This window comes from Enterobacter sp. Lyrl_3 (genome assembly GCF_051948675.1).
GTDB lineage: Bacteria > Pseudomonadota > Gammaproteobacteria > Enterobacterales > Enterobacteriaceae > Enterobacter > Enterobacter cloacae.
This window is the reverse complement of the sequence record NZ_JAYJLI010000007.1, coordinates 1-220,168: the sequence shown is the minus strand read 5'-3', so window position 1 is coordinate 220,168 and position 220,168 is coordinate 1. Positions and strand designations below refer to the sequence as shown.

Sequence of the window (220,168 nt, the reverse complement as noted above, 5' to 3'; positions counted from 1 at the left end):
TGCCAGAACGGTAGTGATTGCAGCGGTCAGCGTTGTTTTACCATGGTCAACGTGGCCGATAGTACCGACGTTAACGTGCGGTTTTGTACGTTCAAACTTTTCTTTAGACATCGATTGTCCCTCTAAGACACGGATAAATCGGTGATATCACCACATCAACCAGGCGAAATGCCTGAACTGTTGAATCAAGTAAAATTGAAACAGAGAGAAACGGGAAGGAGAAGTGAAGTGGTGCTGATACCCAGAGTCGAACTGGGGACCTCACCCTTACCAAGGGTGCGCTCTACCAACTGAGCCATATCAGCACGTATTGGAGCGGGCAGCGGGAATCGAACCCGCATCATCAGCTTGGAAGGCTGAGGTAATAGCCATTATACGATGCCCGCATCCTGAAACTCGGCTACCCAGTTCTTTCTGTAACAAAAAAAGAGATTTCTCTCTTTTTAAGTTCGAGCTGATTCAGCTTTTAAACCAGCTCCGGCGGCATTTACGCTGCCAGAAAGTGGTGGTGGGGGAAGGATTCGAACCTTCGAAGTCTGTGACGGCAGATTTACAGTCTGCTCCCTTTGGCCGCTCGGGAACCCCACCGGACTTGATGGTGCCGACTACCGGAATCGAACTGGTGACCTACTGATTACAAGTCAGTTGCTCTACCTACTGAGCTAAGTCGGCATCAAGTAGCGCGCATTCTATGGATACCTGCGCGGTCATGCAACTAAAAATTTGCATAAAACGTTCTTTCGCTCACATTTTATGCTAACCACGCATCAAGCGCTGTAAAAGTAGTCATTCACGGTCAAATATTCAACATATATGAGCGAATTGCATCGCATACACCGTAGCGTGACGGCTTCCGCGTAACGCAGCGCTTTCCATCTTTTTTCTTATTATTCCTGTCATCTGGTGTTAACCTCCTGCCCATTGTCCAAAATTAACTGTGTGATGAGCCATGATCCGGCAGTGTGATGCTGGCTCACTGAAGCATGCTTATGAGCAAAAAAGAGCAAACGTTAATGACGCCTTATCTTCACTTTAACCGCAGCCAGTGGGCTGCCCTGCGTGATTCCGTCCCTATGACGCTGACGGAAGGTGAAATCGCACGGTTAAAAGGGATAAACGAAGATCTGTCCCTGGAAGAAGTGGCAGAAATTTATCTCCCCCTCTCACGCTTGCTTAACTTCTATATCAGTTCCAACCTGCGCCGTCAGGCGGTGCTGGAGCAGTTCCTTGGAACCAATGGTCAACGCATTCCTTATATCATCAGTATTGCTGGCAGCGTGGCGGTAGGTAAAAGCACAACCGCGCGTGTCTTGCAGGCTCTCCTGAGCCGCTGGCCAGAACACCGCAGCGTGGAGTTGATCACCACCGACGGCTTTCTGCACCCCAATGAGGTGTTAAAAGAACGCGGGCTGATGAAGAAGAAGGGCTTCCCGCTCTCTTATGACATGCACCGTCTGGTGAAATTTGTCTCTGACCTGAAATCCGGCGTGCCTAACGTCACGGCGCCGGTCTATTCGCACCTGATCTACGATCGCATTCCGGGCGGAGACAAAACGGTGGTGCAGCCAGACATTCTGATTCTGGAAGGGTTAAATGTGCTGCAAAGCGGGATGGATTATCCTCACGATCCGCATCACGTGTTTGTCTCTGACTTCGTCGATTTCTCTATTTATGTCGATGCACCGGAAGATTTGCTGCAAAGCTGGTATATCAACCGCTTCCTGAAGTTCCGCGAAGGGGCGTTCACCGACCCGGACTCCTATTTCCATCACTACGCCCAACTTTCTGAAGAAGAGGCGGTGAAGGTGGCGACAGGCCTGTGGAACGAGATCAACTACGTAAACCTGAAAGAGAACATTCTCCCTACCCGCGAGCGGGCGAGCCTGATCCTCACCAAGAGCGAGAAACACGCTGTCGACCAGATTCGTTTGCGGAAATAGGTTAGCAGACATAAAAAAACCGGCTTAACGCCGGTTTTTTTGTTTACGCCTGCGGCTTTTCGCCGTTTTCATCCTGATCGACCGCAAAGCAGGCGACCAGCTGACCGCGATAATCTTTCAGCTGCGGCTGTAGCTGGGTGCAAGGGCCAAAGCGGCGACTGCAACGGGCGTTGAATGCACATCCCGGGGGTGGATTCAGCGGACTTGGCAGTTCACCGGTCAGCTTAATACGCTCGCGACGATCGTCCGGGTTCAGGCGCGGTGTCGCAGAGAGCAGCGCCTGGGTGTACGGGTGGCGAGGGTTATTAAAGATCTGATCTTTCGTCCCCTTCTCCACGCAGCGCCCCAGATACATCACCATCACTTCATCAGCGATATGCTCTACCACCGACAGGTCGTGGGAGATAAATACGTAAGACAGCCCCAGCTCCTGCTGCAGATCCATCATCAGATTCAGCACCTGTGCGCGCACGGAAACGTCGAGCGCTGAGACCGGTTCATCGGCAATCACGACATCCGGGTCGAGCATCAGGCCACGGGCGATGGCGATACGCTGGCGCTGGCCGCCAGAGAACATATGCGGGTAGCGATCGTAATGCTCGGTTTTCAGGCCGACTTTCGCCATCATCGCCAGCGCTTTTTCACGACGCTGCTCTTTGCTGAGATTACTGTTAATCAGCAGCGGCTCTTCCAGAATCTGCCCCACTTTCTTGCGCGGGTTCAATGAACCGTACGGGTTCTGGAACACAATCTGGATTTTCTGGCGACGCAGCTTCTGCGCCTGCGGATCGTGCTTGAGCAGATCCTGTCCCTGATAATAGAGCTCGCCGCCGGTAGGCGTTTCAATCATCGTCAGCAGACGGCCTAAGGTTGATTTGCCGCAGCCCGACTCCCCGACCACCGCCAGCGTTTTACCGCGTTCGAGGGTAAAGGAGACGCCATCCAGCGCTTTCACCAGGCGCTCAGGGGCAAAAATCCCCTTCTTCACCGGGTAGTGTTTTTTCAGGTCGATAGCCTGCAACAGCGGTTGTTGCGTGGTGGCCTGTTGCGTACTCATAGTGTTGGCCTCCCGGCATCATCGAGTGGGTAGTGGCATTTCGACTGACGACCGTCAGCCAGCTGGTTCAGCTCAGGTTCTTCTGCACGGCATTTATCCGTCGCATACGGGCAACGCGGATTCAGCAGGCAGCCCTGCGGACGGTCATATTTACCTGGTACCACACCCGGCAGCGACGCCAGACGCGCTTTATCCTGGGCAAACTCCGGCAGCGCACGTAAAAGCGCCTGAGTATACGGATGACGCGGTGCGCGGAAGATATCATGCGAACTTCCGGTCTCCACCACCTGCCCTGCATACATCACGATGATTTTGTGTGCTGCTTCAGCCACCAGCGCCAGGTCGTGCGTAATCAGCACCAGCGCCATGTTCTCTTTCTGCTGCAGTTCCAGCAGCAGCTCGATGATTTGCGCCTGGATGGTCACGTCCAGCGCTGTGGTCGGCTCATCGGCAATCAGCAGTTTTGGCCGACAGGCAATTGCCATCGCGATCATCACACGCTGACTCATCCCGCCAGAAAGCTGATGCGGGTAGACATCAAGGCGCGATGCCGGGTCAGGGATCCCCACCTGGTTCAGCAGGTCGATCGCCCGCTGACGACGGGTTTTCTTGTTACCGCCCTGGTGGACCTTGATCGCCTCCATAATCTGGAAGCCCACGGTGTAGCAGGGGTTCAGGCTGGTCATCGGGTCCTGGAAGATCATCGCCACTTCCGCGCCCACCAGCTGGCGGCGCTGTTTCTCGGAAATGCGCTTCAGATCCTGACCATTGAACTGCAGGTTTTCCGCCATCACGCGGCCCGGATAATCGATCAGCCCCATAATCGCCAGTGAGCTTACGGACTTACCGGAACCGGATTCCCCAACAATGCCAACCACTTCGCCCTGATTTACGCTGTAGCTGATGCGGTCCACGGCGCGAAACGGGGTGCCTTCATCGCCGAAGTGCACCGATAATTTATCTACATTTAATAACGCCATCTCGTGCCTCTTACTGCTTCAGTTTGGGATCAAGGGCATCGCGCAGACCATCACCCATCAGGTTAAATGCCAGCACCGTCAGCAGAATTGCCAGACCCGGGAAGGTGACAACCCACCAGGCGCTTTGTGCGAACTGCAACACGTCGGAGAGCATCGTGCCCCACTCCGGTGTTGGCGGCTGCGCACCCATGCCCAGGAAGCCAAGAGCGGCCATATCAAGAATGGCGTTAGAGAAGCCGAGCGACGCCTGAACAATCAGCGGCGCAAGGCAGTTCGGGAAGATATTGACGAACATCTGGCGCATCGCACCGGCACCGGCCACGCGGGACGCGGTGACGTAGTCGCGGTTCACTTCCACCAGCACTGCCGCACGGGTTAAACGCACGTAGTGAGGGAGTGCCACGAAGGTCAGCGCAAGCGCGGCGTTACCGATCGACGGGCCAAATATCGCCACCAGCACCAGGGCCAGCAGCAGGCTTGGCAGCGCCAGCATGATGTCGACGATACGCATGATGATGTTATCAACAATGCCGCCAAAATAACCCGCAACCAGGCCGAGGATGATCCCCATGATCAGGGACAGCACCACCACCAGGCAGCCCACCAGCAGCGACAAACGCGCGCCGTACATCAGACGCGACAACACGTCGCGACCCACATCATCGGTACCCAACAGGTGAGCCAGGCTCCCGCCGTCCTGCCATGCAGGGGGGGCCAGCAGCGCGTCACGGAACTGATCGGCCGGGTTATACGGTGCAAGCACGTTTGCAAACACGGCAATCAGGATCATGACAGAGACATAGACCAGCCCCACTACCGCGCCTTTATTACGCTTGAAGTAGTGCCAGAATTCCTGCAGCGGCGTCATTGGAACCGGTGCAGCAACCACTTTATTTTCAGAAACGTGTGACATGATGGCCCCTTACTTCTTATGACGAATACGCGGGTTCACCACGCCGTACAGCAAATCGACCAGCAGGTTGACGAGAATAATCATCGTCGCGACCAGCAATACACCGCCCTGCACGACCGGATAGTCACGGCGTTGCAGCGCGTCAATCAGCCAGCGGCCAAGGCCCGGCCAGGAGAAGATGGTTTCGGTCAGGATCGCCCCTGCCAGCAGCGTACCCACCTGCAGACCGATAACGGTCACCACCGGCAGCATGGCGTTACGCAGCGCATGAACGATGATGACTCGCATACGCGTCAGGCCCTTGGCACGCGCGGTACGAATATAATCCTCGCCCAGCACTTCCAGCATTGACGAACGGGTCATACGCACGATTACCGCCAGAGGGATAGTGCCAAGCACCATTGCCGGCAGGATCATATGCGCGACCGCATCAATAAAGTTGCCCTCTTCGCCCCATATCGCCGTATCAATCAGCATAAAGCCGGTCAGCGGGTTGGAATCATCGAGGAAGACCATATCGCTGACGCGTCCGGAGACCGGCGTCAGGTTAAGCTGCACCGAGACCAGCATAATCAGCATCATGCCCCACCAGAAGATCGGCATGGAGTAGCCGGTCAGCGCCAGGCCCACGGCGGTATGGTCAAAAATAGAGCCACGTTTAACGGCAGCCAGCACCCCGACAGGGATACCCACCGCAGTGGCAAAAATCATGGCGCAGATGCCAAGCTCCAGTGTCGCTTTAAAACGCGGCACGAACTCGTCCCACACCGGAAGACGGCTTTTCAGTGAAATCCCTAAGTCACCATGCATAACGCCCCAGATATAGTGGAGGTACTGCTGCCACATCGGCTTATCGAGGCCGAGTTCAGCCAGCAGCTGCGCATGACGTTCAGGGGAAATACCACGCTCGCCCGCCATAATCATTACCGGGTCGCCGGGGATCATATGGACGAAGGCAAAAGTGAGAAGGGTGATACCGATAAACGTGGGGATGACAAGTCCCAGACGTCGGAGGATGAACTGCAACATAACCCGGATTCTCTCTGAAGACGCACGACCAGTGGCGTGGCGTCTGTATTGCTCACAAATGTAAATTCCCTCTCCCGCTGGAGAGGGTTAGGGTGAGGGCAAGCATGGCACGCCCCTCACCCCTGCCCTCTCCCTGTGGGAGAGGGAGAACACCCTACTGATTATTCGATAGATACGTTTTCGAAGTGGTGTTTGCCCAGCGGATCAACCACGTAGCCTTTCACTTCTTTGCGCACTGGCTCGTACACGGTGGAGTGAGCAACAATCAGAGCCGGAGCCTGATCGTGCATAACAACCTGTGCCTGCTTGTAGAGTTCAATACGTTTGTTGTGATCGTCGGTGGCACGTGCCGGCTGGATCAGGTCTTCAAACGGCTTGTAACACCAGCGAGAGTAGTTAGAGCCGTCTTTTGCCGCCGCACAGCTGAAGAGGGTGGCGAAGAAATTGTCCGGATCCCCGTTGTCACCGGTCCAGCCCATCATCACTGCCTGATGCTCACCCGCTTTGGCGCGCTTCAGATACTCGCCCCACTCGTAGGTAACAATCTTGGCCTGAACGCCGATTTTCGCCCAGTCAGCCTGAACCATTTCAGCCATACGGCGTGCGTTCGGGTTGTACGGACGCTGTACCGGCATCGCCCACAGTTCAACGGTAAAGCCTTTATCCTGCCCTGCTTCCTTCAGCAGCGCTTTCGCTTTCTCTGGATCGTAGGTGTAGTCTTTAACGTCATCGTTATAGCCCCACATGGTTGGCGGGATCAGGTTTTTAGCCGCAACGCCGGCGCCCTGGTAAACGGCCTTGATGATCGCTTCTTTGTTCACCGCATAGGTCAGCGCCTGACGCACTTTCACGTCATCAAACGGTTTCTTCTCGGTGTTGAAAGAGAGATAGCCCACGTTCAGGCCAGCCTGCTCCATCAGGTTGATATTCTTGTCCTGCTTCATGCGGGCGATATCAGCCGGGTTCGGGTATGGCATAACCTGGCATTCGTTTTTCTGCAGTTTTGCGTAACGCACAGACGCGTCAGGCGTGATGGAGAAGACCAGACGATCGATCTGTGGTTTGGTACCCCAGTAGCCCGGGAACGCTTTGTACAGAATACGGGAGTCTTTCTGGTACTGCAGCAGCTGGAACGGACCGGTACCGATTGGGTTCAGGTCCACTTTTTCCGGCGTGCCGGCTTTCAGCATGTTGTCCGCGTACTCTTTAGAGAGGATAGAGGCGAAGTCCATGGCCAGGTCCGCCAGGAATGGCGCTTCCGGGCGAGTCAGCACGAACTGAACGGTTTTATCGTCCACTTTTTTCACTTCAGCGATCAGGTCTGGCAGACCCATCCCTTCGAAGTACTCATAGCTACCGCCGGACACTTTGTGGTACGGGTTCTGAGCGTTTTTCTGACGATCGAAGGAGAACACAACATCATCGGCGTTGAAGTCGCGCGTTGGTTTGAATTCTTTGCTGTCCTGCCACTTCACGCCCTGGCGCAGGTGGAAGGTATAGGTTTTACCGTCTTCGCTGACGTCCCACTTCTCCGCCAGGCCAGGAATCACTTCCGTGGTGCCGGTTTTGAATTCAACCAGGCGGTTATAGATCGGCACAGAGCTTGCGTCGTAAGTCGTACCAGAGGTAAAGAGCTGTGGGTTAAAGCCTTCCGGCGAGCCTTCAGAACAGTAAACCAGGGTTTTTGCCTGTACGCTTGCTGCCACGGTCATAGCCACCAGGCTCAGACCAAGCTTCAGCATCCCTGACTTCTTCAAGGAAATACTCATTATTCTGCTCCAATGTGATGTTTTGCTTTGTTGTGTTACGCCGCCTGACCTTTATTTATTTTTTACCCGGTCCGGTCGGTGATGCCCGAAGGCGTTATAAGGGATGGAGAATCCTTTCAGAAGAGCGTTGGAGTTGCAGCGTAGATCGTCCCTGAAATGCCCCTCGTGCCCTACAATCTGTCAACAGAATGTGAAAACGTCAATACAGGTGACGGGGATTTACGCTGAGTGTGAGAAACCGCAAACAAAGATTAAAAAAACTATGTACGCCAGTTTTCAGCAGGGAAATTTATGCTACTCGTCATGTTGCAGCACAAATATCTTCATATTTCGCAACAATCAGTGATTAACTTTTATTCAGAATGGGTAAATTTTCTTGCAGAACGGTGATTATCTGAGCACTAAATACCGCGAACGTTAAAACGCACAGCGAAAAATGCTGAGGTTATCCATAAGCAACGCGAAAAAAGATCAATCTATATATAAAAAAATACAATGGATTATGTCACAAAATCACGAACAGGCAGGAAGAAGCAGGACTAAGAGGTGTTTTGGCTAATCTGGACGAATAAAGCGTTAATGCAAAAAGGCTAACCTTGCGGTTAGCCCTTTTTTGAATGTGGTCGGCGAGAGAGGATTCGAACCTCCGACCCACTGGTCCCAAACCAGTTGCGCTACCAAGCTGCGCTACTCGCCGAATGCGGAGCGCATCTTACTGCTGAGGTGCGCCCCCGTCAATCCCTTAATTTAAAAAAGCCATCCAACTGGCGATAAACTCGCCAGGCAAGCTACTGCGCGGCTTTCTGGCTGCTTTCAGGCAGTTTGCACCAGTTGTTATTTTCGTTAATCCCCCCGTCCGGAGAGGTATAACCCAGGCAACCCATGATGGTGTCGTACAACTCAACGTGACGGCGCGGTACCTTAATTTCTGCCTGCTGTTTCAGATGAGCAAACATTTTGGCTTTCTCTGGATCTTCCAGATATTTATCAGACATCCACACCATCATCGGCACGCGGAACTGTTCTGGTGGTGCCATCTTGCGTGGCGTACCGTGCAGATGCTCATAATCATTGATGGATTCACCATGGTCAGCCGCATAGAACACGATCGCTTTCTTATCCCGTACCTGGTCAATCACCGAATCGATAAAATGATCCACATACAACACTGAGTTGTCGTAAGAGTTAATTAACTGCTCTTTGGTACAGTCTTTGTCAACGCCAACACATTCCGGCGTCCATTTCGCAAAGCTGCGAGGATAACGCTGGGTATAGTTATAGTGAGACCCTTTGGTATGCAGGATGATCATATGCTTGCCATCCGGGTTGCCATTAAGAGAGTTTTTCATCTCATCGATCAGCAGCATATCATCGACAGCCTTGCCACGATTTCGCGGCTCCGCACCAATTTGCTCACGGTAAGCGATGTTCTTCGCCATGGTGTTGCTGTAGAACCACATCTCGCTTTGCATAGCGTAGAGGTCAGCGCTAAACCCGAGTTGATGAAGCACAGAAAACACATTCTGTTCTTTCAAGGTACGCTGCGGATTATCGCTCGCCCCCCCTTCACGAACAAACATGCAGCGTAAGGAGAGCTTGGTGGCGGTATCACAGGAGTAGCCGCGATAGGCAATCAGGTTTTTCTCCTGAGCCAATTCAGGCGTGGTATCACGGTCATAACCTAGAATACCCATATGATCCCAGCGCGTCGTTTCGCCAATGATAAAGACGACATAGGTATCGTCGATATCTTTCGGCGCTACATAAGTAAACTTCTTCGCCGGGTTCATAAGCGATTTGTTATCAGAAGATTCGTCCACCTGCGCCCATGCATATAACCCCAGAGCAGAGATCCAGTTAGAAGGCAGGTAAGAGTTTGCGACTACACCACCGTAGCTTGGCATATCCACGCCAGAGGTGCGTTCATCACTTCTCTGCTTGACTTCAAGCAAGCGAATCGGCCCCCAGACCATGAGACCTGCCAGCAGTACCAGTGCGACACTTCTGAGGCGTTTACCTGGCGTGCGGATCTGGTGCACAAGCGTATAACGGCAGCGGTTACTCCAGATGAGCAACAGCGGCAAAGCACTTACCGCTACCAGCCAGAGGATAAAATGCAACCCAACGACTTCTTTAGAAAGGTCTATATCTGTCGTCATGACGGAAGCAATAATGCCATATCCTATGACGACGTTCATAAATGTCATGTAATAGCTGGCACCGGCTGAGCAAAGCACGATGAACGTTGCCAGCACACGCCACACGCGGCGACCAAACAGTGTCAGAATACGTAATAAAAAGAAGGTAACCAGTACTGCAGCGACCAATTCGACAACCGCTGCAATTCCTTTCCAGACGGTGAAATCTTGCGCGTAACCGTCAAACCGACGGAAAAAAACTGCGCCATTCATAAAAAGGCCGATGTACAACGCCAGCAAAAAGCAGAGCTTTTGTTGCGCCATCGATTTAATGTATTTCATGCAAGCTACCCGGAAAAAGGGACAGTACCGCCGTCCACTTCACTAAAAAATGGACAGCTTAGATATTCGCTCAGGGAATCGTTATAAGAAACGTCTACAAGCGTGGTAAGTAGACCACAGGGAAGCGGAAAAGTGGCAACAGAGAGTGTGATCGGTACAGTTTTTTACAAAAAAGAAAGTCCTTAAACAGACGATATCACTTAAGTTCCGGTTTTCAGACAAGAAAAAGGCCGGAAACCCGGCCGTTTGTCTTATCTTCAGGCATGTGCTTCATTAAACACTTCGCGCTGCGGCTGCCGAATCGTCGTCGACAGGGCCAGTGAAATAATCAACAGGGCGAATATTACGCAGAAGGTGACATAGAATCCGCCGAACAGCGAGGCAATTAACGAGCCGCAAATGCTGCCGATGCCAAAGCCTAAGTAAATCACGCCGTAATTTTTCGCCAGGTTGTTCAGACCAAAGAACTCGCTCACCAGTGACGGGAACACCGTGATGGTGCCGCCGAAGTTAAAGGCCACGCAGGCAATCGCAGCAAAGAAAGTCGCTTCATTCAGGGGCGCAAACAGCAGAGCCGCCATACCCACCAGTGAAACCACCTGTCCAAGGGTAATCACGCGGATACGGGCAATCTTGTCGGACAGGATACCCAGCACCAGACGACCAGACAGGTTAGCGATAGAGATCACGGTCACCGCGTTTGCCGCCGTCATGGCATCCAGTTTAACCATGCCCTGCGCGATATCTTTCGCCACACCAATCACATACAGGCCACTCATGCAGGCCGTCAGGAACATCACCGCCAGCATCCAGTACTGGGGTTTACGCATGGATTGAGCCAGGGTGAAGTCATTCTCCACCACGCCGTTAACGGTTTTCACTTCCTGCTGCGGTGCGTCTTTCATCAGGGTCGCGCCAAACAGGATCATCACCAGGACGATAGCCCCCCAAATCATGAAGGTTTTTTCGAGGCCAACCGACGCCAGCAGATGAGAGTCGATAAATTTAAATCCGAGGCTGCCCAGGCCATAAGAACCGATGGCAAACGCGGAGATTAGCCCTTTACGCTCCGGGAACCATTTGACGCAGTTTGACAGGGTCAGCAGATAACCCGCACCGTCCGCCAGACCGACCAGTACCCCGGCGCTCAGCCAGAGCATCATCAGGTTGTTTGAATACGCCGTCAGGAAAAAGCCCAATCCCAGCAGGATCCCCGAGGCCATCGTGACGCGTTTCACGCCGAACCGCTCCTGCAATTTGCCCGCAACCGAAGAGGACAGCGCCAGCCCAAGGCTTAGCAAACCGAAAGAGAACGCCACCTGACTGATCGGCGCACCGAGCTTGTCGGAAAGGGCACTGTTAAACAGGCTCCAGGTATAGACCGAGCCCAACGCAAACTGGGTGACGATGGTGCCAAAGAGCGTCAGCCAGCGTGTACGATTGTAGGAAGATGTATTCATGGCAGTTGTCCTGCAAGAGAAAGTAAGGGAATTTGCTGAGGACAACGATAAACAAAACCCTGATCCAGCTGGGGGAAAACGGCATGAGATGCAGGAGAAACGGAATGAAATGCCTGGAATCGGGAATGAACGACCTTGCCGGGGAATGAAGCGACAGAATGTTAGTGCTCGCTATCGCTACAACCCCCACGGTTATTGTATTCAAGATGTTAACGTGACGTTTAAAATAGTAACAACGTTAGAAATTTGCACTTACGCCCAGCGTGTACAAAAACTGCTCTCCCGTCGTGCTGTCCTCCCCCTGCGCTAAGGAAGCATACGCCGCCATGTGCGAGGTGAAAGGAATATCGGTGCCTACGGTGACATCCATCCAGTTGCCATTTTGAGCCGGGGCAGGCGTTTGCGGCATCCCGAACTGGGATTTCCACTGATTTTCACCATACTGCTGGTTATAGCTAATCTGCGCCCAGGGACGAAGTTCGCCATATTGCGTATCCACGCGCCAGCCTAGCGTACTCACGCTGGCATGCCACAGGGGATCGGTCAGCGCCTGGGTTGTCACGCTATCACCAAACTCATTAATCATCATCGGCGTGGTGCCGTCATAACGCCATGCCACCACCGGGCCGGTCGTGACATGACCCGCCAGCGGAAAATTCCAGCCGACGCTCATCGCCCCCGCGGAGGTCGAGCCAGAGGGCAGATTCAGAGCCAGCCCCGGCGCATTTTGCGAAGACTGGATGCGCTCCGCCAGGATATCGTCATAACGCGGTTGGTGATCCGCATCCCATGTATAGCGTTCCGCCGTATTACTTTGCGGGTCTGAAACGATATATTCCTGTTGCCAGGCAAATGCTGAGTGACCAGAAAGCAGACAGGCTGAAATCCCCACCAGGCCAGAAACAGCATGGCGACCACTGATTTTTTTTATCATCAAAGCGACTCCAGAGAGAGCCGAATTCGGCGATTTTTATCATTGTTCAGGAAGAGGTTTTTAGGGCTTATGGCCCTGTATTAACTATTGTCTTTACAGGTCACACGTCAAGCCTGACGGAATGAAATTTTTGCGATAACCGTGTCATAAGGGAGATAACCGATGCAACGTTGCGGTTGGGTAAGCCAGGATCAGCTCTATATCGACTATCACGATCGGGAATGGGGCGTGCCGGAAACGGACGGCAAAAAACTTTTCGAGATGATCTGTCTGGAGGGTCAGCAGGCGGGTTTGTCATGGATTACGGTATTGAAGAAACGCGAAAACTACCGCAATGCCTTTCATCAGTTCGATCCCGTCCGGGTCGCCGCGATGACCGACGACGACGTGGAGCGACTGGTGCAGGATGCAGGCATCATCCGCCATCGCGGTAAGATCCAGGCCATTATCGGTAACGCACGCGCTTACCTGGCAATGGAACAAAACGGTGAATCGTTCTCAGAGTTTGTCTGGACATTTGTGAATAACGATCCGCAAATCACGCAGGCCGCCACGCTCGCGGAAATTCCCGCCTCGACTCCGGCCTCGGACGCACTCTCGAAAGCGCTGAAAAAACGCGGCTTTAAGTTTGTCGGCTCCACCATCTGCTACGCCTTTATGCAGGCCTGTGGCCTGGTCAATGACCATGTTACCGGCTGCTTCTGTCATCCGGGAGGCCATCATGATCCGCAAATGGCAAAGTGAGAATACCGCGTCGCTTTTGAGCCTATGGCTTGAAAGTACCACGGAAGCGCATCCGTTTATTGAGGCGAGCTACTGGAAAGAGAACGAAGCCATGGTGCGGGACGTTTATCTGCCGTCGGCCGAAACCTGGGTCTGGGAACAGGATGGCGAACCTTACGGGTTTATCAGCGTGATGCAGTCTCAGTTTGTCGGCGCACTATTTGTCGCACCGGCGTACATCGGCAAAGGCATCGGACGCGCGCTGCTGAACCACGTTCAACAGCGCTTCCCGCACTTAAGCCTGGAGGTGTATCAAAAAAATGTCCGGGCGGTGAATTTCTACCATGCTCAGGGCTTTCGTATCGAAGACAGCGCCTGGCAGGATGACACCCAACACCCGACGTGGATCATGAGCTGGCAGGCGGATCAAACGCCGTCAGAGTAAGCTCGGGTCCCTGGTATTTCTCGACCCATGCCAGCGCCGTATTGCCTGCACAGCCATTCCCCAGCTTCGAGCTGGGGAGATCTTTGGTCAGCACGTTAACGGCACCGTTTTTACAAATACCGCTCTCGTCCAGGTCCGGCCACGCGCCCTGGTGGATGCAGATCACGCCTGGTTTGATTCCGTCGCTCACCACCGCTCCGGCCAACACCTGCCCACGATGGTTCCAGACGCGCACCAGATCGCCATCCGCAATCCCGCGCGCTTTCGCATCTTCAGCATGAAGCGTGATCGGCTCCCGCCCGGCGACCGCATACTGCTCGCGCAGCGACGAATAGTTAAGCTGGCTGTGCAGGCGATGCGCGGGGTGCGCGGATAACACCTGGAGCTGCTCCGGCTGGGCATTGCCGTGCCACTCATCCGGTTCAAGCCATGTGGGATGCGCAGGACAATCCGCGTACCCAAAGCGGGCAATGCGCTCACTGTAAATCATAATCTTTCCGCTCTCGGTTTTCAGCGGATGGTTCTCCGGGTCGCGACGGAAATCGGCGAAACGGACAAACTGCGCATTCTGCTCGCTCTCCGGCATTTCGAAAATCGCGTTCGCTTCCCAGAATTCCGCAAACGGCGGCAGCGTCACCCCCTGGGCCGCACCGCGCTGAGCAGCAATCTGATAGAACGTTTCCAGCCACTCAAGATCGGTTTTCCCTTCGGTGAAACGCTCACGACCGCCTGCTTCCCACCGTTCGCTCAGTTCCGCAAATACGTCAAAATCATCACGCGCTTCATCCCGCGGTGCGACCACACGCTTCATCGGCACCATATGCTGATTGCTGTAGTCACCGGTCATGGTGAGATCGTTACGCTCGTACGAGGTCGTGGCCGGCAGCACGATATCGGCATGTTTGGCGGAGGCGGTCCAGAAGCATTCCGAAATCACCACCAGCTCTGGCTTCTGCCAGGCGCGGATCAAACGATTGGTATCCTGATGGTGCGTGAAATTCGCCCCACCCGCCCACCAGACAAACTTAATATCCGGGAAATGGCGGTCCAGACCGTTATGCTGATAAAACCCGCCCGGGTTTTCCAGGGCTTCAACAATACGCGCCACCGGAATTTTATCCACGGCATCAACGCCGCCCTTCACCGATCCCTGCATGGAGGCCAGCACGGCGGCTTTACGGGTGGGGTTGCCGCCATTGGCGAAATGATAAGAGAGCCCAAACCCGCCGCCCGGCGTACCAATTTGCCCGAGCATCGCGGCAAGCGTCACCAGCATCCAGTGTTTTTGCTCGCCAAACTGCTGGCGCTGCATGCCCCAACCGGACATCAACATCGTGGTGTTTTCATGGAACAACGCGGCCAGTTCACGGAGCTTGTCAGCCGGAATGCCACAAATATCGGCTGCCCACGCTGCCGTTTTGGCAACACCATCCGTTTTACCCGTCAGATAATCGGCGAATTTGTCGAAGCCCGATGTGCAACGCGCGAGGAAGTCGGCGTCGTGCCAGCCCTTCTCTACCAGCGTGTGGGCGATACCCAGCATCATCGCCACGTCAGTACCCATATGCGGGGCGAGCCATTCGGCACTGTCACCAAAGAAATCCATGGTTTCAGAGCGCATGGGGTCAATACAGATGATGCGCTTACCGCTCTTGCGCAGCGCATCAAAATAGCCAATACCCTGCTCGTCGGAAGCATTCCAGGCAATTTTCAGCGTGTTGAGAGGGTTGGCACTCCACAGCACCACCACCTCGGTATGCTCCAGTACCAGCGGCCAGCTGGTCTGCTGCTGATAAACCTCATTACCGCCGACGACGTACGGCATGATCGCCTGCGCCGCGCCGGTGGAGTAATCCCCCAGATGGCCCGTGTAGCCGCCGGCCAGGCTCATGTAGCGCTGCAGCAATGTCGATGCTTTATGCAGTACGCCGTTAGAACGCCAGCCGTAAGAGCCGGCAAAAATGGATGCAGGCCCATAGCTGTCGCGGATGCGCTTGTGCTGGGCGTGGATCAGCGCCAGCGCGTCATCCCAGCTCACACGCACAAACTCATCCTGACCACGAATGCCCTGCGGCTTGTCCGGCGAAGCCAGAAATCCTTTACGCACCATCGGCCAGCGCACACGGGTTTTGCTGTGCACCTGATCGCGAACGACGGTCTGTAAAGAGTTAGGGTGTTGTGTTGGCAATGCCCCACGGGAAGACAGGACATTTTCGCCGTCGGTTTCGACCAGCATCGGCCCCCAGTGGGCGGCGGTCAGAATGGTTTTTGTTGAGGTGCTCAAAGCGTGCGCTCCTGGTTGCGTGCAGGTTTACGGTCTTGTTATTGAGGCCGTTTATGGTTTGTCACAAATTTCAGAGTTATCCCCGGAATTTTCTCCGTATCCGGACGTCATAATCAACTGCCACGTCCGTCGTGGCAAAGAATAAAAAGGATTAAGGAAAGAAGATGAAAAAACGCGTACTCGTTATTGCCGCTCTGGTGAGCGGTGCACTGGCGGTTTCTGGCTGCACAACAAACCCATACACCGGTGAACGCGAAGCGGGTAAATCCGGCATCGGCGCGGGTATCGGTTCACTGGTCGGGGCGGGTGTAGGTGCGCTCTCCTCCTCCAAAAAAGACCGCGGTAAAGGCGCGCTGATTGGCGCAGCGGCAGGCGCAGCACTCGGCGGCGGCGTGGGTTATTACATGGATGTGCAGGAAGCGAAGTTGCGCGACAAAATGAAAGGCACAGGCGTGAGCGTCACGCGCAGCGGTGACAACATCATCCTGAATATGCCTAACAATGTGACCTTCGACAGCAGCAGCGCAACGCTGAAACCTGCCGGTGCGAATACCCTGACCGGCGTGGCAATGGTGCTAAAAGAGTACAACAAGACCGCCGTGAATGTGATTGGCTACACCGACAGCACCGGCAGCCAGGAGCTGAACATGCGTCTGTCTCAGCAGCGTGCGGATTCCGTGGCCAGCTCGCTGATCACCCAGGGCGTTGAAGCGAACCGTATCCGCACCAGCGGTATGGGCCCGGCAAACCCTATCGCCAGCAACAGCACGGCGGAAGGCAAAGCGCAGAACCGCCGCGTTGAGATTACGTTAAGTCCAATTCAGTAATCGCATTTCCCCCTCTCCCCGTGGGAGAGGGTCGGGATGAGGGCATCAGACCGCACACCCCGACATGAACCACTTGCCATCGTTGATTTTCCCGCTAAGGTATTCTCACTAAAGTCAGGGAATTCAGTGATGAGCAAACCAACGCGGGCCACCATCAGCGACGTGGCGAAAGCCGCCAGAACCGGTAAAACGAGTATTTCACGCTATCTCAACGGCGAGAAACACCTGCTTTCCGATGCGCTGCTGGCACGTATTGAGCAGGCCATTGCCGATCTCGACTACCGCCCCAGCATCATGGCGCGCGGACTTAAACGTGGCCGTACCCGCCTTATCGGGCTTATCATCGCCGATATTACCAACCCCTACTCGGTAAACGTGCTGAGCGGTATCGAAGCCGCCTGTCGCGAGAAAGGTTTTACCCCGCTGGTCTGTAACACCAACAACGAGGTGGACCAGGAGCTGCATTATCTCGATCTGCTGCGCAGCTACCAGGTGGAAGGTATCGTGGTCAATGCCGTGGGTATGCGTGAGGAAGGGTTAAACCGGCTGCAACAGTCTTCCCTGCCGATGGTGCTCATCGATCGTAAAATCCCGGAGTTCGCCTGCGACGTCGTCGGGCTGGATAATACCCAGGCGGCCACGACTGCAACCGAGCATCTGATCGAACAGGGCTTCGAAGCAATTCTGTTCCTGAGCGAGCCGCTGGGCATGGTGAATACCCGTCGCGAGCGCCTGAATGCATTTCGCGCCACCCTGGAGCGTTATCCCGGTGTGATCGCCGAAAATGCCGAAACTCCGCTTCATGAAACCGACCAGCTCGACAATACCCTGCGTCAGTTCCACACGCGCCATCGCGGGATGCGCAAAGCTGTGATTTCGGCCAATGGGGCGCTGACGCTTCAGGTCGCCCGCTCGCTCAAACGCATTGGCCTGCACTGGGGCAGCGATATCGGCCTGCTGGGCTTCGATGAACTGGAGTGGGCAGAACTGGCCGGGGTAGGCATCACCACGCTCAAACAGCCGACCTGGCAAATCGGCTATGCCGCTGTTGAACAAGTGGTTCGTCGCATTGAAGGGATCAGCGATGCCGTACGCGAGCAGGTCTTTTCTGGCGAGCTGATTGTCCGCGGCTCCACCGCCCGTTAATTTCCCCTTGTGATGACGATCATAAATTCAACATCCTGAACTTTTCTTTGGAACCGGTTCCATCTAGCGTAATAGTATCGATGTACGTTTGATGGAGTTCCTGAATGGGCAGAAAAATAATGGTGGTCACCGCCGCGTATGGTGCGGATCAGGTGCGACAGGCTGGCGGCCAACGGGCGATGCTGCCCGTAATTGCCGGTGCGGGTGCCGATGGCGTAGAGATCCGCCGGGAGCTGTTTAACAGCGAAGAGCTACAGGCGCTGCCTGCGCTGGGAGAATCCATTGAGCTGCTGGGCCTGCTGGCGTGTTATTCCGCCCCCGCCCCCCTGTTTATGCCCGACGGTACCCTCAACCCCGACCTTCCCCGCTACCTTTCCGAAGCCAGCACGCTCAACGCGCTGTGGCTGAAGGTATCCCTGGGACATTTCAGCGGCACCCGGCCGCTTACCGCCCTGCGCGCTTTGCTCAATGAGAGCGGCATGGCACTGGTGGTGGAAAACGACCAGACCGACTGCGGCCAGCTTGCGCCGATGCAGCGCTTCCAGGCTGCCTGCCGGGAAATGGCGCTCCCCGTCACGCTGACCTTCGACATGGGTAACTGGCTGTGGGTCGGCGACTCGCCGGAAGAAGCGGCAACCCGTCTGGCTCCGGCGGTCAGCTATATCCATGTGAAAGCCGCCGTACCGCATAAAGCACAGTTCCGCGCCGTCGCGCCGGATCGCGCCGATGCGCGCTGGCTGGCCCTGCTCAGTCAGTTGCCTGCCGATGCCCCACGCGGGATCGAGTTCCCGCTGGAAGGGGCGGACTTAACCGCTGTCACCCGGCATTACGTTAACCTGCTGCGCGAGGAGTAAACCATGCACAAGACACTGGATGTGATCACTATCGGTGAAGCCATGGCGATGTTTGTCGCTACCGAAACCGGTGAGCTGAGCACGGTTGAGCACTTTATCAAACGCGTGGCAGGCGCAGAGCTGAACGTGGCAACGGGGCTGGCGCGCCTCGGTCTGAAAACAGGCTGGGTCAGCCGCGTGGGTGACGACAGCTTTGGTCACTTCGTTCTTGATTCGCTGAAAAAAGAGGGGATTGATGCCGCAGGCGTAACGCTCGATGGACGCTTCCCGACCGGCTTTCAGCTTAAATCTAAAGTCGAAAATGGAACCGATCCCATCGTGGAATACTTCCGCAAAGGGTCGGCGGCAAGCCATCTCTCGGTGGAAGATTATCACGCCGACTACTTTGCGAGTGCACGCCATCTGCACCTGAGTGGTGTGGCAGCCGCGTTGTCAGCCAGCTCGTATGAGCTGCTCGATCATGCCGCGACCACCATGAAGGCTCAGGGGAAAACGATCTCTTTCGATCCTAACCTGCGCCCGGTGTTGTGGAAAAGCGAGGCGGAGATGGTCGAGAAGCTGAACCGTCTGGCATTCCAGGCGGACTGGGTTCTGCCGGGGGTGAAAGAAGGCGTGATCCTCACCGGTGAAAATACGCCGGAAGGGATTGCCGATTTTTACCTGAATAAAGGGGTAAAAGCGGTGGTACTGAAAACCGGTGCCGATGGCGCATGGTTTAAAACCGCGGATGGTGAACAGGGCGCGGTCGCGGCCGTGAAGGTTGAGAACGTAGTCGATACCGTCGGCGCGGGCGATGGCTTTGCTGTCGGGGTCATTAGCGCCCTGCTGGAAGGCAAACCGCTGCCGCAGGCCATCGCCCGGGGCAATTGGATCGGCTCGCTGGCCATTCAGGTGCAGGGCGACAGTGAAGGATTGCCGACGCGCGCGCAGCTTAACGAATAAATCCCTTCTCCCGTGGGAGAGGACCAGGGTGAGGGCAACGACCCGCACATATAATTAAACCACCGTGTACCCTACAGACAACGGCGGTAACCACCTCAACAACAGAGGCAAGCCTATGAACAGTTCGACCAATGCAGTAAAACGCTGGTGGTACATCATGCCAATCGTGTTTATCACGTACAGCCTGGCGTACCTTGATCGTGCCAACTTCAGTTTCGCATCCGCCGCGGGGATCACCGAAGACCTCGGGATCACCAAAGGTATTTCATCTCTGCTGGGTGCCCTTTTCTTCCTGGGCTACTTCTTCTTCCAGATCCCCGGCGCGATCTACGCCGAACGCCGCAGCGTGCGTAAGCTGATCTTCGTCTGTCTGATCCTGTGGGGCGCCTGCGCGTCGCTTACCGGCGTGGTCAATAATATCCCTGCCCTGGCCGCTATTCGCTTTATCCTTGGGGTAGTTGAGGCGGCGGTGATGCCCGCAATGCTGATCTACATCAGCAACTGGTTTACCAAATCTGAACGTTCCCGTGCGAACACCTTCCTGATCCTCGGTAACCCGGTCACCGTACTGTGGATGTCAGTGGTGTCCGGCTACCTGATCCAGTCTTTCGGCTGGCGTGAGATGTTTATCATCGAAGGGGTGCCGGCAATCATCTGGGCCTTCTGCTGGTGGGTGCTGGTAAAAGATAAGCCTGCTCAGGCGAAATGGCTCTCCGAAGATGAAAAAGCCGCACTGCAGGCGCAGCTGGATAAAGAGCAGCAAGGGCTGAAGGCGGTGCGTAACTATGGCGAAGCCTTCCGCTCCCGCAACGTGATCCTGCTGTGCGCGCAGTATTTTACCTGGAGTATCGGCGTGTACGGTTTCGTACTGTGGTTGCCGTCAATTATCCGCAGCGGCGGGGAAAATCTCGGTATGGTGGAAGTCGGCTGGCTCTCCTCCGTGCCCTATCTGGCGGCAACTATCGCGATGATCATCGTCTCCTGGGCATCGGACAAACTGCAAAATCGTAAGCTGTTTGTCTGGCCACTGCTGCTGATCGCTGCCTTTGCTTTCATCGGCTCCTGGGCCGTGGGCGCAAACCACTTCTGGGTCTCCTATACGCTGCTGGTGATTGCCGGTGCGGCGATGTACGCCCCGTATGGTCCCTTCTTCGCCATCATCCCGGAGATGCTGCCGCGTAATGTGGCAGGCGGCGCGATGGCACTGATTAACAGTATGGGTGCGCTCGGTTCTTTCTGCGGCTCCTGGTTCGTTGGTTACCTGAACGGTGCAACCGGCAGCCCGTCAGCCTCATACATCTTTATGGGAGTGGCGCTTTTCGCCTCAGTATGGCTTACTCTGATTGTTAAGCCTGCTAATAATCAACAACTCCCCGTCGGCGCACGCCACGCCTGAATCATTAAAAATCAACGGAGATAAGCATGAAGCCGTCCGTCATTTTGTATAAAGCACTGCCTGATGATCTGCAAAAACGCCTGGAAGAACACTTCGCCGTCACGCAGGTGAAGAACCTAAGCCCGGAGACGGTGGCACAACACGCCGGGGCGTTCGCCCGGGCCGAAGGCCTGCTGGGTTCAAGCGAAAAAGTGGATGTCGCGTTGCTGGAAAAAATGCCGAAGCTTCGTGCTACCTCAACCGTTTCCGTGGGTTACGACAATTTTGACGTGGACGCCCTCAATGCGCGCAACATCCTGCTGATGCATACGCCACATGCCCTGACGGAGACCGTGGCCGACACGCTGATGGCGCTGATGCTCAGCACTGCCCGCCGCGTGGTGGAGGTGGCCGATCGCGTCAAAGCGGGCGAGTGGACAAAAAGCATCGGCCCGGACTGGTTCGGTGTGGATGTTCATGGCAAAACGCTGGGGATTGTTGGCATGGGCCGGATCGGCCTGGCACTGGCGCAGCGTGCGCATTTCGGTTTTAACATGCCGATTCTGTATAACGCGCGTCGCCATCACAGCGAAGCCGAAGAACGCTTCAACGCCCGCTATTGCGAGTTGGATACACTGTTGCAGGAAGCGGATTTTGTCTGTCTGATCCTGCCTCTGACGGACGAAACCCGACATCTGATTGGCAAAGCGGCGTTTGAAAAGATGAAGAAATCCGCCATTTTCATCAATGCGGGTCGTGGCCCGGTCGTGGATGAGAAGGCGTTAATTGAGGCGCTGCAAAACGGTGAGATCCATGCGGCCGGTCTGGACGTGTTTGAACAGGAGCCGCTGCCGGTGGATTCGCCGCTGCTTTCGCTGCCTAACGTGGTCGCGCTGCCCCATATTGGTTCTGCGACGCACGAGACGCGTTACAACATGGCGGCCACCGCGGTGGATAATCTGATCGCCGCGCTGAACGGAAACGTGGAGAAAAACTGCGTCAATCCACAGGTTCAACAGTAGAAACGAAAAAACCCGCCAGAAGGCGGGTTTTTAAATTCTTTGCTACTGGGTTGGAAGCTTACAGGCTTACAACGTTACCAGCTGCTGGGCCTTTAGCGCCGCTTTCGATGGTGAAGGACACTTTCTGACCTTCGTCCAGAGATTTGTAGCCATCGTTCTGGATAGCAGAGAAGTGTACGAACACGTCTTTAGAGCCATCGTCAGGGGTGATGAAGCCGAAACCTTTATCAGCGTTGAACCATTTTACCAGACCAGTCATTTTAGCAGACATAGAATTACCTTAATTAACAAATATATTGTGCCTTCCGGCTTGATGGGTTGCGTTACAGATTTTTAAGCGATGAAGGAAGGGTCACTACGAAGGGTATCTATGGATAACAATCTGGACTGCTTTACTAAACTGCTTTAGGTCTGTGTAACAAACCGACGCGAACAGTTATACCGATGTGGTAGAGGAATGACAAGCGTTATTTTAGTCATAAGTAAAAAACCCCGCCTGAAGCGGGGTTTTTTCGGTTTATTCTGTGGCAGCGACGGCTGCGCTCCACGCCTGACTAAAGGCCTGGTGCTGGGAGGCCAGCGGCCCAATCAGCGTATTGTACTGACTCGCCTGCTGCGAGGTTGGGAACTGAATACCGTTGGCAACAAAGCTCACCTGCGTTCCCTGCTGGGAGATAAAATCCCCTACCTGAACCAGCTGCTGCGTGAAGATCTGCGCGGCGGGGATCAGCGGTTGCAGGGCATCCGAAGGTTTGGTCACCACTTTCTCATACACTTTGTCGAAGACCGGTTTGAGATCGTCGCCCTGTTTCAACGCGGAACGTGACGCGTCAGCCTGCATTTTCGCGTTCTGCAATTGCTGGCTCAGCACGCCGAGCGCACCGTTAGACTGGCGAAGCGGTTCACGTTGGGTGACATAATCCTGCGGGACACGGATGGCGTTAACGCTATCCACAACCGGACGAATGCCGGAGTCCATCGCCTGGCTTACCTGCTGTGAATAACCATACAGAATGGCGTAATCAGACACGAAGGGGCCAAACTGTTTTTTCTGATCCGCAGTCAGCGTCGGCAAACGCTCGCCGCTGCGCATCACTGTATTCTGCAGAAAATCGATAAACGCTTTGCGCTGATCGCCTTCTTTATCAAAACACCCACTCAGGCTAACAACCATCAACAACGCCGCAATAGGCGCAAACCAGCGAGAGCAGGACTTTCCTGTCGCCATTTCATTACTCCTTTCACCCAAAAAAGCGCACATCGGCACACGCGTGCCCAACGCTGACAAGGATAGTCCAGGTCAGCGCTGCAAGATACTCTTTTCATGCAAAACGGCTATTGCCATTTTATTTCTTAACTCTTTACAAAAAAATACCTGGCGAAGCCGACATATGGTTAATCAGGTAATTAGCATAACTATCCGCATAGCTGAAACGGATAAAGCGATCGTTACCGCACGATTAATCACAAGCGTGATGATCCTTCGTTTGTATTAGGGACTATTCTTAATGGGCTCTCTGATGTTCTTGATCCCGGTGTGTGATTTAAGAGGAGTTCTCAATGGAATATAAAGATCCTGAGTTTGAGCTGCTGAGCAGCCTGGAACAGATTATTTTTAAAGATGTACCGCAGACAGTGACCCTGCAACAGAAATCCAATCCCTTTACAGAATATGAGCAATTGCGCAAAGGGACAGGTTTAAAAACAGATGAATTCGCCAGAGCGATGGGTGTCAGCGTAGCGATGGTGCTGGAGTGGGAGTCGAAACGAGAGAAACCCACGCCAACCGAGTTAAAGCTGATGCGCCTGATTCAGGCCAACCCTGCACTCAGCAAACAGATAGCGTGATGCAGTACCGTGAATTACCGCCCCCGCCTTTGCGGGGGTTTGTGTTTTAAAGGCCTTCACAATGCCAGCCCGTCTCCTCCCACACCAGTTCATGCGTTAACGCCAACCCTTGCAGAAAGCTTTCATCATGGGACACCACCAGCAGTGCTCCGGGGAAACCGGCCAGCGCCGCTTCAATCGCCTGGACCGATGCCAGGTCCAGATGGTTGGTCGGTTCATCAAGCAGTAAAAGCTGCGTGGCGTGCTCGCGCCACATCACGCAGGCCAGGGCGGCTTTCAGACGCTCACCTCCGCTCAACTCTGCCAGCGGCAGTGAGACTTTATCTGCCCCAAGTTGAAGCTGTGCCAGGCGGGTACGCAACATCCCCTCTTCCAGCGGCGTATTGCTCAGATTGAGATGAGCCATCACCGACTGCGTCAGATCCAGCTGCGACAGGTGCTGATCGAGATACGCACACGTCACCGATACCTTACAACTGCCTGCACGGGGTGCGGTTTCACCGAGGATGACTTTTAACAGCGTTGATTTACCGCAGCCATTGGGCCCCCTGAGCGCCACGCGCATCGGGCCGTCCATCCGCCAGTTCATTGGTGGAAGTGAAACATGCGGCAATTGCAGTGCCTCCAGCACCAGCACCTGTTTTCCCTCAGCAATCTGGCTTCCCGGCAGGGTAAACATGATCGGGGCGTCTTCTTCAACCCGTTCCCGCGCCTTGTTTACCGCGGCATTCAGCACATCGTTTTGATCGCTGTGCTGTTTTTTCCACGAGCCGATACGCTCTTTTGCCGCCGCTTTATATTTGACCCGCTCAAACGACGCGATATTCAGGGTATCGACCGTGCGTATGGTCTTCGCCGAACGCCGCTGGCTGTCATCATGCTCTTTTTGCATTCGCGCGCGGGTGCGTTTGCGCTCCGTTGCCGCATGCTCCAGCGCCGCGCGGGCAGCCTGCTGTTCGGCATCCCGTTGCTGTTTATAGTCTGCATAATTGCCGCCGTAGCTGCGCAGCCCGGAGGCGCTCAGCTCAAGAATACGTGGCACCTGCGCCAGTAGCTCACGATCGTGAGAGGCAACCAGCACGCCGCCCTGATAACGGCGCAACTGGTCGTAAAACCACGCCCGGCCTTGTCGATCCAGATGGTTGGTGGGTTCATCCAGCAACAGGAAATCCGCCTCAGCCGTAAATGCACCGCACAACAGGGCACGGATCCGCTCGCCACCGCTGAATTCGGCGGCAGGTTTATCGGGGTCAAACGGTGGCAGTTTCGCCTGGAGAAACGCCTCGTTCAGGCGTTCTGCTAAATCCCAGTAGCCGTCGAGCATCTCCAGATCGTCAGGCTGGTAATCGCCGCGATCGATGCGCTTACGCGCTGCAAAAATCGCGTCATAACCGAGCAGTTCAGCAAGCGTTGTCTGTGGGGAGATATCCTGCTGTTGTGCCACATAGACATGTGAGGCAAAACGCTCAATATGACCACTGGCAGGTTCATCCAGCCCCGCCAGCATGCGCAGCAGACGCGTTTTCCCGCTGCCATTACGACCAACGAGCGCACACAGGGATGTCTCCAGAGAGAGGTTCAGCGGGCCAAAAAGAATATCGCCCGTCGCAAACTGACAGGTGACCTGATGCAAAATAAAAGAAGGGGACTGCGCAAAATGAGCCATAAGCACTCCTGAATGAAATCAAAACATCCCCTGCCGACGCGGTCGCGTTTAGCAAGGATCGAAATTCATCAGTCGTGTTTGTTCATTTTCGGAATGCGCTCCTGAGGGAGAAAGTTAACGCCGATAAGGATAGCGGTAATATGTTGACCATTTCAAGATTAAATTTTCACCCGCACGTCATGAAAAAACCCGCCGAAGCGGGTTTTTAGCCTGTACATGCCCGGCGGGCACATTACTGCAGCAGCGAGATATCCGCCACGCGCAGGAACAGCTCACGCAGTTTTTCGAGCATAGAGAGACGGTTAATACGCAGATCTTTATCTTCCACGTTGACCATCACTTTTTCGAAGAAGGCGTCGATAACGTCACGCAGTTCCGCCAGTTCTACCAGCGCTTCCTGATAACGGCCTTCTGCGAAGTATGGCTCCAGCTTGTCACGCAGCACCACAACCTGCATCGCCAGGGCGATCTCTTCCGGCTCTTTCAGCGTCGCGGCGTTCACACGCTCGTTCAGCGTTTCGTCAGATTTCGCCAGAATGTTGGAGACACGCTTGTTCGCCGCCGCCAGGGCAGATGCCGCTTCAAGCGTACGGAAGTGAGAAACCGCCTTCATACGCGCATCGAAGTCAGCCGGACGCGTTGGACGACGCGCCAGCACCGCCTGAATGGTATCCACAGTGTAACCTTCGTCCTGATACCACGCGCGGAAGCGACCGAGCATAAAGTCGATCACGTCATCCACCACGTTGGCATTGGTCAGCTTGTCGCCGTACAGACGCACCGCTTCTTCAGTCAGAGTCTGCAGATCGAGGTTCAGGTTCTTCTCTACGATGATACGCAGCACGCCCAGCGCCGCACGACGCAGCGCGAACGGGTCTTTGTCCCCTTTCGGATGTTGGCCGATACCGAAGATCCCCGCCAGGGTATCCATTTTATCGGCAATCGCGACCGCACAGGCAACCGGGTTAGACGGCAGTTCATCGCCAGCAAAGCGCGGCTGATACTGTTCGTTCAGGGCGACCGCCACATCCTCCGCTTCGCCATCGTGACGCGCGTAGTGCATACCCATTACGCCCTGGGTGTCGGTAAACTCGAACACCATGTTGGTCATCAGGTCGCACTTGGAGAGCAGACCCGCACGGGTGGCATGGTTAACGTCCGCGCCGATTTCACGGGCGATCCAGCCGGACAGCTCCGCGATACGGTCGGTCTTGTCGCGCAGCGTACCCAGCTGCTGCTGGAACAGCACGGTCTGCAGGCGCGGCAGGTTATCTTCCAGACGTTTTTTACGGTCGGTATTGAAGAAGAACTCCGCATCCGCCAGACGTGGACGCACCACTTTCTCGTTACCGGAGATAATCTGCTGCGGATCTTTCGATTCGATGTTCGCCACGAAGATAAAGTTTGGCAGCAGCTTGCCGTCGTTGGCATAAACCGGGAAGTATTTCTGGTCACCCTTCATGGTGTATACCAGCGCTTCTGCCGGAACCGCGAGGAATTTCTCTTCAAACTTCGCGGTCAGCACAACCGGCCATTCCACCAGCGAGGTGACTTCTTCCAGCAGGCTGTCGCTCAGGTCAGCGTTACCGCCAATCTTGCGCGCCGCTTCTTCTGCGTCCGCTTTAATTTTGGCTTTACGCTGTTCGTAGTCAGCAATGACTTTACCGCGCTCCAGCAGGATCTGCGGATACTGGTCGGCATTGTCGATGGTGAACTCTGGCTCGCCCATAAAGCGGTGGCCGCGAATGACGCGATCGGACGCCACGCCCAGAATGGTCGCCGGAATAACGGTGTTGCCCAGCAGCAGGGTCACGGTGTGTACCGGACGCACGAAGTGTACGTCGGACGCGCCCCAGCGCATCAGTTTAGGAATGGGTAGCTTAGCCAGCGAAGTGGCGATCATGTTTGGCAGCAGTGCTTCTGTGCGTTCACCTTTTACGTGAGCGCGATACAGCAGCCATTCGCCTTTGTCAGTGGTCAGACGCTCGGCCTGGTCAACGGTAATACCGCAACCGCGCGCCCAGCCTTCTGCCGCTTTGCTTGGCTTGCCTTCCGCATCGAACGCCTGGGCAATCGCCGGGCCACGTTTTTCCACTTCACGATCCGGCTGAGACGCCGCCAGATTTGCCACCTTCAGCGCCAGACGACGCGGAGCAGCAAACCACTCAATTTTACCGTGCGCCAGGCCAGCGTTATCCAGCTCGGCAGTCACGTTCGCAGCAAAAGATTCAGCCAGGCTGCGCAGGGCTTTTGGTGGCAGCTCTTCGGTGCCAATTTCCACCAGGAAAGTTTTCTCAGACATGGCCGCCTCTTATTTGTTTCGGTTGCACATCGGGAAGCCAAGGGCTTCACGGGACGCATAGTAAGCTTCTGCAACGGCTTTGGTCAGGGTACGAATACGCAGAATGTAGCGCTGACGTTCAGTCACGGAGATCGCTTTGCGGGCGTCCAGCAGGTTGAAGCTGTGGGCGGCCTTCAGAATACGCTCGTAGGCAGGCAGCGGCAGCGGAGTCTCCAGCGCCAGCAGTTGCTGCGCTTCTTTCTCGTACTGCTCGAAGCAGGTGAACAGGAAGTCCACATCCGCGTATTCGAAGTTATAGGTGGATTGTTCCACTTCGTTCTGATGGAACACGTCGCCGTAAGTGGTTTTACCCAGCGGGCCGTCGCTCCAGACCAGGTCGTAAACGCTATCTACGCCCTGAATGTACATTGCCAGACGTTCCAGACCATAGGTGATTTCACCGGTGATCGGCTTACATTCCAGACCGCCAACCTGCTGGAAGTAGGTGAACTGCGTCACTTCCATACCGTTCAGCCACACTTCCCAACCCAGACCCCAGGCCCCCAGCGTTGGGTTTTCCCAGTTATCTTCCACGAAACGAATGTCGTGAATGGTCGGATCCATACCCAGCTCTTTCAGTGACCCAAGGTACAGTTCCTGAATATTGTCTGGCGATGGCTTAATGACCACCTGGAACTGATAGTAGTGCTGCAGACGGTTTGGGTTTTCGCCGTAACGGCCATCGGTCGGACGACGGGAAGGCTGCACATAAGCAGTCGCCATTGGCTCTGGCCCCAACGCGCGTAAGCTGGTCATCGGGTGTGAGGTGCCTGCGCCGACTTCCATGTCCAAAGGTTGAACAATGGTGCAGCCCTGGCGAGCCCAGTAATCCTGTAAGGTCAGGATCAGGCCCTGGAAGGTCTTGGTATCAAACTTTTGCATAGTATTTCGTGCTGGATACGTGTGGTTTTAAATGGAAGGGACCAGTATACCCGCTGGCTGCAAGATATACAGTACGAAACGGGGTTGTTTAGGGAAAATTGGGAAATAAGCGTTCGAGCCAGAACGCGTCGAGCGTCTGGCTGTCGATTATGCGAGCAGATTAGCGCATGGAGAGATGTAAAAACTGACCGTCCGCATCAAACGAGCAGACAAAGCCCTCTTTACGAGAGGTATGGCCCCGAAGCTCATAGCTGCCCTGAAAACGCTCAAAGCCGGTGACATCAATTTTCTGGGTATCCAGGTTATAGCGGTGAGCCGCCTGATCTTTACACAGCTGTTCCATATTCAGCGAACGTTCCGGGCTCATTTTGCCCTGCTGCGCTTTTTGCGCAGGTGCTTCCTGAGGCGTACTGCATCCGGCCAGTACCACCAGCAGAAAGAGTGACCCCACACGCTTCATCATCATTTTTATTACCGACCCGGTCAGTGGCTGTTATTTTTAGTAGCAAAGCTTTTATAGATTACGGTCTGGCATTCTGCGAATCTCGCGATGGCCAGACAAGTCCGCGTTATAAAACTCAGATTTTTCCAAGGAAAGACTTTTACACAATAGCAGTCACACTCTATTTACAGGGAAAAAGAGGAACTGATGCAGTCAAAAATTAGCTGGATTGATAATCTGCGAGGAATAGCGTGTCTGATGGTGGTGATGATCCACACGACGACCTGGTATGTTACGAACGCACACAGTATCAGCCCTGTTAACTGGGATGTCGCGAATATTCTCAACTCCGCGTCGCGTGTCAGCGTTCCGCTGTTCTTTATGATTTCCGGCTTTCTCTTTTTTGGCGAGCGTAGCGCACAACCGCGACATTTTATTCGTATCGCCGCGTGTCTCGGCTTTTATAGCGCCGTCGCGCTGATTTACATCACGCTGTTTACCTCCATTAGCCCCGGCCTGTCACTCAAATATCTGCTGCAAAAGCCGGTGTTTTACCACCTGTGGTTTTTCTTCGCCATTATCGTTATCTACCTGGTATCACCGTTGATTCAGGTAAAAAACGTCAGCGGAAAGATGCTTCTGGCGCTGATGGTGGTGATAGGAATCATCGCCAATCCGAATACCGTCTCACAGAAAATCGACGGTTTTGAGTGGCTACCGGTAAACCTCTACATCAATGGCGATACGTTTTACTACGTGCTCTACGGCATGCTGGGGCGCGCCATCGGGATGATAGATACCCAAAAGCGGGGTATCAGCTGGCTATGTGGCGCGTTGTTTATCATCGGGGTGATTATCATTTCACGCGGGACGCTGCATGAGCTGCAATGGCGCGGCAATTTTGCCGATACATGGTACCTGTACTGCGGGCCGATGGTCTTCATTTGTGCCGTTTCCCTGCTGACGCTCGTTAAAAACACCCTGAACGCGCGCCCTCTTCCCGTGCTGGGTTTTATCTCGCGGCACTCGCTGGGGATTTATGGTTTTCACGCGCTGGTGATCCACGCACTACGCACGAGAGGCGTCGAACTCAAAAGCTGGCCAGTGCTGGATATCGTCTGGATTTTCTCCGTCACACTGGTCGTGAGCCTGTTGCTGTCGATGCTGCTACAGAAGCTAGACACCCGCCGCTTCGTCAGTTAACGACGCGCTGTCGGGCCCGATGAAACTGGCGCGGGGAGGAAAACCCTGCCGCCAGTGAGGCCTGCTCCACGCCGCGCCCCTGCAATAGCCATTGCTCCGCCACCGCCAGACGCAACTGCTCCAGGTAATCGCGAACGCTTATCCCCAAATGCGTCTGGAAAAGACGGGTTAAATGGCGCGGGCTGACATGCGCCAGCGCGGCAATATCCGGCACGTTCCACGCTTTTTGCGGGTCTGCGGTTAGCGCATCCTGAGCACGGTGGATAGCCGGATGAAGATGATTGCGATAGCGTAACCATGGCGATAGCTGCGGATCGTCCCCGGACCGGCGGAACCAGACCACCATCTCGCGTGCCACGGCCAGCGCCTTTTCTGGCCCGCACAGACGGTTAATCATATGCAGCGCCAGGTCGATACCCGAGGTGATCCCTGCGCTGGTCCAGACATTCTCATCCTGCACGAATATCCGGTTCTCTTTGATCGTCGCCGTGGGGGCGGCAGCGCGTAAACGGTCGATAACCTCATGATGCGTTGTGCACTGCCGGTTGTTCAGCAGCCCTGATTTTGCTGCCAGCAAAGCCCCTGAGCAGACGCACATCACGGTGATATCCTGACGCTGAATAGCCGGCTGCAGGCGCATCAGCCAGTGCTGGATCTGCATCGCCTGCGGCGTAGAAAACTGAACGCGGGAGTCGCTTACACCAGGCATAACCAGCAGGCTCCCTTCCGGAAGCCTTTCCGGTAATGGCGCGATACCGCTCATCATCAAACCAATCGACGTTTGCACCTCAGGTTGCGGGCCAATGTAATGCAGACAAAACGCATCGCCTGCCAGGACAAAGGTTTCTGCCGGGCCTGTCATGTCTAATGACAACACCCCGGGCAACATAACGAACCAAACGTCGATGCGCATTACAGTGACTCCAGCGTCTCTGCTACCGTTTTAATCGCGGCAAATCGCCCTGACAGTACCGTTTCGGTACGATGACGAATTTCCGCAGCGCTAAGGGTTACGCCCTTGTACGTCATAGGAAACGTGAGCATTGCCTCGCTAACAAAGGTCACAGCATAACCCAGATCGGATGCCACCCGTGCGGTGGTTTCGCAGCACTGTTCAGTGCGAATACCGCATAGGATCAGCTGGTTGATATCACGCTCGCGCAGCCAGCGATCCAGGCCCGTATCCGTGAAGGCATTATGAACGTGTTTCTGGAAAACCACATCCGGCTGATGACGTAAAAAGGCCATCGGTTTGACATAGCCGCTTTGCAGTGAGAAAGGGCCTTTTTCATCCACATGGAAAATATCGGCGACAGGAATACCGCGCGACTGGCAGCCTTCTGTCAGCCCCAGCATTGCCTGCTGAAAGGCCGGAACATCTTGCTCCTGCCAGTAATCGCGGTGATGAAAAGACTGTTGGGTATCGATGTTGATTAATGCAATACGTGACATGATGGTGCTCCTCGCCAGTGGGTATAAATACATACTGGCGAGGAAACAGGCACGCGGACAGACCAAAAAAGGACATCCTCATGCCTCTGACAGACAATCACGCTTATGACATCAGCGGCAGCAACTGCTGATAGATTTTGCGGAACACATCGCGCCTTTCAGCATATCGCGCGTGGCGAGTTGCGTCGGGCAGATGAGCCTGTTCCAGCGTGAGCTGTGGCAACAGTTGCGAAAGTGGTTTTTCCGGGTTCATGGCTATCTGCGCCAGCCGCGCGGCACCCAGCGCCGGGCCCACATCGCCCCCGGTACGATAGTCCAACTGCAATCCACTGATATCAGAGAGCATCTGGCGCCAGTAGCTGCTGCGTGCGCCGCCGCCGATCAGGGTGATGCTTGCTGGTTTCAGGCCGCAGTCATGCACCACGTCCATTCCATCCGCCAGCGCATAGCCCACGCCTTCCAGAACCGCACGCGCCAGTTCCGCAGGACCGTGCTGATGGGTTAAGCCAAAAAATACCCCTTTCGCTTCCGGGTTGTTGTGCGGTGTACGCTCACCGGAGAGATACGGTAAAAACCAGACGGTACCAGCGTTTTCATCCGCCTGCTGTGCTGCGGTAATCAATGCCGGAACATCGGCCATCCCGGTCAGCTTCGCCGCCCAGTCCAGGCAAGAAGCTGCACTGAGCATCACCGACATCAAATGCCATTTTCCTGGCAGCGCATGGCAGAAACTGTGCACCGCGCTTTCCGGGTTGCTGCGATATCCATCGCTGACGGCAAAATAGACGCCAGATGTGCCGAGAGACAGCATGGCCTGGCCCGCATCAACCATGCCGACACCCACGGCGCCCGCCGCGTTATCCCCGCCGCCAGCCACCACCGGCACAGCAGGCATATTCCAGCGTTCCGCTATGGCGGACTGTAAGGTGCCGGTAATTTCGCTGCCTTCAAAGAGTGCGGGCATATGCTCACGGGTGAGATGACAGGCATCCAGCATCGCCTCGCTCCAGTCGCGTTTCGCCACGTCGAGCCACATGGTGCCGGCGGCGTCGGACATGTCGCTGGCAAAATCCCCCGTCATGCGAAAACGCAGATAATCTTTTGGCAGTAAGACCTTCGCCACCTGACGGAAAATCTCCGGCTCATGGCGTTGCACCCAGAGAAGCTTCGGCGCGGTGAAGCCGGGCATCATCAGGTTGCCGGTGATGTCACGGGACGCAGGCACTCGCTCTTCCAGGAGCGCGCACTCTTCCGCACAGCGGCCATCGTTCCAGAGGATCGCAGGGCGCAGCACACGATGCTGGCTGTCCAGCAGCGTAGCGCCGTGCATCTGTCCGGCGATACCCAGCGCGGTGACCTCACGCAAACTGTGCTGTTCACCTAACCCCTTGATTGCGCGATCCGTCGCTTGCCACCACTGCTCCGGATCCTGTTCCGACCATAACGGATGCGGACGCGAAACCTGCAGTTTTTCAGTCTGCGTTGCCAACACGTCACCCTGCTCGCTTAAGAGGATGGCTTTCACACCCGATGTGCCAAGATCAATCCCGATATACATTGTGGTGGCTCCTTTGACAGAAATGCCCGGTGGCGCTTCCGCTTACCGGGCCTACGTTTTTACTTGTCGAACAAATAGTGATTAACCAGATTTTCCAGCAGTTCCTGGTGTCCGCTCTGATGCTGCGGCGCCAGCTGATGTTGTTCAGCGTACTTCGCGATTTCCGCAAGCGATAACTGGCCTTTCAAAATTTGCTGGCCCAGCTCACTGTTCCAGCCGCTATAACGCTTCGCGACACGTTTATCCAGCTCACCGTCTTCAATCATGCGCGCAGCGACTTTCAGCGCCAGCGCCATGGTATCCATCGCGCCGATGTGGCCGTAGAACAGATCGTATTTATCGGTGCTCTGACGACGCACTTTGGCGTCAAAGTTCAGGCCGCCGGTAGTGAAACCACCCGCTTTGATGATTTCATACATCACCAGCGCATTCTCTTCCACGCTGTTCGGGAACTGGTCGGTATCCCAGCCCAGCTGCGCATCACCACGGTTAGCATCGACCGAGCCGAAGATGCCCAGCGCAATGGCAGACGCAATTTCGTGATGGAAAGAGTGGCCCGCCAGGGTGGCATGGTTGGCTTCAATGTTAACTTTAATCTCTTTTTCCAGGCCGAACTGCTTCAGGAAGCCGTACACGGTCGCGACGTCGTAATCGTACTGGTGCTTGGTTGGTTCCTGTGGCTTCGGTTCAATCAGCAGCGTGCCGCGGAAACCGATTTTATGCTTATGCTCAACCACCATCTGCATGAAGCGGCCAATCTGCTCGCGCTCCTGACGCAGATCGGTATTCAGCAGGGTTTCATAACCCTCACGTCCGCCCCACAGAACATAGTTCTCGCCGCCCAACTGATGCGTGGCGTTCATTGCGGTCACGACCTGCGTGGCCGCCCAGCTAAATACTTCTGGATCCGGGTTTGTTGCTGCCCCGGCACCATAGCGAGGGTTCGTGAAGCAGTTAGCCGTGCCCCACAGCAGCTTCACGCCACTTTGCTGCTGCTTCGCCGCCAGCACATCCACCATCTGCGCAAAGTTGTTCAGGTACTCTTTCAGCGATGCGCCTTCCGGCGACACATCCACGTCATGGAAGCAGTAATACGGCACGTTCAGCTTGTGGAAGAATTCAAATGCCACATCCGCTTTGCGCTTCGCCAGCTCGATAGCCTCTCCCGGCTGTTGCCACGGGCGGTCAAAGGAACCCACACCGAACATATCGGCGCCGTTCCAGCAGAAGGTATGCCAGTAACAGGCGGCAAAGCGCAGATGATCTTCCATGCGCTTACCCAGCACCAGCTCATCCGGGTTGTAGTGACGAAATGCTAAAGGATTGGTCGTTTTCGGGCCTTCGTAACGAACACGATCGAGTTGGTCGAAATAAGCTTGCATATTGAGCTCCATAATCAGGGTATGCGGCGAGTCGTTGATACAGGAGTAATAGTGAATAGACATTTTGGGTTGCTCAATTACGTTATTTCACACTGCTATTGAGAGAATGCGCAACTGTGCGCTGGCTCGCAAAATAATGCGCAAGCAAACTATTTTTCGGCGCAGATTCCATAATCAAATGTAATTAAGACCTTACGTATTTTGAAATCCGATCGCGGTCATAAATTCAGAAATAAACCAAATATCGTAATGAGAAGATAAAAATCTGTAATTGCCAGCCCGCCTTTCCGCGTTAAAAATTTGCTGCGTCTAAGCAGTGAATGTTTCTTTTATCTCAGCAACACATACCCCTACAAAAGGCCTAATAATTATGAAGATAAAGAACCTTACCCTAACGCTCTGCACTACTCTCCTCCTTGCAAGCTTTGCAGGACATGCCAAAGAGGTCAAAATTGGCATGGCGATTGACGACCTGCGTCTGGAGCGCTGGCAAAAAGATCGCGATATTTTTGTAAAAAAAGCGGAATCACTTGGCGCAAGTGTGTTTGTGCAGTCTGCAAATGGCAACGAAGAAACGCAGATGTCGCAAATTGAGAATATGATTAACCGTGGCGTTGATGTACTGGTCATTATCCCTTATAACGGCCAGGTATTAAGTAACGTCGTGAAAGAAGCGAAGCAAGAAGGGATTAAAGTTCTGGCGTATGATCGCATGATTAATAATGCGGACATTGATTATTATATTTCGTTCGACAATGAAAAAGTGGGTGAACTGCAGGCAAAAAGCCTGGTCGATAAAGTGCCGCAGGGCAATTATTTCCTGATGGGCGGTTCACCGGTGGATAACAACGCCAAACTGTTCCGCGAAGGCCAGATGAAAGTCCTCAAGCCGTATATCGACAGCGGCAAGATTAAAGTGGTTGGCGATCAGTGGGCGGACGGCTGGTTGCCTGAAAACGCGCTGAAAATTATGGAAAACGCGCTAACTGCGAATAACAACAAAATTGATGCCGTCGTCGCCTCCAACGACGCCACCGCCGGGGGGGCCATTCAGGCGCTGAGTGCACAGGGGCTGGCCGGGAAAGTGGCCATTTCAGGCCAGGATGCGGATCTCGCCGGTGTAAAACGCATCATTGCGGGCACCCAGACCATGACGGTGTATAAGCCCATCACTGAACTGGCCAACACGGCTGCAGAGATCGCCGTAGAGCTGGGGAACGGTAAACAACCGAAAGCCGACGCGACGCTGAACAACGGTCTGAAAGATGTGCCGGCACGCCTGCTCACGCCAATTGAAGTCAATAAAGAGAACATTGACGCCACCGTTATCAAAGACGGTTTCCACAAGAAGAGTGAACTGTAATCCAGCGCAGCCCCTGCCCTGCGGGGGCGCATCGACTTGTACTGTTTTTACCTCGGGTCATGTGGAGCAGTTATGCCTTATTTACTTGAAATGAAAAGCATCACCAAGCGTTTTGGCGCGGTGAAAGCGGTCGATAACGTGAGCCTGCGGCTAAATCCTGGTGAAGTGGTTTCGCTCTGCGGCGAAAACGGTTCGGGTAAGTCGACGCTGATGAAAGTGTTGTGCGGGATCTATCCGCATGGCAGCTACGAAGGTGAAATTGTCTTTGCTGGCGAGGTCATTCAGGCCACCCACATTCGCGATACTGAACGTAAGGGTATCGCCATCATTCACCAGGAGCTGGCGCTGGTGAAGCATCTCACCGTGCTGGAGAACATTTTCCTCGGGGCCGAAATTTCGCGCCACGGCGTGCTGGATTACGACACCATGACGCTACGCTGTGAAAAACTGCTGGCGCAGGTCAGTCTGGCCATTTCGCCGGATACCCGCGTGGGAGACCTGGGTCTGGGGCAGCAACAGCTGGTTGAAATCGCTAAGGCGCTGAACAAACAGGTCAGGCTGCTGATCCTCGACGAACCCACGGCCTCTCTCACCGAACAGGAAACGGCCGTCCTGCTGGATATCATCCGCGATCTGCAAAATCACGGTATCGCCTGCATCTACATTTCTCACAAACTCAACGAGGTCAAAGCCATTTCGGACACCATCTGCGTGATCCGCGATGGTCAACACATCGGCACACGCGAAGCCGAAGACATGAGCGAGGATGACATCATCACCATGATGGTGGGCCGCGAACTGACGGCGCTCTACCCGAATGAACCTCACACAACGGGTGATGAAGTGTTACGCGTAGAAAACCTGACCGCGTGGCACCCGGTAAATCGCCATATCAAACGCGTAAACAACATCTCCTTTTCCCTGCACCGGGGTGAAATTCTCGGTGTTGCCGGGCTCGTCGGCGCCGGACGTACTGAAGCCGTGCAGTGCCTGTTCGGCGTCTGGCCAGGGCGCTGGGAAGGCACGGTTTATATTGATGGCAAGCCGGTGAAAATCGACAACTGCCAGCAGGCAATTGCCCACGGAATTGCCATGGTGCCGGAAGACCGCAAAAAAGACGGCATCGTGCCGGTGATGGCGGTGGGTAAAAACATCACGCTCGCGGCACTCGATCAGTTCTCCGGCGCGCTGAGCAGCCTTGATGATGCCGCAGAGCAGCAGTGCATTTTGCAATCTCTCGCCCGCCTCAAAGTGAAAACATCCTCACCGGAACTGGCCATTGGGCGCCTGAGCGGAGGCAACCAGCAAAAAGCCATTCTGGCGCGCTGTCTGCTCCTCAATCCACGCATCTTGATCCTGGATGAGCCAACGCGCGGCATTGATATCGGTGCAAAGTACGAAATCTACAAACTGATTAATCAGCTTGTACAGCAAGGGATCGCCGTCATTGTCATCTCCTCTGAATTACCCGAAGTGCTCGGCCTGAGCGACCGTGTGCTGGTCATGCACGAGGGCAAACTGAAAGCCAATCTGATTAACCAGAACCTGACGCAGGAGCAGGTGATGGAAGCCGCTTTAAGGAGCGAACGTCATGTCGAAAAGCAATCCGTCTGATATCAAAGTCGCTGTTCAGACGCCCGGCGCATTCGCGGGGTTAAAAGCGCTGAACCTGCAGGTATTCGTGATGATCGCGGCCATTATCGCCATCATGCTGTTTTTTACCTGGATGACCGATGGCTCCTACCTGAGCGCGCGTAACGTCTCTAACCTGCTGCGCCAGACGGCCATCACCGGCATTCTGGCCGTGGGCATGGTCTTCGTCATTATTTCGGCGGAAATCGACCTGTCGGTGGGGTCGATGATGGGTCTGCTCGGCGGCGTCGCGGCCATTTTTGACGTCTGGCTCGGCTGGCCGCTGCCGCTGACCGTGGCGGTGACGCTGGTATTAGGTCTGGTGCTGGGTGCCTGGAACGGCTGGTGGGTTGCCTACCGGAAGGTCCCGTCGTTCATTGTTACTCTGGCAGGAATGCTGGCCTTCCGCGGCGTATTGATTGGCATCACCAACGGCACCACCGTCTCTCCCACCAGCGCCGCCATGTCGCAGATTGGTCAGAGCTACCTCTCCGACAGCGTGGGCTTTACCATCGGCGTGGTCGGGCTGCTGGCGTTCGTGGCCTGGCAATGGCGTGGCCGTATGCGCCGTCAGTCGCTGGGGCTGGCCTCCTCTCCATCAACATCCGTGGTGGGACGTCAGGCACTGACTGCGGTGATCGTGCTCGGCGCGATTTGGCTCCTGAATGACTATCGCGGCGTCCCTACGCCAGTTCTCCTGCTGGCCCTCCTGCTGCTGGGCGGCATGTTTATGGCCACGCGCACCGCGTTTGGCCGCCGTATTTACGCCATCGGCGGTAACCTTGAGGCCGCCCGTCTGTCAGGCATTAACGTAGAGCGCACCAAACTGGCGGTCTTTGCCATCAACGGCCTGATGGTTGCTATCGCAGGGTTGATCCTCAGCTCGCGTCTCGGGGCGGGTTCGCCGTCTGCCGGGAACATTGCCGAGCTGGATGCTATCGCCGCCTGCGTCATTGGCGGTACCAGCCTCGCAGGCGGTGTCGGCAGCGTGGCGGGCGCGGTGATGGGGGCATTTATCATGGCTTCGTTGGATAACGGGATGAGTATGATGGACGTCCCGACGTTTTGGCAGTATATCGTCAAGGGGGCCATTCTTTTGCTGGCAGTCTGGATGGACTCTGCCACCAAGCGGCGTACCTGATAACCGTATTGTGACTTATTTGGGAAGCGAGCCATGTTTGAAAAGCGTCACCGCATTACGTTGTTATTCAATGCCAACAAAGCTTACGACCGACAGGTGGTAGAGGGCGTTGGTGAATATTTGCAGGCGTCGCAATCTGAGTGGGATATCTTTATCGAAGAGGATTTCCGCACCCGACTCGAGAACATCAAAGACTGGCTGGGCGATGGCGTCATCGCTGACTATGACGACCCGGTCATTGAGCAGTTACTGACTGACGTCGACGTCCCGATTGTGGGCGTCGGCGGCTCTTACCATTCGCCCGAGCACTATCCTCCCGTCCACTATATCGCCACCGATAACCATGCGCTGGTCGAAAGCGCGTTTCTGCATTTAAAGGAGAAAGGCGTCCATCGCTTTGCGTTCTATGGTTTACCAGCCTCCAGCGGCAAGCGCTGGGCCGTTGAGCGCGAACACGCCTTTTGTCAGCTTGTCGCCCAGGAGAAGTACCGCGGCGTGGTCTATCAGGGGCTGGAAACCGCGCCGGAAAACTGGCAGCACGCGCAAAACCGTCTGGCTGACTGGCTGCAGACGCTGCCGCCGCAAACCGGCATTATTGCCGTGACGGACGCCCGTGCGCGCCACGTATTGCAGGTCTGCGAACATTTGCACATTCCTGTGCCGGAGAAGCTGTGCGTGATTGGCATCGATAACGAAGAGCTGACCCGCTACCTTTCTCGCGTGGCTCTCTCCTCTGTGGCGCAGGGCACCCGACAGATGGGGTATCAGGCCGCAAAATTACTGCATCGTCTGCTGGATAACGAATCCCTGCCGCTTCAGCGCCTGCTGGTTCCCCCGGTCCGCGTGGTAGAACGTCGCTCAACGGATTACCGCTCCTTAAACGACCCGGCAGTCATTCAGGCGATGCACTTTATCCGCAACCACGCTTGCAAAGGTATCAAGGTCGATCAGGTGCTGGATTCCGTGGGTATTTCCCGTTCAAATCTGGAGAAGCGTTTTAAAGAGGAAGTGGGCGAAACCATTCATGCGGTCATTCACGCAGAGAAGCTGGAGAAAGCGCGCAGTTTGCTCATCTCCACGTCGCTGTCGATCAACGAAATCTCGCAGATGTGCGGCTATCCGTCGCTGCAGTATTTTTATTCGGTGTTCCGTAAAGAGTATGACAACACACCGAAAGAGTATCGGGAACGCCACAGCGAAGTCATGATGTAGAAAAGAAAACGCCTTCCCGTGGAAGGCGTTATTGGGATTACATATGGGCGGCGATAAGTCGCTGGTTATCCTGGTACATCGCAAACAGATAGTTGTTATAGCGCTGACCCTGGGTGGAATAACCTTTCAGCTTGTGGATCATCGTACTGGCCGTCACTTCCTGATCCGCTTTACGCAGCTGTGCGCGTGACTTACGGAACGACGAGTAGGCCGGATGGGTGTTCAGGTTTACCACATAGGCATTTACTGAATCTTTCACCGATTCAAACTGCGAGTAGCCCTTCACCTTGCCCGGCGCATTTTTACAACGCCCCTTCACACACTTCATGCCGAAGAGGTTGTTGTTGTTGCGTGCCAGCTTCGAGGTGCCCCAGCCACTTTCGGCTGCAGCCATTGTCGCAACCATGCTGCCCGGGATGATGTCGACACGCTCAAGGAGCGAGTTCCACGGCACACGACGGGTGTTACCGTTCCAGCTTACCTTGTAGCGCTTTGCGATATCTTTCAGGCGCGCGCGCTCGGACGGCGTCCAGCGGCTATCGTACTGTTTGGCGATCAACCAGTTACGATCTGCCGTAATCGCGGCGTTTTGACTTGTGATGTAAGGCATTACTGTCCGGAGAAACGCTTTTTTCCTTGGTGTTCCGGAAGGGTATTTTCGCAAATCAGGAAGTGAACTACTCTTTGCACTATTGCGAGAATACTCTTGTTTACTGCTAACCTTACTGCTTGTCGTCTTTATTACGTGGGCTTTCTTACTCGTTGTATCCGTGTGCGTCTTTGCAAGCACCCCACCCGAAAATGTCGTGGTGAGTAACATGAGTATCGCGGCCCCATATCGTCGAATGGGAGTCGATATCATTAGGTCTCCTGGTCGGATATAAACATTCCAACACCTTATTTTTTTCACAAATTTGAGAGCGGAATCTCAAATCATATCAAAAATAGACTTCAAGAGCACGTATAGAAATAGTCCAATTCCGAAACTATGTCACCTGAAACGTGCTCACTTAAGCATCAATTCTGAAAATTTGTGTGCGATCTCGCAGATAACTGCCTAATTTTGCGCGGGATCACTCATCCTCTCGCGTCATCCTTGCAGAAAGCGCCGGGGGATGAGTTTTTACGCCTCACCTGATGGCACACTGGTCAAAAATGCCGCGACAGGAAGATGGAATGAAACGCACCGCCGTAGCTTTTCTGATGTTACCCGCACTGGCACACGCTGACTGGTCATCGCCGGGATTTAACGCGTTCAGCGCCGAAGGCACCGGAATGTTCACCAGCCAGGCAAAGCTTGCGAAGGGTACGCGTCCTTTGACAGTGAGTTTTGACAACACGTGCTGGCAGCCAACAGAAGCGATAAAACTCAACGAGATGCTGTCGCTCAAACCGTGTGACGGCACGCCGCCGCAGTGGCGTCTGTTCCGCGACGGAGAGTACCAGATGCGTGTCGATACCCGTTCCGGCACGCCAACCCTGATGCTGACCATCAAGAGCGCAGCAGAACAACCGGTGGCAGACGTTATCCGCCAGTGCCCAAAATGGGATGGAAAACCCCTGACGCTGGAGGTGGGAAACACCTTCCCGGAAGGCTCCGTGGTGCGAGATTTCTACAGCAAACAAACCGCGACGGTGCAGCAGGGAAAAATTACCCTTCAGCCTGCCGCCAACAGCAACGGCCTGCTGCTGCTTGAGCGCGCCGAAACCGACAAACCCGCGCCGTTTAGCTGGCAAAACGCTACGGTCTATTTCGTGCTGACCGACCGCTTCGTGAATGGTGACCCCACGAATGACAATAGCTATGGCCGCCACAAAGACAGCATGCAGGAGATTGGCACTTTCCACGGCGGCGATCTGAAAGGGCTTGCGAGCAAGCTTGATTATCTGCAGCAACTGGGGGTAAACGCGCTCTGGATAAGCTCCCCGCTTGAGCAGATCCACGGCTGGGTCGGCGGTGGCACCAAAGGGGATTTCCCCCACTACGCCTACCATGGTTACTACACGCAGGACTGGACCAGGCTTGATGCCAATATGGGCACCGAAGATGATTTACGTCATCTCGTCGATGAAGCGCACAAGCGCGGCATCCGCATTCTGTTCGATATCGTCATGAACCATGTGGGCTACGCAACGCTTGCCGACATGCAGGAGTACCAGTTTGGCGCGCTCTATCTGCAGGGTGATGAGCTGAAGAAAACGCTGGGTGAACGCTGGACCGACTGGAAGCCGGGCACGGGACAAAGCTGGCACAGCTTTAATGATTACATTAACTTCAGCGATAAAGCCGCATGGGAAAAATGGTGGGGTAAAAAATGGATCCGCACCGATATTGGCGATTACGACAACCCGGGCTTTGACGACCTGACCATGTCACTGGCGTTTTTACCCGACCTGAAAACGGAATCCACCACGCCGTCCGGTTTGCCAAACTTCTATCAGCACAAGCCCGATACCCAAGCAAAAGCTATCCCGGGATACACCCCGCGCGATTACCTGACCCACTGGCTCAGCCAGTGGGTACGCGAGTATGGCATTGACGGTTTCCGTGTTGATACGGCAAAACACGTGGAGCTGGCGGCCTGGCAGCAGTTGAAGGACCAGGCAAGCCAGGCGCTGGCGGCCTGGAAAGGTGCTCACCCGGACAAAAAGCTCGACAATGCGCCGTTCTGGATGACGGGTGAATCCTGGGGCCACGGGGTCATGCAGAGCGATTATTACCGCCACGGCTTCGATGCGATGATTAACTTCGATTATCAGGAGCAGGCGGCAAAAGCGGTGAACTGCCTGGCCGATATCGATCTAACGTGGCAGCAGATGGCGGAAAAACTGCAAAGCTTTAACGTTCTGAGTTATCTCTCTTCGCATGACACCCGCCTGTTCCGCGAAGGGGGCCAACGCGCGGCAGAACTGCTGCTGTTAGCGCCAGGCAGCGTACAAATCTATTATGGGGATGAATCAGAGCGTCCGTTCGGGCCGACGGGTTCCGACCCTCTGCAGGGAACACGCTCGGATATGAACTGGCAGGATGTGACGGGCAAACAGGCGTTAACCGTCGCCCACTGGCAAACGCTGGGTCAGTTCCGCGCCCGCCATCCGGCGATAGGTGAAGGCAAGCAAACCACGCTTTCGCTGAAAGAGGGGTATGGATTCGTACGTGAACATGATGGCGATAAGGTCATGGTCGTCTGGGCGGGGAACCAATAGCCCCCTCATCGCGGTTTTCTCCCTCTCCCACCGGGAGAGGGCCGGGGTGAGGGGCACTAATCAGAACTATTCACTACAAAAACCCACACCCGCCACATAAAACCACAAATCCGACCACACCAGCCGATTTGCACCCGCACGGTGCTAGCGTTATGGTTACCCACTTTCAAAACAAGCTCGACAGATCACCTGCTATGACGTTTTCACTTTTCGGCGACAAATTTACCCGCCATTCAGGCATTACCCGCCTGATGGAGGACCTCAACGACGGGCTGCGCACACCGGGCGCCATCATGCTCGGCGGCGGAAACCCGGCTCAAATCCCGGAGATGAATACCTATTTCCAGACGCTGCTCGCTCAGATGCTGGAAAACGGCAAAGCAACCGATGCGCTTTGCAATTACGACGGCCCTCAGGGTAAAACCGAACTGCTGAAACTCCTCGCCGACATGCTGCGTGAAGAGCTGGGTTGGGACATCGAACCGCAGAATATTGCACTGACAAACGGCAGTCAGAGCGCATTTTTCTACTTGTTTAACCTTTTCGCAGGACGTCGCGCCGACGGCACCACCAAAAAAGTATTGTTCCCGCTGGCACCGGAGTATATCGGCTACGCCGATTCCGGTCTGGAAGAGGATCTGTTCGTCTCCGCGCGCCCGAATATTGAGCTGCTGCCGGAAGGTCAGTTCAAATACCACGTCGATTTTGAACATCTGCACATTGGTGAAGAGACGGGCATGATCTGCGTATCACGTCCAACCAACCCAACGGGCAACGTCATCACCGACGACGAGCTGATGAAACTGGATGCGCTGGCAAATCAGCATGGCATCCCGCTGGTGATCGATAACGCCTATGGCGTGCCGTTCCCGGGTATTATCTTCAGCGAAGCACGTCCGCTGTGGAACCCGAACATCGTCCTGTGTATGAGCCTCTCCAAGCTCGGCCTGCCGGGCAGCCGCTGCGGGATCATCGTCGCCAATGAAAAAATCATCACCGCCATTACCAACATGAACGGCATTATCAGCCTTTCTCCTGGCGGTATTGGCCCGGCGATGATGTGCGAAATGATTAAACGCAACGATCTGCTGCGCCTGTCTAATGACGTGATTAAGCCGTTCTATTATCAGCGCGTTCAGGAGACGATTGCCATTCTTCGCCGCTATTTACCGGAAGAACGCTGCCTGATCCACAAACCTGAAGGGGCAATTTTCCTGTGGCTGTGGTTTAAAGATCTGCCGATCACCACCGAGCTGCTTTATCAGCGCCTGAAGAAGCGAGGCGTATTGATGGTGCCGGGAGATTACTTTTTCCCGGGGCTGGATAAGCCGTGGCCGCATACGCATCAATGTATGCGCATGAACTACGTGCCCGATCCGGAAAAAATCGAAGCCGGGGTGAAAATTCTCGCCGAAGAAATTGAGTTCGCCTGGCGCGAAGACGCCCAGTAAGAGCCTACGCCAGATTACGTAACCGCTCGGTGCGTAATCTGGCGGGATCGACACAGCTCAGCGCGTGGGTCGGACAGGCTTCCACACAGGCCGGTCGGTCCGCGCGATGCGCGCATAAATCGCATTTCAGCGCCTGAAGCGTATCTCCTGCCCATTGCACCTGCATCGCCCCAAACGGGCACGCCACCATACAGCGTTTACACCCAATACACCGCACCTGCTCAACCTGCCAGGCTCCCTCGCCACGGCGAATCGCCTGCGTTGGGCAGACATTCGCGCAAGGGGCATCTTCACACTGATGGCAACCCACCGCCGTGGTGAAAGCGTCCCCTTTGACTACCCGAATGCGGGGCGTAAAGGCGTCTGTTGAGATGGCGTCCTGATGCGACACGACACACGCCACTTCGCAGGTGCGACAGCCGATACATTTTGCCGAATCCGCCATGATGAACCGGTTCATCTGTTATCCCTCGCGCACGTTAAAACCCAGCTCTCTGGAGATCGCGTCCGCCGTTTCACGCAGAGGTGTAAGCAGATTTTTTTCGCCAATCTGCTTCATGCGGGAGGTCGACAGCGAAATTGAGATCGCATACGGCACGCGGCCATGAATATCAAACACCGGCACCGCGATACAGGAGACCCCCAACTCGTTCTCTTCTTTATCCATCGCCATGCTGTGCTCGCGGATTTCCGCCAGCTCGTCATACATCGCGCTCAGTTCAGTGATGGTGTTGCGGGTCAGCGGCTGGATCTGATCCTGGTGGCTTTCCCAGTAGCTCGCCACATAGTCCTGGTGACCGAATGCCATGTAGATCTTGCCCATTGCCGAGCAGTAAAGCGGCATATGCTGGCCGATATAGGCGCGCGTGCGCAGCATACCGGTGGTCGGCTCAAGCTTATAAATCAGGATCGCGTGATCGTCTTCGCGGCTGGAGAAGTTCACCGTCTCGCCGGTGGCGATATTCAGCGACTCAAGATGCGGAGCAGCCACGTGGATGATATTCAGCGACGACAGCGCCTTTTGCCCGACGGCGATAAATTTGGTGGTCAGGCGATAGCTGCCCGCCGCCGGTGCCGGGGTGACGTACCCGCACGACTGCAATCCCTGCAGTAACCGGTGCACGGTGCTTTTATTCAGCCCGGCCAGTTCCGATAAATGGGCCAGAGGACAGCCGTTCGGATAGTTACTGAGGATCTCAATCAGCATCAGACCGCGAAACAAGCTCTGGCTACCTGCTGGCCTCTCTTTTTCTTGCGTCATGTCGCTCTCTTTCATGCTCATCCCATGGCTCCTTTTTATCGCGCCCTGATGGTAGCGCAAAGTGTGGTTCAGTTCACGATCTCAACAGAAAAAACACAACCAGTTGATTTTAATCGATTTTGAAAATCATGAATGTCGTTGATCTGGCAAAATTTGATCGCTATATTTGAAATCAGATTTCGCATAGTGAAATTTAGCGATAAAAAAGCACTCGCACTTGCCCCTACGAAGAACAGGAGAACAGGGATGAAAGTGACATTCGAAGAGTTGAAAGCAGCGTTCAATCGGGTTCTGCTCGATCGCGGTGTAAAAGCAGCAACGGCGGATGCCTGCGCGGAGATGTTTGCCCGCACCACGGAATCTGGCGTCTATTCCCACGGCGTGAACCGCTTCCCGCGTTTTATTCAGCAACTGGACGCGGGCGACATCATTCCTGATGCCCAGCCAAAACGGGTGACCACATTAGGGGCCATCGAACAGTGGGATGCCCAACGCGCCATCGGTAACCTGACGGCGAAAAAAATGATGGATCGCGCCACCGAACTGGCCTCCGATCACGGTATCGGTCTGGTTGCGCTGCGTAACGCTAACCACTGGATGCGCGGAGGGAGCTATGGCTGGCAAGCCGCAGAGAAGGGCTACATCGGGATCTGCTGGACCAACTCCATTGCGGTGATGCCCGCGTGGGGGTCAAAAGAATGTTGCATCGGCACCAACCCACTTATCGTGGCGATCCCCTCCTCCCCAATTACCATGGTCGATATGTCGATGTCGATGTTCTCCTACGGCATGCTGGAAGTGAACCGACTGGCCGGACGCACGTTACCGGTCGACGGTGGATTCGACGACGAGGGCAATCTGACCAAAGAGCCTGGCGTGATTGAGAAAAATCGCCGTATTCTGCCTATGGGCTACTGGAAAGGTTCCGGCTTATCGATTGTGCTCGACATGATCGCCACCCTGCTCTCTAACGGCTCCTCCGTGGCGGAAGTTACCCAGGACAACAGCGACGAGTATGGCGTGTCGCAGATCTTTATCGCCATCGAGGTCGACCGCCTGATCGACGGCCCAACCCGCGATGCCAAACTGCAGCGTATTATGGACTTCATCACCACCGCCGAGCGGGCAGACGAAAACGTCGCTGTCCGTCTGCCGGGGCATGAATTTACGCGACTGCTTGAAGAGAACCGCCGCAACGGCATCACCATTGACGACAGCGTGTGGGCGAAAATCCAGGCGCTGTAAGGAGTGGGCCATGATATTCGGACATATTTCACAGCCAAATCCGTGTCGCCTGCCGCTGGCGATTGAAAAAGCGTTAGATTTTCTGCGTACCACGGATTTCAGCATGCTAAAACCGGGTGTCGTTGAAATTGAGGGGCGCAACCTCTTTGCCCAGATCCTCGACCTGACCACCAAAGAGCCGCATGAGAATCGCCCCGAAGTGCATCGCCGCTATCTTGATATTCAATTTCTGGCGTGGGGTGAAGAAAAAATCGGTATTGCTATCGATACCGGAAATAACAACATCAGCGAATCATTACTGGAACAACGGGATATTATTTTTTATCACAACAGTGAAAATGAATCGTTCATTGAAATGGTACCTGGTAGTTATGCCATATTTTTACCGCAGGATGTACACCGTCCTGCCTGTATTAAAAACAAGGAAACTGCAATTCGCAAAATTGTGGTGAAAGTGGCAATCAGCGAATTAGATTAATTTTCTGATATACCCTAAATAATTCGAGTTGCAGGAAGGCGGCAAGAGAGTGAATCTCCAGGAGCTTACATAAGTTAGTGACTGGGGTGAACGAGCGCAGCCAACGCACATGCAACTTGAAGTATGACGGGTATAAATACAGGAACGCGAAATGACCAATACCGGTTTTATTATTGGTGCGTACCCCTGCGCACCCTCGTTTCACCAGAAAGGGGAACAAGAAGAACAAACCTTCTGGCGGGAACTTTCTGACACGCCACACATTCGCGGGCTGGAACTCCCCTGCCTTGAACATCTCCATCCTTATGGGGATGAATGGCTGTTCCGCCATACGCCGGGTGAATGGCAAATCGTGGTGACCGCCGTGATGGAAACCATGCGTCGCCGTGGCACCAATGGCGCATTTGGGCTGGCGTCTGCTGACGAAGAACAGCGTAAAGCGTGTGTGGAATATTACCGCCATCTGCAGCAGAAGATTGCTGCGGTTAACGCCCGTTTTCCCGGGAAAGTTATTGCCCTGGAGATGCAGGCCGCACCGCAGGCGGGCAATGCTTCAGTCGAGCAGGCTATCGAGGCGTTCGCCCGTTCCATTCGTGAAATCGCGGGCTGGGACTGGTCCTGCGATCTGGTGCTTGAGCACTGCGATGCCATGACCGGTCCCGCACCGCGTAAGGGATTTTTACCCTTAGAGCAGGTGCTGGAGGTGATAAAAGAGACAGATATCAGCATCTGTATTAACTGGGCGCGCTCAGCCATTGAAGGGCGCAACACCACGCTTCCGGTTGAGCACGTTCAGACCGCCCTTCAGGCCGGAAAACTGGCCGCGCTAATGTTCTCCGGCACCACCATCCGCGGAGAGTACGGTGAATGGCAGGATCTGCACGCACCGTTTTCATCGTACTGTGCCGACAGTTTGATGACCACTGAACATGCAAAAGCACTCTTTACTGCGGCGAGCGCCGCAACATTGAAATTTTCCGGTATTAAATTACTGGAAATAAATGCTAATGCTGATATCAGCCATCGCATCGCTATTTTGCACGACGGCATTAGCCAAATGAAAAAAGCAACGCAATAACAATAAAAAATCTTATTCCGGTTACCTACACTGAGATATTAAATATGAATACGTCTACTCAAGCTCTACATGCGGACATTCCGCGCCAGCGCTGGCTAAGAATTATTCCCCCGATTCTTATCGCCTGCATTATTTCTTATATGGACCGTGTGAATATTGCTTTTGCCATGCCCGGCGGTATGGATGAAGAGTTAGGTATTTCTGCCACCATGGCAGGCCTGGCGGGTGGGATCTTCTTTATTGGCTATCTGTTTTTGCAGGTGCCTGGCGGCAAGATTGCCGTTCATGGCAGCGGGAAGAAATTTATCGGCTGGTCGCTGGTCGCCTGGGCGGTGATTTCGGTCCTGACCGGGCTCGTCACCAGCCAGTATCAACTGCTGGTGCTGCGTTTCTTACTTGGGGTAGCAGAAGGCGGGATGCTGCCGGTTGTGCTGACGATGATCAGTAACTGGTTCCCTGACGCCGAACGCGGTCGTGCCAATGCGATTGTAATTATGTTCGTCCCCATTGCCGGGATCATCACCGCGCCCCTGTCGGGCTGGATTATTACCGCACTCGACTGGCGCTGGTTGTTCATCATTGAAGGGCTGATGTCCATCGTTGTACTGGTGCTGTGGGCCTTCACGGTGTACGACCGCCCGCAGGAAGCACGCTGGATTTCTGAAGCGGAAAAAAATTATCTGGTCAAAACCCTGGCCGCAGAACAGCAGGCCATTGCCGGTAAAGAGGTGAAAAACGCCTCGCTGAGCGCGGTGCTGTCCGACAAAACCATGTGGCAGCTGATTGCCCTGAACTTCTTCTACCAGACCGGCATTTACGGTTACACCCTCTGGCTACCCACCATTCTCAAAGAGCTCACGCACACCAGCATCGGCCAGGTAGGCGTGCTCGCGATCCTGCCTTATATCGGGGCCATTGCGGGTATGTTCCTCTTCTCTTCGCTCTCTGACCGTACCGGTAAACGCAAGCTGTTTGTCTCCCTGCCGCTGATTGGTTTTGCGCTCTGCATGTTCCTCTCCGTGGCGCTGAAAGAGCATACCTGGCTGGCCTACGCCGCACTGGTGGGGTGTGGGTTCTTCCTGCAGTCGGCGGCGGGCGTGTTCTGGACCATTCCGGCACGCCTGTTCAGCGCGGAGATGGCAGGCGGCGCGCGGGGGGTAATTAACGCCCTGGGTAACCTCGGCGGGTTCTGTGGCCCTTATGCGGTCGGCGTGCTGATCACCTTGTACAGCAAAGATGCGGGCGTTTACTGCCTGGCGGTGTCACTGGCACTGGCCTCTCTGCTGGCCCTGCTGCTACCGGCGAAGTGCGATGCTGGTGCGGAGCCTAACCCTACGGTGAATCCGCATAAGCGTGCGGCCTGATGCCCTCACCCCCGTCCTCTCCCACGGGGAGAGGAAGCAAGACGAGAGAGTCAAAGATGAGTGAAAAAGAACCCTTCTGGCTGGGTATCGATTGTGGCGGTACTTATCTGAAAGCCGGTTTATACACCCGCGAGGGCAAAGAAGTCTGTATTGAACGCCGCACGGTTGCCACGCTCAGCCCGCGAGCAGGCTATGCGGAGCGGGACATGAACCAGCTGTGGCAGCAGTGTCACACCACCGTCGCTCTTCTGCTCAACAACGCCCGGGTTAGCGGCGAGCAGATCAAAGGCGTGGGCATTTCAGCGCAGGGCAAGGGGCTGTTTCTTCTCGATAAACAGGATCGTCCCCTGGGCAATGCGATGCTCTCCTCAGACCGTCGGGCACTGGACATCGTGCAGCGCTGGCAGCAGGACGGTATTCCCGAAAAGCTCTATCCGCACACGCGACAGACGCTCTGGACCGGGCATCCGGCCTCTCTTCTACGCTGGGTCAAAGAGAATGAGCCACAACGCTATCAGCAGATTGGCTGCGTGATGATGGCGCACGACTACCTTCGCTGGTGCCTCACCGGCGCAAAAGGCTGCGAAGAAAGCAACATCTCTGAATCCAATCTCTACAACATGAACACCGGCCAGTACGATCCGCAGATCACGCGCTGGCTGGGTATCAGTGAAATCGACAACGCTCTGCCGCCCGTTGTCGGTTCAGCGGAAATCTGCGGGGAAATCACCGCTCAGGCTGCCGCACTTACCGGTCTCGCGGCGGGAACCCCCGTCGTTGGTGGGCTGTTTGATGTGGTTTCCACCGCGATCTGTGCCGGACTGCACGACGAACATACGCTGAACGCCGTCATGGGCACCTGGGCCGTCACCAGCGGGATTGCCAATGCGCTTCGGGACAACGAACCGCATCCCTATGTCTATGGGCGTTACGTCCACCCGCAGCAGTACATTGTCCACGAAGCCAGCCCCACCTCTTCCGGCAACCTTGAGTGGTTGACTGCCCAGTGGGGAGAAATGTCTTTCAGTGAGATCAACCGCGCCGTGGCCAGCCTGCCGAAAGCCGATAGCGATCTGTTCTTTCTGCCGTTTCTCTATGGCAGCAACGCCGGGCTGGAGATGACGAGCGGCTTCTACGGCATGCAGGCGCTGCATACTCGCGCGCATCTTTTACAGGCAGTTTACGAAGGTGTGGTGTTCAGCCATATGACCCATCTCAACCGCATGCTCGAACGCTTTACCGACGTACAGGCACTACGCGTCACCGGCGGCCCGACCCACTCTGACGTATGGATGCAGATGCTGGCGGATGTCAGCGGTCTGGCGATTGCGCTCCCGCAGGTGGAAGAGACTGGCTGTTCCGGCGCGGCGCTGGCCGCCCTGGTCGGCACCGGCGTTTATGCCGATTTTTACGCAGCGCAGCACGCGCTCAGACACGACATTCGGGTCATTGAACCCGACATGCACGCCCATGCGGCCTATCAGCGCAAGTATCAGCGCTACCAGTTACTGATTTCAGCACTACAGGGTTATCACGCCCGTGTTAAGGAGCACGACCTATGAGCCGACCATTACTGCAGCTGGCGCTCGACCACACCTCACTTCAGGCTGCCCAGCGCGATGTCGCCAGGCTTTCCGATCACGTCGATATTATCGAAGCGGGCACCATTTTATGTCTGACCGAAGGGCTTAACGCCGTGCGTGCGTTACGCGAGCAGTGTCCAGGGAAAACCCTCGTGGCGGACTGGAAGGTGGCCGACGCCGGAGAAACGCTGGCAGAGCAGGCGTTTGGCGCAGGCGCGAACTGGATGACCATCATCTGCGCCGCGCCGCTGGCCACGGTTGAAAAAGGTCACGCGGTGGCGATGCGCTGCGGTGGGGAAATTCAGATGGAGCTGTTTGGCAACTGGACGCTGGATGATGCCCGCGCCTGGCACCGCATCGGCGTGAAGCAGGCCATCTACCACCGGGGACGCGACGCGCAGGCCAGCGGTCAGCAGTGGGGTGAGGCAGATCTCGCCCGAATGAAAGCGCTCTCCGACATTGGTTTGCAGCTGTCCGTCACCGGCGGCATCACCCCGGCCGACCTGCCGCTGTTTAAGCAGATCAACGTCAAAGCCTTTATCGCCGGTCGCGCACTGGCAGGCGCTGCCAATCCACCGCAGGTGGCCGAGGCCTTCCATTCGCAAATCGGCGACATCTGGGGAGCGTAATCATGCGTCAGCATCCGTTAGGTATTTACGAAAAAGCGCTGCCGAAATCCCTCACCTGGCCGGAGCGCCTGGTGCTGGCAAAAAGCTGTGGCTTTGATTTTGTTGAAATGTCGGTAGATGAAACGGATGAACGCCTGTCGCGCCTGGCGTGGAGCACCACACAGCGTGCATCGCTGGTGGAAGCGATGCTGGAGACCGGTGTGTCGATCCCATCCATGTGCCTGTCTGCCCACCGCCGCTTCCCGTTTGGCAGCCGGGACGAAACCGTGCGCGCCCGCGCCCGGGAGATCATGTCCAGCGCCATTAAACTGGCGCGTGATTTGGGTATTCGCACCATCCAGCTGGCCGGGTATGACGTGTATTACGAAGAGCATGATGAAGGCACCCGGCAACGCTTCGCCGAAGGGCTGGCATGGGCAGTCGAGCAGGCCGCCGCCGCGCAGGTGATGGTGGCCGTTGAGATCATGGACACCGCGTTTATGAACTCCATCAGCAAATGGAAAAAGTGGGACGAGATGCTGGCCTCGCCGTGGTTTAGCGTTTACCCGGATGTCGGCAACCTCAGCGCGTGGGGTAACGATGTGGCCGCCGAACTGACGCTGGGCATTGACCGCATCGCGGCAATTCACCTGAAAGATACCCAGCCCGTCACGGCACAAAGCCCAGGACAGTTCCGCGACGTGCCGTTTGGCGAGGGCTGCGTCGATTTCGTTGGCGTGTTTAATACGCTCAATAAGCTGAACTACCGCGGCGCGTTTCTGATTGAAATGTGGACCGAAAAAGCAAAAGAGCCGGTGCTGGAGATTATCCAGGCGCGCCGCTGGATTGAAGCCCGTATGCAGGAAGGAGGCATGACATGTTAGAACAACTCAAAGCCGAGGTGCTGGCAGCCAACCTGGCACTGCCCGCCCACCAGCTGGTGACCTTCACCTGGGGTAACGTCAGCGCGGTGGATCGCGACAGCGGTCTGATGGTGATCAAACCGTCCGGCGTGGAGTATGACGTGATGACGGCGGAGGATATGGTGGTGGTGAATATTGCCACCGGTGAGGTGGTCGAGGGCAGCATGAAACCGTCGTCAGACACGCCTACCCATCTTGCGCTGTACCGTCGCTACCCGGAGATTGGCGGCATCGTCCATACCCATTCCCGCCATGCCACCATCTGGTCTCAGGCAGGTCAGGATCTGCCCGCATGGGGCACGACGCATGCGGACTACTTCTACGGCGCGATCCCCTGCACGCGGCGGATGACCACGGCGGAGATCGCAGGAGACTACGAGTATCAGACCGGTGAAGTGATCATCAAAACCTTTGAAGAGCGCGACATCAGCCCCATGCAGATCCCGGCAGTGCTGGTGCACTCCCACGGACCGTTCGCATGGGGTAAAGATGCCGCCGATGCGGTACACAACGCCGTGGTGCTGGAAGAGTGCGCGTACATGGGCCTGTTTTCGCGCCAGCTTGCGCCGCAGCTTCCGGTTATGCAGCAGGAACTGCTCGACAAACATTATCTGCGCAAGCACGGTGCGCATGCCTATTACGGGCAGTGATCAACCGGAATTAATGTGTTCTTTACAGTACCGCCGTTTCCAGACGGCGGGTGTTAACCCGGTATGCTTCGAAAATATCTGCCGGAAATACCCCACGTCGTTAAAACCGCAGCGGGTGGCCACTTCCGTTAATGACGCTGAGTCATTCAGCAGCATTTTTTCTGCCGCCCTGACGCGCTGGCGATGAATCGCCTCCGTCAGGGTTAAATGAAATGTCCGACGAAACACGCGCCCCAGGTAATCGGCATTACAGTGCAGCGATTTTGCCAGCAGCGAGGTGGAGAGCGGTAAATGAAACTGCGTGCGAATAAGCTGTTTTGCCTTCCAGGCCAGTGCTGCACCGGCCTCATCGGGGCGGTCCTCATACCCTGCTGAGAGGGATATTTGCTGCAAAATCAGTAGCAAAAGCATTTCCAGCGCCACGCTGCGCTGTAATTTTTCCTGCTCGCTGAGGAACTGGCGAAAAAGCGCAATCACCGACGGGACATCCCTCACGCAGCAATGTTGTTCAATGGTCAGCGGAGAAGCCTCCGGCAAAGCGGAAGGCCCAGGTTTCACCTCAAAATGCAGCCAGTAAAATCGCAGATCGGCCGGAAAATCTTCTGTACCCACATGCCGCCGCTTCGGCCAGAGCAATAAACTCTCCCCCGCCTTCACCTCAAAAAGACGGTTCTCCTCCTGGATCGTTAATGTCCCCTTTTCGACGAAAATGATTTCCCACGACGTTAATTTACGCGCCGGGTGGCGACCCACGCCCCGCGAAATAAACAATCCGCCGTTTTGCACTTTAATCGGAAGCGCTATGGATAATTCGAGCATGGATATTCACCATTCCGCTTTTATTGCCGCATTTAATTGACTTATCCATTGATTATTAACAATTAACGTTATAGCTGCCCGATCAAACTCACACTTTCTTCATCAGGTCGGAATCGTCATCTTTTTATACTTTTCCCTTCCCTTGTTGCCCTTTGCGTTCAGTGCAGAATGAATGAGGTACCTTGCACAAATACGATAAAAATCGATTACCGAGGAGTTATCTCATGACTTCCACACCGATTACCGAGTCTGACGTTGCACAACGGGTGAGAGAAGAACGTTTGTCCGTTCGCGAAAAAATTGGCTACGGCCTGGGCGACGCGGGCGGCACGGTCATTACCTGCCTGATAATGAATTTCCTGACCTTTTTCTATACCGATATTTTTGGCCTGACCCCGGCGCTTGTCGGCACGCTGTTTATTGCCCTGCGCGTATTTGACGCGATTTCTGACCCTGTCATGGGCGTGATTGCCGACCGCACCCAAAGCCGATGGGGGCGCTTTCGTCCCTGGCAGCTGTGGGTGGCATTCCCTATTGGCATCATCGGCGTGCTGACCTTCACCGTACCTGAAGCCAGCATGGGCGTGAAAATTGCGTGGGCATTCGGCACCTACCTGCTGCTGTCCGTCGGCTATACCGCCATCAACGTGCCCTACTGCGCGCTGATCAACACCATGACCACCCGCCACAGCGAGGTCATTTCCTGCCAGTCATGGCGCTTTGTGCTGTGCGGCGTTGCGGGATTTTTGGTCTCCGTCGGCCTGCCGTGGCTGGTGGCAGCGCTGGGGCAAGGCAACGCCGCCCGGGGTTATCAGCTGGGCGTTGGCGTCCTGTGCACCCTCGCCGTGGTGATGTTTCTCTGCTGCTTCTTCTGGGTCCGTGAACGCGTCCCACTGGCGCTGATGGGTAAATTCACCCTGCGCGAACACCTGGCAGGGCTGCGCAAAAATGACCAGCTGCTGCTGATGCTGGTGATGTCGTTTTTGCTGATCAACGTCTTCAATATCCGTGGCGGCGGATACATGTACTTCATCACCTATGTGCTTCAGGGCAGCACCGCCTACACCTCGCTGTTTTTCACCATGGTGACCTTCGCAGCGATCCTCGGGGCGGTGATCGTCAGCCCCCTCTCTCGCCGTATTGATACGGTCAAACTCTACTACTACACCAACCTGGTGCTCGCCGCGATCGCGGCTGGCATGTGGTTCCTGCCCGGCGGCCCGGCGCATCAGACGCTCTGGCTGATCGTAATTCTGAGTAACGGCGTCATCCTGGGCTTTACCCTGCCGCTGCACTTTTCGCTGATGGCTTTTGCCGACGACTACGGCGAGTGGAAGACCGGCGTGCGATCGTCGGGCATGAACTTCGCCTTCAACCTGTTTTTCATCAAGCTGGCGTGGGCCTCCAGCGCCGGGATCATCAGCCTGGTGTTTATCGCCGTCGCCTATCAGCCAGGAGCGGGTAACCAGACGCCCGCCTCGCTGCAGGGCATTACCGCCATGGAGACGCTGCTCCCTGCCCTTTTCCACCTGCTGCTGGCGGTCTCAATCCGCTGGTGCAGACTCAACAATCCGATGATGTCGCGCATTGCCACCGATTTGCGCCAGCGTCATGTACCGTCCTGAGGAGAACGTGATGTCCATAATGGAAGCCGACCTGCATAACCTGAAAATCAACGATCCGTTTCTTGGCCAGTATCAGCGGCTGGTGCGTGATGTGGTCATCCCCTATCAGTGGGATGCGCTCAACGATCGCGTGGCAGAAGCCGAGCCCAGTCATGCCATCACCAACTTCCGCATTGCGGCAGGTCTTGAAGAAGGTGAGTTCTACGGCATGGTATTTCAGGACAGTGACGTGGCGAAATGGCTGGAAGCCGTGGCGTGGTCGCTGTGTCAGAAACCCGATGCTGAACTGGAAAAAACCGCCGATGAGGTGATTGAACTGATCGCCGCGGCGCAGTGTGAAGATGGTTATCTCAATACGTACTTCACCGTCAAAGCGCCCGACGAACGCTGGACAAATCTGGCCGAGTGCCACGAGCTTTACTGCGCCGGGCATATGATCGAAGCTGGCGTGGCGTATTTTCAGGGCACCGGAAAACGCCGGCTGCTGGAGGTGGTGTGCAAACTGGCAGATCATATCGACACCGTTTTCGGCCCCCGGGAAGGCCAGCTTCACGGCTATCCGGGCCACCCGGAAATCGAACTGGCCCTGATGCGGTTGTACGACGTTACTCAGGAGCCACGCTACCTGAACCTGGTGAAATACTTTATTGAGGCGCGCGGTACGCAGCCTCACTTCTATGATATCGAATACGAGAAGCGCGGCAGAACATCGTACTGGCACACCTACGGCCCGGCATGGATGGTCAAGGACAAAGCTTACAGCCAGGCGCATCAACCGCTTGCTGAACAACAAACAGCGATTGGCCATGCGGTGCGTTTTGTCTACCTGATGGCGGGTATGGCACACCTGGCTCGTCTGAGCAAAGACGACGCAAAACGTCAGGACTGCTTACGCCTGTGGAACAACATGGCGCAGCGCCAGTTGTACATTACCGGCGGGATTGGTTCGCAAAGTAGCGGTGAAGCCTTCAGCAGCGATTACGATCTGCCCAACGATACGGTGTATGCCGAAAGCTGCGCCTCGATTGGCCTGATGATGTTTGCCCGTCGGATGCTGGAGATGGAAGCGGATAGCCGCTACGCCGACGTGATGGAGCGCGCCCTGTACAACACGGTGCTGGGCGGCATGGCGCTGGACGGTAAGCATTTCTTCTATGTTAACCCGCTGGAAGTGCACCCCAGGACGCTGGCCTTTAACCACATCTATGACCACGTCAAACCGGTTCGTCAGCGCTGGTTCGGCTGCGCCTGTTGCCCGCCGAATATCGCCCGCGTGCTGACGTCGCTGGGGCATTACATTTACACCGTTCGCCCGGATGCGCTTTTCATTAATCTCTACGTAGGGAATGAGGTCACCATCCCGGTGGGCGATGAGACGCTTAAGCTGCGGATCAGCGGTAATTATCCGTGGCAGGAAGAGGTCAACATTGAGATCGCCTCGCCCGTACCGGTGACGCACACCCTGGCCCTGCGACTACCGGACTGGTGCGCAAATCCTCACGTGTCGCTGAACGGAGAAGGCATGACGGGCGAGGTATCACGGGGCTATCTTCACCTCACCCGTCGCTGGCAGGAGGGCGATACGCTCACGCTAACCTTATCGATGCCGGTCCGCCGCGTGTACGGTCACCCACAGGTTCGTCAGCAGGCCGGAAAGGTCGCGCTGCAGCGCGGTCCGCTGGTCTACTGCCTGGAAGAAGCCGACAATGGCGCCAACCTGCATAATCTTGCCCTGCCTGCCGACAGTGAATTCCGGGTTTTCGAGGGTAAAGGAATTTTCGCTCATAAGATGCTGATTCAGGCGGAAGGTGTCACGCATGACGCCGCAGAAGCGGGATCGGAGGCGTTATGGCAGTACGACCGTCCTGCGGTGCAACGTCAACCCAAAACGTTGACCTTTATTCCGTGGTTTAGCTGGGCTAACCGGGGAGAAGGGGAAATGCGCATTTGGGTGGATGAAGACTGAATATCTGCGGCCTGATGCCCTCACCCCAACCCTCTCCCACGGGAGAGGGATCGTTAAGGCAGCACGCGACGCGCTGCCTCAGCAAGAAAAGCGCTTCGGTTACTAAACTGCGGATGCTCATTCACAAAAGAATCAATTTTCACCAGCAATCGACGAGGCAGGGTGATATTGATACGCTCGGCCTTACCGTCGAATTGCTTCATATTGATATCTACAAGCAACCATTGTCCGCCGATAAAATCACCCGGTGTGGCTTCAAGATGTGCTTCAACATTGCCAGGGAGAGGTAACTCTTCATCCATTTCAAATAGCGCTTCGAAGTGAGCTGTCAGTGCATCACGTGCATCCTGAAAAGCATCATCCAGAGAATTGCCGGCAAAAAAACAACCAGGAACGTCAGGAAAAAAACCGCTGGCGCTACCGTCGGGATCAGAATGAATGTAAGCCGGATAAAACATAACTACTCCTGATATCAGTGTTTGATTCCCGCCTGCCGCCAGATTTGCGCGAGGGTGCCGGGTTTTATGTCCTTTTTGGGATGTGGAACGGTCACCAACCCCGCATGCACTGGGTGGCGAAACTGATGATGGCTTCCTTTCGTTCTTACACATTTCCAGCCATGCCTGACCAGAACAGTAATGACATCCGCACTTTTCACATTCCAATCCTTCCATGATTATACACATCATACACACCATCGCTACTGGTGCAGATGACAATAGACGAAAGGAAATGCAAACGCAGCCGGGTTTTGTCTGAACAGGAAGGAGCAACGCAAAAAGAAAGGCGGAACAGGTAAATTGCAGATCAAAATACAGGCGCTATCACAACGCCGGGTAAGGCGAAGCCGCCACCCGGCGTTACAGCATCAGAAGCGCCAGCTCAGCCCGGTCATCAGCGCGAAGCTGTCGTCGCGGTCGATCATCGGGCTGTTCTTCACGTCGTCAGGCAATACGGTATAAACCGCGCTGGCGTTAAGGAACAGGTTCTGGGTTAACTGATATTTTGCCGCCAGACCCACGTATGGCGTCCAGCTGTCACCTGCGGCGTATTCATTGAGACCTGAGCGGCGAGACTCGCTGCCGGAAACCCCGTAGTAGTAGTCGTTATAGCTCTCGTCACTGTAGAAAATGCCCACAGATGGCGTCAGCGTGAGGCGTTCCATGCGGAGGGGGCGGAAGTACGAAATCTCACCGACTACGCCACCGCTTTCATCCATCGCATCGCCGGAAACGGCCACTTTCAGCGAGCCCCAGTTTTCATGGCGGTAATAGGCGCCACCCAGTAAAGCAGACGCTTTACGCTCATCCAGATGTTTCATCTGAGGGTCGTCGTTATCGTCGGGATCAAAATGCAGCGGCATCCACGACGCGGTCAGGCTAAATTCATTTTTTTCGTCTTTCCACAGGATCCATCCACCTGTGGTCTGGCGCACATAGAATCGGTCACCTTCATAGCTAATTAACGGAACCGCGGTGGTATTTTCATTATACCCTTTATAAGGTGACTCATTAAATACAGCCCCCGCGCCAAGTGAAAAGTCACCGGCCATTGCGGATGAGGTCGCAAATAACGTGGCAGCGATGAGTAAATTGTTTTTAATAGTCATTCCATGTAATCCATTTAAACGCCGAACAAGCGAGGCGAATAATAATGGTTACAAATTTGCGTATGCAACGCCGCTGTTTATATAATATTATATATAAAATCATATAGATGGGTGGGCATGATGAATAAATTACAACTAAAACCCCGTGAATTAAAAATAATTTCCGTCATCGCCGCTACCCACAGCATTGGCGACGCCGCCGCCCTGCTGGGCATGGCACAGGCCAACGTCAGTAAATATCTCTCTGATTTTGAAACACGAGTCGGTCTCAAGGTCTTTGAGCGCACCACCCGTCAGCTTGCGCTAACGCAGTTTGGTGAAGCCTTGCTTCCTTACGTGAACGCCACGCTGGATAAAAATAGTCAGCTTATTAATTTTATTGCCGATTATAAGCATGAAAAGCGTGGAAAGGTGACGATTTACGCCCCGACAGGCATCGTGACCTATCTCTCTCGTCATGTGATCCACCAGATAAAAGATATTGGCGATATTCGTATTTCGCTGAAAACATACAATCTGGATCGCAATGAATTTTCTGAGGGGGTGACCTTTCCGGATGACTGCGATATTTTAATTACCTATGCTCAGCCGAAAGATGAAAGTCTGGTCGCAAGTGTATTAACCCAATATTCCGTTACCGCCTTCGCGACCGAGGAGTATTTAAATCAGCACCCGTTAAACGGCCCGGAAGATTTAATTCATCATTCCTGTATTTTAATCGACTCCATGCTGGTGGATGATGCTAACATCTGGCGGTTCCGCGTTCATGGCAGTGATGATGTACAGGATTACCGGGTTACCGGGAATTATATTTGCGACAATACGCAAACTGCCCTGGAGCTGGCGAGGAATAATCTCGGTATCGTCTTTGCGCCGAAAGAGAGCCTGAGAAAAGAGTTAAAAAACGGTTCACTGGTTCCCTGCTTCCCGCATCAGGAAGAGTGGTGGCTGGATCTGACGGCCATCTTCCGCAAGCGTGAATACCAGCCATGGCGCGTGCAATATGTTCTGGATGGCGTCCTGAATAATCTTCGCCAGCAAATAGCTCAGGCCGCCCACGGACGGCCTGAGCTGGATGACTAGAACAGCCCCAGCGGTTTATCGGAGTAGCTGACCAGCAGGCATTTCGTCTGCTGATAATGTTCCAGCATCATTTTGTGCGTTTCACGCCCGATGCCTGACTGCTTATAGCCCCCAAAGGCCGCGTGCGCCGGGTAGGCGTGATAACAGTTGGTCCATACGCGTCCGGCCTGGATCCCCCGGCCCATTTTATACGCCAGATTGCCGTTGCGGCTCCAGACGCCTGCCCCCAGGCCATACGGCGTATCGTTGGCAATCTCCAGCGCCTCCTCCATCGTTTTGAAGGTGGTCACGGCCAGCACCGGTCCAAAAATTTCCTCCTGGAAAACGCGCATATTGTTTTTGCCAGACAGTATGGTCGGCTCAAGGTAATACCCTTCCTGCAGATCGCCGCCGAGCACTTTACGGCGTCCACCGGTCAGGACATCCGCCCCTTCTTTTTTGCCGATATCAATGTAATTAAGGATGGTTTCCAGCTGTCCATGCGACACCTGCGCGCCCATCTGCGTCACGTTATCTAGCGGGTTACCGCTGCGGATCGACTCCACGCGGCGAATGGCCCGTTCCATAAAGCGCTCATAGATGGACTCCTGCACCAGCGCGCGGCTTGGACAGGTGCAGACTTCGCCCTGGTTAAAGGCAAACAGCGCAAACCCTTCCAGCGCTTTATCGAAGAAGGCGTCCTCTTCCGCCATCACGTCCTCGAAGAAGATGTTCGGGGATTTTCCGCCCAGCTCCAGCGTCACCGGAATGATGTTCTGGGTGGCGTACTGCATGATCTGCTGACCCACTTCCGTCGAGCCGGTAAACGCCACTTTGGCGATGCGTTTTGAGGTCGCCAGATATTCCCCAATCTCCCCCCCGGCCCCGTTGACCACGTTAATCACCCCCGGGGGCAGCAGGTCACCGATAATGTCCATCAGCAGCAGTACTGAAAGCGGCGTTAAGCGGGCCGGTTTCAGCACAATGCAGTTCCCGGCCGCCAGCGCGGGCGCCATTTTCCAGCTCGCCATCAGCAGCGGGAAGTTCCACGGGATAATCTGCCCCACCACGCCCAGCGGCTCGTGGAAGTGATACGCCACGGTGTCGCTATCGACTTCACTGATTCCCCCCTCCTGAGCACGAATACAGGAGGCAAAATAGCGGAAGTGGTCAATCGCCAGCGGCACATCCGCCGCCATCGTTTCACGGATCGGCTTGCCGTTATCCCAGGTTTCTGCCGTCGCCAGCAGCTCAAGATTTTGCTCCATCCGGTCGGCAATTTTGAACAGGATCGCCGCCCTGTCCTGCACGGAAGTCTGTCCCCATTTATCTTTGGCTTTATGCGCCGCATCCAGCGCCAGATCGATATCGCGCTTGCCTGAGCTGGCTATCTCACACAGCGGCTGGCCGGTGACGGGGGTCAGGTTGGAATAGTATTCGCCGTCGACGGGTGCCACCCAGTCGCCGCCAATAAAGTTGTCATAACGGGGTTTTAGCTTGAGAGGGAAACCGTACTCGCCTGGCTGAATGCGTGAAGAGGGAGGATTGTTTGTCATGACCGTCTCCTTGCTGTTGGTGTACAACAAGGGTAGTACCGGCTGGTGATTTTATCGCCAGCCGGGAGTGGTGTTTACGACAGGGGTCACGCTGTTTCTGGAAAGAGCAACGAATCCCGTAATAAATGGTCGTTACCGCGACGGCGGGTAAAACCGATGCGGTTGAAATATTCCAGGATCTGAATGGCAAGCTTTCGCCCCACGTTCAGACGATCGCGGAAATCAGCCGCACAGGTGGAGCCTCGCGCCTGATCCAGTTCGCGGATCAGGCTGGCAAACGCGACGATACGATCGTTGCGGTAATAACGATCTTTCACGATCGCAACGATGAGCCCCTGCTGCGCGGCATGGCGCAATACCTGGCGCATCACCTGCTCGTCGGTATTCGTTTCACGGGCGAGATCGCGAACCCACCAGGGCTCATCGCCAAACAGAGGGGCCGCTTTTTGCCAGATTGCCTCTTGCTCTGCGGTGAACCCGGCTTTGTGATCCGGCAGATGCAGCCAGCCGTGGTGGCTTTTGATCACGCCGCTTTCACGCATGTTTTCTATCAGCAACAGCACCAGCGCATCGTCTTCCATTGGCAGCGCCATACGACGCAGGCGCTCGCGCCCCGGGCCAGGTTCATCCTGATGCTGTTCATGGTAGGTGGCAAGCGTGTTTAACACTTTTCGCTGCCAGCACGCCGCAACCGGCGCGTTCAGCAGGTTATTACCGGCCTGGATAAATTCCGGCTGCTGGGTCAGCGGGAGGAGGCCTTCGTTGCTGAGCTGTCGTGCCCAGGCGAAGTCGGTCAGGTTCACCGCACCGCGTTCAAGATGCACCTCCAGCGCAGCCTTGTCGTTACTGGCCTGCGCCAGTGCCGACAGCCACTGCAAATACTCCGGTTTACGCTTCCCGCGACGCGGCGGATTGAGCGCCACCACCCGCGCCCCGGCCAGCGTTTCTCGCGCCGAGATATCACGCAGCACCAGACGGTCATTATCTGCCAGCCAGAGTGGCGTATCGAAAACCAGTTCAGCGAGATCGTTTTCCAGCAGCGACACGCGCCCGGTGATATGGCTGGCCGCATGGTGGATATGCAGCGGCTGCCACTGACTGAGCGGGATATGCGTCTGCAGGGAGACAATCACCCGCTCAGACGGTTCTGGCGGCGCCTCAGACAGCAGCCAGTCGCCGCGGTTTAGCTGCGCTTTCTCCGCATCGCCGGCAATATTGAGGGCGATACGCTGCCCGGCATGGGCATGATCAACGGGCTGGTTTTGTGCATGCAACCCGCGCACCCGCATCGGTTTGTTAATACCCGTCAGCCATACGGTATCGCCCACCTTCACTTCCCCACTCAGGGCGGTACCGGTCACCACCAGACCTGCACCTTTAACGGTAAACGCCCTGTCGATGGCCAGACGAAAGCGATGATGGCTGGCATGTTCCCGCGACGAAAGCTGCTGCAAATGGTGGCGAAGTGCGTCGATCCCGCGCCCTTCTGTGGCGACTGTTTCAAACAGCGAAGCATCGGTAAAGCCATATTCGCGCAACGTGGCCTGCACCGCCTCGCGCACCTCGTTAATACGCGTCGCGTCCACACGATCGGCTTTGGTCAGCGCCACGGTTAGCTGTGGGTTGCCCGTCAACTGCAGGATCGCCAGGTGTTCACGCGTTTGCGCCATAACGCCGTCATCACAGGCCACCACCAGCAGGGCATGGTCAATACCACCGACCCCCGCCAGCATGTTGGAAAGAAACTTTTCGTGTCCGGGGACGTCAATAAAGCCCAGCACGCGGCCATCGGGCTGCGGCCAGTAGGCATAACCCAGATCGATGGTCATACCGCGCTTTTTCTCTTCCGGCAGGCGGTCGGCATTCACGCCCGTGATGGCCTGCAACAAGGTGGTTTTTCCGTGGTCAACATGACCGGCGGTGGCAATAATCATTTCAACAGCATCTCCAGAAATCGCTCTTCATCTTCAAGACAGCGTAGATCCAGCCACATTCGGCCATCGTAAATTCGCCCGATAACCGGCGTAGGCAGAGCACGCCAGCGCGCAGAGAGCGCATCAAGCCTGCTGCCGCGGCCATCGCGCGGGGTGAAGGTCAGGGCCGCGCTGGGCAGCCGATCCACTGGTAACGAGCCACTGCCAATTTGCGACTGGCAGGACTCAATGCGCACGTCGAAATCGGCGTAATGCGACGCGACATTGGGCAACAGTAACTCGGCCTGCGCGCGAATCGAGGCGGCATCACGCGTTAACAGACGCAGCGTTGGCAGGCGTTCCGCCAGTTTCTCCGGGTGGAGATAGAGCCGCAGTGTCGCGTCCAGCGCGGCAAGCGTCATTTTATCGGCACGCAGGGCGCGCTTCAGCGGATGCTGCTGCAGTTTCGCAATCAATTCACGCTTACCGACGATGATCCCGGCCTGCGGCCCGCCCAGCAGCTTATCACCAGAAAAACTGACCAGGCTAACGCCCGCCGCAATCATCTCCTGCACCATCGGCTCTTTCGGCAGACCATACTGGCTCAGGTCCACCAGCGAGCCGCTACCGAGATCGGCAACGACCGGCACATTCAGCTCCTGGCCTATCGCCGCCAGCTCGGCCTCTTCAACGGTTTTAGTGAACCCTTCGATATGATAATTACTGGTGTGGACCTTCATCAGCAGGGCGGTGTTTTCATTCACCGCCGCACGATAATCTTTCGCATGGGTCCGGTTAGTGGTACCCACCTCATGCAGGGTACAGCCCGCCTGGCGCATCACGTCCGGGATGCGAAACGCGCCGCCAATTTCCACCAGTTCGCCGCGCGAGACGACCACCTCTTTGCCGCTGGCGGTCGCTGCCAGCATCAACAGGACCGCCGCCGCGTTGTTATTCACAATGCAGGCATCTTCAGCACCGGTGAGCTGGCAAAGCAGATCCGCCAGGGCCCGATCACGATGCCCGCGTCCTGCACCGTCGAGATCGTACTCCAGCGTGACAGGCGAACGCATGGCCTGCGTTACGGCATCTACCGCCTCTTCCGCCTGCTGCGCACGCCCGAGATTGGTATGCAGGACAGTCCCCGTCAGGTTAATCACCGGGCGCAACGCGCTTTGCCCTTTATCAACCAGCCTCTGTTCCAGCTCCTGCTCCCACGCCACGCACCAGCCGGGCAAGGCATTTTCTGCCTGAATATGGCGCCGGGCCTCGTCCTGAAGCAGACGTAACATCTCAACCGTCGCGGTATGACCGAACCGCTCGACAGCGGAATGAATAAGGGGTTCACGAAGGAGTCGGTCGGTAGCGGGGATCTGGCTGTACAGGGAGTGATGAGTAGTCATGAAAGCGCCTGGCGAGTAAATATCATCCCCCCTCCCGACGGGAGAGGGAGTTAACATGTGGAGGGATTGTACCGCCTCCTGACGCGAAGTGTTATAACCCGCGTCAAGCCTTTGGCGGTTCGGTACGGGCGAAGCTCTCGCGCTGGAAGAGCGTTTCGGCGAGCTTCACCAGCAGCGGACGGTCGACGCACCAGCCAGGGGAGACGCGACGAAAGTTGAGATAACCAATGGCGCAGGCGATAGCGATCGTCGCCAGATTCAGGCTATCCGTTGCTATTTTGCCCTCCTGGATGAGCTGCTCGCACCTGTCCAGGCTGCGGCTGATTTTCTCACGCTGGCGCAGCAGCTCCGTTTCCGACTGCTGAGCAACGGGCCTTGCCTGCTCGCGCACGGAAGTTAACGCCGCATCCATGATGCCATCGGCCAGCGCTTCAATTTGCTTCACTGCCAGGGCCGCCTTCGGATCTGCCGGTAACATGGCTGGCGCAACGCCGAGCAGCTCGATGTACTCAGCGATAATTGGGGAATCAAACCAGTATTCGCCCTCGTCCGTTACCAGCGCCGGGACTTTCCCCAGCGGGTTGTACTGCGCAACGCCGTTTTCGGCGTTGTAGGGCTGTTCATTAACGAATTCAAATTCAATCCCTTTCTCCAGCAGGAGAATCGAGATCTTTCGCACGAAGGGACTGGTGTAGCTGCCGATGAGTTTCATTGCCTGATCCTTGATGCCAGAAAAAGTCAGTATGGATCAAGCGCTGAAAAAAGGGCAGGTATGCATGTCGCATTCCTGCCCGGCGAGGATTAATGATCAAGATAGAGATAGTGCATCCAGCTGGTCATACGCAGCAGGACTTTACGCATCACCGAGACGTGCGCAAAATGGTCGGAATAGACCGCCACCTGCGCGTAAATACCGTCCGGCAACGCATCAACGTCGGCGTTAGGCTCCAGTTCTATCAGCGCCTGCACGCCATCCGTTCCCGGTGTTACCGTTAGCGATTGCAGTGCCCCCTGCGCCTGATATGAGCCCCCTGGCACCACCGGCAGAATGCTGGTGAGCTTGCCGGAGAAGACCTGCCCCGGCAGGGCGTTAAACACCACTTCCGCTTCATCGCCCGGCTTCAGACGCAGCAGCGAGTTCTGACGGAACTGGGCCACAATCTGGCGTTTCTGTTCAGGAATAAAGACCATGACCGGGCGCAGCGGCAGCGCGGCGGCATACGTCCCCGGGCGAATCAGCACCTGGGTGATGTAGCCATTACTCGGCGCACGTACCACGGTCTGATCCAGGTTGTATTTGGCTTCGGCCAGCTGGGCGCGTAAAGAGGCAATCTGCGACTGTTCGCCGTTCACCATGCTGTCTAACTGGCTTTTGATCTGCGTCTGTTCCGCCACTGAACCTTTTACCAGCGCGTCCTGAGCCAGATAGTTCTGCCGCGCGTTGTCGATATCGCTTTCAGAGAACGGGTTTACCTTCGCCTGGCTGCCTTTGAGATAGCGCTGGTAATCTTTATACAGACGGTCCCGCTCGGCGGACACGCGCGTGGTGTTGGCTACTGCTTCCGACAGTTGCGCTTTGAGCACGTCGATATTGTGCGTCGCGGTCACCAGGTCGGCCTGCAGTCTGTCGACCCGTGCCTGATAGCGGCCCGGGTCAAGTTTAAATAACACTTCGCCTTTTTTAATAAGCTGGTTATTTTTATCAGTGACTTCGCTGACCACGCCGGTCACCTGCGGCGTAATCGGAATGGAAATAACCGCTTTTTGCGCCGTAAACGTATACGGGTGGTTATAGTTCATTAATAAAATGAGGCCCGCCACAATAAATACCCCACCTAATGTGGCGGTGGCGAGCGTCCACTGGTTGACCGGAATACGGAATATTTTAAAAATCGCCCAGGCAAACGCCACGTAGGTCAAAATAATCAACAGATCCATAATTAGCGCTCCAGCGTTTTCGTATCAGCAGTGGGCTGTACCGCTGCCAGCTTTTGTTCTAATTCGGCCACGCGTTTGGCCAGCGCATCCATACCCGGCACCTCATCAGGTTTGGTGATGTGGTTTTGCATGCCCCAACCGCGATCTTCCCGGTACAGCGTGGCCCAGATCCACAGGAACGGCCAGATGGCATGGAGCGTAAACAGGCTAATCCAGCCCGCCGTGTGGATTGCATCGGCATGGGGATGATTACGCTTTTTGGCCATGTTATAGGGGATGTCATGAATGGCGATGATTCCGTAAAACAGAACCAGAAAAACAAAAATCAATACGCCCAGCGCAAAATAGTTGAGAAACATATTCTCCTCACTTAAACAACGTCAACTCATTAAATTAATAAAACAGTACGCAACCTAATTAATTTATTTTTAAATATAAAAGGTAGACTGGTTATTTCAGAGCCGGGGAGTATCGGTTTTTATAATATCTCCATGCAAGTTTATAAACGTGTCAAAATATATCCTGAATAATAATATACTTAACCTTACATTATGAGCGTAATCCACGTTTTCGCTTTTCGCCATACCACACATGAAAAGTGGTTTTTTAGCTTTGCGTGTTGCCCAGAACCATCGTGACGCTCATTCGTCAGGCAGAATTTGCCGCCGATCACAGCCGGAGAAATCCGCATAAAAATTTTTTGTGAATTAAATCACAACTCAGAAACAAACTCGCGACAACTAAATGTGATACATCTCACAAAAACAGGGGTGTTTTGCCGATTTTCTCCCCATTGTGTTTTTTTTAGACTGTGGTTTTGTGATTCAGATCACCTCATTTCCCGCCACACCCCCTGCATTTACGTGATTGTGATCACACAATTTTTCGCCGTCTGGACAGTTGAACGATTCAGTGCCAGATTTCACAGCATCAGAACAGGGCCCGGCTACCTCTGCCGCCTCATTAACAATAAACCTCGGGCCGCAAGCCTAAGCGTAAACAGAAGAAGGGGTGTTTTATGTCATCCGATTTCAAGATCAAAGTTCAAAGCTTTGGTCGTTTCCTCAGCAATATGGTGATGCCAAATATCGGCGCGTTTATCGCGTGGGGTATCATCACTGCATTATTCATTCCGACAGGGTGGTTGCCTAACGAAACGCTGGCGAAACTTGTTGGCCCAATGATTACTTACCTGCTGCCGCTGCTCATCGGTTATACCGGTGGTCGTCTGGTGGGCGGTGACCGTGGTGGCGTAGTGGGTGCCATCACAACCATGGGTGTTATCGTCGGTGCGGATATGCCGATGTTTCTCGGTGCGATGATCGCCGGTCCTCTGGGTGGCTGGGCGATTAAGAAATTCGACGTTTGGGTTGATGGCAAAATCAAATCCGGCTTCGAGATGCTGGTGAACAACTTCTCTGCGGGCATCATCGGGATGATCCTCGCGATTCTGGCGTTCCTCGGCATTGGCCCGGCAGTTGAAGTCCTGTCCAAGATTCTGGCGGCGGGCGTTAACTTCATGGTGGCGCACGACATGCTGCCGCTGGCGTCTATCTTTGTTGAACCGGCGAAAATCCTGTTCCTGAACAACGCCATCAACCACGGTATCTTCTCACCGCTGGGTATTCAGCAGTCTCATGACCTCGGCAAGTCCATCTTCTTCCTGATTGAAGCGAACCCGGGTCCGGGTATGGGCGTTCTGCTGGCGTACATGTTCTTTGGTCGCGGCAGCGCGAAGCAGTCTGCTGGCGGTGCGGCTATCATTCACTTCCTGGGCGGTATTCACGAAATTTACTTCCCGTACGTGCTGATGAACCCACGTCTGATCCTGGCCGTTATCCTCGGCGGTATGACCGGTGTGTTCACTCTGAGCGTGCTGAACGGTGGTCTGGTTTCTCCGGCGTCTCCGGGCTCTATCCTGGCGGTACTGGCGATGACGCCGAAAGGTGCCTATTTTGCTAACATCGCGGCTATCTGTGCGGCAATGGCAGTTTCCTTCGTGGTCGCTTCTATCCTGCTGAAAACCAGCAAAGTGAAAGAAGATGACGATATCGAAGCGGCCACCCGTCGTATGCACGACATGAAAGCCGAGTCCAAAGGCGCAACGCCGCTGTCAGCGGGTGATGTTTCTAACGACCTGAGCCACGTGCGTAAAATCATCGTTGCCTGTGATGCCGGTATGGGTTCCAGCGCAATGGGTGCCGGCGTGCTGCGTAAGAAAGTGCAGGATGCAGGCCTGACCAATATCTCAGTGACCAATAGCGCCATTAACAGCCTGCCACCGGATGTTGACCTGGTGATTACGCACCGTGACCTGACCGAACGCGCCATGCGCCAGGTACCGCAGGCACAGCATATTTCGCTGACCAACTTCCTCGACAGCGGCCTGTACACCAGCCTGACTGAACGTCTGGTGGCCGCACAGCGTCACGAAGACAACGAAGTGAAAGTGCGGACCAGCCTGCAGGACAGCTTTGACGAGAGCAATGCTCACCTGTTTAAGCTGGGCGCGGAGAACATCTTCCTCGGTCGTACCGCGAGCACCAAAGAAGAGGCAATTCGCTTTGCCGGTGAGCAGCTGGTGAAAGGCGGCTACGTTCAGCCTGAATATGTCGACGCGATGCTGGAACGCGAAAAACTGACGCCAACCTACCTGGGCGAATCCATCGCGGTACCGCACGGTACGGTGGAAGCGAAAGACCGCGTGCTCAAAACCGGCGTGGTGTTCTGCCAGTATCCTGATGGCGTGCGCTTCGGTGAAGAAGAAGACGACATTGCCCGTCTGGTGATTGGTATCGCCGCTCGCAATAACGAGCACATCCAGGTGATTACCAGCCTGACCAACGCGCTGGATGATGAGTCCGTCATCGAGCGTCTGGCACAGACTGAAAGCGTTGAAGAAGTGCTGGCACTCCTCAACAAATAACAGCGTATCTTCCCTCTCCCCTTAGGGGAGAGGGCTAGGGTGAGGGGTATACGTTCCTCACCCCAGCCCTCTCGGGTAAAAACATTGATAAAGGTTAACACTATGAAAGCATTACATTTTGGCGCAGGTAATATCGGTCGTGGCTTTATCGGCAAACTGCTGGCAGACGCGGGCATTACGCTGACATTCGCCGATGTGAATCAGGTCGTTCTGGATGCCCTGAATGCCCGTCATAGCTACCAGGTACACGTGGTGGGAGAAAACGAGCAGGTTGAAACGGTCTCTGGCGTCAACGCGGTAAGCAGCATTGGCGACGATGTTATCGACCTCATCGCCAGCGTTGACCTGGTGACCACCGCAGTGGGCCCGGTGGTACTTGAGCACATCGCGCCTGCGGTCGCAAAAGGCCTGGCAAAACGTAAAGCGCAGGGCATCGATACCCCGCTGAACATCATTGCCTGTGAAAATATGGTGCGTGGCACCACACAGCTGAAAGGCCACGTTCTGGCCGCCGTTGTGGACGAAGACAAAGCCTGGGTTGAAGCGCACGTTGGCTTCGTGGATTCTGCCGTTGACCGTATCGTTCCGCCGTCAGAATCTGCAACTAACGACCCGCTGGAAGTGACGGTAGAAACTTTCAGCGAGTGGATCGTGGACAAAACCCAATTTAAAGGCGCGCTGCCGACCATTCCAGGTATGGAATTAACGGATAACCTGATGGCATTTGTGGAACGTAAACTCTTCACGCTGAACACGGGTCATGCTATAACCGCGTACCTCGGAAAATTGGCCGGTCATCAGACTATTCGTGATGCGATCCTCGACGAGAAGATCCGCGCGGTGGTAAAAGGGGCAATGGAAGAGAGCGGCGCGGTGCTGATCAAACGCTACGGTTTTGATGCTGATAAACACGCAGCATACATCCAGAAAATCCTCGGTCGTTTTGAAAACCCGTATCTGAAAGATGACGTTGAGCGCGTGGGCCGCCAGCCATTGCGTAAGCTGAGCGCGGGCGATCGCCTGATTAAGCCGCTGCTGGGTACGCTGGAATACGGCCTGCCGCACGCCAACCTGGTGAAAGGGATTGCCGCCGCGATGCACTACCGCAGCGAGCAGGATCCGCAGGCGCAGGAGCTGGCTCAGCTGATTGATGACCAGGGCGCACAGGCTGCGCTGGCGCAGATTTCCGGTCTGGACGCCAACAGCGATGTGGTTGCGGAGGCGGTTAACGCATATAACGCAACCAAATGATGCACAGTGAGGCGCAGGCAATCCTGCGCCCTGATTACAGATTGTCAGATATGCAGGCAATAATGGAACAAACCCAGGCCTTTGAAAATCGTGTGCTTGAGCGTCTGAATGCTGGCAAAACCGTACGAAGTTTCCTGATTACCGCCGTCGAGTTGTTAACCGAGGCGGTGAATATCCTGGTACTTCAGGTGTTTCGCAAAGACGACTACGCGGTAAAATATGCTGTAGAACCGTTACTGGACGGCGACGGACCGCTGGGCGATTTATCCGTGCGTCTGAAGTTGATTTATGGTCTTGGCGTGCTGAACCGGCAAGAGTATGAAGATGCGGAGCTGTTGATGGCACTGCGCGAAGAGCTCAATCATGACGGTAATGAGTACACCTTTACCGATGACGAGATCCTTGGCCCCTTCGGCGAGCTGCATTGCGTTACCGCGCTCCCCCCTGCCCCCCATTTTGATAACAGCGACCCGGAACTGTACGCCATGCAAAAGCTGCGTTATCAACAGGTTGTCCGTTCCACGATGGTTCTTTCCCTGACTGAGCTGATTTCCCGAATCAGCTTAAAAAAAGCGTTTCAGAAGTAAGCCTGCTCACATTGGTGTATCCTTCCCTCTAAATTCCCCGTTTTCAGAGTTATTTGTCATGAAAGAAGTCGAAAAGAACGAAATTAAACGCCTGAGCGACCGTCTGGATCTGATCCGCCATCAGATGGCCGGTCTCTCGCTGGTAGACTCCGCCGAGAAGTACGCCGAGCTTGAGAAAGAGACCGCGAAGCTGGAAGCGGAGATCGAGCGCCTGCGCGAAGTGAAAAGCCAGAAGCTGAGTAAAGAAGCGCAGAAGCTGATGAATATGCCGCACCGCCGCGCCATTACCAAAAAAGAGCAGGCCGATATGGGCAAGCTGAAGAAAAGCGTACGGGGTCTGGTGGTGGTCCACCCGATGACCGAGCTTGGCCGCGAGATGGGCCTGAAAGAGATGACGGGTTTTTGTAAGACGGCGTTCTGATCGGTCTCCCCTGCCGCAGCGGCAGGGGAACATTCAGTTGTAAATCAGGTTAAACGTGGCCATCGCATCCGCTTTTCCCGCCGTCACGTTCTCTTCTGTCTGAATATAATGCGCATCAAACCAGAAGGTCTGCGTCTGGTTATCTCCCACCTGCCCAAGCGCCGACACCTGCGGGGTGTTCCACGGCACCACCTGCCCCTGAACCGCACCGGTGTTGTCGCCATAAAGCAGTTCGATCCCGACGCCGCTGGCGCTGTCCTGCTGCTTCGTTAACGCCAGCGCCCGATCGTTGCCCGGCGTGGTATCGCCGAAAAAGCCCATCTTCACCGTCGTGTTATTTTCACAGGTCACCGGAATGCTGAAGCGTCCGCCACCGGCGCGGGAGCCTGTGCCGTGAAATTCACGCTGGCTTACGGTTCCCATCGGCACCAGAATGCTGCGGGAACCAACGGAACAGCTGGTATGCCTGACCGTGAAGCTGGCGAGACGGATCTGCACCGGTGTCGCGACGCTGGTCGCGCTGGCTTTGTTTTCTCCCGCCTGTAATATCAGCGATCCGACGTTTTGCTCCTGGGAGTTGGCGTTATCATCAGGCATGGCGCTGGACGTCGGTATTTTGTAAAACACTACCCAGAACTGCATTTTATAGGTTGAGGCGCTGGCAAAAGCAGGATTCTGTGAGGCGTCGCAGATACGGCGTGACTCGTTGCCGTCCACCGGGCTGGTGCCGTCAATATACCGCACGGCATCCGCACCACAGTACTGCTGCTCGCGGAACCCGAGCGCGTAGCCGATGCCTTCAATCTGGGTTTTGTAGACGTGCCGCGACGCACCGTCTTCCCCCACCACGGTGCCGACGGGATTATCCATCTCGACAAATCCGATACTTCGCCAGGCGTCATTTCCGCCATCGCAGCTGTAAAAATCCGCCCCGGTAGACTGTATCGGCGCGGAAACCGGCGTCCAGTCCGCTGTGCCAGGAGCATATCCAATGGCGTAGGGTACCTGGACAACCCACTGATTGCGCGTGGTGTGGCAGGGCGAGGCCTGAGCGTGCGCATGAAAACTCAGCATGCCAAAAAGAGAAAGTAGACTGAGGTAGAAAACCCATTGAATAAAGTGACGCATAATATTCCTCTAGTGGCACTCAAGAGACAGAGTAGCGATGCCGGGAGCCATATGAACCGCCCCCAGTTTGAACGGCGTCTGGCACTGACGCGGCTCTCCGTCTTCATACCAGGTTACGCGCAGCGTGCCGCGCTCCGGTACTCCGCTCAGGTAAGCCTGACCGCCGTCAGCCACCATGCTTCGGTTGGCTGAACGACGTTTTTGCTCCACCACCTCGGCCTGGGCGCCAAATGGCAATGGCTCGCCGTGGTATCGCAGGGAGAACAGCACGCGATAGCCAATGTGCGTTGCGTAATTAGCAAGCACCACCGCGCCGCTGGTGGGAACGAGCGTCAGACCGCTCTGCTCAACGTCGACGTTTTCGCCAAGCGTCGCCGTATCAAGATTGACGGTATTCTTACGATAGGCCGAAAGCGCGGGCATAACCGCGTAGCCGCGACTGTCGGTATGGATGCCGCTGTAGCCCTCCGGCTCAACGTTCGCCGCGCCAGGCACGCGCAGCAGGGCGACGCTATCGCCCAGCGGCTGGCTGAGCGTGACGCCATACTGCGTGGCGATAACGCCCCCGGCGAGGCCGAGACTGGCATTATCGCCGTTTCGGCTGCGATCATAACCGAGGCTTACGTTGCCGTAGCCGCCGTTATATTGCAGCGCCAGACTGGTGCTGTCGGCTTGTCCCTCGCTGGCTTTACTCTGCTGAACGCTATAGTTGAGGTTGCGGTTCGCCAGCGCGCTGCCGTTGAGTGACACCTGCTGCGTGGACATCCCACGGTTATTTTTATTGATGAAGTAACTCACCGAGCTGTCCGGTAGCCAGTTACCGAGCGGAATATTGATATTAAACGACACGGTGCGATCGGGATGTTGCTCACGTGCTGAGTCGGTATAGTCATACCCCGCTCCCCATGAAATGCCCCGCCAGCTGGTGTACCAGCCAAGGTGTATGGTTTTATCCTGCCCGGAGGTGTGCCAGTAATCCTGCATCCACGCCGAAACGCTAAGACTGCCGAACTGCCCCAGCGTCTGTGAGAAGGTTATTTGCGAGCGGCTACGGCGGTTATTGAGCCGTAACTGCTGGCTGTCAGACTGATTCAGCTCGCTAAACTCATAAAAATTGCGCGAAGCATAACGATAGCTCGCCAGATTGAAGGCGGTGCCGGTGGTATTAAAATCCTTCTGATACTGAACGCGCCACGCCTGCCCTATTACGCTTTTGCCGTCAGATAAACGGCTTTTTGCCAGCGTATCGTCAACGCCCAGCGAGCCGAACGCGCCAAACCCTCTGCCCACGCCAATGGCGCCGGCCTGGTAGTTATTCGCGGTACGAAAGCCGCCGTATACCGTCATACTGGAGAATAAGCCGTAGAAAAAAGCGCCTTCAACAAAGTCCGGCGACCGGGCATCGCTGGAGCCGGAGTGAAAGCGTCCGGCGTTGAGGCTGTATTTCAGGCTGCCCTGGCGCCGCATAAACGGTACCGCAGAATAAGGCTGGGTAAATACGCGTTTCGAGCCGTCGCTTTCCGTGATGGTCACTTGCAAATCGCCGCTTTGCGCGCCGGGGAACAGATCGTTAATAACAAACGGCCCGGCGGCAACCCAGGTTTCATAAATGACATAGCCATTTTGCGAAACAGAAACCCTGGCATAGCTGTGCGCGACGCCGCGAATTGTCGGCGCGAAGCCGCGCTGGCTGTCGGGTAACATACTCTCGCTGGATGAGAGCTGAACCCCGCGAAACGCCACGCTATCGAACAGGTCGCCGGCAGTCCAGGCATCGCCGATCCGCAGTTGGCTGTTCAGGCTGCGAATATCCCTGCTCAGCCAGCTGCTTTGTGACTGAAAACGATTGCCGCCCGCGTTGCTGTAGCTCCAGGCCGACGTATTACGCAGCCGCCACGGTCCCAGGTTTACGCCGTTACGCAGACTGAGATAACTTGACGTCGTGTCGCCGTTTTGATGATGGGCCTGCCCGCTCGTGAGACTGTAATCAACAAATGCCGCCGGAATACCGTCATCCCACTGCGACGGAGGCACATAGCCACGGCTTCGGTGCGTCATCGCCGCCTGCGGCAGGCTGAGAAACAGGCGCTGCTGGTTAAAATCATAGGAGGTCCGCGCCGCCGGGATAAAATCGGCGATATGCGTGAAGGTCTCTCCCTCCTGCAACCGGGAAAGCGCCGGGATCGCCCCCACATTCACCCCGAGCGTCTCCAGCAGCGGTACGCTAAACACGGGCTGCAGGCTGCCTTTCTCATTGACGAAGGTAATCTCCTGATGCCGTTCCTCGCGTCCGTTAACCTCAATCGTTACGAGCCACGTGCCGGGCATCTGCCCGCCCTTTTCGGAGAAATAGTGCAGATCCGCCGTTTTCTGTTCGGCAGAAGAAAGCTCCAGCGCGGCGGGATCAAAATAATCCTCGGCCCATCCTGTGCGGCTTATGCTGAGCAGCAGCACCGAAAGTGGCGCATAATGAAACAGGCGAGAAGGCATGGTTTAAAGAGGCTGCGACCGGGTCGCGGTAATAGCGCCAAAATCATTAATAGCCGACCAGGTAACGCTGCCGGAGGCTGCCACAGGCCATTCGCGGGTTTCGCCTGGGCCGATCATGCCCGGTTGCTCAATGCTGTGCCCCGAGACGCTGAGGCGATAAAAAGAGACGTAATACGGCGTCGGGTTGGTGGCCTCAAGCCCTTTCTGCGTCGTTGAGAACCTCACCTTTTGCCAGGCGGTTGCAGCATCGCCTTTCAGGTTTTCAGGGCGGTAGAAAATTTTAAATTTCGATTTAATGTTAATTTGTAATTCGTTGCTGCTCTCTTTTGGCTTTGGCGCAATGGCCTTAATATCGAGCCAAAATACGGATTCACGATCTGCGGGCAGCGGCGCGCCGGTATATTGAATACGAAGCGTATTGGTCTGATCCGGATCAAGCCTGAATAGTGGCGGCGTGACGATAAATGGCGCGGCGCGGTTTTTCCCTTCAGCGTCATTCTCAACCCACGACTGAATCAGATAGGGAACTGCACTTTCCATATTAGATACAGAAAATGCCACCTCCTTACTGTTTTGCGGGTATACGATCCGTGTTCCCCCCATTACTACGCCTGCGGAAACTGACGCAGAGCTAACCATTAATGCAGTGAGCATAATATACGACAAACGTTTCATCTCTATTATCTCTGGAGGTGGCTAAAAATAATCAGTTATAAACCATCAGGAAATTGGACACAGCGTTGACATCACCCGCTTTGATTTCCGTTCCATCTTTGTCCAGTGCGGCAAAGAACGTTAATTCTGCATTGCCTTGAGCATCTGGTGCGGTGGTTTTTGAAACCGTACCCGGCTTAATAACCGTGCTGCGATCGCTGTTATAAAGCTTCACCCCGACGCCCGTCGCCATACCCGTGCCTGGCGTAACCTGCAACAGCGAGTCATCAACCGCATCTTTATTACCGTCAAACAGCACCGCCACAGATTTAACCGTTTCCGGGCATTTTTCGACGTTGATTTTGAACTCACGCGGCGTTGTTTCAACGTGTTCATCGAAGTAGCTTTTCGCCCACGCCCCAAGATCTACCGTTTTGGTTTTTGATGCCGTAGTAATGTTACAGGAAATAAGGGTAATCTTGCCGGTGAAGTTGATTGTACCGCCTGTGCTCTGTGTACCTGCGTCTGTATTCAGGCTAGTATTAACGCCTGAATTACTGCTTGCCAGCACCGCCTGAGAAGATAACAGAAACCCCGCCGTGGCAAATGCCAGCGCCACATTTTTGATTTTCATTAGGAACACTTTCCCCTCTGTAAATTAAACAGATATTGATTTGTTGTACCAGGTACAATAATTTCTATAAGGATTTTAAAACCGTCACCCAAAGGGTACTAACAGAATTGGTGACGCGACCTCAAAGAATAAATCAGGGTCCATCCCAGCGTGACAATCCGTATATTTTCTGCAAACCCTTTCGCTATATCCTACAGTTTTGGAAAACTCGTCAGGCCGCAAATAACAATGATTAGTGTGTAGTTAAAATTTAATTTAGCATCTTCTGTAACGTTGTATCTCAATAAATAGTAAATCAAATGTCTTTTAACGTCTACGCACTTAAAAGCGCTCAGCAGGCCTGTTTCACATTTCATATTTAACAGCCAGATAACATATTTAACGCATTTCCATAGCCCTGAGAATTATTAACTACCTCCTAATACCGAGGCTAAATTATTTTACTTACACAACTGATCATTGTTTGATCAATTTTTTTAAGAATATTATTAGAAGAAATTATTAGCATCGTCCGAAAAACATCGTTTTTATACTGGCCAGGTGCGCTTATAAAGGATATTTTATCATTGATCAGCAAATGATCGTTTGTAATAAGCTGTTAAATCCTATATGTGAAATTTACCTTAAATGTAATTTTTTGCTAAACATGATATTCCGCATTTTTACCTAAAAAAAATTTTTATTTTTAGGTAAAAAATCACACCCTTAACACGCAAGACACCCAACACAAACCAGAATAAAACATAAATCCCTCCTAAAGTTAACATAATTGCGGTACTTGCTTCTCTTTATCCCCTTCGCTACGCACCGCGCCTGACTGGATGACACGATTTTGACCCGGTTCCTGCTCAACCCTGAACATTGTGGATTTGGTCCTACCAATGGGTTTTAAAGCTATCCTTCGTTCACAGTTTCAATGATTCACGTCACAAATATATTGCCGAATAGCAACAGTTGATTAACCATTCATTGTCATTACCCCTACAACACAATATTGGCAGGACCACTTTTACACAGACTGTGACGCAGAGATGAGCGGAGACTCACCCGCAGCATAGGCTGTCTGGTCCCCAGGAGACCTGCATGAGCCTCTGGCAACAAAACTACGACCCGGCCGGGAATATCTGGCTGTCTAGCCTGATCGCATCGCTGCCGATCCTGTTCTTCTTCTTTGCGCTGATTAAGCTCAAGCTGAAGGGCTACCTCGCCGCGACGTACACCGTCGCCATCGCGCTGCTGGTGGCGCTGTTCTTCTACAAAATGCCGATCGATCGCGCGCTGGCATCCGTTGTCTACGGTTTCTTCTACGGCCTGTGGCCGATTGCGTGGATCATCATCGCCGCAGTGTTTGTCTATAAAATCTCAGTCAAAACCGGGCAGTTCGACATCATTCGCTCGTCGATTCTCTCCATCACGCCGGACCAGCGCCTGCAGATGCTGATTGTCGGCTTCTCCTTCGGGGCGTTTCTGGAAGGGGCGGCAGGGTTTGGTGCGCCGGTGGCAATCACCGCCGCGCTGCTGGTGGGGCTGGGCTTTAACCCGCTCTATGCCGCCGGTCTTTGCCTGATCGTCAACACCGCGCCGGTGGCGTTTGGTGCGATGGGTATTCCGATTCTGGTCGCAGGCCAGGTGACTGGCCTGGACAGCTTCGAGATTGGTCAGATGGTTGGCCGCCAGTTGCCGTTCCTGACCATTATCGTGCTGTTCTGGATCATGGCGATTATGGACGGCTGGCGCGGCGTGAAGGAGACCTGGCCTGCGGTGATGGTGGCGGGCGGTTCGTTCGCGATTGCCCAGTATCTCAGCTCGAACTTCCTTGGCCCGGAGCTGCCGGACATTATCTCTTCCCTGGTGTCGCTGGTCTGTCTGACGCTGTTCCTGAAACGCTGGCAGCCTGTGCGCATCTTCCGCTTTGCCGATATGGGCGCGTCGCACGTGGATCAGACGCTCGCCCGCACGGGCTATACCGCCGGGCAGATCGTTCGCGCCTGGTCACCGTTCCTGTTCCTGACCGCCACGGTAACGCTGTGGAGCATCCCGCCGTTTAAGGCCCTGTTTGCCCCGGGCGGTGCGCTGTACGACATGGTGATTAACATCTCCGTGCCGTTCCTCGACAAGATGGTCGCCCGTATGCCGCCAGTGGTGCACGACGCCACGCCGTACGCGGCAGTGTTTAAGTTTGACTGGTTCTCCGCCACCGGCACGGCCATCCTGTTTGCCGCACTCCTTTCTGTGGTGTGGCTGCGCATGAAGCCGGCCGCCGCGGTACAGACCTTTGCGGCGACCATTAAAGAATTGATGCTGCCGATCTACTCCATCGGCATGGTGCTGGCGTTCGCGTTTATCTCAAACTACTCTGGCCTGTCATCAACGCTGGCACTGGCGCTGGCCCATACCGGCCACGCCTTCACCTTCTTCTCGCCGTTCCTCGGCTGGCTGGGGGTGTTCCTGACCGGTTCAGATACTTCGTCTAACGCCCTGTTCGCCGCCCTGCAGGCGACGGCGGCTCAGCAGATTGGCGTCTCTGACGTGCTGCTGGTGGCCGCGAATACCACCGGCGGCGTGACCGGGAAGATGATCTCTCCGCAGTCCATCGCCATTGCCTGTGCGGCAGTAGGGCTGGTGGGTAAAGAGTCCGACCTGTTCCGTTTTACCGTGAAACACAGCCTGATATTCACCTGCATGGTCGGGGTGATCACCACCCTGCAGGCCTATGTCTTAACCTGGATGATCCCATGATAGTCATGCCCAGACGCCTGTCCGACGAGATTGCCTCTCGCGTGCGGGCGCTGATTGAAGAACAACAGCTGGAAGCGGGCATGAAATTGCCCGCCGAACGTCAACTCGCCGCTCAGCTTGGCGTGTCGCGCAATTCCCTGCGTGAAGCGCTGGCGACGCTGGTCAGCGAAGGAGTACTGGTAAGCCGTCGCGGCGGCGGCACCTTTGTGCGCTGGCAACATGACGACTGGTCCGAGCAAAACATCGTCCAGCCGCTCAAAACCCTGATGGAGAATGACCCGGACTACAGCTTCGACATCCTCGAAGCCCGTCACGCCATCGAAACCAGTACCGCCTGGCATGCGGCCATGCGGGCAACCGAAGCCGACAAAGAGAAGCTCAGGGCCTGCTTCGACGCCACGCAAAGCAGCGACCCGGATATCGCTTCGCAGGCGGATGTCCGCTTTCACCTGGCGATTGCCGAGGCATCACACAACGTGGTGCTGCTCCAGACCATGCGCGGTTTTTTCGACCTGCTGCAATCCTCCGTGAAGCAGAGCCGCCAGCGCATGTATCTGGTCCCGCCGGTCTTTGCTCAACTGACCGAACAGCACGAGGCGGTGCTCAACGCCATTCTGGCCGGTGATGCCGAGGCCGCACGCAAGGCGATGATGGCGCATCTGGGCTTCGTCCACACCACCATTAAACGATTTGATGAAGATCAGGCCCGACAGGCGCGTATTACCCGTCTGCCTGGCGACAGTGATATATCCAGGGAGAACAAAGCATGATTATTTCAGCAGCCAGTGACTACCGCGCCGCGGCGCAGCGTATTTTGCCGCCGTTCCTGTTCCACTATATCGACGGCGGGGCCTATGCCGAATATACCCTGCGCCGTAACGTGGAAGATCTGTCGGAGGTGGCTCTGCGTCAGCGCGTGCTGAAGAATATGTCGGATCTGAGCCTTGAGACGAAACTGTTTAACGAAACGCTCTCCATGCCGGTAGCGCTTGCCCCGGTCGGGCTGTGCGGCATGTACGCCCGTCGCGGTGAAGTGCAGGCCGCTGCGGCGGCGGATGCCAAAGGCATTCCGTTTACCCTTTCCACCGTGTCTGTCTGCCCGATTGAAGAGGTGGCCCCGACCATCAAACGCCCGATGTGGTTCCAGCTGTACGTCCTGCGCGATCGCGGCTTTATGCGTAACGCGCTGGAGCGCGCCAAAGCGGCGGGCTGTTCCACGCTGGTCTTTACCGTTGATATGCCCACCCCCGGCGCGCGCTACCGTGATGCCCACTCCGGCATGAGCGGCCCGAACGCTGCTATGCGTCGTTACTGGCAGGCGGTAACACATCCGCAGTGGGCGTGGGACGTGGGCCTGAATGGCCGTCCACACGATCTGGGTAACATCTCGGCTTATCTCGGTAAGCCTACCGGGCTGGAAGATTATATCGGCTGGCTGGCGAACAATTTCGATCCGTCCATCTCCTGGAAAGACCTGGAGTGGATCCGCGAATTCTGGGACGGCCCAATGGTGATCAAAGGGATCCTCGACCCGGACGACGCCCGCGACGCGGTGCGTTTTGGCGCAGACGGGATAGTGGTCTCGAACCACGGCGGACGTCAGCTCGATGGCGTGCTCTCATCCGCACGCGCCCTTCCGGCAATTGCGGATGCGGTTAAAGGCGACATCGCTATCCTCGCCGACAGCGGTATTCGTAACGGGCTGGATGTGGTGCGTATGATTGCGCTGGGTGCCGACAGCGTACTGCTGGGACGCGCTTACCTTTACGCGCTGGCCACCAGCGGCCAGGCAGGGGTAGCAAACCTGCTTAACCTGATTGAGAAAGAGATGAAGGTTGCAATGACTCTCACCGGGGCGAAAACAATCGGCGAGATCAGCAAGGATTCTCTGGTGCAGGAGCTGAGTAAGATCCCTGCGGCACTGGCACCGCTTACCCACGGAGACGCGGCCTGATCCCCTCCCCTTAACCTGCCTTACTCACGCGTCCGATCTCCTCCATCGGGCGCGTTTTTGTGCCACAAATAACATCTAGATAACATATTAGATAAGAATATTTGACATCCCCCGCCACACGCAATTGTATAGACAAGCAAATACAAGAACACAAAAACAACATCACATCAGAGAGGAGCGTATGACCTATTCAGGTAAGGTGGATATTCAGCAGGTAATCGACGACAGTTCCTTTTCATGGTTTCACTGGCTACTCATTGTGCTGGGCTTTCTGGTGCTGGCAATCGATGGTTTCGATACAGCGGCAATGGGCTACATTGCCCCGACACTCTCGGCAGAATGGGGGATCCACAAACAGGATCTGGGGCCGGTACTGAGTGCCGCGCTGTTGGGACTGTCGCTGGGTGCGCTGATCGCAGGTCCGGTATCGGACCGGATGGGCCGCAAGCGCGTGCTGGTCTTTTCGTGTTTATTCTTTGGTCTTGCAAGCCTGGGCGCCGCCTGGGCGCAAACCCTGAACACCCTGACGCTGTGGCGATTTCTCACCGGCCTGGGTTTGGGTGCGGCAATGCCTAACGCCATCACGCTGATCTCAGAGTTTGCCCCTAAGCGCTGTCGCGCCATGGCGATCAATACCATGTACTGCGGTTTTCCTCTGGGCGCGGCGGGGGGTGGGGCAATCTCCTCCTGGCTGATTCCTCACCACGGCTGGCGAAGCGTACTGCTGACCGGCGCAATTGCCCCGCTGATCCTGACGCTGCTGCTGGCGCTATTTTTGCCGGAGTCGGTGAAGTTTCTGGTTCAGCGTGGAAGAGACGTGATGCAGATCCGCCGTATCGCCAGCCGCTTCGCCCGCGGCACGCTGGATGGCGTGACCGGCTTTTTCCTGGCGGAGGAGCGGGTCGCGTCTAAGAAAGGGAGCGTGGCACAGCTGTTTTCTATGCCCTGGCTGCCCGGCACCCTGATGCTGTGGGTGACCTACTTTATGGGGCTGGTGATTTATTACGTCCTGCTGAGCTGGATGCCGACGTTGATGCTGGGGATGGGTTATCCGCTGGCGGAATCTGCCTGGCTCACCTCGCTGTTCACCTTCGGCGGTACCGCAGGCATTCTTCTCGCCGGGTGGATGATGGACCGCTGGGAGGCGCACAGGGTGGTGGCAGGCGGGTTTATGCTGACCATGGCGCTCATCCTGCTGCTCGGCATGGAGCATAATCACATCGCCCTGTTTGGCGGATTGATTTTCCTGATGGGGATCGCCATGAACGGCGCGCAATCAGGGATGCAAACTTTGGCCGCCACCTTCTACCCAACCGAATGCCGCGCGACGGGTATCGCGTGGATGCAGGGAATTGGCCGTTTTGGTGGCGTGGCGGGTACCATGACCAGCGCGCAGCTTCTCTCCATGCAGTGGCAGGCAGACAGTATATTGATGATCCTCAGCCTGCCCGCGCTGGTGGCTGCAGGTGCCACCGTCTATAAAATGCTGCGCTGCCGCCCACAGGAACCCGGCGTCGCGTAGTGCCCGTCATTTCTGCTATGCTGCCCCCGCAATTAAGGGGGCAGCATGCTTAACATCGTTTTATTCGAACCAGAAATTCCGCCTAATACCGGCAACATTATCCGCCTGTGCGCCAACACCGGGTTTCGCCTGCATATTATCGAGCCGATGGGCTTTACGTGGGATGATAAACGCCTGCGTCGTGCGGGGCTGGATTATCATGAATTTACCGCGGTGATTCGCCATCATGATTACGCCGCGTTTCTGGAAAGCGAAAAGCCAGAGCGCATGTTTGCCCTGACGACCAAAGGCACGCCCGCGCACAGCGCCGTGAGCTACCAGGCAGGTGACTATCTGATGTTTGGCCCGGAAACCCGCGGCCTGCCGGCCACGATTCTGGACGCCCTGCCCGCTGAGCAGAAAATCCGTATTCCGATGATGCCGGACAGCCGTAGCATGAACCTGTCGAACGCGGTGTCCGTGGTGGTGTATGAAGCCTGGCGCCAGCTGGGGTATCCGGGCGCCATTCTCAGAAGTTAAATGCCGTCACCATACTCGAACGTATGGTGAATGCCGTTGAAGTGCTGATCCATGTCCATCGATGGTTTATCACTGTCTGGCTTACCGACGATGCGCGCCGGTACGCCAGCGGCGGTGGTGTGCGGCGGCACGGGCTGCAGCACCACAGAGCCCGCGCCGATTTTAGCACCGCGGCCCACTTCGATATTGCCGAGGATTTTGGCACCCGCGCCAATCATCACCCCTTCACGAATTTTCGGATGGCGATCGCCGCTGGTTTTGCCGGTACCGCCCAGGGTAACCGACTGCAGGATCGACACGTCATCTTCAATGACCGCCGTCTCACCGACAACAATCCCGGTGGCATGGTCGAGCATGATCCCCCGGCCAATTTTGGCCGCCGGGTGAATATCAACCTGGAAGGTCACAGAAACCTGGTTTTGCAGGAAAATTGCCAGCGCGCGGCGGCCTTCCTTCCATAACCAGTGGCCGATGCGGTACGCCTGTAAGGCATGGAAACCCTTCAGGTACAGCAGCGGCGTAGAATATTTATCGACCGCCGGATCACGCGTGCGCACGGCCTGAATATCACAGGCGGCAGAGGCGATCATTTCCGGGTCTGCGGCGTAGGCCTCTTCCACCACTTCACGAATGGCGATGGCGGGCATGATTGAGGACGCCAGCTTGTTGGCGAGCATATAGCTCAGGGCACTACCGAGGTTTTCGTGCTTGAGTAACGTTGCATGGTAGAAACTGGCCAGCATCGGCTCACAGTCGGCCAACGCCCGGGCTTCGGCTTTAATATTATTCCAGACGATATCCAGTTCTTCACACGGCATTGCTTACTCCAGACGATAGTATAATGACCAGCCAGTTCTGCGCTGGCTGGGTCATTCAGGTGACAATGGTTCCGACTAGTTACTGCTGCGCTCGTCCTTGCGCGCACGACCTAATAAGGTCAATGCTGCCTCGCGCGCATTTTTTCCGCAATACAATACCTGATAAATTTCCTCGGTTATTGGCATTTCGACACCAAAACGGTGCGCCAATTCGCGGACTTCTTTGGTATTGCGGTAGCCTTCAACCACCTGACCAATCTTCTCCTGCGCGCCTTTTACATCCATGCCCTGACCGAGCATCATGCCAAAGCGGCGGTTACGCGACTGGTTGTCGGTACAGGTCAGCACCAGATCGCCTAAACCCGCCATCCCCATAAAGGTGGCCGGATCGGCACCCAGTGCCGCCCCGAGACGGGACATCTCGGTTAACCCACGGGTGATCAGCGCAGTACGTGCATTGGCACCAAAGCCAATGCCGTCGGACATCCCGGCGCCAATGGCGATGACGTTCTTCACCGCACCGCCCAGCTGCACGCCGATAAAATCGGGATTGCTGTAGACGCGGAAACTCTTGCCGCAGTGCAGCAGGTGCTGAAGATCGTCCGCAAAAACAGGATCCGTGGAGGCCAGCGAGATTGCCGTTGGCAGGCCTGCGGCCAGCTCTTTGGCAAACGTTGGGCCGGAGATAACCGCCAGCGGGATCTCGGTACCCAGCACTTCGCGGGCAACGTCCTGCAACAGACGACCGGTTTCGGCTTCCAGCCCCTTCGTTGCCCACACAATGCGTGCATCCGGGCGCATCAGCGGCTTGATCTGCTGTAGCACGTCGCCAAACACATGGCTCGGCACCACAATCAAAATATTGCGGCTGGCTGCCAGCGCGGTCGCAAGATCGCTTTCCAGATACAGGGAGTCAGGGAACGGAACGTCAGGAAGGAACGCCACGTTGCAGCGGTCGTGCTGCAGCGTTGCGATATGTTTTGGGTCGTGGCCCCAGAGGACCACCTCGTGACCATTTCTTGCCAGCGTGATGGCAAGAGCGGTGCCGTAAGAGCCGGCACCGATCACAGTCATTGACGCATTAACAGTGCTCATCAGGCATCCTGATGTTGTTCAGCACCTTCGCCAGCCTGCTGCTGCAGATAGTTCATGAACAGCGCATCAAAGTTAACTGGCGCAAGGTTCAGTTGCGGGAATGTACCGCGAGAAACCAGGCTGGTGATGCATTCACGCGCATACGGGAACAGGATGTTCGGGCAGTATGCACCCAGGCAATGCGCCATCTGGTTGCCTTCAATACCGCCGATGGAGAAGATACCGCCCTGCTGTACTTCACACAGGAATGCAGTTTCTTCGCCCAGAGAGGCGGTCACGGTCACACGCAGTACGACTTCATACACGTCATCAGCCAGCTGGGTTGATGCGGTATCCAGATCAAGTTTAACCTCTGGCTGCCAATCTTTCTGGAAAACATGTGGCGCATTTGGCGCTTCGAAAGAGACATCCTTGGTGTAGATACGCTGGATCTGGAAAGTCATTTCGGTGTTGTTTTGTTCTGACATGGAAAAACCCTTTTTAAATTGTCCTAAAGTCTCTTAGCTCAGCAGGGGATCGAGTCCACCACGGGCGTCGAGCGCATACAAGTCATCACAGCCGCCAATGTGCTGCGCATCAATAAAAATCTGCGGAACCGTCGTGCGACCACTACGTTGAATCATCTCTTCGCGTTTTATCGCGTCACCATCGATCGGCAGTTCCTGGAACGTTACGCCTTTGCTGTTCAGCAGCGCTTTCGCACGGTGACAGAACGGGCAGGTCGCTTTGGTGTAGATCTCGATATTGGCCATCACTGAACTCCTTATTTACCGCGCACCAAAGGAAGGTTTTCTCCGCTCCAGCCGGAAATGCCTTCTTTCAGTACAGAGACGTTTTCGAAGCCTGCTTTATGAAGCAGGCTAGCAGATTCCTGCGCCTGCATGCCGGTACCGTCAACAACGATAATCGGCTGGGCTTTATGCTTCTCAAGCTCGCCCACGTTGTTGGCTTTGATTTCAGCTGGCAGCAGGTTGATAGCGCCTGCAATGTGCCCTTTGCGGAAATCGTCACGCTGACGCAGATCGACCACGACGGCATCTTCTTTGTTAATCAGACGCGTCGCTTCACCACGGGTGATAACCTTAATCTTAGACGTCAGGCCCTTAAATGTGGTGAACAGCACAGCGGCCAGCAGGCCAATCCACGCGATGCTCAGAACCGGATGGCGGCTAACGAATTGCATAATTTCTTGCATGGAGGGTAACTACTCCCGACTTAGTGATTAAAAAAACCAGGACAGGAGTATACCTGTGCGTTGTGGCAAATACAGCCAGCGACCCTAAGCTAATCCATTTTCTGCGGCATGCCACCTAAAAAAATGCCTCAAAATGGTCGGAGAAGCATCTTGCCCCTGCCCTTTCTTTGATCTTCTGCGGCTATTTGAACGATTCAGCTGTAGTAAAATTACGCAAATTTTTGACTCTTGAGCATGAGGTTGTCGCAATGTCGGTTTCTAAAAAACCTATGGTACTGGTGATTCTGGATGGCTATGGCTACCGTGAAGATCAACAGGATAACGCCATTTTCAACGCTAAAACCCCGGTCATGGATGCGCTGTGGGCGAAACGTCCCCACACTCTGATTGACGCATCCGGCCTGGAAGTGGGTCTGCCGGACCGTCAGATGGGTAACTCTGAAGTCGGTCACGTCAACCTGGGCGCCGGGCGTATCGTCTATCAGGATCTGACGCGTCTGGATGTTGAAATCAAAGAACGCACCTTCTTCGCCAACCCTGTGCTGTGCGGTGCGGTGGATAAAGCCGTTGCCGCAGGCAAAGCCGTGCATATCATGGGTCTGCTGTCTGCCGGCGGCGTTCATAGCCATGAAGATCATATTATGGCGATGGTTGAACTGGCCGCTGAGCGCGGTGCGGAAAAAATCTACCTGCACGCGTTCCTGGATGGCCGCGATACGCCACCGCGTAGCGCTAAAGGTTCGCTGGAAGCCTTCGAAGAGAAATTTGCCGCACTGGGCAAAGGCCGCGTGGCATCTATTATTGGCCGCTACTACGCCATGGATCGCGATAATCGCTGGGATCGTGTGGAACAGGCCTATGACCTGATGACGCTGGCAAAAGGCGAGTTCCAGTTTGCGACTGCCGTTGAGGGCCTTGAAGCCGCGTACGCGCGCGATGAAAACGACGAATTCGTGAAAGCGACCGTGATTCGCGCAGAAGGCCAGGCTGATGCCGCCATGGAAGATGGCGACGCGCTGATCTTCATGAACTTCCGTGCTGACCGTGCGCGTGAAATCACCCGCGCATTCGTTAACAGCGATTTCGACGGTTTCGCCCGTAAGAAAGCGGTGAACATCAACTTCATCCAGTTGACCGAATACGCCGCTGACATCGACGCCCCATGCGCTTACCCACCAGCTTCACTGGCCAATACCTTCGGTGAGTGGATGGCGAAAAACGATAAGACGCAGTTGCGTATCTCCGAAACCGAGAAATATGCCCACGTCACCTTCTTCTTTAACGGCGGTGTAGAAGAGCCGTTCAAAGGCGAAGATCGCATTCTGATTAATTCACCAAAAGTCGCTACCTATGACCTGCAGCCAGAGATGAGCTCTGCGGAATTGACCGAAAAACTGGTTGCGGCGATCGTTAGCGGCAAATACGACACCATCATCTGTAACTATCCAAACGGTGACATGGTGGGTCATACCGGGGTGATGGAAGCGGCTATTAAAGCGGTTGAAGCGCTGGATCACTGCGTTGAGCAGGTTGCCAAAGCGGTTGAATCCGTTGGCGGCCAGCTGCTGATTACCGCTGACCACGGTAACGCAGAGCAGATGCGCGACCCGGCAACCGGACAGGCGCATACGGCCCACACCAACCTGCCGGTTCCGCTGATTTATGTAGGTGATAAAGCACTGAAAGCAGTGGAAGGCGGCAAGCTTTCTGACATCGCACCAACCATGTTGTCGCTGATGGGTATGCCGATCCCTGAAGAGATGACTGGTAAGCCGCTGTTCATCGTGGAATAATCGCTCCCCATGAGGGGAAAGGCGATTTTTTCAATCACATGGGTCGTGAAACCGCTTAGGTTATCAGTCAGACCTCTGTTTTACGCCAGCGCACTCAGCGCTGGCGTATTGCTGTGCGCCGCATCCGCCCACGCGGATGATCGCGACCAGCTGAAATCCATTCAGGCCGATATCGCCGCCAAAGAGCGTGCGGTACGTCAGCAGCAACAGCAACGCGCGTCGCTGCTTGCTCAGCTTAAGCAGCAGGAAGAGGCGATCTCCGCCGCCGCACGTAAGCTCCGCGAAACACAAAACACCCTCTCCCAGTTGAATAAACAGATCGACGAGATGAACGCGTCGATTGCCAAGCTGGAACGTCAGCGCGATGCGCAGGAACGTAATCTTGCGGCGCAACTTGACGCCGCATTCCGCCAGGGTGAACACACCGGCCTTCAGCTGATCCTCAGCGGTGAAGAGAGCCAGCGCGGTCAGCGCCTGCAGGCTTATTTCGGCTATCTGAACCAGGCGCGTCAGGAGACTATCGCGCAGCTAAAACAGACGCGCGAAGAGGTCACCACGCAAAAAGCCGAGCTGGAAGAGAAGCAGAGCCAGCAGCAGACGCTGCTCTACGAACAGCAGGCCCAGCAGGCAAAGCTCGAGCAGGCTCGCAACGAACGTAAGAAAACCCTTTCCGGGCTTGAATCCTCCATTCAGGCTGGTCAGAGCCAGTTGAGCGAAATGCGCGCCAACGAATCGAAGCTGCGCAACAGCATCGCCCGAGCGGAGGCCGCGGCAAAAGCCCGCGCTGAAAAAGAGGCTCGCGAGGCGCAGGCCGTTCGCGATAAGCAGCAGGAAGCCTCCCGTAAGGGCACAACCTATAAACCAAGCGAAAGCGAACGCTCATTGATGTCACGAACCGGTGGCCTGGGCTCCCCTCGCGGTCAGGCTTACTGGCCCGTTCGCGGTACAATTCTGCATCGTTATGGCGAACAGCTGCAGGGTGAACTACGTTGGAAAGGGATAGTTATCGGTGCGTCTGAAGGTAGCGAAGTGAAAGCCATCGCCGATGGCCGCGTGATCCTGGCCGACTGGCTGCAGGGTTACGGGCTTGTGGTAGTGGTTGAGCACGGTAAAGGCGACATGAGCCTCTACGGTTACAACCAGAGCGCACTGGTCAGCGTTGGCACTCAGGTGCGCGCGGGTCAACCCATCGCCCTTGTGGGCAGCAGTGGCGGTCAGGGCCGCCCGTCACTCTATTTCGAAATTCGTCGCCAGGGTCAGGCGGTCAATCCACAGCCGTGGTTGGGAAGATAAGTTTTGCTTCAATTTCGTCGAATTGTTCTCTCCGTCGCCAGCGCACTGGCGCTGGTCGCACCGGTATACGCCGGTAAACTCGCCATTGTGATTGATGACTTCGGTTATCGTCCGCACTATGAAAATCAGGTGCTGGCGATGCCAGCAGCCATTTCTGTCGCCGTCCTCCCGAATGCGCCACACGCACGTGAGATGGCGACCAAGGCCCACAACAGCGGCCACCAGGTATTGATCCATCTGCCGATGGCCCCCATCAGCAAACAACCGCTGGAAAAAGATACTCTGCGCCCTGAGATGAGCAGCGATGAGATCGATCGCATTATCCGCGACGCTTACAACAAAGTGCCGTATGCCGTGGGGTTAAACAACCATATGGGCAGCGCGATGACATCCAGCCTGTACGGGATGCTCAAAGTGATGCAGGCGCTGGAGCGTTACAACCTCTACTTCCTCGACAGCATGACCATCGGCAACAGTCAGGCGATGCGTGCCGCGCAGGGAACGGGGGTGAAGGTGATTAAGCGCAAGGTGTTCCTTGACGATACGCAGAACGAAGCAGACATTCGCGTGCAGTTTAATCGCGCTGTGCAGCTGGCCCGCCGCAATGGCTCCGCGATTGCCATCGGCCACCCGCATCCGTCGACCGTTCGCGTCCTGCAGCAAATGCTGCCGACACTGCCTTCGGATATCACGCTGGTCCGCCCGAGCGATCTCCTGAACGAACCACAGGTTGATACGTCGACGCCGAACCAGGGTAAACCTGGGTTATCAACGCCGCGTAACCCGTTCCGCGGCGTAAAACGCTGTGTGCCGAAACATGCCCCTGAACCGGTTTATGCGACCCGGTTCTTCTCTGTGATTGGTGAAAGCATGAGCCAGAGTACGCTGGTGCAATATTTTCAACATCAGTGGCAGGGCTGGGGTAAGAAAGCGTAACTATTTTATAAGGTGAGAGTCCGTGTGCTCCCGTGCAGCGGACTCACGTTCATCCTGATACTGATACCAGGCTTTGAAATATTTTAAAAAACTGTACAAGGTGGCATAGAGCCCTGTAACTACACCAACTTTCCCCTGCCGCCATGCCCCGCTAAACAAGTACCATTTAAAGAAAGCCCCAATAGCACTCACCACACCACGTGCGATTGACGGCCTAAGCGTCTGATATTTTACGACTCGGGTGGTATAGACATTCAGCTTATTAAACACTTCATGCAGGGAATAAAATGTGTCGTGCCGGACATGACCAGGTATACGTGTCACCCGCGCCGCACCTATCGCCTTATCATCCACTGGTCGATTGTTAAATCTGACATGCTGGCGGTTGAACAATCTTAATGGGAAATCTGGAGAAGAAATCGGATAGATGGTTCGTGTGCGCTCGCCTAAGACATACCAGTAGCGTGACAGGCTCCATCCGCAATCAGCGGGCGGCTCCTCTCCAGACTTTAACGCCAGGATATAGTGTATAGTGTCTTCATCGAGTATTTCGTCACTATCCATACATAACACCCAGTCGTTAGATGACCGGGAAATGGCAATATTCATCTGCTCACCGTGCATTGCATACGGATGAAATATTGGTGTAATGGCATATTCCTGAAGGATAACTAATGTCTCATCTGAACTACCAGAATCAACAACAATAAACTCATCTGCAATACTCATTAACGGCGTTAACACCTTATGTAACAAGCGGGCAGAGTTGTATGTCAAAAGACATACGGTTAGTTTAAACATGTGGTCTCCTGAACTCAGTCAAGTCATTCCTGACAAGATAGTGCCAGCTATCACTGTTGTCACTTCCGAATCTGTATCTTATTTTTTATGGAAAAGCTGGCAAGGCTCACTTTGGTCAATAAAAAACTCTATAACATGATAGTCATCCCAGAAAAAATGACGGAACTCACAGAGTGAAAAAATGCATTAACTTATTGTTAAGTAACAGTAAAATCTTTGTCGCGTTGTTCTATTTCCTCAGACATTCCTTTTCGTTGTCGTTAAGATTATACTACCCACAGTAAAATGCTTAATTTGGTTTAGCGTGGTTATGAAGAAAATAATTGGTTATTTAAAGGAAATTAACAGGCAGCGAAACTATAAAACTAAAGAATTAAAAAGACGGCTACAGTTGCTTTCTTTATCGCGACAATTACAGGATAAGCGACAAGAAAAAATTGACGTCTCCAGCGTTAAAAAAATTCTTTTCCCTTTTGTTGATCTTGGAATTGGCGATGCGGTATGCCATACAGGAACCTGGCGTAATCTGAAAGATGCAGGCTATCAACTTCAGGTCATTGTTGAAGAACGAAATCGCGATCTCTTCGAGAAGATGACTGACATTGATGAAGTTTATGTTGTCGATATCAACAATATCAAAAAAATGAAAGATATCGAGACAGATCTGGTGATTAGTCATTATTCATGGATGAAGAGAAAGGAATTATTTAACACACAACTTCTGGCAAAAATTCATTATAAATATGCGATTGGATTTGGTGGCTGGCTGGATAAACCCTATAACTTAATGTTACCGGTGAGTCCTGAGTTTCATATTACACATCCCCAAAAAAAAATACTTAACGCTTTAAGTATTAAGCCCGCATCTCTTAGCTACTCCTTACCTGTTTTACCCGAGCATGAAGTTTTTATTGATGATTTTCTACAACCTCATGCTGGTAAAAAGATCGTTGTGCTTAATCCCTTCGCGAGCGTAGCCGAACGCAGTCTTTCTCTGCCTCAACTGGAAAAACTGGCGATTGATATTGTGCAGCACCCGGATACACAAGTTTTCATCATTGGTGAAGGAAAAAAACTGGCAGACCTTGCCTTCGATGATGAGAAAATTACTGTCTGTCGATTTAAATCGCTTTGGGATGCTATCACGCTCATAAAAAAAGCCGATTTAGTGGTCTCTGTTGATACGGCCATTGTTCATATCGCCTGTGCGTTTGATAAAAAAATTATTGCCATCTATTTTTCAATGCTGCTGGATCATAATAAAAACTTCGAAGGCAATACTATTTTCTCCCCAGTTGGCAAGAATTCAGAACAACTGATATTTGACAAGCGCCACAATAAAATAAACATTGATGATATCTCATCAAAAGTATTGAATAAACTTAGTAACGATAGTTCTGCGATCTAATAATAAAAGGGGCCTCAGGCCCCTTTTATTATTTTACGTCACCTTGATGTGCAATAGATATCACACGTCCGGGCTAACGTATATTACTCCAGTAATAGGTCTTACCTGTGGTATCCAGTACTGAGACATTCTTATCGTAACCGGCAAGCCATGAGTTTACCGACCGGACAGGTTGACCCTGACGATGGATCCCCAACCACAATTCAGCAAGCGTGTTCACATCATCAGCAGACCAGACGGTGTAATAGTCTCCTGTGTATTGCCTGGCTTTATCAACCTGTTGCCCATACCAGATAAACACAGGGATGTGCAGAGCCTCTCGTGGAGGGTTCACGTTTCCGTGAGAATAAACGACAGCGCGCTGCGGATCACGAATCAAACCATGATCGGAAAAATACATAACCGAAGAACGCGAGTTGGCCAGCATACTAAACATCTTGCCCATCAATGTGTCTGTATACCGTACCGAGTTGTCATAACAGTCATCGGCCTCATTGGTACCATGTAACACCGCCTGGTTTGCCGGAAAGCGCGTACAGGATGGTTCATGGCTGCCGTATAAATGCAAGACGATCACTTTTTTACCCGGGGCTTTTAATGCATTCTGCAACAGAGGTAGAAGATCTTCATCGTAACCGCCTTCGAGCCATTCATGCTTTTTCGTATTCATGGCAATCCCGGTGATGACGTTGTTATGCGCCCCGCCTTTACCCTGATGACTAAACCAATAAGTTTCATAGCCTGCTTTATTGGCAATATTAATAACATTATCACCATATTTTTTCGGATCGCGAATATTCACTTTATCAGCGGTCATGGCCAACGGTACGGCCATAATCGTGATAGGCGCTGGCGCTACAGCATTACGGAACAGCAAGAGCTGCGATTTCTGCTTTTCCAGCTCCGGCGTAGTATCTCGTTGATAACCATAGATGCCCATATTCGCCGCTCGCTCAGACTCACCGATAACCAGTACGTAGTTCTCAATACCGGTATCCGAAAGCGTGAGTTTGTAATCAGGAATGTTGTTACCGATATTGGCAATGACCGCGTTATCTTCAAAAGCCTGCATAAAAACTTTTGCCGTACTGACTGGTGTCGCCTGAACCACGCGCTGCGCCAGACTTTCGACGCTGCTTTTCCTGAGCTGGTGCTGTAGTGCCTGACCATAGAAAGCCAACAACGTCACGCCAAGCACAATGGCAGGCCAGCGACGAAATCGCGGTGCAACGGGCCATGCACCCGTATTTGCGGTATAAATAAAAAAAGCAGAGAGTGTGATAAAAATAATACATTCACGCCAGTACACGCTGAGCATTGAACTTGCTTCATCCGGTGTGGTGTGGATTATGCTCATTGCAAACCCATAACTAAACGCAGAATCGAAATTTCTCCATGCATATAGCTGGAGAGAAATATCTGCCGCAACTGGAATGAGAAGTACAATCGCCAGTACATTGCGTATTAATTTATTATCTATGCACTTGAGCATCAACAACATCAATAAAAAAACAAACGATCTGTTAATTACCAAATTATAGCGGGCATGTAAAATATTTACAGCCATAAGTATTAAAAGAGAAATCGCCAGATTTAAAAAAGAGGTAAACCGTGAAGTTGTATCAACCAGCTTCAGCGAAAGGTGCGTGGACATAATGTTTTGACAAGCCTGACAGTGTCTTCCTGACGTAATTATTATTAATAAACGCGTGGAGAAGAAAGATTGGTATTTTATTGAAAAGTAACAAGAAAATTCCGAAAAGTCAAACTACCATAATTAGCACTGGCACCCGTTTATACGGGTGCCAGCTGGCAGGTTTAATCCCAGCTCAAAATAACCTTCCCGGACTGGCCCGAACGCATCGCGTCAAAGCCTTTCTGGAAATCATCAACGGAGAAACGATGTGTAATAATCGGGGACAGATCCAGACCAGACTGAATTAATGCCGCCATCTTATACCAGGTTTCGAACATTTCACGGCCATAGATGCCTTTAATGAACAGCCCTTTGAAGATAACTTTATTCCAGTCGATAGACATATCCGACGGCGGAATACCCAGCATCGCAATACGACCGCCGTGGTTCATGGTATCCAGCATGGTACGGAACGCCGGTGGTGCGCCGGACATCTCCAGACCCACGTCAAACCCTTCGGTCATGCCCAGCTCTTCCATCACATCGGCCAGGCTCTCTTTAGAGACATCCACCGCACGGGTGACGCCCATCTTGCGGGCCAGCGACAGACGGTATTCGTTCACGTCGGTAATCACTACATTACGCGCACCCACGTGCTTCGCCACCGCTGCGGCCATAATCCCGATAGGGCCCGCGCCGGAGACCAACACATCCTCGCCGACCAGGTCGAAAGAGAGCGCCGTATGTACCGCGTTGCCGAACGGGTCAAAGATGGAGGCCAGATCGTCAGAAATGTTGTCCGGAATTTTGAACGCGTTAAAGGCCGGGATCACCAGGTACTCGGCAAAGCAACCCGGACGGTTCACGCCCACGCCAATGGTATTACGGCACAGGTGCGTACGCCCACCGCGGCAGTTACGGCAGTGGCCGCAGGTGATGTGTCCTTCACCCGAGACGCGGTCGCCAATGTTAAAACCTTTCACTTCCTGACCAATCCCAACCACTTCACCAACGTATTCGTGGCCGACAACCATGGGTACCGGAATGGTTTTTTGCGACCACTGATCCCAGTTGTAGATATGAACGTCAGTGCCGCAAATGGCGGTTTTACGAATTTTGATCAGCAGATCGTTATGACCGACTTCCGGCTCCGGCACGTCGGTCATCCAAATCCCTTCTTCCGCTTTCAGTTTGGATAACGCTTTCATCACACGTCCTCAGGCAATTACGCCCAGCTGTTTACCGATGCGGGTAAAGGCTTCCACCGCACGTTCAATTTGTTCAGGCGAATGCGCCGCGGACATCTGGGTGCGGATACGCGCCTGGCCTTTTGGTACGACCGGGAAGAAGAACCCGGTCACGTAAATGCCTTCTTTTTGCAGCTCACGGGCAAAGTTCTGCGCCACGACGGCATCGCCCAGCATGACCGGGATAATGGCGTGGTCAGCACCGGCCAGGGTAAACCCTGCCGCACTCATTTTTTCGCGGAACAGGCGCGCGTTGGACCACAGACGGTCGCGCAGTTCAGCCCCGGATTCCACCATCTCCAGCACTTTGATGGAGGCGGCAACAATGGCCGGCGCGAGGGAGTTGGAGAACAGGTACGGACGGGAGCGCTGGCGCAGCCACTCCACCACCTCTTTACGCGCAGCGGTATAGCCGCCAGACGCGCCACCAAGCGCTTTGCCCAGCGTACCGGTGATGATGTCCACGCGGCCCATCACGTCACAGTATTCATGCGAGCCACGGCCGTTTTCACCCACAAAACCGACCGCGTGCGAGTCATCGACCATCACCAGCGCATCGTATTTATCCGCCAGGTCGCACACGCCCTTCAGGTTGGCGATCACGCCGTCCATAGAGAACACGCCGTCGGTGGCGATGAGCACATGGCGAGCACCCGCGTCACGCGCCTCTTTCAGGCGTGCTTCCAGTTCAACCATATCGTTGTTGGCATAGCGGAAACGCTTCGCTTTACACAGGCGCACACCATCAATGATGGAAGCGTGGTTAAGGGCGTCGGAGATAATGGCATCTTCTGCACCCAGCAGAGTCTCAAACAGACCGCCGTTGGCATCGAAGCAGGAGGAGTACAGAATTGCGTCTTCCATGCCTAAGAAGTTCGCCAGCTTTTTCTCAAGCTGCTTGTGACTGTCCTGCGTGCCGCAGATAAAGCGTACGGAGGCCATACCAAAACCATGGGTATCCATACCGCTTTTCGCCGCAGCAATCAGCTCAGGGTGATTCGCAAGACCCAGGTAGTTGTTCGCACAAAAGTTGATCACATGGCTGCCATCGGCAACGGTGATGTCCGCCTGCTGAGCAGACGTGATAATACGCTCTTCTTTAAACAACCCTTCCGCACGCGCGGTCTCAAGGTCGCTGTTTAACTGTTTGTAAAAATCACCACGCATTGCAATTCTCCAGACTCGGCAAATTTCGGCACATATTACCCAAACCTATAGTTCATGACGAGATGACACATTATCTCTTCTCGTTTTTGCAGCATAAATCACGTGTACCCTTGCGCTATGTCGGTGAATGGCTGAAGGGCAGCCATACTAATGATATGATAGAACCATTAGCGTCCGGGATTGTCCCCGGACTCCACACTTCAAAGGTTACAGTTATGATCATCGTTACCGGCGGCGCGGGCTTTATCGGCAGCAATATTGTTAAAGCTCTCAATGACAAAGGCATCACCGACATCCTGGTGGTTGACAACCTGAAAGACGGCACCAAGTTCGTCAACCTGGTGGATCTGAACATCGCTGACTACATGGATAAAGAAGACTTCCTTATCCAGATTATGGCAGGTGAAGAGTTCGGCGAGATCGAAGCCATCTTCCACGAAGGGGCATGCTCCTCCACCACAGAGTGGGACGGCAAGTACATGATGGACAACAACTATCAGTACTCTAAAGAGCTGCTTCACTACTGTCTGGAGCGTGAAATTCCGTTCCTGTATGCCTCTTCGGCGGCCACCTACGGCGGACGTACCTCTGATTTCATTGAATCCCGCCAATATGAGCAGCCGTTGAACGTTTACGGTTACTCCAAGTTCCTTTTCGACGAGTATGTGCGTCAGGTGTTGCCAGAAGCGAACTCCCAAATCGTTGGTTTCCGCTACTTCAACGTCTACGGGCCGCGCGAAGGCCACAAAGGCAGCATGGCGAGCGTGGCGTTCCATCTGAACACTCAGCTGAATAACGGCGAAAGTCCAAAACTGTTCGAAGGCAGCGACGGCTTTAAGCGTGACTTCGTCTACGTAGGCGACGTTGCCGCCGTGAACCTGTGGTTCTGGGAAAATGGGGTATCCGGTATTTTCAACCTTGGCACCGGCCGCGCGGAATCTTTCCAGGCCGTGGCTGACGCAACGCTGGCGTATCACAAGAAAGGCAGCATTGAGTACATTCCTTTCCCGGACAAACTGAAAGGCCGCTACCAGGCATTCACCCAGGCCGATCTGACTAACCTGCGCGCAGCGGGTTATGACAAGCCGTTCAAGACCGTTGCCGAAGGCGTAACGGAATATATGGCCTGGCTGAATCGCGACGCGTAAGTATGAGAATTCTGGTGATCGGCCCGTCATGGGTGGGCGACATGATGATGTCGCAAAGTCTCTATCGCACGCTCAAGGCGCGTTATCCCCAGGCGATAATCGACGTGATGGCACCCGCATGGTGCCGTCCGTTGTTATCGCGTATGCCGGAAGTGAATGAAGCCATCCCAATGCCGCTCGGCCATGGGGCGCTGGAAATTGGCGAACGTCGTAAACTCGGTCACAGTCTGCGCGAGAAGCGTTATGACCGCGCTTACGTGTTACCCAATTCGTTTAAATCCGCGCTTGTGCCCTTCTTCGCCGGTGTGCCGCACCGTACCGGCTGGCGCGGTGAGATGCGCTACGGTCTGCTTAATGACGCACGCGTGCTGGATAAAGAGGCCTGGCCATTAATGGTGGAGCGCTATGTGGCGCTGGCCTACGACAAAGGCGTGATGCGCAGCGCAAAAGACCTGCCGCAGCCGCTGCTATGGCCACAGCTACAGGTCAGCGAGGGTGAAAAATCCCAGACCTGTAACGCGTTTGGTCTTTCCTCTGAACGGCCAATGATTGGCTTCTGCCCGGGCGCAGAATTCGGCCCGGCAAAACGCTGGCCGCACTATCACTACGCAGAGCTGGCAAAGCAGTTGATTGACGAAGGTTATCAGATCGTTCTGTTCGGCTCGGCCAAAGACCACGAGGCGGGGAACGAAATCCTGGCAGCCCTCAGCACAGAACAGCAGGCCTGGTGCCGCAACCTGGCCGGGGAAACCCAGCTCGAGCAGGCGGTGATTTTACTTGCTGCCTGTAAAGCCGTAGTCACCAACGACTCCGGGCTGATGCACGTCGCCGCCGCGCTCAACCGCCCGCTGGTTGCGTTGTACGGTCCAAGTAGCCCGGACTTCACGCCGCCGCTCTCAAATAAGGCGCGCGTTATTCGTCTGATCACGGGTTACCATAAGGTGCGTAAAGGCGATGCCGCGCAAGGTTATCACCAGAGCCTGATCGACATCACGCCGCAGCGCGTTCTCGAAGAACTCAACGAACTGCTGCTGAGCGAAGAAGGATAACGAATGCGGGTATTGATCGTTAAAACCTCTTCGATGGGTGATGTGCTGCATACGCTTCCGTCGCTGACGGACGCCATGCGGGCCATTCCTGGCATTCGTTTTGACTGGGTGGTGGAAGAAGGCTTCGCGCAGATCCCTACCTGGCACGAAGCGGTCGATCGCGTGATCCCGGTGGCCATCCGCCGCTGGCGTAAAGCGTGGTTTTCCACACCGATTAAAGCCGAGCGCAAAGCCTTCCGCGATGCGGTGCAGGCGCAGCGTTACGACTCCATTATCGACGCGCAGGGGCTGGTCAAAAGCGCCGCGCTAGTCACGCGCCTGGCACACGGTGTAAAGCACGGCATGGACTGGCAAACCGCCCGCGAACCACTCGCCAGCCTGTTCTATAACCGTCGTCACCATATTGCAAAGCAGCAGCACGCAGTGGAACGCACCCGCGAGCTGTTCGCAAAAAGCCTCGGTTACACAAAGCCGGAAACGCAGGGTGATTACGCGATTTCGCAGCATTTTCTGCGTGATGCAGAGAAGCCTGCGCAGCCCTGGCTGGTCTTCCTGCATGCCACAACGCGCGATGATAAGCACTGGCCGGAAACGCACTGGCGAAGACTCATTGAACTAATGCAACCTGCCGGCATCCATATTAAACTGCCGTGGGGTGCTGAACATGAGCGCCAGCGTGCTGAACGTCTGGCAGCCGGTTTTTCGCACGTCGAGGTTTTACCTAAACTCACGCTGGCGCAAGTTGCTGCAGAGCTGGCCGGAGCTAAAGCTGTCGTTTCCGTTGATACGGGTTTAAGCCATTTAACCGCGGCGCTGGATCGTCCAAACATCACGATTTTTGGCCCGACCGATCCCGGTTTGATTGGGGGTTACGGTAAAAACCAGCATCAAATGGTCAGCCCGACTCAACAAACGAGGGACATTAGCGCAGATGCCATTTTTTCATTTTTACAGGACAGCCACTGGCTTTCCGACAGGGATATCTAACGAATGAGTTACGTATTTCTGCTGATTTTACTCCTTCCGGTGAAGCTTATCCGGAAGCTGTTCCGCAAAGATACAGGTAAAAACCTGGTCATTCAGACAGCCAAAATCGGTGATTTTGTTAATGCGACGCCCCTGCTGGCATACCTGCAAAAAAGTGATGTGCTCATCAGTCGCAGCGTAGGTGCGCTGGCGAAGCATGACGAAACGATCGAAGAGATTTTTTTTATCGAGCAGCATAAGCGTAGCCTGTGGCGTAAGCTCAGCTTTGCCTGCCGCATCATGAACCGCTACGACAACGTCTATCTTCTGCAACCCAACAGCGTAAATCTGTTTTTTGCCGCCGTCTGTAATGCCAAAAACAAACAATTTTTAAGCATTTACACCCGCAGATGGTATCACGGGATTTTCTATCTCACCGCCGACGGTACCGTTGAGCACGGCAAAAAAACGCTATCAGTGACCAATTACCTGAAGCTGGCCGACCGTTCGTTGACGTGGCAGGACTCGCCCAAGCACGCCACAAAGCCGCTGTTCAAACCGGCGACCTACCCGGCAATTCTCGACAAACCTGATGTGATCCGTATCGGCATTAGCATTGCCGCAGGTAATAAAGCCAAAACGGTGCCGCCGGTTATCTGGAAGCGAATTATTGACCGTCTCGCCGACCTGCCCTGCGAGTTTTATGTGTTTGGCGCCCCTGATGAACAGTCGTGGCTGGACGATATCACCCGTGCTTACGGTGACATTCCTAACTTGATCAGTCTGATTGGGAAGATCACGCTGGAAGAACTCCCGTGGGCTATTTCAAAGATGGATTGCTATATCGCGTCTGATTCCGGGAATATTTACATTGCCGATGCAGTGGGTGTGCCTATCGTCATGTTGTTTGGCCCGTGCTGCCATTACGAACAACGCCCTCTCGGCAATGTTCTGTTAATTGGCAATGACGAAAATATTAACTCATACGTATTTGAAACACGTTACTATTTCAGCCAACCAAAAGAAGAGCTGTTTGCCGTAGGTGAAACCGATCTGGATAAGATTGCCAGTTTATTAACGACCGTGAATAAAAACAAAAAGGAATCACTTGAGGCGTGAAATGGGCTCTTTGACCAAGCAACTGTATCGATATACGCATAAGCGTAATATGCGACATAATGAGAATTTATGGCCATTTATTAAATTATCTCGCAATGAAACCGGTGAAATATGTGATTTAAAATATAAGGGGTTGGATATCAAACTGACCTCCTTATCCTCACTTCACCACCGATTCAATGGTGAGATCCTGATTGCGGCGACAGGCCCTTCAATCAAACATATTGATTTTGCAAAATTGCCGACATCGGTAGCGACCGCTGGCGTGAATGGCGCCTGGCACCTTAATCACCAGCTCAATTTTAGTCTTTATTTCATTGTCGACATGACGTTTATCGACCGTCAAACGGCGCTTTTGAAACGATTAACCGGCTGTAAAAATGTTATTTTATTTACTACCGTTATGGGGATCGTCAAACTTATAAAGCGTTTCTCCTACGAAAACATTCAGTGCCAGATTTGTATTATTGAAGATATTTGTTATGAGACCTACAAACCTTCAATTAAACAGGATAATCTGCGTCAAGCTTTAGCGGACACACCAGAAATTGTTTTCTCTGATACGCATCCGAATATTGCTTTTAGTCGTGATGTGCGACATGGAGTGGTGGATGCTGGCACCGTGATATACTGGGCGCTTCAGATAATTTACTTTCTGGGATTCAAGAAAATTTATATTGCCGGTCTTGATATGAATAATTTCAACCAGCCACGTTTCTATGAAAGCAACGATACGATGTTGCCATCATTTCTTGAGGATAAAGTGCATAATGTTGTGATCCCCGCGCTAACGCTGGCAAGCACCATTTTCAAAAATGATAACATTTCAGTTATCAATCTCTCTCCTCAAAGCGCTATCCCTGACTCCGTTTTTCCCAGAAAGGATTTTAGTGATGTCTTCAATTAATTTGCAACGCTACCTGTTCTATCCTTTTGTGCTCTTTATGTTTTTGAGCATGATTTTTTGCGGTGTCTCACGGGTAAATATCTTATTCCATATCTCGCTGGCTCTGTTTATCATCACAATGATTATCAATAGTGAGACACGAACCCGTTTTATCAACGATCGTGACTTCCTTCCTGCGCTGGGGATGACCGGTGCCTTTTTGCTCTATTTTTCACTCTCGAATTTGTGGGCTGAATCTTCACATCTTAGCTCAGCCATCAGCCATTCTTTTTATTTATTTGTTTTTCTGTGCCTTTATCGTCAGTGTGAGTTACAGGAAAGAAAAAAATATATCATTGGCGCAGCCTATCTCGGCATCGTGGCACTGACGATATTAACGCTGATTTATGTCAATAAAGAGCACATATTTCAAAATCGGCTAGCACGTGCTTTCCCGTTCTCCCCGGATAATGTCATTGATCTTGGGGGATACATGGCGCTGGGTATTCTGTTGAGCGCCATTCTGGTTCGCGAAACGCGTAACTACTGGTTCTATATTCCCGTTCCCCTGCTGCTGGTCTGCTTGATTCTGACCCAAAGCCGTGGGCCTTTCCTTTCGATGATTGTCGCCGCTATCGTTGCGTTTCTGTGTAAACCGAAATGGAATTTAAAGCTATTAGCTGGCTCGCTGATCGTATTGATAGTTATTGGCTCCATCCTTTATTTCAGCGGCTTCTTCGATATATTCATCAAACGCGCGGAAGAATCTTCCCGTGCAGGCTCTGTCCGTTTCGGCATCTGGCAGCATGCTTTTGAAGTGGCGAAGCAAAAAATGATTTTCGGCTGGGGTTTCAATAAAGAACTTGAATTCATTAACGGCTATGGTCAACCTGTTACCACAACGCATAGCCTTTATTTAGCGACTTTCCTGAAGGGCGGTATTGTGGGGCTTCTGCTACTTTTGAGTATGATTCTCTTTGCGGGCAGACAATGTCTTCGCCACCTTGCTGCTAATCACAAAGCAGAGATTGCGGTTATTGTCTTTGCGCTGATGTTCTATGTTACCCAGGGCATGTTCGTAATCAGCAATCCGCGAGAATACTGGGTGCTATTCTGGCTTCCACTTGCCATTATTTTCAGCACCCCGGTAAAAACTGCGCTGCAAAAATAATTCCAGAGGCGCCGATTAATCGGCGCTTTTTTTATGGGAATAAAACTCCGCCAGCGTCATCCCTACCGTCTTGTCGGATAACCAGCTAAAGAGCACTTCCAGATCCTGATACAACCCTTCAATCGCCGCCTCATCTTTAAACGTAGGACTTCCGCCCGGCATAAATTCCGAGGAATGCAGCATAAACTCCACGTAGTCATGTCCCTGAGACAGGCATTGCTGTGCGACCTGAATCATCTGCGACGCATTACCACCGGACGGTCTCAACCAGTTTACGGACGGTGAACGATATTTACCGCGCAGGCGATCGTAGCCCTGTTTGACGGTGTTCAACCAGGCCGGATGCTTATACTGGATGCTCATCGGCACTTCGAGTAAGGGGCTATTGCCCGCTCGTGAGATATCGTCTGTATCAATAAAGTAGGCGTGGTCTGGAAAGTGCTGATAATTGGTTCCGCCATTCCCCTGCGGTGCGCCTTTCGCGTTGCGCCAGTTCACGCGCGGCGTAACAGAGCAATCAACCTGGTAGCCCAGTTCGATCAGCAGTCTGGCGTAACGGCTATCAAAGGCCCAGCGCCCGGCGCGATGGCTTAACATTTTGGTCTGGAAGGTCTCTTCCAGCAGACGGGTCATGAACACTACTTTCTCGCGCATCACCTCATCTGAAAATTCAATCAAATACGGCTGCCAGCGCCAGTCATCTCCAGTGAGATCGTGTTCAGGAGGGCTATTCCACGCGTGAAGGTGCATCCCGACTTCACCCTGACCGCGGGCGATCACATCTTTGGCAAACTCAATGAAAACCGGCTCAATCGCCATCTCATAATTTGTCAGCCATACGGGTTTGAAACCGAAACGCTCACAAAGCGTCTGGAATCGCGCCAGATAGCGCGCATTCTCCGTTTTAATGACGCGGTGATTTTGCCAGAGATTATCGCCTTCAGTATCAATCGTGATGATAAACGCTGGTTTTTTCATAATGAGTCCGCAAGACAGGAAAGTTAGCGCTATGTTACGCACTCACCGAAGCATGAGTAAACCCTTCCAGGGAATTTCCTGAGATTATGGAGAAAGAGTGCAAGTCGCTATCAGGTCTATTAGAATTGCCAACAGTACAACGCCAATAAGATGATGATGAATAACTTACCTGACACGCCTGATTTGCGCATTTTACTTATCAAACTCCGCCATCATGGCGACATGTTACTGACCACTCCCGTCATTGATTCGTTACGTCAAAAATGGCCGCAGGCACAGATTGATGTGCTGTTGTATGAAGAAACCCGCGATATGCTCGCCGCACACCCGGCGATCGGTACTGTTTACGGGATCGACCGTAAATGGAAGCAACTGGGCACGCTGAAACATCTGCAAAAAGAGTGGCAGTTGCTCTGTGCGTTAAGGAAACAGCATTATCACCTGGTGATTAATCTTGCCGATCAGTGGCGCAGCGCTATCGTTACCCGTTTCACCGGCGCACCGGTACGACTCGGGTTCGCTTTTAATAAGCGCAACAACGCATTCTGGCGGTTTTGCCATAGCGATTTGGTCTCTGTGGCCGGGCACAACGCGCTGCACACTGTCGAACAGAACCTCTCTATTTTGTCGCCATTACCGGTCACCGCTCAACCTGCCGTGACCATGGCCTATCGTGCTGAAGACTGGCACGAGGCTCACCAAAAGTTGATGCAAAACGGTGTGGGAGACAACTACATCGTGATTCAGCCTACGTCGCGCTGGTTCTTTAAATGCTGGGACGAAGGCAAAATGGCGCAAACCATCACGGCGCTGCAGCTGGATGGCCACACTGTCGTCCTCACCGCCGGGCCGGATAAAAAAGAGCTGGCGATGATCGATCGCATTCTCGCCGCCTCGCCAGAGACGGGGGTCGTCTCGCTGGCAGGTCAGCTCACGTTGCGTCAACTGGCTTCGCTTATCGATCATGCGTCTCTGTTCATTGGCGTTGACTCCGTTCCGATGCATATGGCCGCTGCGCTTCAGACCCCCTGTGTGGCATTGTTTGGCCCATCAAAACTTACCTTCTGGTCACCCTGGCAGGTTAATGGGGAAGTCATCTGGGCAGGTGATTACGGCCCACTGCCCGATCCAGACGCCATTGATACCAAAACAAAAGAACGCTATCTCGACGCCATTCCCGTTGATGCTGTCGTCTCCGCCGCAAGGAGATATCTGTCATGAAACACCATCGCCTGGCGATTGTTCGCCAAAAGTATCGCCCGGATGGCGGGGCAGAACGCTTCGTGTCTCGCGCCCTTACCGCGCTGAGCAACCAAAATCTCGAGCTCAACGTCATCACGCGCGAGTGGCAGGGTGAGAAGCAGGACGACTGGCATATTCATATTTGCGATCCGCGCAAATGGGGCCGCATCAGCCGCGAGCGCGGGTTTGCGCATGCCGCACGTGCGCTCTGGCAGCAGCAGCAGTTTGATATTGTGCAAAGCCACGAGCGCATTCCGGGCTGTGACATTTATCGTGCAGGCGACGGCGTACACCGACGCTGGCTCCTGCAGCGCGCACGCATTCTGCCTGCCTGGCGCGCAAAACTGCTGATGCATGATCGCTATCACCGCTATGTGATGAATGCCGAACGTGAAATGTACCAGGCGCCGGAGTTAAAGGCGGTTATCTGTAATGCGGAGATGATCAAGCGCGAAATCGTCGAAGACTTTGATATTGACGCAAAAAAAATACATGTGATTTATAATTCAATTGATTCCACCCGTTTCGTTCCGGCAGAAGAGGCACAACGTATTGCATTGCGTCAGCAGTTTGGTTTGCCGACCGATGCCGTCATTTTCTGCTTCGTAGGGTCAGGATTTGAACGAAAAGGATTGGCCAGCGCTATACGCGCCGTTGCGGGTACTGCGGCATGGCTGATTGTGGTTGGGCAGGATAAAGCAGAACGTCGCTATCGCGACCTCGCCCGTTCATTAGGCTGCGAGGGGCAAATCCGTTTTCTGGGGATGCAAAAAGAGACGCTGCCATTTTATCAGCTATCTGATGGTTTACTGCTACCAACGCTGTATGATCCTTTCCCTAACGTCATTCTTGAAGCGATGGCCTGCGGTTTGCCGGTCATTACATCAGAGAGTTGCGGTGGGGCAGAATTTATTCAGCAAGGCCAGAACGGATTTTACTGTGACGCACTTGATATCAGCACCCTGAAGGAGGCGGTAGCGGCCACCCCTTCGCTGGAAAAAAATAACGATATGGGACGAGCGGCACGGGAACGTGTAAAAGACGCCACCCCCGAAAAACTGTCAAGTCAGCTTATTTCGCTTTATCAAAAATTACTGGATTAAAAATGCGCATCCTAATGATTATTGATGGTTTACCCGGTGGAGGAGCTGAAAAAACGGTTCTTACACTCTCCAGCGGATTAACAGAGATGGGGCATCAAGTCTCTCTCTTCTCGCTGCGGAAAGTGTGCGACTACGCCATTCCGGAAGGCATCGATTATCAGGTCGTTCAGGATACCTGCAAAAAACCGTGGCGGAAGCTGACGGAGATCCCACGCCGCGCCAGGCTGCTGGATCAGGCTATCGAGCGGGCGGAGCGCAGCGGCAAATTTGATGTGGTGTTCTCGCATCTGCACAAAACTGACCGCATCGTGGCGCACTGCCGCGCCCTGGAGCGCAATAAAGTGTGGTTCTGCGTGCATGGCATGTTCTCATTCTCCTACCTTCGCCATCGCCGTGGGCTTTCACGCTGGTTTAAACACACTAAGATTCGCCATACCTACGAAAACCGCAACGTGGTCGCCGTCTCAGGCGCCGTGTTGAAAGATCTTTCAGAAACGCTGGCCCTGAATCTCCGACGCACGGCGGTAATCCATAATCCTTTTGATATTCCTGAAATCCAGCGTCTGGCGGACGCCCCCTTTGAGATGCAGGGAAAGGATTACATCATTCACGTCGGCCGCTTCCATGAACACAAGCGTCACGATCGCCTGCTACGGGCGTTCGCGCTGAGTCAGCTCAATACCACGCTGGTCATGATGGGCAATGGCTCTGAGGCTAAAATTCAAAAGCTTAAGCAGCTTGCCCGCGAACTGGGCATTGAAGACAAAACGGTTTTCCGTCCGTTCGAACCTAATCCTTATCCCTGGATTAAAGGGGCACGCCTTTTAGTGTTAAGTTCTGACTGCGAAGGTTTTGGTAATGTGCTGGTTGAATCCATTATCTGCCAGACGCCACCCGTCAGTACACATTGTCCAGGTGGCCCCGCCGAAATCCTCAAGGGAGACTTATCCCGCGGTCTGGCAGAGATGAATGACGAGTCTCTGGCAAAAACGCTGGCGGATATTTATACCTCTCCACCGGTCGTTGATCGCGCAACCATTGCATCGTTCGGTATCATGGCCATTTGCCAGCAATATATTGCTTTGGTCGACAATCAAAAATAATCAGGTTTCTTATGCAAAATTCAGCGCCATTATTAAGCGTGGTGGTAGCCGTTTATAACGGTGAAGCGTTCCTGGATCAGTTCTTTACCTGCCTTGTGGATCAACGCATCGACAGCATGGAAGTCATCATCGTCAATGACGGCTCCACGGACCGTTCGATGCAGATCGTCGAAAACTGGCGCGAAAAGCTGCCGCAGATGCAGGTTATTGAGCAGCAAAATCAGGGTGTATCCATCGCGCGTAATACCGGTCTGGCCGTCGCGACGGGCCAATATCTCTCTTTCCCTGATATTGATGATGTCTTTAAACCCGGCATGTATCAGCACCTGCTTGATATGGCTGTTACGCAACGTCTTGATGTCGCTACCTGTAACGGCAACTACGTCTGGGAAAATAATAAGAAGCCTTCACGCCCTATTTTCCCTGAAGACAAACTGGCATCAACGGGCGTCATGTCCGGCCCTGCATGGCTCAAAATGGCGCTCGACTCCCGTAAGTTCCTGCACGTGACCTGGCTGAACATCTATCGTCATGACTTTATTCGCGAGCACGGTTTTCACTTTGAACCGGGGTTGCGCCATCAGGATATTCCGTGGACCACAGAAGTACTGCTGGCGGCGGAGCGGGTGCAGTACACCAGTGAACGTTACTACGACTACTACATTCACTCTGCGTCGGTGTCTCATATGCCGGACAATGACGACACGCTCATTCGCTCGGCGCGTCACTACATGAAAATCCTGCAGATGCTCGATGCCATTAATCAGCGCTACCCCGATAAAGTGAAAGGGATCCCTGCTTGCCACTGGCAAATTGCCAAAGAAGGGCTGGGCATCATTCATACTTTCGACAACATGAAAGATGAGCAGAAAAAGGCATTTATTATCAAAGAGTTTTTCGATAAAGGGATCTGGAAACTCATCTGGAAAAATGCAAAAAGTCCCCGACTGCGCTGGCGACTGGGCCGTCGTTACTTCCGTTTGAAGCGCTATGTGGCATAAGAGATAGCTTTACCTGGCCCAAATGCTTAGAATTTGCCCGCCGAAACTAAAAAGACGGATAATCGCTTGGAATTGTTGTATACCGCCCTGCTCTATATCATTCAGCCACTGGTGTGGCTGAGACTGCTGCTTCGTAGCCGTAAAGCGCCTGCGTACCGAAAACGCTGGGCTGAACGCTATGGCTTCTGTCGCAATAAAGTTGCCCCGGACGGTATTTTGCTGCATTCCGTTTCTGTTGGCGAAACGCTGGCAGCGATCCCGCTGGTTCGCGCCCTGCGTCACCGTTATCCATCGCTGCCGATCACCGTCACGACCATGACCCCGACCGGCTCTGAGCGCGTGATGTCCGCCTTCGGTAAAGACGTGCATCACGTCTATCTGCCCTACGACCTTCCCTGCGCCATGAACCGTTTTCTGGAAACCGTTCGCCCTAAACTGGTGATCGTGATGGAAACCGAGCTGTGGCCGAATATGATTTCCGCTCTGCATGCCCGTAAGATTCCACTGGTGATCGCGAACGCGCGTCTGTCTGAGCGGTCGGCGAAAGGCTACGGCAAGCTGGGGAAATTTATGCGCCGCCTGCTCAGCAAGATCACACTGATTGCTGCGCAAAACGAAGAAGACGCAGCGCGCTTTATCTCGCTTGGCCTGAAACGCAACCAGCTGGCGGTGACAGGCAGCCTGAAATTCGATATCTCCGTCACGCCTGAACTTGCGGCCCGTGCTATCACGCTGCGCCGCCAGTGGGCACCGCGTCGCCAGGTCTGGATTGCGACCAGCACCCATGATGGCGAAGAGGCGATTATCCTGCAGGCGCATCGTAAGCTGCTGGAGAAATTCCCCGATTTGCTGCTGATTCTGGTGCCTCGCCATCCCGAGCGTTTTAAAGACGCCCGTGAAATGGTGCAAAAAGGCGGCTTCAGCTTCACCCTGCGCAGCAGCGGTGAGATCCCTTCCACCAGCACGCAGGTGGTTATTGGCGATACCATGGGTGAGCTGATGCTGCTGTATGGCATTGCTGACCTGGCCTTTGTTGGCGGCAGCCTGGTGGAGCGTGGTGGCCATAACCCGCTGGAGCCAGCGGCCCATGCCATTCCCGTGCTGATGGGTCCACATACCTTCAACTTCAAAGATATCTGTGCGAAATTGCAGCAAGCGGAAGGGCTAATTACCGTGACCGATGCGGATTCGGTGGTCAAAGAGGTCTCGACTCTGCTGACCGACGAAGATTACCGCCTGTGGTACGGTCGTCATGCCGTCGAAGTGCTGCATCAGAACCAGGGTGCCCTCACCCGTCTGCTGCAGCTTCTGCAACCTTATCTGCCGCAGCGGAGCCACTAATGTCAACGCGCCTGTCGGTCGTTCTGATCGCCAAAAACGCTGCCGACCTGATTCCGGATTGCCTGGCCTCCGTTGCCTGGGCTGACGAAATTATCCTGCTCGACTCCGGCAGTGAAGACAACACGGCGGACGTTGCCCGCGCAGCGGGTGCAAAAGTCTATACCAACACCGACTGGCAAGGTTATGGCATCCAGCGCCAGCGCGCGCAGGGATATGCCACCGGTGATTATGTACTGATGCTCGACACAGACGAGCGCATCACGCCGGAGCTGCGTCAGGCCATTCAGGCGGTGCTCGCCGCACCAACGCCGGGCACGGTCTACAGCATTGCGCGTCGTAACTATTTCCTTGGCCGTTTTATGCGTCACAGCGGCTGGTACCCCGACCGGGTCACGCGCCTCTACGAGCGCGAGCGGTATCAGTACAATGATAATCTGGTCCATGAATCCCTGGCCTGCGACAGTGCGCCAGTCGTCCCTCTGACGGGCGATCTTTTGCACCTGACCTGCCGGGATTTCGCCAGCTTCCAGCGTAAACAGCTCAACTATGCCACCGCCTGGGCACAGGAGCGCCATCAGCGCGGCAAGAAAGCCACGCTGACGGGTATCTTCACTCATACGCTGGGGGCGTTTCTGAAAACGCTGCTGCTGCGTGGCGGCGTGCTGGACGGTAAACAGGGCTGGTTACTGGCCGTGGTAAATGCCCAGTATACTTTCAACAAATACACCGAGCTGTGGGCGCTCAGCCGCGGCTACTCAGAGAAAACGTGAGCCATGAGCACAAAAGCGATTTATCCAGGTACCTTTGATCCGATCACCAATGGTCATCTTGATATCATCACCCGTGCGGCGTGCATGTTCGACAAGGTGATTCTGGCGATTGCTGCCAGCCCCAGTAAAAAACCGATGTTTGACCTGAACGAGCGTGTTGCGCTTGCCACCGAGGCCATTGCGCACCTGCCGAACGTTGAGGTGGTGGGCTTCAGCGATCTGATGGCCAACTTTGCCCGCGCTCAGCAGGCGACGATTCTGATCCGTGGCTTACGCGCGGTGGCAGACTTCGAGTATGAGATGCAGCTGGCGCACATGAATCGTCATTTGATGCCGGAGCTGGAAAGCGTATTTCTGATGCCATCCAAGGAGTGGTCGTTCATCTCTTCCACGCTGGTGAAAGAGGTGGCGCGTCATCACGGGGACGTTACCCATTTCCTGCCGGTTAACGTCCACCAGGCGTTGATGGACAAGCTAAAGTAGCGCTATTTCTGGCATTGACGGCAATAGAATGTGGCGCGCTGGGCATGCTTTGTTGCGATGATCGGCGTTCCACACACTCTGCACGGCTCGCCTTTGCGGCCATACACCTGCAGCTCCTGAGCAAAATAGCCTGGCTTACCATCGCTTTGCAGGAAGTCCTTCAGCGTCGTTCCCCCCTGCTCAATTGAGCGAAGCAGCACCGCTTTAATCACCCGCACCAGCAGCTCACACTCCTGCGCCGACAGCGAAGAGGCCAGCCGATCGGGATGGATCCCGGCCGCAAACAGCGATTCGCTGGCATAGATATTCCCCACGCCGACCACCAGCTTGTTATCCATCAGCCAGGGTTTAATCGGGGTTTTCTTTTTCGCACACTTCGCTTTCAGGTATTCCGCGTTAAACGCTTCTGAAAGCGGCTCTGGCCCCAGATGTGCCAGTACGCTATGTCCTTCCAGTTCTTTGGTCCACAGCCATGCGCCAAAGCGGCGGGGATCGGTATAACGCAACACTTTGCCGTTACTCATCACCAGATCGACATGGTCATGCTTTTCCGCAGGCAGCTCTTCAGTGAGGATCCGCAGGCTGCCGGACATGCCAAGATGAATGATGATCCAGCCATCGGGCAGCTCCAGGAGCAGATATTTCGCGCGGCGCTGGACGCTGAGGATCGGTTTATCGCTTAACGCATGGATCTCATCAGAAACCGGCCAACGGAGGCGACCATTACGCACGGTAGCATGAAGAATAGTCGCGCCGACCAGATGCGGCTCAATACCGCGGCGGCTGGTCTCCACCTCAGGTAATTCAGGCATGATTCCTCCGTAGTAAGATGCAGAATGCAAAAAACCCCGCAGTTGCGGGGTTTTTCAATACAAGGAGGCTAAAATTATTTGATTTTAGCTTCTTTGTACATTACGTGCTGGCGTACAACTGGATCGAATTTTTTCAGTTCCAGTTTTTCCGGCTTAGTACGTTTGTTCTTCGTAGTGGTGTAGAAGTGACCTGTACCAGCAGAAGAAACCAGCTTGATTTTCTCGCGAATACCTTTAGCCATGATTTATTTCCTCTTTAAGTACTTAGTACTTTTCGCCACGGGCACGCAGTTCGGACAGAACTGTATCGATGCCTTTCTTATCAATTACACGCATACCTTTAGCAGATACGCGCAGGGTGACAAAACGCTTCTCGCTCTCAACCCAGAAACGGTGAGAGTGCAGGTTCGGCAGGAAACGGCGTTTAGTCGCGTTCAGTGCGTGGGAACGGTTGTTACCGGTCACCGGACGCTTGCCAGTAACTTGGCAGACTCGGGACATGTCTATTCTCCAAAAATCAAATTAGCTCGAGCTTCGTATGGGGTATCGGCGCCTCGTCAGGCTTTACAGCCCGGTCATCGCATAGTTCTATTGAACTCTCGATTGCCAGGCCCAAATGCCAAACCCGAGATTCTCAAAGGTGGCGTAGTATACGCTGACTCGGCGGTGTGCTCAAGTCCCGAACAGACAAAGATCCCGATGGATCGCGAGAAATAGCCTAAATCCAGCCATGTTCTGCAAAAGAAAGGTACTCTCCGCGGCCAATTATCAGATGGTCCAGCACACGAATGTCCATGAATTGACAGCATTTGACAATGCGGTCGGTGATCTCTTTGTCAGCTCTGCTTGGTTCTGCACAGCCAGAAGGGTGATTATGCGCGAGTATCACGCCGGCTGCATTCAATTTTATTGCTTCGCGCACAATTTCACGCGGATGAACCTCAACATGGCTTAGCGTGCCCGAGAAAAGGTGGCTATGCTTGAGCACCCGGTTCCGGTTGTCGAGAAAGATCACCATAAAGATCTCGCGTTCAATATCGGTTAACTGACTTTGCAGAAACTCGCGCGTCATCGCAGGAGTCAGTATCGGGTCCTCCTCCTGCATACGAACACACTGAAAACGGCGGGCCAGTTCGGCAATCCCCTTAAGCTGGGCATATTTTGCCACACCGATACCCTCCACATGCGCAAACTCCGCCAGTTCCGCCGTCATCAAACCGTAGAGTGAGCCAAAATGGCCTATCAGATCTTTTGCCAGCGTAAAGACCGTTTTGCCGGGCGTACCGGTGCGCAAAAAAAGCGCCAGCAGTTCCTCATCTTTTAGCAAAGTGACGCCATAGCGCAGCAATTTTTCGCGCGGTAAGAGCAGTTCATCCTCGTCTTCCATGCTTTTTCTCCCTGTTTTTTGCCCATCTTGCCATAGGCTACTCAGTTACCTGACTCTCGCGTCTCGTTCTTGCGTAACGCCTCGCAAAGTGACCGAAGGACAAGATCACCCCGTTTTTGGGATTGTGATAAAATGCCCGCTCTCTGGTGAAACCCAACAGGAAAGAATCATGATGAGCCTGGCCGGTAAAAAAATCGTTCTTGGCGTTAGCGGCGGCATTGCAGCCTATAAAACGCCGGAACTGGTGCGCCGTCTGCGCGAGCGCGGGGCCGACGTACGGGTCGCGATAACCGAAGGCGGAAAAGCCTTTATCACTCCTCTGAGCCTGCAGGCCGTTTCAGGATACCCGGTATCTGACAGCCTGCTTGACCCTGCCGCAGAAGCCGCGATGGGCCATATTGAGCTTGGGAAATGGGCAGACCTGGTTATCCTTGCCCCCGCCACGGCCGATTTAATTGCCCGCGTTGCCGCCGGGATGGCGAACGATCTGGTTTCGACCATTTGTCTGGCTACGCCCGCCCCTGTTGCCGTTGTGCCGGCCATGAATCAGCAGATGTATCGCAATGCCGCGACCCAGCATAATCTACAGACGCTGACCTCGCGCGGCCTGCTGATCTGGGGGCCGGACAGCGGGAGCCAGGCCTGTGGCGATGTCGGCCCAGGCCGTATGCTTGATCCATTGACTATTGTCGATATGGCCGCGGCCCATTTTTCGCCTGTCAACGACCTGCAACATCTCAACATCATGATTACAGCCGGCCCAACGCGCGAGCCGCTGGATCCGGTACGTTACATTACCAACCACAGCTCCGGTAAAATGGGCTTTGCGATTGCGGCCGCAGCGGCGAAACGCGGCGCGAACGTCACGCTGGTCAGTGGCCCGGTCTCCTTACCTACGCCGCCTTTTGTGCAGCGTATTGACGTCACCACCGCGCTGGAAATGGAGGCCGCGGTACAGGCCCGTGCGCAAAACCAGCAGATTTTTATCGGTTGTGCTGCCGTCGCGGACTACCGCGCAGAGACCATTTCCGATGCCAAAATCAAAAAGCAAGGCGATGAATTAACACTAAAAATGGTGAAAAACCCGGATATCGTTGCTGGCGTCGCCGCGCTGAAAACCCATCGTCCTTACGTTGTTGGGTTTGCCGCAGAAACAAATAATGTGGAAGAATATGCCCGGCAAAAACGTACCCGCAAAAACCTCGATTTGATTTGCGCGAATGACGTATCGCTGGCCACGCAAGGATTTAACAGCGACAGCAACGCACTGCACCTTTTCTGGCAGGATGGAGATAAAATCTTACCGCTTGAGCGCAAGGAACTCCTGGGCCAACAATTACTGGACGAGATCGTTACCCGTTATGATGAAAAAAATCGACGTTAAGATTCTGGACCCGCGTGTTGGCGAGCAATTCCCGCTGCCAACCTATGCCACCTCCGGCTCTGCCGGTCTTGACCTGCGCGCCTGTCTCGATGACGCCGTAGAACTGGCTCCGGGTGCGACCACCCTGATCCCAACGGGCCTGGCGATTCACATTGCTGACCCTTCACTGGCGGCGGTAATCCTGCCACGTTCAGGCCTGGGTCATAAGCATGGTGTCGTGCTGGGTAACCTGGTCGGCCTGATCGACTCTGACTACCAGGGCCAGCTGATGGTCTCCGTCTGGAACCGGGGTCAGGACAGCTTCACCATTGAACCAAGCGAGCGTATCGCGCAGATGGTCTTTGTACCTGTGGTGCAGGCAGAATTTAACCTGGTGGCAGACTTTGATGCCACCGACCGTGGCGAAGGCGGCTTCGGCCATTCCGGGCGCAAATAACCGCCCGACAGACACGCATCTCACAGCGCCATAATGTCATAACAAACCGCAAACGCCAGTTTGCGGTCGCTGTGTGGATGCCAGCCTGACAAGTGCTTATTTTCAGGGGTATTTTGCAACATGGCAGAAAAACAAACCGCGAAAAGGAACCGTCGCGAAGAAATACTTCAATCTCTGGCTCTGATGCTTGAATCCAGCGATGGCAGTCAACGCATCACCACCGCAAAACTGGCCGCCTCTGTAGGCGTGTCTGAAGCGGCGCTGTACCGTCATTTCCCGAGCAAAACCCGGATGTTCGACAGCCTGATCGAGTTTATCGAAGACAGTCTGATCACGCGCATCAACCTGATTCTGAAAGACGAAAAAGACACCACCGCGCGTCTGCGTCTGATTGTGCAGTTGATTCTGGGATTTGGAGAACGTAACCCGGGCCTGACCCGTATTCTGACTGGCCATGCGCTGATGTTTGAGCAGGACAGACTGCAGGGTCGCATTAACCAGCTTTTCGAGCGTATTGAAGCGCAGCTGCGCCAGGTACTGCGTGAGAAGAAAATGCGTGAAGGCGAAGGTTACAGCACGGATGAAACGCTGCTGGCAAGCCAGATCCTGGCGTTTTGCGAAGGGATGCTCTCCCGTTTTGTACGCAGTGAGTTCAAATACAGCCCAACGGACGATTTCGACGCCCGTTGGCCGTTAGTGGCGGCGCAGTTGCAGTAACGTCGTTGCCGGATGGCGGCTTCGCCTTATCCGGCCTACGAATTGCGCAGGCCCGGCAAGCAACGCGTCACCGGGCAATTCCGTTACACGCCAAACTCTTCGCGATATGCCCGCACCGCAGCCAGATGATCCGCCATCTCTGGCTTCTCTTCCAGATACGCAATCAGGTCTTTCAGATTGATGATTGACGTCACTTTGCAGCTGTAATCACGTTCAACTTCCTGAATGGCCGAGATTTCACCACGCCCCCGTTCCTGACGGTCCAGAGAAATCAACACGCCAGCCAGCGTCGCGCCGTTGGCCTGGATAATCTCCATGGATTCGCGAATGGCGGTACCCGCGGTGATGACATCGTCCACCAGCATCACGCGCCCCTGCAGTGGGCTGCCGACCAGGTTGCCGCCTTCACCGTGGGTTTTGGCCTCTTTACGGTTAAAGCAGTACGGCACGTCGCGGTCATGGTGTTCTGCCAGCGCAACCGCGGTGGTGGTCGCAATCGGAATGCCCTTATAGGCCGGGCCAAACAGCAGGTCGAAATCAATCCCTGAATCCACCAGAGCTTCGGCATAGAAACGGCCTAACAGCGCCAGATCGCGCCCGGTATTGAACAGCCCGGCATTGAAGAAATAGGGGCTCTTGCGCCCGGATTTCAGCGTAAACTCGCCAAACTTGAGGACCTGCTTGTTAAGCGCAAACTCAATAAACTGGCGCTGATACGGTTTCATGGATTCGCTCCTTTGTCTTTTCTGTCTTACAGGCAAAAAAAAGGCGACTCATTGGTCGCCTTTAAAATCAATTTTCTAACGCCGCTTTCTGCGTCGTTACAATAGATTCAATTCCCCCTCGGGCCAGAGCCAGCAAGGTGAGAAGTTCTTCGTGGGTAAACGGTTCGCCTTCTGCGGTGCCCTGCACCTCAATGATACGTCCGTCTTCGGTCATCACCACGTTCATGTCAGTTTCGGCAGCGGAGTCTTCTACGTATTCCAGATCGCAAAGCGCTTCACCGTTAACGATACCGACGGACACCGCGGCAACCATCCCTTTCATTGGGTTTGTTTTCAACTTACCAGCCGCAACCAGTTTATTCAGGGCATCCGCCAGCGCCACACAGGCACCGGTAATCGATGCGGTACGCGTGCCACCGTCAGCCTGAATGACGTCGCAGTCCAGGGTAATGGTGAATTCGCCCAGCGTTTTCAGATCAACAGCGGCGCGCAGCGCACGCGCGATGAGGCGCTGAATTTCCATGGTACGGCCGCCCTGCTTACCCTTTGCCGCTTCACGGGCATTACGGGTATGCGTTGCACGCGGCAGCATGCCGTATTCAGCCGTGATCCAGCCCTGGCCCTGACCTTTCAGGAAACGCGGAACGCCTTCTTCAATGGAAGCCGTGCACAGCACTTTGGTGTCACCAAACTCAACCAGAACGGAGCCTTCAGCGTGTTTTGTATAGTTACGGGTCAGGGTGACGGGACGCACCTGATTGGCGCTACGACCTGCTGGACGCATGATGAATTCTCCGGCTTGAAACGAATGTGGCTGCGCATTATACGGATAAAGGACGCTTATTCCTATCCTGAGAAGCCCCTGAAAGCTATAATCCCCCCATCTCTCCTTTAAAAACGGGAATATCTATGATCCGCAGTATGACCGCCTACGCCCGGCGTGAAATCAAGGGTAGCTGGGGTAGCGCTACCTGGGAAATGCGTTCGGTAAACCAGCGCTATCTGGAAACCTATTTCCGTATGCCGGAGCAGTTCCGCAGCCTTGAGCCTGTGGTGCGTGAGCGTATCCGTACGCGTCTGACGCGCGGCAAAGTGGAATGTAACCTGCGTTTTGAGCCGGATGCCAGCGCGCAGGGCGAACTGATCCTCAACGAAAAACTGGCAAAACAGCTCGTTAATGCGGCGAACTGGGTCAAAATGCAAAGCGACGAAGGCGAAATTAATCCGGTTGATATTCTGCGCTGGCCTGGCGTCATGGCTGCCGGAGAGCAGGATCTGGATGCAATTGCCGCTGAAATCCTTGCCGCCCTCGACAGCACGCTGGATGACTTTATCGTTGCTCGCGAAACCGAAGGCCAGGCGCTGAAAGCGATGATTGAACAGCGCCTTGAAGGCGTCAGCGCCGAAGTGGCAAAAGTACGTACCCATATGCCGGAAGTGCTGCAGTGGCAGCGCGAGCGTCTGGTTGCCAAACTGGAAGAAGCGGAAGTTCAGCTGGAAAATAACCGTCTGGAACAAGAGCTGGTGCTGATGGCGCAGCGCGTTGACGTGGCCGAAGAGCTGGACCGTCTGGAAGCACACGTTAAAGAGACCTACAACATTCTGAAGAAGAAAGAAGCCGTTGGTCGTCGTCTCGACTTTATGATGCAGGAATTCAACCGCGAGTCGAATACCCTGGCGTCTAAATCAATCAATGCCGACGTGACGAATTCCGCCATTGAGCTCAAGGTACTGATTGAGCAGATGCGCGAGCAGATCCAGAATATCGAGTAATACCATTCGGGTGGCGTCGACCGACGTCACCCATTATTATTTCTAATCCATTTTAACCAGTCTTTTCTCGCTTTGCCGCCACCAATCAACCTTCTCCGCTATGGGTTGATAAAATTTTATAGGGCAAACCCGCTCACTTTAGAAAATCTCAATCGTGATCGTGCGCACAAAACGTTAACCTTCCCGGCTTCACACCGGAGGTTATATGCTGCTTCACACTCTTTATCTCATTGGCATTACTGCAGAAGCCATGACTGGCGCGCTTGCAGCCGGTCGTCGCCGAATGGATACCTTCGGCGTGATCATTATTGCCACAGCGACCGCGCTGGGCGGCGGTTCCGTGCGCGATATTCTGCTGGGCCATTACCCGCTGGGCTGGGTGAAAAACCCCGAGTACGTGATTATTGTGGCGACCGCCGCCGTAATAACTACCATTGTCGCGCCCGTTATGACCCATCTGCGTCGCCTGTTTTTGGTGCTTGATGCGCTCGGGCTGATTGTCTTTTCTATCATTGGCGCACAAATCGCACTCGATATGGGCGAAGGGCCAGTTATCGCCACCATTGCCGCCGTGGTGACCGGGGTGTTTGGAGGCGTGCTGCGCGATATGTTTTGCAAACGTATTCCTCTGGTCTTTCAAAAAGAGCTGTACGCCGGCATCTCCTTCGCCGCAGCGGTGCTCTATATTGCCCTGCAGCATTATGTTTCGAACCATGATGTGGTGGTCATCTCCACGCTGCTGTTCGGCTTTACGGCCCGCATGCTGGCGTTGCGACTGAAGCTCGGCCTGCCGGTGTTTCACTACAAACACAGCGCTCACTAATTTCAGAATCCCTTGATGTGCTGTTCAGCCAGCCACTTTGCCAGCACATCCACCTCCGGCGCGTGGAGCCAGTTAACGATTTGCCGCGCTTTCTCTTCTCCGATCCCCGGCAAGGTCTGCCAGTCCATAGCGCTACGCTGGTGCATGGTCTGCCATGATAGCTCTCCGGCGGCTTTCAGGGTCGCCTGAGCCAGCGGAACACCCATCGCCATGATCCAACGAATAAAAGGACGCTCGCGCACCAGATTAAACTGATGCCAGAGCGCCAGTCCGCGTGCAGCCGAAAACCCCGGCGTGGTTTGCAGCTGCGCCTGGGTTAACAACAGCCATGAGAAAATATGTTCAAAGCGATGTGCCTGCCAGAGCGCCCGCCAGCCTGACTCGCCTAAACCGGCAATATCCAGCCCCTGCTTAGAACTGAGCCACGTCAGCCGGGCAAAGAACTGCTCCATACATTCCGGTGAAGCGTAAAAACAGCTGAGAGAATGGTACTGCGGGACTGGAGGTTCTGGTTTTTGCCGGTCGGTCCCTCGCCAGACGACTTTGTCGAATCGGGGGATCCCCTGCCCGGCCAGGCTTACCTGGATCTGGTCGCCCGGCGCGATATCCAGCCTTTGCCAGCGGCCAACGGACCCGAGGCTAACCCGCTGCACCTGTTTATCATCCAGCCGTACTGCCTCCAGCGCCGCCACAACGGCAATTTTACCCGTACGGCCCACAGTGAAGTGAATATCCCGTACTTCAGCAACCTGCGCGACAGGGGGATATTTCCATGCAACAACCCAACTGCCCTCTCCAGGCAGCCAGTTTTCACCCGGCAATTCATCCGCCGAGCGAACCACAATGCCGTCCGTGGCAAAGGGTAATGCTGCGGTGTGCCACGCTGAGCGCTGCTTTTCGACGGCCTTAATATGCTCTACGGGCAAGGTATAGCGCGCCGTCAGGGTAAACCCCGCGTCAGACAGTTCCGCCAGTGCAGTTTTCATCTCTTTTGGCCCGTCTGGCCAGGCCCAGATGAATACCCCAACCTCTCTCAAAAACGCGTTATCCTGCTGGCGCATCATCGCACCTGCGACTTTTGCGCGTGCATTCATTCCGCCCATCTGCTGCTGAATGTGGTTTTCACGCTGCCAAAAAAGCTCTCCCTGTAACACGCTGTTTGCCAGCGCGCCGGAAAGGTGTTGTGGCACCGACGGTATTAAACGCACCTGCGATGTCCAGTCTTCACCTTTTAACCCATCGCCACGGCTAATGGCCTGAGCCAATGTTCCACCCCGATACACCAGCGTTACCGCTACACCGTCAACTTTGGGTTGCATCCAGAGATTGCGCCGGGCATGCATCCACTGGTCAAGCTCTTCTTTACTGCTCACCTTATGAACCCCTGTATGGGCGACAGGGTGTTTGATACGTCCCGTCAGGGCGGGAAGTGCTGCGTCAGGTGAGGCATGCCCAAAACAGTGCTGCCACTGTTTTAACCGCCCGTTGAGCTGGTCATACACTTCATCGTTCACTTCGCTGATACCCTGCTGCCAGTAGGCGTCATCCCAGCGTTTGATTTGCGCACTTAACGTCGCAATCTCTTTCTCCGCCCTCGCCTGAGACCACACCGGGCACACCGCCGCCGCAGAACCACACCACAACAGCATGAAGCCGCTTATCCATCGCCACATCGCTACCCCTCCTTTACGTTGCTGGAGGTATAACCCGGCGATGAAAACCACGCTAATGGCAACATTGCGCTTTGCGAGGCGCTATCCAGAGTGAATTTATGTTGCTGCAAAACACAGGTAAAACCTGAAAACGACACGCAAAATGCAATAATCCAGGGGAAAAAGTGTGACAAAGGCTACGTCACACAGCGGCGACGTGTATAATAAGCCCGTATGTAGGACTTCTTCGTTAACACATACAAAAGACTCTCATGGCTCAAGGCACGCTTTATATTGTTTCTGCCCCTAGTGGCGCGGGTAAATCCAGCCTTATTCAGGCACTGTTAAAAACCCAACCGTTGTATGACACTCAGGTTTCTGTTTCACACACCACGCGTAAACCGCGTCCGGGTGAAGTGCACGGTGAACACTATTTCTTTGTCGATCACGACGAATTTAAAGCGATGATTGGCCGAGATGCGTTTCTTGAACACGCAGAAGTATTCGGGAACTACTACGGTACTTCGCGTGAAACCATTGAGCAGGTTCTGGCAACCGGCGTGAATGTGTTCCTGGATATCGACTGGCAGGGCGCACAGCAAATTCGCAAGAAAATGCCTGATTCGCGCAGTATCTTTATTTTACCGCCGTCGAAAGATGAGCTGGATCGCCGCCTGCGTGGCCGCGGTCAGGACAGCGAAGAGGTCATTGCAAAGCGTATGGAACAGGCAGTTGCAGAAATGAGCCATTACGCCGAATATGATTACCTTATTGTGAATGATGATTTTGATGCCGCACTGAGCGATCTCAAAACCATCCTTCGCGCAGAACGTCTGCGTATGAGCCGCCAGAAGCAGCGACATGACGCATTAATCACCAAACTGTTGGCAGACTGAACCCACTTTCAGTATTATGCCCAGTCATTTCTTCACCTGTGGAGCATTTTAAGTATGGCACGCGTAACTGTTCAGGACGCTGTAGAGAAAATTGGTAACCGTTTTGACCTGGTGCTGGTCGCCGCGCGTCGCGCTCGTCAGATGCAGGTAGGCGGAAAAGATCCGCTGGTACCGGAAGAAAACGATAAAACCACCGTAATTGCACTTCGCGAAATCGAAGAAGGTCTGATCAACAACCAGATCCTCGACGTGCGTGAGCGCCAGGAGCAGCAAGAGCAGGAAGCCGCAGAACTGCAGGCCGTAACCGCCATTGCTGAAGGTCGTCGTTAATTAAACCTGCGGGTCGCCCTTGTATCTGTTTGAAAGCCTGAATCAACTGATTCAAACCTACCTGCCTGAAGACCAGATTAAGCGTCTTCAGCAGGCTTATCTCGTTGCACGTGACGCTCACGAGGGCCAGACACGTTCAAGCGGTGAACCCTATATCACGCACCCGGTAGCGGTGGCCTGCATTCTGGCCGAGATGAAACTCGACTATGAAACGCTGATGGCCGCTCTGCTGCACGACGTGATCGAAGATACCCCTGCCACTTACCAGGATATGGAACAGCTGTTTGGCAAAAGCGTTGCCGAACTGGTGGAAGGGGTGTCCAAGCTTGATAAGCTGAACTTCCGCGACAAGAAAGAGGCGCAAGCCGAAAACTTTCGCAAGATGATTATGGCGATGGTGCAGGATATCCGCGTCATTCTCATCAAACTCGCTGACCGTACCCACAACATGCGCACGCTGGGCTCACTCCGCCCGGACAAACGTCGCCGCATTGCCCGTGAAACCCTCGAAATCTACAGTCCGCTGGCGCACCGTTTAGGTATCCATCACATTAAAACCGAGCTGGAAGAGCTGGGTTTTGAAGCGTTGTACCCGAACCGCTATCGCGTCATTAAAGAGGTGGTGAAAGCCGCCCGCGGTAACCGTAAAGAGATGATTCAAAAGATCCTCTCGGAAATTGAAGGACGTTTACAGGAAGCGGGCATTCCCTGCCGCGTGAGCGGTCGCGAAAAACACCTGTATTCTATTTACTGCAAAATGGTGCTCAAAGAGCAGCGTTTTCACTCGATCATGGATATTTACGCGTTCCGCGTGATCGTCCACGATGCCGACACCTGCTATCGCGTGCTGGGGCAGATGCACAGCCTCTACAAGCCGCGTCCTGGGCGCATGAAAGATTACATCGCCATTCCAAAAGCGAACGGCTATCAATCTTTGCATACCTCGATGATCGGCCCACACGGCGTCCCTGTTGAAGTACAGATCCGCACAGAAGACATGGACCAGATGGCGGAGATGGGTGTCGCCGCACACTGGGCCTATAAAGAGCACGGTGGTGAAAGCAGCACCACGGCACAAATCCGCGCCCAGCGCTGGATGCAGAGCCTGCTGGAGCTGCAGCAGAGTGCGGGGAGCTCGTTTGAATTTATCGAGAGCGTAAAATCCGATCTCTTCCCGGATGAGATTTACGTTTTCACGCCTGAAGGGCGTATTGTCGAACTGCCTGCGGGCGCGACCCCGGTCGACTTCGCGTATGCCGTGCATACCGATATCGGCCACGCCTGCGTAGGCGCACGCGTAGACAGACAGCCTTATCCGCTGTCTCAACCGCTCGCCAGCGGCCAGACAGTCGAAATCATCACCGCACCGGGCGCACGTCCAAACGCGGCCTGGCTGAACTTTGTTGTGAGCTCCAAAGCGCGCGCCAAAATCCGTCAGCTGCTGAAAAACCTCAAGCGTGATGACTCCGTCAGCCTTGGGCGTCGTCTGCTCAACCATGCGTTGGGTGGCAGCCGTAAGCTGGCAGAGATCCCACCAGAACATATCCAGCGTGAACTCGACCGGATGAAGCTCACCTCTCTGGACGATCTGCTGGCGGAAATTGGGCTGGGTAACGCCATGAGCGTCGTGGTGGCCAAAAACCTGCAGCAGGGCGAAGCAATACCTTCCGCACCTGGCGCATCCGGCCACGCGCATCTGCCGATCAAAGGCGCGGACGGGGTGCTTATCACCTTTGCGAAGTGTTGCCGTCCAATTCCCGGCGATCCGATTATTGCGCACGTCAGCCCGGGCAAAGGGCTGGTTATCCACCATGAATCCTGTCGTAACATCCGCGGCTATCAAAAAGAGGCGGAGAAGTTTATGGCGGTCGAGTGGGATAAAGAGACGGCGCAGGAATTTATCACCGAAATTAAGGTGGATATGTTCAACCACCAGGGTGCCCTGGCGAACCTGACGGCAGCGATCAACACGGCCTCTTCCAACATTCAGAGCCTGAATACGGAAGAAAAAGATGGCCGCGTGTACAGCGCCTTTATTCGTCTGACCGCCCGCGACCGCGTGCATCTGGCAAATATTATGCGCAAGATCCGCGTCATGCCGGACGTCATTAAAGTCACCCGAAACCGAAACTAGTTTTATGAATGCACAACGTTATGCACGTATCTGCGAAATGCTCGCCAGGCGTCAGCCTGATCTGACGGTCTGCATGGAGCAGGTCCATAAACCTCATAACGTCTCTGCCATTGTCCGTACCGCAGATGCCGTCGGCGTGCATGAAGTGCACGCCGTCTGGCCCGGTGCCCGCATGCGCACCATGGCGTCGACAGCCGCAGGCAGTAACAGCTGGGTGTCCGTCAAAACCCATCAGACCATCGGCGAAGCCGTATCGCAACTGAAAGGTCGCGGTATGCAAATTCTTGCCACCAACCTGTCTGCCAAAGCGGTCGATTTCCGCGAGATCGACTACACCCGCCCGACCTGCATTTTGATGGGTCAGGAGAAAACCGGGATCACTCAGGAAGCGCTGGATCTGGCGGATCAGGACATCATCATCCCCATGATCGGCATGGTGCAGTCCCTGAATGTCTCTGTGGCCTCCGCGCTCATTCTGTATGAAGCCCAACGCCAGCGTCAGAACGCCGGGATGTACGAGCGCAGCAACAGCATGCTGCCGGAAGACGAACAGCAGCGCCTGCTGTTTGAAGGCGGCTATCCGGTGCTGGCTCGTGTTGCAAAGCAGAAAAAATTGCCTTACCCCCACGTCAACGCGCAGGGCGAAATTGAAGCCGATGCCGGGTGGTGGGCCACCATGCAGTACGCAGGGTAACCGATGAAAGGCCGCCTGCTGGATGCCATCCCGCTCAATAGCCTGACGGGCGTGGGCGCGGCGCAAAGCAGTAAACTGGGCAAAATTGGCCTGCACACCGTGCAGGATCTCCTGCTCCACCTCCCCCTGCGTTATGAAGACCGCACACAACTTTATAAGATTGGCGATCTGCTGCCCGCGATTTACGCCACCGTTGAGGGCGAGGTGCTGAACTGCAATATCACCTTTGGCGGCCGCCGGATGATGACCTGTCAAATCAGCGACGGCACCGGCATTCTCACCATGCGCTTTTTCAACTTCAACGCGGCGATGAAAAACAGCCTTGCAACAGGCCGCCGGGTGCTGGCGTATGGTGAAGCCAAACGCGGGAAATATGGCGCAGAGATGATCCACCCGGAGTACCGCGTGCAGGGCGATCTCAGCACGCCGGAGCTGCAGGAGACGCTCACCCCGGTCTACCCGACAACGGAAGGTATCAAACAGGCGACGCTGCGTAAGCTCACCGACCAGGCCCTGGAGTTACTCGATACCTGCGCCATCACCGAACTGCTACCGCCTGAGCTGGCGCAGGGAATGATGAGCCTGCCGGAAGCGCTGCGTACGCTGCATCGCCCGCCGCCCACGCTGCAGCTCAGCGATTTAGATAGCGGCAAACACCCTGCCCAACGGCGTCTTATCCTTGAGGAATTACTGGCGCATAACCTGAGCATGCTGGCGCTGCGCGCCGGTGCGCAGCGTTTTCATGCCCAGCCCTTAAGCCCGCGTGATGAGCTCAAGGATAAGCTGCTGGCCTCCCTGCCGTTTAAACCTACCGGTGCCCAGGCGCGCGTCACCGCCGAGATCGAACGCGATATGGCGCTTGATGTGCCCATGATGCGCCTGGTGCAGGGCGATGTAGGCTCTGGTAAAACGCTGGTTGCCGCCCTGGCAGCCCTGCGCGCCATTGCCCACGGCAAGCAGGTGGCGCTGATGGCGCCGACGGAACTGCTGGCGGAGCAGCACGCGAATAACTTCCGCGCCTGGTTCGCCCCGCTGGGCATTGAGGTGGGCTGGCTTGCCGGAAAACAAAAGGGCAAAGCGCGTCTTGCGCAACAGGACGCCATCGCTCGCGGTGAAGTGCAGATGATTGTCGGCACCCATGCCATCTTCCAGGAGCAGGTGCAGTTTAACGGCCTCGCGCTGGTGATCATCGACGAACAGCACCGCTTTGGCGTGCATCAGCGCCTGGCGCTGTGGGAAAAAGGGCTGCAGCAGGGCTTCCATCCGCACCAGCTGATCATGACCGCCACACCTATTCCGCGAACCCTGGCGATGACCGCCTACGCCGATCTGGACACCTCCACCATTGACGAGCTGCCGCCGGGCCGTACGCCGGTCACGACGGTGGCCATCCCGGATACCCGCCGCAGCGACATCATCGATCGCGTGCGCAATGCCTGCACCCATGAAGGACGTCAGGCGTACTGGGTCTGTACGCTGATTGAGGAGTCTGACCTGCTTGAAGCGCAGGCCGCAGAAGCAACGTGGGAAGAGCTGAAGCTGGCGCTGCCGGAGCTGAAGGTGGGACTGGTGCACGGGCGCATGAAGCCCGCAGAAAAACAGGCCGTCATGCAATCCTTCAAACAGGGCGAGCTGCATTTGCTGGTCGCCACAACGGTGATTGAAGTGGGCGTGGATGTGCCAAACTCCAGCCTGATGATCATCGAAAACCCGGAACGTCTGGGGCTTGCGCAGTTACACCAGCTACGTGGCCGTGTGGGCCGTGGTGCGGTGGCTTCACACTGCGTTCTGCTCTACAAAGCCCCGCTCTCAAAAACCGCGCAGATGCGTTTGCAGGTACTGCGTGACAGCAACGACGGATTCGTCATTGCGCAAAAAGACCTGGAGATCCGTGGCCCGGGCGAGCTCCTGGGCACACGTCAGACCGGGAACGCTGAATTCAAAGTGGCAGATTTGCTGCGCGATCAGGCCATGATCCCTGAAGTTCAGCGCCTTGCCCGCCATATTCATGAACGCTACCCCGAACAGGCGGCAGCGTTAATTGAGCGCTGGATGCCGGAAACTGAGCGCTACTCCAACGCCTGATCTCAGGCGAACATCGGCAGCATCAGGTACAGCTTGATCACCAGCGCGTTGACGATATCAATAAAGAATGCCCCAACCATCGGTACCACCAGAAACGCCATGTGCGAAGGCCCGAAACGTTCGGTGATTGCCTGCATATTTGCGATTGCCGTTGGCGTGGCACCCAGACCAAACCCACAGTGCCCCGCCGCCAGCACCGCGGCATCGTAGTTTTTGCCCATCATGCGCCAGGTAACGAACATGGCATAGAGCGCCATAAACAGCGCCTGCACCGCCAGAATGGCTACCATCGGCAGCGCCAGCGACGCCAGTTCCCACAGCTTAAGGCTCATCAGGGCCATCGCCAGGAACAGCGACAGGCAGACGTTACCCAGCACCGAGACCGCACGTTCAAACACGCGATAGAAGCCCATCAGGGCCAGACCATTGCTCAGGATCACCCCGATAAACAGCACACAAACAAAGGTCGGCAGTTCAAAGGCCGTGCCCGCCAGCCATTGCGCAACCACTTTACCCAGCGTCAGACAGATGGCGATCATGGCGATGGTTTCAATCATCACCAGCGAGGTGATGGTGCGGCCAACGTCCGGCTTTTCGAACGCGGTGGGGACCAGTTCATCGTCCGGTCTGCCGTCTGGCGTGGTGGAGTGCTTCACCAGGTAGCGCGCTACCGGGCCGCCAATCAGACCGCCAAGCACCAGACCAAAGGTCGCGCAGGCCATCGCCACTTCCGTTGCGTTTTCAAAGCCATAGCGCTCGATAAACAGCTTACTCCACGCCGCCCCGGTACCGTGCCCGCCGGACAGAGTGATGGAGCCAGCCAGCAGACCCATCAGCGGATCCAGCCCCAGCAGAGACGCCATACCGATGCCGATGGCGTTTTGCATCAGCAGCAGACCAACCACGACAATCAGAAACACGCCCAGCACCTTGCCGCCCGAGCGAAGGCTCGCCAGGTTGGCGTTCAGGCCGATAGTGGCAAAGAAGGCCAGCATCAGCGGATCTTTGAGGGACATATCGAAATCGATTTCCCAGCCCATGCTTTTTTTCAACACCAGCAGGGCCAGCGCCACCAGCAACCCACCGGCAACAGGTTCAGGAATGGTGTACTTTTTCAGAAAGGAAACACTGTGTACCAGCTTGCGACCAAGCAGAAGAACCAGCGTTGCGGCAACAAGGGTCGACAACGTATCGAGATGAATCATAAGAGGCTCCTGTTATGCGCGTGTTCCATACACACGCGGCGTTATCCTGGGCCGGCTTATGCTCGTCATGAGCTACCGGCGCGAAAAGTGTAATTTTTTTTTCCTCCACGTTGTAGAAAACCTGCTCATACCGGCAGATTTTCTCTCTTTTTTTTGCTGGCAATCGTTTGCTTTTACCAGTTGGTCAGATAAAATGCCCGCTTTTCCACCGTGGGATTACCGTCGATGTCCGTTAACAGCATAGAGTCTCCTGATGCGCAACCGATTGCGCAGAAGCAAAATAGCGAACTGATTTACCGTCTTGAAGACCGCCCACCGCTTCCGCAGACGCTCTTCGCTGCCTGCCAGCATCTTCTGGCCATGTTTGTTGCGGTGATCACCCCGGCGCTGTTGATCTGCCAGGCGCTGGGTTTACCGGCTCAGGATACGCAGCACATCATCAGCATGTCCCTCTTTGCCTCCGGCGTGGCCTCAATTATTCAAATTAAAGCCTGGGGTCCGGTGGGGTCTGGCTTGCTGTCGATTCAGGGTACCAGTTTTAACTTTGTGGCACCGCTGATCATGGGCGGTACGGCGTTAAAAACTGGCGGGGCGGATGTCCCGACCATGATGGCGGCGCTGTTCGGCACGCTGATGCTGGCCAGCTGCACGGAGATGGTGATCTCTCGCGTTCTGCATCTGGCTCGCCGCGTGATCACTCCGCTGGTCTCGGGCGTGGTGGTGATGATTATCGGTCTGTCGCTGATTCAGGTGGGACTGACCTCCATCGGCGGGGGCTATGCCGCAATGAGCGATCACACCTTTGGCGCACCAAAAAACCTGCTGCTGGCTGGCGTGGTGCTGGCCATCATTATTCTGCTCAACCGTCAGCGTAACCCGTACCTGCGCGTGGCCTCGCTGGTGATCGCCATGGCGGCCGGTTACCTGCTGGCGTGGGCGCTGGGCATGTTGCCGGAAAACACCGCGCCGACCAACAGCGCGCTGATCACCGTTCCTACTCCACTGTACTACGGCCTGGGCATTGACTGGGGTCTGCTGCTGCCGCTGATGCTGGTCTTTATGATCACCTCCCTGGAGACCATCGGCGATATCACCGCCACCTCCGACGTCTCGGAGCAGCCGGTGTCCGGCCCGCTGTACATGAAGCGTCTGAAAGGCGGCGTGCTGGCAAACGGTCTGAACTCCTTTGTCTCTGCCGTGTTTAATACATTCCCGAACTCCTGCTTCGGGCAGAACAACGGCGTGATCCAGTTGACCGGCGTAGCCAGCCGTTATGTCGGGTTTGTGGTGGCGCTGATGCTGATTGTCCTTGGCCTGTTCCCGGCCGTGAGTGGCTTTGTACAGCACATCCCTGAGCCGGTTCTGGGCGGAGCAACGCTGGTGATGTTCGGTACTATCGCGGCCTCGGGTGTGCGAATCGTCTCCCGCGAGCCACTGAACCGCCGCGCGATCATGATTATTGCCCTGTCGCTGGCCGTGGGTCTGGGCGTTTCTCAGCAGCCGCTGATCCTGCAGTTTGCCCCGGACTGGGTGAAAAACCTGCTCTCTTCCGGCATCGCCGCTGGCGGTATCACCGCTATCGTGCTGAACCTCGTTTTCCCGCCAGAGAAAAACTGATTGTCCTCACGGCAGGCTGTCAATGCCTGCCGTGACATCTCTTTACACCATTCCCGCCTTGAGCATTGCGCATAAATCGTGCATAACTCCTTTATGTACGTTTCGCGGGAAGGAAGACCATGAAATTTATTGGAAAGCTGCTCGTCTATCTTCTGGTAGCCCTGCTCCTTGTGCTGCTGGCACTCTATTTTCTGCTTCAGACCCGCTGGGGTGCGTCACAGGTCAGCAGTTGGGTAACGGTGAACACCGATTACGAACTCAGTTTCGACCTGATGGACCACCGCTTTTCGTCGCCTTCCCACATCCTTCTGGAAAACGTCACCTTTGGCCGCGACGGTCAGCCCGCCACGCTGGTGGCTAAAAAAGTCGATATTGGTCTTGGCAGCCGACAGCTCACCGATCCACTGCATATGGACACCATCACCCTGGTCGATGGCACGCTGAACCTCTCTCCGCAGACCGCGCCGATGCCCTTCCAGGCAGACCGTCTGCAGCTAAACAATATGGCCTTCAACAGCCCCAACACGGAGTGGGATTTAAGCGCGCAAAAAGTGACGGGCGGTGTCAGCCCGTGGCAGCCAGAAGCGGGTAACGTGCTGGGCAAAAATGCGCAGATCCAGATGAGCGCGGGTTCGCTCACCCTGAACGGGGTACCGGCCACTAACGTGCTGATCCAGGGCCAGCTGAACGGCAAGGAGGTGGTGCTAAACACCATCGGCGCCGATATGGCGCGCGGCTCGCTTACCGGCTCCGCCCTGCGCAACGCCGACGGAAGCTGGGTCATCGACACCATGCGCCTGAACGAGATCCGCCTGCAGAGCGATAAATCGCTGCTGGATTTCTTCGCGCCGCTCAATACCATCCCCTCCTTGCAGATTGGCCGCCTTGAGGTCACCGATGCGCGCCTGCAGGGGCCAGACTGGGCCGTAACCGATCTGGATCTCAGCCTGCGCAACCTGACGCTGAGCAAAGGAGACTGGCAGAGCCAGGACGGGCGTTTATCCATGAATGCCAGCGAATTTATTTACGGCTCGCTGCATCTGTTCGACCCGATCCTGAATGCGGAATTCTCTCCGCAGGGCGTGGCGCTGCGCCAGTTCACCTCCCGCTGGGAAGGGGGCATGGTGCGCACCTCCGGCAACTGGCTGCGCGACGATAAAGCGCTGGTACTGGACGATGTCGCCGTCGCCGGGCTGGAGTACACCCTGCCGCAGAACTGGAAAACGCTGTGGATGGATCCGCTGCCGGAATGGCTGAACAGCGTGACGCTGAAGAAATTCGGCCTGAGCCGCAACTTGGTGATCGACATTGATCCCGCGTTCCCGTGGCAGATCACCTCTCTTGATGGTTATGGGGCTAACCTGCAGCTGGCGCAGGACCACAAATGGGGCGTATGGGGCGGCAGCGCCACGCTAAACGGCGCAGCAGCCACCTTTAACCGCGTGGACGTGCGACGCCCGTCGCTGGCGCTGAACGCTAACGCCGCCACGGTCAATATCACCGATCTGAGCGCCTTTACCGAGAAAGGCATTCTGGAAGCCACCGCGACGGTTTCTCAGCTTGCGCAACGACAGACCACGGTGAGCCTGAACGGGCGCGGCGTGCCGCTCAACATCCTGCAGCAGTGGGGCTGGCCCGCGCTGCCGGTGAGCGGCGACGGCAATATTCAGCTGACTGCCAGCGGGAGTGTGCAGGCGAATGCCCCGCTGAAGCCGACGGTAAATGGCAAGCTGAGCGCGGTAAATATGGATAAACAGCAGGTTCAGCAGACCATGACGGGTGGTGTAGTTTCAACACCACCCTCACCCCAGCCCTCTCCCTGAAAGGGAGAGGGAGTAAACCATTCCCTCGCCCCTTTGGGGAGAGGGTTAGGGTGAGGGGAATTAAAGGTGAACCACCACCTCATCCCCCTCCGCGTTCACCACCACGCCCCACTCGCTGCCCGCGTATGAGCCACCTTTCACACCAGTCACCTTCTGCACGTTGCGCAAGCATACCGACCAGTTCCGCGCGTCACCCGCGCCGGTAAGGGTCACGGTGTCGCCCTTGCGTGACGCCTTCAGCGTAAATACCACCGAACCGTCAGTCGCAGGCACTTTACTCACCGCTGTTGCGCCCTCATCCAGGTTAAACAGCTGAAAGGCCGTGCCCTCATTCCAGGCGTAGTCCGGTTTGCGCTTGTTGTTACCGAGCGCCAGCAAGGTGTTGTCGCGCACATAAACCGGCAGGCTCATGAAATCGTGCTGCTGCTTATGCCAGCGGCAGCCCTGAACCTCATCGTTGTGCCACAAGTGCGTCCAGCGACCTTCCGGCAGGTAAAACTGCACCTCACCCGCCTCGGAGAACACCGGCGCCACCATCAAGGCATCCCCCAGCATGTACTGACGGTCGAGATAGTCACACGCCGGATCGTCCGGGAACTCCAGCATCATCGCCCGCAGCATCGGCGTGCCGCACTCCCGTGCCAGCGCCGCCTGACGATAGAGGTACGGCATCAGCTGGCATTTCAGTTGCGTAAAGTGACGCACCACGTCACAGGACTCATCATCGTACGCCCACGGCACGCGGTAGGATTTGCTGCCATGCAGGCGGCTGTGGCTGGAGAACAGCCCGAACGCGCACCAGCGTTTGTAGACGTGCGCCGGGGCGGTGTTTTCGAAACCGCCGATATCGTGGCTCCAGAACCCGAAGCCGGACAGACCAATCGACAGCCCGCCGCGCAGGCTTTCCGCCATGGATTCATAATTTGCATAGCAGTCGCCGCCCCAGTGCACTGGGAACTGCTGCGCGCCGACGGACGCCGAGCGCGCAAACAGCACCGCCTCCTCCTCGCCTACCGTCTCTTTCAGCACGTTCCACACCAGCGCGTTATAGATGAAGGCGTAGTGGTTGTGCATCTTCTGCGGATCGGAACCGTCAAACCACTGCACATCCGTCGGGATACGCTCGCCGAAATCGGTTTTGAAGCAGTCCACGCCAATCTCCACCAGGCCCTTCAGCTTGTCGGCGTACCACCGGCACGCGTCCGGATTAGTGAAGTCGTAAATCGCCAGCCCGGGCTGCCATTTGTCCCACTGCCACACGCTGCCATCCGGGCGCTTCAGCAGATAACCTTTCTCTTTCAGCTCGTTAAATACCGGCGATTTCTGACCGATGTACGGGTTGATCCACACGCAGACCTTCAGCCCCTTCTCTTTCAGGCGGCGGATCATCCCTTCTGGATCCGGGAAGGTCACCGGGTCCCACTCAAAATCACACCACTGGAAGGCCTTCATCCAGAAGCAATCAAAATGGAAGACGTGCAGTGGCAGGTCGCGTTCGGCCATGCCGTCGATGAAGCTGTTCACCGTCGCTTCGTCGTAGTTAGTGGTAAACGAGGTGGTGAGCCACAGGCCGAAGGACCACGCCGGCGGCAGCGCCGGACGACCGGTGAACTGCGTGTAGCGGTCCAGGACCGCTTTTGGCGTCGGGCCGTCGATCACAAAATACTCCAGATATTCGCCCTCGACGATGAACTGTACTTTGGAGACCTTCTCCGAGCCGATTTCAAACGACACATTTTCCGGATGGTTGACCAGCACGCCGTAGCCGCGGTTGGTGAGATAGAACGGAATGTTTTTGTAGGACTGCTCGGTGCTGGTGCCGCCGTCGCGGTTCCAGGTATCGACCTGCTGACCGTTGCGCACCAGGGCGGTAAAGCGCTCACCGAGGCCATAAACTGTTTCCCCGACGCCCAGATCCAGACGTTCGAACAGATAGTTGCGATTCGTGTTGCTGTCCTGCACGTAGCCGTTGTTTTTCAGTTCACTGCCGGTGATCCGCTGGCCGTTACGCAGAAAATCGAGCGCCCAGAATTCGCCTTTGGTGACGCGCACGCTGAGATTACCGCTTTTCAGCTCGGCGTATTCGGCGTTATTTACCGTCTCGACCCTTACGTCCTTCAGCACGTTGAGCGGATAGTGCGGGCCTTTGTCCTGCGCCCCCTGGAAGTGCTCGATGCGCACCCCGACAATCCCTTCCTGCGGTGCGAAGAGCCGGACGGTGAACATCAACGTATCGAGTTGCCACGCGCGTTCGCGTACGTCGCGCGGTGCCACATACACCACCAGGTCATTGCCCTGCTGCTCCACATCGAACACCTGGACCGGATACGTCACGGTCAGGCCAGGTTGAATAAGCCAGTTTCCATCACTGATTTTCATACTTTCGTCCTCCTGGTTCTGTAATCCTTTGCTGGCCGTCAGGTGCCTGCCGTGTGGCGATACGGGCACTGAGACCGGTTACAGAGGTTTTAAACCATTGTTTCAGGAGCGAGTATTGCGTTTTCTGGTTAGCAAATTACGTTTCTTGTTTTTTGTGATCGGGGTAAATGTCGCGGAGCACGAAATGCTAACCTGAGGATTTTCTTAAGAATTAACTGAAATGGGGGTGTTCAGGTCAAAAGAGAGGTGAAAAAAGTGTGTCGGGGTATGTGGTAAATGTCTGAAAGTAGCTATAATGCGCCCCGCCTCCATGTAGCAATGCAGGCGCGGAAGATCGTCATCTCCGGTGAGGTGGCTGGACTTCAAATCCAGTTGGGGACGCCAGCGTTCCCGGGCAGGTTCGACTCCTGTGATCTTCCGCCAAAAGTTCGTCCGCAACTATCCGAGAAAGTCTAAAAAATCTCTATTTTCCTTCGCATTATTATTCACTGAACCGTAGCAGTCCGACGAGCTATCTTTGAATCTATATTAAATAATAGTCGATCCTTTTACATCTACTGTTATTTCATAATTTAACAAGAAAGACAGATTAGGAATTTATTCTTACCAAACGAAGATATTTATGGTTATTATCGGGTAAGGATATGGTGATGGAATTATATTATGGAAGAAAGTGGAATGACCGTCGTTATGTCACCGGTACAACTGGCGGCGGTGCTTTCAGATAAGAGCGTGACAGAAGCGGAAACGCTGAGTAACCGATTGCTGAGGGGGCTTGGCGTTTTACTTGGAGCAGTAGAAACGGATAATGAGTTACTTGCCCGATTCGAGCAGAATAAGCGACTCATAATGTCTTCAACATTTAAAAATTTAAACGTTGCAGAAAGCGTTATATCAAGAGCAATATATTATAATCGAGCAAATATAAAATCATTACTTGGCGGGGGAAACAGAGGGGGGCGCCTCACTATCGTTTACCCGGCAGGTCAGGAGATTGGATATGGGTTTTCACGAGGTAGTACACAGCGTATCAGCATGCGAAGTGTGAGGATTGTTATTGAGCTGAAAGAATATAATGGTAAGCCTTACTATATCCTTACTGCATTCCCGACCCCGTAGGTGAATTATGCAAAATTTCTATCATCTTGATCAGTTGATTCATGGTTACTTCAATCAGGATTATGACCTCATTAATGATGGTGAGGATACAATTGAGGGAATAATTGGGCTATTTAAAAAGACGGCACCTGGTTGGTTGTTAAAAGAGTTAGCCGAAGAGATTGATACTTTCATTGAGTGTTACGGAGACAAGCTGGATGATGAGTTCAAAAGCCGATATGGATTTGATTTTTCGCCCGAGCTGTGGGAGACGACCTCTTACGACTTCCTGATGACGGTGCGCAGACTTGCCCTTGCTTAGCAACCGCGACTCATTGTCGAAGTGCGATGAACCCGTAGTGAATTATCCCTTTGGCTCCAGGCCTTTTCGTCGTAAAGCCTCCCTCGCCAGTTCCTTCAACCAACTGGCGAGACTCACCCCTTCCTCAGCCGCCACGGCATCCAACTGCTCCTTCAATGCCGGATCAATACGCATCTTAAATTGCGGGGACTGCCCACCGCCTTTTGGTTTTTTTTCGCGCGATATGATTGACATGAGGCCACCTATCCATCTACTCTGAACCATATAGGAGGCCACCTAAACCTCCTCTACTAGCAACGCTCCGATGTGCGGGAACACAACAGGAGCGTCTAACCTCACCAACTATCAAGGAGTTGATTATGGCTGATTCGCATTCTACCCCAGACACCGACCAATCCGGAACCGAGCGTTCGTTAATTGTGGGATATCGCCCGAATGTTTTCGACAAATCCACGCCCAATATCATTCTGTCAGGCAAATGGCTACGCGCGGCAGGGTTTGAAACCGGACATCAAGTGACCGTAAAGGTGATGAAAGGATGCATCGTTCTGGTGGCGTATAACGAGCAGGAGCAGAGGTTGCAGGATGATTATAAACGGACGAAAGCAAAGCTTATTGAGATAGAGAACGCGCTTACAGCCATCCAAACTCCGCGTGCTGGAAAGCGCCTCGCAAAAACAAATACAAACCACCTGGCTTAGCGGCTGTTTCTGGCATACTACGAACTTACCGACATCAACCTTATAGGGTGGGGGCAGCATGACATATGAAGAATTAATCAATTCACCAGCCGGTGAGTTCGTCATGTTTGCCAGCAAGGATGGAAAAGTTCGCATTGAATGCCGCTTCGAAAGCGATACTTTGTGGCTCTCACAGGCTACGATCTGTGAGTTATACGGCAAAGCCAAAGCAACGATCAGTGGACATATCAAGAATATTTTTGATGAGGGTGAGCTGGTCGAAAATTCAGTTGTTCGGTTTTACCGAACAACTGCCAGCGATGGTAAAGTATATAACGTTCAATATTTTAGCCTGCCCGTCATTCTCGCCATCGGCTATCGCGTCCGCTCCACGCGAGGGACACAGTTCCGCCAGTGGGCCACCCAAACGCTGCAGGAATATCTGGTAAAAGGCTTCGTTATGGACGACGAGCGCCTGAAAAACCCGCCTGTGGGATCATCCGCCGTACCTGACTATTTCGATGAAATGCTGGAACGCATTCGCGATATACGGGCCAGCGAACGCCGGGTTTATCTCCGTGTGAGGGAGATTTTTGCATTAGCCGCTGACTATCAGCCGTCACTCAAAGAAACCACGCAATTTTTCCAGACCATCCAGAATAAACTGCATTTTGCCTGCACCGGCCTTACCGCCGCTGAGTTGATTCGCCAGCGTGCGGACGCCACGCAACCGTATATGGGGCTGACCAGCTATAAAGGTGAAGAAGTTCGTAAAAGCGATGTCACCACAGCAAAAAATTATCTGTCTCAGGATGAAGTCAGCGAACTAAATCGTGTCGTTAATATGTGGCTCGACTTTGCTGAAGATCAGGCCAAACGCCGCAAGCAGGTATTTTTACGAGACTGGCAAACCAAACTCGATCAGTTCCTGCAATTTAACGACCGGGACGTTTTAGAAGACGCAGGCAAAATCAGCAAAAAAGCGGCGGATGAAAAGGCGTGCTCAGAATACATCGAGTATGAAAAGAAGCAGCGCCTGCTGAAAGAAGCCGAGGGTGAGAAAGATATTGTCGGCTTATTAAAATGGGATAAGCAGGCTAAGCGCTAATCCCGATTCAACCGCATATGCAGCAACGGAAACGGATTCCCCTGCCCATCAACCTCTGAGCGGCCGACCTGCACAAACCCCATATGGCGATAAAACGCGACGCCCTGCGGGTTTTGCTCATTCACATCCACTTCGTTTACACCAAACTCTGCGATGGCATAGTGCAGTAGTAATTTCCCCACGCCCTTTCCCCGGCTCGCATCATCAACAAACAGCATTTCAATGCGGTTTTCATCCACGCCTAAAAAGCCGTGGATAATACCTGCATCATCGCGGGCCATCACGACGGTGAGGTTTGGCAGATACGCGTTAAGCAATAGCGGGCGCAGAGCCGCGATATCGCTTTCCTGTAAAAAGTGATGGGTGGCGCGTACGGAGGATTCCCAGATTGCGACCAGGCGTTCGAAGTGTGAGGGATATGCGGTTTCTATTTTCATGAGGGGATCATGTTTGGAAAACCGAACTAATGCAAGTCACGCTGTGCGTGCTGCTCCCCCTCACCCTAACCCTCTCCCACAGGGAGAGAGAACCGATCGCGCTAAACCTTCACCTCCATCACCGCGTACACCCCATCCTTTGGCACCACCACGGTGACATTCTCCACCGGCACGCCCGCCGCGAGGTGGATATCCTGCAACTGCTGCAACGACCTGGGGTGGATGTCCTCCCAGCCAATACCGCGCAGCACAAAGTCGATCTGCGGGCTGCTGGTCAGCATATTCGACACAATCACCGCCCCGCCGGGCTTCACCAGCCGCAGCGCGCGCTGCAGGAAAGTCACCGCATCGGTATCGTTGAAGTACTCAAATATGCCCAGCGCGTCGACCAGTTCGGCCTGATGCTCACCCAGCTCCAGCAGTAAATCGTCGTTACGCACCAGCGTATGCAGCAGGTTGCGCCTGAGCAGCGTCAGCTGTTCGCCCACAACCAGCCCCTCCTGCGCGGCCATGGTCTCGGCCCAGCTCAGCGCGACGGGGTCTTTATCTACCAGCGTCAGGTACACCTGTTGACCGTCGAGCTTTGCGTTGCGCAGCGCCTCAAGCACGGGAATGGCCGCCCCGCTGGCCAGGCTCACCCAGTTGTTCTCGCTCTCGTTATGGATGTACTTCTCTACCAGCGCAGCCAGCACTTTTGCGCGGGAGCGCACGCCGATGGCGTCGTTAGCGTGAATAAACCACTGGCGGCTGTCGCTGTCCATTTTCGTGCCTTCGGGGAGGCGCTCCTCCAGCGGATTTTGCACCACAAACAGCGCCAGCGCGGTGGGAACCAGCCGGGCGCGCCACGCGAGAAGCGCAGGCCGGTTGCGAAAAGCCTGTTCGGAGTAACGGTTCTGCGGGACAAGCACCGCCTGCCCGCCCTCTTCGTATTCAATCAGCGGAGGGCGAAGCGCCGGGTCGGCTTTCAGCGCCTGGTTAAGCGCGTTGATCTCCCGGGCTGTCTCGTCTTTCATCGGCCACTGGTCGCTGACATCAGGAAATGAGGCGCTGAAAATGGTCATATTTCCCGGTGCGCTGCCGCGAAAAGGCTGCCAGTTCATGTCATCGTCCCCCCGTTGGGCTTTTAACGGAAGTGTATCCAGGCAAACCAGTAATACCCTACGAAGAAAGCACGAAATCGGGGCATTAGCTCTGCGACGTGCGCCACACCCCAGGCGTACAGCCGTACTCAAGCTGGAAATGACGAATAAAATGGGCGCAGTCGCTAAAGCCCATCCGCCGCGCAATGTCCGTGACGCTTTGCTGCGAGTTCTTCAACAGCCAGCAGGCATAGCGCAGTCTGGCGCTGCGGATAAATTCACGTGCCGTTTTACCAAACTCAGCGTGAAACAGGCGATTAAGCTGACGCTCGCTCAGCTTGACGTCCTGGGCCAGCCCGGCGGCGCTAAGCGGGCGTGTCAGGTACTGTTCGATGATCATCACCGCTCTGCGCAGCCGCGAGTCCGGGATCAGCGCAATATTGGCAGGCCGCGGGGTAGTAACAGCGTGCGGTGAGAGCGATAAACGCCGTGACGTGGTGGCGGCAATATCGTCGCCCGCATGGGCGCGAATCAGCGCCGTGGTTAGCGTCAGCGTCGAGATCCCGCCCGGGCAGGTCAGCACATCGCCTTCATCGATAAAATCCAGCCCCTGCTCGGCATAAACCTGCGGAAACCGTTGCGTGAAGACGTCATGATGATAAGGATGGATCGAGGCGCGCCGTTCATTAAGGATCTCCTCTTCCGCCAGGATAAAGCTCCCGGTGCCAATACCGATCAGCGGAATGGCGTTGTGATGCGCCTCTGCAAGAAATGCCCGGTCGTCCGGGAGCCCCTTATCCAGATCCTCCAGGCTTCCGCCAATCACGGCAATATAGTCGTATTCCCCCGGAGTAAGATGCGCGGCTTCAGGCTGCACGCTAATACCGGCGCTGCTGGTGATGGGCAATTCCGCCCGGGTGCTTATCAGACTGAGTTTGAACGCGATTTTCTGTCTGGTTTTTTGTACACAGGACGCCGTACGTAACGCCTCCATTAACCCCGATAGGGCTAATAACGAAAAATGGGGCCACAGAAATAAACCGATATGCAGGGGTTTATTTCGTGCAGAACCACGCCTGCATGAGTCATCAGTTAAAGTCTTCATTACCTTGCCAAAAATATTAATTACATTATCGCAACATATTGTGTTGCTCTTATATTACTCTAAGATATTTCTTAGCGGTTCAATAAAGTATAAATGATGACCACAAAACAGCAACGCTTTTCCCGTTCAGCCCTCCGTTTTTGAGGGGTGGCACACATAGGTCGGTAACGTCCCCAGAATGAATAAATAATTATCATTCTGCTGTTTCTTAATTCGCATATAAATACTCTCGTTGGGGTAGATGAAAAATAACGGTTCGTACTTCTCCAGCCAGCTGTCGCTCACGTCATCATCGGGGAATTTGATATTGCGGACAGATCGCATGTAATAGACATTATCTTTGCGCTCTACCTGAAAGAATATTTTACGATTAAAGGTCTTACCCGGATCGCTCTTCACCCGACCGTTCATGCTGAGCGTGCCGTTGTTACCGTCCACCGTATAATTTAGCCACAGGGTCAGTGTCTCTTCAGGATGGTGCTGAATAAAGTTCACCTGACAGGCAAAAGGGTGAATGTAATAACGCTGCCACAGATAATAACCAGCGGCTAACGCCCCCACCAGCAGGCACAAACAGAGCGTTAACAGCGTTTGACGGTAACGAGCCATATTAATGATCCTGAATAAAGTAATCTGACATACAACGGTTTGGTTCCGTCATTGCCCGGTCGCAGCGGATCACCGAAGCACGCGGCAACAGGCTATATCCACTGATATAGATCCAGGGATAACTGCTGCATTCATCTTTAAATGGCGCAGCATAGGCCAGCGCTTTTTCCCTGTCCTGCGGCGTCTCGATATCGCGGGCAAAATAGAGCCGACACTCTCCCATCATTGTCGTGAAGCGGTAACCGTCCACAAAATAGTTGTCATGCGGCCGGCTATAGCTGATGACGCTCACGCTAATGATTAACAGCAGCGCCAGCAGTGCGCCCCCCAGCCAGAAGCGTCGTTTCGCAACCGGAGCAACGGGAGTGACAGGAGCCACGGGCTGCGGCACGCCAGCCTCTTCCTGAACGGTCTGGACCGGCGCTTCTGGCTCTGCCGAGGGCAACTGCGCCTCTTTAATCGTAATTTGCGTATCGCTTGCCAGCGTCAGGCCAATACGGGGGATCGTGACGATTGGATCGGTTTCAAACCCGGCTTTTTTCAGCCCCTTACGCAGAATAGAGATATTCTGGTAATAGGTATTCGGCGACACCATCATTCCCCGACGTTGCCAGACAATGTCCATACACTCCTGTTGAGTGACAATACTCCCGGCTCTTTCAATCAATAACAGCAAACAACGTCCGGCAGGCGAGTTTAATACCACCACCTGTTCAGGATTATTGAGGTCGCGTAATGTGCTGGCCGCAGGATGAAACTCGACGATGCCATTAATGATATAATACTTATGCATAAGACTCGTTAAATACCTCCTGTAAACGCCGGTTTAAGGATTAATGTGACCGATAAACCCGCGTCTGTATATCCTGGCGCCTGGCGAAAAATCTTATTTTTATTTTTTCTTAACCGCTTATCTGAAGTTCTCTTAACCGCCTTTTTGGCTATATGAGATCTGGCAAAGCACCTGAAAATGCCTCATGCTACCTTTCCCCACGCGGACTTGACACTGACAAAACTCGACAAAACGGCGAATTGAACGCTTCGGCCATCCGTGTCTGAATTATTCAGAGACCTTTATTCACTTTTTCCGAGGAAACCAGACAAGACGCGGCCTGTCGGCAATTCTAGTCATCTCAAACTCGTCTAAAAGACCCGTCATAATTAACAGTTTCACCTTGAAATTGTTAGCAGAAGTAAGTAACAAGGCGGAATACCTGACATCACCAGACAATTTCCTTACAAAACATTTAGTAAAGCCAACTTTTCATTAAAAAGTGTCGGTATGATTAATTACAGGCAAATATGAGGCAGCCGGTACGGCAGGGAGATAATGAAGAAATCCGTTTAGCTCAACTTAATACAAATTAAGATTAATTCAGATTACCTGTTTCGCACTATCCGTATAGTGACTCCATACCGTGCAATGCTTAATTGCTTCGAAAATACAGGCATCGTTCTGCCAGACGGGCGAGCCTCATTACAATTATAAATCGAGGGAATAACATGGCGAATAAAACCGGAAATAAACGTCATTTAACAACCGCACTGTTGGGAGGCGATCACTTTTCACGTCAGGGGATCGCCGCGGTATTAAAAAACATAGTTCCTGAAATGCAGGTAATAGCATCAAGCGATGATTATTCATTAATGGAAACCGTGTTTTTAACCACCCCCGTTGATGTCATTTTTTTATCCGGAACGGAAAAGTATCACGCGGGATTTGATTGCCTGAAATATATAAAAAACATCAAATCCCGCCAGCCTGACGTCCTTATTTGTATGTATTCCGCGCCAGCCAATTCCTGGCTGTGGATACGCGGCGATATAGATGCCTATATCTCGCTGCAGGAGCCACTTTATCACTGGCGAGCCAGCTTATTAAAAATGGTCGATAGCCGATATCGCCCAAAAAAGAAACCCACGGCGTTATCGCTGACGCCGGGCGAATGGCGAGTATTGAAGGATCTGCGAAAAGGTCTGGATATGCGTTATATCGCCGAAACAGAGCAGCTTTCTTACCGCCGCGTCAGCGCGTTAAAAAGCTCAGCGATAAGAAAACTTGGGCTCAGAAATAAGACAGATTTGCTGGTCTTTTTAACCAGTTAGATCTGTCGACCAAGAGCACAACCCGACATAACGACAACATGGAATCAGGACAATGAAAGCTCAATTTAAAACGAAAACACTGCTTGCCGTCGCCGTTGCGGCAGTACTGCCAGCAGGGTCGGCGTTCGCTGCAACCACCAGCGGCGGTACGGTGAACTTCAGCGGCAAGGTGGTGACCTCAGCCTGCGCCATCAGTGCTGGCAGCGCCAACATTGATGTCGACATGGGCGAAGTGCGTACCGCCACGCTGGCCGCGGCAGGCAGCGAAGCCAGCACCGCGAAAGCCTTCTCCATCACCCTGGAAGATTGCGAAATCGCCGATACCTCCGCCTCAACGGAAGACAATCCGATTGCCGCCACCACCGTGGCCGTGACCTTCACCGGTACGCCGGATGCGGCCGATGCCAACAGCCTGGCCGTTGGCGCAAACGGCGGCGCTAACTCGGCGCAGCACGTTGCGATTCGCCTGTACGACGAGCAGGGCAAAGTGGTGAAGCTGGGTGAACCTGCCGCCGCCATTCCTCTGCGTGCGGGGGCCAACACCCTGAACTTCAGCGCGAAATATTACTCACCGCAGGGCAACGCCACGGCGGGTGATGCCAGCGCGGTTGCAACCTACACCGTTACCTACTCGTAATTTTCAGGCCCGGTTCGCTGGCCGGGCCTGACTCAGCTTTAAGGAGACGCACCATGCGCGCAAAAGCAGGGATCTGTCTGGCTATTTCATTATGTTCATCCGCCGCATATGCAGGCGGCGTAGGGCTGGGCGCCACGCGAATGGTCTACTCCAGCACTACCAACCAGTCCATGCTGCAGGTCAGGAACACGCATCCCGACGCCACGTTCCTGATCCAGTCATGGATGGAAAACGAAAAAGGGCAAAAAACCAACGACTTCGTTATTACGCCGCCACTGTTCGTCATGAAACCGGCCAGCGAAAGCGCGGTGAAAATCATGTTTAACGGTAAAGCCCTGCCAGAGGATCGCGAAACGCTCTACTGGATGACGGTGAAAGCCATTCCACAGCAGACCAAAAGCGGTTCCGGCAATTCGCTGCAGTTTGCTTCGGCAAACCGCATCAAGGTGTTTTATCGCCCGGAGAGCCTTGGGCAAGGCGCAGGGGACGCCTGGAAAAGCCTGACCGGAGCCTATCGCGGCGGAAAGGTCACGCTCAGCAACCCAACGCCGTACTACCTCACCACCATCAACCTGAAAATCGATGGCATGCCGGTACAGCCGGTGATGGTGCCGCCGAAATCCAGCGTAACGCTGGGCGAAACCTTCAGCCACGCCAGCAGCGTGAGCTACCAGACCATTAACGATTACGGCGCATGGACGCCCGCGACACGCGCGGCATTGTCCCAATAATCCCGACTGTGAGGCGTGACCACGTGAAAAGAAAAATCCTGTGTGCCACGGTGATCTCCCTGGTAATTCGGCAGGCCATGGCGGCTGAAAGCGCGTTGCAATTTAACCCTGCGTTCCTCAACGGTGAGAGCGCCAACAGCGCCGATCTCGCCTGGGTCAACGCCGGGAGCGCATTACCGCCAGGCGATCACAACCTCAACGTGTATATCAATAACAACTATGCGTTCACCGGCAATGTCACGTTCCGCACCGCTGAAAATACAGGGGAAGCCCTGCCATGCCTCACGCCTGAACAGATCGCGGCGCTGGGCATCGACAGCCAGCAGGCGAAAGGCGGCGCACTGCCGCTCGCGCAGCGCTGCATTTTTCTGACGGAGGCGTTTGCCGATACCCGGTTTGATTTTGACCAGCAGACGCTCTCCCTCAGCTTCACCGTACCGCAGAGCGCGATGCGCAATTTGCCGCGCGGGTATGTCAGCCCGGAAAGCTGGGAAGCGGGCATTCCTGCCGCGTGGCTGAACTATGTGGTAAACGGCTCGAACAATGACTATCAGGGCGAGACGCGCACGCGCGACCAGCAGCTGTTTGCGAGCCTGAACAGCGGCATCAATCTCGGCGCGTGGCGGTTGCGTGATTTCACCACGTGGACCAAAGATACTAACGAACTCACCCACGTGCAGACCTGGCTGCAGCGGGATATTCCCGCCCTGAACGCGCAGGTTTACGCCGGGGAAACGTATACCTCCGCCCAGGTGTTCGACGCCGTGGGCCTGCGCGGCATTGCCCTGAAAACCGATGACAATATGCTGCCTGCCAGCCTGAGCGGCTATGCGCCGGAAGTGCGCGGCATCGCCCGCAGCAACGCCACGGTGACGGTTCGCCAGAACGGTAATATCATTTATCAAACCTCAGTGCCGCCGGGGGCGTTTGTGCTGAAAGATCTCTACCCGACCTCTTCCGGGGGCGATCTCGCGGTCACGATCCAGGAGAACGACGGCAGCCAGACGCAGTACACGCTTCCGTATGCCAGCGTGCCAAACCTGGTGCGTAACGGACAGCTGAAATATGCCCTGGGAGCAGGAAAATATCGTCCGATGGGCCATCAGGATGCGCCCTCTTTCGCGCAGGGCGAGCTGTTCTACGGCTGGCGTTATGGCCTGACATTTTACGGTGGGGCGCAGTTTGCCGATCGCTATAACGGTCTGGCCTTCGGGATTGGGCAGAACCTGGGGCGCTTTGGCGCGTATTCAATCGACCTGACCCACGCCCGCAGCCAGCTGGCGGACGACCAGCACTACACCGGCGATTCCGTGCGCCTGCGTTACAGCAAGCTGCTGAATGATATCGGCACGCGGGTTAATTTTTTCTCGCTGCGCTACTCAACGAAAGGGTTTTATACCCTGAGCGATACCACGTACAAGGGCATGGCGGGCGGATCTCCAAAGCAGATTGTGGAAGACGATGGCACCGTCACCACCCACTACGACACGGTATATAACCTGCGCATGTCGCGTAAGGCCAAAAACCAGCTGCTGCTGTCACAGCCGATGGGGCAATACGGTTCGCTGTCGCTGTCGTGGGATCAGCAAACCTACTGGAACACGTCGAAAACCACGCAAAGTTTGCAGTTCGCGTGGAATGCCACGTTTCGTAACGTGTCGCTTGGCGTCAGCGTTCAGCGCAGCTCTAGCCTGTATGACGACAAAAAAGATAACGTGCTGGCGATGTCACTTTCGGTGCCGCTGGGCAACCCGGCGCTGTCGACCCGCGCCCGCTTTACCACCACCCATGCGGATTCAACCGGCACTACGGCCAGTACCGGCGTGAGCGGTTATCTGCCGGGCCAGGAGAACCTGTTTTACAGCGTCAACCAGCGCTATAGCGCGCAGCAGCACTACGGCGGCGACGCCACGCTGCAATACGAAGGCGCAAAAGGAGACTACAACCTGGGCTACAGCTACACCCGCGATTCCCGCAACCTCAGCTACGGGATGAGCGGCGGCGCGGTGCTGCATGAAGATGGTCTGACGCTGAGCCAGCCGCTCGGCAACACCAACATTCTGGTGAAAGCCCCGGGCGCCAGCGACGTTGCCGTGCTTAACCACAAGGGTATCAAAACCGACAGCCGGGGCTACGCGGTGATCCCCTACGCCACGCCGTACCGCGTGAACCAGGTCGCGCTGGATGTCACAACCGCAGGTAATGACGTGGAGCTGGAGAATGCCATCGTCAATAAAACGCCGACCGACGGCGCGCTGGTTCGCGCCACCCTTGTCACGCGCCAGGGGAAAAAAGCGATGTTTGTCGTGCGCCGCGGCAACGACGTGCTGCCCTTCGGCACGCTGGTCTCACTGAACGATGACAAAACCAGCGGCATCGTCGGCGACGGCGGCAGCCTGTATCTGTCGGGGTTAACCGAGCAGGGCACGTTGAGTGCCGTATGGGGGCGCAACAGCGACCAGCGCTGCACCATCAACTACGCGTTGAACAAGCAGAGCTATAACGCCCGCACCGGGCTCTATTCACAGGAGGTGGTATGTCAGTAACGCTTCGGACGTTCAGCATCGCTTTGCTGATCTTCACGTTCCCGGTTCGCGGCTATGACGTGCTGGTTTCCGTCACCGGGAATTTGATCGGCAACACCTGCGTTGTCGCGGCGGACTCTAAAGAGCAGGACGTTCCGCTGGGTACCATCGGGATTAAACAATTCCCCCGTGCAGGCGCGGTCAGCAATATCAAAACGCCCTTCACGATCAGGCTTGAAGCGTGCGGGCCAACCTTTGCCGGGGTCAAAATCCGCTTCAGCGGCACGCCGGATAACGACAACCCGCAGCTGGTGAAAATTGCCGACGGCGGCGCCACCGGCGTGGCGGTGCAGATCCTCGATAAAGACGGCGGGCTGATCCCCCTCGACACGCAAACCACCGCCCGGGGCACGCCGGGCGATGACAGCGTAGAGATGACCTTCTACGCTCGGCTGGCCGCCACGGGCGCGCCGGTGAATGCCGGAGACGTCTCCGCTTTTGCCACCTGGACCACGGAGTATCAATGATGCGTTTATTCTTGTTTATTAGCGGATTACTGATCTGCGCCAGCGCACAGGCGATGGAATGGAAATCAGATATCACCCTCTCCCCGCAGCCGATGACCTACAGCGGCCCGGCAGATTCGGTGGTGCCGGGGAGCATTATCGGCTCCACCTGGAGCGCCTCCGTCAGCGTACAACAGGTGTTCTGGTGTGGGTTTGTTTTTCACTGCACTAAAAGCACGCTGGAGCCGAGCAGCAGCGCGATCTCAAGCGGGATGACGGTCACCGTCGACGGGGTGAACTACACCATTTTTGAAACCGGCGTTCCAGGCGTGGGTTATATCATCGGGCTGAAGGATTTTAATGGGACGAAATACATTCCCCTGCAAACCGGTGTGACGCAGAGCTATCCGGCAGAAGGCACCAGTACAAGCACCCAGGATCTGGGGTGGTCGGCAAAGGTCACCTTCATAAAAACCGGTGTCGCCCTGAAATCCGGCGTGTATCAAATTCCGACTATCAACGCCGCGGTGCTAACCGCCTATAACAACGAGGTCAAAACGGCAAAGGTCATCATTAACCCCACCACCATCACCGTGACGGCGAGCGGCTGTACGGTGGGCACCAAAAGCGCGAACGTCGATCTGGGTACGATCGATATCCGCACGCTGGCCACCGTGGGCAGTACATCGCCTTCGGGTGCGTTTAACGTCAGCCTGACCTGTGACGCGAACGTCGCGGTGAGCGCGGTGATGACCGATCAGACCACGCCGTCAAACACCTCGTCGGTGGTGACGCTGACCGGCGACTCCACCGCGTCCGGCGTAGGGGTGCAGTTTTTCTTTAACGGCACCGGCCCGCTGATGATGGGGCCGGACAGCTCGGCGGCGGGCACAACTAATCAGTTCTTTATCCAGAGCACCACTGCGGCACAAACCCTGTCGCTGCCGTTCCAGGCGCAATACATCCGAACCGGCGAACTTGTCCCCGGCTCGGCGAACGCGCTGGCAAGCATTACGTTCTCGTACCAGTAGGGATTAATGTTTTACCCACACCAGCTGATCGACCCGGAAGCCCAGACTGCGCGCGGTGTTCAGGTAATCCTGCTTCACCGCGTCCGGCACGGTTGGCGTGCGCGACAAAATCCACAGGTAGTCGCGGTTCGGGCCGCTGACCAGCGCGTACTGGTACTTATCGTCCAGCTTGATGACGTTATAGCCGCCGTAGAACGGGCCGAAGAACGAAACCTTCAGCGCGGCGGTGGTTGGCACGCCGGTAAAGTACGCTTTGCCTTCACTCTCGTTCCATTTGTTCTTCACCGGGTCGTAACCCCGGTTAAGCACGCTGATTCCGCCATCGCTCCGTTGGCCGTAGGTGGCCGTCACCTGCTCCAGCCCGCGTTCAAAGCGGTTCTCCAGGCGGGCGACTTCATACCACTTGCCGAGATAGCGGCTGGCATCAAAACCGGAAATAGGCTGTACGCCTTTCGGCGGCGTGGGGGATTTACAGGCTACAAGGGTCAGCGCAATGGCAACCCCGGTGACAACAGGCCATAGCTTCATGAGAATTCCTTTCATTTGCACGGTTGGATGTTAAGTGTAGTGCACCCTTTCGGCGCTTCATCCCGTTCTGAAAAATTCGTAGTATATTGAGAGTATTCCTCCACTCTGGACATGGACATGGCTTACTCCATCGGCGAATTCGCCAGACTTAGCGGCATCACCGCCACCACGCTGCGGGCGTGGCAGCGTCGTTATGGTTTACTCAAGCCACAGCGCACGGAGGGCGGCCACCGCCAGTACAGCGATGAAGACGTTCAGCAGGCGCTGAAAATCCTCGACTGGGTGAAAAAAGGCGTGCCCATTGGCCAGGTAAAACCCCTGCTTGAGCGCCCTGTACCCCGCCGGACCAACAACTGGCAAACGCTACAGCAGAACATGCTGGAACGCCTGCAGGGGGGCAAAATCGAGTCCCTGCGCCAGATGATTTACGACGCGGGCCGCGAATACCCCAGACCTGAACTGGTGACCAACGTGCTGCGTCCGCTGCGCAGCCAGGTGTCCGCCAACGTCGCCGCCGCCATGACTCTGCGCGCGATCCTCGACGGCATCCTCATCGCCTACACCTCGTTTTGCCTTGAAGGCGATAAAAAAGCGCCGGGCGATAACATTCTGCTCAGCGGCTGGTACCTGAACGACCCGTGTGAAATCTGGCTCGAAGCCTTGTCGCGGACCGGCCAGGGTCACCGCATCGACGTGTTACCCACGCCCCCTGCCACGCTGGCACCGGAGATATTCCCCGATCGCAAATGGTTGCTGGTCACCAGCGGTAAACTGACCGCCGCGCGGAAAAAACAGGTGGCGCAGTGGCAGCAGCAGCTTTCCCTTGAGGTCATTATCCTCTAATGATTTTCTCCTGCGGGAATCTTCACGAAAAGTTGAATATTTTTCCGCGCCGCAGATGCTAACGTTTTCCTGTGACTGACAACTTCACAGGAAAACAACATGAAAAAAACTGCCCCTCTGCTGATCCTGGCCTCCATGGCTTTTGCCCCTGCCGCCTTCAGTGCCCCTGCCGGCACGCTGAGCGTACACGTTCTCGACCAGCAAACCGGCATGCCGCCATCGGATGTCACCGTTACCCTGGAAAAGCAGCAGCAGGACAAATGGATCCCGGTTGCCAGCGGCAAAACCGACCATGACGGACGTATTAAATCGCTCTATCCCCAGGAACAGGACATGCAGCCTGGCGTGTATAAAGTGACCTTCAAAACCGCAGACTATTTCCACGCTAAAAAGCTGGAGACATTCTTCCCGGAAGTACCGGTGCTGTTTACCGTCACCCGGACCAACGAGAAACTGCACATTCCACTTCTGCTGAGTCAGTACGGTTATTCAACCTACAAGGGCAGTTAAAAACTATTGATTTTAAAAGGCAATAAAAAATACCTCCGCCAATACTTGGACAAATAAGCAAGATTGTGTAAGTTTTAAGTATTGGCTCTGGAGGAACATACCATGACAACGAAACCTGTGCTGGGTATTAGCGGCTGCTTGACCGGGTCCGCCGTTCGCTTTGACGGCGGGCATAAGCGTATGGGTTTCGTCATGGATGAGCTGGCCCAGTGGGTGAATTTCCGACCCGTTTGCCCCGAAATGGCCATCGGCTTGCCCACACCACGCCCTGCGCTGCGTTTGATCATGACGACCGGTGGCGACACGCAGATGCGTTTTAGCCATCCGCCGCATGATGATGTCACGCAGAAAATGGCCGACTTTACGGCCAGTTATCTGCCAAAGATCGGCGATCTCGCCGGGTTTATCGTCTGTGCAAAATCCCCCAGCTGTGGCATGGAACGCGTGCGCGTGTACGATGAAAACGGCAACCGGGGCCGCAAGGAGGGCGTCGGGCTGTTCACCGCCGCGCTCCTTGAAACCTGGCCGTGGCTGCCCGTAGAAGAGGATGGCCGTCTGCACGACCCGGTGCTGCGAGAAAACTTCGTCGAGCGCGTTTTTGCGCTGCACGAATTGAACACGCTGCGTAAAAACGGCCTGACGCGCCGCGCGCTGCTGGATTTTCACAGCCGCTACAAACTGCAGCTGCTGGCACACCATCAGGCGGGTTACCGTGAGATTGGCCCATTTGTCGCCTCGCTGCATGAATGGGACGATCTGGACGCGTTCTTCGAGGCGTACCGCGAAAAACTGATGACCATCCTGAAAAAGCCCGCCTCGCGGAAAAATCACACCAACGTGCTGATGCATATTCAGGGCTATTTCCGTAACCAGCTTAACAGCCGCCAGCGGGGTGAGCTTCGTGACGTGATCCTGCATTACCGCGAAGGGCTTCTGCCCATTCTTGCGCCGATCACGCTGCTAAAACATTACCTTGCCGAATACCCGGATCAGTATCTGATGACGCAAAACTACTTTGATCCCTATCCTGATGATTTGGGTCTGCGTCTGGCCGTTAAATAATCAATAAGGCGAAGGCCCCCATTGACCCTCAGGGGCCCGAAGCAGTAGCCCGTTTAGACGACATCCTCACTGTCGTCTCTTTTTTGCATTTCGCCTGAAAGGCTGTAAATATATACAGGTTATAACGCAAAAAAGGGATCGGCCTGTGATTAACACCCTACACATTCAAAACTACCGCTCAATTCGCGATATGTCGCTGGAGCTGGAACAGCTCAACATTGTCTTCGGCCCGAATGGCACCGGGAAATCAAATATTTACAAGGCGATCCACCTGATGCACAGCGCCGCGCAGGGGCAGTTTTCTCAGGCTCTGGCGAATGAAGGCGGGATCTTGAAAGTGTTCTGGGCGGGTAAAACCCGCAGCGACCAGCTGCGACGGATGAACCTGGCGGTAGAAACCGAAACCTACGAATACGAGCTGCAGGTAGGCTTTGTTGAGAAGCTGCCCTATCCCTCGCAGTTTCAGCTCGATCCGGTGATCAAGGAAGAGTCGCTCTGGCTGAGCGGGCAGCACCGCCGCCCGTCTGCACAGCTGATGAAGCGCAGAAATCAGGCGGTTTTCCTGAATAACGTCCATCACGAGAAAGTGACCCACAGCGGCACGCTGTACGAGAACGAATCGGTATTCGGCCAGCTCGGCGAACCGCACCTTTACCCGGAAGTGTCGCAGATGCGCGAGTCCCTGCGTAACTGGCGATTTTATCATGAGTTTTCCGTTGCAAGCGGCTCCATGATGCGTGCCCCGCAGGTGGGTTTCCGCTCTCCGGTGCTGGCGAGCGACGGCGCCAACCTCGCGGCGGCGTTTCAGACCATTGTCGAGATTGGCGATGAACTGCTGCTGATGCGCATTCTTGATCAGGCTTTCCCCGGCTGCGTGTTTTACAGCGACAACACCGGCGGACGTTTTCGCATGATGATGCAGCGCGAGGGCTTAAGCCGCCCGCTGGAACCGGCGGAGTTCTCTGACGGCACGCTGCGCTTTTTATGCCTGGCGGTGGCATTGTTAAGCCCGCGCCCACCGGCGTTTATCGCCCTCAACGAACCGGAAAACAGCCTGCATCCGCAGATGCTGCCCGCGCTGGCAAGCCTGATTGCCGAGGCCAGCCGCTACTCGCAGATCTGGCTCACCAGCCACTCGCCGGAGCTGGCGACGTTGATTGAGAAGCACCGATCGTTTTCGCTGTATCAGCTGTCAATGACGGAGGGAGAGACGAAGATGGAGAAGCTGGGGTAAGAAGGGGCTTTCATTTTCTTTAACGCAAATAACCACAATATAAGACGGGTCTTTTGGAAAAGAGTACAATGCCATCAGTATTTTAACGCGCATTTCTTATTCTGAGAGACACAACATGAAACACATTCTGACCGCATCCTTATTCGCCTTATCTGCCTCTGTCTTTGCGGGGTCTGCCCCACACTGGACGTATGAAGGCAAGAGTGGTCCGGAAAACTGGGGCGAGCTCAGCGACGAGTTTGCCACCTGCAAGACCGGGAAATTCCAGTCGCCCATCGATATCCGTAACGCCTATAACGCCACGCTGCCGCCGCTGGAGATGAATTTCCATACCGCCGCCGAAAAGCTGGTGAACAACGGCCATACCCTGCAGGTGACCGCCAGCGACGAAGATGAATTCCGTCTGGACGATCAAATCTTTACCCTGCGCCAGTACCATTTCCACACCCCGAGCGAAAACCGGATCAACGGCAAATCCTTCCCGCTGGAAGCGCACTTTGTTCATGCCAGCAAAGAGGGCGACGTCGCGGTGCTTGCCGTTATGTTTGAGGTCGGCCCGGAAAACAGCGCACTCAACCCGCTGCTGGCGCGCCTTCCGAAGGAAAAGGACCACGAAATCTCGATTGATAAACACCTCGATCTTCGTCCGCTGTTCCCGGCTGACCTGCACTACTATCGCTTCAGCGGCTCGCTGACCACCCCACCGTGCACCGAAGGGCTGCGCTGGCTGGTGATGAAAAACACCGTCACCCTGTCAGAAAAGCAGCTGGAGATGTTTAAGCAAGCGCTTGAGCACAGCAATAACCGTCCGCTTCAGCCTCTGAACGGCCGCGTGATTGTTCAGTAAGGTGTTGTGAGTTAAAAGCATCCGCAGGCCGGGTCTCCCGGCCTAAAAGACGGTGTTACTTCATGTCGCATCATGCCTGGCTACAGACGGCTGAATACGAAACGTCTTGCGCCACTCCGTCGGGCTGACGCCAAAACGCGCCTTAAACTGTTGTCGCCAGGTCACCGCAGAGTTAAACCCCACCAGCTCGGCCACGCGTTCAACCGGCATATTGCCGGCTTCCAGTAAGATCTGGCTGCGCCGCAGGCGCTCGGCGGTGAGCCAGTCGGCCACGGTCATGCCGGTGGCGTTGACAAAATGGCGGGTCAGCGTGCGGCGGCTCATCGAGACCACCTTCGCCAGCGAGTCGAGATTATGCGGCTCGGTAATGTGTTGCTGCAGGTAGTCGATCAGGCAGTTAATCCGTGCGTCGCGGGTGTCCTTCGGCACCGGCTGGGCAATAAACTGCGCCTGACCGCCTTCGCGGTGCGGCGGCACAATCATCCGACGGGCGATCTGGTTGGCAACCACGCTGCCAAAGCGCTGACGGATGATATACAGGCAGCAGTCCAGCGCGGCGGCGGTCCCGGCGGAGGTAATAATATTGTCGTCATCCACATAGAGGGCGTTGATATCAAGCTGGACGCGCGGAAAAAGCGACTGGAAGTGATGTTCAAACTCCCAGTGGGTGGCCGCGCGCTTGCCGTCGAGAATGCCCGCATACGCCAGCACAAACGACCCCAGACACAGCCCGACGATTTCCGCACCGTTATCTCTTGCCTGCACCAGGCTGTCGAGCAGCACCTGAGGCGGGCGATCCAGCACGTGCTGCCAGTAGGGCACCACCACAATATCCGCCTGCGCGATGGCTGAAAAATCCTGCGTCGCGTTAAGGGCAAAGCCCTCTTTTGAGGTGAGAACGCCGGGTTTTTCGGCGCAGATCGTCACGTTAAAGCGCTTTTCGCCGGAAACCGCGTCGCCAAACAGAATACAGGGAACGGAGTAGTGGAACGGGCTAAACCCGTCCACCGCGACAATCGCGACGTTGATAAGTGGCATCTGTCTCTCCTTCCCTTTTTGGTGCTCAGAATATAACGGTTTCGCCGTCCTGGGGAATGCTCACCGCATCACCGATCTGGTTTGCTTCCACGTATTCCCGCAGCGCGCGGCGGCTCAGCAGGCAGTGGTTAATGGCTTCCATGTGGACCGCCACAATTTTTGCCTGCGGCAGCAGGAAGTGAACGTTGAGCAGATCCTGTTCCCCCATAATGATGGGCCCGAAACCGATCACATGCGCGTATCCGGCATTAAGCACCACCACATCCGGCTGGTGTTTTTGCAGATCGGCCGCCACCGCATCACGCCAGACGGTATCGCCCGCGATGTAGAGCGTTTTCTCGTCCGGGTGGCGCAGAACCACACCGCAGGCTTCGCCCAGACGCTCTGCCAGCTCCGGCACCGCGTACGCGCGATCGGTACCGTGCTGGCCGCCGTGGGTTTTCGCGATGAGGATATCACCAAAGGTGGACTCGTCGGTCATGACCGTGAGGTTATGAAAACCCTGGCTTCGCAGCAGCGCGGCATCACGATCGTTTTGCACATAGATCGGTTTGTCTTTGGCGATCAGTTCCACCGCCGCGCGATCCCAGTGATCGTCATGGGTGTGGGTGACGATCACCGCATCGGCGTCCAGCAGCGTGCTGACGTCAACGGGCAATTCAACCATTGGGTTACGGATCTCGGCCCGCGCCGTGCCGGGGAAACCGGGATAAGCGTCTTTTGCGGCCAGCATCGGGTCGATCAAAAAGCGTTTACCGGCATACGTGATCAGTTGGGTAGCATTGCGAATATGAGTGATGTTCATGGGCTATTCTCCTGTGCGTGTGATAAGGAGAATAGCCCGCGACCCGGCGTTAGCCTGTGGGCTAATGGGCGATGAACGATGAAATCGGGTCAATCGATAAACCGTTTACGCACCCGCTCCAGCGGCGCAATCAGCAGATTGATAAGCGGTTTGCGATCGATAACGATATCGGCGTTAACCGTCATCCCGCCCATCAGCAGACGCTTTTTGTTGTCCGGATCGGTAAACCAGGAAGGCACCCGCACCTTGGCAAGATAGTAGTTCTGCCCCTCCTGCAGCGGGATAAGCGCCGAATGCGCATCAATATTCACCTCGTAAAAATCAGACAGGGTGGCCTCCACCGAGCCATATTTATCCACCGGCCAGGAGTCAAAGCGCAGCTTCACCTTATCCCCTTTCGCCACCCGGCCCACGCCCGTAGCTGGCACATAGAGGTACCCCTCCATCGACGCGGCGGTGTTTTTACGGATCACCACCACCACCTCGCTGTTTTGCGTAATGGCCCGGCCCGGCGGGAAGTTGATCGCTACCACGTAGCCATCGGCAGGGGCCAGCATGGCCATCGTAGAGCTGCCCCGGCTGGAGAGGTTGCGGTCAATTTCGCTGATCCGGTTTTTCACGTACAGCAGCTCCTGGCTCAGGGAGTCGATTTGCGACTGAGTGCTGTCGGTCAGGCTGGTTTTGCGCGCCTCCAGATCGAGGATACTGCTCTCCTCCAGCGTCAGGTTAAGCTGCGCGTTGAGCACGTCGTTGTGGCTTTTATCCAGATCGACCTTCGACACATAGCCTTTCCCGGATATCGCTTTCCACGCCTCATAGGTATCGGTGCTGTTTTTGAGCAACGCACGCAGCTTTTTCACTTTGTCGCGGGACACCACAATCTGCCGGTCGGCAATATCCAGCTGCTGCGCCAGGTTTTTCCGGTACGTAGCGATAGAATCTTCAATGGTCTGCACGCGCTGCTCGCTGCGCTTTTTCTCCGCCTCCATCTGCTGGCGATCGAACTGCACCACCGAGCCCTGCTTGCCGCCGTAGTCCTGCGACACGGTAAAAAGCGGGTCATTCTCTTTCACGTACTGGCCTGGACGTACGGCAAAATCCACGATGGTGCCGGACTCTCTGGCACGCACTTCCACATCCCCCTGGGCCGGGATCAGCACCCCGCGCGCCAGCGTGGTTTCCGAAAAGTTAAAGACGATCGAAAAGACCAGCAGACAGAGAAAAAAGGAGATAAACAGCGTTAACACGCCTTTCAGCCGCGGGGCGTTGATCTCGTAGCTCTTTGAAAAATGGTGCGGGATCAGCGCCCGACGTTGTCGGTTTCGGTTTCTTAATTTCACGACATGTCATCCATGATAAATCACTGAAAGATCGTCCCATGCACTCCAGAGCGTGGGGGTTTTACGCAACGCGTTCAGCGTGGCGGTGGCGGCCTGACGGTACTCCGCAGGGGCATAGGTCTGGCTCTCCAGCGCAAATTCCGCCGAGTGCAGCGAGCAGCCGGGCAGTAGCGTACGAATCACGTATCCGTAGCGCGTTAAAAAGCGCGTCGACACGTCCGTTAACCACGCTTTCTGGTCGCCCGCCTGGGTCATGAACAGCGGCGCATCCGGGAGGCGCTCATCCACCAGCAGCACGGTCACCAGCCGGTGCGGGGTAAAAAACGCCCCTGCCCGCCGCTCCTCGTGTGCCGCCATCAGCTTGTGCAGCGCGGGAAGGCGGGTAACAAACTGAAAGCGCACGTCGTCTGGCGCGGTGGCGAGCAGCGCATCCGCGATCAGGCCAAATCCGGCCCAGCGCATGCCCAGCAGCAGGGTGCGGGGCTGAGAATAGAAATCCTGCTCGCGGGTAAATGCCGCCACCCGGGCGTGGAGATCGAAACGCACGTTGCGCCGCCACAGCGCGGGCGGGAAGATCTGCTCGACAAAATGAAAGCCGCTCATCTCCAGGGCGTTCTGGCGCAAAAAATCGGGTGGGACGTCAGCCTCCGGGCAGCGCATAAACTGGCTGTAGTTTTGCGTGATCCGGCTTGCGAGCAGCGTGCGTCCGGCCTGCCGGGCGCAAAGTCGGGCGTAGAGACGGGGCAGAAACATCATTGCTCACTCTCCCGCAGCGTGCCGTTTTCCATGGTGTAGAGCCGTCCGTGACAGCCCACCACCTCCGGCGAGTGGGTGACAAACACCAGGCCAATCCCCAGGCCACGCAGGTTCGCCAGCACCTTCTGCGCCGTGGTTTTATCGAGGTTTGCCGTCACTTCATCGCACAGCAGCAGCTTCGGCTGGCTGTATAGGGCGCGCGCCAGCACCAGACGCTGCATCTCGCCGGCGGAGAAAAAGGTATTTCCCGGCAGCAGCTCCGTTTCGTATCCGTGCGGCAGACGCGCAACCACGTGGTCAATCTCCGCCAGCCGGCAGGCAGCAATCACCCGCTCTTTGTCCGGCGCGCTATCAAAGCAGGAGAGGTTATCCAGAATGGAGCCGGTAAAGAGAATATCGTCCGCATGCACAATGCGAATATGCTGGCGCAGAGAGGAGAGATCGCACTCGGTGATCGGGATCGCATTGATCCGCAAACTGCCCGATGTGGAGAGCAACATCCCGGAGATCAGACGCAGCAGTGTGGTTTTCCCGGAGCCGCTCTGGCCGACAATCACCGCCTCTTCGCCCTGCTTGAGCGTCATGTTGATGTGCTGCAGGGTCGCCTCACGTCCCGGATAAGCAAAAGAGACATCCTCAAAGGCCAGACTGACGGGTGAAGTCACAATCTTCCGGCCAAACTGGCTGGCTTCAGAGGGGGCAAACAGCAGGTCGCCCACGCGATCCAGCGGCCCTTTCAGCGCATTTTTGTCCAGCAGCTTTTGCGCCACCTGTACCATCGCGTCGGAGAAATAGCGTTTGTAGCTGATGTAGGCATAGAGCATCCCGATACTCATCTGCCCTTCCAGAATAAGCCACGCGCCGAAGCAGACCACCAGCAGCTGCTCGGCGTTGATCACCAGCAGCGAGGCAACATCAAAGCGGGCCAGCAGGCGCTCTTTGCGCATCAGCCCGGCGATGTGCTCACGCTGGGATTTGTCCATCACCGCGTCCCGGGCCTGCTCCATGTTGTTGGCCTTCAGGGTGATGATCCCCTTCTGCGTCTCCACCAGCAGCGATTCATACTTTGCGGTGCGCTCGATGGAGTCGTCCACCGCGCGCTGGTAAGGGCCGATCAGCGAAAAGCGGATCAGGAAGAACACCCCCATCAGCAGCATCGTCAGCACGGCGATTTTCACGTTATACAGCAGCATAAACAGCAGGCTGGTGAAGGCGATCAAGCTGGAAAAGAGGATCTGCACATAGCCATTGCTGATGAACTCCGCACAGGCATGCAGCGATTTTTCAATCGCCAGCACAATGCCCGGCGGACGGCTGCGGAACCAGCCGGTCTGGGTACGCAGCATATAGCGGCGAACCGACTGGCTGAGGTCGTCATAGGCGATGTTACGCATCAGGATCTCAAGCAGTTGCTTGAGGAACTTACCTACGACTTCAAAAATAAAGACGATAGCGAAAATGGCGGTGAGTAAGATCACCAGATCGTTGTCGTTGCGCGAGATGGCCTCATCCATGATCAGCTGCACGTAAGTGGGGCTGGCCAGCATGGTGATGAGGGTAAAAATCGAGAGCACAAACAGCAGCACCTGCCGCTGAAATAAGCTCGGGGATTTATTGGCCAGCCGCCCCAGCGTGAGCGTCTCGTCAGGGGATTTTTTGTCGAAGCGCGGCGTCGGCTTCAGCTCCAGCACGTAGCCGGAAAAGAGTTTTTGCGCCTCCTTGAGGCTGTAGCGACGCACGCCGCTGGCCGGGTCGTGGACCGTTACGCTGCGCCCGTCAACCTTCACGATCACCACGAAATGATTGCCGCGCCAGAAGGCGATGAGCGGCAGTTCGGCACTTTCAATTTCAGTGATTTCGCCCTTGAGCACCCGGCCCGTCATATTTTTATCGCTGGCGAGGGTCATGAGTTCCGCCATCGAAGTGCCCGCGTCGGCAGAGACGGTAAGCTCCCTGCGCAGCTGGCTGACGGAGACGTGGTGTTCATAGTGCCCCAGCACCATCGCCAGGCAGGCCAGCCCACATTCGGTATATTCATGCTGGCGAATAACGGGTGTCTTACCCTTTTTTTTATACTGAAAAAGCGAAAACATAATTATCCGTGGCTGAAATAAAAAAATGGCCCGGCAAAGCGGGCCATAAGCATAGGTCGATAACTTATGCGCTGAAGAAGCCGCCGATGAAGCCGCCCACCAGGCCAAACACACCACCGATGGTGCCGCCCAGCGCGCCTAACATCTGGCTGCCTGCGTTATAGCCTGCGCTCGCGCCCTGAAGGGCAGCAGCAAACGGATCCCAGCCACCGATGATGGCCTGTGCTTTTTTGAAATCGATAACTTGCATGATTGTCTTCCTGTTCGTTGAATTAGTTGTAGCTGCCAACCAGCGCACCCAGGAAGCCCATTGCGCCACCCAGAATTCCGCCAACCACGCCGCCTACCATGCCCATGATGCTTGCACCGGTGTCATAACCCAGCTGTGCACCTTTAACGAGGCCAGCGAATGGGTTTAATGCACCACCGATAATATCTTTCGCTTCTACGAATGAAATCGCTTTCATTTTATTCTCCTGTAGTTGTAAATCTTCAGCTTGCGCCAAAGGATAATTTCCTTTTATGAAGGAAAGCGGTTGTTACGGGCAGCGCGTAAGCGGAATGATTTTATTTCCATAAATAATCATCCGCCTTGCGGGCTGCGCGTAATTATCTATTTCCAGCCGTTGACCCGGTGGAAGATATTTTGAGTCATTATATTGTGAGCTACATCCCTGAGAAGAGACATATTTAAACCAGGTATTCCCGGTATTACTCACCACCCCGTTACTAAACGTATAATCAAAATGCCTTGTCCATGGTCGGACAATTAAAATAGCCTCAAGCGAAACCACCACATCCGACTGAATGCGTTGGCCTTTGCTCATCACAACCCGCGCCTGAAGCGGCGTCTCGGTGAATTTAACGCGATAATAGCGTTCTTTGCTGTCGTGCGGGCCGGTATAATAAAACTTAAACCCGGCCCGCTCGCCGCTCTCCAGAGTTAACTGTTTTGGCGAGAACATCACCTCGCCATCTTTTATTTCAGTCTCTTTCCCGTGTTCTTTTGGGACATCAACCTGAATAAGCGAAACAGTATAATTCTGCCGTACGCTGGTATCGTTTTTTATTGGCTGAAAAACAACTTCTTTTTCAGGTAGAAAATCAATATTTAGATTTTCAATAATTAAAGCATTTGCGCTTGCGGAAATGAAGCAATTTATTGCGAAAATAGCCAGGAATTTTCCAGTCATACACGTTTAATTCCAGGATGCACTGACATCAATTCGACCCTGAGCCGTCACTTCACCAAACCACGTATTACCGTCATAGGTGGTTTTCGATACCGGGTTATTCATCACAAACTGCAATACCAGCGGGGTTTTCCACAGCCACATGTCCGTCACGCCTGAGCTTATCTTGTCCCACTCTTCCGCATGGGTGGCGGGTGCGGGAATGGACAGCGCCTCGCCTTTGCAGTTATGCGCCTTCAGCGTTTGGCTTTTGCCCAGCAGCACGTTACCGGGGACAGGCACCGTGAAGCCGTTACCGCTAAAGGCACAGTAGTCCACGCCGTTCAGACTCTGCGTCGGCCCGGTGACCTTCACCGTGACCGCAATCGCGGCATCTTTTTGCGCGCCGCTGTAGGTAATGGTGTAGGGGATCTCTATCGGCCCCTCGCCAATCGTGCCTTTCCCGGAACCGCCCAGGCCGTTAGGGTCGAGCGTGTAATCCGGGTTATCCGGCACGATCGCAAGGCCTGGCTGGATAGGGTCAATCACCAGCCCGCCCCCCGGCTGGAAGCAGAAATCCGCCGCCAGCGAGCTGTTACCCGGCGTCAGGCACAGGCTGACGATATTGCCGATGTTGTTGCCATCCCCCGCCTGCGCCACGCTCAAAATCAGCGCCTTCGGGAGGAAGATTTTCAGGTACGCCTTGCCGCCGTTTTTTTGCGGCGCCGCGAGGAAGGTATTCGCCAGCACGCGCGTGTCGCTCAGGATGCCGCCGGAGATGCTGTACCAGTTGCTCTCATCGAAGGTGATTTCCGCCGCCAGCCCCGTCCCCCCGTTCATGTGCGATTGCAGCACGCCGTTCACGCGGGACGAGGTCAGCGCCAGCCCCGGGTTGTAGCCGGTGATATCTTCCCCGACAAAGGTGTATTCCAGCAGTTCGCAAAGCACACCCGACACCGTATTGCGGGTGTATTTAGTACACGTCGCCCCGGTTGAACCATCCACAATGGTCACCTCGCCGCTGATCGGGTCAATGCCCAGATCCAGCGCCCGCGAGTTGGTCATGGTCAATGTGCCGACCTTATGCAGCGTGTTGGTGGTGGTGACCTTGCCGATAGAGGAGATCTGCGGCGTGGAGGTAATCGTCACCTCGTTGCCAGGTGCAGCATTGAGCAGATAATCAAAGAACGGATCCCCCAGCACCCAGCGGCCATAAGCGGTGCCCGGCTCAATGACCGGCGGTTTCACCACCATGGACGTGTCGGTATAGCTGGTCGTCGCGGTATAGCCCGTGGTACCACAGCTTGACGAACACGCGGTGCCCTTAAAGAACGGCGAGGCGCTGGAGCCAGTGACGCTGAAGTTGATGGTCAGCGGGCTGCCTGCCGGGCCGTTAAAACTGTTGTCCGGAATATAGGTGGCAATCCCGTTGTTGGTTTTGGCACTCAGGGTGGGCCACTCCCGCGAGCCGTGTAAAAACGCGGTGGAGGTGCTGTTCAGACTGAACAGCGCCGCCGTGTTGCCCGTCCCGTTGTTGTCCGGGTTGTTGATCGCGAAATAGGGCATCTGCTGCGCCTGCGCCGCCGCGCTTATCAGCAGCAGATTAAGAGCGAATATCTTTTTCATCGTCACGTTCCCGTGTTCCTTTTGCTTCCTGCCAGACGAAATCGCCTTTATCGCAGGAGATGTCCCCAAGCCACAGCGCGCCACGGTTGGACGCAATATCCAGACGCACCTCGCAGACGCTGTCGTCCGGCGTGGCAATGCTGAGCACCGGATTGTTCTTGTCCACGTCAATCACGAAGCGACCGTCGTTTTCGGTGCGGGTCAGACCCACGTGGTTTTTGATTTGCGTGGCGCTCACCGGATTACCGTTGGCATCAACAAGGCGGCCAAACAGGGTGACGATTTTTTTCACCTGCGGCTTCATCACCACCGTGTTCCCTGGGTAAACCGTGATATGACGACGGGCATTTGCGCCAATGTCATAGCTTTCGGTGCCGGTTTCACTGTTCATGACCTCCAGGTCATAGGCCTGATAGGCCGGTAACGACAGCCAGGTTTTATCGCCCTTGATGCGCTCCGTGCGGCCGTTGAGCTTCAGCGTGAGCGACTCGTCGGACTTAAGCCCGGTACTGACGATCACCCCTGCGCTGTGGGTGCCTTTACCGGCCGCAACCGCCTCTTTCGACCAGCCCACGCTGCCGTCGCTGGTCAGCGTGGAGTTCCAGCCTTTGCTGGTGCCGCTCTGCACGCTCAGAATGTTGCTGTTCCACGGCGTGTCGAAGCTCACGCTGCCCCCGCCGCTCACGGTGCGATCCTGGTTGCTGCTGAAAGCTCGTGAAACGTTGGCGGTAACCGACTTCAGGTAATCTCCTTCGAACTGGCGGCTGGCGCTGACGTTAAGCGCCGTGCCGGTATCGCGGTTATGGGAAACGCCCACCGAGACGGTGTTACCCAGCGGGATCGAGAAATCGAGCATCACGTAGCGGTCTTTCTCTTCGTAATAGCCTTCGTATTTATTACGCGACATCCCCACCCGCAGGCGCGCCGTACCATAACGACCGGCATACAGCCCCTGGGAGTAGTCAACCTGATAGCGTTTATAGCGGTATACGTCGTCTTCCTGTCGCATCAGGCTCAGGTTGCCGGCGGACGGCAGGCCAAACGACGGCAGGCTGAACGATGCCCCCCACGTGTTGCCTTTGTTTTCATAGATATCAAGGAACTTGCCGCTGGAGAGCTGCTCATGCGAGTACCAGACCGAACCGATATTCCACGGCAGGCTGACGTTAGCCCCGTAGTTGGCGCGGTACGTTCCGTCAGAGGCGGCCATCGTCTGGGTATTCACCGAGAAGTACCCGGTCAGGTTCAGGGAGGCCCACAGTTCACTGACCACGTGTTCGCGCATCATATAGCCGGAGGCGTTCCAGTCGACCATCCCGCTGCGCTTGCTGAAGGAGGCGCCGACCAGCGACATGGTGTCTTTATGTTTGGTGTCGTAATCGTAGTAGTAGCTGTTGTCCTGCTCGTTTTTCCGTTTGGCGTACTTCTTATAGTTGACGACGGATTTGTCGCGGCTATAAATCCCGCCCCACGTCTGCCAGCGCAGCGATTCCGACACGTTGTTGGTGAAAGGTTTGTTCACGGTGTACATGCTCCGTGACACGGTGCGGCTGCCGCTGACCACCTCGACTTCCACGCTGTAAATCCCGTAGGGCAGCGCGCTGGTGTCGATTTCGTGGTTACCCACGTCAAAGCGCTGAATACCAATAAGCTGGCCGTCACGACGAATGCGGGCTTCTCCGGCGGTCGGGAAATAGACCACGATCGGCGTCAGGGAGAGGGTATTGTCCCGCTTACGCGAGTTGGCCTGGTTCCCCACGGAGACGCCGTACACCTCTCCGCCGGAGATCCCGCTGACGCTGGCGAGAGACTGCATCGCCCAGCCGTTCAACATCCCGGCGGCGTAGCGCATGCCCTGATAGTCACGTTCCCACATGACCGCGTTCATCTGGGTGTCGCTGCTGTTCTCGTTAACGTAGCCCGAGCCATCGACCAGCAGGTGATCGACCCCCATCGAGACCCAGCTTTTGGCGTTGAGATAGCCGGATGACCAGCTGTCGCCGTAGCCGCTCTCGGTGTGATACGCCCCCAGGTTATAGGAGAGCGTGCCGCTCAGATCGTCTGATTCAGGGGCATCGATATCCACCTCACGCGGACGAATATTGACCCCGTAGTCACGTTGGGAGAGGTTCAGCAGCAGGCGCATTTTTTTCTGATCCAGCTCGAACGCCGACCCGGCGCTCACCGGAATACGCATATGGTCGTCAAACTGCTTGCCGTTGATGCTTTGCAGCAGCGTCCGCATCTCTTTTGACAGGCGAATACCGTTGTCTGACTCCTGGACCTGGACATCGCGCAGCCCGAGCTGCCGGTCTTCTGCGTAGATCGTTACGTCGCCAATACGGACATACTCGCTCACGTCACCGGTGCTGCCCGCCTGTTGCGCTGCACCCGGGCGGGTATTGACCAGATAAACGGGGATTTTGATCCCCTGCTCCAGCAGGGCATAGAGCGAGTCGGGAAAACGGTAATTAGCGATAACCACGGAGCTGGAGGCCGCATGCGCATACGCGGGCAAGAGGCCGGATGTGCACGCCATCATCACCGGCAACACTAATTTATTTTTCACCATGCATCCTTACTTAACAGGAATGAACTGTTTCAGGTCCCAAATTCCGAGATGAAAATGGCTGTCCGTTACGTTGATATCGTCGATCGCGCGGGAGGTGCCCGGCATCAGGTAAAAGTTTTTGACGCACGGCGTGGTCGGCGATTCCGGGTTGGGTTTCAGGCAAGTTCCGCTCGCGTTCACGCGAAACGCGGTATTGCCCTTATTGGTGATCTTCCCGGCCACGTAGACGAAATCGACGTTCTTCTTCCGGGGCTGGACCACCAGAATGGTACTCACCACGGCGCGGGTCATCCCTTTGCCATTCTTTTGCGTGCCGTTGTCGAGATCTTCGCTGACCCCTTCATCAATGAAGGTAATGCGGTAATAGCGCTCCCGATCGTCGGCCTTACCGTGATAGTAAAATTTGACGATATTGCTGGTTCCGGCGGGCATGACCATGTGCGTGGGCGTCAGCAGCAGCTCGTCGGTTTGCTCTGGATTAATCACCACGCCTTCATCCATCGGGCTGCTGATACGCTGGGCGCTGATGGAAATAATGCGCACGCTGTCCGCTTCGTTTTTTAATTCCTTGGCGGTGGAATCCGCATCGGCAGGAATAATGGTGGTGACTTTGCCAACATTAATCGCCAGCGCGGAGGAGGAAATAAATAATAAAGAGAAGAAGATGGGTTTGAGGCTAAACATGATATTTCCCTAAACAGGGGCTTACGCCCCTGTAACTGTCAGCTCTTAGCCCCAGGTTGCGCGGAACGCAACGGAGACAGTACCTTCCCACAGGCTGTTGGTCAGGTCTTTGAACTCTTTCGCCGCACCGGTGCTGTCCTGTGCAGAATCGACGTAGAACACAAACTTGTCCTGGCCGGTCACTTCGGTGTTTGCCGTCGCGCCTGCGCTGGTGGTCAGGTTCCACAGGCCAGAAGAGACGCCGGTGTTGTTTGAAGAGTCAACCAGGGTAGTCCATGCCGTTGACTTCGTACCCACTGTGCCACCGATGGAGCCCAGATCGGTCCCGCCAAAGCGCGCGCCCACTTTCAGTTTGGTTGCTTCGCCGCCAACGCTGAACAGGGTGTTGTCAGAGTCATCAACGATAGCTTCCAGTTTGAAGCTGGTTGCAGAAGAGTGATCGCCACGAATAGCCACATCAAACAGACCGGTGTCGGTGTTAAAGGCTTTCGTGTTTGCGCTATAAACGAAGTTCAGTGCGCGTGTTGGGGTGACAACCAGATCGGAATCGCTGTCTTTCGTTGCAGAAGCTTGCCAGGTTGCAGAAGCGGTAGTTTCCGCTGCATGAGCAACGCTCAGGGCAGAAAGAGACAGCAGTGAGCCCAGAACGATAGCGTTCAGTTTATTCATTTATTTAGTCCTTCAAAAAAGAATCCAGATGTTTAAAAAAGGGGAGCCCCTTTTTCGGGGCGAAGTATAGTCACCCGAAAAATAACGAGGCAATACAGAAAATTTCATTCCCTTTAAAGCAAAAGATGAAAAATATCCACCTGCTTTTGCATCTTGTTGTTACATAATGAATAAAATTGAGACTTTTTGATGAATAGATAAACATCTATTCTGGTTATTCTGCAGAATATCAGGATGTGGGTACCGCCACGCACATCATTATTGGTAATACCAGCCCTTTAATTAGCCAGGCATGACCTTTAACCCGGGTAACATAAAAGAAGTCGATACTGTCCATTAGCAGCTCATTGACAATTCCATCCGGGGCAATGTCATCATCAGATTTCTGCAGTTTTTTTCCTTTAATATAGTAAATATCACTGCCAGCAACTTTCTCAACGTTAAGGACATAGTTTCGGTCAATCAAATAACGTTTGTCGCCGCGGGTGAATACCCCTTTATGGATCACCGTGACAATATCGCTGCCATTAAACAGAAACAGCGTGGTTAACGACAGGGCGGTCGACTCTCCCGTTGAATAGTTTTTCCTGGAAACTGTATCAGACTGACAGCCAAATCCCACTTCCTGAGTTCTTTTCGGGTAAAGCACGGCAATGACGATAACGGAAAGCAGCAGTACCACGCCCAATAATATACCCATCTGTCTCTTCGACATGATCTTAACTCCCTGTCAGGCTTCTGTAAGAGATGCAATTTTTATAGCTATCGGCGCCATCCTGCAGATAACAGACGGCCAAAAAATCATTTTCCAGCTGTGATTTTTTAAATTTTGAATAATAGGCATCAGCAGCCTGATGTTCGCAGTCGATATGTTGACGGACGATCGCCTCTTTAGCGCGGTTAAGATAGACCTGCAGCGGCTGATACATGTTCTTATCGATAAGATAAACCGTACAGCGGTCAATTTTGCCCAGCCGATAGATATCGGACTCCTTCGGTCGATCGGCAACGCGCATATTTTGGTAGAACAGCAGCGCGGCAATACCCATTATTGCCACCAGTGCCATCACGAACAGGGTGGTAAAGCCGCTGTCCCGACGACGCAAACCTTCAGGCGGGTCTCGCTGCTGCGTCACAATATCGACGGTTTCCGCCACCATTTTTTCCGGAGCGGCCACGGGCGGCCTGACAGTGTGATGTTCAATATGCGCGGCCAGACTAAAACCTTTTCCACGAATGGTCTTAATCAGTAGCGGGTCACGTCCTAAACTCCGAAAAGCTTTTCTAATTTCACTTATGGCAACATTAAGACTGACCGAGGAGCCGGAAAAACCCCGGTCTTCCCAGACTTTCTTAATCAGGTCGTCCCTGTCGAGGGTTTTACCATTATTAATGATGAGTTCATATAACAAACGTGCCGCCTGATTTGATAACTTAATGGAAGATTCCTCTTCTCCATTTATCATGATCACACCGGAGTCCACTTCATAAAGCATTGCGAGATCAATAAGATACTTCATATGATTGTTACACCACTGTTATAAACGACTGTATTTCCCTCGCAATAATAGGTCTAAAGAGGGTGTGGTCAAGTCATCAAATATTATTTGAGCACGCCGCATAGAAAACTTCATAAATTAACAATTATTAATTCATTAATTAAGACCTTCGAATGAAGGCATTTAGGTTATGATCCTTAAAAGAACGTTATAGCAAGATTATAATCTCATTATTTTAATCTTAACGGAATAATGTTTTGTTATGTATCTTTTTGATGCAACATAATATCGTCAAGGCTCGTACTCAAGGTCGCGATGCGCGTAAGCCTGTCACAGTGTGTTGCGCAGCCGGGAAACATTCTTTTTTAGATAAAACAAAATATTATGGAGTTTATCATGTTCAAAACGATCATGACCGTATCTGTGCTTGGCGCAGCCATTGCCTCTACTCACGCCATTGCCGCAGATAACTCAGCGGGTGGCGTAATTAACTTTACCGGTGCTATTACCGATACCACCTGTACGATTAATGGCGGGAAAAGCGCGGATATGACCGTCGCCCTCTCCCCCATTTCGGTTAAGGATGCCGGAACAACGGTTGGCCTGATTACAAAAAATAAAAAATCCATTTCGTTAACCTTCTCTGGCTGTACGCCAGCAGCAGGTACGACCGGTACGCCGCTGAAAGTGTATTTCTCCAGCGCCGATAATATTTCTACCGACGGCAAATACCTGCTGAATAACAGCGTTAATGAAAACGACGCCAGCGTGGCGCGTAATGTCGGTTTCGCCTTAGTTGAACCAGGTAAATCTACACCGGTTACGCTGAACCAGGCTTACACCACCAGCATTATGGGTACCTCAGCGGCGCCAGATTCAGAAACGCTGACGCTGGACGTTTATTACTATAAAACCAACGCCGCTGCTGCAACGGTCGGTGCGTTGAGCTCTAACGTGACCTACACCATTTCCTACCTGTAATTTCAGTTAATCAGGCTTCGTCCCGGCGAAGCCTGTATTTAAGGTTACCAATATGCGTAAGATTATTATGCTGGCATCTCTGCTGCTCAGCGCGGGCAACGCATGGGCCAATATTGTGATTAATGGCACGCGTGTTCTTTATCCTGAGAATAACAAAGAGGTCATTGTTCAGTTAATCAATACGGGTGATGCCCCTGCGCTGGTGCAATCCTGGATTGATGACGGCGATATTAACTCCACCCCGGAAACGGCAAACGTTCCTTTTTTGTTATCGCCACCGGTGGTGAAGGTCAGCGAACATAATGGTCAGCAATTGCGGATAAAAAAGTTGCCTGCGAATTTACCGGGCGATCGCGAATCGGTCTTTTTCCTGAACGTGCTCGACATTCCGCCAAAGCCGGAAAATATACAAAACCAGAATACCGTTCAGCTGGCGATTAAATCACGCATCAAAATGTTTTATCGCCCGGCCTCGTTAACCGGCACGCTGGATAACGCAACGGGGAAACTGACGCTGATTGCCAGCGGTAAACAGTTCCGCATCGTTAATGACAGCCCTTTCCATATTACGGTTGCCAATATTTCCCAGGGCAAAACCAAATTATTGCAGGAATCACCGATGGTCGCGCCATTTGGTCAACTCACCGTCGCAACAAAAAGCGCGGTGAAACGCGGCCAAACCTACCAGCTGATGTATGTGGATGATTTGGGTGCGTATAAAACCCGCACGCTCACCAGCCAGTGATCGGAAAGACTCACCATGAAAATGAAACAAAACAGGCTCTGCATGCTGGCTGTCTGCTCGCTTCTGCTTTCGCATAAATCAGGTGCGGTAACGTTTGATACCTCCCTGCTTGCTGGCGCATCCGGTGAGTCCGATCTGTCACGCTTTTACGAAAACAACGCCATGCCAGCCGGTCCCCAGGAGATGGATATTTACGTCAACGGAGACTGGAAGGGGCGCTATACGGTGACCTACGGCGAGCAACAGGATGACGTTCGCCTTGCCTGGAAAGACGCGCTTATGCTGGGGATCAACACCAAAGCGATTCCGGCCCCCGCCATTACTGACGGCCAGGTGCAGCTGCACGATCTGGTTCAGGGCGGCGAGGTAAAAACGGACACCAGCACGCTGAGTCTGGCACTCACCGTGCCACAGGCGGCCGTCTTACGTACCGAAGAGGGCTATGTTGCCCCTCAGTTCTGGGACGAAGGGATCCCGGCGCTGATGCTCTCCTGGAACACCACCTGGTACAACACGCGAACAAAAGGCTCCGCCAAAGAGACCAACGATGATTTTTACGCCGGGCTGGATTCCGGTGCCAACCTGCTCGGCTGGCAGTTTCGCGACAGCAGTACCTGGCGCAAATCCGCCAGCGGTGACAGCAGCTGGCAGAATAACACCCGCTACCTGCGCCGCCCGCTGGCAGCGCTGAAATCCAACCTGACGCTGGGCGACTTTTATATTCCCGGCGATCTGTTTGATTCCCTTCGTGTGCGCGGCGTGTCGCTGGCCTCCGATATGAAAATGCGCCCTAACTCGCAGCAGGGCTTTTCACCGGTGGTACATGGCGTGGCGCGCACTAACGCCCTGGTGAAGGTAATGCAGAACGGTAACGTCATCTATCAGGAGAACGTTCCGCCGGGCCAGTTCACCCTCGACAGCATTCAGCCGACCGGTTCAGCGGGCGACCTGCTGGTGGTCGTGCGCGAAGCGGACGGTTCCCAGCAATCATTCACGGTGCCTTTCTCTGCCGTGCCCGGCATGCTCAAAGAGGGTGTGAGCGAGTACAGCGTGGTGGCGGGAAAGGTTCATCAAAACACCCTTGAGGCGGACCCGGCGTTCCTGCAGGCCACGCTGCGCTATGGCTTTAATAACCTGATGACCGGCTATACGGGCACGATCGTGAGCGATAATTATCAGGCGGGGCTTATCGGCACCGGCTGGAATTTGCCCTTTGGCGCGGTATCCGTGGATGTCACCCACGCCAAAACCACGCTGCAGGACAGAACCGACAGCGGCCAAAGCTTTCGCGTGTCGTACAGTAAATTTATCGATACCACAGCCACCAACTTCACGCTGGCGGCCTACCGCTACTCCACGAAAGGGTATTACAGCTTTAGCGACGCGCTTTACTCCCGGGAAGGGTATCAACGCCTGAAAGCACAGTATGACGAGTATGAAGATCGCTTCGGGGTCGCCCCGGAGATGACGATGAGCACCTGGGATGCCCTGCGCGCCGCACAGCCTAAAAACACCTTCACGCTTAACCTGAACCAGCGTCTGCCCGATAACTGGGGCACGGTGTTTATCTCGGGTACACAGCGCGACTACTGGAATTCCCGCCAAACCTCGCGCGAATATCAGGCCGGCTACTCCAACGCCATCGGCCGGGCCAGCTATACCGTCTCCGCCAGCCGGGTGCGCAACAGCGAGCGTGAAGAAGAGACGCGTTTTTACCTCTCCCTCAGCCTGCCGTTCTCGCTGTTTGATAACAACGCGTGGGTCACCTCCAGCCTGACGGCCAGCGACTCGCATTATGAACAGAGCAATATCAGCATGAGCGGCAACGCGCTGGCGTCGAACCGCCTGAGCTATACGCTCTCCGGCAGCAATGCGCGGGGCGGGAACAACACCGCCAGCGTGAACACCGCATACCGGGCAAACTTCGCGACGCTTGGCGGCTCCTACAGTGAATCCTCCGACTACCGCCAGATGGGGCTGAACGGGCGCGGCAGCCTGGTGGCCGTGCCGTGGCATCTGCTTGCCTCCAACGAAACCGGCTCCACCATGACCATTGTCGATGCGCCGCAGGCGGAAGGGCTGATGGTTAACGGCGACGAAAGTATCGTGACCAACCGTGATGGCGTGGCGCTGGTGCCTTACGCCACGCCGTACCGTAAAAATGCCATCACCCTGTCCGAAACGGCGAACAGCCGCGGGGCAGAAGTGCTGGGCAACATCGCTAACGTCGCCCCTTACGATGGCGCGGTGAACTATATCCGCTTCGATACCGACCAGCGCCAGTCCTGGATGCTGCGCGCCACCCGCCCGGACGGGGCACCGTTGCCGTTTGGTACCGAAGTGCTGAACGAGCGCGGCGAGTCGGTGGGTTATGTCGGCCAGGCCAGCGTGCTCTACATTCGCGCGGAACAACCACCACGTGAGCTTAGCGTTCATTTGCGTGGCGGAAATTGCACTATCGCCGCACCGGCGTGGGGGCTGGAAAGCCCGTCCTCTGTTTGCCATTACTAACGGAACATCAACATGATACGGTTACTGACCTTTCTGTTTCTCGCCTGCGTCAGCGGGGCAAGCTATGCCACCTGTTCCGGGGGCAGTATTTCCTATGGCCCGCCGATCAGCGTCGATCTGTCGGATAAGCTGACGCCCGCCACGCCGACCTGGACCGGGAGCTTCAGCACCCAGTACAGCGGCTCGTTTAACTGCTCAACCGGCAACAGCGAGTTTTCTTACACGCCGATCCTCTCGACCGACAGTAAGTACGCCACCATTCTGGGCTTCAGCAATGACAAATACAGGGTGCGGGCGGAGATCACCAGCACGCATCCCAACAAGACGCTGAGCGCGAGCGGTAACCATACGGCTTCAGAACTGAATACGCCGTTTACCGTGCGCTTTACGCTGGTTGATCAGAGTGGTACGACCCTCTCGGGGGACACGGCGACCATGAGCGATGTCTTGTTCGTCAGCGATATGAGCGGCATGTCGTTCTGGGAGATCATTACCTGGCCGATCAATCAGCTGGTGAAAATCGTGCAGTGGCTGTTTAACGGCTTTAAGTGGCCATACGATAACCGGGATATGTTTGGCCAGCCGATGACCATCAAATATGCGCCGAAGCTGACCACCTGCTCTTTCGACAACGCGGGGCTGACGGTTCATTTACCTACGTTGGGTATCCCACAGTTGAGCGCCTCTGCCCAGCCAGGGCTGACGCCCTTTACGCTCAATATGAGCTGTCAGAATCTGGGGACAAACGGGACGTCTGACCGGGCGATTGAGATGTTCCTCTCCAGCACGCAACTGCTGTCGACCGACAGTTCCGTACTGGTCGACACCAGCAGCGGTGCTGCACAGGGCGTGGGGCTGCGGCTGATTCAGCGGAATAACCCGCAACAGCCGGTCGTCTTCTCGACCTCTACCACCAGCCGCGGAAATGCCACGCTGCTGTTCAACGTGGCGGCGGGCGGGGCACTGAGCAAGACGTTCACCCTGCCCATGGCGGCGTCCTATTATGTCTGGGCACCGGCGAAGGTCAGTCAGGGTAAACTCAATACGACGGCGACGCTGAATATTATCTACCCCTGATGCGCATCTGCCGGGACGCTGTCGTTCCGGCGAATCGACGCTTAACTCCCGATCCGGCCCGCCATCTGCAGGTATTTGATGAGTTCGCTGTGGTTGGTGAGGTTGAGTTTTTTCATCGCATTGTGCTTTTGGGTGGCGATGGTACTGGCCGAGCGGCTTCGCAGCTGGGCAATTTCGGTCACGGTATAGCCTTCCACCAGAAGATGCAGCACCTCCCACTCCCGGGCGGAAAGCACCGAACGCGAGCGCGCGCCGGCGCGCATCATTCCCTTCAGATACGATGAGACACGCGGCCTGGCCTCTTCTGCTCTGAGCAGCGCCTGTAATTCTCTTTTCAGCTCGCCGGGCTCGTCCTGCAGGGAAAGGGTCAGCTCGTATTTCATCTCCAGCACCCTTTTTAATAATCCGTACTGTAATTCAGGCACAAAAAGTACACGCTTAACGTGGTGCGTATGACATAACATATTGAGCCGGTTACTGGTCTGTACGCTCCACGATTTATGGTTAAACAGATAACTGAACTCGGCCATAACAATATCGACCTGACCGTCGCTAATGGCATCAAAGAGCTGTTCTGTTGATTCCACTATTGATATTTGCAGAGAATATTCAGGCAGTAATTTACGCAGCGCATCGCTTATCATCTCCTGCAGAATATTGACCCGATAAAACACAATAATCCTGAGAGTGAATTCAGAAAAAATCATATTATTTCATTATTAACACGATAAAAGGAGACTGATAGTAGTGTAATAAGCCCATGCTCACAACTTATTCCCACCAGGATTTTAACGCCCGGGTGGCTAAAATTCCTGGCGAAGCAATACAAGTGGCGAATCAACACCCAAAACGTGCTAAAACCCCGCCTAAAAACCCCATAAAAAGAGCGCATTATCCATATCAAACCTTAACAAACGCCATTTCTCAGGATAAAAATCTATCTCTAATATTATAAGAAGATTAAAAATATTAGATCTCACCTTAAAATATTTTTTGAATTTTATCTTTCGATAATAAAAGGGATTGGCTTTACGCAATACATTCTCCTGGCATACATTTTATGCCATGTCTCGCGACAAAGGCATGGGTGACCGCACGATTCAAATTACTGTTTCTCTTACACGGACCGGGTGCCCAACTAAAGGAGAATGACCATGAAAGAAACAATACATGTGGCCGTTATTGATAGTTGTGAGTTCACAATGATTGGCCTGCAATATCTTGGCAACCGTGAACCTGACGCGCATCGGGATGTTATTTTCCATGGGTTCAGCAATATTGAAGATTTTCTCCTCAGCGAACGAACCTGGGACATCGTCATTTATGATCCACTGAATATCGGCAGTTTTATGATTACGCCCAATGAAGATATTCTGCGCATTAAAGAAAAACAGCCAGCGGCGAGGATCTATATCTATTCGTTATCCGTCGGTTTTCTGAAATTTAAGCATGTGGATGGGGTCATCAATAAGCGCGTGTCGCTGGGGGATATCAAGGCGATGTGGCAAATCCTGATGAGCCAGACGCCAAAAGCGTTAAACCATTACAACGTGAGCATTACGACGCGGCAGCGCCCTGCAAGGCTCTCCAACGAGGAAGCGAGCGTGCTGCGGGGCTACTCATGTAACCTGAAAACCAAGCAAATTGCCCGTCAGCTCGGCTGCAACGTCAGGCTGGTTTATTTCTACAAAAACAATGCCATGAATAAGCTGAAGGCCGTGCGGGGCCCCTCGTTCTATCAGAGCATTCGCTGGATCCTGAATTAACTTCCCGACCGTGTGTCGTTTGCCTTTGTTCCCGTGTCCGCGGGAACTTTTTTTCTGCAGGTCTTGTCATGTACACCGTGCTTCCCTCTCCCCTGCTGCATGCCATCACCGGATTGCGGTTTCAGCCTTTAGTCGATTTGCATTCCGGCCAGGCGGTGGCGCATGAGGTTCTGGTGGAGATCCACAACGTGAATCTTGACGCACTCTTCGCTTCACTGCCCACCCGCAGCGCGCTGCAAATTTTTTTCTGGCAGGCCAATACGCTGCTGCAGATGCCGGACAAAGGCCAGTACTGGCTTAATCTCCCGGCAGACCAGCTGCTTGATGCTAAAGCCATCGACCTGTTGCTTGCGCTACGTCACCAGCAGCGCTTAACGATAGAAATTCAGGATCCGTTAACCGTGACCCGCATGAGTGCCGCAGAGCAACGCGGCATCCATCACGCCCTGCTTCGGCTTAAGGCGGCGGGCTGGAAAGTCTGGCTGGATGATCTGACTCAGGAACTGGCAGACGACTATGCGCGTCTTGCTCTGCCGGTAGATGGCATCAAACTGGACCGCTCAGAGCTGAGCTCTCCCGCCCGCTTTGACACACTGGTTCACTTCGTCAGAGAGAAGATTGCCCGGGCTGTTGTCGTCGAAGGCATTGAAACCGCGCAGGACTTACAGCGAGCCTGCGCCTCAGGAGCACGGTTTGGCCAGGGTTTCCTCTGGCCGGAAAGCCGGATAGATGCCAGCGTGACGGTGTAAATTCCGTGGGCATTACCAGCCCGGCACCGCTCCGCCGTTAAAAATGGTCTCCGCCGCCTTCGCTACCTCCGGTGACTGATAGGACTGGATAAATTCCTTTACGTTCTCTGCGTCTTTATTGTCTTCGCGCGTCACCACGATGTTCACGTACGGCGAGTTTTTATCTTCGATAAAGACGCTGTCATGCACCGGGGAAAGCCCGGTTTGCTGGATATAGGTGGTGCTGATGATGGCAACATCCACTTTCGGGTCATCCAGCACGCGCGGCAGTTGCGCCCCTTCCAGCTCCATAATGTTCAGTTTTTTCGGGTTAGCGGTGATATCCAGCGCGGTTGGCAGCAGGCCCACGTCCGGTTTCAGGGTAATCAGTTTCTCTTTTTGCAGCAGGAGCAGCGCGCGACCGAGGTTGGTGGGGTCATTAGGGATGGCAATGGTCGCCCCGTCTTTCAGGTCAGACACGGATTTGATTTTGCGGGAATAACCGGCCATCGGGAAGACGAAGGTATTCGCTACGGCAACCAGTTTGTAGTTATGCGCCTTGTTATCTTCTGCAAGGAACGGACGATGCTGGAAGACGTTAGCATCCAGTTCTCCCTGGTTGGTGGCATCGTTGGGCAGCAGCGAACCGCTAAACCCGACCAGCTCCACATCCAGACCGTATTTCTCTTTTGCCACTTGTTTGGCGACTTCAGCCACATCCTGCTCCGCGCCGTTGATTACGCCGACTTTAATGTGTTTGGCATCGCTGCCACTTTGATCGCATCCTGCCAGCAGCAGACCCGCGAGAACCAGAGCACCCAATCGAAGTTTCACAAGACCTATCCTTTTGATGAACGTTTCAGTGACTATATCGACAACGAGGCGGTGAAATAAAAACCGAAAAGGAATCAATAAGAAGGATAGGTTATATGCGGTCTATTGCCGGGTGACGCTGCGCTTACCCGGCCTACCTGGCGGAGGACGTGTAGGCCCGGTAAGCGTAGCGCCACCGGGCGATGAATCTCGATGCTTGCCGGGCCTAAAGCGCTTTCGTCAGATAATGACGCTGCATGCCTGGATACGGGTAATCCTGCAAAGACATCTGCAGCTGGTACCCCTGTTTTTCATAAAACGGACGCGCCTGGAAGCTGACCGTGTCGACCAGGGCATGTGTACAGCCTTTACGTCTGGCTTCTTCTTCCGCCGTTTTGATAAGCTGGCTGCCCACGCCGGTTCCCCGCACGGTATCGCTCACCCAGAGATAATCAATATTCAGCCATTCACCTTTTCGCACGCCGATTAATCCACCCAGCATAACGCCCTTTTCGTCTCGCATGTAAACGCCAATATCACCACTAAAGTTCGTCATATCTAAAAACTGGGCGTTGTAAGCTCTTAATCCCACAAATAACTCTTCTTTTTCTTCGGGTGTGACTTTTTCTGTTATGCTCAGGTGCATATTTTTCTCCTTATTTTCCACGCAATCTGAATATCTCACAGGTTAACCTTCATAAAAACTCCTTATTTCCTCCATTTTTTAAATCCTGAAATATTCATTCAATATGTAAATAAAAAAAGCCTTTCCAATACGCACCCAAAACGTATAATGAGAACGATCATTCTCACTTTTACCCGGTAATTGACGATGAGCACAAAACTGGAAGAACGGCAGAAACAACGTCAGGACGAGATCATCACCGCCGCGCGCCGCTGCTTTCGCGCCAGCGGATTTCATGCGGCCAGTATGTCGCAAATCGCCAGCGAGGCGAAACTCAGCGTCGGGCAAATTTACCGTTATTTCAGTAACAAAGACGCGATTATTGAAGAGATGATCCGCCGTATTATCGATTCCCGTATCGAGGGAATGCAGGACAAAACGGTGGTGGAAGGCATGCCGCAGGCGCTCGCCTGGCGTCAGACGATTAACGAAGACGACGATGCGCTGATGCTCGAAATGTCCGCCGAGGCGACGCGTAATCCGCAGGTGGCCGCCATGTTAACCGCAGCCGAGGCCCGTATGTTTAGCAACGCCTGTGCGCACCTGAAAAAGCAGTTTCCTCATTTAAGTGATGAACATATTCGCTGCTGCGTGGAGATTACCGCCGTGATGATCGAAGGCACAATTTACCGTCGGCTTACGCCTTTAAACGTGCCGTCAGAACAATTAGAGCCGATTTATCAGAATATTTTAAATATGCTTTTCACTGCGAAGTAATCGCATGTGAATAATTAACGGGAACAGGTAATTTCCCGGTTTACCATTTCTGGTTCTGCCAGAGATACGGTATCGCTGTGCCTTTAAAACGCCCTCCTCCTTGTTAAGCCATTAACAGGGCGGGCATCGTTCACCCTGGAAAAAGATGATGAAAAAGATAACAACCTCCATCGCCGCATTACTCCTCCTTACAGGGTGTGATAATGCGCAAACATCTGCTCCCCAACGTCCTCTTCCGGAAGTGGGGATTGTCACACTCATGAGCCAGCCGGTGTCCGTCGTCAGTGAACTGACCGGGCGTACCACCGCCGCAATGAGCGCCGAAGTTCGCCCACAGGTGGGCGGCATTATTCAGAAGCGGCTGTTCACCGAGGGCGATACCGTGAAAGCCGGACAAGCGCTGTATCAGATCGATCCCTCCAGCTACCGCGCCGCGTTTGATGAAGCCGCCGCGGCGCTGAAACAGGCGCAAGCGCTGGTGCAGGCCGACTGCCAGAAAGCCCGGCGCTATGCGCAGCTGGTGAAAGACGACGGCGTGTCGCGCCAGGACGCGGAAGACGCGAAATCCACCTGCGCGCAGGACAAGGCCAGCGTCGAGTCAAAGAAAGCCGCGCAGGAGAGCGCGCGCATTAACCTCAACTGGACTACCGTCACCGCGCCGATTGCCGGACGCATCGGCATCTCTTCCGTCACCCCCGGCGCGCTGGTGACCGCTCAGCAGGACACCGCGCTGGCCACCATTCGCGGGCTGGACACCATGTATGTCGACTTAACGCGTTCGAGTGCCGATCTGCTGCGATTACGCAAACAAACCCTCGCCTCGAACAGCGATACGCTCAGCGTCACGTTGCAGCTAGAAGACGGCAGCACCTACAGCGAAAAGGGTCGTCTGGCGCTGACCGAAGTGGCGGTGGATGAATCGACCGGCTCGGTCACCCTGCGCGCCGTCTTCCCGAACCCACAGCATCAGCTTTTGCCGGGAATGTTTGTCCGCGCCAGCGTGGACGAGGGCATCATGAATGACGCGATCCTGGCCCCTCAGCAGGGCATTACCCGTGATGCCAAAGGCAAAGCCACTGCGCTGGTGGTGAACGCCAGCAACAAGGTGGAGCAACGCCAGCTGGAAACGGGTGACACCTACGGCGATAAATGGCTGGTGCTGAGCGGTCTGAAGGCGGGCGACAGGCTGATTGTGGAAGGCACCGACAAAGTCACCGCCGGCCAACAGGTGAAGGCCGAAGAGATGAAATCCAGCGGAGGAAATGCCTGATGTTTTCCCGTTTCTTCGTGCGTCGCCCGGTCTTTGCCTGGGTGATCGCCATCCTCATTATGCTCGCCGGGATACTGGCGATCCGCACGCTGCCGGTTGCGCAGTACCCGGACGTCGCCCCGCCGTCGATCAAGATCTCCGCCACCTACACCGGTGCCTCCGCGCAGACGCTGGAAAACAGCGTGACGCAGGTGATCGAGCAGCAGCTCACCGGGCTGGATAACCTGCTCTACTTCACCTCCACCAGCAGTTCGGACGGCTCGGTGAGCATTACCGTCACCTTTGAACAGGGGACCGACCCGGACACCGCGCAGGTCCAGGTGCAGAACAAAGTCCAGCAGGCGGAATCACGCCTGCCGACTGAAGTACAGCAGTCCGGGATCACCGTCGAGAAATCGCAGAGCAACTTCCTGCTGATCATGGGGGTGTACGACAAAACCGACACCGCCAGCAGCTCGGATATCGCCGACTGGCTGGTCAGTAATATGCAGGATCCGCTGGCGCGTGTGGAGGGCGTCGGGAGTCTGCAGGTGTTTGGTGCGGAATACGCGATGCGTATCTGGCTCGACCCGGCGAAGCTGGCGTCCTACTCGCTGATGCCGTCAGATGTGCAAAGTGCGATTGAAGCGCAAAACGTGCAGGTTTCCGCCGGTAAAATCGGCGCACTGCCCTCGTCGAACGCCCAGCAACTGACCGCCACCGTGCGCGCCCAGTCGCGTCTGCAGACGGTGGATCAGTTCAAAAATATCATCGTCAAGAGCCAGTCTAACGGCGCGGTGGTACACATCAGCGATGTTGCACGCGTGGAGATGGGCAGCGAAGATTACACCTCCACCGCGAAGCTGAACGGCCACCCGGCCGCGGGGATGGCGGTGATGCTTTCACCGGGCGCTAACGCGCTCAATACCGCCACGGCGGTGAAAGAGAAAATCGCCGAGTTCAAAAAGTCGATGCCGGAAGGCTACGACGTGGCCTACCCGAAAGACAGCACCGAGTTCATCAAAATCTCCGTTGAGGATGTCATTCAGACTCTGTTCGAAGCCATTATCCTCGTGGTCGTGGTGATGTACCTGTTCCTGCAAAACATCCGCGCCACGCTGATCCCGGCGCTGGCCGTTCCGGTGGTTCTGCTGGGCACCTTTGGCGTACTGGCGCTGTTCGGCTACTCCATCAACACCCTGACCCTGTTTGCGATGGTGCTGGCGATAGGGCTGCTGGTGGATGATGCCATCGTGGTGGTGGAAAACGTCGAACGTATTATGCGCGACGAAGGGCTGCCCGCCCGGGAAGCCACGGAAAAATCGATGGGCGAAATTTCCGGTGCGCTGGTAGCGATTGCGCTGGTGCTCTCTGCGGTGTTCCTGCCGATGGCCTTCTTTGGCGGCTCCACCGGGGTGATTTACCGTCAGTTCTCGGTCACCATTATCTCGGCGATGCTCCTTTCCGTGGTGGTGGCATTAACCCTGACGCCTGCGCTGTGCGGCTCGATTCTGAGCCACACCGCCCCACATAAGAAGGGCTTTTTCGGCGCGTTTAACCGCTTCTACAGCAAGACCGAGCATGGCTATCAGAACAAGGTGCTGCGCGCCCTGCGCCGTTCCGGCGGCATGCTGGTCATCTACGCCCTGCTCTGCGGCGCGATGGGGTTCGCGATGCTGAAACTGCCGGGCAGCTTCCTGCCGACGGAAGACCAGGGCGAAATCATGGTGCAGTACACCCTGCCAGCCGGCGCAACATCGACACGCACCGCCGAAGTCAGCCGCCAGGTGCGCGAGTGGTTCCTCACCAAAGAGAAAGCCAACACCAACGTTATCTTCACCATTGAGGGCTTCAGCTTTAGCGGCAGCGGCCAGAACGCCGGGATGGCGTTTGTCTCCCTGAAAAACTGGTCCGAACGTAAGGGGGATGAAAACACCGCTCAGGCCATTGCCCTGCGCGCCACGCAGGAGCTGAGCACCATCCGCGATGCGACCATCTTTGCCATGACGCCACCGGCGGTGGACGGCCTGGGCCAGAGCAACGGCTTTACCTTTGAGCTGATGGCGAGCGGCGGCACCGACCGCGACACGCTGCTCAAGCTGCGTAACCAGCTGATTGGCGAGGCGAATCAGGATGCCTCCCTGCACGCGGTGCGCGCCAACGATCTGCCGCAGATGCCGCAGCTTCAGGTGGATATCGACAACAATAAAGCCGTGTCGCTGGGGCTCTCCCTGAGCGACGTCACCGACACCCTCTCCAGCGCATGGGGCGGCACCTACGTGAATGATTTTATCGATCGCGGCCGCGTGAAGAAGGTCTATATCCAGGGTGACAGCGACTATCGCGCCGTGCCGTCCGATCTCAACAAATGGTATGTACGCGGTAGCGACAGCACCATGACCCCGTTCTCCGCCTTTGCCACCACCCGCTGGGAGTATGGCCCGGAAAGCCTGGTGCGCTACAACGGATCGGCGGCGTATGAAATTCAGGGCGAGAACGCCAGTGGCGCCAGTTCCGGTACGGCGATGAGCAAAATGGAGCAGCTGGCGAATAATTTGCCGTCCGGCAGCACCTGGGCGTGGAGCGGGTTGTCCTTACAGGAAAAACTGGCAAGCGGCCAGGCCATGAGCCTGTATGCCCTCTCGATCCTGGTGGTGTTCCTGTGTCTGGCGGCGCTGTATGAGAGCTGGTCGGTACCGATTTCCGTCATCCTGGTGATCCCGCTTGGGGTGCTGGGCGCGGCGATTGCCGCCTCTCTGCGCGGCATGAACAATGACGTCTACTTCCAGGTGGCATTGCTGACCACCATCGGCCTGTCGTCGAAGAACGCCATTCTGATTGTTGAATTTGCCGAGGCGAAAGTCGCCGAAGGCTACTCCCTGACACGTGCGGCGCTGCGTGCTGCCCAGACGCGTCTGCGCCCCATCATCATGACCTCGCTGGCGTTTATTGCAGGCGTGACGCCGCTAGCGATTGCCACCGGTGCAGGGGCCAACAGCCGGGTGGCGATCGGTACCGGCATTATTGGTGGGACGCTGGCCGCCACGCTGCTGGCGATCTTCTTCGTTCCGTTATTCTTTGTACTGGTGAAACGTCTGTTCTCCGGTAAACACAGCAACCGGAGGTCATAATGTTTCGTTTATCTGTTTTCGTGTTAGCGCTGATGAGCGCGGGCTGCGTCTCTTTAGATCCCACGTATCAGCGCCCGGCTGCGCCCGTCCCGGCGACGTTGCCGGGTGCGCACGGCGAAGCCACCGCCGTGGTGAGCCAGTGGCAACAGGTGATGAACGATACGCGCCTGAAAGGCGTAGTGACGATGGCGTTCAACAGCAACCGCGACCTGCAAAAAGCGATTGCCGATATTGACGCCGCGCGCGCCCAGTACGGCGAAACGCGATCGTCTCTGTTCCCGACGGTGGACGCGGAGCTGAGCCACACCCGCAGCCGCACGCTGGCAAGCGGTGTCGCCACCAGCGATGAGGCCAACGGCACGGTCTCCAGCTTCGAGCTGGATCTGTTTGGCCGCAACCAGAGCCTGTCGCGTGCAGCACGTGAAACCTGGCTTGCCAGTGAATTTACCGCGCAGAACACGCGCCTGACGATGGTCAGCGAACTGACCACCGCCTGGGTGACCCTGGCGGCCGATAACAGCAACCTGGCGCTGGCAAAATCGACGATGGAGAGCGCCGCCAGCTCGCTCAGGATAGTGAAGCGTCAGCAGCAGGTCGGCGTGACGGCGGCTACGGACGTCAGCGAGGCGATGGCGGTTTACCAGCAGGCTCGAGCCAGCGTGGCGAGCTATCAAACGCAGGTAATGCAGGACAAAAACTCCCTTAATCTGCTGGCGGGTGACACGGTGCCGGACACTCTGCTGCCGGGTACGCTGGAGAGCCTGAGCGATAACGCCATCACGCTGATCCCGGCGGGTGTCAGTTCCAGCGCGCTGCTGCGTCGCCCGGATATTAAGGAGGCGGAGCACAACCTGCTGAGCGCCAACGCCAATATCGGTGCCGCGCGCGCCAACTTCTTCCCGACCATTTCACTGACCGCCAGTGCGGGCGTCGGCAGCGATTCGCTTTCGTCCCTCTTCAGCCACGGGATGAAGGTGTGGTCATTCGCACCGTCCATCACCCTGCCGCTGTTCAGCGGCGGCAACAATCTGGCCCAGCTGCGCTACGCGGAAGCGGAGAAGAAGGGATTGATCGCCACCTACGAGAAAACCATCCAGAGCGCGTTTAAAGACGTGGCCGATGCGCTGGCACGCCGTGAAACGCTCAGCGAGCAGCTTGATGCCCAGCGTGAATACGTTGCGGCCGAGCAAAAAACGCTGGATGTGGCGACCCGCAGCTATCAGGCGGGTGCCGGGGATTATCTGACGGTACTGACCGCGCAGCGGTCGCTGTGGTCGGCGCAGGAATCACTGATATCGCTGCAGCAAACCGACCTGGAAAACCGCATCACCCTGTGGCAGTCGCTGGGGGGTGGGATTGAGTAACGCTTGCGGGGCAATCCGGATATGCGGTGAAGAGAAAATTCATACTTTCGGCTGGCGTCGCTACACTGAATGTAACGATATATTTCTGGGGAAGCATGTGTCTCTTAATGGAGGTTTCGATGAAATCTGCACACCTGGTTTGTCTGCTGGTCTGCCTGCTGTTCGCCGCGTTTGCCCATGCTCAGGAAAAGGACGACCCGGCGCGGGAGGCTCAAATCAAGCAGCAGGTACTCAAAGATGTGAAAAAAGCCTGCACGCCCCAGAAAAAACAGAGCGATAAAGCCTGGCAGGCCATGATTTTATCGTCCGAGGCCAACCAGTTGCTGATTAAAAACGCCATCACGGCCGTGAAGCGTGACAACCTGGAGGCCTACTGGGACGCGGTGAGTCAGGTGGATTGTATGGAGGATTATTGAGGGCTGGAAACGTGCTTTTCGCCGGGTGGCGGCTGCGCCTTACCCGGCCTGCACAACATTTTTAACGCTTACGCACATCCGGAATGATCAAATCCCCGCGCAGCACGTACGACCCGAGCATCTGTGTTTTTTCCGTCAACCAGCTCACGATGCGCGCCGCCATGGCATCCATGGAATACTCAATGGCCGGGATCACCGGAATGCCTGGCAGATGCAGCGATCCGGCAAGGCTGAAGACCATGATGTCCTCCGGCACCGATTTATTAAACGCCTGCAACTGCGGGATCACCCGCTGCGCTTCCTGCTCGTCCGCAACCAGTAATGCATTGAAATTCAGCGTGCTGGCGTTATTCAGCAGCTCCTGCAGCGCCACGGATGAGGAGGTCGCGTCCATAAACACGAGGTTGCGGTTGAAGGGCAGGAAATTTTTTTCCAGCGCATGTTTGTAGCCCAGCAGCACCTGATCGGCAAAGCCGCTACCGTGCGGATGGATCAGGGCAATCTGGCGGCGTCCCTGGCTGGTAAGGTAGTTACAGGCGGTTTCGGCGGCGAAGGCGTGATCGAACTGGATGCTGTTGGGATTTTCTGAGCCCATACAGTCAACCAGGATGACGTTATCCATGTCGATATCCAGTGGAAAACGCGCGCCAATCACCAGAATGTCATCGCAAAGCCCACAGGAGAGCTCTTCCAGGGCGTGCAGCACGTCCGCTTTGCTATGGGCGAAGCGCAGCAGCAGGTGTTTTTGATGCTGGCTGAGCTGTTTTTCCAGCGCGTACAGATAACCGGTCGTCTGGTTAATATTCTCCTGCGCGCAAATCACCCCGATACACCCCGTCGACTGGCTCAGCAGCGACTGCGCAATCACATTGGGCCGGTAGTTCAGTTCATCTACCGCTTTCAGAACGGCCTGACGGCTGGCTTCCTTTACGCCACGCGACCCACTCAACACTCGCGATACCGTGGCTTTCGACACCCCGGCAAGACGTGATACATCATTGATTGTCGACATCTTTTTCCCCTGACAGGCTTACCTCGCGCCTGCAAATTCCATTACCGCTACGGCTCACATTATAGCCAGTAAGGAGTATATCCGTTTCCGTTTTCCATGGAAACCGATTTTCCGTTTCCACTCAAAATGATGTCAAAACAGCCAAATTCTGTGACGCACATCGGGTTAATTAGCCTCATATATAAGGGATCTTGATGGTTGTCACACTTCTGTCTTTTATAAATGGAAACCGGTTTCCATCTGATATCCAATCATTACCGCAATATCTATTTACATTTTGAGGATGGTTGTCGATGTTCAAGATTATGCTCTGCTGCTCTGCCGGGATGTCCACCAGCCTGCTGGTCAGCAAAATGGTCGATGTGGCGAAAGAACGCGGTTTGGCGGTAAAAATTGATGCGTACGGCGTTTCCGAATTTGATACGCAGTTTCCGCAATATCAGGTGGTGCTTCTCGGACCGCAAGTGAAATACATGTTACAGACACTCTCAGACAAGGCGGCCACAAAAGGCATTCCGGTCCAGCCCATCGATATGATGGACTACGGCATGCAGCGTGGCGATAAAGTACTGGACTATGCTCTGTCGCTCATCGAAGCGGCACACTAAAAGGTGTTCACATGAGTTCGTTATATCAATCCATGGTCGCGGTGATTGAGCAGTCAATTACCCCGCTGGCCGCGAAGCTCGGCCAGCAAAAGTATGTGATTGCCATCCGCGACGGCTTTACCGCCGCGCTGCCGTTTATGATCATCGGCTCGTTTATGCTGGTGTTCATCTTCCCGCCGTTCTCGGCGGATACCACCAACAGCTTTGCCCGCGGCTGGCTGGATTTCTCCCAGACTTATCGCGAACAGCTGATGCTGCCGTTTAACCTCAGCATGGGCGTGATGACTTTCTTCATCTCGGTGGGGATCGGGGCGAGCCTGGGGCGTCAGTTTAATCTCGACCCGGTGATGTCCGGCCTGCTGGCCTTTATGGCCTTCCTGCTGGTCGCCGCGCCGTATGCGGACGGTAAGATCTCCACCCAGTATCTGTCTGGTCAGGGGATTTTCACTGCGCTGATCACCGCCATCTACGCCACCCGCGTCTATGCGTGGCTGAAGCAGAACAACGTGACCATTCGTCTGCCGAAGGAAGTCCCGACCGGCGTGGCGCGTTCGTTTGAGATCCTGATCCCGGTGATGGTGGTGATTGGCACCCTGCATCCGCTGAACCTGTTTATCGAGGCGCAGACCGGCATGATCATCCCGCAGGCGATTATGCACCTGCTGGAACCGCTGGTCTCTGCGTCTGACTCGCTGCCTGCCATTCTGCTCTCCGTGCTGCTGTGCCAGATCTTCTGGTTCGCCGGTATCCACGGCTCGCTGATTGTCACCGGCATCATGAACCCGTTCTGGATGGCGAACCTGTCGGCAAACCAGGCGGCTCTGGCGGCCGGTGCGGCACTGCCACACGTCTACCTGCAGGGCTTCTGGGATCACTACCTGCTGATTGGCGGCGTAGGCTCCACACTGCCGCTGGCCTTCCTGCTGCTGCGTAGCCGGGTAACGCACTTACGCACCATCGGCAAAATGGGCGTTGTGCCAAGCTTCTTTAACATCAACGAACCGATCCTGTTCGGCGCCCCCATTATCATGAACCCGATGCTGTTTATCCCGTTCGTGTGTGTTCCGCTGGTGAATGCGTGCCTGGCGTACGCGGCAACCAAACTGGGCTGGCTGGCACAGGTGGTATCGTTAACGCCGTGGACCACGCCCGCACCAATTGGTGCCTCATGGGCCGCCAACTGGGCGCTGAGCCCGGTGGTGATGTGTCTCATCTGTATGGTGATGTCAGCGCTGATGTACCTGCCGTTCCTGCGTGCTTACGAGCGTACGTTGATGAAAAACGAAGAGCAGAAAGCTCAGGCAACCGTCGGTACCGCTGAGACCGCAAGCAATTAAGTCAAAGAGGAAGCGTCATGAAATATACATTTCCCGATAATTTCTGGTGGGGCAGCGCAAGCTCTGCTCTCCAGACCGAAGGGACACGAGAGGGTGAAACCACATGGGATTACTGGTTTGCCCGCGAGCCGAACCGTTTTCACAACGGCGTGGGGCCGCAGCATACCTCCACGTTTTATCAGCACTGGAAAACGGACATTCAGCTGTTAAAGCAGCTGAACCACAACAGCTTTCGCACTTCTATAAGCTGGGCGCGCCTGATCCCCGACGGTATCGGTGAAGTGAATCCAAAGGCGGTCGAATTTTATAACCAGGTCATTAATGAGCTGATCGAGCAGGGCATTACGCCGTTTATCACCCTGTTCCATTTCGACATGCCGATGGCGATGCAGGAGATTGGCGGCTGGGAAAACCGGGAGGTGGTGGACGCTTACGCCCGCTATGCGCAGATTTGCTTCGACCTGTTTGGCGACCGCGTGCTGCACTGGTTTACCTTCAACGAGCCGATTGTCCCGGTTGAGGGCGGTTATCTGTACGATTTCCACTACCCCAACGTGGTGGATTTCCGTCGGGCGGCCACCGTGGCGTATCACACCGTGCTGGCCCACGCGAAGGCTGTCCAGGCCTACCGCGCCGGACATTACGCAGGTGAGATCGGCATCGTGCTCAACCTGACGCCGTCCTACCCGCGCTCGCAAAACCCGGCGGACGTGAAGGCGGCGCACATTGCGGATCTAATGTTCAACCGCAGCTTTCTGGACCCGGTTCTGCGCGGCGAATACCCGGCCGATCTGGTGGCGCTGCTGAAATCTTACGACCAGCTGCCCGCCTGTAAACCGGAGGACAGTTTCCTGATCGCGGAAGGGAAAATCGACCTGCTCGGCATTAACTATTACCAGCCGCGTCGCGTGAAGTGTCGCGACAGCGCGGTGAACCCGCAGGCGCCGTTTATGCCGGAGTGGTTCTTTGATAACTACGAGATGCCGGGCCGCAAGATGAACCCGTACCGCGGCTGGGAAATTTACGAGCCGGGTATTTACGATATTCTGGTTAATCTGCGCGACAATTACGGCAACCCACGCTGTTTTATTTCTGAAAACGGAATGGGTGTCGAAAATGAGCAGCGTTTTATTGAAAATGGCCAAATCAACGATCAATACCGCATCGATTTTATTTCCGGACATTTAGCCTGGCTGCATAAAGGTATTAGCGAAGGGTGTCACTGTCTTGGTTACCATATGTGGACGTTTATTGATAACTGGTCGTGGTGTAATGCGTATAAAAACCGCTATGGCTTTATTCAGCTCGATTTAACTACGCAACAGCGCACCATAAAAAAGAGCGGAGAGTGGTTTGCTGCCACCTCTTTACATAATAGTTTCGAGAAATAGAGAGAAAGACGATGATTGCCTTAGAAGAAGCCGTGATGGAAATCATCGTCAATGCGGGTCAGTCGCGCAGCCTGTGCTTTGAAGCACTGCACGCTGCGCGGCAGGGCAACATTGACGAAGCCAAAAGTCTGCTGCGCGAAGCCGATGGCTACGCGCGCCAGGCGCACAAGATGCAGACCAAACTCATTGAGCAGGATGCGGGTGAAGCCCGTCAGCCGATGACGTTAATTATGGTGCACGCGCAAGATCATTTAATGAATTCATTACTGGCGCGTGAATTATCCGAAGAAATTATTCATTTATATCAGAGATAATCTATGGCGAAATAATGAGTAATACCTCTGTACCTTAAATAGAAATCCACTTGTTCTGATGATAGCGACATACTCTGTCAGATCGGAGCGGGATGGTTATTGTCTGAATAAAATTAAACTATATTGAGATAACCATGACTACCCTAAAAAAACTTCCATTAACCATGGCGGTTATCGCCGCGCTTTGCCCAATTTCTGTACTCGCACAGGAATTTACCCAGGAACAAATCGACGCCATTGTGGCAAAAGCGGTGGATAAAGCCCTCGCGGAGCGTCAGGCCAAAATGGATGCCGCGGTCGCGAAAAAAGCCGACGTGGTGACGGAGCCGCAAAGCGCGGCGCAATCCCCGGATATGGCTATTCCGTTCGGCATTAAATTTACCGGTTATGCCCGTTACGGCGCGCACTTCCAGGCCGCTGACCAGAAATACGTGGCGGTGGACGGTTCCTATAACGGGGCATCAGCCATCGGTCGTCTGGGTAACGAAGGCAACGGCGGTGAATTCCAGCTCTCCAAGGCCTTCAAGGGTGACAACGGCGCCATCTGGGACATCAACGTGATGATCGACCACTGGGGCGATGAAGTTAACCTGAAAAAAGCCTACGCGGGGGTGACCAACATTATGGCCTCCAACCCGAACGCCTACTTCTGGGCCGGTCGTGACTTCCACCAGCGTCCGCAGCAGGGCATCAACGATTACTTCTGGATGAACCACGACGGCCAGGGCGCCGGGGTGAAGAACTTCGACATCGGAGGCGTGCAGTTTGACGTGGCCGCGGTGGCGGCGGTGGAATCCTGTAGCCCGGAAGTCATGGAAGATGAAGCCAACCCGTCACGCATCACCTGTACCGGCGGGTCCGGCACGGGCGACAAAGGTAACTACGCGGCCACCTCTAAAATCCACGGCATGAAGGTTGGTCCGCTGGATCTGGAGCTGTACGCCAACTACGGCTTTGATTCAAAAGCGGTGGAGAGCGATGAGCGTCTGAATGCCTGGCAGGGTGGCGTGGTGCTGAGCCACACCAACGACAGCGGCGTGAACAAGGTGATTGCCCGTTACTCTGATAACGCGGACAACAGCGTGTTCAATAAAACCGAGGATCTGACCACGGTCTATGCCAGCTTCGAAGGGCTGTACAAATTCACCCAGGCCACGCAGGTGGAGTACATCCTCGCCTTCCACGACTACGACAACAGCCGTGATAAGACCGACAACCGTAAGAACTACAACGCCATTGTACGTCCGATGCACTGGTGGAACGACGTCCACTCCACCTGGCTGGAAGCAGGCTGGCAGCATGTGGATTACGACAACGGCGGCGACAACAAGGGCTGGAAGCTGACCCTGTCGCAGAACATGTCTATCGCCATGGGGCCGGAGTTCCGTCCGATGCTGCGCTTCTACGTCACCGGCGGCAAAGTGGATAACGAACGTACCGCCCGCGTGAACAATACCAAAGACGAAACGCTGGACGACTTCAACGTCGGCGCAATGTGGGAGGCATGGTTCTAGTAGAGCGTCGTTTGTTTCGCCCGGCGGCGCTGCGCTTGCACGGGCCTACAAGGTTTTGTAGGCCGGGTAAGCGTAGCGCCACCCGGCAAGATCCCATGTTATGCTACAAAAAAACCAACATCGCAGGGGAGAACATGGGTTCCACACGTAAAGGGATGCTGAACGTCCTGATTGCCGCCGTTTTATGGGGCAGCTCAGGGGTTTGCGCGCAGTACATCATGGAGAAAAGCCAGATCTCGTCACCGTATCTGACCATGGTTCGCCTGCTGTTTACCGGCCTGATCCTGCTGACGCTTTCCTTCGTTCACGGCGACAAAATTTTCTCGGTCATCAAACATCGCAAAGACGCCCTCAGCCTGCTGTTTTTCTCCCTGGCTGGCGCGCTCACGGTGCAGCTCACCTTCCTGGTGACAATCGAGAAATCCAACGCGGCTACGGCCACCGTGCTGCAGTTTCTGTCACCGACGATTATCGTGGCGTGGTTTGCGCTGGCGCGGAAAAAGCGGCCGGGTCTGTTTGTGCTTTCAGCGATCCTGACCTCACTGGTGGGGACATTTTTGCTGGTCACCCACGGCGACCCCACTTCACTCTCCATCTCGCCTGCGGCTTTGTTCTTCGGCATTGCCTCGGCCTTTGCCGCGGCATTTTACACGACGTATCCGTCAACCCTGATCGCCCGTTACGGCACCTTGCCGATTGTCGGCTGGAGTATGTTGATCGCCGGCTTAACGCTGACGCCGTTCTACGCCGGACGCGGCACCGCGTTTGTTATTGACGGCAGCCTGCTGCTGGCGTTTTTCTACCTGGTGGTGATCGGCACGGCGCTGACCTTCAGCCTGTACCTGAAAGGCGCGCAGATGATCGGTGGGCCGAAGGCAAGCATTCTGAGCTGCGCCGAGCCGCTGAGCAGCGCGTTACTGTCGGTGATTTTACTGGGCGTGGCGTTTACCCTGCCGGACTGGCTGGGCACGCTGCTGATCGTGTCGTCGGTGGTGTTGATTTCGATGGATTCGAGAAAACGGGTGAAAGCCCCGGCGTAGCCTGTTGCCCTCACCCCAGCCCTCTCCCACGGGAGAGGGAGAAAAGCATTACTTCGTCTTCACTTTCCCTGCCACCAGCAGCGCGGTCAGCAGCATCAGCGTGCCGGAGATGACCAGCGGCGACGTCAGCCCCAGGTGGTCGAGCGCCACGCCGCCCACCGCCGCGCCGCAGGTGTTCGCCAGCTGGATCACCGCCACCTGAATCGACCCGGCTTTTTCAGCCTGATCGGCAAGCGAGCGGGTGATCCACGTCGACCAGCCCACCGGCACCAGCGCAAAGGCAAAGCCCCAGATAATCGCAATCGCCGAGGCAACCCATTTGTCGCTGCCCCACAGAATGAGCACGACGGCACTGACAGCCAGTACCAGCGGGGCGCCAGCAAGCGCCACTTTCAAAGAGCGCTTCAGGAACTGAGACGACAGCGAGGTGCCGACAAAGCTGGCGATACCGAAGCTGAGCAGCACCAGCGTCAGGCCATCCACGTCAAAGCCCGCCATGGTCATAAAGACCGGGCGGATATAGGTAAAGAAGGCAAACTGCCCGGCAAAGGCCATGAAGATGGCGGTCATCCCCGCCAGCACGCCGGGGCGCTTAAGCAGACTGAACATGTTCTGTTTGTGGTGCGCCGCTTCTCCCGGCAGGGACGGCAGCGCTTTCCACACCCACAGAATGCAGAGAAAACCCATCACCGCTGCGGCGTTAAAGACGTTACGCCAGCCGATGATTCCGCCAAGGAAACTCCCCAGCGGCGCGGCAATCACCAGCGCGATGGAGACCGCGCCAAAGATAACGGAGAGAGCTTTCGGCACGGTGCGTGCCGGCACCAGACGCATGGTGAGCGAGGCGGACATTGCCCAGAAACCGCCCAACCCCAGACCCAGACAGGCGCGGCCGAGCAGCAGCAGGGTGAAGCTCTCCGCGAAAGAGACCAGCAGACAAGAAAGCGTCAGGAGCACGCTGAAGAGAATGACCACTTTACGGCGATCAATCGCGCCAATAACCTGCGTGATAAACAGGCTGGCAAACATCGCCACAAACGCGGTCACGGTAACGGACTGCCCTGCTACGCCCTCGGAAATGCCCAGGTCCTGCGCCATCGGCGTCAGCAGGCTGACCGGTAAAAACTCCACGGTAATCAGACAGGCGACACAGAACGCCACGGAAAAAACCGCCGACCAGTTGGGGCGAGAAACCTCTTTGGTCTGCGGTCTGGTCGTGGGCTGGATATGTTCTGTCATGGTGTCACCTGAGATAAAAACGTGCGGGAAAGTCGCGCAGTTTATCATCAAAAGTGTGACGAATTTAACGTTTCGACAACTTTTCTTGCATCGCCGCCTTCGCCAGCCCGACGATCCACTCCTGATGCCCGTTGATCATCGGGTTCGGTAGGGTACGTGCTAATTCCTGTGCCGGAACGCCTTTCTGCGACTCCTGAGTCAAAATACGGACGCGGTTACCCGGTAAGTCTTCAAACAGCCAGGCGTGGATCACATCCAGACGCGCGCTCTCCTCCCCTTCCACCCAGCCGTGCCAGGCGATACGCGCCGCCTCGCCATCGACCGGCGGAACATACTCCGTCACCTGCGCCTCAACCGGAAAGCCAAAGGTCGTGAAGCGGAAGCGGGCGTTGGCGCTCAGTTCCGGACCGCTGCCGTCGTGAAAACGAATATCTTCGGCGTTGCTGTAGTAGTTCGGCCACAGGGTAGTGTCGTTGAGCTGCGCCCAAATCTCTTTTGCGCTCAGCCCGGCGACAATGATTTCGTTGGACGCAAAGTTATCGGTGGTGCCTGGCAGGTAATCGTCTGGCCAGATAATGGCGGATTGTTTCATGGTTCACCTCATCGTGAGTGGATGAGGTGATGGTGCGCCCGTGAGTGGTATAAATCTAATGATGATGCCTTATACTCATCATCACGGTTCGTGATATCAGTGCAGGTAAAATACACCCTCTTCCGGCAGAAAGAGCTGGTTGTAACGCAGCTGGAAAGCGTTCAGCTCCTGCGGATCCGGCTCCATCTCGCGCATAAAGCCAAGCGCCAGACGAATTTGCGCATCGGTGATCGGCGCGGCCAGACGGGCTTTACGCAACATGCGGTGCCAGGTGTGGAGATTCTCTTCGCTACCGTCGACGATACAGACCTGCCAGATGAGCAGCACCTGGGCAGCGTTTTGCAGATGCGCCTCGTCCGGGCGTTCAAGATAGCGGATAAACTCATTGCCGGGCGTTTTACCGAACTGATCGATCATCGATTCTACCGGCATCGGGGTGATACCCAGCCGTTCGCTCAAGCGTTTGATGGCGCGGCGGGAATCCGAGGTCAGGACACGAAACCCAACCACAAACACCACGGCAAGCGTTGCCAGCATTATCCAGACCATGCGTTCTCCTTTGAATAGCCGCTCATCATAGCGGGAAACGCAGGGTATCGACAGCGGGCACGGCCATAATAGTGAACTGAAAAAAGGTAGAACATCGTCATGAAAACGGATCTGCGCACGCTGGATCTTAACCTGCTGAAAACGCTCGACGCCCTGCTGGATGAACGCAGCGTCACCCGCGCGGCGACGCGTCTGGCCCTGACCCAGCCGGCGGTCAGCGGCATGCTGAACCGCCTGCGGGATTACTTCGACGACCCGCTGTTTATCCGTGCGCCCCACGGTATCGCACCCACGACGCGTGCGGAAGAGCTGGCCGCGCCGGTGAAGCGCATCCTGGCAGATATCGACCTCCTGCTGCAGCCGGTGGCGTTTGACCCACTGCAGGCCACTCTCACCTTCACGCTTGCTGCCACCGATTACGCGCTCCGCGCGATCGCGGTGCCGTTTATCGCGGCACTGAAGGTGCGGGCACCGGCAATACGCGTGCGGGTTATACCTGTCGATTCCGAGCGTATGATGAACCAGCTTGAACGCGGGAACGTTGACGTGGCGCTGATCACGCCCCACACCACGCCAGACGACCTGCACAGCCGGGCGCTTTATGATGAACGGTACGTTTGCATGATGCGTGCCGACCACCCGGACGCGGGCAAACCGCTCTCTCTGGCGCGCTTTTGCGCCCTTGAGCACGTGCTGGTCTCTTATGAGGGTGACAGTTTTCGCGGCGTGACGGATGGCGCGCTGGAAAAAATGGGCCGGACGCGGCACGTAGGGTTATCGGTGAGCAACTTCCTGGTACTGCCGGATGTACTGGCGATAAGCGATATGATCGCCGTGGTACCGTCACGGATAGCGGAAAACCAGACAGGAATGTTTGTCTGCGACACACCGATTCCGGTGCCGGGTTTCACCAAGTGCATGGCCTGGCACGCCAGAACACACCGTAATCCCGCGCAGATGTGGCTGCGCGGGTTGTTGCTGGAAACCTGTCAGCGCGCCTGAAGCCCTTTCAGCAGTGCCTCGTGGAAGCGTGCAGGATCCTGCATCTGCGGCGCGTGCCCCATGTCGTTGAACTCGACCAGCGTCGCGTGCGGGATGCGTTTCGCCGTCTCCTTCCCCAGCACCGCATAGTTGCCGAGCGTTTTGCGGATCTCAGGCGGGGCGAGATCTTTCCCGATGGCGGTGTTGTCCTTCGTGCCGATCATCAATAATACCGGCATCTTTAGTTCACTAAATTCGTAGATCACCGGCTGGGTGTAAATCATGTCGTAAAGCAGCGCCGAGTTCCAGGCCACACGTTCTTTTCCCGGCCCGTTGTTAAGCCCGGCAAGCATGGTGACCCAACGCTCGTACTCCGGCTTCCACGCTCCGGCGTAGTAGGTATTTTTCTCGTACTGACGGATGCCGTCGGCCCTGACCTTCAGCTCGCGCTGGTACCACTGATCGACCGTAATATGCGGCACGCCGCGCGCTTTCCAGTCTTCCAGACCAATTGGGTTGACCATCACCAACTGCTCCACCTGCTGCGGCCACATCAGCGCGTAGCGGGTCGCCAGCATGCCGCCAGTCGAGTGGCCGATAACCGTCACGCGATCGACGCCGAGCGTTTTCAGCAAGGCGTGGGTGTTATCCGCCAGCTGCTGAAAGGTGTACTGATAGTGCTCCGGTTTGGTGGATTTACAAAAGCCAATCTGGTCGGGAGCGATCACCCGATAACCGCTGGCTGAGAGCGCACGGATAGTGCCGTCCCAGGTACCGGCGCAGAAGTTTTTGCCGTGCATCAGCACCACGGTGCGGCCATTGGGTTTTTCCGGCTTCACGTCCAGATAAGCCATATCCAGAGACTGTCCCTGGGAGGTAAACTCAAAGTGTTTTACCGGCCAGCCGTAGTCGAAACCTTCCAGCTTCTCGCCGTAGGTGGGCGCATCCGTAGCCATTGCGGGGGTTGCCAGCGCCATCAACAACGCCAGGCAGGATAATCGTCGGGTCAACATGCAAGCTCTCCCATAGCAAAAGGAATAAGGCTGCGCGAAAGGCGGCAGCAAAAAAAACTGTAGAGCAAGGAGAGGGGCGATTGTGTAAAGCGGGGTAAAAACTGGAATTTAAAACAAAAAAGCCCGGCATCACACACCGGGCAAAGAAGTCACCTGCACACTCAGGCTGCTTTTAATTTCTGCACACGATTTTCACGGCGAATTTTACGTTCTTCGAGCACCGCAACCATTGCCATCAGGACGATACAGCCGATGGCGGCGGCATCCAGCGCCGCAAAGGTGCCTGCCCAGCCGGTGAGGCCGAAAATCGGCGTGCCGTCGGCAATCATCCCCAGACCCAGTTTGGCGAAGCTGTCGCCGATCAGGTAGGCGAAGGTGCCTTTAATCCCATCGGCGGCGCCGATCGCTTTTTTCGGTACAAAACCTACCGCCGCTACGCCGATCAACAGCTGCGGACCAAACACCAGGAAGCCGAGCGCAAACAGAGACGCCAGGTAAACGTACTGGTTGCTGGCGTGCTGGTAGACGCCCAGGGTAGCGATAATCAGCGCCAGCGCGACGCAGGCCACCAGCGCACGACGACCGTTGGCGAGGTCAGAGAGCCAGCCCCACAGCAGCGTACCGACCAGCGCACCCACCTCAAACAGGGTGAAGCCCTGAATCGCGACTTCTTTTGAGAGCTTAAGCTCCTGGAAGGCATACACGGTCGACCACTGGTCAATACCGATGCGCACCACGTACAGGAAAATGTTGGAGAAGCAGAGCAGCCAGATCACTTTGTTTTTCAGCACGTACTCAACAAAGATCTGCCATTTTGTCATCTCGTTCTCTTCGGTCTCTTTGTCCTCTTCGCTGATCGCCTCGCCGAACAGCTCTTCGGCTTTGCCGAGGCCGTAAGATTCCGGAGAGTCGCTGCCGAAACGCAGACCGATAAAGCCGACAATCAGGGCGATAATCGACGGGAAGATAAACATGCCGATGACGTGACCGTCAAACAGGTAGTTAGCACCGAACAGCGCCACGCCTGCTGCCCCCGCCCCGCCGAGGTTGTGGGAGATGTTCCACATACCAAGGTATGAACCACGCTTACGGCGCGGGGTCCATTTGGTGATGGTGGAGTAGCTGCACGACCCGCCGGTACTCTGGAAGAAACCGCTCAGGGCGTAGAAGGCGATCATCAGGAACAGGCTGACGGAGCCCGCGCCCATGCTGGCGCTGAAGCCGAGCATACAGATGGCGGAGAGGATCAGCATAAACGGCAGGAATTGCTTGGTGTTTTTGCCGTCTGCATAGTACGAGACAACGGTTTTGCCCACGCCGTAAGTGATGGAGAAGCCCAGGCCAATCATCCCCAGCTGCGTCATGCTCAGCCCGTAGGTAGAGATCATGTCGTTCTGCGCGATGTTAAAGTTTTTGCGGATCAGGTACATGGTCAGGTAGCCGATAAAGACCACCAGATAGGACTGCATGAACGGTTTGAACCACATTTTGCGCCGCACGTCGAGCGGCAGATCCAGGGTCGGCTTGCGCACCTGATTAAGGAAGGCCAGCATGGTTTGCTCCTGAGCTGATTTTTACCTGCGAATGGCAGGCATTGTAAAAATCAGCCAGGAGAGATGCCTGAGACAGCGTCCAGGTAAAACCGGGAAAATTTCTTAGTTTTGCGCCACTCGGGGTGAAAAGGTGAGGCGCATCACATCACACTGGCTTCACGCGGCGCCTGCGCATGCAAAAACGGTAGCAGCAGCAGGGCCGATATCCCCGCCGCGATGGCGATCACGGCAAAGAAACCGCTCCAGTGCCAGATGTCGATCACCCGCGCCAGCGGCCAGCCGGAGAGGGACGCGCCCAGGTAGGCGAACAACCCGACGAAGCCCGTCGCCGCACCCGCCGCCTCTTTATGCGAGCATTCTGCCGCCGCCATGCCGATCAGCATCTGCGGGCCAAACACGAAGAAGCCGATGGTAAAGAAGCACGCCGCCTGCATCACGTAGCTGGCGAATGGCATCAACCACAGCGAACCGACGGAGAGTAAAATTCCTGCCGCAAAGATGAGGTTCATTGGGCCACGGTTGCCGTTGAAGAGCTTATCCGAGCCCCAGCCCGCCACCAGCGCGCCGATAAACCCGCCCAGCTCGAACATCGTCACCGCCGAGTTGGCGGTCACCAGGTCCACCCCCAGCGTCTCGGACATGTACAGGTTACCCCAGTCGTTGATGGCCGCGCGCACCACGTAGACCAGCACGTAGCAAAGCGACAGCAGCCAGATATACGGGTTTAACAGCACGTATTTGGTGAGGATCTCTTTGCGCGTCAGCCCCGCCCCCTCAAGCTGTTGCGCCACTTCCATTTCATCGTGCCGCCAGTCGCCCACCGCGGGCAGCCCCACGGTTTGTGGCCTGTCGCGCAGCCGCCAGCAGAGGAACAACCCGGCCAGGATCGCCAGACCACCGGCAATCATCATCCCCGCGCGCCAGCCGTAGTGCAGCGCCGCTGCGCCCACCACCATTGGGATCAGCGCGCCACCGACGTTATGCGCGGTGTTCCAGATGGCCCACCAGCCGCCGCGCTCGTTGCGCGAGTACCACGCCGTGAGCAGGCGGGCGCAGACCGGCGCGCCCCAGCCCTGGAAAAAGGCGTTCAGCGCCCACAGCAGGGCAAACGCCCAGAGCGAGGTGGAAAAGCCAAACAGAATATTCACCACTCCAGTTGCGATTAGCCCAAAGCCCATAAAGTAGCGGGCATTGGAGCGGTCGCTGACGATGCCGGAGAAGAACTTCGACAGGCCGTAGGTGATGTAGAACAGCGTCGCCAGCAGGCCGATATCGGTGCGCGTCATCACGCCGCTGGCAAGGATTTCCGGCGCGGCGGCGTTGAAACTTTTGCGGGTAAAGTAGAACAACGCGTAGCCGAGCCAGATAGTGATCAGGATATGACGACGCCAGTAGCGGTAGCGGGCGTCGATCTCCGCTTTGTTGCCTATCGGCGCGGCGTTTGCGGGGGTTTTAAACATGATGGCTCCTTAGCGGCAGGCTGACGCTGACGCGCGTCCCGTGGGTGCAGGAGATATTCAGCGTGCCGCCCAGCGCCTTCACGCGCTCGCGCATGCCCGCCAGGCCAAAGCCCTGCTGCCCGGAGCCCGGCGGCAGGCCGCAGCCGTCGTCCTCAATCACCAGCCTGAGGCTTTCATCCTGCTGCCAGCCCTGCAGCGTCACAGCGCTGGCGTTGGCGTGTTTGACGATATTGTTCAGCCCTTCCTGACAGACGCGGAACAGCGTGACGCGCTGGCCTTCACTCAGCAGTGATTCATCAATGCGCCAGTCGAGATGGCTGACAATTCCGCGGCTTTCCAGCTCCATCTCGCGCATCAGGGAGCGTACCGCCTGTTCCAGAGAGAGATCGTCCAGCTGGCGCGGACGGAGCCTGCCCAGCAGGCGACGCACCGAATCGTACACGCCAAGAGAGAGCTGTTCGATATGCGCCCCGCCCTGCTTCACTCCGGCGTTATCCGCCGCCAGGCGCTGAACAATGCCCGCCTGGGTGCGAATGGCGGTAATGGTCTGGCCGATGTCGTCGTGCAGTTCGCGCGCTACCTCCTGGCGCACGCTCTCTTCGGTCTCCAGCAGGCGTTCTGCCAGGCGGCGATTGCGCGACAGCTCGGTTTGCAGGGACTGGTTCAGCTCACGCAGGCGCTGAATACCTGCCCCGAGCAGCAGCCCGGTCAGGCTCTGCGCCAACAAAGAGAGCAGTAAATCGACCGGGTGATCGTGCCAGGTCTGGCTGGCAATCAGCGCGATGGCGTTCATCAGCGTGGCGATCAGCGCCCCCTGCCAGCCGTAATGCCAGGCGAGAGCAATGATCGGCAGCGCCAGACAAAACGGGGTAAAACGGGAAAGCTCAGCAGGCAGGCCAAGCTGCAGCCACAGGCTCACCACAAACAGCAGCAGATACCAGATGAGATGCCGGGCGCGCCAGTTAACCGGCTGGGAGACCAGCGATGGCCCGAGCGGCTGCCAGACAGTGCTGGTGAGATAGTGCCAGAAAACCAGACAGGTGGGTGCCAGCGTCAGGCCGCCGGTCAGGGTCAGCAGCAGGGCGTTAAGCATCTCCTTTTCGCCTACCCACGGCAGGGATTGCAGCAGCGCGGCGGCAATCAGCGCCGCCCCCTGGCGCAGCAGCGTGCGCCAGTCGCGCTGGTGACGATAGCGGGAAATCAACGCAACCGGGAGGAGCGTGAGCAGGCTTCCGGTCATCAATAAGGGCAGATGCGCGAGGGCGACCTCCTGCGACAACCAGATCAGCATCAACCACTCTGCGCCCAACAAAACCGGCCAGTAGCCGCGCGGGCATTGCAACATCAGCCCCAGACGCAGGCCAAAGGGAAACAGCAGCACCGCCAGCTCCGGGCGTTCCACCAGGTGCAGGCTGATGCTCCACAGGCAGAACCAGGCGGCAGAGAAGATAAAAAAGCTGGCAACAACGGCGATCAGCCGCGAAATCAACGGGTTCATTGCCAGCTATCGAACATACAGCGCGCCAGCTCGACGTCGTTGCTGACGCCGAGTTTTTCCATCAGGTTAGCGCGGTGAACGTGCACGGTTTTGGGCGACAAACCCAGTTCGGCGGCAATCTCTTTCACCGCCATCCCCTGAGCGAGTTTTTCTGCCACCTGACGCTCACGCCGGGTAAGCGGATCCTGACGTCCGGCCGCCAGCTTGAGGGCGATATCCGGCGTCAGGTAGCAGCCGCCCGTCGAGACGGTGCGCACAGCGGCGATCAGCTCATCCGGGCTACAGCGTTTAGAGAGAAATCCACGCGCACCGGCATTGAGCGCCTGCTCCACCAGCGCCGGGCTGTCATGAACCGAGAGCATGATAATCGCCATCCCTTTCGGTAACTGACTTAGCAGCTCCAGCCCGGAGAGATCCGGCATTGAGATGTCACAGATACAGACCTGTACGCCACGCCCCGGCAGGCCTGCCAGCGCCTCGCGCCCCGAGCCGAACTCTGCCACCACCTGAAAATCCGGTTCGAGGTTTAGAAGCTGGGCAAAGCCGGAGCGAACGATAAGGTGGTCGTCGATGAGAGCGATGGTGGTCATGTCTGTTCCTGCGGTCTGAAAACGCCGGATGGCGCTGCGCTTATCCGGCCTACAAGAGCGAAAGACGCTTACCTTAAGCGATCTATTCGAAGAACACCGCAATTTTGTTAAACATGGTGGGATCGGACTGGTTGCGCGCCACTCTGGTGACGTCTTCCAGCTTGTCGATCTGGGCCATCATCTGCTCCAGACGCTGATCGTCATTGACCAGTAGCCAGATGCGGCTGTGCTCGCTGCCCTGAATCGGCAGACAGAGAATGCCTTCGACGTTAAACGCGCGACGGGCAAACAGCCCGCAGACGTGGGTCATGACGCCAGGGTGGTTGCGGACGGTGAGTTCCAGAATGACGTTTTCATGTTGTTTCTGCATGGCTTATTCCCCCACCATCTCAGTATTTGCCGCACCCGGCGGCACCATCGGATACACTTTTTGTTCAGGGTCGATACGGACGTGGATCAGCGCCGGGCCCGGACGAGAGATCGCCGCCTGCAGCGCTGCGTGGACGTCCTCTTCTGCGTTCAGATCGCAGGTATGCAGGCCAAAACCGGCGGCAATTTGCATAAAGTTAATCATCCCCGGATAGGTTGCCGCAAACACCCCCTGCTTGTAGAACAGGCTCTGCTGCTGATGTACCAGCCCCAGCGCCTCGTTGTTCATCAGGATGATTTTAACGTCTAATTGATTTTCGGCCGCGGTGGCCATCTCCTGAATGTTCATCATCAGGCTGCCGTCACCGGAGAAGCAGATCACCTTGCGGTCCGGGTTCGCCAGCGCCGCACCAACTGCCGCAGGCAGACCAAAGCCCATGGTTCCCAGGCCACCGGAGGTCAGCCACTGACGCGGACGGTTCAGCGGATAGGCCTGGGCGGTCCACATCTGGTGCTGCCCAACGTCGGTGGTAATAATCGCGCTGTCGTCCACGCAGGCGGCCACGGCGTTAATCAGCCCGTAGTGGCTCAGCGGGTCGCCTTCGGTTGGGATCGCGCCCGGGAACTCGCGTTGCAGATCCGCCACCATCTGACGCCAGTCGGCGCGATCAGTTGCGTCCGTTTGCGGGATCAGCTGTGCCAGCACGTCGGCCACGTCCCCCTGAATCGCCACGTGCGGTTGTTTGATTTTACCCAGCTCGGCGCGGTCTATATCCACGTGAATGATTTTTGCGTTCGGGCAGAACTGCTCGGTTTTACCAATCGCCCGGTCATCAAAACGCGCGCCCATCACAATCAGCAAATCCGCCTCTTGCAGGATGTAGTTAGTGCTGCGCGCGCCGTGCATGCCCAGCATTCCTAATGACAGCGGGTGTGCTTTGGGCAGCATGCCGAGCGCCATCAGGGTCATGGTGGTAGGCAGGTTGGCTTTTTCAGCGAACTGACGGATTTCATCTGCGGCATTGATTGCCCCGCCGCCCAGATAGAGCACCGGACGTTTAGCGGCGTTGATCATGGCCGCGGCATCGCGCACGCTCTCAGCGCTGAATTCTGGCGCGGGTGCCCGCTCGCCCGGCTCCGGCAGGACGTCGATCTCAATTTCTGCGGTCTGGACATCCTTAGGAATATCTATCCACACCGGGCCTGGACGACCGGACTGCGCAATGCGGAACGCATCGCTGATAACCTGAGGAAGCTCGGCAATATCGCGAACTAAATAGTTATGTTTGGTGATGGGGATAGAGATGCCGTAGGTATCCACTTCCTGGAACGCATCGGTACCGATCATTGAGGACGGCACCTGGCCGGTGATGCAAATCAGCGGAATGGAGTCGAGACGCGCGTCGGCGATGGCGGTCACCAGGTTGGTCGCCCCCGGACCGCTACAGGCCATACAGACTGCCGGTTTACCCTGCGTACGTGCCATGCCCTGAGCGATAAAACCCGCTCCCTGCTCGTGACGCGCCAGCACGTGGCGGATCTGCGTGCTTTGGCTTAACGCGTCATACAGCGGCAGCACCGTACCGCCCGGAATACCCGCAACCGTGGTAATGCCCTGTCGTTCCAGTAAATGAACAATCAGCTGCGCGCCTGTAAAACGCGTCTTGGTGGATGTTGTGCCCGAACTTGCCATGCTCCAGTCCTTTTATGGGCCGACTTTCCGGGGAGGGGTCCTAAACGAAAAACCCCGCCCGGTTTGCGCCGGCGGGGTTTTGGATTCGTGTGTTGATCCAGTCCCTACGGCGCATTGCCGACGACCACCACCACACGCACGACGACCACTGCGGCTGGTTGCGCAGTTTTTAGTAGGGTCGCGGTGTTCATGGATGCAGTCATGGGGGACCTGTGTTTGGAATCATTGATTGAATTTATACAAACACAGGTTTTCGGGCGTGACAATGGAAATATTTTCATCTGCGCAAAAATGCGTCAGGGATCACGTTTTAGTATGTTGCTCGCTCATTCCAGGCGTCACTATAGATGACATTTCCGTCGCAATGTTTCCAGGTGATTTTCTCATAGCGTATGAGAACCGTTTCGAGGTGTGTTCCGGTGTTGGCACCTGGATACAAATCGGGTGTAATAGAAGTTATTTTTACATTCTCCATAATGATATTAAAATACTCCTGCTCTAAACCAGCCTCATTAATCTGATACATCTTTATGGTGGCTGACTGAAGCGTTCTCCCCGTACTCAACGCCCGAAATAAAAACGGAGTGACACGATCAATTTCCTTCTGGAACATGACGGGCATATGTATGCGCGTGCCCGTCAATTTCCCGGTATTCCCGTCGACCGGGATATTGACATTATGAGTGAACGATTTAAGTTCAATTGCGCCTTCACGCCCTGAAACCAGGCAGGGACCTACCATTGGCGAACCATTTTCATCTGTCAGAAACAAATAAGCCGGATTTGACATACAAACTCCTTTTTATAAAACTCAATCGTACTTATCAAAGCGGCCGAAAATTATCGGATGAACAATAATAAATACGACGATAGCAATGAATGTTAATAATACCCAGTGGTTGGGCACCAGCCAGAGAAACAAAGAGGCGCAAGCAAAAATATAAACGGGGAATAAAACATCTGTAAAAAGAATGGATAGCAGACTCTTAAACATACTACTTATCCTTTAAGTCGTTATAGATCGCATCAAAATCCTTGTAGAATCCCGTTTGCACTTTCTTAGTGATTTCAACCAGGAATGGCTCAAAAAAGTAGTAAAGCATCTCCAGTTGTGCAGCATAAAGGGTGGCGTAATAATTAGGATCCAACACTTTCAGACGACGGGCAGCAAGAGCGCACTTCTGGTCCGTACCCATCAGCTGCAGAGCCATAACAACATTGGGTACACGGCGCGCAAGCCGTTCGACGACGATCTCTGAAAGTAAGCCGGATTCCGAAAGGGATTTGGCCAGCGTCCATGCTATCGCTAAACGCGCTGCCTTGCTTGCCGGGATGTTTTTAACAAGGCCGGTTACGTTTGAATCCGTCTTGCGAACGCGATTTTTTTCATTCCCATTTTCAGAATCAGTCATAATGCTTTCAAAATAAAGATAGAGCATGTGTGCTATTACATTGCGATAACGGTAAATAGACACAATTGAGAGGTACATCCTTTTTTCTTCTGAGAGTAACTCTTCACACACATCATGATAGCTGGGGATTAAGCATGATGAATACCAACTAACACGCTCCATTCCTGAGTAAATATCAGAACCGATCCCCTTTAATGCTTTCCATGTCCCAGCAACGCCTTGTTGTCCATAAATAGCTAACTGCCTGTCGCTCTGGAACTTCATCTTCAAGTAATCAGATGCTTGCATAACCTACCCATACTTTTTTTATGGTTATGTGAATATACGTTGAAAAACTTAGCAATTCAAATCTGTTAATTTTATTTAAATACTCATTCACGTTAAAAATAAACAGACTTAATTTTATTTAAATAACATATATTTAAGGATTATTAACTGAAACATTAATATGTACCTTATTTCTGCCGGGTACGTTGCCAATAAGTCAACCAGCATCCCGTTCTGTACAGAAAGCAGAAAACAAAAAACCCCGCCGGAGCGAGGTTTTTTCAGGGTTTTGCGGTTGGTTGCCGCAGAACACACTGTGTTACGTCAACGCACGAAGTATATGCGATCGAAGACGAACGCGCAATTCCGGCACGGATTTTGACGTTTTTGAGTATGGAATGGGTTTCGAATTTTGTCCACAAAATACTGTTCATGCATACAGTATTTATTTATACTGAGGATGTTCGCAGTGAGCGAGGGGGCCGCAGTTCTACCGGCGCAACGAAGTCCTGGCTGAAACGGGTGGTGCCGTCAGTGCCTTAACCCTCTGAAGTGAGCACACTGTGTTACGTCAATCGAGGTGCTGGCAACAGGCGGCGGAAAGGTACGCCAGCATCGTGCTCCTTTTTACCAAAAGGAGACGCGTATGAGCGTAGTGGATATGGTGATACTTATCCTCAAACTCATTGTTGCTGTTCTGCAACTGCTTGATGCTGTCCTGAAATACCTTCGGTGATTCAGGTTCAAGTCGCACCTGAGAGGGGCGGGCAACCGCCCCTCTTTAATAACGAGGGAATGCTATGTCGCGTCTGTTAATTGAACCCATCACGCCGGAAGAGCCCGGGTATATCGCGCTGAAAGCCGAAAGCATCGCGGCGAATTTCAATATGCTGCGCAGGCTGGAAGAGAACTGGCAGCGCGGTGAAAACCGCTTTAACGCGCCGGGTGAAAAGCTGCTGGGTGCCTTTTTAAACGGCAAGCTGGTGGGCGTCTGCGGCCTTAACCGCGATCCGTTCAGCCAGCAGCCGCGTGCCGGACGTATTCGCCATCTTTATGTCAGCGAGAAGTGCCGCGGTCTGGGCATTGGTAAACAGCTGTTAACGGTGGTGATGGCCGATGCCAGCATCTGGTTTGATTTCCTCAATACCCATGCCCCCGATACGGCCTGCGGCTTCTACCGTCGGGCAGGCTTCAGGCTGGTGTCAGACGAGCCACGGGTTACCCATCGTCTCTTTTGCGCGGTGTAGCTGGCTGGCGACATCAGGTCGTGAATGTTACAGTTGAGTGACAATTCACCGCCAAAGACGCCATGACCATCTCCGTTTTCTGTATTTTGCTGTTCGCCGCACTGCTGCATGCCAGCTGGAACGCCATCGTCAAAGCCGGAACGGATAAGCTTTACTCGGCGATCAGCGTTAGCGGCTCCGCCACACTCATTGCGCTGGTTTTATTGCCATTTTCTCCTCAACCCTCCGTAGCCAGCTGGCCATTTTTAGTGGTCTCCTGCGCGCTGCAGGTGGTGTATACGGTACTGGTGGCGAAGACGTATCAGGTCTCAGACATGAGCCAGACCTATCCGCTGATGCGCGGAACAGCCCCACTGCTGGTGGCGCTGATCAGCGTGCTGGTGCTCGGGGATAGCCTCTCCTGGCTCGCCTGGGCGGGCATCGGAGTAATCTGCCTGTCGATCCTCGCGATGGCGATAAATGGCCGACTGCAGTCCCGCAAAGGGATCTGGCTGGCACTGCTGAACGCCTGCTTTATCGCCGGCTATACGCTGGTGGACGGAACGGGCGTACGTTTATCGGATACCGCGCTGGGCTATACGCTGTGGACCTTCTTTATGAACGGCTTCTGCCTGCTGTGCTGGGCAATGGTGGCGCGACGCCGCGAAGCTTCCAGCTACCTGCGTTTGCACTGGAAAAAGGGGTTGCTCGGCGGGGTGGGAACCATGGGCTCGTATGGCCTGGCCTTATGGGCGATGACGCAGGCTCCGCTGGCGGTTGTCGCTGCGCTACGTGAAACCTCCATACTCTTCGGTGCGCTGATCGCATTTGTGCTTTTAAAAGAAAAGGTTGCCGGTCTGCGTATCGCTGCCGCGTTGGGTATTGCAGCCGGTGCGATCCTGCTGCGTCTGGCGTAATTCACTGGCAACATTAGTTGCCGTTCTTGTTTACAAAACCTGCCTTAATCCTCTTCTTCATTCATCATGACAATGCTTAATTTGTCATCTCATTGTGGTAGATTCCTCGCGCATTTATGGGAATGCGTAGTCACTTATTCTTCATTTTTCTCTTTTGGCAAAAGTATTCAGCGACATGAAAAAACAAAGGAACGTTAACTTATTGTTGATGCTGGTGTTACTGGTGGCCGTCGGTCAGATGGCGCAAACCATCTACATTCCGGCGATTGCCGACATGGCAAAGGAACTCAACGTCCGCGAGGGCGCGGTACAAAGCGTGATGGCCGCCTACCTGCTGACCTATGGCGTTTCGCAGCTGTTCTACGGGCCATTATCCGACCGCATTGGCCGCCGTCCGGTCATTCTGACCGGCATGTGCATTTTCATGGTCGCGACGGTGGTTGCTATTACCACCCATAGCCTGACCGTACTGATTGCCGCCAGTGCGCTGCAGGGGGTAGGCACGGGCGTCGGTGGGGTGATGGCGCGTACCTTACCGCGCGATATGTATCAGGGCACGCAACTCCGCCATGCCAACAGCCTGTTGAATATGGGTATTCTGGTCAGCCCGCTGCTGGCACCACTGATTGGCGGCCTGCTGGACACAATGTGGTCCTGGCGCGCCTGCTATGCCTTCCTGCTGGTGCTGTGCGTGATTGTCACCTTCAGCATGGCGCGCTGGATGCCGGAAACCCGTCCCCAGGACGCACCGCGCACGAAGCTTCTCGCCAGCTACAAAACGCTGTTCGGCAACGGGGCTTTTACTTGTTACCTGCTGATGCTGATCGGCGGTCTGGCGGGCATTGCGGTGTTCGAAGCCTGCTCCGGCGTGCTGCTGGGAGCGGGGCTTGGCCTGAGCAGCATGGTGGTGAGTATTCTGTTTATCCTGCCGATCCCGGCGGCGTTCTTTGGAGCCTGGTTCGCCGGACGTCAGAACAAACGCTTCTCAACGCTGATGTGGCAGTCTGTTATCAGCTGCCTGCTGGCTGGCCTGATGATGTGGATCCCGGGTCTGTTTGGCGTAATGACCGTCTGGACGCTGCTGATCCCGGCGGCGCTGTTCTTCTTCGGCGCGGGGATGCTGTTCCCGCTTGCCACCAGCGGCGCCATGGAGCCGTTCCCGTTCCTCGCGGGTACGGCGGGTGCACTGGTGGGCGGTTTGCAAAACATCGGTTCCGGCGCGCTGGCCTGGCTCTCCGCCATGATGCCGCAAACCGGGCAGGCTAGTTTGGGTTTACTGATGACGCTGATGGGGCTACTGATTTTGCTGTGCTGGCTGCCGCTGGCGTCGCGTGTTCCCCACCACGAGCAGCCTGTTTAACCGCATGATGGCCCGGCTTCTCGCCGGGCTTTTCACACGCCGGGGCAATCATCGCCTCCAGCAGCGGCTCTGGCGCTGGCCGCCAGGCCCCCTCCTCTCCGTCATAAAACTGGAAATCGGCGTTAATCGCGTAGGGTATTTTCGCCTTTTGCAGCTCGCAGGCCATAAACGTGGCAAAGGCCATTTGCGACGCGGTGGGTGTAAAGCGGTTTGACTCCCCCACGCCCCAGCCCCCGACCCAGCTGACGTGTCCGGTTTTTTGTTGCCAGCGCAGCGCCGTCGCGATGCGATTGTGAATCGCCGCTTTCTCCGCCGCCATACCGGAGGTCCACGGGTATTTACCGTTATTTTTCAGCGGCCCCCACGGAAAGATATGCCACTCCGCCAGCAAGAAGTTTTGGCTGTGCGCAGGCAGCTTGAGGCTGGGGAGATCTTCGGGGGCCGCACGCAGGCGGGGAGCGATGAAGATCATCCGGTCCGCATCAATGCTGTGGATGACCTTGATGGTTTTTTCATACACCCGGTTGAGCGAGGCTGCGTTGTGGTTGAGCTTGTCCGCAGGCTCATAAATGAGGTCAAAGCCCAGCAGCGGCGAACGTTTGCCGAAATAGTGCGCCACGGCAATCCACCAGTCGGTAACCTCTTTTTCGTTATCGGCTTTCGGATCGTTTTTATAGCTGTCCGCCTGATACGCGATAATCGGGATCACGCCGTACTGCTCGCAGGCTTCCACCAGCTTACGCAGGTGGATCAGCCGTGCTTCGGTCGGCTCATCGGCCACGCGAATACGCACATGGCTGATGCCTTTCGCGCGAAAGTCGCGTACCACCAGCGGGTCGAATTCCCGTATCCCGCGCTCGGTGCGCGCCCAGTCCACGTCCATACCCACACCCAGCTTTTGCGCATAAAGCGCAGCCGTCAGCGGCGGCTCGGCGGCTATCGCCCAGCCGGAAGAGAGAAGTAAAGCGGTCGCAATAAGAGGCTTTAACACGGCTTACCCTGGATAAATCAAAAGCATTACCTGTATTTAGCACGCTTTTTTGTATTTGGTGTAGCGCCAAAGCGTAATAATTCTTCAGCCTGCCAGTTCTCTTAGCCAGCCAATAAAGGCGTCAATTTTCGGCCACTGACGGCCGGGAAGCGTTGAGATGTAATAGTGCTGATGGCATTTGAGGGTCTTGTTGCCAAACGGGGCGATAAGCTCGCCCCGCTCAAGGCGCTTTTGCACCAGCCGCTTTCTCCCCATCGCCACGCCCACATGATTCATGGCTGCCACTATCGCTAAATCGGAACGATCGAAGCCAATACCCGATGATGACGGCATATTCATCGCAAAATGCTGCGCCCAGCTGAGCCACTCATCCGTACCGGAATCATTACTCCAGGCCTGACGGTCGTGCAGTAACGTGCAGTGGCTGAGGTTATCGGGGTTTTTCAACAGCGCATGCTCGCGAGCATATGCGGGCGAGCAGACGGGCAAAATCTCCTCGTCCATCAAGAAATGATGAGAAAGGTAGTTTGGCGGCGTATCGTCGAAATAGATGGCCAGATCGATGCCGGTTCGCTGCATATTGACGTACTCATTACCGGTGAGAATGGTGAGAGATATCGACGGATAGCGGCGGGTAAAATCCCCCAGCATGGGGACCAGCCAGCACTGGGCGATTGACGGCCGGGAATACACCGTCAGCGTACCGGACAGCGCCTGGTTTTTAATATCCAGGATCTCCTGATTCAGGGTGTCGAGGGATGATTTTAGGGTCCAGTAAACGCGCTTTCCCTCCTGCGTCAGCTCAACTTTACGGTGCGAGCGGACAAACAGCTGAATGCCCAACTCCTCTTCCAGCAGGTTGATGCGGTGGCTCACCGCGCTGGGGCTGAGCGACAGTTCCGCCGCCGCCAGCGCGAAGGATTCATGCCGGGCAGCCACTTCAAAAGTGTACATCTTTGACAGTTGCCAGCCATTTAGCAGCCGCTTTCTGACTTCATTCGCATCGGTCATCACAATTCTCACACGTTATTTCTGCGCCCAGCATACCGCCCAGGCATGAATTTATGTGAACCAACAGCGAAATAAGTGCGCTTTTTTGAGTTCAGTCACTCAGTTGATCCAATCTGGCTCACCTGAACGGCAATTTTTATCGTTTGTCAGCTCACGCCGTTTTTTCGTCCAATACCCACAGATGACATAAGGGTGAGGTGAGATATGGGATCGCCGGTCTGGGTTGTGGTAACGCTGCTTGTCAGCATTGTGTTGATTGTTTTAACCATCGTAAAACTGAAGTTTCACCCGTTCCTTGCGCTGCTGCTGGCGAGCTTTTTCGTCGGCGCGATGATGGGGATGAGCCCGCTGGATATGGTGAATGCCATTGAAAGCGGGATTGGCGGTACGCTGGGCTTCCTGGCAGCAGTCATCGGCCTGGGTACCATTCTGGGTAAGATGATGGAAGTCTCCGGTGCGGCGGAGCGCATCGGGATCACCCTACAGCGCTGCCGCTGGCTGTCAGCGGACGTCATTATGGTGCTGGTGGGTCTTATCTGCGGTATTACGCTGTTCGTGGAAGTGGGCGTGGTACTGCTGATCCCACTGGCGTTTTCCATCGCCAAAAAGACGAATACGTCGCTGCTTAAGCTTGCCATTCCGCTCTGTACCGCACTGATGGCGGTGCACTGCGTGGTACCGCCGCATCCGGCTGCGTTGTTTGTCACCAACAAATTAGGTGCGGACGTCGGAACGGTGATTGTTTACGGCCTGCTGGTGGGTCTGGTGGCATCTCTGGTTGGTGGCCCGCTGTTCCTGAAACTGCTCGGCAACCGTCTGCCGTATAAACCGGTTCCGGCAGAATTTTCCGACCTGAAGGTGCGGGAGGAGCATACCCTGCCGTCGCTGGGGGCAACGCTGTTTACGGTGCTGCTGCCGATTGTTCTGATGCTGGTGAAGACCCTCGCTGAGCTCAATATGGCGAAGGAAGGCACGCTGTATACCCTGCTGGAGTTTATCGGCAACCCGATCACGGCAATGTTTATCGCTGTATTTGTCGCCTACTACCTGCTGGGGATCCGCCAGCATATGGGCATGGGCGCAATGCTGACCCATACGGAGCACGGCTTTGGCTCTATCGCGAACATATTGTTGATTATTGGTGCCGGTGGCGCGTTCAACGCTATTCTCAAAACCAGCGGGCTGGCAGATTCGCTGGCGCATATTCTCTCGAACCTGCACATGCATCCGATCCTGCTCGCCTGGCTGGTGGCGCTGGTGCTGCATGCCGCTGTAGGCTCCGCTACGGTCGCGATGATGGGTGCGACGGCAATAGTGGCGCCGATGCTACCGCTCTACCCGAACGTAAGCCCGGAGATCATCACCATTGCCATCGGTTCCGGCGCTATTGGCTGCACGATCGTGACCGATTCGCTCTTCTGGCTGGTCAAGCAATACTGCGGCGCGACCCTGAATGAGACCTTCAAATACTATACGACGGCGACGTTTATCGCCTCGGTGCTTGCACTTGGCGGCACATTCCTGCTTTCTTTCATTATCTGAGCGCGACGAGACGTATTATGGAAAACGCAACTATCACTGCTTTAACCGCACAATTTCCTCTGGTTGAGGATCTGATGGCTCTGAAAGAGACCACGTGGCTTAACCCGCGAACCACTTCGCTTGCAGAAGGGTTGCCCTATGTCGGGCTGACCAAAGCCGACGTGGACGACGCGCATGCGCGCCTCAACCGCTTCGCGCCGTATCTGGCGAAAGCCTTCCCGGAAACCGCGGCAACGGGCGGGATTATCGAATCTGAGCTGGTTGCTATTCCGGCCATGAAAAAACGGCTGGAGAGAGAATCTGGCAAGGCTCTTCCCGGAACGCTGCTGCTGAAAAAAGACAGTCATCTGCCCATCTCCGGCTCGATTAAAGCGCGCGGCGGCATCTACGAGGTGCTGACCCACGCGGAAAAACTGGCGCTGGAAGCGGGATTGCTGAGCACTGAAGATGACTACAGCATCCTGCTGGAACCGCGCTTTAAAGACTTCTTTAGCCAGTACAGCATTGCGGTGGGTTCAACCGGCAACCTGGGAATGTCCATCGGCATCATGAGCGCACGCATCGGCTTTAAGGTGACGGTACATATGTCCGCCGACGCCCGCGAGTGGAAGAAAGCCAAACTGCGCAGCCATGGCGTTACCGTCGTGGAATATGAGCAGGATTATGGCGTGGCGGTGGAACAAGGGCGAAAAGCGGCGGAAAACGACCCGAACTGCTTCTTTATCGACGATGAAAACTCTCGCACCCTGTTCCTGGGCTATGCCGTTGCCGGCGAGCGCCTGAAGGCGCAGTTTGCCGAACAGGGCCGTGTGGTGGATGCAGAGCACCCGCTGTATGTCTATCTGCCGTGCGGCGTTGGCGGGGGGCCTGGCGGTGTGGCGTTTGGTCTGAAGTTGGCGTTTGGCGACAACGTTCACTGCTTCTTTGCCGAGCCCACGCACTCCCCGTGCATGCTGCTGGGAGTTTATACCGGCCTGCACGATGAGATTGCCGTGCAGGATCTGGGTATCGACAACGTGACGGCAGCGGACGGGCTGGCGGTCGGACGCGCGTCGGGCTTCGTCGGCCGCGCGATGGAACGTCTGCTCGACGGGTTCTATACCCTTTCCGATCAAAGCATGTACGACATGCTCGGCTGGCTGGCGCAGGAGGAAGGGATTCGTCTGGAGCCATCGGCGCTGGCGGGCATGGCCGGGCCGCTGCGTGTTCAGGCTGATGCCAACGTCACCCATCTCGTGTGGGCGACCGGCGGCGGCATGGTGCCGGAAGACGAGATGGCGAAGTATCTGGCGAAAGGGAAGTAATTATGCCGGGTGGCGGCTGCGCCTTACCCGGCCTACAGGTGCACAATTTGTTGAATGTGGGTTACCGCAAACAGCAGTGATAGCGACAGCACGGCCAGGGCGATGAGGAACTTATCCCGCACCGCCTTCGGCTGCACAAAATCGTCCTGCGCCACGTCCATCACGTTACGGCTGCGGGTATAGCGCCATAAAATGATGGCCACCAGCGCCAGCACAACCAGTGAGATCCAGAAGGGTAGCCCCGTGCGGTGCCAGTTGTGCTTAATCGCCAGGGCAATCAGCGCGCCATACCCCAGCAGCGTGCGCAGCCACGCCAGCGACGTCCGCTCCGGCTGCAGGCCGGGGTCCGCTTCGCGCCGCGCTTTGCGACTATCCGCCATACACCACCAGCACCATCACCACGCCCGCCACTGTCAGCAAAATCGCACTGATGATCAGTAACCCACGCGTATAGGGCAGATCCTGCTTCAGGCGCATCGCCTTTTCGTTACGCAGCCAGCGCAGATAGCCGTAAATCGCCAGTACGCCCGCAAACAGGCACAGCAACAGCGCCAGCACTTCACGAATCAACGGCGTGGCGAAATCGGGCGCGAGCTGATCAAGACCGACGCCGGCGGCCAGAAAGCCCAGCGCGGTACGGATCCACGCCAGATATGTACGTTCATTGGCCAGCGAGAAGCGGTAGTCCGGGGCTTCACCGAGGCGGGAAATTTTCATGAAGGCTCCTTGTCATGCTGCAGGCAGGCTTCAGCATAGCGTAAATCGGCCAGGACAAGGAGACCGGCATCAGGCGATGCCGGTCAGGAGGGTTAATGCAGTTCTGGCCAGTAATCCTTATTGGCCTCGATCAGGTCATCCAGAATCGCTTTCGCGACCGACGCGCTCGGTACGGTTTTTGACAGGGTGATTGCCTGCCAGAGTTTCTGGTACGAGCGTTGCTCCCAGGCATCCACCACCAGTTTTTCCACCGCCACCTGCTGGCTCATCAGCCCTTTCTGGAAGTGCGGGATATCACCCACGGTGAGCGGCTCTGGCCCGTTATGGCCCACCAGACACGGAATTTCCACCATCGCGTCGGCATCAAAATTATGAATGGCCCCGTTGTTTGGCACAATCAGCAGCATCCGCTCCTGGGTATTAAAGGCAATCGCCGTCGCCAGATCGACGATGTAGGAGGCATGTTCGTCGATCTCCAGCTCCCCGGCAGAGGATTTTCCGGCTTCTATAATCGCCCGGCACGAACTGAATACATGCTTCTCACGGTGATCCATAACTTCATTGGCGCGGGTCCGCTCCGGGTTGGCGTGCGCGACCACGTAGTCCGGGAACAGGTAATACTTCAGATAGGTGTTTGGCATGGTATCTGGATCGAGCGCCTGCACGTCTTTGGCTTTGGCGAAGGTATCGTTCCAGCTCGCTTCGGTATGCGCATCTTCCGAAGGCGGAACATAGCCGTGTTTCGCCACGTATTCGCGCAGTTTCGGCATCAGATCGTTACCGTTCAGATCTTCAATCGATGTCCACCAGCCGAAGTGGTTCAGGCCGTAGTAACGCACGCGCATCTGTTTGCGGTCTTTCAGGCCGACAATCTGCGCCATGCGCCCTTCAATACCGATTGGCATATCGCAGATGTTGAGAATTTTGGCATGCGGACGCAGGCGGCGCGTCGCTTCCGCCACAATCGCCGCCGGGTTGGAGTAGTTCAGCATCCACGCATTAGGGGAGTACTGCTCCATATAATCCACCAGTTCCAGTACGCCGCCGATGGAGCGCATGCCGTAAGAGATCCCACCCGGGCCGCAGGTTTCCTGACCCAGCACACCGTGACGCAGCGGAATTTTCTCGTCTTTTTCGCGCATCGGGTATTTGCCCACGCGGATGTGCGCCATCACGAAATCCACATCGGTAAACGCCGCTTTTGGATCGGTGGTGTAGCTAAACTCAATCTCCGGTGCCTGTTCCTTAAGGATAATTTTGCACGCCTCGGCGATGGTTTCCTGACGTGCGCCATCGTTGTCATAAAACTTCAGGGCACGCAGCGGGAAACGGTCACGGTTGGCTAACAGCATCAGGACGATACCAGGCGTAAAGGTGCTGCCGCCGCCTGCAATGACAACTGAGAATTTTTTCATGATATAGCCTCTGTCAGGGTGGTTTGTTCATTCGTTAAAGGGGTTTTCATCAGCGATTCCAGCTGGTCTCGCACCTGCGGAACGTGCAGGCCAACGATCACCTGTATGCCGTTGCCGCGTCGCACTACGCCGTGTGCGCCGAGGGCTTTGAACACCTCATCGCTTTGGGTTTGCGCCATGTCGACCAGCGCGATACGCAAGCGGGTGGCGCAGTTGTTGATGCTTTCGATGTTGGCCGCGCCGCCCAGCGCCTGCAGGAATCCGGCGGCTTGGCCGACCTGCTGGCTGGCGGCAGCCGGGGCGGTGGTTTGTCCGCGCGCCGCCTTATAGTCCGCCTTGCTGTAGAGTTTGATTTCACTCTCTTCACGACCCGGGGTTTTGAGGTTCAGACGCTCAATCAGCGTTTTGAAGACCACGAAGTAAAGGCCGGTAAAGCAGACGCCGATGCCGATCTGGGTGAATACCGTTGAAGCGTGGTTATGGAACATGGGGATCCAGTTTTGCGGCAGGAACTGGTCCAGCAGGCCACCGCCCATGTTGCCCACCACGCCAAAGGTGTACATCACCGTCGCCATGGTGGCCGCCAGCACGGCGTGAATGGCAAACAGCAGCGGCGAGATAAACAGGAAAGTAAACTCCAGCGGTTCGGTAATCCCCACCAGCACGGCGGTAAGCGTGGCCGGGATCAGCAGGCCCGCGACCTTGACGCGGTTTTCTGGTGAGGCGGTGTACCAGATCGCCAGCGCAATCCCGACCGATCCAAACACTTTAGCGTTACCGTGCAGCGCGAAACCACCTTCCGGGAACAGGGTTTTCAGCGGCAGCGTGCTCTGGCTGAACGCCTGAAGATGCTGCGCCCAGTAGACCTGGATCCCGCCCTCAACGGCGGCCGGGCCAAAGATAAACGGACCGTAGACGAAGTGGTGCAGCCCGGTTGGGATCAGAATGCGTTCCAGGAAGGTATACACCCAGACACCGAGCGCACCGGCGGAGCGTAAGAACGCCTGCAGGGACTCAATGCCCATCTGCACTTTCGGCCAGCCCAGCAGTGTCAGCCAGGCGCAGGGGATCATGACGAAAAACGCGATAATCACCACAAACGAGGTGCCCTGGAAAATGCCCAGGAAAACCGGCAGTGGTTTCTCGAAAAAGCGGTTATGGATCGCAGTGACAATACCGGAAATCGCAATCGCCCCAATAATGCTGGTATCAAGGGTTTTGATCCCGGCAATCATCGCCAGCCCGCTTCCCGCCGTCGGTTCGGCGGAAAAGTCGACGCCAAAGAAGTGGCCCCAGGTCATCCCCATCGCGTTGATGAAGTAGTTCCAGGTCAGGAAGCTGATCAGCACCGCCAGACAGGCGCGGCCCTGCGCCTGTTTCGCCAGACCAATCGGTAAGCCAACGGCAAAAATCAGCGGCATATTGCGGAATACCGCCCAGCCGCCCTCTTCAATGATGTGCACGATCTGCGCGAACAGATTATCAGGAGCCGTTAAGGCTTCGCCCACGAAAAGCGGATTGCGAAGCATGATGGCGATTCCCACCACGATCCCGGCAAAGGGAAACAGCAACACCGGGGTAAACATGGCACCACCAAAACGTTGTATTTGACTGAGCATCTTTAAATCCTCACGTAACAACCTGTAGGGGAGAGAGGCCTTTATGGTTTTGTGCTGGCCTGAGGTGAGCATAAGAAGTTACTGATGCGCGAACATGGCGTGCCGCTGCGATTCGTGATCGCATTCATGGTTTTATTTTGACCAATCAGGTCTACTTTTCGATGTAAATATGGACATGTCAGGATGCAATCCACGCCCTGATACGGGCAGAGAGGTCTACTGGTGATCTACAAATCCATTGCCGACCGATTACGGCTACGGCTGAATTCATCGGACTACAACATCGGCAGCCCCATTCCGGGTGAGAAAGCGCTGGCGCAGGAGTTTGGCGTGGCGCGCATGACCATTCGCAAGGCGCTGGATCTGCTGGTGAGCTGGGGGCTGGTTGAGCGGCGGCACGGCAGCGGGACGTTTGTAGCACGCAAAGATGTGCACCATGAAACCACCAACCTCACCGGGCTGGTGGAGGTACTGCGTCAGCAGGGCAAAGAGGTACAGAGCAAGGTGTTGCAGTTTGAAGTGATGCCCGCCCCGCCCGCCATCGCCAGCCAGCTGCGGATCCAGGTGGATGAGCGGATCTACTTTTCCCGCCGGGTGCGCTACGTGGACGGAAAACCGCTGATGCTGGAGGACAGCTTTATGCCCGTGAAGCTGTTTCGCAACCTCTCGCTGACGCATCTGGAAGGGTCAAAGTTTGATTACATCGAGAAGGAGTGCGGAATTACAATCAGCGGCAATTACGAGAGCCTGACGCCGGTACTGGCCGATAAACAACTCGCTGGTTACATGAACCTGCCTGAGCAAACGCCGCTGCTGCGCATTACCTCTCTCTCCTACAGCGACAGCGGCGAGTTCCTTAACTATTCCGTGATGTTCCGAAATACCAGTGATTACCAGGTGGACTACCATCTGCGGCGCATCCACCCGGACGACCTGCTAACTCATCCCCCAGAACAGCACCGCCAGTAGCTGGGGGGTGATGATGCGCAGGAACATCACCAGCGGGTAGACCGTAGCGTATGACAGCGCCGCCGCGCCGCTGGTGGCGTGCAGGCTATTGGCAAAGGCCAGCGCCGGTGGATCCGTCATCGACCCCGCCAGCATGCCGCAGAGCGTCAGATAGTTCATTTTCGCGAACATTCGCGCCAGTATGCCGACCGTCAGCAGCGGGATCGCGGTGATGAAGATGCCGTAGCCGACCCAACTCATCCCTTCCCCCCTGACCAGGGTATCGACAAAATCGCCACCGGATTTTAGCCCGACGACCGCCAGAAACAGCACAATGCCCAGCTCGCGCAGCGCCAGGTTGGCGCTCGGCGGCATAAACCAGTAGAGCTTACCGACACAGCCGATTCGCCCGAGGATCAGCGCCATAATCAGCGGCCCGCCCGCCAGACCCAGCTTGAGGGCCACCGGGAACCCCGGTATATACAGCGGAATGGAACCAAGCAGCACGCCCAGCCCGATTCCGATAAACACCGGCAGCATTTGGACCTGCTGCAGTTTTTGCTGAGCGTTACCGACCATATCCGCCACGGCGTCAATGGACGACGGACGCCCGACCAGGTTAAGAATATCGCCGAACTGCAGGCTGGCTTCCGGGCTGGCGACCAGTTCAACACCGGCGCGATTGAGACGAGAGATAACCACGTCGTAACGTTCTTTTACCTGCAGATCGCGTATTTTCTTGCCCAGAACGTGCTCGTTAGTTACCACCACACGCTCCACGCGCATGTCGGTGCCGCGGGTAGAGAGCGAGGTATCCACTTCCTGACCAATCACCAGCCGCGCGTTGTTTAAATCCCCGGGCTGCCCGACAAGGTGCAGCAGATCGCCTTGCCGGATAATGGTGCCAGGCGCGGGCACCATCAGCATCTCGTCACGTTTAAGGCGCGAGCAGATGATATTGGCGCTGTTCAGGATCGGCACGTCCTGAATCGCCATGTTGTTCAGATTGGGGTTATCGACGCGGATGTTGATGGTTTTGATCGGCATATGGCCGTTGGTGAGCGTGGTTTCGTGGTCCTTCGCCTCTTTGTCGACGTTAATGCGAAAGAGCACCCGAACCAGCCACATGGAGAGCAGAATGCCGCAAATCCCGAACGGATAAGCCATCGCATAGCTCATCCCCATCTGATCGACAATGCCGGGTTCGATACCTAAATCGCGCAGGATTTGCTGGCCCGCACCCAACGCGGGCGTGTTAGTCACGGCCCCGGAGAAAATGCCCAGCACCACGGGCAGCGGAATTGCAAAGAGTTTATGCAGGATAGCGGTGACCAGCCCACCCATTACGACGATGCCGAGGGCAAACAGATTGAGGCGTAATCCGGAAACCCGCAATGAGGCGAAAAAGCCCGGCCCGACCTGAATGCCGATAGTATAGACGAAGAGGATCAGGCCGAATTCCTGCGTAAAGTGAAGCATATCGGCGCTGAGAACCAGCCCGAGTTTGTCAGCAAAGTGCCCGACAAAAATGCCGCCAAACAGCACCCCACCGATCCCAAACCCGACGCCACGGATTTTGATGTTGCCAATCCATAATCCAACAACAGCGACCAGGGCCAACACGCTGACGGTTAACGCGATATCACTCATGATCCACTTCCTTGCATAACCTTAGTTATGCTAAGGATTCTCTCAGAGGTGAAGGGCGTTGTATGGGTGATGGCGCACAAAAAAGCCCTGCCGGGGCAGGGCTTTAACTTTTCA

Annotated in this window: 207 protein-coding genes and 6 tRNA genes; 107 read left to right on the top strand and 106 right to left on the bottom strand. The window is 55.2% G+C overall.

The window, feature by feature from the left end; translation table 11 throughout:
• The 5 genes from VF709_RS15260 to VF709_RS15240 form a co-directional block, all read right to left on the bottom strand.
• Positions 1–111 (bottom strand): GTP-binding protein (locus VF709_RS15260; protein ID WP_001336758.1); only part of this gene is annotated, 111 nt, incomplete at its 3' end.
• A 118-nt stretch (positions 112–229) separates the two neighbouring features.
• A tRNA-Thr gene (locus tag VF709_RS15255) sits at positions 230–305 on the bottom strand.
• A 6-nt stretch (positions 306–311) separates the two neighbouring features.
• A tRNA-Gly gene (locus tag VF709_RS15250) sits at positions 312–386 on the bottom strand.
• 117 nt (positions 387–503) lie between these two features.
• Positions 504–588: transfer RNA gene (locus VF709_RS15245), tRNA-Tyr, on the bottom strand.
• Positions 589–596: 8 nt separating this feature from the next.
• A tRNA-Thr gene (locus VF709_RS15240) sits at positions 597–672 on the bottom strand.
• Between the two features lie 317 nt (positions 673–989).
• Here VF709_RS15240 and coaA point away from each other — a divergent pair.
• Positions 990–1,940, top strand: coding sequence for a type I pantothenate kinase (gene coaA / locus VF709_RS15235; RefSeq protein WP_013094996.1), 951 nt, complete (start codon positions 990–992; stop codon positions 1,938–1,940).
• Positions 1,941–1,983: 43 nt separating this feature from the next.
• Here coaA and dppF read toward each other — a convergent pair whose 3' ends face one another.
• From dppF to VF709_RS15190, 9 genes are all read right to left on the bottom strand, one after another.
• Entirely contained in the window at positions 1,984–2,997 is a 1,014-nt protein-coding gene (gene dppF / locus VF709_RS15230) for a dipeptide ABC transporter ATP-binding subunit DppF (RefSeq protein ID WP_014830234.1), read from the bottom strand.
• Positions 2,994–3,977 (bottom strand): dipeptide ABC transporter ATP-binding protein, encoded by a 984-nt coding sequence (dppD, locus tag VF709_RS15225; protein ID WP_013094994.1) that lies wholly within the window; start codon positions 3,975–3,977, stop codon positions 2,994–2,996. Before dppD ends, dppF begins: the two co-directional genes overlap by 4 nt.
• Positions 3,978–3,987: 10 nt before the next feature.
• Positions 3,988–4,890, bottom strand: coding sequence for a dipeptide ABC transporter permease DppC (gene dppC / locus VF709_RS15220; protein ID WP_020684504.1), 903 nt, complete (start codon positions 4,888–4,890; stop codon positions 3,988–3,990).
• Positions 4,891–4,899: 9 nt separating this feature from the next.
• Positions 4,900–5,919, bottom strand: a complete 1,020-nt coding sequence (dppB, locus tag VF709_RS15215; RefSeq protein WP_014830232.1) for a dipeptide ABC transporter permease DppB — start codon at positions 5,917–5,919, stop codon at positions 4,900–4,902.
• 161 nt (positions 5,920–6,080) lie between these two features.
• Positions 6,081–7,688, bottom strand: coding sequence for a dipeptide ABC transporter periplasmic-binding protein DppA (gene dppA, locus VF709_RS15210; RefSeq protein ID WP_038418419.1), 1,608 nt, complete (start codon positions 7,686–7,688; stop codon positions 6,081–6,083).
• 620 nt (positions 7,689–8,308) lie between these two features.
• A tRNA-Pro gene (locus VF709_RS15205) sits at positions 8,309–8,385 on the bottom strand.
• 91 nt (positions 8,386–8,476) lie between these two features.
• Complete coding sequence (eptB, locus tag VF709_RS15200) at positions 8,477–10,168, bottom strand: kdo(2)-lipid A phosphoethanolamine 7''-transferase (protein ID WP_020686552.1); 1,692 nt, start codon at positions 10,166–10,168, stop codon at positions 8,477–8,479.
• Positions 10,169–10,425: 257 nt separating this feature from the next.
• A complete protein-coding gene (locus VF709_RS15195) occupies positions 10,426–11,628 on the bottom strand; it encodes an L-lactate MFS transporter (RefSeq protein ID WP_029882721.1) in 1,203 nt (400 codons plus the stop codon).
• A 238-nt stretch (positions 11,629–11,866) separates the two neighbouring features.
• Positions 11,867–12,565, bottom strand: coding sequence for an autotransporter domain-containing protein (locus VF709_RS15190; RefSeq protein ID WP_023620076.1), 699 nt, complete (start codon positions 12,563–12,565; stop codon positions 11,867–11,869).
• 159 nt (positions 12,566–12,724) lie between these two features.
• Here VF709_RS15190 and tag point away from each other — a divergent pair, with 159 nt between their 5' ends.
• Entirely contained in the window at positions 12,725–13,306 is a 582-nt protein-coding gene (gene tag, locus VF709_RS15185) for a DNA-3-methyladenine glycosylase I (protein ID WP_020686549.1), read from the top strand.
• A complete protein-coding gene (locus VF709_RS15180) occupies positions 13,284–13,730 on the top strand; it encodes an N-acetyltransferase (protein ID WP_013094983.1) in 447 nt (148 codons plus the stop codon). The genes tag and VF709_RS15180 overlap by 23 nt, the downstream gene beginning before the upstream one ends.
• Here VF709_RS15180 and VF709_RS15175 read toward each other — a convergent pair.
• Positions 13,693–16,014 (bottom strand): molybdopterin guanine dinucleotide-containing S/N-oxide reductase, encoded by a 2,322-nt coding sequence (locus tag VF709_RS15175; RefSeq protein WP_038418416.1) that lies wholly within the window; start codon positions 16,012–16,014, stop codon positions 13,693–13,695. The genes VF709_RS15180 and VF709_RS15175 overlap by 38 nt on opposite strands.
• Positions 16,015–16,178: 164 nt before the next feature.
• Here VF709_RS15175 and VF709_RS15170 point away from each other — a divergent pair, with 164 nt between their 5' ends.
• From VF709_RS15170 to ghrB, 6 genes are all read left to right on the top strand, one after another.
• The gene (locus tag VF709_RS15170; RefSeq protein ID WP_013094980.1) at positions 16,179–16,841 is read left to right on the top strand and encodes an OmpA family lipoprotein; all 663 of its coding nucleotides are present in this window, start codon (positions 16,179–16,181) and stop codon (positions 16,839–16,841) included.
• Positions 16,842–16,970: 129 nt separating this feature from the next.
• Complete coding sequence (locus VF709_RS15165; RefSeq protein ID WP_038418415.1) at positions 16,971–17,987, top strand: LacI family DNA-binding transcriptional regulator; 1,017 nt, start codon at positions 16,971–16,973, stop codon at positions 17,985–17,987.
• Positions 17,988–18,091: 104 nt separating this feature from the next.
• Positions 18,092–18,841, top strand: a complete 750-nt coding sequence (locus VF709_RS15160; protein ID WP_023620073.1) for a sugar phosphate isomerase/epimerase family protein — start codon at positions 18,092–18,094, stop codon at positions 18,839–18,841.
• Between the two features lie 3 nt (positions 18,842–18,844).
• On the top strand, positions 18,845–19,783 hold the full coding sequence (locus VF709_RS15155; RefSeq protein ID WP_013094977.1) for a sugar kinase: 939 nt from the start codon (positions 18,845–18,847) through the stop codon (positions 19,781–19,783).
• Positions 19,784–19,898: 115 nt separating this feature from the next.
• Positions 19,899–21,179, top strand: coding sequence for an MFS transporter (locus tag VF709_RS15150; RefSeq protein WP_013094976.1), 1,281 nt, complete (start codon positions 19,899–19,901; stop codon positions 21,177–21,179).
• A 26-nt stretch (positions 21,180–21,205) separates the two neighbouring features.
• Positions 21,206–22,180, top strand: coding sequence for a glyoxylate/hydroxypyruvate reductase GhrB (ghrB, locus tag VF709_RS15145; RefSeq protein WP_045901963.1), 975 nt, complete (start codon positions 21,206–21,208; stop codon positions 22,178–22,180).
• Between the two features lie 58 nt (positions 22,181–22,238).
• On the opposite strand, the gene cspE is transcribed toward ghrB, so the two are convergent.
• Entirely contained in the window at positions 22,239–22,451 is a 213-nt protein-coding gene (gene cspE / locus VF709_RS15140) for a transcription antiterminator/RNA stability regulator CspE (protein WP_003860775.1), read from the bottom strand.
• A gap of 246 nt (positions 22,452–22,697) precedes the next feature.
• On the bottom strand, positions 22,698–23,408 hold the full coding sequence (locus tag VF709_RS15135; RefSeq protein ID WP_013094974.1) for a DUF3053 domain-containing protein: 711 nt from the start codon (positions 23,406–23,408) through the stop codon (positions 22,698–22,700).
• 332 nt (positions 23,409–23,740) lie between these two features.
• On the opposite strand from VF709_RS15135, the gene VF709_RS15130 reads away from it, so the two are divergent.
• Entirely contained in the window at positions 23,741–24,028 is a 288-nt protein-coding gene (locus VF709_RS15130) for an HTH-type transcriptional regulator (RefSeq protein ID WP_013094972.1), read from the top strand.
• A 46-nt stretch (positions 24,029–24,074) separates the two neighbouring features.
• Here VF709_RS15130 and VF709_RS15125 read toward each other — a convergent pair whose 3' ends face one another.
• From VF709_RS15125 to VF709_RS15110, 4 genes are all read right to left on the bottom strand, one after another.
• Positions 24,075–25,694: an ABC-F family ATP-binding cassette domain-containing protein gene (locus VF709_RS15125; protein WP_038418411.1), complete on the bottom strand. Its 1,620-nt coding sequence runs from the start codon at positions 25,692–25,694 to the stop codon at positions 24,075–24,077.
• A 232-nt stretch (positions 25,695–25,926) separates the two neighbouring features.
• Entirely contained in the window at positions 25,927–27,996 is a 2,070-nt protein-coding gene (glyS, locus tag VF709_RS15120) for a glycine--tRNA ligase subunit beta (RefSeq protein ID WP_440231861.1), read from the bottom strand.
• 9 nt (positions 27,997–28,005) lie between these two features.
• Positions 28,006–28,917, bottom strand: a complete 912-nt coding sequence (glyQ, locus tag VF709_RS15115; protein WP_003860141.1) for a glycine--tRNA ligase subunit alpha — start codon at positions 28,915–28,917, stop codon at positions 28,006–28,008.
• Positions 28,918–29,077: 160 nt separating this feature from the next.
• Entirely contained in the window at positions 29,078–29,383 is a 306-nt protein-coding gene (locus VF709_RS15110; RefSeq protein ID WP_023620070.1) for a YsaB family lipoprotein, read from the bottom strand.
• A gap of 183 nt (positions 29,384–29,566) precedes the next feature.
• On the opposite strand from VF709_RS15110, the gene VF709_RS15105 reads away from it, so the two are divergent.
• On the top strand, positions 29,567–30,562 hold the full coding sequence (locus VF709_RS15105; protein ID WP_149896742.1) for an acyltransferase: 996 nt from the start codon (positions 29,567–29,569) through the stop codon (positions 30,560–30,562).
• Here VF709_RS15105 and VF709_RS15100 read toward each other — a convergent pair.
• From VF709_RS15100 to xylA, 4 genes are all read right to left on the bottom strand, one after another.
• On the bottom strand, positions 30,555–31,475 hold the full coding sequence (locus VF709_RS15100) for a GlxA family transcriptional regulator (protein ID WP_038418408.1): 921 nt from the start codon (positions 31,473–31,475) through the stop codon (positions 30,555–30,557). The genes VF709_RS15105 and VF709_RS15100 overlap by 8 nt on opposite strands.
• Positions 31,475–32,014 carry an isochorismatase family protein gene (locus VF709_RS15095; RefSeq protein ID WP_038418406.1) on the bottom strand — a complete coding sequence of 180 codons (540 nt, stop codon included), beginning with the start codon at positions 32,012–32,014 and terminating at the stop codon, positions 31,475–31,477. The genes VF709_RS15100 and VF709_RS15095 overlap by 1 nt, the downstream gene beginning before the upstream one ends.
• Before the next feature lie 103 nt (positions 32,015–32,117).
• A complete protein-coding gene (xylB, locus tag VF709_RS15090; protein WP_047024125.1) occupies positions 32,118–33,572 on the bottom strand; it encodes a xylulokinase in 1,455 nt (484 codons plus the stop codon).
• A 59-nt stretch (positions 33,573–33,631) separates the two neighbouring features.
• Complete coding sequence (gene xylA, locus VF709_RS15085; RefSeq protein ID WP_014830210.1) at positions 33,632–34,954, bottom strand: xylose isomerase; 1,323 nt, start codon at positions 34,952–34,954, stop codon at positions 33,632–33,634.
• A gap of 370 nt (positions 34,955–35,324) precedes the next feature.
• On the opposite strand from xylA, the gene xylF reads away from it, so the two are divergent.
• From xylF to xylR, 4 genes are all read left to right on the top strand, one after another.
• The gene (xylF, locus tag VF709_RS15080; protein WP_013094963.1) at positions 35,325–36,317 is read left to right on the top strand and encodes a D-xylose ABC transporter substrate-binding protein; all 993 of its coding nucleotides are present in this window, start codon (positions 35,325–35,327) and stop codon (positions 36,315–36,317) included.
• Positions 36,318–36,389: 72 nt separating this feature from the next.
• The gene (locus VF709_RS15075; RefSeq protein ID WP_038418402.1) at positions 36,390–37,931 is read left to right on the top strand and encodes a xylose ABC transporter ATP-binding protein; all 1,542 of its coding nucleotides are present in this window, start codon (positions 36,390–36,392) and stop codon (positions 37,929–37,931) included.
• Entirely contained in the window at positions 37,909–39,090 is a 1,182-nt protein-coding gene (gene xylH / locus VF709_RS15070) for a xylose ABC transporter permease XylH (protein WP_020686536.1), read from the top strand. Before VF709_RS15075 ends, xylH begins: the two co-directional genes overlap by 23 nt.
• A gap of 33 nt (positions 39,091–39,123) precedes the next feature.
• Positions 39,124–40,302 (top strand): D-xylose utilization transcriptional activator XylR, encoded by a 1,179-nt coding sequence (gene xylR, locus VF709_RS15065; RefSeq protein ID WP_014830205.1) that lies wholly within the window; start codon positions 39,124–39,126, stop codon positions 40,300–40,302.
• A 37-nt stretch (positions 40,303–40,339) separates the two neighbouring features.
• On the opposite strand, the gene VF709_RS15060 is transcribed toward xylR, so the two are convergent.
• Entirely contained in the window at positions 40,340–41,164 is an 825-nt protein-coding gene (locus VF709_RS15060; protein ID WP_014830204.1) for a protein bax, read from the bottom strand.
• A gap of 314 nt (positions 41,165–41,478) precedes the next feature.
• Here VF709_RS15060 and VF709_RS15055 point away from each other — a divergent pair, with 314 nt between their 5' ends.
• Positions 41,479–43,509: an alpha-amylase gene (locus VF709_RS15055; protein ID WP_149896743.1), complete on the top strand. Its 2,031-nt coding sequence runs from the start codon at positions 41,479–41,481 to the stop codon at positions 43,507–43,509.
• Positions 43,510–43,703: 194 nt separating this feature from the next.
• A complete protein-coding gene (gene avtA, locus VF709_RS15050; RefSeq protein WP_020686533.1) occupies positions 43,704–44,960 on the top strand; it encodes a valine--pyruvate transaminase in 1,257 nt (418 codons plus the stop codon).
• Between the two features lie 4 nt (positions 44,961–44,964).
• Here the strand turns inward: avtA and VF709_RS15045 are convergent, their stop codons facing one another.
• Together VF709_RS15045 and yiaJ are read right to left on the bottom strand one after the other, a co-directional pair.
• Complete coding sequence (locus tag VF709_RS15045) at positions 44,965–45,420, bottom strand: 4Fe-4S dicluster domain-containing protein (protein ID WP_440231857.1); 456 nt, start codon at positions 45,418–45,420, stop codon at positions 44,965–44,967.
• Positions 45,421–45,423: 3 nt separating this feature from the next.
• Positions 45,424–46,242 carry an IclR family transcriptional regulator YiaJ gene (yiaJ, locus tag VF709_RS15040; RefSeq protein WP_013094955.1) on the bottom strand — a complete coding sequence of 273 codons (819 nt, stop codon included), beginning with the start codon at positions 46,240–46,242 and terminating at the stop codon, positions 45,424–45,426.
• Positions 46,243–46,467: 225 nt separating this feature from the next.
• Between yiaJ and yiaK the strand changes: the two genes are divergently transcribed.
• The 8 genes from yiaK (at position 46,468) to araD (ending at position 54,150) form a co-directional block, all read left to right on the top strand.
• Complete coding sequence (gene yiaK, locus VF709_RS15035) at positions 46,468–47,466, top strand: 3-dehydro-L-gulonate 2-dehydrogenase (protein ID WP_149896745.1); 999 nt, start codon at positions 46,468–46,470, stop codon at positions 47,464–47,466.
• A 10-nt stretch (positions 47,467–47,476) separates the two neighbouring features.
• Positions 47,477–47,944, top strand: a complete 468-nt coding sequence (locus tag VF709_RS15030; protein ID WP_440231856.1) for a YhcH/YjgK/YiaL family protein — start codon at positions 47,477–47,479, stop codon at positions 47,942–47,944.
• A gap of 151 nt (positions 47,945–48,095) precedes the next feature.
• Entirely contained in the window at positions 48,096–49,022 is a 927-nt protein-coding gene (locus VF709_RS15025; protein ID WP_149896746.1) for a DUF4862 family protein, read from the top strand.
• Between the two features lie 44 nt (positions 49,023–49,066).
• Complete coding sequence (locus tag VF709_RS15020; RefSeq protein ID WP_029881926.1) at positions 49,067–50,386, top strand: MFS transporter; 1,320 nt, start codon at positions 49,067–49,069, stop codon at positions 50,384–50,386.
• A 56-nt stretch (positions 50,387–50,442) separates the two neighbouring features.
• Positions 50,443–51,948: an FGGY-family carbohydrate kinase gene (locus VF709_RS15015; protein WP_187170721.1), complete on the top strand. Its 1,506-nt coding sequence runs from the start codon at positions 50,443–50,445 to the stop codon at positions 51,946–51,948.
• The gene (gene ulaD / locus VF709_RS15010) at positions 51,945–52,598 is read left to right on the top strand and encodes a 3-keto-L-gulonate-6-phosphate decarboxylase UlaD (protein ID WP_149896748.1); all 654 of its coding nucleotides are present in this window, start codon (positions 51,945–51,947) and stop codon (positions 52,596–52,598) included. Before VF709_RS15015 ends, ulaD begins: the two co-directional genes overlap by 4 nt.
• A gap of 2 nt (positions 52,599–52,600) precedes the next feature.
• Entirely contained in the window at positions 52,601–53,461 is an 861-nt protein-coding gene (locus VF709_RS15005; RefSeq protein ID WP_020686527.1) for an L-ribulose-5-phosphate 3-epimerase, read from the top strand.
• Positions 53,455–54,150 carry an L-ribulose-5-phosphate 4-epimerase gene (gene araD, locus VF709_RS15000; protein WP_048972676.1) on the top strand — a complete coding sequence of 232 codons (696 nt, stop codon included), beginning with the start codon at positions 53,455–53,457 and terminating at the stop codon, positions 54,148–54,150. Before VF709_RS15005 ends, araD begins: the two co-directional genes overlap by 7 nt.
• On the opposite strand, the gene VF709_RS14995 is transcribed toward araD, so the two are convergent.
• The gene (locus VF709_RS14995) at positions 54,151–54,969 is read right to left on the bottom strand and encodes a helix-turn-helix domain-containing protein (RefSeq protein WP_020686525.1); all 819 of its coding nucleotides are present in this window, start codon (positions 54,967–54,969) and stop codon (positions 54,151–54,153) included.
• 224 nt (positions 54,970–55,193) lie between these two features.
• Between VF709_RS14995 and VF709_RS14990 the strand changes: the two genes are divergently transcribed.
• Both VF709_RS14990 and VF709_RS14985 read left to right on the top strand, forming a co-directional pair.
• The gene (locus VF709_RS14990; protein ID WP_020686524.1) at positions 55,194–56,594 is read left to right on the top strand and encodes an MFS transporter; all 1,401 of its coding nucleotides are present in this window, start codon (positions 55,194–55,196) and stop codon (positions 56,592–56,594) included.
• Positions 56,595–56,604: 10 nt separating this feature from the next.
• The gene (locus VF709_RS14985; protein WP_187170723.1) at positions 56,605–58,560 is read left to right on the top strand and encodes a glycoside hydrolase family 127 protein; all 1,956 of its coding nucleotides are present in this window, start codon (positions 56,605–56,607) and stop codon (positions 58,558–58,560) included.
• A 53-nt stretch (positions 58,561–58,613) separates the two neighbouring features.
• Here the strand turns inward: VF709_RS14985 and VF709_RS14980 are convergent, their stop codons facing one another.
• The 3 genes from VF709_RS14980 to VF709_RS14970 form a co-directional block, all read right to left on the bottom strand.
• A complete protein-coding gene (locus VF709_RS14980) occupies positions 58,614–59,018 on the bottom strand; it encodes a type II toxin-antitoxin system HicB family antitoxin (RefSeq protein WP_013094943.1) in 405 nt (134 codons plus the stop codon).
• A 14-nt stretch (positions 59,019–59,032) separates the two neighbouring features.
• Positions 59,033–59,218 (bottom strand): type II toxin-antitoxin system HicA family toxin, encoded by a 186-nt coding sequence (locus VF709_RS14975; RefSeq protein ID WP_071843252.1) that lies wholly within the window; start codon positions 59,216–59,218, stop codon positions 59,033–59,035.
• 210 nt (positions 59,219–59,428) lie between these two features.
• Positions 59,429–60,169, bottom strand: coding sequence for a MipA/OmpV family protein (locus tag VF709_RS14970; RefSeq protein WP_149896750.1), 741 nt, complete (start codon positions 60,167–60,169; stop codon positions 59,429–59,431).
• Between the two features lie 117 nt (positions 60,170–60,286).
• On the opposite strand from VF709_RS14970, the gene VF709_RS14965 reads away from it, so the two are divergent.
• A complete protein-coding gene (locus VF709_RS14965; RefSeq protein WP_061771396.1) occupies positions 60,287–61,252 on the top strand; it encodes a LysR family transcriptional regulator in 966 nt (321 codons plus the stop codon).
• Here the strand turns inward: VF709_RS14965 and exaC are convergent.
• The 6 genes from exaC to VF709_RS14935 form a co-directional block, all read right to left on the bottom strand.
• Entirely contained in the window at positions 61,249–62,787 is a 1,539-nt protein-coding gene (gene exaC / locus VF709_RS14960) for an acetaldehyde dehydrogenase ExaC (RefSeq protein ID WP_020686520.1), read from the bottom strand. The genes VF709_RS14965 and exaC overlap by 4 nt on opposite strands.
• 86 nt (positions 62,788–62,873) lie before the next feature.
• Positions 62,874–64,721 (bottom strand): selenocysteine-specific translation elongation factor, encoded by a 1,848-nt coding sequence (gene selB / locus VF709_RS14955; RefSeq protein WP_149896751.1) that lies wholly within the window; start codon positions 64,719–64,721, stop codon positions 62,874–62,876.
• The gene (gene selA / locus VF709_RS14950) at positions 64,718–66,103 is read right to left on the bottom strand and encodes an L-seryl-tRNA(Sec) selenium transferase (RefSeq protein ID WP_149896752.1); all 1,386 of its coding nucleotides are present in this window, start codon (positions 66,101–66,103) and stop codon (positions 64,718–64,720) included. The genes selB and selA overlap by 4 nt, the downstream gene beginning before the upstream one ends.
• A gap of 103 nt (positions 66,104–66,206) precedes the next feature.
• Positions 66,207–66,815 carry a glutathione S-transferase gene (locus VF709_RS14945; RefSeq protein WP_013094937.1) on the bottom strand — a complete coding sequence of 203 codons (609 nt, stop codon included), beginning with the start codon at positions 66,813–66,815 and terminating at the stop codon, positions 66,207–66,209.
• Between the two features lie 89 nt (positions 66,816–66,904).
• Positions 66,905–68,041 (bottom strand): HlyD family secretion protein, encoded by a 1,137-nt coding sequence (locus tag VF709_RS14940; protein ID WP_013094936.1) that lies wholly within the window; start codon positions 68,039–68,041, stop codon positions 66,905–66,907.
• A 2-nt stretch (positions 68,042–68,043) separates the two neighbouring features.
• Positions 68,044–68,400, bottom strand: a complete 357-nt coding sequence (locus tag VF709_RS14935; RefSeq protein WP_013094935.1) for a DUF3302 domain-containing protein — start codon at positions 68,398–68,400, stop codon at positions 68,044–68,046.
• A 659-nt stretch (positions 68,401–69,059) separates the two neighbouring features.
• On the opposite strand from VF709_RS14935, the gene VF709_RS14930 reads away from it, so the two are divergent.
• From VF709_RS14930 to VF709_RS14915, 4 genes are all read left to right on the top strand, one after another.
• Positions 69,060–70,967: a PTS mannitol transporter subunit IICBA gene (locus VF709_RS14930; protein WP_013094933.1), complete on the top strand. Its 1,908-nt coding sequence runs from the start codon at positions 69,060–69,062 to the stop codon at positions 70,965–70,967.
• A gap of 102 nt (positions 70,968–71,069) precedes the next feature.
• Positions 71,070–72,218: a mannitol-1-phosphate 5-dehydrogenase gene (gene mtlD / locus VF709_RS14925; RefSeq protein WP_440231853.1), complete on the top strand. Its 1,149-nt coding sequence runs from the start codon at positions 71,070–71,072 to the stop codon at positions 72,216–72,218.
• Entirely contained in the window at positions 72,215–72,805 is a 591-nt protein-coding gene (mtlR, locus tag VF709_RS14920; protein WP_058661810.1) for a mannitol operon repressor MtlR, read from the top strand. Before mtlD ends, mtlR begins: the two co-directional genes overlap by 4 nt.
• A gap of 58 nt (positions 72,806–72,863) precedes the next feature.
• A complete protein-coding gene (locus VF709_RS14915) occupies positions 72,864–73,226 on the top strand; it encodes a YibL family ribosome-associated protein (RefSeq protein WP_023621173.1) in 363 nt (120 codons plus the stop codon).
• Between the two features lie 33 nt (positions 73,227–73,259).
• Here VF709_RS14915 and VF709_RS14910 read toward each other — a convergent pair whose 3' ends face one another.
• From VF709_RS14910 to VF709_RS14895, 4 genes are read right to left on the bottom strand one after another with little or no spacing between them, the layout of a single operon-like run.
• Positions 73,260–74,354, bottom strand: a complete 1,095-nt coding sequence (locus tag VF709_RS14910) for a fimbrial protein (protein WP_038418375.1) — start codon at positions 74,352–74,354, stop codon at positions 73,260–73,262.
• 9 nt (positions 74,355–74,363) lie between these two features.
• Positions 74,364–76,844: a fimbria/pilus outer membrane usher protein gene (locus VF709_RS14905; protein WP_187170724.1), complete on the bottom strand. Its 2,481-nt coding sequence runs from the start codon at positions 76,842–76,844 to the stop codon at positions 74,364–74,366.
• A gap of 3 nt (positions 76,845–76,847) precedes the next feature.
• Complete coding sequence (locus VF709_RS14900; RefSeq protein WP_038418371.1) at positions 76,848–77,519, bottom strand: fimbrial biogenesis chaperone; 672 nt, start codon at positions 77,517–77,519, stop codon at positions 76,848–76,850.
• Between the two features lie 31 nt (positions 77,520–77,550).
• Positions 77,551–78,132 (bottom strand): fimbrial protein, encoded by a 582-nt coding sequence (locus VF709_RS14895; RefSeq protein ID WP_029881911.1) that lies wholly within the window; start codon positions 78,130–78,132, stop codon positions 77,551–77,553.
• 1,083 nt (positions 78,133–79,215) lie between these two features.
• Between VF709_RS14895 and lldP the strand changes: the two genes are divergently transcribed.
• From lldP to trmL, 5 genes are all read left to right on the top strand, one after another.
• Positions 79,216–80,871 (top strand): L-lactate permease, encoded by a 1,656-nt coding sequence (lldP, locus tag VF709_RS14890; RefSeq protein ID WP_023621174.1) that lies wholly within the window; start codon positions 79,216–79,218, stop codon positions 80,869–80,871.
• A complete protein-coding gene (gene lldR / locus VF709_RS14885; protein WP_020686511.1) occupies positions 80,868–81,641 on the top strand; it encodes a transcriptional regulator LldR in 774 nt (257 codons plus the stop codon). The genes lldP and lldR overlap by 4 nt, the downstream gene beginning before the upstream one ends.
• Complete coding sequence (gene lldD / locus VF709_RS14880) at positions 81,638–82,825, top strand: FMN-dependent L-lactate dehydrogenase LldD (protein WP_013094925.1); 1,188 nt, start codon at positions 81,638–81,640, stop codon at positions 82,823–82,825. Before lldR ends, lldD begins: the two co-directional genes overlap by 4 nt.
• Positions 82,826–83,006: 181 nt before the next feature.
• Positions 83,007–84,347 (top strand): MFS transporter, encoded by a 1,341-nt coding sequence (locus VF709_RS14875; RefSeq protein ID WP_149896755.1) that lies wholly within the window; start codon positions 83,007–83,009, stop codon positions 84,345–84,347.
• 45 nt (positions 84,348–84,392) lie between these two features.
• On the top strand, positions 84,393–84,866 hold the full coding sequence (gene trmL, locus VF709_RS14870) for a tRNA (uridine(34)/cytosine(34)/5-carboxymethylaminomethyluridine(34)-2'-O)-methyltransferase TrmL (RefSeq protein ID WP_038418366.1): 474 nt from the start codon (positions 84,393–84,395) through the stop codon (positions 84,864–84,866).
• Here the strand turns inward: trmL and cysE are convergent.
• The 5 genes from cysE to VF709_RS14845 form a co-directional block, all read right to left on the bottom strand.
• The gene (gene cysE, locus VF709_RS14865; RefSeq protein WP_013094922.1) at positions 84,863–85,684 is read right to left on the bottom strand and encodes a serine O-acetyltransferase; all 822 of its coding nucleotides are present in this window, start codon (positions 85,682–85,684) and stop codon (positions 84,863–84,865) included. The two genes, trmL and cysE, sit on opposite strands and share 4 nt — an antisense overlap.
• Positions 85,685–85,759: 75 nt before the next feature.
• A complete protein-coding gene (gene gpsA / locus VF709_RS14860) occupies positions 85,760–86,779 on the bottom strand; it encodes an NAD(P)H-dependent glycerol-3-phosphate dehydrogenase (protein WP_038418364.1) in 1,020 nt (339 codons plus the stop codon).
• A complete protein-coding gene (gene secB, locus VF709_RS14855; RefSeq protein WP_003860835.1) occupies positions 86,779–87,246 on the bottom strand; it encodes a protein-export chaperone SecB in 468 nt (155 codons plus the stop codon). The genes gpsA and secB overlap by 1 nt, the downstream gene beginning before the upstream one ends.
• Before the next feature lie 33 nt (positions 87,247–87,279).
• Positions 87,280–87,531 carry a glutaredoxin 3 gene (gene grxC, locus VF709_RS14850; protein ID WP_010426371.1) on the bottom strand — a complete coding sequence of 84 codons (252 nt, stop codon included), beginning with the start codon at positions 87,529–87,531 and terminating at the stop codon, positions 87,280–87,282.
• Between the two features lie 11 nt (positions 87,532–87,542).
• Positions 87,543–87,974: a rhodanese-like domain-containing protein gene (locus tag VF709_RS14845; protein WP_013094920.1), complete on the bottom strand. Its 432-nt coding sequence runs from the start codon at positions 87,972–87,974 to the stop codon at positions 87,543–87,545.
• A gap of 248 nt (positions 87,975–88,222) precedes the next feature.
• On the opposite strand from VF709_RS14845, the gene gpmM reads away from it, so the two are divergent.
• The 3 genes from gpmM to VF709_RS14830 are packed head-to-tail and all read left to right on the top strand — an operon-like array spanning position 88,223 to position 91,996.
• Entirely contained in the window at positions 88,223–89,767 is a 1,545-nt protein-coding gene (gene gpmM / locus VF709_RS14840; protein ID WP_029881907.1) for a 2,3-bisphosphoglycerate-independent phosphoglycerate mutase, read from the top strand.
• Positions 89,768–89,800: 33 nt separating this feature from the next.
• On the top strand, positions 89,801–91,060 hold the full coding sequence (gene envC, locus VF709_RS14835) for a murein hydrolase activator EnvC (protein ID WP_229060094.1): 1,260 nt from the start codon (positions 89,801–89,803) through the stop codon (positions 91,058–91,060).
• Between the two features lie 3 nt (positions 91,061–91,063).
• Complete coding sequence (locus VF709_RS14830) at positions 91,064–91,996, top strand: divergent polysaccharide deacetylase family protein (protein ID WP_086528225.1); 933 nt, start codon at positions 91,064–91,066, stop codon at positions 91,994–91,996.
• Here VF709_RS14830 and VF709_RS14825 read toward each other — a convergent pair whose 3' ends face one another.
• Positions 91,997–92,797, bottom strand: a complete 801-nt coding sequence (locus VF709_RS14825; protein WP_029881905.1) for a glycosyltransferase family 2 protein — start codon at positions 92,795–92,797, stop codon at positions 91,997–91,999.
• A gap of 310 nt (positions 92,798–93,107) precedes the next feature.
• On the opposite strand from VF709_RS14825, the gene VF709_RS14820 reads away from it, so the two are divergent.
• Positions 93,108–94,205, top strand: a complete 1,098-nt coding sequence (locus VF709_RS14820; RefSeq protein WP_038418358.1) for a glycosyltransferase family 9 protein — start codon at positions 93,108–93,110, stop codon at positions 94,203–94,205.
• A 73-nt stretch (positions 94,206–94,278) separates the two neighbouring features.
• On the opposite strand, the gene VF709_RS14815 is transcribed toward VF709_RS14820, so the two are convergent.
• From VF709_RS14815 to kbl, 3 genes are all read right to left on the bottom strand, one after another.
• Positions 94,279–95,859, bottom strand: coding sequence for a phosphoethanolamine transferase (locus VF709_RS14815; protein WP_038418356.1), 1,581 nt, complete (start codon positions 95,857–95,859; stop codon positions 94,279–94,281).
• Between the two features lie 164 nt (positions 95,860–96,023).
• Positions 96,024–97,049 (bottom strand): L-threonine 3-dehydrogenase, encoded by a 1,026-nt coding sequence (gene tdh, locus VF709_RS14810; protein ID WP_029881902.1) that lies wholly within the window; start codon positions 97,047–97,049, stop codon positions 96,024–96,026.
• Between the two features lie 9 nt (positions 97,050–97,058).
• Positions 97,059–98,255, bottom strand: coding sequence for a glycine C-acetyltransferase (kbl, locus tag VF709_RS14805; RefSeq protein ID WP_038418354.1), 1,197 nt, complete (start codon positions 98,253–98,255; stop codon positions 97,059–97,061).
• A 215-nt stretch (positions 98,256–98,470) separates the two neighbouring features.
• Between kbl and rfaD the strand changes: the two genes are divergently transcribed.
• Genes rfaD through VF709_RS14775 form a run of 6 tightly spaced genes read left to right on the top strand, consistent with a single transcriptional unit; the run spans position 98,471 to position 104,594 of the window.
• The gene (gene rfaD, locus VF709_RS14800) at positions 98,471–99,403 is read left to right on the top strand and encodes an ADP-glyceromanno-heptose 6-epimerase (RefSeq protein WP_038418352.1); all 933 of its coding nucleotides are present in this window, start codon (positions 98,471–98,473) and stop codon (positions 99,401–99,403) included.
• Between the two features lie 2 nt (positions 99,404–99,405).
• Positions 99,406–100,452 (top strand): ADP-heptose--LPS heptosyltransferase RfaF, encoded by a 1,047-nt coding sequence (gene rfaF / locus VF709_RS14795; protein ID WP_013094907.1) that lies wholly within the window; start codon positions 99,406–99,408, stop codon positions 100,450–100,452.
• A gap of 3 nt (positions 100,453–100,455) precedes the next feature.
• Positions 100,456–101,439, top strand: coding sequence for a lipopolysaccharide heptosyltransferase RfaC (rfaC, locus tag VF709_RS14790; protein ID WP_013094906.1), 984 nt, complete (start codon positions 100,456–100,458; stop codon positions 101,437–101,439).
• A 3-nt stretch (positions 101,440–101,442) separates the two neighbouring features.
• Entirely contained in the window at positions 101,443–102,537 is a 1,095-nt protein-coding gene (locus VF709_RS14785) for a glycosyltransferase family 9 protein (RefSeq protein WP_023620211.1), read from the top strand.
• 1 nt (position 102,538) lies between these two features.
• A complete protein-coding gene (locus tag VF709_RS14780; protein WP_038418350.1) occupies positions 102,539–103,444 on the top strand; it encodes a sugar glycosyltransferase in 906 nt (301 codons plus the stop codon).
• A complete protein-coding gene (locus VF709_RS14775; protein ID WP_038418348.1) occupies positions 103,431–104,594 on the top strand; it encodes an O-antigen ligase family protein in 1,164 nt (387 codons plus the stop codon). The genes VF709_RS14780 and VF709_RS14775 overlap by 14 nt, the downstream gene beginning before the upstream one ends.
• Positions 104,595–104,609: 15 nt before the next feature.
• On the opposite strand, the gene VF709_RS14770 is transcribed toward VF709_RS14775, so the two are convergent.
• Positions 104,610–105,572, bottom strand: coding sequence for a polysaccharide deacetylase family protein (locus VF709_RS14770; protein WP_038418346.1), 963 nt, complete (start codon positions 105,570–105,572; stop codon positions 104,610–104,612).
• Positions 105,573–105,722: 150 nt separating this feature from the next.
• Here VF709_RS14770 and rfaQ point away from each other — a divergent pair, with 150 nt between their 5' ends.
• From rfaQ to coaD, 7 genes are all read left to right on the top strand, one after another.
• The gene (rfaQ, locus tag VF709_RS14765; protein ID WP_072193838.1) at positions 105,723–106,793 is read left to right on the top strand and encodes a putative lipopolysaccharide heptosyltransferase III; all 1,071 of its coding nucleotides are present in this window, start codon (positions 105,723–105,725) and stop codon (positions 106,791–106,793) included.
• The gene (locus VF709_RS14760) at positions 106,790–107,917 is read left to right on the top strand and encodes a glycosyltransferase family 4 protein (RefSeq protein WP_013094900.1); all 1,128 of its coding nucleotides are present in this window, start codon (positions 106,790–106,792) and stop codon (positions 107,915–107,917) included. The genes rfaQ and VF709_RS14760 overlap by 4 nt, the downstream gene beginning before the upstream one ends.
• Before the next feature lie 2 nt (positions 107,918–107,919).
• A complete protein-coding gene (locus tag VF709_RS14755; protein ID WP_038418344.1) occupies positions 107,920–109,020 on the top strand; it encodes a glycosyltransferase in 1,101 nt (366 codons plus the stop codon).
• An 11-nt stretch (positions 109,021–109,031) separates the two neighbouring features.
• Complete coding sequence (locus VF709_RS14750; RefSeq protein ID WP_013094898.1) at positions 109,032–110,021, top strand: glycosyltransferase; 990 nt, start codon at positions 109,032–109,034, stop codon at positions 110,019–110,021.
• 66 nt (positions 110,022–110,087) lie between these two features.
• Positions 110,088–111,362, top strand: coding sequence for a lipid IV(A) 3-deoxy-D-manno-octulosonic acid transferase (waaA, locus tag VF709_RS14745; protein WP_013094897.1), 1,275 nt, complete (start codon positions 110,088–110,090; stop codon positions 111,360–111,362).
• Entirely contained in the window at positions 111,362–112,132 is a 771-nt protein-coding gene (locus tag VF709_RS14740; RefSeq protein WP_038418342.1) for a glycosyltransferase family 2 protein, read from the top strand. The genes waaA and VF709_RS14740 overlap by 1 nt, the downstream gene beginning before the upstream one ends.
• A gap of 3 nt (positions 112,133–112,135) precedes the next feature.
• On the top strand, positions 112,136–112,615 hold the full coding sequence (gene coaD, locus VF709_RS14735; RefSeq protein ID WP_013094895.1) for a pantetheine-phosphate adenylyltransferase: 480 nt from the start codon (positions 112,136–112,138) through the stop codon (positions 112,613–112,615).
• A 2-nt stretch (positions 112,616–112,617) separates the two neighbouring features.
• Here coaD and mutM read toward each other — a convergent pair whose 3' ends face one another.
• From mutM to radC, 4 genes are all read right to left on the bottom strand, one after another.
• The gene (mutM, locus tag VF709_RS14730; protein WP_013094894.1) at positions 112,618–113,427 is read right to left on the bottom strand and encodes a bifunctional DNA-formamidopyrimidine glycosylase/DNA-(apurinic or apyrimidinic site) lyase; all 810 of its coding nucleotides are present in this window, start codon (positions 113,425–113,427) and stop codon (positions 112,618–112,620) included.
• A gap of 74 nt (positions 113,428–113,501) precedes the next feature.
• Positions 113,502–113,669 (bottom strand): 50S ribosomal protein L33, encoded by a 168-nt coding sequence (gene rpmG / locus VF709_RS14725; protein WP_013094893.1) that lies wholly within the window; start codon positions 113,667–113,669, stop codon positions 113,502–113,504.
• A 22-nt stretch (positions 113,670–113,691) separates the two neighbouring features.
• Positions 113,692–113,928 carry a 50S ribosomal protein L28 gene (gene rpmB, locus VF709_RS14720; protein ID WP_002436699.1) on the bottom strand — a complete coding sequence of 79 codons (237 nt, stop codon included), beginning with the start codon at positions 113,926–113,928 and terminating at the stop codon, positions 113,692–113,694.
• Between the two features lie 217 nt (positions 113,929–114,145).
• Positions 114,146–114,814 (bottom strand): RadC family protein, encoded by a 669-nt coding sequence (gene radC / locus VF709_RS14715; protein ID WP_013094892.1) that lies wholly within the window; start codon positions 114,812–114,814, stop codon positions 114,146–114,148.
• A 172-nt stretch (positions 114,815–114,986) separates the two neighbouring features.
• Here radC and coaBC point away from each other — a divergent pair, with 172 nt between their 5' ends.
• From coaBC to slmA, 3 genes are all read left to right on the top strand, one after another.
• A complete protein-coding gene (coaBC, locus tag VF709_RS14710; RefSeq protein ID WP_086528250.1) occupies positions 114,987–116,198 on the top strand; it encodes a bifunctional phosphopantothenoylcysteine decarboxylase/phosphopantothenate--cysteine ligase CoaBC in 1,212 nt (403 codons plus the stop codon).
• Complete coding sequence (gene dut, locus VF709_RS14705; RefSeq protein ID WP_038418340.1) at positions 116,176–116,634, top strand: dUTP diphosphatase; 459 nt, start codon at positions 116,176–116,178, stop codon at positions 116,632–116,634. The genes coaBC and dut overlap by 23 nt, the downstream gene beginning before the upstream one ends.
• Before the next feature lie 120 nt (positions 116,635–116,754).
• On the top strand, positions 116,755–117,351 hold the full coding sequence (gene slmA, locus VF709_RS14700) for a nucleoid occlusion factor SlmA (protein WP_013094890.1): 597 nt from the start codon (positions 116,755–116,757) through the stop codon (positions 117,349–117,351).
• An 83-nt stretch (positions 117,352–117,434) separates the two neighbouring features.
• On the opposite strand, the gene pyrE is transcribed toward slmA, so the two are convergent.
• Positions 117,435–118,076 (bottom strand): orotate phosphoribosyltransferase, encoded by a 642-nt coding sequence (gene pyrE / locus VF709_RS14695; protein ID WP_013094889.1) that lies wholly within the window; start codon positions 118,074–118,076, stop codon positions 117,435–117,437.
• 67 nt (positions 118,077–118,143) lie between these two features.
• Positions 118,144–118,860, bottom strand: a complete 717-nt coding sequence (gene rph, locus VF709_RS14690) for a ribonuclease PH (protein ID WP_013094888.1) — start codon at positions 118,858–118,860, stop codon at positions 118,144–118,146.
• Between the two features lie 125 nt (positions 118,861–118,985).
• On the opposite strand from rph, the gene VF709_RS14685 reads away from it, so the two are divergent.
• Positions 118,986–119,849 (top strand): YicC/YloC family endoribonuclease, encoded by an 864-nt coding sequence (locus VF709_RS14685; protein ID WP_013094887.1) that lies wholly within the window; start codon positions 118,986–118,988, stop codon positions 119,847–119,849.
• A 205-nt stretch (positions 119,850–120,054) separates the two neighbouring features.
• Positions 120,055–120,672: a trimeric intracellular cation channel family protein gene (locus VF709_RS14680; protein ID WP_038418338.1), complete on the top strand. Its 618-nt coding sequence runs from the start codon at positions 120,055–120,057 to the stop codon at positions 120,670–120,672.
• Between the two features lie 2 nt (positions 120,673–120,674).
• On the opposite strand, the gene ligB is transcribed toward VF709_RS14680, so the two are convergent.
• The gene (gene ligB / locus VF709_RS14675; RefSeq protein ID WP_038418336.1) at positions 120,675–122,345 is read right to left on the bottom strand and encodes an NAD-dependent DNA ligase LigB; all 1,671 of its coding nucleotides are present in this window, start codon (positions 122,343–122,345) and stop codon (positions 120,675–120,677) included.
• A 251-nt stretch (positions 122,346–122,596) separates the two neighbouring features.
• Between ligB and gmk the strand changes: the two genes are divergently transcribed.
• From gmk to recG, 5 genes are read left to right on the top strand one after another with little or no spacing between them, the layout of a single operon-like run.
• Positions 122,597–123,220, top strand: coding sequence for a guanylate kinase (gene gmk, locus VF709_RS14670; protein WP_013094883.1), 624 nt, complete (start codon positions 122,597–122,599; stop codon positions 123,218–123,220).
• Between the two features lie 54 nt (positions 123,221–123,274).
• Entirely contained in the window at positions 123,275–123,550 is a 276-nt protein-coding gene (gene rpoZ / locus VF709_RS14665; RefSeq protein ID WP_000135058.1) for a DNA-directed RNA polymerase subunit omega, read from the top strand.
• A gap of 19 nt (positions 123,551–123,569) precedes the next feature.
• Positions 123,570–125,684 carry a bifunctional GTP diphosphokinase/guanosine-3',5'-bis pyrophosphate 3'-pyrophosphohydrolase gene (spoT, locus tag VF709_RS14660; protein WP_013094882.1) on the top strand — a complete coding sequence of 705 codons (2,115 nt, stop codon included), beginning with the start codon at positions 123,570–123,572 and terminating at the stop codon, positions 125,682–125,684.
• Positions 125,685–125,688: 4 nt separating this feature from the next.
• Complete coding sequence (trmH, locus tag VF709_RS14655) at positions 125,689–126,378, top strand: tRNA (guanosine(18)-2'-O)-methyltransferase TrmH (RefSeq protein ID WP_038418334.1); 690 nt, start codon at positions 125,689–125,691, stop codon at positions 126,376–126,378.
• Between the two features lie 3 nt (positions 126,379–126,381).
• Positions 126,382–128,463 carry an ATP-dependent DNA helicase RecG gene (recG, locus tag VF709_RS14650; RefSeq protein WP_038418332.1) on the top strand — a complete coding sequence of 694 codons (2,082 nt, stop codon included), beginning with the start codon at positions 126,382–126,384 and terminating at the stop codon, positions 128,461–128,463.
• Positions 128,464–128,465: 2 nt separating this feature from the next.
• Here the strand turns inward: recG and gltS are convergent, their stop codons facing one another.
• On the bottom strand, positions 128,466–129,668 hold the full coding sequence (gltS, locus tag VF709_RS14645; protein ID WP_013094878.1) for a sodium/glutamate symporter: 1,203 nt from the start codon (positions 129,666–129,668) through the stop codon (positions 128,466–128,468).
• A 225-nt stretch (positions 129,669–129,893) separates the two neighbouring features.
• On the opposite strand from gltS, the gene xanP reads away from it, so the two are divergent.
• Both xanP and VF709_RS14635 read left to right on the top strand, forming a co-directional pair.
• Entirely contained in the window at positions 129,894–131,285 is a 1,392-nt protein-coding gene (gene xanP, locus VF709_RS14640; RefSeq protein WP_014830139.1) for a xanthine/proton symporter XanP, read from the top strand.
• Positions 131,286–131,404: 119 nt separating this feature from the next.
• On the top strand, positions 131,405–133,108 hold the full coding sequence (locus VF709_RS14635) for an AsmA family protein (RefSeq protein ID WP_187170728.1): 1,704 nt from the start codon (positions 131,405–131,407) through the stop codon (positions 133,106–133,108).
• A 60-nt stretch (positions 133,109–133,168) separates the two neighbouring features.
• Here VF709_RS14635 and yicI read toward each other — a convergent pair whose 3' ends face one another.
• Entirely contained in the window at positions 133,169–135,487 is a 2,319-nt protein-coding gene (gene yicI, locus VF709_RS14630; protein ID WP_440231833.1) for an alpha-xylosidase, read from the bottom strand.
• A gap of 328 nt (positions 135,488–135,815) precedes the next feature.
• Here yicI and VF709_RS14625 point away from each other — a divergent pair.
• The 3 genes from VF709_RS14625 (at position 135,816) to VF709_RS14615 (ending at position 136,907) form a co-directional block, all read left to right on the top strand.
• Positions 135,816–135,910, top strand: a tRNA-Sec gene (locus tag VF709_RS14625).
• Between the two features lie 240 nt (positions 135,911–136,150).
• Positions 136,151–136,606 carry an RNase A-like domain-containing protein gene (locus VF709_RS14620; protein WP_038418326.1) on the top strand — a complete coding sequence of 152 codons (456 nt, stop codon included), beginning with the start codon at positions 136,151–136,153 and terminating at the stop codon, positions 136,604–136,606.
• 7 nt (positions 136,607–136,613) lie between these two features.
• Positions 136,614–136,907, top strand: coding sequence for a contact-dependent growth inhibition system immunity protein (locus tag VF709_RS14615; protein ID WP_013094874.1), 294 nt, complete (start codon positions 136,614–136,616; stop codon positions 136,905–136,907).
• 42 nt (positions 136,908–136,949) lie between these two features.
• Here the strand turns inward: VF709_RS14615 and VF709_RS14610 are convergent, their stop codons facing one another.
• Positions 136,950–137,141 (bottom strand): toxin-antitoxin system HicB family antitoxin, encoded by a 192-nt coding sequence (locus VF709_RS14610; protein WP_028028019.1) that lies wholly within the window; start codon positions 137,139–137,141, stop codon positions 136,950–136,952.
• Positions 137,142–137,266: 125 nt separating this feature from the next.
• On the opposite strand from VF709_RS14610, the gene VF709_RS14605 reads away from it, so the two are divergent.
• A complete protein-coding gene (locus VF709_RS14605) occupies positions 137,267–137,608 on the top strand; it encodes a SymE family type I addiction module toxin (protein WP_038418324.1) in 342 nt (113 codons plus the stop codon).
• 58 nt (positions 137,609–137,666) lie between these two features.
• On the top strand, positions 137,667–138,695 hold the full coding sequence (locus VF709_RS14600) for a virulence RhuM family protein (protein WP_038418321.1): 1,029 nt from the start codon (positions 137,667–137,669) through the stop codon (positions 138,693–138,695).
• Here the strand turns inward: VF709_RS14600 and VF709_RS14595 are convergent.
• The 5 genes from VF709_RS14595 to VF709_RS14575 form a co-directional block, all read right to left on the bottom strand.
• Complete coding sequence (locus VF709_RS14595) at positions 138,692–139,132, bottom strand: GNAT family N-acetyltransferase (protein WP_038418319.1); 441 nt, start codon at positions 139,130–139,132, stop codon at positions 138,692–138,694. The genes VF709_RS14600 and VF709_RS14595 overlap by 4 nt on opposite strands.
• A gap of 101 nt (positions 139,133–139,233) precedes the next feature.
• Positions 139,234–140,232: a class I SAM-dependent methyltransferase gene (locus tag VF709_RS14590; RefSeq protein ID WP_038418318.1), complete on the bottom strand. Its 999-nt coding sequence runs from the start codon at positions 140,230–140,232 to the stop codon at positions 139,234–139,236.
• 85 nt (positions 140,233–140,317) lie between these two features.
• Positions 140,318–141,205, bottom strand: a complete 888-nt coding sequence (locus VF709_RS14585; protein WP_038418317.1) for a GlxA family transcriptional regulator — start codon at positions 141,203–141,205, stop codon at positions 140,318–140,320.
• A 237-nt stretch (positions 141,206–141,442) separates the two neighbouring features.
• Positions 141,443–141,925, bottom strand: a complete 483-nt coding sequence (locus tag VF709_RS14580) for a hypothetical protein (RefSeq protein ID WP_013094867.1) — start codon at positions 141,923–141,925, stop codon at positions 141,443–141,445.
• Position 141,926: 1 nt separating this feature from the next.
• Entirely contained in the window at positions 141,927–142,718 is a 792-nt protein-coding gene (locus VF709_RS14575) for a winged helix-turn-helix domain-containing protein (RefSeq protein WP_038418315.1), read from the bottom strand.
• Positions 142,719–143,428: 710 nt separating this feature from the next.
• Between VF709_RS14575 and VF709_RS14570 the strand changes: the two genes are divergently transcribed.
• Genes VF709_RS14570 through VF709_RS14545 form a run of 6 tightly spaced genes read left to right on the top strand, consistent with a single transcriptional unit; the run spans position 143,429 to position 149,461 of the window.
• Complete coding sequence (locus VF709_RS14570; RefSeq protein ID WP_038418313.1) at positions 143,429–144,031, top strand: LuxR C-terminal-related transcriptional regulator; 603 nt, start codon at positions 143,429–143,431, stop codon at positions 144,029–144,031.
• Positions 144,032–144,083: 52 nt separating this feature from the next.
• Positions 144,084–144,668: a fimbrial protein gene (locus tag VF709_RS14565; RefSeq protein ID WP_013094864.1), complete on the top strand. Its 585-nt coding sequence runs from the start codon at positions 144,084–144,086 to the stop codon at positions 144,666–144,668.
• Between the two features lie 53 nt (positions 144,669–144,721).
• Entirely contained in the window at positions 144,722–145,399 is a 678-nt protein-coding gene (locus VF709_RS14560; RefSeq protein ID WP_023621016.1) for a fimbrial biogenesis chaperone, read from the top strand.
• A gap of 23 nt (positions 145,400–145,422) precedes the next feature.
• A complete protein-coding gene (locus VF709_RS14555) occupies positions 145,423–147,945 on the top strand; it encodes a fimbria/pilus outer membrane usher protein (RefSeq protein WP_139937352.1) in 2,523 nt (840 codons plus the stop codon).
• The gene (locus VF709_RS14550) at positions 147,936–148,451 is read left to right on the top strand and encodes a fimbrial protein (protein WP_023621018.1); all 516 of its coding nucleotides are present in this window, start codon (positions 147,936–147,938) and stop codon (positions 148,449–148,451) included. The genes VF709_RS14555 and VF709_RS14550 overlap by 10 nt, the downstream gene beginning before the upstream one ends.
• The gene (locus VF709_RS14545) at positions 148,451–149,461 is read left to right on the top strand and encodes a fimbrial protein (protein WP_149896776.1); all 1,011 of its coding nucleotides are present in this window, start codon (positions 148,451–148,453) and stop codon (positions 149,459–149,461) included. The genes VF709_RS14550 and VF709_RS14545 overlap by 1 nt, the downstream gene beginning before the upstream one ends.
• A gap of 3 nt (positions 149,462–149,464) precedes the next feature.
• On the opposite strand, the gene VF709_RS14540 is transcribed toward VF709_RS14545, so the two are convergent.
• Positions 149,465–149,989 carry a lipocalin family protein gene (locus VF709_RS14540; RefSeq protein ID WP_149896761.1) on the bottom strand — a complete coding sequence of 175 codons (525 nt, stop codon included), beginning with the start codon at positions 149,987–149,989 and terminating at the stop codon, positions 149,465–149,467.
• 117 nt (positions 149,990–150,106) lie between these two features.
• On the opposite strand from VF709_RS14540, the gene VF709_RS14535 reads away from it, so the two are divergent.
• The 5 genes from VF709_RS14535 to VF709_RS14515 all read left to right on the top strand — a co-directional run bounded on the left by VF709_RS14535 (position 150,107) and on the right by VF709_RS14515 (position 154,485).
• Positions 150,107–150,832, top strand: a complete 726-nt coding sequence (locus VF709_RS14535; protein WP_020686466.1) for a MerR family transcriptional regulator — start codon at positions 150,107–150,109, stop codon at positions 150,830–150,832.
• Between the two features lie 99 nt (positions 150,833–150,931).
• A complete protein-coding gene (gene uraH / locus VF709_RS14530; RefSeq protein WP_013094857.1) occupies positions 150,932–151,342 on the top strand; it encodes a hydroxyisourate hydrolase in 411 nt (136 codons plus the stop codon).
• A 102-nt stretch (positions 151,343–151,444) separates the two neighbouring features.
• A complete protein-coding gene (locus tag VF709_RS14525) occupies positions 151,445–152,404 on the top strand; it encodes a YbgA family protein (protein ID WP_029881877.1) in 960 nt (319 codons plus the stop codon).
• 145 nt (positions 152,405–152,549) lie between these two features.
• Positions 152,550–153,638, top strand: a complete 1,089-nt coding sequence (locus tag VF709_RS14520) for an AAA family ATPase (RefSeq protein WP_013094854.1) — start codon at positions 152,550–152,552, stop codon at positions 153,636–153,638.
• 115 nt (positions 153,639–153,753) lie between these two features.
• Positions 153,754–154,485 carry a carbonic anhydrase gene (locus tag VF709_RS14515; RefSeq protein ID WP_013094853.1) on the top strand — a complete coding sequence of 244 codons (732 nt, stop codon included), beginning with the start codon at positions 153,754–153,756 and terminating at the stop codon, positions 154,483–154,485.
• Positions 154,486–154,545: 60 nt separating this feature from the next.
• Here VF709_RS14515 and VF709_RS14510 read toward each other — a convergent pair whose 3' ends face one another.
• From VF709_RS14510 to VF709_RS14445, 14 genes are all read right to left on the bottom strand, one after another.
• Positions 154,546–155,523, bottom strand: a complete 978-nt coding sequence (locus VF709_RS14510) for a GlxA family transcriptional regulator (protein WP_013094852.1) — start codon at positions 155,521–155,523, stop codon at positions 154,546–154,548.
• Between the two features lie 25 nt (positions 155,524–155,548).
• The gene (locus tag VF709_RS14505) at positions 155,549–156,328 is read right to left on the bottom strand and encodes an MBL fold metallo-hydrolase (RefSeq protein ID WP_149896762.1); all 780 of its coding nucleotides are present in this window, start codon (positions 156,326–156,328) and stop codon (positions 155,549–155,551) included.
• 89 nt (positions 156,329–156,417) lie between these two features.
• On the bottom strand, positions 156,418–157,668 hold the full coding sequence (locus VF709_RS14500) for an HlyD family secretion protein (protein ID WP_013094850.1): 1,251 nt from the start codon (positions 157,666–157,668) through the stop codon (positions 156,418–156,420).
• 6 nt (positions 157,669–157,674) lie between these two features.
• Positions 157,675–158,424: a hypothetical protein gene (locus tag VF709_RS14495; protein WP_040021068.1), complete on the bottom strand. Its 750-nt coding sequence runs from the start codon at positions 158,422–158,424 to the stop codon at positions 157,675–157,677.
• The gene (locus tag VF709_RS14490) at positions 158,421–160,517 is read right to left on the bottom strand and encodes a peptidase domain-containing ABC transporter (protein ID WP_058650567.1); all 2,097 of its coding nucleotides are present in this window, start codon (positions 160,515–160,517) and stop codon (positions 158,421–158,423) included. The genes VF709_RS14495 and VF709_RS14490 overlap by 4 nt, the downstream gene beginning before the upstream one ends.
• A gap of 64 nt (positions 160,518–160,581) precedes the next feature.
• A complete protein-coding gene (locus tag VF709_RS14485) occupies positions 160,582–160,767 on the bottom strand; it encodes a hypothetical protein (RefSeq protein ID WP_013094847.1) in 186 nt (61 codons plus the stop codon).
• Between the two features lie 22 nt (positions 160,768–160,789).
• The gene (locus tag VF709_RS14480) at positions 160,790–160,984 is read right to left on the bottom strand and encodes a hypothetical protein (RefSeq protein WP_013094846.1); all 195 of its coding nucleotides are present in this window, start codon (positions 160,982–160,984) and stop codon (positions 160,790–160,792) included.
• Positions 160,985–161,056: 72 nt separating this feature from the next.
• Positions 161,057–161,710: a hypothetical protein gene (locus VF709_RS14475; protein WP_013094845.1), complete on the bottom strand. Its 654-nt coding sequence runs from the start codon at positions 161,708–161,710 to the stop codon at positions 161,057–161,059.
• Positions 161,711–161,716: 6 nt separating this feature from the next.
• Positions 161,717–163,315: a hypothetical protein gene (locus VF709_RS14470; RefSeq protein ID WP_038982468.1), complete on the bottom strand. Its 1,599-nt coding sequence runs from the start codon at positions 163,313–163,315 to the stop codon at positions 161,717–161,719.
• Complete coding sequence (locus VF709_RS14465; protein WP_013094843.1) at positions 163,293–165,887, bottom strand: CS1-pili formation C-terminal domain-containing protein; 2,595 nt, start codon at positions 165,885–165,887, stop codon at positions 163,293–163,295. The genes VF709_RS14470 and VF709_RS14465 overlap by 23 nt, the downstream gene beginning before the upstream one ends.
• Positions 165,888–165,893: 6 nt before the next feature.
• Positions 165,894–166,571, bottom strand: a complete 678-nt coding sequence (locus VF709_RS14460; protein WP_440231826.1) for a fimbria/pilus periplasmic chaperone — start codon at positions 166,569–166,571, stop codon at positions 165,894–165,896.
• A gap of 45 nt (positions 166,572–166,616) precedes the next feature.
• On the bottom strand, positions 166,617–167,240 hold the full coding sequence (locus VF709_RS14455; RefSeq protein WP_013094841.1) for a common pilus major fimbrillin subunit EcpA: 624 nt from the start codon (positions 167,238–167,240) through the stop codon (positions 166,617–166,619).
• A 229-nt stretch (positions 167,241–167,469) separates the two neighbouring features.
• Positions 167,470–167,955 (bottom strand): hypothetical protein, encoded by a 486-nt coding sequence (locus VF709_RS14450; RefSeq protein ID WP_013094840.1) that lies wholly within the window; start codon positions 167,953–167,955, stop codon positions 167,470–167,472.
• 4 nt (positions 167,956–167,959) lie between these two features.
• Positions 167,960–168,760: a winged helix-turn-helix domain-containing protein gene (locus VF709_RS14445; RefSeq protein WP_149896764.1), complete on the bottom strand. Its 801-nt coding sequence runs from the start codon at positions 168,758–168,760 to the stop codon at positions 167,960–167,962.
• A gap of 375 nt (positions 168,761–169,135) precedes the next feature.
• Between VF709_RS14445 and VF709_RS14440 the strand changes: the two genes are divergently transcribed.
• The 4 genes from VF709_RS14440 to VF709_RS14425 are packed head-to-tail and all read left to right on the top strand — an operon-like array spanning position 169,136 to position 174,053.
• The gene (locus tag VF709_RS14440) at positions 169,136–169,720 is read left to right on the top strand and encodes a fimbrial protein (RefSeq protein WP_013094838.1); all 585 of its coding nucleotides are present in this window, start codon (positions 169,136–169,138) and stop codon (positions 169,718–169,720) included.
• A 52-nt stretch (positions 169,721–169,772) separates the two neighbouring features.
• Positions 169,773–170,465 (top strand): fimbrial biogenesis chaperone, encoded by a 693-nt coding sequence (locus tag VF709_RS14435; protein ID WP_045901865.1) that lies wholly within the window; start codon positions 169,773–169,775, stop codon positions 170,463–170,465.
• A gap of 15 nt (positions 170,466–170,480) precedes the next feature.
• Positions 170,481–172,976 carry a fimbria/pilus outer membrane usher protein gene (locus tag VF709_RS14430; RefSeq protein ID WP_040021078.1) on the top strand — a complete coding sequence of 832 codons (2,496 nt, stop codon included), beginning with the start codon at positions 170,481–170,483 and terminating at the stop codon, positions 172,974–172,976.
• A 12-nt stretch (positions 172,977–172,988) separates the two neighbouring features.
• Positions 172,989–174,053, top strand: a complete 1,065-nt coding sequence (locus VF709_RS14425) for a fimbrial protein (protein ID WP_020686452.1) — start codon at positions 172,989–172,991, stop codon at positions 174,051–174,053.
• Positions 174,054–174,094: 41 nt separating this feature from the next.
• On the opposite strand, the gene VF709_RS14420 is transcribed toward VF709_RS14425, so the two are convergent.
• Positions 174,095–174,760 (bottom strand): LuxR C-terminal-related transcriptional regulator, encoded by a 666-nt coding sequence (locus VF709_RS14420; protein WP_020686451.1) that lies wholly within the window; start codon positions 174,758–174,760, stop codon positions 174,095–174,097.
• Between the two features lie 447 nt (positions 174,761–175,207).
• On the opposite strand from VF709_RS14420, the gene VF709_RS14415 reads away from it, so the two are divergent.
• Both VF709_RS14415 and VF709_RS14410 read left to right on the top strand, forming a co-directional pair.
• Positions 175,208–175,819 (top strand): helix-turn-helix transcriptional regulator, encoded by a 612-nt coding sequence (locus tag VF709_RS14415; protein WP_013094832.1) that lies wholly within the window; start codon positions 175,208–175,210, stop codon positions 175,817–175,819.
• A 68-nt stretch (positions 175,820–175,887) separates the two neighbouring features.
• Positions 175,888–176,568: an EAL domain-containing protein gene (locus VF709_RS14410; RefSeq protein WP_038982454.1), complete on the top strand. Its 681-nt coding sequence runs from the start codon at positions 175,888–175,890 to the stop codon at positions 176,566–176,568.
• Between the two features lie 12 nt (positions 176,569–176,580).
• Here VF709_RS14410 and nlpA read toward each other — a convergent pair whose 3' ends face one another.
• Positions 176,581–177,381 carry a lipoprotein NlpA gene (gene nlpA, locus VF709_RS14405; RefSeq protein ID WP_038418284.1) on the bottom strand — a complete coding sequence of 267 codons (801 nt, stop codon included), beginning with the start codon at positions 177,379–177,381 and terminating at the stop codon, positions 176,581–176,583.
• 205 nt (positions 177,382–177,586) lie between these two features.
• The gene (locus VF709_RS14400) at positions 177,587–178,006 is read right to left on the bottom strand and encodes a GNAT family N-acetyltransferase (RefSeq protein ID WP_038418282.1); all 420 of its coding nucleotides are present in this window, start codon (positions 178,004–178,006) and stop codon (positions 177,587–177,589) included.
• Between the two features lie 186 nt (positions 178,007–178,192).
• Between VF709_RS14400 and VF709_RS14395 the strand changes: the two genes are divergently transcribed.
• From VF709_RS14395 to VF709_RS14375, 5 genes are all read left to right on the top strand, one after another.
• Positions 178,193–178,762, top strand: a complete 570-nt coding sequence (locus VF709_RS14395) for a TetR/AcrR family transcriptional regulator (protein ID WP_013094828.1) — start codon at positions 178,193–178,195, stop codon at positions 178,760–178,762.
• Positions 178,763–178,910: 148 nt separating this feature from the next.
• Positions 178,911–180,032, top strand: coding sequence for an efflux RND transporter periplasmic adaptor subunit (locus VF709_RS14390; RefSeq protein ID WP_038982450.1), 1,122 nt, complete (start codon positions 178,911–178,913; stop codon positions 180,030–180,032).
• Positions 180,032–183,142 (top strand): efflux RND transporter permease subunit, encoded by a 3,111-nt coding sequence (locus VF709_RS14385; RefSeq protein WP_440231822.1) that lies wholly within the window; start codon positions 180,032–180,034, stop codon positions 183,140–183,142. The genes VF709_RS14390 and VF709_RS14385 overlap by 1 nt, the downstream gene beginning before the upstream one ends.
• Entirely contained in the window at positions 183,142–184,506 is a 1,365-nt protein-coding gene (locus VF709_RS14380) for an efflux transporter outer membrane subunit (protein ID WP_149896767.1), read from the top strand. The genes VF709_RS14385 and VF709_RS14380 overlap by 1 nt, the downstream gene beginning before the upstream one ends.
• Before the next feature lie 119 nt (positions 184,507–184,625).
• Positions 184,626–184,922 carry a YicS family protein gene (locus VF709_RS14375; protein WP_013094824.1) on the top strand — a complete coding sequence of 99 codons (297 nt, stop codon included), beginning with the start codon at positions 184,626–184,628 and terminating at the stop codon, positions 184,920–184,922.
• 61 nt (positions 184,923–184,983) lie between these two features.
• Here VF709_RS14375 and VF709_RS14370 read toward each other — a convergent pair whose 3' ends face one another.
• Positions 184,984–185,934, bottom strand: a complete 951-nt coding sequence (locus tag VF709_RS14370) for a LacI family DNA-binding transcriptional regulator (protein ID WP_013094823.1) — start codon at positions 185,932–185,934, stop codon at positions 184,984–184,986.
• Positions 185,935–186,227: 293 nt separating this feature from the next.
• Here VF709_RS14370 and VF709_RS14365 point away from each other — a divergent pair, with 293 nt between their 5' ends.
• The 6 genes from VF709_RS14365 to VF709_RS14340 all read left to right on the top strand — a co-directional run bounded on the left by VF709_RS14365 (position 186,228) and on the right by VF709_RS14340 (position 192,138).
• A complete protein-coding gene (locus VF709_RS14365) occupies positions 186,228–186,542 on the top strand; it encodes a PTS sugar transporter subunit IIB (protein ID WP_013094822.1) in 315 nt (104 codons plus the stop codon).
• A gap of 11 nt (positions 186,543–186,553) precedes the next feature.
• Entirely contained in the window at positions 186,554–187,879 is a 1,326-nt protein-coding gene (locus tag VF709_RS14360) for a PTS cellobiose transporter subunit IIC (protein WP_013094821.1), read from the top strand.
• A gap of 17 nt (positions 187,880–187,896) precedes the next feature.
• Positions 187,897–189,270, top strand: a complete 1,374-nt coding sequence (locus VF709_RS14355; RefSeq protein WP_149896768.1) for a glycoside hydrolase family 1 protein — start codon at positions 187,897–187,899, stop codon at positions 189,268–189,270.
• 11 nt (positions 189,271–189,281) lie between these two features.
• Complete coding sequence (locus tag VF709_RS14350; RefSeq protein ID WP_008500136.1) at positions 189,282–189,584, top strand: PTS lactose/cellobiose transporter subunit IIA; 303 nt, start codon at positions 189,282–189,284, stop codon at positions 189,582–189,584.
• 134 nt (positions 189,585–189,718) lie between these two features.
• Entirely contained in the window at positions 189,719–191,098 is a 1,380-nt protein-coding gene (locus tag VF709_RS14345; RefSeq protein ID WP_013094819.1) for a carbohydrate porin, read from the top strand.
• 134 nt (positions 191,099–191,232) lie between these two features.
• Positions 191,233–192,138, top strand: coding sequence for an EamA family transporter (locus tag VF709_RS14340; protein ID WP_023620617.1), 906 nt, complete (start codon positions 191,233–191,235; stop codon positions 192,136–192,138).
• 48 nt (positions 192,139–192,186) lie between these two features.
• Here VF709_RS14340 and nepI read toward each other — a convergent pair whose 3' ends face one another.
• The 3 genes from nepI to VF709_RS14325 all read right to left on the bottom strand — a co-directional run bounded on the left by nepI (position 192,187) and on the right by VF709_RS14325 (position 194,518).
• Positions 192,187–193,377, bottom strand: coding sequence for a purine ribonucleoside efflux pump NepI (gene nepI, locus VF709_RS14335; RefSeq protein ID WP_023620618.1), 1,191 nt, complete (start codon positions 193,375–193,377; stop codon positions 192,187–192,189).
• Positions 193,378–193,441: 64 nt separating this feature from the next.
• Positions 193,442–193,969: an SRPBCC domain-containing protein gene (locus VF709_RS14330; protein WP_047352072.1), complete on the bottom strand. Its 528-nt coding sequence runs from the start codon at positions 193,967–193,969 to the stop codon at positions 193,442–193,444.
• A 96-nt stretch (positions 193,970–194,065) separates the two neighbouring features.
• Positions 194,066–194,518 carry a DUF1198 domain-containing protein gene (locus VF709_RS14325; protein ID WP_014830062.1) on the bottom strand — a complete coding sequence of 151 codons (453 nt, stop codon included), beginning with the start codon at positions 194,516–194,518 and terminating at the stop codon, positions 194,066–194,068.
• A gap of 99 nt (positions 194,519–194,617) precedes the next feature.
• Here VF709_RS14325 and VF709_RS14320 point away from each other — a divergent pair, with 99 nt between their 5' ends.
• Positions 194,618–195,520, top strand: a complete 903-nt coding sequence (locus tag VF709_RS14320) for a LysR family transcriptional regulator (protein ID WP_440231817.1) — start codon at positions 194,618–194,620, stop codon at positions 195,518–195,520.
• On the opposite strand, the gene VF709_RS14315 is transcribed toward VF709_RS14320, so the two are convergent.
• The 10 genes from VF709_RS14315 to VF709_RS14270 form a co-directional block, all read right to left on the bottom strand.
• Entirely contained in the window at positions 195,508–196,512 is a 1,005-nt protein-coding gene (locus VF709_RS14315) for an alpha/beta fold hydrolase (RefSeq protein WP_149896770.1), read from the bottom strand. The two genes, VF709_RS14320 and VF709_RS14315, sit on opposite strands and share 13 nt — an antisense overlap.
• 161 nt (positions 196,513–196,673) lie before the next feature.
• Positions 196,674–198,065, bottom strand: coding sequence for a hexose-6-phosphate:phosphate antiporter (uhpT, locus tag VF709_RS14310; protein ID WP_013094812.1), 1,392 nt, complete (start codon positions 198,063–198,065; stop codon positions 196,674–196,676).
• Between the two features lie 140 nt (positions 198,066–198,205).
• Positions 198,206–199,525: an MFS transporter gene (locus VF709_RS14305; RefSeq protein WP_013094811.1), complete on the bottom strand. Its 1,320-nt coding sequence runs from the start codon at positions 199,523–199,525 to the stop codon at positions 198,206–198,208.
• On the bottom strand, positions 199,518–201,023 hold the full coding sequence (gene uhpB, locus VF709_RS14300) for a signal transduction histidine-protein kinase/phosphatase UhpB (RefSeq protein WP_013094810.1): 1,506 nt from the start codon (positions 201,021–201,023) through the stop codon (positions 199,518–199,520). The genes VF709_RS14305 and uhpB overlap by 8 nt, the downstream gene beginning before the upstream one ends.
• Positions 201,020–201,613 (bottom strand): transcriptional regulator UhpA, encoded by a 594-nt coding sequence (gene uhpA / locus VF709_RS14295; protein ID WP_058650559.1) that lies wholly within the window; start codon positions 201,611–201,613, stop codon positions 201,020–201,022. Before uhpA ends, uhpB begins: the two co-directional genes overlap by 4 nt.
• A gap of 82 nt (positions 201,614–201,695) precedes the next feature.
• Positions 201,696–201,983: an acetolactate synthase small subunit gene (gene ilvN, locus VF709_RS14290; RefSeq protein WP_001171659.1), complete on the bottom strand. Its 288-nt coding sequence runs from the start codon at positions 201,981–201,983 to the stop codon at positions 201,696–201,698.
• Positions 201,984–201,986: 3 nt separating this feature from the next.
• Positions 201,987–203,675 (bottom strand): acetolactate synthase large subunit, encoded by a 1,689-nt coding sequence (gene ilvB, locus VF709_RS14285; RefSeq protein WP_149896771.1) that lies wholly within the window; start codon positions 203,673–203,675, stop codon positions 201,987–201,989.
• A gap of 104 nt (positions 203,676–203,779) precedes the next feature.
• Entirely contained in the window at positions 203,780–203,878 is a 99-nt protein-coding gene (ivbL, locus tag VF709_RS14280) for an ilvB operon leader peptide IvbL (RefSeq protein WP_071830013.1), read from the bottom strand.
• Positions 203,879–203,985: 107 nt separating this feature from the next.
• The gene (locus VF709_RS14275; protein ID WP_440231814.1) at positions 203,986–204,465 is read right to left on the bottom strand and encodes an Hcp family type VI secretion system effector; all 480 of its coding nucleotides are present in this window, start codon (positions 204,463–204,465) and stop codon (positions 203,986–203,988) included.
• Positions 204,466–204,670: 205 nt separating this feature from the next.
• A complete protein-coding gene (locus VF709_RS14270; protein WP_149896772.1) occupies positions 204,671–205,375 on the bottom strand; it encodes a hypothetical protein in 705 nt (234 codons plus the stop codon).
• Positions 205,376–206,000: 625 nt separating this feature from the next.
• Between VF709_RS14270 and tisB the strand changes: the two genes are divergently transcribed.
• From tisB to emrD, 4 genes are all read left to right on the top strand, one after another.
• Positions 206,001–206,090: a type I toxin-antitoxin system toxin TisB gene (gene tisB, locus VF709_RS14265; RefSeq protein ID WP_020684667.1), complete on the top strand. Its 90-nt coding sequence runs from the start codon at positions 206,001–206,003 to the stop codon at positions 206,088–206,090.
• Positions 206,091–206,154: 64 nt separating this feature from the next.
• Positions 206,155–206,601: a GNAT family N-acetyltransferase gene (locus tag VF709_RS14260; RefSeq protein WP_013094803.1), complete on the top strand. Its 447-nt coding sequence runs from the start codon at positions 206,155–206,157 to the stop codon at positions 206,599–206,601.
• Positions 206,602–206,663: 62 nt separating this feature from the next.
• A complete protein-coding gene (locus VF709_RS14255) occupies positions 206,664–207,497 on the top strand; it encodes an EamA family transporter (RefSeq protein WP_058683587.1) in 834 nt (277 codons plus the stop codon).
• A 175-nt stretch (positions 207,498–207,672) separates the two neighbouring features.
• Positions 207,673–208,857, top strand: a complete 1,185-nt coding sequence (gene emrD / locus VF709_RS14250; RefSeq protein WP_032618354.1) for a multidrug efflux MFS transporter EmrD — start codon at positions 207,673–207,675, stop codon at positions 208,855–208,857.
• Here the strand turns inward: emrD and VF709_RS14245 are convergent.
• Positions 208,760–209,848: a glycoside hydrolase family 5 protein gene (locus VF709_RS14245; protein WP_013094800.1), complete on the bottom strand. Its 1,089-nt coding sequence runs from the start codon at positions 209,846–209,848 to the stop codon at positions 208,760–208,762. The two genes, emrD and VF709_RS14245, sit on opposite strands and share 98 nt — an antisense overlap.
• A gap of 84 nt (positions 209,849–209,932) precedes the next feature.
• The gene (gene dsdC / locus VF709_RS14240) at positions 209,933–210,859 is read right to left on the bottom strand and encodes a DNA-binding transcriptional regulator DsdC (RefSeq protein ID WP_149896773.1); all 927 of its coding nucleotides are present in this window, start codon (positions 210,857–210,859) and stop codon (positions 209,933–209,935) included.
• Between the two features lie 204 nt (positions 210,860–211,063).
• Between dsdC and dsdX the strand changes: the two genes are divergently transcribed.
• Positions 211,064–212,401, top strand: a complete 1,338-nt coding sequence (dsdX, locus tag VF709_RS14235; RefSeq protein WP_029881850.1) for a D-serine transporter DsdX — start codon at positions 211,064–211,066, stop codon at positions 212,399–212,401.
• Between the two features lie 17 nt (positions 212,402–212,418).
• Positions 212,419–213,705: a D-serine ammonia-lyase gene (gene dsdA, locus VF709_RS14230; protein WP_013094797.1), complete on the top strand. Its 1,287-nt coding sequence runs from the start codon at positions 212,419–212,421 to the stop codon at positions 213,703–213,705.
• Positions 213,706–213,737: 32 nt separating this feature from the next.
• On the opposite strand, the gene VF709_RS14225 is transcribed toward dsdA, so the two are convergent.
• The 4 genes from VF709_RS14225 to VF709_RS14210 all read right to left on the bottom strand — a co-directional run bounded on the left by VF709_RS14225 (position 213,738) and on the right by VF709_RS14210 (position 217,456).
• Complete coding sequence (locus VF709_RS14225) at positions 213,738–214,085, bottom strand: DUF202 domain-containing protein (protein WP_013094796.1); 348 nt, start codon at positions 214,083–214,085, stop codon at positions 213,738–213,740.
• Positions 214,075–214,422 (bottom strand): YidH family protein, encoded by a 348-nt coding sequence (locus VF709_RS14220; RefSeq protein ID WP_013094795.1) that lies wholly within the window; start codon positions 214,420–214,422, stop codon positions 214,075–214,077. Before VF709_RS14220 ends, VF709_RS14225 begins: the two co-directional genes overlap by 11 nt.
• Positions 214,423–214,514: 92 nt before the next feature.
• The gene (locus VF709_RS14215; protein WP_013094794.1) at positions 214,515–215,837 is read right to left on the bottom strand and encodes a 6-phospho-alpha-glucosidase; all 1,323 of its coding nucleotides are present in this window, start codon (positions 215,835–215,837) and stop codon (positions 214,515–214,517) included.
• Complete coding sequence (locus tag VF709_RS14210) at positions 215,834–217,456, bottom strand: alpha-glucoside-specific PTS transporter subunit IIBC (RefSeq protein ID WP_013094793.1); 1,623 nt, start codon at positions 217,454–217,456, stop codon at positions 215,834–215,836. The genes VF709_RS14215 and VF709_RS14210 overlap by 4 nt, the downstream gene beginning before the upstream one ends.
• 222 nt (positions 217,457–217,678) lie before the next feature.
• On the opposite strand from VF709_RS14210, the gene VF709_RS14205 reads away from it, so the two are divergent.
• A complete protein-coding gene (locus VF709_RS14205; protein ID WP_047352069.1) occupies positions 217,679–218,425 on the top strand; it encodes a GntR family transcriptional regulator in 747 nt (248 codons plus the stop codon).
• On the opposite strand, the gene VF709_RS14200 is transcribed toward VF709_RS14205, so the two are convergent.
• Positions 218,393–220,054 carry a putative transporter gene (locus VF709_RS14200; protein WP_013094791.1) on the bottom strand — a complete coding sequence of 554 codons (1,662 nt, stop codon included), beginning with the start codon at positions 220,052–220,054 and terminating at the stop codon, positions 218,393–218,395. The two genes, VF709_RS14205 and VF709_RS14200, sit on opposite strands and share 33 nt — an antisense overlap.
• Positions 220,055–220,168: the final 114 nt, after the last annotated feature.

Coding starts and splice junctions, on each gene's coding strand:
- coaA (WP_013094996.1), top strand. CDS start 990: ATGAGCAAAAAAGAGCAAACGTTAATGACGCCTTATCTTCACTTTAAC.
- dppF (WP_014830234.1), bottom strand. CDS start 2,997: ATGAGTACGCAACAGGCCACCACGCAACAACCGCTGTTGCAGGCTATC.
- dppD (WP_013094994.1), bottom strand. CDS start 3,977: ATGGCGTTATTAAATGTAGATAAATTATCGGTGCACTTCGGCGATGAA.
- dppC (WP_020684504.1), bottom strand. CDS start 4,890: ATGTCACACGTTTCTGAAAATAAAGTGGTTGCTGCACCGGTTCCAATG.
- dppB (WP_014830232.1), bottom strand. CDS start 5,919: ATGTTGCAGTTCATCCTCCGACGTCTGGGACTTGTCATCCCCACGTTT.
- dppA (WP_038418419.1), bottom strand. CDS start 7,688: ATGAGTATTTCCTTGAAGAAGTCAGGGATGCTGAAGCTTGGTCTGAGC.
- eptB (WP_020686552.1), bottom strand. CDS start 10,168: ATGAAATACATTAAATCGATGGCGCAACAAAAGCTCTGCTTTTTGCTG.
- VF709_RS15195 (WP_029882721.1), bottom strand. CDS start 11,628: ATGAATACATCTTCCTACAATCGTACACGCTGGCTGACGCTCTTTGGC.
- tag (WP_020686549.1), top strand. CDS start 12,725: ATGCAACGTTGCGGTTGGGTAAGCCAGGATCAGCTCTATATCGACTAT.
- VF709_RS15180 (WP_013094983.1), top strand. CDS start 13,284: ATGATCCGCAAATGGCAAAGTGAGAATACCGCGTCGCTTTTGAGCCTA.
- VF709_RS15170 (WP_013094980.1), top strand. CDS start 16,179: ATGAAAAAACGCGTACTCGTTATTGCCGCTCTGGTGAGCGGTGCACTG.
- VF709_RS15165 (WP_038418415.1), top strand. CDS start 16,971: ATGAGCAAACCAACGCGGGCCACCATCAGCGACGTGGCGAAAGCCGCC.
- VF709_RS15160 (WP_023620073.1), top strand. CDS start 18,092: ATGGGCAGAAAAATAATGGTGGTCACCGCCGCGTATGGTGCGGATCAG.
- VF709_RS15155 (WP_013094977.1), top strand. CDS start 18,845: ATGCACAAGACACTGGATGTGATCACTATCGGTGAAGCCATGGCGATG.
- VF709_RS15150 (WP_013094976.1), top strand. CDS start 19,899: ATGAACAGTTCGACCAATGCAGTAAAACGCTGGTGGTACATCATGCCA.
- ghrB (WP_045901963.1), top strand. CDS start 21,206: ATGAAGCCGTCCGTCATTTTGTATAAAGCACTGCCTGATGATCTGCAA.
- cspE (WP_003860775.1), bottom strand. CDS start 22,451: ATGTCTGCTAAAATGACTGGTCTGGTAAAATGGTTCAACGCTGATAAA.
- VF709_RS15135 (WP_013094974.1), bottom strand. CDS start 23,408: ATGGCGACAGGAAAGTCCTGCTCTCGCTGGTTTGCGCCTATTGCGGCG.
- VF709_RS15130 (WP_013094972.1), top strand. CDS start 23,741: ATGGAATATAAAGATCCTGAGTTTGAGCTGCTGAGCAGCCTGGAACAG.
- VF709_RS15125 (WP_038418411.1), bottom strand. CDS start 25,694: ATGGCTCATTTTGCGCAGTCCCCTTCTTTTATTTTGCATCAGGTCACC.
- glyS (WP_440231861.1), bottom strand. CDS start 27,996: ATGTCTGAGAAAACTTTCCTGGTGGAAATTGGCACCGAAGAGCTGCCA.
- glyQ (WP_003860141.1), bottom strand. CDS start 28,917: ATGCAAAAGTTTGATACCAAGACCTTCCAGGGCCTGATCCTGACCTTA.
- VF709_RS15110 (WP_023620070.1), bottom strand. CDS start 29,383: ATGATGATGAAGCGTGTGGGGTCACTCTTTCTGCTGGTGGTACTGGCC.
- VF709_RS15105 (WP_149896742.1), top strand. CDS start 29,567: ATGCAGTCAAAAATTAGCTGGATTGATAATCTGCGAGGAATAGCGTGT.
- VF709_RS15100 (WP_038418408.1), bottom strand. CDS start 31,475: ATGCGCATCGACGTTTGGTTCGTTATGTTGCCCGGGGTGTTGTCATTA.
- VF709_RS15095 (WP_038418406.1), bottom strand. CDS start 32,014: ATGTCACGTATTGCATTAATCAACATCGATACCCAACAGTCTTTTCAT.
- xylB (WP_047024125.1), bottom strand. CDS start 33,572: ATGTATATCGGGATTGATCTTGGCACATCGGGTGTGAAAGCCATCCTC.
- xylA (WP_014830210.1), bottom strand. CDS start 34,954: ATGCAAGCTTATTTCGACCAACTCGATCGTGTTCGTTACGAAGGCCCG.
- xylF (WP_013094963.1), top strand. CDS start 35,325: ATGAAGATAAAGAACCTTACCCTAACGCTCTGCACTACTCTCCTCCTT.
- VF709_RS15075 (WP_038418402.1), top strand. CDS start 36,390: ATGCCTTATTTACTTGAAATGAAAAGCATCACCAAGCGTTTTGGCGCG.
- xylH (WP_020686536.1), top strand. CDS start 37,909: ATGTCGAAAAGCAATCCGTCTGATATCAAAGTCGCTGTTCAGACGCCC.
- xylR (WP_014830205.1), top strand. CDS start 39,124: ATGTTTGAAAAGCGTCACCGCATTACGTTGTTATTCAATGCCAACAAA.
- VF709_RS15060 (WP_014830204.1), bottom strand. CDS start 41,164: ATGATATCGACTCCCATTCGACGATATGGGGCCGCGATACTCATGTTA.
- VF709_RS15055 (WP_149896743.1), top strand. CDS start 41,479: ATGAAACGCACCGCCGTAGCTTTTCTGATGTTACCCGCACTGGCACAC.
- avtA (WP_020686533.1), top strand. CDS start 43,704: ATGACGTTTTCACTTTTCGGCGACAAATTTACCCGCCATTCAGGCATT.
- VF709_RS15045 (WP_440231857.1), bottom strand. CDS start 45,420: ATGAACCGGTTCATCATGGCGGATTCGGCAAAATGTATCGGCTGTCGC.
- yiaJ (WP_013094955.1), bottom strand. CDS start 46,242: ATGAGCATGAAAGAGAGCGACATGACGCAAGAAAAAGAGAGGCCAGCA.
- yiaK (WP_149896745.1), top strand. CDS start 46,468: ATGAAAGTGACATTCGAAGAGTTGAAAGCAGCGTTCAATCGGGTTCTG.
- VF709_RS15030 (WP_440231856.1), top strand. CDS start 47,477: ATGATATTCGGACATATTTCACAGCCAAATCCGTGTCGCCTGCCGCTG.
- VF709_RS15025 (WP_149896746.1), top strand. CDS start 48,096: ATGACCAATACCGGTTTTATTATTGGTGCGTACCCCTGCGCACCCTCG.
- VF709_RS15020 (WP_029881926.1), top strand. CDS start 49,067: ATGAATACGTCTACTCAAGCTCTACATGCGGACATTCCGCGCCAGCGC.
- VF709_RS15015 (WP_187170721.1), top strand. CDS start 50,443: ATGAGTGAAAAAGAACCCTTCTGGCTGGGTATCGATTGTGGCGGTACT.
- ulaD (WP_149896748.1), top strand. CDS start 51,945: ATGAGCCGACCATTACTGCAGCTGGCGCTCGACCACACCTCACTTCAG.
- VF709_RS15005 (WP_020686527.1), top strand. CDS start 52,601: ATGCGTCAGCATCCGTTAGGTATTTACGAAAAAGCGCTGCCGAAATCC.
- araD (WP_048972676.1), top strand. CDS start 53,455: ATGTTAGAACAACTCAAAGCCGAGGTGCTGGCAGCCAACCTGGCACTG.
- VF709_RS14995 (WP_020686525.1), bottom strand. CDS start 54,969: ATGCTCGAATTATCCATAGCGCTTCCGATTAAAGTGCAAAACGGCGGA.
- VF709_RS14990 (WP_020686524.1), top strand. CDS start 55,194: ATGACTTCCACACCGATTACCGAGTCTGACGTTGCACAACGGGTGAGA.
- VF709_RS14985 (WP_187170723.1), top strand. CDS start 56,605: ATGTCCATAATGGAAGCCGACCTGCATAACCTGAAAATCAACGATCCG.
- VF709_RS14980 (WP_013094943.1), bottom strand. CDS start 59,018: ATGTTTTATCCGGCTTACATTCATTCTGATCCCGACGGTAGCGCCAGC.
- VF709_RS14970 (WP_149896750.1), bottom strand. CDS start 60,169: ATGACTATTAAAAACAATTTACTCATCGCTGCCACGTTATTTGCGACC.
- VF709_RS14965 (WP_061771396.1), top strand. CDS start 60,287: ATGATGAATAAATTACAACTAAAACCCCGTGAATTAAAAATAATTTCC.
- exaC (WP_020686520.1), bottom strand. CDS start 62,787: ATGACAAACAATCCTCCCTCTTCACGCATTCAGCCAGGCGAGTACGGT.
- selB (WP_149896751.1), bottom strand. CDS start 64,721: ATGATTATTGCCACCGCCGGTCATGTTGACCACGGAAAAACCACCTTG.
- selA (WP_149896752.1), bottom strand. CDS start 66,103: ATGACTACTCATCACTCCCTGTACAGCCAGATCCCCGCTACCGACCGA.
- VF709_RS14945 (WP_013094937.1), bottom strand. CDS start 66,815: ATGAAACTCATCGGCAGCTACACCAGTCCCTTCGTGCGAAAGATCTCG.
- VF709_RS14940 (WP_013094936.1), bottom strand. CDS start 68,041: ATGGATCTGTTGATTATTTTGACCTACGTGGCGTTTGCCTGGGCGATT.
- VF709_RS14935 (WP_013094935.1), bottom strand. CDS start 68,400: ATGTTTCTCAACTATTTTGCGCTGGGCGTATTGATTTTTGTTTTTCTG.
- VF709_RS14930 (WP_013094933.1), top strand. CDS start 69,060: ATGTCATCCGATTTCAAGATCAAAGTTCAAAGCTTTGGTCGTTTCCTC.
- mtlD (WP_440231853.1), top strand. CDS start 71,070: ATGAAAGCATTACATTTTGGCGCAGGTAATATCGGTCGTGGCTTTATC.
- mtlR (WP_058661810.1), top strand. CDS start 72,215: ATGATGCACAGTGAGGCGCAGGCAATCCTGCGCCCTGATTACAGATTG.
- VF709_RS14915 (WP_023621173.1), top strand. CDS start 72,864: ATGAAAGAAGTCGAAAAGAACGAAATTAAACGCCTGAGCGACCGTCTG.
- VF709_RS14910 (WP_038418375.1), bottom strand. CDS start 74,354: ATGCGTCACTTTATTCAATGGGTTTTCTACCTCAGTCTACTTTCTCTT.
- VF709_RS14905 (WP_187170724.1), bottom strand. CDS start 76,844: ATGCCTTCTCGCCTGTTTCATTATGCGCCACTTTCGGTGCTGCTGCTC.
- VF709_RS14900 (WP_038418371.1), bottom strand. CDS start 77,519: ATGAAACGTTTGTCGTATATTATGCTCACTGCATTAATGGTTAGCTCT.
- VF709_RS14895 (WP_029881911.1), bottom strand. CDS start 78,132: ATGAAAATCAAAAATGTGGCGCTGGCATTTGCCACGGCGGGGTTTCTG.
- lldP (WP_023621174.1), top strand. CDS start 79,216: ATGAGCCTCTGGCAACAAAACTACGACCCGGCCGGGAATATCTGGCTG.
- lldR (WP_020686511.1), top strand. CDS start 80,868: ATGATAGTCATGCCCAGACGCCTGTCCGACGAGATTGCCTCTCGCGTG.
- lldD (WP_013094925.1), top strand. CDS start 81,638: ATGATTATTTCAGCAGCCAGTGACTACCGCGCCGCGGCGCAGCGTATT.
- VF709_RS14875 (WP_149896755.1), top strand. CDS start 83,007: ATGACCTATTCAGGTAAGGTGGATATTCAGCAGGTAATCGACGACAGT.
- trmL (WP_038418366.1), top strand. CDS start 84,393: ATGCTTAACATCGTTTTATTCGAACCAGAAATTCCGCCTAATACCGGC.
- cysE (WP_013094922.1), bottom strand. CDS start 85,684: ATGCCGTGTGAAGAACTGGATATCGTCTGGAATAATATTAAAGCCGAA.
- gpsA (WP_038418364.1), bottom strand. CDS start 86,779: ATGAGCACTGTTAATGCGTCAATGACTGTGATCGGTGCCGGCTCTTAC.
- secB (WP_003860835.1), bottom strand. CDS start 87,246: ATGTCAGAACAAAACAACACCGAAATGACTTTCCAGATCCAGCGTATC.
- grxC (WP_010426371.1), bottom strand. CDS start 87,531: ATGGCCAATATCGAGATCTACACCAAAGCGACCTGCCCGTTCTGTCAC.
- VF709_RS14845 (WP_013094920.1), bottom strand. CDS start 87,974: ATGCAAGAAATTATGCAATTCGTTAGCCGCCATCCGGTTCTGAGCATC.
- gpmM (WP_029881907.1), top strand. CDS start 88,223: ATGTCGGTTTCTAAAAAACCTATGGTACTGGTGATTCTGGATGGCTAT.
- VF709_RS14825 (WP_029881905.1), bottom strand. CDS start 92,797: ATGTTTAAACTAACCGTATGTCTTTTGACATACAACTCTGCCCGCTTG.
- VF709_RS14820 (WP_038418358.1), top strand. CDS start 93,108: ATGAAGAAAATAATTGGTTATTTAAAGGAAATTAACAGGCAGCGAAAC.
- VF709_RS14815 (WP_038418356.1), bottom strand. CDS start 95,859: ATGTCCACGCACCTTTCGCTGAAGCTGGTTGATACAACTTCACGGTTT.
- tdh (WP_029881902.1), bottom strand. CDS start 97,049: ATGAAAGCGTTATCCAAACTGAAAGCGGAAGAAGGGATTTGGATGACC.
- kbl (WP_038418354.1), bottom strand. CDS start 98,255: ATGCGTGGTGATTTTTACAAACAGTTAAACAGCGACCTTGAGACCGCG.
- rfaD (WP_038418352.1), top strand. CDS start 98,471: ATGATCATCGTTACCGGCGGCGCGGGCTTTATCGGCAGCAATATTGTT.
- rfaF (WP_013094907.1), top strand. CDS start 99,406: ATGAGAATTCTGGTGATCGGCCCGTCATGGGTGGGCGACATGATGATG.
- rfaC (WP_013094906.1), top strand. CDS start 100,456: ATGCGGGTATTGATCGTTAAAACCTCTTCGATGGGTGATGTGCTGCAT.
- VF709_RS14785 (WP_023620211.1), top strand. CDS start 101,443: ATGAGTTACGTATTTCTGCTGATTTTACTCCTTCCGGTGAAGCTTATC.
- VF709_RS14780 (WP_038418350.1), top strand. CDS start 102,539: ATGGGCTCTTTGACCAAGCAACTGTATCGATATACGCATAAGCGTAAT.
- VF709_RS14775 (WP_038418348.1), top strand. CDS start 103,431: ATGTCTTCAATTAATTTGCAACGCTACCTGTTCTATCCTTTTGTGCTC.
- VF709_RS14770 (WP_038418346.1), bottom strand. CDS start 105,572: ATGAAAAAACCAGCGTTTATCATCACGATTGATACTGAAGGCGATAAT.
- rfaQ (WP_072193838.1), top strand. CDS start 105,723: ATGATGATGAATAACTTACCTGACACGCCTGATTTGCGCATTTTACTT.
- VF709_RS14760 (WP_013094900.1), top strand. CDS start 106,790: ATGAAACACCATCGCCTGGCGATTGTTCGCCAAAAGTATCGCCCGGAT.
- VF709_RS14755 (WP_038418344.1), top strand. CDS start 107,920: ATGCGCATCCTAATGATTATTGATGGTTTACCCGGTGGAGGAGCTGAA.
- VF709_RS14750 (WP_013094898.1), top strand. CDS start 109,032: ATGCAAAATTCAGCGCCATTATTAAGCGTGGTGGTAGCCGTTTATAAC.
- VF709_RS14740 (WP_038418342.1), top strand. CDS start 111,362: ATGTCAACGCGCCTGTCGGTCGTTCTGATCGCCAAAAACGCTGCCGAC.
- coaD (WP_013094895.1), top strand. CDS start 112,136: ATGAGCACAAAAGCGATTTATCCAGGTACCTTTGATCCGATCACCAAT.
- mutM (WP_013094894.1), bottom strand. CDS start 113,427: ATGCCTGAATTACCTGAGGTGGAGACCAGCCGCCGCGGTATTGAGCCG.
- rpmG (WP_013094893.1), bottom strand. CDS start 113,669: ATGGCTAAAGGTATTCGCGAGAAAATCAAGCTGGTTTCTTCTGCTGGT.
- rpmB (WP_002436699.1), bottom strand. CDS start 113,928: ATGTCCCGAGTCTGCCAAGTTACTGGCAAGCGTCCGGTGACCGGTAAC.
- radC (WP_013094892.1), bottom strand. CDS start 114,814: ATGGAAGACGAGGATGAACTGCTCTTACCGCGCGAAAAATTGCTGCGC.
- coaBC (WP_086528250.1), top strand. CDS start 114,987: ATGAGCCTGGCCGGTAAAAAAATCGTTCTTGGCGTTAGCGGCGGCATT.
- dut (WP_038418340.1), top strand. CDS start 116,176: ATGATGAAAAAAATCGACGTTAAGATTCTGGACCCGCGTGTTGGCGAG.
- slmA (WP_013094890.1), top strand. CDS start 116,755: ATGGCAGAAAAACAAACCGCGAAAAGGAACCGTCGCGAAGAAATACTT.
- pyrE (WP_013094889.1), bottom strand. CDS start 118,076: ATGAAACCGTATCAGCGCCAGTTTATTGAGTTTGCGCTTAACAAGCAG.
- rph (WP_013094888.1), bottom strand. CDS start 118,860: ATGCGTCCAGCAGGTCGTAGCGCCAATCAGGTGCGTCCCGTCACCCTG.
- VF709_RS14685 (WP_013094887.1), top strand. CDS start 118,986: ATGATCCGCAGTATGACCGCCTACGCCCGGCGTGAAATCAAGGGTAGC.
- VF709_RS14680 (WP_038418338.1), top strand. CDS start 120,055: ATGCTGCTTCACACTCTTTATCTCATTGGCATTACTGCAGAAGCCATG.
- ligB (WP_038418336.1), bottom strand. CDS start 122,345: ATGTGGCGATGGATAAGCGGCTTCATGCTGTTGTGGTGTGGTTCTGCG.
- gmk (WP_013094883.1), top strand. CDS start 122,597: ATGGCTCAAGGCACGCTTTATATTGTTTCTGCCCCTAGTGGCGCGGGT.
- rpoZ (WP_000135058.1), top strand. CDS start 123,275: ATGGCACGCGTAACTGTTCAGGACGCTGTAGAGAAAATTGGTAACCGT.
- trmH (WP_038418334.1), top strand. CDS start 125,689: ATGAATGCACAACGTTATGCACGTATCTGCGAAATGCTCGCCAGGCGT.
- recG (WP_038418332.1), top strand. CDS start 126,382: ATGAAAGGCCGCCTGCTGGATGCCATCCCGCTCAATAGCCTGACGGGC.
- gltS (WP_013094878.1), bottom strand. CDS start 129,668: ATGATTCATCTCGATACGTTGTCGACCCTTGTTGCCGCAACGCTGGTT.
- xanP (WP_014830139.1), top strand. CDS start 129,894: ATGTCCGTTAACAGCATAGAGTCTCCTGATGCGCAACCGATTGCGCAG.
- VF709_RS14635 (WP_187170728.1), top strand. CDS start 131,405: ATGAAATTTATTGGAAAGCTGCTCGTCTATCTTCTGGTAGCCCTGCTC.
- yicI (WP_440231833.1), bottom strand. CDS start 135,487: ATGAAAATCAGTGATGGAAACTGGCTTATTCAACCTGGCCTGACCGTG.
- VF709_RS14620 (WP_038418326.1), top strand. CDS start 136,151: ATGGAAGAAAGTGGAATGACCGTCGTTATGTCACCGGTACAACTGGCG.
- VF709_RS14615 (WP_013094874.1), top strand. CDS start 136,614: ATGCAAAATTTCTATCATCTTGATCAGTTGATTCATGGTTACTTCAAT.
- VF709_RS14610 (WP_028028019.1), bottom strand. CDS start 137,141: ATGTCAATCATATCGCGCGAAAAAAAACCAAAAGGCGGTGGGCAGTCC.
- VF709_RS14605 (WP_038418324.1), top strand. CDS start 137,267: ATGGCTGATTCGCATTCTACCCCAGACACCGACCAATCCGGAACCGAG.
- VF709_RS14600 (WP_038418321.1), top strand. CDS start 137,667: ATGACATATGAAGAATTAATCAATTCACCAGCCGGTGAGTTCGTCATG.
- VF709_RS14595 (WP_038418319.1), bottom strand. CDS start 139,132: ATGAAAATAGAAACCGCATATCCCTCACACTTCGAACGCCTGGTCGCA.
- VF709_RS14590 (WP_038418318.1), bottom strand. CDS start 140,232: ATGAACTGGCAGCCTTTTCGCGGCAGCGCACCGGGAAATATGACCATT.
- VF709_RS14585 (WP_038418317.1), bottom strand. CDS start 141,205: ATGGAGGCGTTACGTACGGCGTCCTGTGTACAAAAAACCAGACAGAAA.
- VF709_RS14580 (WP_013094867.1), bottom strand. CDS start 141,925: ATGGCTCGTTACCGTCAAACGCTGTTAACGCTCTGTTTGTGCCTGCTG.
- VF709_RS14575 (WP_038418315.1), bottom strand. CDS start 142,718: ATGCATAAGTATTATATCATTAATGGCATCGTCGAGTTTCATCCTGCG.
- VF709_RS14570 (WP_038418313.1), top strand. CDS start 143,429: ATGGCGAATAAAACCGGAAATAAACGTCATTTAACAACCGCACTGTTG.
- VF709_RS14565 (WP_013094864.1), top strand. CDS start 144,084: ATGAAAGCTCAATTTAAAACGAAAACACTGCTTGCCGTCGCCGTTGCG.
- VF709_RS14560 (WP_023621016.1), top strand. CDS start 144,722: ATGCGCGCAAAAGCAGGGATCTGTCTGGCTATTTCATTATGTTCATCC.
- VF709_RS14550 (WP_023621018.1), top strand. CDS start 147,936: ATGTCAGTAACGCTTCGGACGTTCAGCATCGCTTTGCTGATCTTCACG.
- VF709_RS14545 (WP_149896776.1), top strand. CDS start 148,451: ATGCGTTTATTCTTGTTTATTAGCGGATTACTGATCTGCGCCAGCGCA.
- VF709_RS14540 (WP_149896761.1), bottom strand. CDS start 149,989: ATGAAGCTATGGCCTGTTGTCACCGGGGTTGCCATTGCGCTGACCCTT.
- VF709_RS14535 (WP_020686466.1), top strand. CDS start 150,107: ATGGCTTACTCCATCGGCGAATTCGCCAGACTTAGCGGCATCACCGCC.
- uraH (WP_013094857.1), top strand. CDS start 150,932: ATGAAAAAAACTGCCCCTCTGCTGATCCTGGCCTCCATGGCTTTTGCC.
- VF709_RS14525 (WP_029881877.1), top strand. CDS start 151,445: ATGACAACGAAACCTGTGCTGGGTATTAGCGGCTGCTTGACCGGGTCC.
- VF709_RS14515 (WP_013094853.1), top strand. CDS start 153,754: ATGAAACACATTCTGACCGCATCCTTATTCGCCTTATCTGCCTCTGTC.
- VF709_RS14510 (WP_013094852.1), bottom strand. CDS start 155,523: ATGCCACTTATCAACGTCGCGATTGTCGCGGTGGACGGGTTTAGCCCG.
- VF709_RS14505 (WP_149896762.1), bottom strand. CDS start 156,328: ATGAACATCACTCATATTCGCAATGCTACCCAACTGATCACGTATGCC.
- VF709_RS14495 (WP_040021068.1), bottom strand. CDS start 158,424: ATGATGTTTCTGCCCCGTCTCTACGCCCGACTTTGCGCCCGGCAGGCC.
- VF709_RS14490 (WP_058650567.1), bottom strand. CDS start 160,517: ATGTTTTCGCTTTTTCAGTATAAAAAAAAGGGTAAGACACCCGTTATT.
- VF709_RS14485 (WP_013094847.1), bottom strand. CDS start 160,767: ATGCAAGTTATCGATTTCAAAAAAGCACAGGCCATCATCGGTGGCTGG.
- VF709_RS14480 (WP_013094846.1), bottom strand. CDS start 160,984: ATGAAAGCGATTTCATTCGTAGAAGCGAAAGATATTATCGGTGGTGCA.
- VF709_RS14475 (WP_013094845.1), bottom strand. CDS start 161,710: ATGACTGGAAAATTCCTGGCTATTTTCGCAATAAATTGCTTCATTTCC.
- VF709_RS14470 (WP_038982468.1), bottom strand. CDS start 163,315: ATGAAAAAGATATTCGCTCTTAATCTGCTGCTGATAAGCGCGGCGGCG.
- VF709_RS14465 (WP_013094843.1), bottom strand. CDS start 165,887: ATGGTGAAAAATAAATTAGTGTTGCCGGTGATGATGGCGTGCACATCC.
- VF709_RS14460 (WP_440231826.1), bottom strand. CDS start 166,571: ATGTTTAGCCTCAAACCCATCTTCTTCTCTTTATTATTTATTTCCTCC.
- VF709_RS14455 (WP_013094841.1), bottom strand. CDS start 167,240: ATGAATAAACTGAACGCTATCGTTCTGGGCTCACTGCTGTCTCTTTCT.
- VF709_RS14450 (WP_013094840.1), bottom strand. CDS start 167,955: ATGTCGAAGAGACAGATGGGTATATTATTGGGCGTGGTACTGCTGCTT.
- VF709_RS14445 (WP_149896764.1), bottom strand. CDS start 168,760: ATGAAGTATCTTATTGATCTCGCAATGCTTTATGAAGTGGACTCCGGT.
- VF709_RS14440 (WP_013094838.1), top strand. CDS start 169,136: ATGTTCAAAACGATCATGACCGTATCTGTGCTTGGCGCAGCCATTGCC.
- VF709_RS14435 (WP_045901865.1), top strand. CDS start 169,773: ATGCGTAAGATTATTATGCTGGCATCTCTGCTGCTCAGCGCGGGCAAC.
- VF709_RS14430 (WP_040021078.1), top strand. CDS start 170,481: ATGAAAATGAAACAAAACAGGCTCTGCATGCTGGCTGTCTGCTCGCTT.
- VF709_RS14425 (WP_020686452.1), top strand. CDS start 172,989: ATGATACGGTTACTGACCTTTCTGTTTCTCGCCTGCGTCAGCGGGGCA.
- VF709_RS14420 (WP_020686451.1), bottom strand. CDS start 174,760: ATGATTTTTTCTGAATTCACTCTCAGGATTATTGTGTTTTATCGGGTC.
- VF709_RS14415 (WP_013094832.1), top strand. CDS start 175,208: ATGAAAGAAACAATACATGTGGCCGTTATTGATAGTTGTGAGTTCACA.
- VF709_RS14410 (WP_038982454.1), top strand. CDS start 175,888: ATGTACACCGTGCTTCCCTCTCCCCTGCTGCATGCCATCACCGGATTG.
- VF709_RS14400 (WP_038418282.1), bottom strand. CDS start 178,006: ATGCACCTGAGCATAACAGAAAAAGTCACACCCGAAGAAAAAGAAGAG.
- VF709_RS14395 (WP_013094828.1), top strand. CDS start 178,193: ATGAGCACAAAACTGGAAGAACGGCAGAAACAACGTCAGGACGAGATC.
- VF709_RS14390 (WP_038982450.1), top strand. CDS start 178,911: ATGAAAAAGATAACAACCTCCATCGCCGCATTACTCCTCCTTACAGGG.
- VF709_RS14385 (WP_440231822.1), top strand. CDS start 180,032: ATGTTTTCCCGTTTCTTCGTGCGTCGCCCGGTCTTTGCCTGGGTGATC.
- VF709_RS14380 (WP_149896767.1), top strand. CDS start 183,142: ATGTTTCGTTTATCTGTTTTCGTGTTAGCGCTGATGAGCGCGGGCTGC.
- VF709_RS14375 (WP_013094824.1), top strand. CDS start 184,626: ATGAAATCTGCACACCTGGTTTGTCTGCTGGTCTGCCTGCTGTTCGCC.
- VF709_RS14370 (WP_013094823.1), bottom strand. CDS start 185,934: ATGTCGACAATCAATGATGTATCACGTCTTGCCGGGGTGTCGAAAGCC.
- VF709_RS14365 (WP_013094822.1), top strand. CDS start 186,228: ATGTTCAAGATTATGCTCTGCTGCTCTGCCGGGATGTCCACCAGCCTG.
- VF709_RS14360 (WP_013094821.1), top strand. CDS start 186,554: ATGAGTTCGTTATATCAATCCATGGTCGCGGTGATTGAGCAGTCAATT.
- VF709_RS14355 (WP_149896768.1), top strand. CDS start 187,897: ATGAAATATACATTTCCCGATAATTTCTGGTGGGGCAGCGCAAGCTCT.
- VF709_RS14350 (WP_008500136.1), top strand. CDS start 189,282: ATGATTGCCTTAGAAGAAGCCGTGATGGAAATCATCGTCAATGCGGGT.
- VF709_RS14345 (WP_013094819.1), top strand. CDS start 189,719: ATGACTACCCTAAAAAAACTTCCATTAACCATGGCGGTTATCGCCGCG.
- VF709_RS14340 (WP_023620617.1), top strand. CDS start 191,233: ATGGGTTCCACACGTAAAGGGATGCTGAACGTCCTGATTGCCGCCGTT.
- nepI (WP_023620618.1), bottom strand. CDS start 193,377: ATGACAGAACATATCCAGCCCACGACCAGACCGCAGACCAAAGAGGTT.
- VF709_RS14330 (WP_047352072.1), bottom strand. CDS start 193,969: ATGAAACAATCCGCCATTATCTGGCCAGACGATTACCTGCCAGGCACC.
- VF709_RS14325 (WP_014830062.1), bottom strand. CDS start 194,518: ATGGTCTGGATAATGCTGGCAACGCTTGCCGTGGTGTTTGTGGTTGGG.
- VF709_RS14320 (WP_440231817.1), top strand. CDS start 194,618: ATGAAAACGGATCTGCGCACGCTGGATCTTAACCTGCTGAAAACGCTC.
- VF709_RS14315 (WP_149896770.1), bottom strand. CDS start 196,512: ATGTTGACCCGACGATTATCCTGCCTGGCGTTGTTGATGGCGCTGGCA.
- uhpT (WP_013094812.1), bottom strand. CDS start 198,065: ATGCTGGCCTTCCTTAATCAGGTGCGCAAGCCGACCCTGGATCTGCCG.
- VF709_RS14305 (WP_013094811.1), bottom strand. CDS start 199,525: ATGTTTAAAACCCCCGCAAACGCCGCGCCGATAGGCAACAAAGCGGAG.
- uhpB (WP_013094810.1), bottom strand. CDS start 201,023: ATGAACCCGTTGATTTCGCGGCTGATCGCCGTTGTTGCCAGCTTTTTT.
- uhpA (WP_058650559.1), bottom strand. CDS start 201,613: ATGACCACCATCGCTCTCATCGACGACCACCTTATCGTTCGCTCCGGC.
- ilvN (WP_001171659.1), bottom strand. CDS start 201,983: ATGCAGAAACAACATGAAAACGTCATTCTGGAACTCACCGTCCGCAAC.
- ilvB (WP_149896771.1), bottom strand. CDS start 203,675: ATGGCAAGTTCGGGCACAACATCCACCAAGACGCGTTTTACAGGCGCG.
- ivbL (WP_071830013.1), bottom strand. CDS start 203,878: ATGACTGCATCCATGAACACCGCGACCCTACTAAAAACTGCGCAACCA.
- VF709_RS14275 (WP_440231814.1), bottom strand. CDS start 204,465: ATGTCAAATCCGGCTTATTTGTTTCTGACAGATGAAAATGGTTCGCCA.
- VF709_RS14270 (WP_149896772.1), bottom strand. CDS start 205,375: ATGCAAGCATCTGATTACTTGAAGATGAAGTTCCAGAGCGACAGGCAG.
- tisB (WP_020684667.1), top strand. CDS start 206,001: ATGAGCGTAGTGGATATGGTGATACTTATCCTCAAACTCATTGTTGCT.
- VF709_RS14260 (WP_013094803.1), top strand. CDS start 206,155: ATGTCGCGTCTGTTAATTGAACCCATCACGCCGGAAGAGCCCGGGTAT.
- VF709_RS14255 (WP_058683587.1), top strand. CDS start 206,664: ATGACCATCTCCGTTTTCTGTATTTTGCTGTTCGCCGCACTGCTGCAT.
- emrD (WP_032618354.1), top strand. CDS start 207,673: ATGAAAAAACAAAGGAACGTTAACTTATTGTTGATGCTGGTGTTACTG.
- dsdC (WP_149896773.1), bottom strand. CDS start 210,859: ATGACCGATGCGAATGAAGTCAGAAAGCGGCTGCTAAATGGCTGGCAA.
- dsdX (WP_029881850.1), top strand. CDS start 211,064: ATGGGATCGCCGGTCTGGGTTGTGGTAACGCTGCTTGTCAGCATTGTG.
- dsdA (WP_013094797.1), top strand. CDS start 212,419: ATGGAAAACGCAACTATCACTGCTTTAACCGCACAATTTCCTCTGGTT.
- VF709_RS14225 (WP_013094796.1), bottom strand. CDS start 214,085: ATGGCGGATAGTCGCAAAGCGCGGCGCGAAGCGGACCCCGGCCTGCAG.
- VF709_RS14220 (WP_013094795.1), bottom strand. CDS start 214,422: ATGAAAATTTCCCGCCTCGGTGAAGCCCCGGACTACCGCTTCTCGCTG.
- VF709_RS14215 (WP_013094794.1), bottom strand. CDS start 215,837: ATGAAAAAATTCTCAGTTGTCATTGCAGGCGGCGGCAGCACCTTTACG.
- VF709_RS14210 (WP_013094793.1), bottom strand. CDS start 217,456: ATGCTCAGTCAAATACAACGTTTTGGTGGTGCCATGTTTACCCCGGTG.
- VF709_RS14200 (WP_013094791.1), bottom strand. CDS start 220,054: ATGAGTGATATCGCGTTAACCGTCAGCGTGTTGGCCCTGGTCGCTGTT.